Annotated in this window: 224 protein-coding genes, 1 tRNA gene and 1 pseudogene (2 of these 226 running past the window's edge); 91 read left to right on the top strand and 135 right to left on the bottom strand. The window is 68.5% G+C overall.

Annotated features, from left to right (window positions below):
• The 3 genes from FHR19_RS03950 to FHR19_RS03940 all read left to right on the top strand — a co-directional run.
• Positions 1 to 193, top strand: partial view of a hypothetical protein gene (locus FHR19_RS03950; protein WP_184024614.1) — the 3' end only. It extends 467 nt beyond the left edge of the window; the window shows 193 of its 660 coding nt (coding positions 468-660); its start codon lies off the left edge, out of view; its stop codon occupies positions 191 to 193.
• A 56-nt stretch (positions 194 to 249) separates the two neighbouring features.
• Positions 250 to 870 (top strand): LuxR C-terminal-related transcriptional regulator, encoded by a 621-nt coding sequence (locus FHR19_RS03945; protein ID WP_184024611.1) that lies wholly within the window; start codon positions 250 to 252, stop codon positions 868 to 870.
• Between the two features lie 219 nt (positions 871 to 1,089).
• Positions 1,090 to 4,308 (top strand): PAS domain-containing protein, encoded by a 3,219-nt coding sequence (locus FHR19_RS03940; RefSeq protein ID WP_184024608.1) that lies wholly within the window; start codon positions 1,090 to 1,092, stop codon positions 4,306 to 4,308.
• Here the strand turns inward: FHR19_RS03940 and FHR19_RS03935 are convergent.
• The 9 genes from FHR19_RS03935 to FHR19_RS03895 all read right to left on the bottom strand — a co-directional run bounded on the left by FHR19_RS03935 (position 4,280) and on the right by FHR19_RS03895 (position 15,023).
• Entirely contained in the window at positions 4,280 to 5,194 is a 915-nt protein-coding gene (locus FHR19_RS03935) for a 50S ribosomal protein L11 methyltransferase (RefSeq protein ID WP_184024605.1), read from the bottom strand. The two genes, FHR19_RS03940 and FHR19_RS03935, sit on opposite strands and share 29 nt — an antisense overlap.
• A complete protein-coding gene (locus tag FHR19_RS03930) occupies positions 5,191 to 5,892 on the bottom strand; it encodes an SDR family NAD(P)-dependent oxidoreductase (protein WP_184024602.1) in 702 nt (233 codons plus the stop codon). Before FHR19_RS03930 ends, FHR19_RS03935 begins: the two co-directional genes overlap by 4 nt.
• A 33-nt stretch (positions 5,893 to 5,925) precedes the next feature.
• Positions 5,926 to 6,699 carry a MipA/OmpV family protein gene (locus FHR19_RS03925; protein WP_184024599.1) on the bottom strand — a complete coding sequence of 258 codons (774 nt, stop codon included), beginning with the start codon at positions 6,697 to 6,699 and terminating at the stop codon, positions 5,926 to 5,928.
• Positions 6,700 to 6,995: 296 nt separating this feature from the next.
• Complete coding sequence (gene ftsH, locus FHR19_RS03920; RefSeq protein ID WP_184024596.1) at positions 6,996 to 8,954, bottom strand: ATP-dependent zinc metalloprotease FtsH; 1,959 nt, start codon at positions 8,952 to 8,954, stop codon at positions 6,996 to 6,998.
• Positions 8,955 to 9,084: 130 nt separating this feature from the next.
• Positions 9,085 to 10,071, bottom strand: a complete 987-nt coding sequence (tilS, locus tag FHR19_RS03915; protein WP_184024593.1) for a tRNA lysidine(34) synthetase TilS — start codon at positions 10,069 to 10,071, stop codon at positions 9,085 to 9,087.
• Complete coding sequence (locus tag FHR19_RS03910) at positions 10,052 to 10,975, bottom strand: hypothetical protein (protein ID WP_184024591.1); 924 nt, start codon at positions 10,973 to 10,975, stop codon at positions 10,052 to 10,054. Before FHR19_RS03910 ends, tilS begins: the two co-directional genes overlap by 20 nt.
• Before the next feature lie 69 nt (positions 10,976 to 11,044).
• On the bottom strand, positions 11,045 to 11,827 hold the full coding sequence (locus tag FHR19_RS03905; protein ID WP_184024589.1) for a helix-turn-helix domain-containing protein: 783 nt from the start codon (positions 11,825 to 11,827) through the stop codon (positions 11,045 to 11,047).
• 107 nt (positions 11,828 to 11,934) lie between these two features.
• The gene (ptsP, locus tag FHR19_RS03900) at positions 11,935 to 14,211 is read right to left on the bottom strand and encodes a phosphoenolpyruvate--protein phosphotransferase (protein ID WP_184024587.1); all 2,277 of its coding nucleotides are present in this window, start codon (positions 14,209 to 14,211) and stop codon (positions 11,935 to 11,937) included.
• Positions 14,212 to 14,261: 50 nt separating this feature from the next.
• On the bottom strand, positions 14,262 to 15,023 hold the full coding sequence (locus FHR19_RS03895; RefSeq protein WP_184024585.1) for a hypothetical protein: 762 nt from the start codon (positions 15,021 to 15,023) through the stop codon (positions 14,262 to 14,264).
• A gap of 120 nt (positions 15,024 to 15,143) precedes the next feature.
• Here FHR19_RS03895 and FHR19_RS03890 point away from each other — a divergent pair, with 120 nt between their 5' ends.
• The 5 genes from FHR19_RS03890 to FHR19_RS03870 all read left to right on the top strand — a co-directional run bounded on the left by FHR19_RS03890 (position 15,144) and on the right by FHR19_RS03870 (position 19,681).
• Positions 15,144 to 15,689, top strand: a complete 546-nt coding sequence (locus FHR19_RS03890; protein ID WP_184024583.1) for a CvpA family protein — start codon at positions 15,144 to 15,146, stop codon at positions 15,687 to 15,689.
• Between the two features lie 23 nt (positions 15,690 to 15,712).
• Entirely contained in the window at positions 15,713 to 16,162 is a 450-nt protein-coding gene (locus FHR19_RS03885) for an iron-sulfur cluster assembly scaffold protein (protein ID WP_221228346.1), read from the top strand.
• Complete coding sequence (locus FHR19_RS03880; RefSeq protein WP_184024578.1) at positions 16,159 to 17,964, top strand: cation:proton antiporter domain-containing protein; 1,806 nt, start codon at positions 16,159 to 16,161, stop codon at positions 17,962 to 17,964. The genes FHR19_RS03885 and FHR19_RS03880 overlap by 4 nt, the downstream gene beginning before the upstream one ends.
• Positions 17,964 to 18,290 (top strand): DUF423 domain-containing protein, encoded by a 327-nt coding sequence (locus tag FHR19_RS03875; RefSeq protein WP_184024575.1) that lies wholly within the window; start codon positions 17,964 to 17,966, stop codon positions 18,288 to 18,290. Before FHR19_RS03880 ends, FHR19_RS03875 begins: the two co-directional genes overlap by 1 nt.
• Positions 18,291 to 18,376: 86 nt before the next feature.
• Positions 18,377 to 19,681: an MFS transporter gene (locus FHR19_RS03870; protein ID WP_246359274.1), complete on the top strand. Its 1,305-nt coding sequence runs from the start codon at positions 18,377 to 18,379 to the stop codon at positions 19,679 to 19,681.
• A 1-nt stretch (position 19,682) separates the two neighbouring features.
• On the opposite strand, the gene FHR19_RS03865 is transcribed toward FHR19_RS03870, so the two are convergent.
• The 6 genes from FHR19_RS03865 to FHR19_RS03840 all read right to left on the bottom strand — a co-directional run bounded on the left by FHR19_RS03865 (position 19,683) and on the right by FHR19_RS03840 (position 23,875).
• Complete coding sequence (locus FHR19_RS03865) at positions 19,683 to 20,222, bottom strand: septal ring lytic transglycosylase RlpA family protein (protein WP_184024573.1); 540 nt, start codon at positions 20,220 to 20,222, stop codon at positions 19,683 to 19,685.
• 98 nt (positions 20,223 to 20,320) lie between these two features.
• Positions 20,321 to 21,097, bottom strand: coding sequence for an SDR family NAD(P)-dependent oxidoreductase (locus FHR19_RS03860; RefSeq protein ID WP_343053149.1), 777 nt, complete (start codon positions 21,095 to 21,097; stop codon positions 20,321 to 20,323).
• 40 nt (positions 21,098 to 21,137) lie between these two features.
• A complete protein-coding gene (fghA, locus tag FHR19_RS03855; protein ID WP_184025848.1) occupies positions 21,138 to 21,974 on the bottom strand; it encodes an S-formylglutathione hydrolase in 837 nt (278 codons plus the stop codon).
• 2 nt (positions 21,975 to 21,976) lie between these two features.
• Positions 21,977 to 22,366 carry a VOC family protein gene (locus FHR19_RS03850; RefSeq protein WP_184024567.1) on the bottom strand — a complete coding sequence of 130 codons (390 nt, stop codon included), beginning with the start codon at positions 22,364 to 22,366 and terminating at the stop codon, positions 21,977 to 21,979.
• A 5-nt stretch (positions 22,367 to 22,371) separates the two neighbouring features.
• Positions 22,372 to 22,749 carry a VOC family protein gene (locus tag FHR19_RS03845; RefSeq protein WP_184024564.1) on the bottom strand — a complete coding sequence of 126 codons (378 nt, stop codon included), beginning with the start codon at positions 22,747 to 22,749 and terminating at the stop codon, positions 22,372 to 22,374.
• 13 nt (positions 22,750 to 22,762) lie between these two features.
• On the bottom strand, positions 22,763 to 23,875 hold the full coding sequence (locus tag FHR19_RS03840; RefSeq protein ID WP_184024561.1) for an S-(hydroxymethyl)glutathione dehydrogenase/class III alcohol dehydrogenase: 1,113 nt from the start codon (positions 23,873 to 23,875) through the stop codon (positions 22,763 to 22,765).
• Between the two features lie 98 nt (positions 23,876 to 23,973).
• On the opposite strand from FHR19_RS03840, the gene FHR19_RS03835 reads away from it, so the two are divergent.
• The 4 genes from FHR19_RS03835 (at position 23,974) to aat (ending at position 27,372) form a co-directional block, all read left to right on the top strand.
• Positions 23,974 to 25,275, top strand: coding sequence for a Y-family DNA polymerase (locus FHR19_RS03835; protein ID WP_184024558.1), 1,302 nt, complete (start codon positions 23,974 to 23,976; stop codon positions 25,273 to 25,275).
• A gap of 106 nt (positions 25,276 to 25,381) precedes the next feature.
• A complete protein-coding gene (locus tag FHR19_RS03830) occupies positions 25,382 to 25,765 on the top strand; it encodes a YajG family lipoprotein (protein ID WP_184024555.1) in 384 nt (127 codons plus the stop codon).
• Between the two features lie 126 nt (positions 25,766 to 25,891).
• Complete coding sequence (locus FHR19_RS03825) at positions 25,892 to 26,614, top strand: AAA family ATPase (RefSeq protein WP_184024552.1); 723 nt, start codon at positions 25,892 to 25,894, stop codon at positions 26,612 to 26,614.
• On the top strand, positions 26,611 to 27,372 hold the full coding sequence (aat, locus tag FHR19_RS03820) for a leucyl/phenylalanyl-tRNA--protein transferase (RefSeq protein WP_294267142.1): 762 nt from the start codon (positions 26,611 to 26,613) through the stop codon (positions 27,370 to 27,372). The genes FHR19_RS03825 and aat overlap by 4 nt, the downstream gene beginning before the upstream one ends.
• 35 nt (positions 27,373 to 27,407) lie before the next feature.
• On the opposite strand, the pseudogene FHR19_RS17595 reads toward aat, so the two are convergent.
• From FHR19_RS17595 to FHR19_RS03790, 6 genes and pseudogenes are all read right to left on the bottom strand, one after another.
• A pseudogene (locus FHR19_RS17595) lies at positions 27,408 to 27,575 on the bottom strand (DUF2155 domain-containing protein); the annotation flags it as partial.
• A 296-nt stretch (positions 27,576 to 27,871) separates the two neighbouring features.
• Complete coding sequence (locus tag FHR19_RS03810) at positions 27,872 to 28,258, bottom strand: NADH:ubiquinone oxidoreductase subunit NDUFA12 (RefSeq protein WP_184024548.1); 387 nt, start codon at positions 28,256 to 28,258, stop codon at positions 27,872 to 27,874.
• A 78-nt stretch (positions 28,259 to 28,336) separates the two neighbouring features.
• The gene (locus tag FHR19_RS03805; protein ID WP_184024545.1) at positions 28,337 to 29,008 is read right to left on the bottom strand and encodes a DUF1013 domain-containing protein; all 672 of its coding nucleotides are present in this window, start codon (positions 29,006 to 29,008) and stop codon (positions 28,337 to 28,339) included.
• 101 nt (positions 29,009 to 29,109) lie between these two features.
• Complete coding sequence (locus tag FHR19_RS03800; protein ID WP_343053148.1) at positions 29,110 to 30,132, bottom strand: glycosyltransferase family 4 protein; 1,023 nt, start codon at positions 30,130 to 30,132, stop codon at positions 29,110 to 29,112.
• Between the two features lie 17 nt (positions 30,133 to 30,149).
• Positions 30,150 to 31,028: a UDP-2,3-diacylglucosamine diphosphatase gene (locus FHR19_RS03795; RefSeq protein ID WP_184024542.1), complete on the bottom strand. Its 879-nt coding sequence runs from the start codon at positions 31,026 to 31,028 to the stop codon at positions 30,150 to 30,152.
• An 85-nt stretch (positions 31,029 to 31,113) separates the two neighbouring features.
• Complete coding sequence (locus tag FHR19_RS03790) at positions 31,114 to 32,112, bottom strand: NAD(P)H-quinone oxidoreductase (protein ID WP_246359273.1); 999 nt, start codon at positions 32,110 to 32,112, stop codon at positions 31,114 to 31,116.
• A gap of 46 nt (positions 32,113 to 32,158) precedes the next feature.
• Here FHR19_RS03790 and FHR19_RS03785 point away from each other — a divergent pair, with 46 nt between their 5' ends.
• Together FHR19_RS03785 and clpA are read left to right on the top strand one after the other, a co-directional pair.
• Positions 32,159 to 32,407 carry a DUF1192 domain-containing protein gene (locus FHR19_RS03785; protein WP_425505935.1) on the top strand — a complete coding sequence of 83 codons (249 nt, stop codon included), beginning with the start codon at positions 32,159 to 32,161 and terminating at the stop codon, positions 32,405 to 32,407.
• Between the two features lie 136 nt (positions 32,408 to 32,543).
• A complete protein-coding gene (gene clpA, locus FHR19_RS03780; protein WP_184024539.1) occupies positions 32,544 to 34,871 on the top strand; it encodes an ATP-dependent Clp protease ATP-binding subunit ClpA in 2,328 nt (775 codons plus the stop codon).
• A gap of 44 nt (positions 34,872 to 34,915) precedes the next feature.
• Here clpA and FHR19_RS03775 read toward each other — a convergent pair whose 3' ends face one another.
• From FHR19_RS03775 to FHR19_RS03565, 43 genes are all read right to left on the bottom strand, one after another.
• Positions 34,916 to 35,650, bottom strand: a complete 735-nt coding sequence (locus FHR19_RS03775) for a TorF family putative porin (protein ID WP_184024536.1) — start codon at positions 35,648 to 35,650, stop codon at positions 34,916 to 34,918.
• A 10-nt stretch (positions 35,651 to 35,660) separates the two neighbouring features.
• Positions 35,661 to 36,074: a hypothetical protein gene (locus tag FHR19_RS03770; protein ID WP_184024532.1), complete on the bottom strand. Its 414-nt coding sequence runs from the start codon at positions 36,072 to 36,074 to the stop codon at positions 35,661 to 35,663.
• Positions 36,075 to 36,345: 271 nt separating this feature from the next.
• Positions 36,346 to 37,902, bottom strand: a complete 1,557-nt coding sequence (gene guaA, locus FHR19_RS03765; protein WP_184024529.1) for a glutamine-hydrolyzing GMP synthase — start codon at positions 37,900 to 37,902, stop codon at positions 36,346 to 36,348.
• 294 nt (positions 37,903 to 38,196) lie between these two features.
• Complete coding sequence (locus FHR19_RS03760; protein ID WP_184024526.1) at positions 38,197 to 40,347, bottom strand: prolyl oligopeptidase family serine peptidase; 2,151 nt, start codon at positions 40,345 to 40,347, stop codon at positions 38,197 to 38,199.
• A gap of 83 nt (positions 40,348 to 40,430) precedes the next feature.
• Complete coding sequence (gene rplQ, locus FHR19_RS03755) at positions 40,431 to 40,853, bottom strand: 50S ribosomal protein L17 (protein ID WP_184024523.1); 423 nt, start codon at positions 40,851 to 40,853, stop codon at positions 40,431 to 40,433.
• Positions 40,854 to 41,058: 205 nt separating this feature from the next.
• Positions 41,059 to 42,126, bottom strand: a complete 1,068-nt coding sequence (locus FHR19_RS03750; protein WP_184024521.1) for a DNA-directed RNA polymerase subunit alpha — start codon at positions 42,124 to 42,126, stop codon at positions 41,059 to 41,061.
• A 107-nt stretch (positions 42,127 to 42,233) separates the two neighbouring features.
• Positions 42,234 to 42,623 carry a 30S ribosomal protein S11 gene (gene rpsK, locus FHR19_RS03745; protein ID WP_066583941.1) on the bottom strand — a complete coding sequence of 130 codons (390 nt, stop codon included), beginning with the start codon at positions 42,621 to 42,623 and terminating at the stop codon, positions 42,234 to 42,236.
• A gap of 103 nt (positions 42,624 to 42,726) precedes the next feature.
• Entirely contained in the window at positions 42,727 to 43,095 is a 369-nt protein-coding gene (gene rpsM / locus FHR19_RS03740; RefSeq protein ID WP_184024519.1) for a 30S ribosomal protein S13, read from the bottom strand.
• Between the two features lie 258 nt (positions 43,096 to 43,353).
• Positions 43,354 to 44,004: an adenylate kinase gene (locus FHR19_RS03735; RefSeq protein ID WP_184024517.1), complete on the bottom strand. Its 651-nt coding sequence runs from the start codon at positions 44,002 to 44,004 to the stop codon at positions 43,354 to 43,356.
• 39 nt (positions 44,005 to 44,043) lie between these two features.
• Positions 44,044 to 45,417, bottom strand: a complete 1,374-nt coding sequence (secY, locus tag FHR19_RS03730) for a preprotein translocase subunit SecY (protein ID WP_184024515.1) — start codon at positions 45,415 to 45,417, stop codon at positions 44,044 to 44,046.
• Positions 45,418 to 45,592: 175 nt separating this feature from the next.
• Positions 45,593 to 46,147, bottom strand: a complete 555-nt coding sequence (rplO, locus tag FHR19_RS03725; protein ID WP_184024513.1) for a 50S ribosomal protein L15 — start codon at positions 46,145 to 46,147, stop codon at positions 45,593 to 45,595.
• Positions 46,148 to 46,236: 89 nt separating this feature from the next.
• Entirely contained in the window at positions 46,237 to 46,413 is a 177-nt protein-coding gene (gene rpmD, locus FHR19_RS03720) for a 50S ribosomal protein L30 (protein WP_184024511.1), read from the bottom strand.
• 5 nt (positions 46,414 to 46,418) lie between these two features.
• Complete coding sequence (gene rpsE / locus FHR19_RS03715; protein ID WP_221228345.1) at positions 46,419 to 47,132, bottom strand: 30S ribosomal protein S5; 714 nt, start codon at positions 47,130 to 47,132, stop codon at positions 46,419 to 46,421.
• Between the two features lie 2 nt (positions 47,133 to 47,134).
• Positions 47,135 to 47,488, bottom strand: coding sequence for a 50S ribosomal protein L18 (rplR, locus tag FHR19_RS03710; protein ID WP_184024509.1), 354 nt, complete (start codon positions 47,486 to 47,488; stop codon positions 47,135 to 47,137).
• Entirely contained in the window at positions 47,488 to 48,021 is a 534-nt protein-coding gene (rplF, locus tag FHR19_RS03705) for a 50S ribosomal protein L6 (protein ID WP_184024506.1), read from the bottom strand. Before rplF ends, rplR begins: the two co-directional genes overlap by 1 nt.
• Positions 48,021 to 48,416 carry a 30S ribosomal protein S8 gene (gene rpsH, locus FHR19_RS03700; protein ID WP_184024503.1) on the bottom strand — a complete coding sequence of 132 codons (396 nt, stop codon included), beginning with the start codon at positions 48,414 to 48,416 and terminating at the stop codon, positions 48,021 to 48,023. The genes rplF and rpsH overlap by 1 nt, the downstream gene beginning before the upstream one ends.
• A gap of 12 nt (positions 48,417 to 48,428) precedes the next feature.
• Positions 48,429 to 48,734 (bottom strand): 30S ribosomal protein S14, encoded by a 306-nt coding sequence (rpsN, locus tag FHR19_RS03695; RefSeq protein ID WP_184024500.1) that lies wholly within the window; start codon positions 48,732 to 48,734, stop codon positions 48,429 to 48,431.
• 19 nt (positions 48,735 to 48,753) lie between these two features.
• Complete coding sequence (rplE, locus tag FHR19_RS03690; protein WP_184024497.1) at positions 48,754 to 49,341, bottom strand: 50S ribosomal protein L5; 588 nt, start codon at positions 49,339 to 49,341, stop codon at positions 48,754 to 48,756.
• Positions 49,334 to 49,651 (bottom strand): 50S ribosomal protein L24, encoded by a 318-nt coding sequence (rplX, locus tag FHR19_RS03685; RefSeq protein WP_184024494.1) that lies wholly within the window; start codon positions 49,649 to 49,651, stop codon positions 49,334 to 49,336. The genes rplE and rplX overlap by 8 nt, the downstream gene beginning before the upstream one ends.
• Complete coding sequence (rplN, locus tag FHR19_RS03680) at positions 49,651 to 50,019, bottom strand: 50S ribosomal protein L14 (protein ID WP_096343776.1); 369 nt, start codon at positions 50,017 to 50,019, stop codon at positions 49,651 to 49,653. The genes rplX and rplN overlap by 1 nt, the downstream gene beginning before the upstream one ends.
• Positions 50,020 to 50,100: 81 nt before the next feature.
• On the bottom strand, positions 50,101 to 50,379 hold the full coding sequence (gene rpsQ, locus FHR19_RS03675) for a 30S ribosomal protein S17 (protein WP_184024492.1): 279 nt from the start codon (positions 50,377 to 50,379) through the stop codon (positions 50,101 to 50,103).
• Between the two features lie 13 nt (positions 50,380 to 50,392).
• Positions 50,393 to 50,596, bottom strand: a complete 204-nt coding sequence (gene rpmC / locus FHR19_RS03670) for a 50S ribosomal protein L29 (RefSeq protein WP_184024489.1) — start codon at positions 50,594 to 50,596, stop codon at positions 50,393 to 50,395.
• A 2-nt stretch (positions 50,597 to 50,598) separates the two neighbouring features.
• Positions 50,599 to 51,030 (bottom strand): 50S ribosomal protein L16, encoded by a 432-nt coding sequence (gene rplP, locus FHR19_RS03665; protein ID WP_184024486.1) that lies wholly within the window; start codon positions 51,028 to 51,030, stop codon positions 50,599 to 50,601.
• Positions 51,031 to 51,035: 5 nt separating this feature from the next.
• Complete coding sequence (gene rpsC, locus FHR19_RS03660; protein ID WP_184024484.1) at positions 51,036 to 51,746, bottom strand: 30S ribosomal protein S3; 711 nt, start codon at positions 51,744 to 51,746, stop codon at positions 51,036 to 51,038.
• Between the two features lie 3 nt (positions 51,747 to 51,749).
• A complete protein-coding gene (rplV, locus tag FHR19_RS03655) occupies positions 51,750 to 52,130 on the bottom strand; it encodes a 50S ribosomal protein L22 (RefSeq protein ID WP_184024481.1) in 381 nt (126 codons plus the stop codon).
• The gene (gene rpsS, locus FHR19_RS03650) at positions 52,130 to 52,408 is read right to left on the bottom strand and encodes a 30S ribosomal protein S19 (protein WP_184024478.1); all 279 of its coding nucleotides are present in this window, start codon (positions 52,406 to 52,408) and stop codon (positions 52,130 to 52,132) included. Before rpsS ends, rplV begins: the two co-directional genes overlap by 1 nt.
• 3 nt (positions 52,409 to 52,411) lie before the next feature.
• Complete coding sequence (gene rplB, locus FHR19_RS03645; RefSeq protein ID WP_184024475.1) at positions 52,412 to 53,257, bottom strand: 50S ribosomal protein L2; 846 nt, start codon at positions 53,255 to 53,257, stop codon at positions 52,412 to 52,414.
• Positions 53,258 to 53,259: 2 nt separating this feature from the next.
• Complete coding sequence (locus FHR19_RS03640; protein ID WP_184024472.1) at positions 53,260 to 53,577, bottom strand: 50S ribosomal protein L23; 318 nt, start codon at positions 53,575 to 53,577, stop codon at positions 53,260 to 53,262.
• Complete coding sequence (rplD, locus tag FHR19_RS03635) at positions 53,570 to 54,196, bottom strand: 50S ribosomal protein L4 (RefSeq protein WP_184024469.1); 627 nt, start codon at positions 54,194 to 54,196, stop codon at positions 53,570 to 53,572. Before rplD ends, FHR19_RS03640 begins: the two co-directional genes overlap by 8 nt.
• Positions 54,197 to 54,198: 2 nt before the next feature.
• Positions 54,199 to 54,954, bottom strand: coding sequence for a 50S ribosomal protein L3 (gene rplC / locus FHR19_RS03630; protein ID WP_184024466.1), 756 nt, complete (start codon positions 54,952 to 54,954; stop codon positions 54,199 to 54,201).
• Between the two features lie 308 nt (positions 54,955 to 55,262).
• On the bottom strand, positions 55,263 to 55,571 hold the full coding sequence (gene rpsJ, locus FHR19_RS03625) for a 30S ribosomal protein S10 (RefSeq protein ID WP_096343765.1): 309 nt from the start codon (positions 55,569 to 55,571) through the stop codon (positions 55,263 to 55,265).
• 190 nt (positions 55,572 to 55,761) lie between these two features.
• Positions 55,762 to 56,955, bottom strand: coding sequence for an elongation factor Tu (gene tuf, locus FHR19_RS03620; RefSeq protein ID WP_184024463.1), 1,194 nt, complete (start codon positions 56,953 to 56,955; stop codon positions 55,762 to 55,764).
• Positions 56,956 to 57,161: 206 nt separating this feature from the next.
• A complete protein-coding gene (gene fusA, locus FHR19_RS03615; RefSeq protein ID WP_184024460.1) occupies positions 57,162 to 59,255 on the bottom strand; it encodes an elongation factor G in 2,094 nt (697 codons plus the stop codon).
• A 170-nt stretch (positions 59,256 to 59,425) separates the two neighbouring features.
• Entirely contained in the window at positions 59,426 to 59,896 is a 471-nt protein-coding gene (gene rpsG, locus FHR19_RS03610; protein WP_184024458.1) for a 30S ribosomal protein S7, read from the bottom strand.
• 60 nt (positions 59,897 to 59,956) lie between these two features.
• Positions 59,957 to 60,328 carry a 30S ribosomal protein S12 gene (gene rpsL, locus FHR19_RS03605; protein ID WP_184024456.1) on the bottom strand — a complete coding sequence of 124 codons (372 nt, stop codon included), beginning with the start codon at positions 60,326 to 60,328 and terminating at the stop codon, positions 59,957 to 59,959.
• Positions 60,329 to 60,537: 209 nt separating this feature from the next.
• Positions 60,538 to 61,533, bottom strand: a complete 996-nt coding sequence (locus FHR19_RS03600; protein ID WP_184024453.1) for an alpha/beta fold hydrolase — start codon at positions 61,531 to 61,533, stop codon at positions 60,538 to 60,540.
• On the bottom strand, positions 61,530 to 62,828 hold the full coding sequence (locus tag FHR19_RS03595; protein ID WP_184024450.1) for a Xaa-Pro dipeptidase: 1,299 nt from the start codon (positions 62,826 to 62,828) through the stop codon (positions 61,530 to 61,532). Before FHR19_RS03595 ends, FHR19_RS03600 begins: the two co-directional genes overlap by 4 nt.
• A 58-nt stretch (positions 62,829 to 62,886) precedes the next feature.
• Entirely contained in the window at positions 62,887 to 63,225 is a 339-nt protein-coding gene (locus FHR19_RS03590; protein ID WP_184025830.1) for a DUF3140 domain-containing protein, read from the bottom strand.
• 2 nt (positions 63,226 to 63,227) lie between these two features.
• The gene (locus FHR19_RS03585; RefSeq protein WP_184024447.1) at positions 63,228 to 63,464 is read right to left on the bottom strand and encodes a hypothetical protein; all 237 of its coding nucleotides are present in this window, start codon (positions 63,462 to 63,464) and stop codon (positions 63,228 to 63,230) included.
• A 56-nt stretch (positions 63,465 to 63,520) separates the two neighbouring features.
• Positions 63,521 to 64,465: a helix-turn-helix domain-containing protein gene (locus FHR19_RS03580; protein ID WP_184024444.1), complete on the bottom strand. Its 945-nt coding sequence runs from the start codon at positions 64,463 to 64,465 to the stop codon at positions 63,521 to 63,523.
• Between the two features lie 190 nt (positions 64,466 to 64,655).
• Positions 64,656 to 65,759 (bottom strand): dihydropteroate synthase, encoded by a 1,104-nt coding sequence (folP, locus tag FHR19_RS03575; RefSeq protein WP_184024441.1) that lies wholly within the window; start codon positions 65,757 to 65,759, stop codon positions 64,656 to 64,658.
• Entirely contained in the window at positions 65,735 to 66,865 is a 1,131-nt protein-coding gene (locus FHR19_RS03570) for a site-specific DNA-methyltransferase (RefSeq protein ID WP_184024439.1), read from the bottom strand. Before FHR19_RS03570 ends, folP begins: the two co-directional genes overlap by 25 nt.
• Before the next feature lie 206 nt (positions 66,866 to 67,071).
• A complete protein-coding gene (locus FHR19_RS03565; protein ID WP_184024436.1) occupies positions 67,072 to 67,962 on the bottom strand; it encodes a bestrophin family protein in 891 nt (296 codons plus the stop codon).
• A 101-nt stretch (positions 67,963 to 68,063) separates the two neighbouring features.
• On the opposite strand from FHR19_RS03565, the gene FHR19_RS03560 reads away from it, so the two are divergent.
• Positions 68,064 to 69,641: a lysine--tRNA ligase gene (locus FHR19_RS03560; RefSeq protein WP_184024434.1), complete on the top strand. Its 1,578-nt coding sequence runs from the start codon at positions 68,064 to 68,066 to the stop codon at positions 69,639 to 69,641.
• Between the two features lie 13 nt (positions 69,642 to 69,654).
• On the opposite strand, the gene FHR19_RS03555 is transcribed toward FHR19_RS03560, so the two are convergent.
• Entirely contained in the window at positions 69,655 to 70,560 is a 906-nt protein-coding gene (locus FHR19_RS03555) for a prephenate/arogenate dehydrogenase family protein (RefSeq protein ID WP_184024432.1), read from the bottom strand.
• Positions 70,557 to 71,654: a histidinol-phosphate transaminase gene (hisC, locus tag FHR19_RS03550; protein WP_184024429.1), complete on the bottom strand. Its 1,098-nt coding sequence runs from the start codon at positions 71,652 to 71,654 to the stop codon at positions 70,557 to 70,559. Before hisC ends, FHR19_RS03555 begins: the two co-directional genes overlap by 4 nt.
• Before the next feature lie 84 nt (positions 71,655 to 71,738).
• Between hisC and metX the strand changes: the two genes are divergently transcribed.
• Both metX and metW read left to right on the top strand, forming a co-directional pair.
• Complete coding sequence (gene metX / locus FHR19_RS03545) at positions 71,739 to 72,851, top strand: homoserine O-acetyltransferase MetX (RefSeq protein WP_184024426.1); 1,113 nt, start codon at positions 71,739 to 71,741, stop codon at positions 72,849 to 72,851.
• A complete protein-coding gene (gene metW / locus FHR19_RS03540; RefSeq protein WP_184024424.1) occupies positions 72,848 to 73,435 on the top strand; it encodes a methionine biosynthesis protein MetW in 588 nt (195 codons plus the stop codon). Before metX ends, metW begins: the two co-directional genes overlap by 4 nt.
• On the opposite strand, the gene FHR19_RS03535 is transcribed toward metW, so the two are convergent.
• Together FHR19_RS03535 and FHR19_RS03530 are read right to left on the bottom strand one after the other, a co-directional pair.
• Entirely contained in the window at positions 73,425 to 74,204 is a 780-nt protein-coding gene (locus tag FHR19_RS03535) for a DUF1206 domain-containing protein (RefSeq protein WP_184024422.1), read from the bottom strand. The two genes, metW and FHR19_RS03535, sit on opposite strands and share 11 nt — an antisense overlap.
• Positions 74,205 to 74,256: 52 nt before the next feature.
• Positions 74,257 to 74,796, bottom strand: a complete 540-nt coding sequence (locus tag FHR19_RS03530) for an RBBP9/YdeN family alpha/beta hydrolase (RefSeq protein WP_184024418.1) — start codon at positions 74,794 to 74,796, stop codon at positions 74,257 to 74,259.
• Positions 74,797 to 75,052: 256 nt separating this feature from the next.
• Between FHR19_RS03530 and FHR19_RS03525 the strand changes: the two genes are divergently transcribed.
• The 3 genes from FHR19_RS03525 to FHR19_RS03515 are packed head-to-tail and all read left to right on the top strand — an operon-like array spanning position 75,053 to position 80,806.
• Positions 75,053 to 78,115, top strand: a complete 3,063-nt coding sequence (locus FHR19_RS03525) for a response regulator (RefSeq protein ID WP_184025827.1) — start codon at positions 75,053 to 75,055, stop codon at positions 78,113 to 78,115.
• A complete protein-coding gene (locus FHR19_RS03520; protein ID WP_184024416.1) occupies positions 78,100 to 78,975 on the top strand; it encodes a CheR family methyltransferase in 876 nt (291 codons plus the stop codon). The genes FHR19_RS03525 and FHR19_RS03520 overlap by 16 nt, the downstream gene beginning before the upstream one ends.
• Positions 78,965 to 80,806, top strand: a complete 1,842-nt coding sequence (locus FHR19_RS03515; protein ID WP_184024414.1) for a response regulator — start codon at positions 78,965 to 78,967, stop codon at positions 80,804 to 80,806. Before FHR19_RS03520 ends, FHR19_RS03515 begins: the two co-directional genes overlap by 11 nt.
• A 149-nt stretch (positions 80,807 to 80,955) precedes the next feature.
• Here the strand turns inward: FHR19_RS03515 and FHR19_RS03510 are convergent, their stop codons facing one another.
• Complete coding sequence (locus tag FHR19_RS03510) at positions 80,956 to 81,789, bottom strand: flagellin N-terminal helical domain-containing protein (RefSeq protein ID WP_184024412.1); 834 nt, start codon at positions 81,787 to 81,789, stop codon at positions 80,956 to 80,958.
• A 258-nt stretch (positions 81,790 to 82,047) separates the two neighbouring features.
• Here FHR19_RS03510 and FHR19_RS03505 point away from each other — a divergent pair, with 258 nt between their 5' ends.
• From FHR19_RS03505 to FHR19_RS03420, 18 genes are read left to right on the top strand one after another with little or no spacing between them, the layout of a single operon-like run.
• Entirely contained in the window at positions 82,048 to 83,304 is a 1,257-nt protein-coding gene (locus FHR19_RS03505; RefSeq protein ID WP_184024411.1) for a sigma-54 interaction domain-containing protein, read from the top strand.
• Positions 83,301 to 83,672 carry a flagellar hook-basal body complex protein FliE gene (gene fliE, locus FHR19_RS03500; RefSeq protein WP_184024409.1) on the top strand — a complete coding sequence of 124 codons (372 nt, stop codon included), beginning with the start codon at positions 83,301 to 83,303 and terminating at the stop codon, positions 83,670 to 83,672. Before FHR19_RS03505 ends, fliE begins: the two co-directional genes overlap by 4 nt.
• A 6-nt stretch (positions 83,673 to 83,678) precedes the next feature.
• Complete coding sequence (fliF, locus tag FHR19_RS03495; protein ID WP_184024407.1) at positions 83,679 to 85,364, top strand: flagellar basal-body MS-ring/collar protein FliF; 1,686 nt, start codon at positions 83,679 to 83,681, stop codon at positions 85,362 to 85,364.
• A gap of 47 nt (positions 85,365 to 85,411) precedes the next feature.
• Positions 85,412 to 86,368, top strand: coding sequence for a flagellar motor switch protein FliG (fliG, locus tag FHR19_RS03490; protein ID WP_184025824.1), 957 nt, complete (start codon positions 85,412 to 85,414; stop codon positions 86,366 to 86,368).
• On the top strand, positions 86,361 to 87,107 hold the full coding sequence (locus FHR19_RS03485) for a FliH/SctL family protein (protein WP_246359272.1): 747 nt from the start codon (positions 86,361 to 86,363) through the stop codon (positions 87,105 to 87,107). The genes fliG and FHR19_RS03485 overlap by 8 nt, the downstream gene beginning before the upstream one ends.
• On the top strand, positions 87,101 to 88,432 hold the full coding sequence (locus FHR19_RS03480) for a FliI/YscN family ATPase (protein ID WP_184024405.1): 1,332 nt from the start codon (positions 87,101 to 87,103) through the stop codon (positions 88,430 to 88,432). Before FHR19_RS03485 ends, FHR19_RS03480 begins: the two co-directional genes overlap by 7 nt.
• Entirely contained in the window at positions 88,422 to 88,853 is a 432-nt protein-coding gene (locus FHR19_RS03475) for a hypothetical protein (protein WP_184024403.1), read from the top strand. Before FHR19_RS03480 ends, FHR19_RS03475 begins: the two co-directional genes overlap by 11 nt.
• Positions 88,854 to 88,868: 15 nt before the next feature.
• Positions 88,869 to 90,485 carry a flagellar hook-length control protein FliK gene (locus FHR19_RS03470; protein ID WP_184024401.1) on the top strand — a complete coding sequence of 539 codons (1,617 nt, stop codon included), beginning with the start codon at positions 88,869 to 88,871 and terminating at the stop codon, positions 90,483 to 90,485.
• A gap of 16 nt (positions 90,486 to 90,501) precedes the next feature.
• Positions 90,502 to 91,104 (top strand): flagellar basal body-associated FliL family protein, encoded by a 603-nt coding sequence (locus FHR19_RS03465; protein ID WP_184024398.1) that lies wholly within the window; start codon positions 90,502 to 90,504, stop codon positions 91,102 to 91,104.
• A gap of 6 nt (positions 91,105 to 91,110) precedes the next feature.
• Positions 91,111 to 92,073 (top strand): flagellar motor switch protein FliM, encoded by a 963-nt coding sequence (locus tag FHR19_RS03460; protein ID WP_184024395.1) that lies wholly within the window; start codon positions 91,111 to 91,113, stop codon positions 92,071 to 92,073.
• Positions 92,070 to 92,375: a flagellar motor switch protein FliN gene (gene fliN, locus FHR19_RS03455; protein ID WP_184024386.1), complete on the top strand. Its 306-nt coding sequence runs from the start codon at positions 92,070 to 92,072 to the stop codon at positions 92,373 to 92,375. The genes FHR19_RS03460 and fliN overlap by 4 nt, the downstream gene beginning before the upstream one ends.
• Before the next feature lie 9 nt (positions 92,376 to 92,384).
• Complete coding sequence (locus FHR19_RS03450) at positions 92,385 to 92,633, top strand: flagellar biosynthetic protein FliO (protein ID WP_246359271.1); 249 nt, start codon at positions 92,385 to 92,387, stop codon at positions 92,631 to 92,633.
• Positions 92,633 to 93,427 carry a flagellar type III secretion system pore protein FliP gene (gene fliP, locus FHR19_RS03445; RefSeq protein WP_184024326.1) on the top strand — a complete coding sequence of 265 codons (795 nt, stop codon included), beginning with the start codon at positions 92,633 to 92,635 and terminating at the stop codon, positions 93,425 to 93,427. Before FHR19_RS03450 ends, fliP begins: the two co-directional genes overlap by 1 nt.
• Positions 93,428 to 93,431: 4 nt before the next feature.
• Positions 93,432 to 93,701, top strand: a complete 270-nt coding sequence (gene fliQ / locus FHR19_RS03440; RefSeq protein ID WP_096342453.1) for a flagellar biosynthesis protein FliQ — start codon at positions 93,432 to 93,434, stop codon at positions 93,699 to 93,701.
• 3 nt (positions 93,702 to 93,704) lie between these two features.
• Positions 93,705 to 94,478: a flagellar biosynthetic protein FliR gene (fliR, locus tag FHR19_RS03435; protein ID WP_184024323.1), complete on the top strand. Its 774-nt coding sequence runs from the start codon at positions 93,705 to 93,707 to the stop codon at positions 94,476 to 94,478.
• Positions 94,478 to 95,605, top strand: coding sequence for an EscU/YscU/HrcU family type III secretion system export apparatus switch protein (locus FHR19_RS03430; RefSeq protein ID WP_184024321.1), 1,128 nt, complete (start codon positions 94,478 to 94,480; stop codon positions 95,603 to 95,605). The genes fliR and FHR19_RS03430 overlap by 1 nt, the downstream gene beginning before the upstream one ends.
• Before the next feature lie 46 nt (positions 95,606 to 95,651).
• Positions 95,652 to 97,046, top strand: a complete 1,395-nt coding sequence (gene fliD, locus FHR19_RS03425; protein ID WP_184024319.1) for a flagellar filament capping protein FliD — start codon at positions 95,652 to 95,654, stop codon at positions 97,044 to 97,046.
• 2 nt (positions 97,047 to 97,048) lie between these two features.
• Positions 97,049 to 97,447 carry a flagellar export chaperone FliS gene (locus FHR19_RS03420; RefSeq protein WP_184024316.1) on the top strand — a complete coding sequence of 133 codons (399 nt, stop codon included), beginning with the start codon at positions 97,049 to 97,051 and terminating at the stop codon, positions 97,445 to 97,447.
• 167 nt (positions 97,448 to 97,614) lie between these two features.
• Here FHR19_RS03420 and FHR19_RS03415 read toward each other — a convergent pair whose 3' ends face one another.
• Genes FHR19_RS03415 through FHR19_RS03405 form a run of 3 tightly spaced genes read right to left on the bottom strand, consistent with a single transcriptional unit; the run spans position 97,615 to position 99,642 of the window.
• Entirely contained in the window at positions 97,615 to 98,235 is a 621-nt protein-coding gene (locus FHR19_RS03415) for a ribonuclease HII (RefSeq protein ID WP_184024314.1), read from the bottom strand.
• Complete coding sequence (gene thiD / locus FHR19_RS03410; protein WP_184024312.1) at positions 98,228 to 99,421, bottom strand: bifunctional hydroxymethylpyrimidine kinase/phosphomethylpyrimidine kinase; 1,194 nt, start codon at positions 99,419 to 99,421, stop codon at positions 98,228 to 98,230. Before thiD ends, FHR19_RS03415 begins: the two co-directional genes overlap by 8 nt.
• Positions 99,418 to 99,642 carry a DUF1272 domain-containing protein gene (locus FHR19_RS03405; RefSeq protein ID WP_184025818.1) on the bottom strand — a complete coding sequence of 75 codons (225 nt, stop codon included), beginning with the start codon at positions 99,640 to 99,642 and terminating at the stop codon, positions 99,418 to 99,420. Before FHR19_RS03405 ends, thiD begins: the two co-directional genes overlap by 4 nt.
• Before the next feature lie 123 nt (positions 99,643 to 99,765).
• Here FHR19_RS03405 and FHR19_RS03400 point away from each other — a divergent pair, with 123 nt between their 5' ends.
• The 5 genes from FHR19_RS03400 (at position 99,766) to ruvC (ending at position 103,344) form a co-directional block, all read left to right on the top strand.
• Positions 99,766 to 101,115: a metal-dependent hydrolase family protein gene (locus tag FHR19_RS03400; protein WP_184024310.1), complete on the top strand. Its 1,350-nt coding sequence runs from the start codon at positions 99,766 to 99,768 to the stop codon at positions 101,113 to 101,115.
• 112 nt (positions 101,116 to 101,227) lie between these two features.
• Positions 101,228 to 101,467 (top strand): DUF2312 domain-containing protein, encoded by a 240-nt coding sequence (locus tag FHR19_RS03395; protein WP_184024308.1) that lies wholly within the window; start codon positions 101,228 to 101,230, stop codon positions 101,465 to 101,467.
• 5 nt (positions 101,468 to 101,472) lie between these two features.
• Positions 101,473 to 102,012 (top strand): DUF1003 domain-containing protein, encoded by a 540-nt coding sequence (locus FHR19_RS03390; RefSeq protein WP_184024305.1) that lies wholly within the window; start codon positions 101,473 to 101,475, stop codon positions 102,010 to 102,012.
• Between the two features lie 70 nt (positions 102,013 to 102,082).
• Entirely contained in the window at positions 102,083 to 102,826 is a 744-nt protein-coding gene (locus tag FHR19_RS03385; RefSeq protein WP_184024301.1) for a YebC/PmpR family DNA-binding transcriptional regulator, read from the top strand.
• Between the two features lie 32 nt (positions 102,827 to 102,858).
• Positions 102,859 to 103,344, top strand: a complete 486-nt coding sequence (gene ruvC / locus FHR19_RS03380) for a crossover junction endodeoxyribonuclease RuvC (RefSeq protein WP_184024298.1) — start codon at positions 102,859 to 102,861, stop codon at positions 103,342 to 103,344.
• On the opposite strand, the gene FHR19_RS03375 is transcribed toward ruvC, so the two are convergent.
• From FHR19_RS03375 to FHR19_RS03355, 5 genes are all read right to left on the bottom strand, one after another.
• Positions 103,322 to 104,185, bottom strand: coding sequence for a hypothetical protein (locus FHR19_RS03375; RefSeq protein ID WP_184024294.1), 864 nt, complete (start codon positions 104,183 to 104,185; stop codon positions 103,322 to 103,324). The two genes, ruvC and FHR19_RS03375, sit on opposite strands and share 23 nt — an antisense overlap.
• A gap of 68 nt (positions 104,186 to 104,253) precedes the next feature.
• Positions 104,254 to 104,823: a hypothetical protein gene (locus tag FHR19_RS03370; RefSeq protein ID WP_184024291.1), complete on the bottom strand. Its 570-nt coding sequence runs from the start codon at positions 104,821 to 104,823 to the stop codon at positions 104,254 to 104,256.
• Positions 104,824 to 104,919: 96 nt separating this feature from the next.
• Positions 104,920 to 106,332, bottom strand: coding sequence for an efflux transporter outer membrane subunit (locus tag FHR19_RS03365; protein ID WP_184024288.1), 1,413 nt, complete (start codon positions 106,330 to 106,332; stop codon positions 104,920 to 104,922).
• A 7-nt stretch (positions 106,333 to 106,339) separates the two neighbouring features.
• A complete protein-coding gene (locus FHR19_RS03360) occupies positions 106,340 to 107,833 on the bottom strand; it encodes an MDR family MFS transporter (protein ID WP_184025815.1) in 1,494 nt (497 codons plus the stop codon).
• 53 nt (positions 107,834 to 107,886) lie between these two features.
• A complete protein-coding gene (locus FHR19_RS03355; protein WP_343053140.1) occupies positions 107,887 to 109,050 on the bottom strand; it encodes an HlyD family secretion protein in 1,164 nt (387 codons plus the stop codon).
• Positions 109,051 to 109,143: 93 nt separating this feature from the next.
• Between FHR19_RS03355 and FHR19_RS03350 the strand changes: the two genes are divergently transcribed.
• The 5 genes from FHR19_RS03350 (at position 109,144) to pth (ending at position 114,757) form a co-directional block, all read left to right on the top strand.
• The gene (locus FHR19_RS03350) at positions 109,144 to 109,599 is read left to right on the top strand and encodes a MarR family winged helix-turn-helix transcriptional regulator (RefSeq protein WP_184024282.1); all 456 of its coding nucleotides are present in this window, start codon (positions 109,144 to 109,146) and stop codon (positions 109,597 to 109,599) included.
• A 259-nt stretch (positions 109,600 to 109,858) separates the two neighbouring features.
• Positions 109,859 to 112,195 carry a penicillin acylase family protein gene (locus FHR19_RS03345; RefSeq protein ID WP_184024279.1) on the top strand — a complete coding sequence of 779 codons (2,337 nt, stop codon included), beginning with the start codon at positions 109,859 to 109,861 and terminating at the stop codon, positions 112,193 to 112,195.
• Between the two features lie 137 nt (positions 112,196 to 112,332).
• Positions 112,333 to 113,127 carry a DUF2189 domain-containing protein gene (locus FHR19_RS03340; RefSeq protein WP_184024277.1) on the top strand — a complete coding sequence of 265 codons (795 nt, stop codon included), beginning with the start codon at positions 112,333 to 112,335 and terminating at the stop codon, positions 113,125 to 113,127.
• 121 nt (positions 113,128 to 113,248) lie between these two features.
• Positions 113,249 to 113,977, top strand: a complete 729-nt coding sequence (locus tag FHR19_RS03335; protein WP_184024273.1) for a 50S ribosomal protein L25/general stress protein Ctc — start codon at positions 113,249 to 113,251, stop codon at positions 113,975 to 113,977.
• A 210-nt stretch (positions 113,978 to 114,187) separates the two neighbouring features.
• The gene (pth, locus tag FHR19_RS03330) at positions 114,188 to 114,757 is read left to right on the top strand and encodes an aminoacyl-tRNA hydrolase (RefSeq protein ID WP_184024270.1); all 570 of its coding nucleotides are present in this window, start codon (positions 114,188 to 114,190) and stop codon (positions 114,755 to 114,757) included.
• Between the two features lie 115 nt (positions 114,758 to 114,872).
• Here the strand turns inward: pth and FHR19_RS03325 are convergent, their stop codons facing one another.
• Positions 114,873 to 115,904 carry an NAD(P)H-dependent flavin oxidoreductase gene (locus tag FHR19_RS03325; protein WP_246359270.1) on the bottom strand — a complete coding sequence of 344 codons (1,032 nt, stop codon included), beginning with the start codon at positions 115,902 to 115,904 and terminating at the stop codon, positions 114,873 to 114,875.
• Between the two features lie 53 nt (positions 115,905 to 115,957).
• A tRNA-Ser gene (locus FHR19_RS03320) sits at positions 115,958 to 116,048 on the bottom strand.
• Positions 116,049 to 116,171: 123 nt separating this feature from the next.
• On the opposite strand from FHR19_RS03320, the gene hspQ reads away from it, so the two are divergent.
• From hspQ to FHR19_RS03300, 4 genes are all read left to right on the top strand, one after another.
• The gene (gene hspQ / locus FHR19_RS03315) at positions 116,172 to 116,552 is read left to right on the top strand and encodes a heat shock protein HspQ (protein ID WP_184024267.1); all 381 of its coding nucleotides are present in this window, start codon (positions 116,172 to 116,174) and stop codon (positions 116,550 to 116,552) included.
• Positions 116,553 to 116,750: 198 nt separating this feature from the next.
• On the top strand, positions 116,751 to 117,056 hold the full coding sequence (gene rplU, locus FHR19_RS03310) for a 50S ribosomal protein L21 (protein ID WP_184024264.1): 306 nt from the start codon (positions 116,751 to 116,753) through the stop codon (positions 117,054 to 117,056).
• A 25-nt stretch (positions 117,057 to 117,081) separates the two neighbouring features.
• The gene (gene rpmA / locus FHR19_RS03305) at positions 117,082 to 117,351 is read left to right on the top strand and encodes a 50S ribosomal protein L27 (protein ID WP_184024261.1); all 270 of its coding nucleotides are present in this window, start codon (positions 117,082 to 117,084) and stop codon (positions 117,349 to 117,351) included.
• 158 nt (positions 117,352 to 117,509) lie between these two features.
• Positions 117,510 to 118,052 (top strand): GNAT family N-acetyltransferase, encoded by a 543-nt coding sequence (locus tag FHR19_RS03300; RefSeq protein WP_184024258.1) that lies wholly within the window; start codon positions 117,510 to 117,512, stop codon positions 118,050 to 118,052.
• Between the two features lie 111 nt (positions 118,053 to 118,163).
• On the opposite strand, the gene FHR19_RS03295 is transcribed toward FHR19_RS03300, so the two are convergent.
• Positions 118,164 to 119,006 (bottom strand): metal-dependent hydrolase, encoded by an 843-nt coding sequence (locus FHR19_RS03295; RefSeq protein WP_184024254.1) that lies wholly within the window; start codon positions 119,004 to 119,006, stop codon positions 118,164 to 118,166.
• Positions 119,007 to 119,050: 44 nt separating this feature from the next.
• On the opposite strand from FHR19_RS03295, the gene FHR19_RS03290 reads away from it, so the two are divergent.
• Positions 119,051 to 119,626: a TetR/AcrR family transcriptional regulator gene (locus FHR19_RS03290; RefSeq protein ID WP_184024251.1), complete on the top strand. Its 576-nt coding sequence runs from the start codon at positions 119,051 to 119,053 to the stop codon at positions 119,624 to 119,626.
• A gap of 2 nt (positions 119,627 to 119,628) precedes the next feature.
• On the top strand, positions 119,629 to 119,760 hold the full coding sequence (locus FHR19_RS17835) for a hypothetical protein (RefSeq protein WP_281375630.1): 132 nt from the start codon (positions 119,629 to 119,631) through the stop codon (positions 119,758 to 119,760).
• 107 nt (positions 119,761 to 119,867) lie between these two features.
• Here the strand turns inward: FHR19_RS17835 and FHR19_RS03285 are convergent, their stop codons facing one another.
• Together FHR19_RS03285 and FHR19_RS03280 are read right to left on the bottom strand one after the other, a co-directional pair.
• The gene (locus FHR19_RS03285; RefSeq protein ID WP_184024248.1) at positions 119,868 to 120,053 is read right to left on the bottom strand and encodes a hypothetical protein; all 186 of its coding nucleotides are present in this window, start codon (positions 120,051 to 120,053) and stop codon (positions 119,868 to 119,870) included.
• A 70-nt stretch (positions 120,054 to 120,123) separates the two neighbouring features.
• Entirely contained in the window at positions 120,124 to 120,336 is a 213-nt protein-coding gene (locus tag FHR19_RS03280) for a cold-shock protein (RefSeq protein WP_184024245.1), read from the bottom strand.
• Between the two features lie 195 nt (positions 120,337 to 120,531).
• Between FHR19_RS03280 and obgE the strand changes: the two genes are divergently transcribed.
• From obgE to lptG, 8 genes are all read left to right on the top strand, one after another.
• Positions 120,532 to 121,602, top strand: coding sequence for a GTPase ObgE (gene obgE, locus FHR19_RS03275; RefSeq protein ID WP_184024242.1), 1,071 nt, complete (start codon positions 120,532 to 120,534; stop codon positions 121,600 to 121,602).
• Positions 121,587 to 122,735 (top strand): glutamate 5-kinase, encoded by a 1,149-nt coding sequence (gene proB, locus FHR19_RS03270; protein WP_184024239.1) that lies wholly within the window; start codon positions 121,587 to 121,589, stop codon positions 122,733 to 122,735. The genes obgE and proB overlap by 16 nt, the downstream gene beginning before the upstream one ends.
• On the top strand, positions 122,732 to 123,631 hold the full coding sequence (locus FHR19_RS03265) for an NAD-dependent epimerase/dehydratase family protein (RefSeq protein WP_184024237.1): 900 nt from the start codon (positions 122,732 to 122,734) through the stop codon (positions 123,629 to 123,631). The genes proB and FHR19_RS03265 overlap by 4 nt, the downstream gene beginning before the upstream one ends.
• Positions 123,632 to 123,698: 67 nt before the next feature.
• Positions 123,699 to 123,944, top strand: coding sequence for an acyl carrier protein (locus FHR19_RS03260; RefSeq protein WP_184024234.1), 246 nt, complete (start codon positions 123,699 to 123,701; stop codon positions 123,942 to 123,944).
• Positions 123,945 to 123,951: 7 nt separating this feature from the next.
• Positions 123,952 to 125,220 (top strand): serine palmitoyltransferase, encoded by a 1,269-nt coding sequence (spt, locus tag FHR19_RS03255; RefSeq protein WP_184024231.1) that lies wholly within the window; start codon positions 123,952 to 123,954, stop codon positions 125,218 to 125,220.
• A 19-nt stretch (positions 125,221 to 125,239) separates the two neighbouring features.
• Positions 125,240 to 127,168, top strand: a complete 1,929-nt coding sequence (locus FHR19_RS03250) for an ATP-binding protein (protein WP_184024227.1) — start codon at positions 125,240 to 125,242, stop codon at positions 127,166 to 127,168.
• An 82-nt stretch (positions 127,169 to 127,250) separates the two neighbouring features.
• Positions 127,251 to 128,441, top strand: coding sequence for an LptF/LptG family permease (locus tag FHR19_RS03245; protein WP_184025810.1), 1,191 nt, complete (start codon positions 127,251 to 127,253; stop codon positions 128,439 to 128,441).
• A complete protein-coding gene (lptG, locus tag FHR19_RS03240) occupies positions 128,438 to 129,538 on the top strand; it encodes an LPS export ABC transporter permease LptG (RefSeq protein WP_246359269.1) in 1,101 nt (366 codons plus the stop codon). The genes FHR19_RS03245 and lptG overlap by 4 nt, the downstream gene beginning before the upstream one ends.
• A gap of 268 nt (positions 129,539 to 129,806) precedes the next feature.
• On the opposite strand, the gene FHR19_RS03235 is transcribed toward lptG, so the two are convergent.
• Positions 129,807 to 130,907, bottom strand: coding sequence for a fatty acid desaturase family protein (locus FHR19_RS03235; protein ID WP_425505932.1), 1,101 nt, complete (start codon positions 130,905 to 130,907; stop codon positions 129,807 to 129,809).
• Positions 130,908 to 131,008: 101 nt separating this feature from the next.
• Here FHR19_RS03235 and FHR19_RS03230 point away from each other — a divergent pair, with 101 nt between their 5' ends.
• Positions 131,009 to 132,154 (top strand): N-acetyltransferase, encoded by a 1,146-nt coding sequence (locus FHR19_RS03230; protein WP_184024224.1) that lies wholly within the window; start codon positions 131,009 to 131,011, stop codon positions 132,152 to 132,154.
• A gap of 45 nt (positions 132,155 to 132,199) precedes the next feature.
• On the opposite strand, the gene FHR19_RS03225 is transcribed toward FHR19_RS03230, so the two are convergent.
• From FHR19_RS03225 to FHR19_RS03190, 8 genes are all read right to left on the bottom strand, one after another.
• Positions 132,200 to 132,427 (bottom strand): hypothetical protein, encoded by a 228-nt coding sequence (locus tag FHR19_RS03225; RefSeq protein WP_184024221.1) that lies wholly within the window; start codon positions 132,425 to 132,427, stop codon positions 132,200 to 132,202.
• Positions 132,428 to 132,596: 169 nt separating this feature from the next.
• Entirely contained in the window at positions 132,597 to 133,784 is a 1,188-nt protein-coding gene (locus FHR19_RS03220) for a GGDEF domain-containing protein (protein ID WP_184024218.1), read from the bottom strand.
• 62 nt (positions 133,785 to 133,846) lie between these two features.
• The gene (xth, locus tag FHR19_RS03215; RefSeq protein WP_184024215.1) at positions 133,847 to 134,617 is read right to left on the bottom strand and encodes an exodeoxyribonuclease III; all 771 of its coding nucleotides are present in this window, start codon (positions 134,615 to 134,617) and stop codon (positions 133,847 to 133,849) included.
• Positions 134,618 to 134,624: 7 nt separating this feature from the next.
• Positions 134,625 to 134,969 carry an iron-sulfur cluster insertion protein ErpA gene (gene erpA / locus FHR19_RS03210; protein WP_184024212.1) on the bottom strand — a complete coding sequence of 115 codons (345 nt, stop codon included), beginning with the start codon at positions 134,967 to 134,969 and terminating at the stop codon, positions 134,625 to 134,627.
• A gap of 82 nt (positions 134,970 to 135,051) precedes the next feature.
• A complete protein-coding gene (locus tag FHR19_RS03205) occupies positions 135,052 to 136,179 on the bottom strand; it encodes a M23 family metallopeptidase (protein WP_184024209.1) in 1,128 nt (375 codons plus the stop codon).
• A 114-nt stretch (positions 136,180 to 136,293) separates the two neighbouring features.
• On the bottom strand, positions 136,294 to 137,112 hold the full coding sequence (locus tag FHR19_RS03200) for a DUF455 family protein (protein ID WP_184024206.1): 819 nt from the start codon (positions 137,110 to 137,112) through the stop codon (positions 136,294 to 136,296).
• On the bottom strand, positions 137,109 to 137,573 hold the full coding sequence (locus FHR19_RS03195) for a peroxiredoxin (RefSeq protein ID WP_425505931.1): 465 nt from the start codon (positions 137,571 to 137,573) through the stop codon (positions 137,109 to 137,111). Before FHR19_RS03195 ends, FHR19_RS03200 begins: the two co-directional genes overlap by 4 nt.
• The gene (locus FHR19_RS03190) at positions 137,570 to 140,248 is read right to left on the bottom strand and encodes a bifunctional [glutamine synthetase] adenylyltransferase/[glutamine synthetase]-adenylyl-L-tyrosine phosphorylase (RefSeq protein ID WP_184025804.1); all 2,679 of its coding nucleotides are present in this window, start codon (positions 140,246 to 140,248) and stop codon (positions 137,570 to 137,572) included. The genes FHR19_RS03195 and FHR19_RS03190 overlap by 4 nt, the downstream gene beginning before the upstream one ends.
• A 74-nt stretch (positions 140,249 to 140,322) precedes the next feature.
• Between FHR19_RS03190 and FHR19_RS03185 the strand changes: the two genes are divergently transcribed.
• Complete coding sequence (locus FHR19_RS03185) at positions 140,323 to 140,499, top strand: hypothetical protein (RefSeq protein WP_184024201.1); 177 nt, start codon at positions 140,323 to 140,325, stop codon at positions 140,497 to 140,499.
• A gap of 45 nt (positions 140,500 to 140,544) precedes the next feature.
• On the opposite strand, the gene FHR19_RS03180 is transcribed toward FHR19_RS03185, so the two are convergent.
• From FHR19_RS03180 to FHR19_RS03170, 3 genes are all read right to left on the bottom strand, one after another.
• A complete protein-coding gene (locus FHR19_RS03180) occupies positions 140,545 to 141,189 on the bottom strand; it encodes a sigma-70 family RNA polymerase sigma factor (protein ID WP_184024199.1) in 645 nt (214 codons plus the stop codon).
• Positions 141,190 to 141,296: 107 nt separating this feature from the next.
• On the bottom strand, positions 141,297 to 141,434 hold the full coding sequence (locus FHR19_RS03175; RefSeq protein ID WP_184024197.1) for a hypothetical protein: 138 nt from the start codon (positions 141,432 to 141,434) through the stop codon (positions 141,297 to 141,299).
• A gap of 56 nt (positions 141,435 to 141,490) precedes the next feature.
• Positions 141,491 to 142,294, bottom strand: coding sequence for a response regulator (locus tag FHR19_RS03170; protein ID WP_184024195.1), 804 nt, complete (start codon positions 142,292 to 142,294; stop codon positions 141,491 to 141,493).
• Between the two features lie 250 nt (positions 142,295 to 142,544).
• Between FHR19_RS03170 and FHR19_RS17950 the strand changes: the two genes are divergently transcribed.
• The 3 genes from FHR19_RS17950 to FHR19_RS03155 all read left to right on the top strand — a co-directional run bounded on the left by FHR19_RS17950 (position 142,545) and on the right by FHR19_RS03155 (position 144,775).
• The gene (locus tag FHR19_RS17950; RefSeq protein ID WP_246359268.1) at positions 142,545 to 142,697 is read left to right on the top strand and encodes a NepR family anti-sigma factor; all 153 of its coding nucleotides are present in this window, start codon (positions 142,545 to 142,547) and stop codon (positions 142,695 to 142,697) included.
• Positions 142,698 to 142,784: 87 nt separating this feature from the next.
• On the top strand, positions 142,785 to 144,389 hold the full coding sequence (locus FHR19_RS03160; protein ID WP_184024193.1) for a sensor histidine kinase: 1,605 nt from the start codon (positions 142,785 to 142,787) through the stop codon (positions 144,387 to 144,389).
• Positions 144,390 to 144,649: 260 nt separating this feature from the next.
• Entirely contained in the window at positions 144,650 to 144,775 is a 126-nt protein-coding gene (locus tag FHR19_RS03155; protein WP_184024191.1) for an entericidin A/B family lipoprotein, read from the top strand.
• 63 nt (positions 144,776 to 144,838) lie between these two features.
• Here FHR19_RS03155 and tatC read toward each other — a convergent pair whose 3' ends face one another.
• The 11 genes from tatC to FHR19_RS03100 all read right to left on the bottom strand — a co-directional run bounded on the left by tatC (position 144,839) and on the right by FHR19_RS03100 (position 153,945).
• Positions 144,839 to 145,606: a twin-arginine translocase subunit TatC gene (gene tatC / locus FHR19_RS03150; RefSeq protein WP_184024189.1), complete on the bottom strand. Its 768-nt coding sequence runs from the start codon at positions 145,604 to 145,606 to the stop codon at positions 144,839 to 144,841.
• Positions 145,603 to 146,025, bottom strand: coding sequence for a Sec-independent protein translocase protein TatB (tatB, locus tag FHR19_RS03145; protein WP_184024186.1), 423 nt, complete (start codon positions 146,023 to 146,025; stop codon positions 145,603 to 145,605). Before tatB ends, tatC begins: the two co-directional genes overlap by 4 nt.
• A 76-nt stretch (positions 146,026 to 146,101) precedes the next feature.
• The gene (locus FHR19_RS03140) at positions 146,102 to 146,323 is read right to left on the bottom strand and encodes a twin-arginine translocase TatA/TatE family subunit (RefSeq protein WP_184024183.1); all 222 of its coding nucleotides are present in this window, start codon (positions 146,321 to 146,323) and stop codon (positions 146,102 to 146,104) included.
• Positions 146,324 to 146,350: 27 nt separating this feature from the next.
• Positions 146,351 to 146,929, bottom strand: coding sequence for an SMC-Scp complex subunit ScpB (gene scpB / locus FHR19_RS03135; RefSeq protein WP_184024180.1), 579 nt, complete (start codon positions 146,927 to 146,929; stop codon positions 146,351 to 146,353).
• Positions 146,926 to 147,654, bottom strand: coding sequence for a segregation and condensation protein A (locus FHR19_RS03130; protein ID WP_184024177.1), 729 nt, complete (start codon positions 147,652 to 147,654; stop codon positions 146,926 to 146,928). The genes scpB and FHR19_RS03130 overlap by 4 nt, the downstream gene beginning before the upstream one ends.
• 19 nt (positions 147,655 to 147,673) lie before the next feature.
• A complete protein-coding gene (locus FHR19_RS03125) occupies positions 147,674 to 148,213 on the bottom strand; it encodes a DUF7010 family protein (RefSeq protein WP_184024174.1) in 540 nt (179 codons plus the stop codon).
• Positions 148,214 to 148,277: 64 nt separating this feature from the next.
• Positions 148,278 to 149,285: a glycoside hydrolase family 3 protein gene (locus FHR19_RS03120; protein WP_184024171.1), complete on the bottom strand. Its 1,008-nt coding sequence runs from the start codon at positions 149,283 to 149,285 to the stop codon at positions 148,278 to 148,280.
• Positions 149,286 to 149,546: 261 nt separating this feature from the next.
• Complete coding sequence (locus tag FHR19_RS03115) at positions 149,547 to 150,305, bottom strand: SPOR domain-containing protein (RefSeq protein ID WP_246359267.1); 759 nt, start codon at positions 150,303 to 150,305, stop codon at positions 149,547 to 149,549.
• Positions 150,305 to 152,038: an arginine--tRNA ligase gene (argS, locus tag FHR19_RS03110; protein ID WP_184024168.1), complete on the bottom strand. Its 1,734-nt coding sequence runs from the start codon at positions 152,036 to 152,038 to the stop codon at positions 150,305 to 150,307. Before argS ends, FHR19_RS03115 begins: the two co-directional genes overlap by 1 nt.
• Positions 152,039 to 152,069: 31 nt before the next feature.
• Positions 152,070 to 152,972 carry an EamA family transporter RarD gene (gene rarD, locus FHR19_RS03105; protein ID WP_184024165.1) on the bottom strand — a complete coding sequence of 301 codons (903 nt, stop codon included), beginning with the start codon at positions 152,970 to 152,972 and terminating at the stop codon, positions 152,070 to 152,072.
• A 190-nt stretch (positions 152,973 to 153,162) separates the two neighbouring features.
• The gene (locus FHR19_RS03100) at positions 153,163 to 153,945 is read right to left on the bottom strand and encodes an SDR family oxidoreductase (protein WP_184024162.1); all 783 of its coding nucleotides are present in this window, start codon (positions 153,943 to 153,945) and stop codon (positions 153,163 to 153,165) included.
• A 771-nt stretch (positions 153,946 to 154,716) separates the two neighbouring features.
• Here FHR19_RS03100 and trmB point away from each other — a divergent pair.
• Entirely contained in the window at positions 154,717 to 155,397 is a 681-nt protein-coding gene (trmB, locus tag FHR19_RS03095) for a tRNA (guanine(46)-N(7))-methyltransferase TrmB (protein ID WP_184024159.1), read from the top strand.
• 2 nt (positions 155,398 to 155,399) lie between these two features.
• Here trmB and FHR19_RS03090 read toward each other — a convergent pair whose 3' ends face one another.
• A complete protein-coding gene (locus tag FHR19_RS03090; RefSeq protein WP_184024157.1) occupies positions 155,400 to 156,566 on the bottom strand; it encodes a Gfo/Idh/MocA family protein in 1,167 nt (388 codons plus the stop codon).
• Between the two features lie 106 nt (positions 156,567 to 156,672).
• On the opposite strand from FHR19_RS03090, the gene uxuA reads away from it, so the two are divergent.
• Entirely contained in the window at positions 156,673 to 157,848 is a 1,176-nt protein-coding gene (uxuA, locus tag FHR19_RS03085) for a mannonate dehydratase (protein WP_343053139.1), read from the top strand.
• Between the two features lie 39 nt (positions 157,849 to 157,887).
• The gene (locus tag FHR19_RS03080; protein ID WP_184024154.1) at positions 157,888 to 159,162 is read left to right on the top strand and encodes an MFS transporter; all 1,275 of its coding nucleotides are present in this window, start codon (positions 157,888 to 157,890) and stop codon (positions 159,160 to 159,162) included.
• 36 nt (positions 159,163 to 159,198) lie between these two features.
• Here the strand turns inward: FHR19_RS03080 and FHR19_RS03075 are convergent, their stop codons facing one another.
• The 4 genes from FHR19_RS03075 to FHR19_RS03060 are packed head-to-tail and all read right to left on the bottom strand — an operon-like array spanning position 159,199 to position 163,996.
• Positions 159,199 to 160,458, bottom strand: coding sequence for a Gfo/Idh/MocA family protein (locus FHR19_RS03075; protein WP_184024151.1), 1,260 nt, complete (start codon positions 160,456 to 160,458; stop codon positions 159,199 to 159,201).
• Positions 160,455 to 161,294 (bottom strand): FAD:protein FMN transferase, encoded by an 840-nt coding sequence (locus FHR19_RS03070; RefSeq protein ID WP_184024148.1) that lies wholly within the window; start codon positions 161,292 to 161,294, stop codon positions 160,455 to 160,457. The genes FHR19_RS03075 and FHR19_RS03070 overlap by 4 nt, the downstream gene beginning before the upstream one ends.
• A 1-nt stretch (position 161,295) precedes the next feature.
• Entirely contained in the window at positions 161,296 to 162,606 is a 1,311-nt protein-coding gene (locus FHR19_RS03065; RefSeq protein WP_184024146.1) for a Gfo/Idh/MocA family protein, read from the bottom strand.
• A gap of 13 nt (positions 162,607 to 162,619) precedes the next feature.
• Positions 162,620 to 163,996 carry a 3-keto-disaccharide hydrolase gene (locus FHR19_RS03060; RefSeq protein WP_184024144.1) on the bottom strand — a complete coding sequence of 459 codons (1,377 nt, stop codon included), beginning with the start codon at positions 163,994 to 163,996 and terminating at the stop codon, positions 162,620 to 162,622.
• Positions 163,997 to 164,168: 172 nt separating this feature from the next.
• Between FHR19_RS03060 and FHR19_RS03055 the strand changes: the two genes are divergently transcribed.
• Both FHR19_RS03055 and FHR19_RS03050 read left to right on the top strand, forming a co-directional pair.
• Entirely contained in the window at positions 164,169 to 164,924 is a 756-nt protein-coding gene (locus tag FHR19_RS03055) for a FadR/GntR family transcriptional regulator (RefSeq protein ID WP_184024142.1), read from the top strand.
• A gap of 144 nt (positions 164,925 to 165,068) precedes the next feature.
• Complete coding sequence (locus FHR19_RS03050) at positions 165,069 to 168,056, top strand: TonB-dependent receptor (protein ID WP_343053138.1); 2,988 nt, start codon at positions 165,069 to 165,071, stop codon at positions 168,054 to 168,056.
• On the opposite strand, the gene FHR19_RS03045 is transcribed toward FHR19_RS03050, so the two are convergent.
• The gene (locus FHR19_RS03045) at positions 168,053 to 169,633 is read right to left on the bottom strand and encodes a DHA2 family efflux MFS transporter permease subunit (RefSeq protein WP_221228344.1); all 1,581 of its coding nucleotides are present in this window, start codon (positions 169,631 to 169,633) and stop codon (positions 168,053 to 168,055) included. The two genes, FHR19_RS03050 and FHR19_RS03045, sit on opposite strands and share 4 nt — an antisense overlap.
• Before the next feature lie 123 nt (positions 169,634 to 169,756).
• Between FHR19_RS03045 and FHR19_RS03040 the strand changes: the two genes are divergently transcribed.
• On the top strand, positions 169,757 to 170,809 hold the full coding sequence (locus FHR19_RS03040; RefSeq protein WP_184024140.1) for a type III polyketide synthase: 1,053 nt from the start codon (positions 169,757 to 169,759) through the stop codon (positions 170,807 to 170,809).
• The gene (locus FHR19_RS03035) at positions 170,806 to 171,321 is read left to right on the top strand and encodes an isoprenylcysteine carboxyl methyltransferase family protein (protein WP_184024137.1); all 516 of its coding nucleotides are present in this window, start codon (positions 170,806 to 170,808) and stop codon (positions 171,319 to 171,321) included. Before FHR19_RS03040 ends, FHR19_RS03035 begins: the two co-directional genes overlap by 4 nt.
• On the opposite strand, the gene FHR19_RS03030 is transcribed toward FHR19_RS03035, so the two are convergent.
• From FHR19_RS03030 to FHR19_RS03010, 5 genes are read right to left on the bottom strand one after another with little or no spacing between them, the layout of a single operon-like run.
• Positions 171,287 to 171,541, bottom strand: a complete 255-nt coding sequence (locus FHR19_RS03030; RefSeq protein ID WP_184024134.1) for a hypothetical protein — start codon at positions 171,539 to 171,541, stop codon at positions 171,287 to 171,289. The genes FHR19_RS03035 and FHR19_RS03030 overlap by 35 nt on opposite strands.
• A 29-nt stretch (positions 171,542 to 171,570) precedes the next feature.
• Positions 171,571 to 172,692: an ABC transporter permease gene (locus FHR19_RS03025; RefSeq protein ID WP_184024132.1), complete on the bottom strand. Its 1,122-nt coding sequence runs from the start codon at positions 172,690 to 172,692 to the stop codon at positions 171,571 to 171,573.
• The gene (locus FHR19_RS03020; protein WP_184024130.1) at positions 172,689 to 173,801 is read right to left on the bottom strand and encodes an ABC transporter permease; all 1,113 of its coding nucleotides are present in this window, start codon (positions 173,799 to 173,801) and stop codon (positions 172,689 to 172,691) included. The genes FHR19_RS03025 and FHR19_RS03020 overlap by 4 nt, the downstream gene beginning before the upstream one ends.
• Positions 173,798 to 174,796: an HlyD family secretion protein gene (locus FHR19_RS03015; RefSeq protein WP_184024128.1), complete on the bottom strand. Its 999-nt coding sequence runs from the start codon at positions 174,794 to 174,796 to the stop codon at positions 173,798 to 173,800. Before FHR19_RS03015 ends, FHR19_RS03020 begins: the two co-directional genes overlap by 4 nt.
• Positions 174,793 to 176,301: a TolC family protein gene (locus FHR19_RS03010; RefSeq protein ID WP_343053137.1), complete on the bottom strand. Its 1,509-nt coding sequence runs from the start codon at positions 176,299 to 176,301 to the stop codon at positions 174,793 to 174,795. The genes FHR19_RS03015 and FHR19_RS03010 overlap by 4 nt, the downstream gene beginning before the upstream one ends.
• Positions 176,302 to 176,438: 137 nt before the next feature.
• Here FHR19_RS03010 and FHR19_RS03005 point away from each other — a divergent pair, with 137 nt between their 5' ends.
• Together FHR19_RS03005 and FHR19_RS03000 are read left to right on the top strand one after the other, a co-directional pair.
• Positions 176,439 to 177,875 (top strand): DUF4403 family protein, encoded by a 1,437-nt coding sequence (locus tag FHR19_RS03005; protein ID WP_246359266.1) that lies wholly within the window; start codon positions 176,439 to 176,441, stop codon positions 177,873 to 177,875.
• A 93-nt stretch (positions 177,876 to 177,968) separates the two neighbouring features.
• On the top strand, positions 177,969 to 181,130 hold the full coding sequence (locus tag FHR19_RS03000) for a helicase-related protein (protein WP_184025789.1): 3,162 nt from the start codon (positions 177,969 to 177,971) through the stop codon (positions 181,128 to 181,130).
• Between the two features lie 103 nt (positions 181,131 to 181,233).
• Here FHR19_RS03000 and FHR19_RS02995 read toward each other — a convergent pair whose 3' ends face one another.
• The 4 genes from FHR19_RS02995 to FHR19_RS02980 all read right to left on the bottom strand — a co-directional run bounded on the left by FHR19_RS02995 (position 181,234) and on the right by FHR19_RS02980 (position 186,896).
• On the bottom strand, positions 181,234 to 183,618 hold the full coding sequence (locus FHR19_RS02995; RefSeq protein ID WP_184024120.1) for a TonB-dependent receptor: 2,385 nt from the start codon (positions 183,616 to 183,618) through the stop codon (positions 181,234 to 181,236).
• 75 nt (positions 183,619 to 183,693) lie between these two features.
• On the bottom strand, positions 183,694 to 184,926 hold the full coding sequence (locus FHR19_RS02990; protein ID WP_184024118.1) for an MFS transporter: 1,233 nt from the start codon (positions 184,924 to 184,926) through the stop codon (positions 183,694 to 183,696).
• Positions 184,927 to 184,932: 6 nt separating this feature from the next.
• Positions 184,933 to 186,006 (bottom strand): LLM class flavin-dependent oxidoreductase, encoded by a 1,074-nt coding sequence (locus FHR19_RS02985; RefSeq protein WP_184024115.1) that lies wholly within the window; start codon positions 186,004 to 186,006, stop codon positions 184,933 to 184,935.
• Positions 186,003 to 186,896, bottom strand: a complete 894-nt coding sequence (locus tag FHR19_RS02980) for an aldo/keto reductase (protein WP_184024112.1) — start codon at positions 186,894 to 186,896, stop codon at positions 186,003 to 186,005. Before FHR19_RS02980 ends, FHR19_RS02985 begins: the two co-directional genes overlap by 4 nt.
• A gap of 29 nt (positions 186,897 to 186,925) precedes the next feature.
• Here FHR19_RS02980 and FHR19_RS02975 point away from each other — a divergent pair, with 29 nt between their 5' ends.
• From FHR19_RS02975 to FHR19_RS02920, 12 genes are all read left to right on the top strand, one after another.
• Positions 186,926 to 188,014, top strand: a complete 1,089-nt coding sequence (locus FHR19_RS02975) for a Gfo/Idh/MocA family protein (RefSeq protein ID WP_184024109.1) — start codon at positions 186,926 to 186,928, stop codon at positions 188,012 to 188,014.
• A 141-nt stretch (positions 188,015 to 188,155) separates the two neighbouring features.
• Entirely contained in the window at positions 188,156 to 189,004 is an 849-nt protein-coding gene (locus FHR19_RS02970; RefSeq protein ID WP_184024106.1) for a TorF family putative porin, read from the top strand.
• A 103-nt stretch (positions 189,005 to 189,107) separates the two neighbouring features.
• On the top strand, positions 189,108 to 189,197 hold the full coding sequence (gene kdpF, locus FHR19_RS02965; protein WP_184024103.1) for a K(+)-transporting ATPase subunit F: 90 nt from the start codon (positions 189,108 to 189,110) through the stop codon (positions 189,195 to 189,197).
• Between the two features lie 15 nt (positions 189,198 to 189,212).
• Entirely contained in the window at positions 189,213 to 190,916 is a 1,704-nt protein-coding gene (gene kdpA / locus FHR19_RS02960) for a potassium-transporting ATPase subunit KdpA (protein WP_184024100.1), read from the top strand.
• Positions 190,917 to 190,930: 14 nt separating this feature from the next.
• Positions 190,931 to 192,958, top strand: coding sequence for a potassium-transporting ATPase subunit KdpB (kdpB, locus tag FHR19_RS02955; RefSeq protein WP_184024097.1), 2,028 nt, complete (start codon positions 190,931 to 190,933; stop codon positions 192,956 to 192,958).
• A gap of 103 nt (positions 192,959 to 193,061) precedes the next feature.
• Positions 193,062 to 193,634: a potassium-transporting ATPase subunit KdpC gene (gene kdpC / locus FHR19_RS02950; RefSeq protein ID WP_184024095.1), complete on the top strand. Its 573-nt coding sequence runs from the start codon at positions 193,062 to 193,064 to the stop codon at positions 193,632 to 193,634.
• The gene (locus FHR19_RS02945) at positions 193,634 to 196,324 is read left to right on the top strand and encodes a sensor histidine kinase (protein WP_184024093.1); all 2,691 of its coding nucleotides are present in this window, start codon (positions 193,634 to 193,636) and stop codon (positions 196,322 to 196,324) included. Before kdpC ends, FHR19_RS02945 begins: the two co-directional genes overlap by 1 nt.
• Positions 196,324 to 197,004: a response regulator transcription factor gene (locus tag FHR19_RS02940; protein WP_184024090.1), complete on the top strand. Its 681-nt coding sequence runs from the start codon at positions 196,324 to 196,326 to the stop codon at positions 197,002 to 197,004. The genes FHR19_RS02945 and FHR19_RS02940 overlap by 1 nt, the downstream gene beginning before the upstream one ends.
• A 113-nt stretch (positions 197,005 to 197,117) precedes the next feature.
• Positions 197,118 to 197,315, top strand: coding sequence for a hypothetical protein (locus FHR19_RS02935; protein ID WP_184024087.1), 198 nt, complete (start codon positions 197,118 to 197,120; stop codon positions 197,313 to 197,315).
• Positions 197,312 to 197,719 carry a class I SAM-dependent methyltransferase gene (locus FHR19_RS02930; protein ID WP_184024084.1) on the top strand — a complete coding sequence of 136 codons (408 nt, stop codon included), beginning with the start codon at positions 197,312 to 197,314 and terminating at the stop codon, positions 197,717 to 197,719. Before FHR19_RS02935 ends, FHR19_RS02930 begins: the two co-directional genes overlap by 4 nt.
• The gene (locus FHR19_RS02925) at positions 197,716 to 197,955 is read left to right on the top strand and encodes a hypothetical protein (RefSeq protein WP_184024081.1); all 240 of its coding nucleotides are present in this window, start codon (positions 197,716 to 197,718) and stop codon (positions 197,953 to 197,955) included. Before FHR19_RS02930 ends, FHR19_RS02925 begins: the two co-directional genes overlap by 4 nt.
• 119 nt (positions 197,956 to 198,074) lie before the next feature.
• Positions 198,075 to 198,332 carry a hypothetical protein gene (locus FHR19_RS02920; RefSeq protein WP_184024078.1) on the top strand — a complete coding sequence of 86 codons (258 nt, stop codon included), beginning with the start codon at positions 198,075 to 198,077 and terminating at the stop codon, positions 198,330 to 198,332.
• A gap of 168 nt (positions 198,333 to 198,500) precedes the next feature.
• Here the strand turns inward: FHR19_RS02920 and FHR19_RS02915 are convergent, their stop codons facing one another.
• The 6 genes from FHR19_RS02915 to FHR19_RS02890 form a co-directional block, all read right to left on the bottom strand.
• Positions 198,501 to 199,547, bottom strand: coding sequence for a LacI family DNA-binding transcriptional regulator (locus FHR19_RS02915; RefSeq protein WP_184024075.1), 1,047 nt, complete (start codon positions 199,545 to 199,547; stop codon positions 198,501 to 198,503).
• A 5-nt stretch (positions 199,548 to 199,552) separates the two neighbouring features.
• Positions 199,553 to 201,049, bottom strand: a complete 1,497-nt coding sequence (locus FHR19_RS02910; RefSeq protein WP_184024073.1) for a tryptophan halogenase family protein — start codon at positions 201,047 to 201,049, stop codon at positions 199,553 to 199,555.
• The gene (locus FHR19_RS02905) at positions 201,046 to 202,074 is read right to left on the bottom strand and encodes a cupin-like domain-containing protein (RefSeq protein ID WP_184024070.1); all 1,029 of its coding nucleotides are present in this window, start codon (positions 202,072 to 202,074) and stop codon (positions 201,046 to 201,048) included. Before FHR19_RS02905 ends, FHR19_RS02910 begins: the two co-directional genes overlap by 4 nt.
• Positions 202,067 to 202,774 (bottom strand): SapC family protein, encoded by a 708-nt coding sequence (locus FHR19_RS02900; protein WP_184024067.1) that lies wholly within the window; start codon positions 202,772 to 202,774, stop codon positions 202,067 to 202,069. The genes FHR19_RS02905 and FHR19_RS02900 overlap by 8 nt, the downstream gene beginning before the upstream one ends.
• Positions 202,774 to 204,306, bottom strand: coding sequence for a tryptophan halogenase family protein (locus FHR19_RS02895; RefSeq protein WP_184025786.1), 1,533 nt, complete (start codon positions 204,304 to 204,306; stop codon positions 202,774 to 202,776). Before FHR19_RS02895 ends, FHR19_RS02900 begins: the two co-directional genes overlap by 1 nt.
• A gap of 72 nt (positions 204,307 to 204,378) precedes the next feature.
• Entirely contained in the window at positions 204,379 to 207,423 is a 3,045-nt protein-coding gene (locus FHR19_RS02890; protein WP_184024065.1) for a TonB-dependent receptor, read from the bottom strand.
• Between the two features lie 233 nt (positions 207,424 to 207,656).
• Between FHR19_RS02890 and FHR19_RS02885 the strand changes: the two genes are divergently transcribed.
• Positions 207,657 to 208,802: an MFS transporter gene (locus FHR19_RS02885; protein WP_184024063.1), complete on the top strand. Its 1,146-nt coding sequence runs from the start codon at positions 207,657 to 207,659 to the stop codon at positions 208,800 to 208,802.
• A 21-nt stretch (positions 208,803 to 208,823) separates the two neighbouring features.
• On the opposite strand, the gene FHR19_RS02880 is transcribed toward FHR19_RS02885, so the two are convergent.
• The gene (locus FHR19_RS02880; RefSeq protein WP_184024060.1) at positions 208,824 to 209,324 is read right to left on the bottom strand and encodes a Dps family protein; all 501 of its coding nucleotides are present in this window, start codon (positions 209,322 to 209,324) and stop codon (positions 208,824 to 208,826) included.
• Positions 209,325 to 209,433: 109 nt separating this feature from the next.
• Positions 209,434 to 210,003, bottom strand: coding sequence for a TMEM165/GDT1 family protein (locus FHR19_RS02875; protein WP_184024056.1), 570 nt, complete (start codon positions 210,001 to 210,003; stop codon positions 209,434 to 209,436).
• A gap of 150 nt (positions 210,004 to 210,153) precedes the next feature.
• Here FHR19_RS02875 and rpmG point away from each other — a divergent pair, with 150 nt between their 5' ends.
• On the top strand, positions 210,154 to 210,321 hold the full coding sequence (gene rpmG, locus FHR19_RS02870) for a 50S ribosomal protein L33 (RefSeq protein WP_033922433.1): 168 nt from the start codon (positions 210,154 to 210,156) through the stop codon (positions 210,319 to 210,321).
• 83 nt (positions 210,322 to 210,404) lie between these two features.
• Here rpmG and FHR19_RS02865 read toward each other — a convergent pair whose 3' ends face one another.
• From FHR19_RS02865 to FHR19_RS02835, 7 genes are all read right to left on the bottom strand, one after another.
• The gene (locus FHR19_RS02865) at positions 210,405 to 211,151 is read right to left on the bottom strand and encodes a helix-turn-helix domain-containing protein (protein ID WP_184024053.1); all 747 of its coding nucleotides are present in this window, start codon (positions 211,149 to 211,151) and stop codon (positions 210,405 to 210,407) included.
• Positions 211,152 to 211,258: 107 nt separating this feature from the next.
• A complete protein-coding gene (gene rpoN / locus FHR19_RS02860) occupies positions 211,259 to 212,767 on the bottom strand; it encodes an RNA polymerase factor sigma-54 (RefSeq protein WP_184024049.1) in 1,509 nt (502 codons plus the stop codon).
• A 24-nt stretch (positions 212,768 to 212,791) separates the two neighbouring features.
• A complete protein-coding gene (gene lptB / locus FHR19_RS02855; protein ID WP_184024047.1) occupies positions 212,792 to 213,568 on the bottom strand; it encodes an LPS export ABC transporter ATP-binding protein in 777 nt (258 codons plus the stop codon).
• Positions 213,569 to 213,706: 138 nt separating this feature from the next.
• Positions 213,707 to 214,891: a methionine adenosyltransferase gene (metK, locus tag FHR19_RS02850; RefSeq protein ID WP_184024045.1), complete on the bottom strand. Its 1,185-nt coding sequence runs from the start codon at positions 214,889 to 214,891 to the stop codon at positions 213,707 to 213,709.
• A gap of 69 nt (positions 214,892 to 214,960) precedes the next feature.
• Complete coding sequence (gene lnt / locus FHR19_RS02845; protein ID WP_184024043.1) at positions 214,961 to 216,532, bottom strand: apolipoprotein N-acyltransferase; 1,572 nt, start codon at positions 216,530 to 216,532, stop codon at positions 214,961 to 214,963.
• Between the two features lie 168 nt (positions 216,533 to 216,700).
• A complete protein-coding gene (locus FHR19_RS02840) occupies positions 216,701 to 218,758 on the bottom strand; it encodes a S9 family peptidase (RefSeq protein ID WP_184024041.1) in 2,058 nt (685 codons plus the stop codon).
• Between the two features lie 8 nt (positions 218,759 to 218,766).
• On the bottom strand, positions 218,767 to 220,068 hold the full coding sequence (locus tag FHR19_RS02835; RefSeq protein WP_184024039.1) for an amino acid permease: 1,302 nt from the start codon (positions 220,066 to 220,068) through the stop codon (positions 218,767 to 218,769).
• A gap of 71 nt (positions 220,069 to 220,139) precedes the next feature.
• Here FHR19_RS02835 and FHR19_RS02830 point away from each other — a divergent pair, with 71 nt between their 5' ends.
• Positions 220,140 to 221,067, top strand: the 5' portion of a protein-coding gene (locus tag FHR19_RS02830; RefSeq protein ID WP_184024037.1) for an aminopeptidase P family protein. It continues 869 nt past the right edge of the window; 928 of the gene's 1,797 nt are visible here — the first part of the coding sequence; it begins with the start codon at positions 220,140 to 220,142; its stop codon lies off the right edge, out of view.

Raw genomic sequence — 221,067 nt, 5'->3', positions numbered from 1 at the left:
GATGCTGGCCGGGCGCGGGGTCGCCTCGATCGCAGACCTCGCTGCACTGTCGCCCGATCAGGCCGATGCGCTCGATGCCGATCTCGGTCCGTTCGCCGGCCGAATGTCGCGCGACCGCTGGCACGAGCAAGCGCGGCTGCTCGCGAGCGGGGACAAGGCCGGATATGAGGCGATCTTCGGCAAGCTTGGATGAATTTCCCACTGGAAACGTACCGCCCCGTAGGTAAGGTACTGACAGGGGTGCAAAACATGATCCAGCGCGCGATTATCGCCGACGACCATCCGATGTGCCGCGAAGCCGCGCGCATGGCACTTGAAATGGCGGCCCCTGAGGCGCAGGTCGCACAGGCCGGGACGCTTCGCGAAGTCCTCGACGATCCGATGCCGGCCGGCCTCGTGATCCTCGATCTGGGGCTTGCCGACAGCCGCGGCATCGCCAGTCTCATTGAGGTAGCACGGGCCCGCCCGGCGACCCCAATCCTCGTCGTCAGCGGCGACGAGCGACCCGATATCGAGGTGCGCGCCGCCGCCAACGGCGCCGCCGGCTATGTGAATAAGGCCGCGCCGCTCGCCGACCTTGCCGCCGCGATCCGCACCGTGCTGTCGGGCGGCTCACACTTCACGCCCGGGCTCGAACTCGAGGCACCGGACAGCGCCGATGCCCGCCTCGCCTCCCTCAGCCCGGCAGAGGCGCGGGTGCTGCGCGCGATGCGCGACGGCGGCCTGAACAAGCAGATCGCCTACGAACTCGGGCTATCCGAGATCACCGTGAAGCAGCACGTCAAGGCGATCCTGCGCAAGCTGGGCGTCGTCAACCGGACGCAGGCGGTGCTGCTTCTCCACGATGCCACCCGTGATCCCAAGGGGTGATGGCGGATCGCCGACCAGACCCATAGCCCTGACCCCGCCGTGATGTCGCCGGGCGGTCGCGGCCCGACGCCGGACCCAACCGGCGCGAAGGTTCGGTCGGACGCGGTCACCCCGCCGCGCCCCCCTGCCCCGACCGCACGGCACAGCGGCGAAGGGGGCGCGCCCGATGACCGGACGACTGTCGATCCCGCCGCACGCATTGCGCGCATCGGCGACGACATGCGTCGGCGTTACCACGCGGTGACCGGTCGATCGCCGGTGGCGGCGCTGGTCCTTCCGGCGGCGGCGATGTTCGTGCTGACCGCGGCGCTCACCATCCCCAGCCTGCTCCTTGCCCGCTATCATCCAGCGATCGCGCCGCTCTGGCTTGCCAATGCGGCGGCGGCGGCGATCCTGCTGCGGTTCCGCACGTTGCACGAGCGCGTCGTGCTTGCCGGCGTCGGGCTGGGCTTCGTCGCGGCCTATCTCGTGGCGGGCTATCCGCCGGTCCGCTCGCTGGGGCTGACGGCGTCGAACCTGGTCGAGATCATCGCCGCGATCTTCCTGATGCGGCGCTTCGGGGGTCAGAAGGCAGCGGTCCATTCGCCGCGCTACATCACGCTGTTCATGGCACTGGCGGGCGTCGCCGCGACCGCGATCGGGGCGCTGTTCGGGGCGACGGTCGTGACGCCGGGGGCGGGATACGGCCTCAACGTCCTTCACTGGTTCGCCGCCGACGCGCTCGGCATGCTGGTGCTAGGGCCGATGATCCTCGTCGCGTTCAATCCCGACAGCCGGTCGATCCTGAAAGCGGGCCGGGTTCCGGAGGCGATTGGGATCGGCACGCTGATCGCCCTGACGACGGCGATCGTGTTCGACCAGACGCGCTATCCGGCGCTGTTCGTCATCCTGCCGCCGCTGACGCTGGCCGCGTTCCGGCTGCGCTTCGTCGGCGCGACGATGGCGATCCCGATCGTCGCGGCGATCGCCTCGGTCCAGACGATGCAGGGCCATGGCCCCATCGCCGGCCTGATCCTGCAACCGGGCGAGCGGATCCTGTTCCTCCAGGCGTTCCTGTCGGTCACCGTCATGTCGACCTTGCCGATCGCCGCGGTGCTGGTCGAGCGCCGGCGCCTCGACGAGCGGCTGCGCGAGAGCGAGCGCGGCTATCGCCTGCTCGCGCGGCACAGCAACGACATGATCGTCCGCATCGGCCTCGACGGCGTGCGCCGCTACGTTTCGCCGGCGTCGGAGACGATCCTCGGCTACATGCCCGAGGAACTGGTCGGCGACATTCCGATCGCGGCGATCCATGCCGAGGATCGCGCGCGAGTGGAGCGCGTCTGCCGCTCGCTGCTGGAGGGAGCGGAGAGCCCGACCTGCACCTATCGCCAGCGCCGCCGCGATGGCCGCTATGTCTGGCTGGAGGCCAATTACCGGCTCGTCCGCGCACCCGATGGCACGCCGATCGAGTTCGTCGCCAGCGTCCGCGACATCGGCAAGCGCCATGCCGCAGAGGTCGAGGCCGCACGCGCCGCCGCGCAGATCGAGGAAAGCCACCGCCTGCTGATGCTGGCCGAGCGGATGGCGGGCGTCGGCCACTGGCGGTTCGACGTGATCGACCGCTCGCTCTTCTGGTCGAGCGAGGTGTTCCGGATCCACGGCCTCGATCCCGGCGATCAGCCGCCGATCGAGAGCGGCCTCGACTTCTATCATGAGGACGATCGACCGATGGTCCGCGAACTCCTCGACCGCGCGATCGCGAAGGGCGAGGCGTGGAGCTTTCGCGCCCGACTGATCCGCGCCGATGGCGAACTGCGCCAGGTCGAATCCTTCGGCCAGGCCGAGCGCGCACCCGATGGCCGCGTCGTCGGCATCGTCGGCGTGTTCCGCGACGTGACCGAGCAGGCGGAGATCGAAAGCGCGCTGATCGACGCCCGGGACCAAGCACAGGCACTGGCGGACGCGCGCAGTGCCTTCGTCGCGACGGTCAGCCACGAGATTCGCACGCCGATGACGGGCGTGCTCGGCATGATCGAACTCTTGCGCGCCAATCCCGAACCCGCGGTGCGCCAGCGTTATCTCGACAGCCTCGAACAGTCCGCGTCGCTGCTGATGGCGGTACTCGACGACGTACTCGACTTCTCAAAGATCGAGAGCGGCGCGCTGGCGCTCGAATCGATCGACTTCGACCTGGCCGAACTGGCGCGCAGTACGCTCGACCTGTTCGGCCATGCCGCCTCGCACAAGGGGCTGACGCTCAGCCTGTCGATGCCGGTCGGGCGCGACATGATGGTGCGCGGCGACCCCGTCCGCCTGCGCCAGGTGATCGCCAACCTCATCAGCAATGCGGTCAAGTTCACGCCCGCGGGGGGCATCGAGCTCAGCATCGCACTGTCGGCGGAGGGGTCGGGCCGGCTGCTGCGCGCGCGGGTGCGCGACACCGGCATCGGCATCGCGGCCGAGGCGATCGAGCGGCTGTTCGAGCCATTCGTCCAGGCCGACCTGTCGACCACGCGGCGGTTCGGCGGCACCGGCCTCGGCCTCGCCATCACGCGCCGCCTGATCGAGGCGATGGGTGGCCGCATCGGCGTGGAGAGCGCGCCGGGCAAGGGGACCTGCTTCACCTTCGACGTGCGCCTTGCCGCGGCCAGCGGCAAGCCCCTGTCCCGCCCCCGCCCCGCGACCCCGGCGGGTGCGCCGCTGTCGCTCCTCTTGGCGGAGGACAACGGCATCAACCGGATGCTGGTCGAGGCGCTGGTCCGCCGCGACGGGCACGCGATCATCAGCGTCGAGAACGGTCGCCTGGCGGTGGAGGCGGCGGCGGAGCGGCGCTTCGACGCGATCCTGATGGACATGCAGATGCCCGAACTCGACGGGCTGTCGGCGACGCGTGCGATCCGCGAGGGCGGCGGACCGAACGCCGCGACGCCGATCATCGCGCTTACCGCCGATGCGGCGATCGAGCGGCGCGCGCTCTACGACAATGCCGGGCTGACCGACCTGCTCACCAAGCCCATCGACAGCGCCGCGCTGATCGACCGGCTGCGCCGCATCGGCGCGCGCCGGCCCTCAACCGAGACGCCGGCACCGCCGCTCCTCGACACCGGCAAGCTCGCCGATCTGGAGGCGACAATCGGCCGCGCGAATGTCGACCGGCTGCTGGCGATGATGGCGGACGAGCTCGCGCACGCGCCCGCCGCGATCGCGCGGCTGATCGAGATCGACGATCGCGATGCCGCCGCCCCCGCCGCGCATGCGCTGAAGGGCGCAGCGCTCAACGTGGGGGCGACGCGGATCGCCGACCTGGCCCGCCGGATCGAACAGGCGTGCGAGGCGGGCGAACCGCTCGAATCCTTCGGGCCGATGCTGCTCGCCGCCGCCGATTCGACCGCGGGCATGATCGCCGAGCGGCGGCAGTCGAACGCGATCAGCGGATCGGGCGGCGTACGAGCCTGAGGCTCGGCCAGTCGCCAAGCTGGATGCGCCCCGCCAGCCGAAACCCCGCCTGACGATAGGCCGCGAGCACATCGTCCGCCTGTCGGTCGAGCAGCCCAGCCAGGATCGCCGTCCCGCCCGGCAGCGTCGCCGCCGCGATCGCCGGCGCCAGCTCGATCAGCGGCCCGGCGAGGATGTTGGCGCAGACGAGGTCATAGGGCGCGCGCCGCTCGATCGTGCGATGCGCGAGGCCCGGCGCGACTGCGAGCGCCAGCCGCCCCGGCGCGTCGCCCAGCGCAACGCCGTTCACCTCGGCATTGACGCGCGTCACGTCGATCGAGATCGGGTCGATGTCCGACGCGGTCGCGCGCGCGTTCGGCCACAGGTGCATTGCCGCAAAGGCGAGCAGCCCTGTGCCCGTCCCTACGTCGATATGGTTGCGAACCACCATGCCCGCCGCCTTCATCGCCTCCAGCGTCATCAGGCAGCCGGTCGTCGTCTCATGGTGCCCGGTACCGAAGGCGAGCCCCGCCTCGATATGAAAAGCGCGCAGCCCCTCCGGCACTTCGCCCTTGTTGGCGCTGGTGTGGACGTAGAAGCGGTCGGTCGCGACCGGGTCCAGCCCCGACTGGCTGAGCGTCACCCAGTCCGCTTCGGCGATACGCTCGGGCATCACCGCCGCATCGCCCGCACTCGGGACGAGCGCGCGCAGCATCTCGATCTCGCGCGCGCCGGGCTCGTCCTGGAAATAGGCGTCGAGCACCCAGTCCTCGACATCGTCCTCGGTCAGCTCGCGCGTCAGCAGCACCGGCGGCGCGGTCATCTCCGCGAACGCCGCGCCCTCGGGGTCGATCGCCTCGGCCTCTGCGCGAGTGCAGGGCAGCGTTACTTTCCAGCTGTCGCTCATCGCACGTAGCTCGCACCGTTCACGTCGAGCACTGCGCCGGTCATCGACGCGGGCGCCTCGAGCGCGCAGAAGCGGGCGATCGTCGCGACCTCGGCCGGATCGGCAACGCGGCCGAGCGGAATGTCGGCCAGCAGCTTGTCGCCGCCGCGGCTCTCCAGATAATCCTCGGCCATGCCCGTCATCGTGAAGCCGGGGCAGATGGCAAAGGCGAGGATGCCATCCCTGGCATAGCCGCGCGCGATCGACTTGGTCATGCCGACCATCCCCGCCTTCGACGCGGCATAATGCCAGTGCGCGGGGCTGTCGCCGCGATAGGCGGCGCGGCTCGCGACGTTGACGATCCGCCCACCCTCGCCCCGGTCCTGCCAGTGGCGGACGGCGAGGCGGCAGAGCTCGGCGCTCGCGGTAAGGTTGATGCGCATCGTGCGCTCCCACTCGGCCACCCAGACGTCGTGCGCGGCCTCCAGCGGCGAGGCCTCGAACACGCCGGCATTATTGACCAGCACGTCGATGCGGCCGTCCAGCTCAACCAGCGCGCGGCGCCACAGGTCGGCGGGCGCGGCGGGATCGGCGAAGTCGGCCGCCAGGAACGCGCCCGTCGACTGGCGGGCAAGGCGCACGTCGGCGCTGTCCAGCGCCTCGGCGATCGCGGCACCGATGCCGCGGCTGGCGCCGGTCAGGAGGATATGGATCGTCATGCCCCGCGCGTTACGGCGCGGGGGGGTCACCGGTCAATCAAAGGTGTAGGAAAGCGCTGCGCCCGCCGAGAACTGGTTGCGCGACCCGAACGCGCCGACCACCGGCGAGTCTGCCGCGTCGGCGACCAGCCGGTCGTACTTGGCATAGCCGCTGACGCCCCAGCGGTCGTTTAATTGCCGCAACACGCCGACGGTCGCGCCGACCATCTGCACGCCGCCCTTGGCGTCATAGACCGGCAGGCCCGATCGCGCGGCATCGCCCGGCGTCAGGCTGAAATAGGCGTCCATGTAGCGGTTGTCGGCCAGCGTGACGCGAGGACCGATCGAGATCAGCCATTTGTCGTGATCGCGCAGCACATAGTCGGCGCCCACCATGCCCGTCAGTCCCTTGTGCCCGTTGAGGCCCTTGCGCCCCTCGACCCGCAGCCGGATCGCGTCGGTCAGCTGATACTGGACGAAGCCACCCAGTTCGACCGTGAACCCGACCTCCGACAGAACACCGCCGACGTCGCGGCTGCGCCGCTTGCCCTCGAACCCGAAAGCGGGGCCGGCGGAGAAACGCTCGCTGCGGAACGCGGGGAAGCCGGCGCTTTCATCAGGCGCCTCGAACGCAAAATCGTCGTCGCCCCGCGCCCGCGACACGTCGATGAACGGACGAAGCTGGTAGCTGTCGCTCCCCGGAAAGCTCGGCACGAGCTGTGGCCCGAGACCGACCCGCGTCCGGCGCGGCCGCTCGTCCTTCGCCTCCTGCGCATGAAGCGGCGTGGCAGCGGCGAACAGGGCAAGGCCGAGGATCAGGGTGCGCATCGAGGCTGAACCGTTACGCTTGCGCAAGGTTCCTTTAGTTAGAGGCGGTTACGATAGGCTGAAACGACATTACCCGATCCACGCGTTCGCAACGCCGTGATTGCTGCCACCGAGCCGTACCCCGGCAAAGGCCGGCGTCCAGTAGCGGGCCCCGTGTTGGTGGACGGACCACTACAATCAGTGTCACCCAACTGGACGCCGGCCTTCGCCGGGGTACAAGCTATTCTTCCCCGCCGCGCGCGCACGAAAAACCCCGCCGCATCGCTGCGACGGGGCTTTTCGTCATTCACTTCGGGTCACGCCGGCTGCGGCGAGCCGAACGGACCCTTGGGCCGCCGCGTCTTGGGGATCGAGGTCCCGGCCGACGCGACCGGCTTCATGCCCGCGCCCGGCTCCGGCCGGTCGAGGTCCTCGCCCGCGATTAGGCGCTTGATCTCGTCGCCCGACAGCGTCTCATACTCGAGCAGCGCGCCGGCCAGCAGGTGGAGCTGGTCGATATGATCGGTCAGCAACTGACGCGCGCGGGCCAGTCCGCCCTCGACGGTCGAGCGAATTTCCGCATCGATCAGCTGCGCGGTCTCGTTCGACATATGCCGCGGCTGCGCCGACGAGTAACCGAGGAAGCTCTCGCCCTCGGGCTGTGCGTACTCCACCGGGCCGACCTTGTCCGACATGCCCCACTTGGTGATCATGTCGCGGGCGAGGCCCGTGGCGTACTGAATGTCGCCCGACGCGCCCGACGACACCTTGTCATAGCCAAAGATCAGTTCCTCGGCGACGCGGCCGCCCATCGACACCGCGAGGTTCGCGTACATCTTGTCGCGGTGGTACGAATAGCTGTCCCGCTCGGGCAGGCGCATGACCATGCCGAGCGCGCGGCCACGCGGAATGATCGTCGCCTTGTGGATCGGGTCGCTCGCCGGCTCGTGGATGCTGACGATCGCGTGGCCCGCCTCGTGATAGGCGGTCATGCGCTTCTCGTCGTCAGTCATGACCATCGAACGCCGCTCGGCGCCCATCATGACCTTGTCCTTAGCTTCCTCGAACTCCTGCATCGCGACGAGGCGCTTGGACTTGCGCGCCGCCATCAACGCCGCCTCGTTGACGAGGTTGGCGAGGTCCGCGCCCGAAAAGCCCGGCGTGCCGCGCGCAATGACCCGTGCATCGACGTCGGGCGCCAGCGGCACCTTCTTCATGTGCACTTCGAGGATCTTGATCCGGCCCTCGATATCGGGGCGCGGCACCACGACCTGGCGATCGAAGCGGCCCGGACGCAGCAGCGCGGGGTCGAGCACGTCGGGACGGTTGGTCGCCGCGACGATGATGATCCCTTCGTTCGCCTCGAACCCATCCATCTCGACGAGGAGCTGGTTCAGCGTCTGCTCGCGCTCGTCATTGCCGTTGCCGAGGCCTGCACCGCGGTGACGACCCACCGCGTCGATCTCGTCAATGAAGACGATGCACGGCGCCGACTTCTTGGCCTGCTCGAACATGTCGCGCACGCGGCTCGCGCCGACACCGACGAACATCTCGACGAAGTCCGAGCCCGAAATGGTGAAGAACGGCACGCCCGCCTCCCCCGCGATCGCACGGGCGAGCAGCGTCTTGCCGGTGCCGGGCGAACCGACCAGCAGCGCGCCCTTCGGGATCTTGCCGCCCAGCCGGGCGAACTTGGTCGGGTCCTTCAGGAACTCGACGACTTCCTCCAGCTCCTCGCGCGCCTCGTCGATGCCGGCGACGTCGTCGAAGGTTACCTTGCCTTCCTTCTGCGTCAGCAGCTTGGCGCGCGACTTGCCGAAGCCCATCGCACCGCCGCCGCCGCCGCCCTTCTGCATCTGGCGAAGGACGAAGAAGGCGATGCCGAGGAACAGGAGGAACGGCAGCGACTGATAAAGCAGCACCATCCAGATGTTCGGCCCTTCCTCGGGCCGGGCATTGATGACGACGCCCCGCTCGCGCAGGCGCTGGATCAACTGCGGATCGTTGGGCGTGTTGGTGCGGAACCGCTCGCTATTGGTGAGCTCGCCGGTGATCGTGTCGGGCGACACGTTGACCTGGCGCACCTGACCCTCTTCGACGCGGTCTAGGAAGGTCGAATAGGGAATGGTGTTCCCCGACGCCTGGCTCGAGCTGCCGCCGAACATCTGCACGAACAGCGCGAGCGCCAGGAGAATGCCGACCCAGATCATCAGGCTGCGCATCCACGGATTGCCGCCGCCGTTGCCCGGATCCTGCTGCTTGTCGTTGTCGTTCATTCGCGGTGTACCTCTTCTCACCCGACAACATAGGCGAGCGGGGGTTAATGGCAATGGAACAGCGCCGATCAGTGTGATCGGCCGGGGGAACAGCGCCGACCCGTTTGATCGGCCGGTGGAACAGCGCCGATTAGGGCGTGCGCCGCGGCGGGGCGGCGAAGAAGGTCCAAATCACCCGCCCCTCTCGCCGCATCACGGTCGCGCGGACGTTGCCCAGCATCGCGGCGCGGCCGTCCCTGAGCGTGACCGCCATCCGGGCGAGCGCATCGCCCCGCGGATCGATGCCCGGCTCGACCGTGCGCAAGGCACGCTCGACCAGCCGGCGTTGCAGCTCGAACGGCAGATCGTCGGCAAGAAGTTCGATACGCCCCCCCATTACCGCGATGCGCTCGCCGCCGAGCCGCTCGACCATCCAGCCGATCGCATCCTCCGCGTCGCCGAGCGCCCGCGCGCTGGCAGCCCAATGCTCGGTATCAAGCGCGCCCACCCCGGCAAGCACCTTGCGCAGCCGCGCGCGATCGAAGCGGTCGTCGATGTTGCTCGGGTCCTCGATCGCCTCGATCCCCGCCCCCCTGACGATCGCCGCCAGTTCGGCGCACCTCCATCCGAGCAGTGGGCGGACGACCCGCCCGCCCTTCGCCCGCACGCCCGCCAGCCCGGCGACCCCGGCCCCGCGATTGAGCCGCATCACCATCGTCTCGAGCTGGTCGTCGGCATGATGCGCGGTCGCGATCGCATCGGCACGGACGCGCACGCGCTCGGCCTCGAGCAGCGCATAGCGAAAGGCGCGGGCGCGCGCTGACAGATTGGCGGTGCGCCCGGTGCGCGCCGGCATCTCCCCGCGGAGGACCGTGTGAGCGATGCCGAGGCGGCCGGCAATCGACCCTACGAACGCTGCCTCTCCGGCCGACGCGGGGCGCAGGCCGTGGTCGACCGTCGCCGCGATGCACCGCTCGCCGAGCACTGCCCGCGCCAGCAGCATCAGCGCGAGGCTGTCGCCGCCGCCCGACACCGCGACGAGCAGCCGGCCCTTTTCAACATCGAACAGCGCCGACAGGTTGCGCGCAAACCGCGCAACGATGCCCGCGTCTAGCGCGTCACTTGCACTTGGCGGCAAGGCGCGCCTTTGCGACATCGGCCTTCATCGACGCGGTCAGCTTGTCGCCGTACACGTCGCCGAGCTCGTCATAGACCTTGCACGCATCGGCCGGCTTCTTGAGCTGGACCAGCGCCTCGCCGAGATAGAGCAGGCTGTCGGGCGCCCGCTCGCCATCGGGCATCTTCTTGTAATTGTCGTAGAACGCGATCGAGGCGAGGCTGGGCTTGCCGTCGTCGAGATAGGCGCGGCCGAGCAGGTTCTGCGCAAAACTCGCGCGGCGATGCTGCGGATAGTCGGCGACCATCTTCTTCAGCGCCGTCGCCGCCTCGGGGTACAGCTTCGCCTGCCACAGGCGATAGCCATAGGTATAGGCGTCCTCGCCCGCGTCGCCCGTGGAGGGCTTGGCGATCGCCGCTACCTGCTTGGCGCGGTCGCCGCCGGTCGCGGCGGGGGCGTTGATCCGCGGCGGCGGCGCGTCACGCGTGTCGCCGGCGGCGGCCACGTCGCGCGCGGGCGGGGCTGCGTCGGACGTGACGGGCGCAGGCAGGGCGACGCCGGCGGCAAGTTTGGCATCGGTCGACTTGCGATACGCCTCGAACGCCTCTCGAAGCTGGCGCAATTGATACTGGTTCTGCTCGATCTGGCCGGTGAGGCTGGAAAGCTGCGATTCGAGCGAACTGACCCGCGCGGTCAGGTCGGCGATCGCGCTGGTGGCGGGGACGCCGGGCGCGGCGGCCTGAGTCTGCGGTGCGGTGATCTGCGGCTCGATCATCTGGCCGGCACCGCCCGGAAAGACCTTGCGCTGGACGGCGCGCATCTCGCGCTCCAGCCGGTCGACGCGCGGGCCGACGTCCTGCGCGGCGGCGGGCTGCGCGAGCGCCGCGACGCCGCACGACATGAGGATCAGGATCGAACGGTTCATCGGCTTCTCGCACCCCCCGGTGTCGGTTTCGGCGGGAACCCTAATGGCCTTCGCCACCTGTCGCCAGCCTTAAGCGCCGGCGGCGGCCCGCGCGCGCAGTGCCTCGGCGCTGATGCCGATATCCTTGATCGGCCGCTCGCCCGACCCGAGCGCCGGCACCGCCTGTCCGTCGATCGTCACGGCCAGTTTGTCGGGACGGCCGATATTGATCTGCGGCCCCTTCGCCGTCACCGGCACGTCGTAAGTCTCGCCCTTCTGCATCGTCTTCATGAGCAACGTGTCATTGGCGGCGTCGTAGACGCGCACCCACACCTCGTCGGTCGCGGTCAGGCGGACGAGGCCGGCGGGGCTGGGCGTCGGCGCGGGCACGGGCGTCGTGACCGTATTGGGTGCCGGCGCCTCGGCAACCGTCATTGGCGCGGCTTCCTCGCCGCGGAAGATCGACGTGCCATACCAGAGGCCGATGCCGACGACGATCAGGATCGCGACGAGCACGCCGGCCATCGCAAGGCCGCGCGGCGGCACGCGTGCGGGCTCGGCCAGCGCATAGGGCTCGTGCCGGGGCTTGGGCGCCCACGTAGTCGACAATTCGCCGCGCAGGCTGTTCGCCAGCGAAACCTCGTCGGCGCCGATCGCGCGGGCATAGGCACGCACGAACCCCATCGCGTAAGTGATCGACGGCAGCGAGGCATAGGTCGACGTCTCGATCGCCTCGAGATGGCGAAGCGGGATGCGCGTGCGCTGGCCGATATCCGCCAGCGTCAGCCCCGCCGCTTCCCGCGCGGCGCGAAGGCGGTCGCCCACACGCTCGCCACCCAAGGGGGCGGGGGAACCGGCGACTTCATCGACCATCATCTTCTCCGACGCTTGGCTGCGACCTTTTGGGATTGGCGTCGGCCGAGCCTTAACGCGGCCTTGTCCACCTTGCGAGCGAAACGACCGTAATCAACGCAAAAAAGTCAGGCGTGCTCGACCCCGTGCGCCGCTGCCCATTGCTCGAGCCGCTCGCGCAGCGGCCCCTCGGGGCTGTCGATCATCGGCATCAGGTCGGCGCGTAGCCGGTCGAGGTCCAGCGTGCGGATCATCGCCTTGACCGGCCCCACCGCCGCGGGCGTGATCGACAGCCGTTCGATCCCGAGCCCGAGCAGCGCCATCGCCTCCAGCGGCCGCCCGCCCATCTCGCCGCAAACCGCGACGGGCACGCCCGCCGCCTTCGCCGGCTCGACCACGCGGCGCAGGAAGCGCAGGATCGGCACCGACAGCCAGTCGTAGCGCATCGCGAGCTTTGGATGCGCGCGATCGGCGGCGAACAGGAACTGGGTCAGGTCGTTGGTGCCGATCGACAGGAAATCGACCTTGGGCAGCAGGATATCGAGCACCTCGGCCAGCGCCGGCACTTCCAGCATCGCGCCATAGCGCACCTCGTTGGGCAGTTTCCGCCCGCGCGAGGCGAGCCACGCGCGCTGCGCCTCGAACAGGGCCTGCGCCTGATCGAACTCCCAGGGCTCGCTGACCATCGGGAACATGACGCTGAGCGTCCGCCCCGCTGCCGCCTCTAGAAGGGCGCGCGCCTGTGCCTTCATCAGCCCCTCGCGCTCCAGCGCGAGGCGGAGCGCCCGCCAGCCCATGGCGGGGTTCTCCTCCAGATGATCCTCGTCATGCTCGAGATAGGGGAGCGCCTTGTCGCCGCCGATATCGACGGTGCGGAACACCACGGGCCGGTCACCGGCAGCGTCCAGCACGTCGCGATAGAGCCGCTGCTGCCGCTCGCGCGCCGGCAAGGTGGCAGAGACGAGAAACTGGAACTCGGTGCGGAACAGCCCGATGCCGTCGGCGCCGGTCAGGTCGAGCGCGGCCACGTCGTCGCGAAGGCCGGCATTGACCATCAGCGTGACGCGCTTGCCGTCCTTCGTCACCGGCGGCTCGCTCTTCAGCGCCGCGAACGCCGCGCGCCGCTTCTGGCTGGCGGCGAAGCGCGCGTCGAACGCCTCCTCCATCGCTGCCGAGGGCCGGGCGATCACCGATTCCGCCGTCACGTCGAGGAGCAGGCGATCTCCCTCCCCGATCAGCCGCTTCACGTCGCGCACGCGGCCGAGCACCGGCACGCTCATCGCCCGCGCGACGATCGTGACATGCGCGGTCAGCGACCCTTCCTCGAGGATCACGCCCTTCAGCCGGCGGCGATCATATTCGAGCAGTTCGGCCGGACCCAGATTGCGCGCGATCAGGATCGAATCCTGCCTAAGGCCCATCTGCGCCGCGGTGCCCAGCTGCCCCGCGACGATCCGCAGCAGCCGGTTCGACAGGTCCTCCAGGTCGTGCATGCGGTCGCGCAGCAATGGGTCGTCGATCTCGCGCATCCGCATCCGGGTGCGCTGCTGCACCCGCTCGATCGCCGCCTCTGCGGTCAGGCCGCTGTCGATCGCCTCGTTGATCCGGCGTGCCCACCCCTCGTCATAGGCGAACATCTTGTACGTTTCGAGCACCTCGTCATGCTCGCCGCCGACGCCGAACTCGGCCTGGCTGGCGAAGCGCTCGATCTGGTCGCGCATCTTGTCGAACGCGGCATAGACGCGGTGGCGCTCGGCCTCGGTATCCTCCGCCACCACATGCTCGATGACGACGCGCGGCTGGTGAAAGACGGCGACGCCGCTCGCCATCCCGTCGACCAGCCGGAACCCCTCAATCCGCTGCGTCGCGGTCGGCTGCGGCCGGGTGGAGCCCGCCCCGCCCTCGTCGATCAGCCCGGCATTGGCGATGAGTTCGGACAGGACCATCGCCACGGTCTGAAGCGCCTCGATCTCGACATCGGCATAGCGGCGCGGATCGACATGCTGGACCGCCAGTACGCCCACCGACCGCTCGCGCCGGATGATCGGCACGCCGGCGAAGCTGTGGAAACGGTCCTCGCCGGTTTCGGGACGATAGGCGAAGTCGGGGTGCGTCGCCGCCTCATCAAGGTTCAGCGTCTCGACATTCTTGGCGATCGTGCCGACCAGCCCCTCGCCGGGCGCCAGCCGGGTGACGTGCACCGCGCGCTCGTCGAGGCCGCGGGTCGCGAACAGCTCAAGCACGCCCTCGCGCAGCAGATAGATCGAGCAGACCTCGCTATCCAGCGCCTCGCCGATGATGTTGACGACGGCGTTCAATTTGGCCTGGGCGCCCGATCGCGCGGCCATCACCTCGTGCAGTCGGACGAGGATCTCGCGGGCGGCGGCGGCGGCGGAGGTCGGCATGGAACCGGCCTAACAGATGATGCGGGCGGGCTAAAGCCGCTGCGGCATCCTTATCGCGCGCTGTTCGCCGTCACCTCGGTATCGCTCATCAACAGGTCGCTGCTGACCGTCAGCACCGGCGCGCGATTGACCGGCACCGGCTGGACCGAAGCGATCTGCACCGGCGCACTCGCGGGCTCGAACCGATTGGCCTTCCACGCGGCCAGATCGGTGCGATAGGCGGCATAGGCGCGATAGAAATCGGTGAACGGCACGTCGAGCGCGGCGACCGCAGGCGCGGCGAACCCGTCGAGGCCGCCCGCCGGCGTCGTCGCGGCGGCCGCGACCAGCGGCGCGGCGGCGGCACAGAAGGCGGCGCGCGCGGGCGGCTGGGCATAGAAATTGTATAGCCGCGTCATGTCGTCGTCGAAGCGGTCCTGCCACTCGGCCCCGAACCGCGTGCGATATTCGGCCTTCAGCCCGTCATGCGCCTTGTTGAGCGCAGTTTTGTGCGCGGCGAGGAAGGCATTGTACTGCGCCTCCATCGGCTCCCCCGCCTTCGCGCATTGCAGCACCGCGACGTTGAGCGCGGCGCGCAAATGCCAGGCGGTGGCAATCGGCGACAGCCCGCGGCTGGGTGTCATGAAGTTCCCGTCGGGTGCCATCGCAGGGAGCGTCAGGTTGGCGGCGGCGCTCAGCGGCGGGCGCGGCATCGGCCGCTCGACCATCACCGGCGGCGGGGGGGGCGGCGCGGCCGCGACTTCGGTCTTCGACTTGCCGCAGCTCGCCAGCGCGAACGGCAACAGGGCAACAGCGAAACGGGCACGCATCATCGACCGACTCCGGGACTGAGTGGGTACAGAGTCGCGCGATATGGCTAAGATGCGGTTAAGCGACGGGCCGTCGCATCGCCCCCTTCCCCCGCCCCGCCTGCCCGCGCTAGAGCCGGCGCGATGGACCTGACCGCGCTCGATATCGTCGTTCTCCTCTCGATCGGCGGCGCCGCGGTGCTCGGCGCCATTCGCGGCTTCGTGACCGAGGTGCTGTCGCTGCTCGCCTGGCTGCTCGTCGTGTTCGCCGTCCGGCTGTTCCACACCCCGCTCGCCGCGATGCTGCTGGGGCCGATCGGCACCACGTCGGGCGCGGCAGTGCTCGCCTTCGTGCTCATCGTCGGGATCGTCTGGCTGGGGGGCAAGATGGTGTCGAACGCGATCGGCAACCGGACCAAGGCGTCGGTGCTCGGCCCCGTCGACCGCGCGCTCGGCTTCGGCTTCGGCGCCTTGAAGGGCCTGATCCTCGTGAGCCTCGCCTTCGTCGTCATCGTCCTCGTCGTCGACACGTGGAACGGCGGGGCGGCGCGCCGGCCGCAGTGGATCAAGGCGTCGCGGACCTACCCGCTCCTCAACAACACCAGCGCCAGCATCGCCGATTTCGTCGACCGCCGCCGCCGGGGCGAGCCCGTCTTCCCGCCCGAGACGATGGCGAAGATCGGGCGGTAGCGCCGGGCCGAGCCTTGCCCTACATGGGCGGGGTGAGCGAGACCCTCTACAACCAGCAGATCCTGCGGCTCGCCGCCAGCGTGCCGTTCGACAGCCGTCTTGCCGATGCGCAGGGCTCGTCGGAAAAGCGGTCACCCGTCTGCGGCAGCCGCGTGACCGTCGACGTGTCGCTCGGTGACGACGGCCGCGTCGCTGACGTCGGGATGCGCGTCCGCGCTTGCGCGCTCGGCCAGGCATCGGCCGCGCTAATGGCCGCGAACGCGGTCGGCCGCATGCCAGAGGAACTTGCCGCTGCGCGCGACGCGCTGACGGCATGGCTGGCAGGCGAAGGGCCGGTGCCCGACTGGCCGGAGCTCGACATCTTCGCCCCCGCGCTTCCCTATACCGCGCGCCATCCCTCGGTCCGCCTCGCCTTCGAGGCCGCGGCCGAGGCGGCGGAAGCGGCCCGCCAGCGCGTGCCCGCCGGCGGATGAGCGCGCACGGGGGGCTTTCGCTGGTCCGCGAGTTCGCGCCGCTGCTCGGCGCGGGGCTCGTCTCCGTCCTCGCCTTCCGCAAGATGGGGCTGGGTGCGACGCTTGGCTTCCTCGTCGCCGGCGCGGTCGTCGGGCCGCAAGTGCTGGGCCTGGTCGGCGATGCCGAAACCAAGCTGACCTTTGCCGAGCTGGGCATCACGCTCCTTCTCTTCATCGTCGGCCTCGAACTCAGTCCCGCGCGGCTGTGGCAGTTGAAGCGAGACATCTTCGGCGTCGGCTTGCTTCAGGTCGTGCTCTGCGGCCTTGCCGTCACCGCGCTCGTCCAGTTCGGCGCGGGCTTCTCCTGGGCGGCGGCGCTGGCGCTCGGGCTACCGCTGGCGCTCTCTTCGACCGCGCAGGTGTTGCCGATGCTGCAATCGGCGGGGCGGCTGCGGACGCCGTTCGGCGAGCGGACCTTCTCGGTCCTCCTGTTCCAGGACCTGTCGATCGTCCCGCTCATCACGATCATCGCCGCCTTGAGCCGCAACCCGGCCGATGCCGCGGGCCCGCCCGGCTGGCAGCTCGGCCTCTACACCGTCCTCGCGGTCGCCGGCCTGATCCTTGCGGGCCGCTTCATCCTCGGCCCGCTGTTCCGGCTGATCGGCAATCTGGGCGAGCGCGAGATGTTCGTGTTCGCCGGGCTGTTCACCGTCATCGCCGCCGCCGCGATCATGGAGGCGCTGGGGCTTTCCACCGCCCTCGGCGCGTTCATCGCCGGCGTGATGCTCGCCGACAGCCCCTATCGCCATGAGCTGGAGGCGGATGTCGAGCCGTTCCGCTCGATCCTGCTCGGCCTTTTCTTCCTGGCGGTCGGCATGATGCTCGACCTCAACGCCGTTGCCGCGCGGCCGGGGTTCGTGATCGGCATGGCGCTGGCGCTGGTGGCGGTGAAGGCCGGAGTGATTTTCGCCATCGGCCTTGCGTTCCGCATGGAATGGCGGCCGGCGCTGGCGATGGGCCTGCTGCTCAGCCAGGGCGGCGAGTTCGGCTTCGTCCTGTTCGCGCAGGCGCAGAACGCCTTCCTGATCGCGCCCGAGGCGGCGAGCCTGTTCGGCGCGATCGTCACGCTCTCGATGGCGACGACGCCGTTCCTGATGATGGCCACCCGCCGCTTCCGCACCGATCCGGCCGCCGGCGACGGCGAGGGGCTGGAGCCGCCGCGCCACGACGGCGCGAGCGCGATCGTCGTCGGCTATGGCCGCTTCGGTCAGACCGTTGCTCAGATGCTGATCGCGCAGGGCCTGTCCGTGACCTTGATCGACCGCGATCCCGAGATCATCGAGGTCGGCGGCAAGTTCGGGATGAAGGTCTATTACGGCGACGGCACCCGCCTAGACCTGCTCCGACAGGCGGGGGCGGAGGATGCCGAGCTGATCCTGTTCTGCACCGATGGGGATCAGGTTTCCGCCGACCTGCTCGAACTGATCGCGCAAGGGTATCCGAACGCCACCGTCATGACCCGCGTCTTCGACCGCCGCGCAATCATCGCGCTCAAGGATGCGCCGGTCGCGGGCATGTTCCGCGAAGTCTTCGAAAGCGCGGTCGTGATGGCGCGCCAGGCACTCCGCGCGGTCGGCGTCGACGATGGCGAAATCGACCGGAGCGAGGACGATTACCGCCGCGTCGATGCCAAGCGCCTGGGCATCCAGCTCGAGGCCGGTGACATCTATGCCGCGCGCGACGTGGTGTTCAGCCAGGCGCGCCAGCGCAAGCAGCGCGAAAAGGCTGCAGCAAAGGCTGCCGCTGCCGGGGAGACCGAGTGATGCTGTCTGTACTGGCCGCCATCTCGGGCGCGATCGCGATCGCCGCGGGTGCTTTCGGTGCCCATGGTGCCAGCGGACAGGCGGCGGACTGGCTGCGCACGGGCGGCATGTACCAGCTGATCCATGCCGTCGCCGTGCTCGTGGCGGTCCAGCAGCGTGCGACCGGCCCCGGCTGGGCGATGCTGGGCGGTGCGGCGCTGTTTTCGGCCACGCTCTATTCTATGGCGCTCGGCGCGCCGCGCTGGTTCGGGGCGATCACGCCGATCGGCGGCGCGGCGATGATCGTCGGATGGCTGTGGCTGGCCTGGCTGTTGCTCAGGCGATAAACCTCTCGACGCAGATTGCTATACTGACTAACAATCTGTCGTGAAATGCGAGCGCCGGAAACCGGCGGCGCGAGGGAGGATGAACGATGGGGCCACGCGCGGCGATCGAACAGGGCCGGATGAGCGGCTGGCAATGGGCTGCGGTCGCGGTCACCGTGGGCCTCAACGCGCTCGACGGGTTCGACGTGCTGTCGATCAGCTTCGCCTCGCCCGGCATTGCCAAGGAATGGGGCACCACTCAGTCGACGCTGGGCTGGATCCTGTCGATGGAACTGGTCGGCATGGCGGTCGGCTCGGTCCTGCTGGGCAGCGTCGCCGACCGGGCCGGGCGGCGGCGCACGATCCTCGGCTGCCTCATCGCGATGACGATCGGCATGTGGGGGGCCGGGCAAGCGGGCGGCGTCTCGACCCTGCTCGGCTGGCGGCTTCTCACCGGGCTCGGCATCGGCGGGATGCTGGCGGCGATCAACGCTGCCGCGGCCGAGCTTTCGAGCAGGCGCTGGTACAGCCTCGCCATGGCGCTGATGGTGATCGGCTATCCGATCGGCGGCGTGCTCGGCGGGCTGGCGGTGCAGGGCATCCTGGGATCGGGCGGCGGTTGGCGCGACGTGTTCCACTTCGGCGCGATCGTCACCGCGCTGTTCATCCCCCTCACCTGGATTTTGGTGCCCGAGACGGTCGCGTTCCTCGACCGCCGCCAACCGCCCGGCGCGCTTGAGCGGATCAACCGGACGCTCCGCCGCTTCGGCCATGCCGCGGTCGAGGCGCTGAGCGGACGCGAGGCCGGGGCACCGCGCGGATCGATCGCCGACCTGTTCGGCCCCGCGCTGATCCGCACCACGCTGCTCATCACCCTCGCCTATTTCGCGCACATCATGAGCTTCTACTTCGTGCTCAAATGGGTGCCCAAGATCGTCGTCGATATGGGGTTCGAGGCGCGGGCGGCGGCCGGCGTCCTCACCTGGGCCAATGTCGGCGGGGCAAGCGGCGGCGCGCTGTTCGGGCTGGCCGCGATCCGCGTGGGGCTCAAGCGGCTGACGATCGTCATCTTGTTCGCCTCGACACTGCTGATCTTCGCGTTCGGGCAAGTGGCGGGCCATGTCGGGCTGGGCGCGCTGTCGGCGATGGTGCTGGCGACGGGGTTCTTCACCAACGCCGCGATCGTCGGGCTCTATACGCTGTTCGCGCGGGTGTTTCCGACGCACCTGCGCGCGACCGGCACGGGGTTCGCGATCGGCATCGGTCGCGGCGGCGCGGCGCTTGCGCCGATCGTCGCGGGCTATCTGTTCGAGGCGGGGCTGACGCTGTCGTCGATCGCGCTGGTGATGGGGCTCGGCTCCACCGTCGCCGCGGTCGCGCTGCTGGCGATGCGGGAGAAGGACGCGGAATAATCTAGCGCGTCCCCGCGGCCAGCTGCGCGCGCAGATTGGCGAGGATGCGCGGGTCCTCCGGCCGAAGATCGCGCGGCGCCTTGCCCTTGCGCAGCCGCGCGCGGTCGCGCTCGGCGGGCGTAACGACGCGCACCCGCACCGCCGCCGGCCCGCCGCGCCTTAAGCCCAGCGCATCCGCCGCGCCGCGCGACAGGTCGATGATCCGCCGCCGCTCGGCGAACGGCCCGCGATCGTTGACGCGCACGACGATCCGCTGCCCGGTGTCGAGCGCGGTCACTTCGACATAGCTCGGCAGCGGCAGCGTGGGGTGCGCGGCGGTCAGCCATTTCGGGTTGAACTTCTCGCCGTTCGCGGTGCGATTGCCCGATTCCGACCCGTACCAGCTCGCATAACCGAGCATGTCGTACGCCGGGTCGGCGGCGGGGACATAGGTCGTGCCGCGCACGCGATAGGGCGCACCGATCTTAACGGGGAAGTCGGTCACGGGCCGCCCACCGGCGCAGGCGGAGAGCAGCAGGGCGGCGATCGAGAGGCGGCGCATGAGGCTCGATACCGCCGCCGCCCCCACCCGTCATCCCGGACTTGATCGGGGATCCCGCTTCTTCCTTCTTCGGGCGATTCACGCGGGAGCCCGGGTCGCTACTCCGCGTAGATCATCCGCCGTGTCATGCCGCCGTCGACGACGATCTGCTGCCCCGTCACGAACCCCGCCCCCTCGCTCGCCAGCCAGACGACGGTCGCGGCGATGTCGCGCGGCTCGCCGACACGGCCGACCGGATGCTGGTCGCGGTCGACGGCGCGATGCTCGGGCTTGGCCCTCGCGGAGGCCTTTTGCCACGGCCCCGTCTCGATCCAGCCGGGCAGCACCGCGTTGACGCGGATCGCCGGCCCCAGGCTGACCGCCAGCGCATGCGTCATCCCGCACAGCGCGCCCTTGGCGGCAGCATAGCCCTCGCAGAACGGCTCGGATTGCAGCGCGCGGGTCGAGGCGATCAGGACGATGCTAGCGCCCGCCCGTTGCCGAAGCCGCGGGACCGCGCCGCGCACCATCAGGAACGCGCCGGTCACATGGCTGTCCTGCCAGCGCCGCCAGTCGGCGAGGCTGGCGTCCTCGATCGGGCCGATCACCGGATCGGCGACCCCGGCGTTGGAGACGATGAGGTCGATCCCCGCCGCCTCGCCCGCGTCCGCCTGCCACGCATCGATCGCGTCATAGGCCGACGCCACCGCCCGCTCGTTCGACACGTCGCAGCGGCGCGAGAGCAGGGCGTCGCCGGGCATCTCGGCGGCGAGTTCCTTCACCGCTTCCTCGTCCAGATCGAGCGCGGCGACGCGCCAGCCCTCGGCGAGCAGGTGTTGAACCAGCCCCTTGCCGATCCCCTGTGCCCCGCCCGTCACCACCGCCGTCCGCGCCATCATCGTCTCCCGTGCTTGCCGCGGGAAACGCGCTCGTCCGCTATTTGAGCCGCGCGGCGTGCCAGTCGAGGTGATCGGCCATGAAGGTCGAGATGAAGTAATAGCTGTGGTCGTATCCCGGCTGCATGCAGAGCGTAAGGTCGATCCCCGCCGCCTCGCACGCTTGCGCCAGCAAGTCGGGCTTCAACTGCTCGGCGAGGAAGTTGTCTGCCTCGCCTTGGTCGACCAGCAGTTCGGGCACCCGCGCGCCGTCCTCGATCAGCGCGACCGCATCGTGCCGCCGCCACGCGGCGCGATCATCGCCCAGATAGCCGGCGAGCGCCTTCTGCCCCCAGGGGACCTGTGACGGCGCCACGATCGGCGCGAAGGCGCTTACGGCCCGGAAGCGGTCGGGGTGCCGCAAGCCAATGGTAAGCGCGCCGTGCCCGCCCATCGAATGGCCCATGATCGACTGGCGATCCATGTCGGCGGGAAACTGCTCGCCGATCAGTGCGGGCAGTTCCTCGGTCACGTACGACCACATCCGGTAATGACGGTCAAACGGCGCCTTGGTCGCGTCGACGTAGAAGCCTGCGCCAAGACCGAAGTCATAGGCGCCATCGGGATCGTCGGGCACCCCCTCGCCGCGCGGACTGGTGTCCGGCGCAACGAGGATCAGGCCGTGCTCGGCGCAGGCGCGGCGATACTCGCCCTTCTCGGTCACGTTGGCGTGCGTGCAGGTGAGGCCCGACAGGTACCAGACGACGGGCAGCCTCGCCCCCGCCGGATGGTCGGGGACGAAGACCGAGAAGGTCATGTCAGTCCCCGTCGCCGCGGACGCATGGCGGTACACGCCCTGCGTCCCGCCGAATGCCCGCGCGGTCGAGACCGTCTCGATGCTCACGGACGATAGATCGCGCACAGCTTGTGCCCGTCGGGATCGCGGACATAGGACAGGTGCATCGGCCCCAGGCTGCCGTCGCGAAGGCCCGGCGGGTCCTCGCACGTCGTGCCTCCCGCGGCGACCGCGACGTCGTGGAATTCCTTCACCTGCTCGGCCGAATGGCACTTGAACGCGATCGTGCCGCCATTGGCGACGGTCGCCGGCTCGTCGTTGATCGGCTGGGTCAGGATGAACATCGTGCCGTCATGGATGTAGAGCAGGCGCGTATGCCCGCTCGGCGCGATGTTCTTCAGCGGCTCGCCGGCGCCGAGCACGCCCAGCACCTTGTCGTAGAACGCCTTTGAGCGGTCGAGGTCGCTCGATCCGACCATCACGTGATTCAGCATCGCGATTACTCCTTTACCTGCGCGAAGGCGCAGATCTTGTTGCCGTCCGGGTCGCGAAGGTACGCGCCGTAAGCCTTGCCGGGTGCATTCATGCGGCGTCCCGGCGGGCCCTCGCACGTGCCGCCATTGGCGAGGCCCGCGGCGTGGAACGCGTCGACCGCCGCCGGATCGGGCGCGGCGAAGCCCACCGTGCCGCCATTAGCGTGATTGGCCGGCTCGCCGTCTGCGGGCGTGCCGATCCCGAACGCGCCGTTCGGCCCGCGATAGAAGACGCGGGTACCGGCATCGAAGCCCGGCCCGACGCCGAGCGGCGCCATCACCGCGTCGTAGAATTGCTTGGCGCGCTTCGGATCGTTCGACCCGAGCAGGATGTGCGTGAACATCGCTCCCTCTCCCTCAATAGACGACGACGCTGCGGATGCTTGTCCCCGCATGCATCAGGTCGAACCCCTTGTTGATCTCCTCCAGACCCATGACATGAGTAATCATCGGGTCGATCTCGATCTTGCCGGTCATGTACATGTCGACGATCTTCGGCACGTCGGTCCGCCCTTTGGCGCCGCCGAACGCGGTCCCGCGCCAGTTGCGGCCGGTGACGAGCTGAAAGGGCCGCGTCGCGATCTCCTTGCCCGCCTCTGCCACGCCGATGATGATGCTGGTGCCCCAGCCGCGATGGCAAGCCTCCAGCGCGGTGCGCATCACCTCGGTATTCCCGGTCGCGTCGAAGGTGTAGTCGGCGCCGCCATCGGTCATCGCCACGATGCGCGCGACCACATCCTCGCGGCTCATGCCCTTGGAATTAAGGAATTCGGTCATGCCGAAGCGCCGGCCCCAGTCCTCGCGGTCGGGGTTGATGTCGACGCCGATGATCCTGTTCGCGCCCGCCAGCTTCGCGCCCTGGATGACGTTGAGGCCAATGCCGCCGAGCCCGAACACGACGACGTTGTCGCCGACCTGCACCTTGGCGGTGTTGATGACCGCGCCGACGCCGGTCGTCACGCCGCAGCCGATATAGCAGCTCGTCTTGAACGGCGCGTCCTCGCGGATCTTCGCCACCGCGATCTCGGGCAGCACGGTGAAGTTCGAGAAGGTCGAGCAGCCCATGTAATGGAAGACTGGCTGACCCTTGTAGCTGAACCGCGTCGTCCCGTCGGGCATCAGCCCTTTCCCTTGCGTCGCGCGGATCGCGGTGCACAGGTTGGTCTTGCCCGAGAGGCACGACTTACACTGGCGGCATTCGGGGGTGTAGAGCGGGATGACGTGATCGCCGGGCGCGACGCTGGTCACGCCGGCGCCCACTTCTCGCACCACGCCCGCGCCCTCGTGCCCCAGCACGCTCGGGAAGATGCCCTCGCTGTCGAAGCCGTCGAGCGTATAGGCGTCGGTGTGGCAGATGCCCGTCGCCATGATCTCGACCAGCACCTCGCCGGCCTTCGGCCCCTCCAGGTCCAGCTCGACGATCTCCAGCGGCTTTTTCGCTTCGAACGCGATGGCGGCGCGGGTCTTCATGGGGCTCTCCCTTTTGGTATTGTGGGCCGCTCCTATGCGGCAGGCGCCCGCGAGTGGGAAGTGGGTACGCAGACCGTATCGTTCTGCTATTGTTCCGCATGGCCGCCGAGTCGCCCGCCCTTCCCCCGCGCCCGCTGCGTTGGCTGTTCCTCGACCTCAACAGCTATTTCGCCAGCGTCGAGCAGCAGTTGCAGCCCGAATTGCGCGGCCGCCCGGTGATCGTCGCGCCGATCGACAGCGACACCACGGTCGCGATCGCCGCCTCGATCGAGGCCAAGCGCTACGGCATCTCGACCGGCACGCCAGTTTGGGAGGCGAAGCGGCTGTGCCGCGACCTCATCGTCACCCCCGCGCGCCATCGTCGCTATGTCGAATTCCACGACGCGATCGTCGCGGAAATCTGGCGCCACATCCCCGTCACGCATGTCTGCTCGATCGACGAGGTGGCCTGCCGCCTGCTCGACAACGAGAACGACCGCGAACAGGCCGTCGCGCTCGCCCGGCGGATCAAGGCAGGCATCCGCGCCAATGTCGGCGAATGCCTGCGCTCCTCTGTAGGGATAGCTTCCAATCGGCTGCTGGCGAAGCTTGCCTCCGATATCGAGAAGCCGGACGGCCTGACGGTGTTCGAGGCCGCGGAACTGCCGCAGCGGCTATTCGGCTTCAAGCTGCGCGATATCGCCGGGATCGGCCCGCGAATGGAGAAAAGGCTGGCGGTGCAGGGTGTCAACGACATCGCCGAACTGTGCGCCCGCCGCCCGCGCGACGCCGGCTCGGCCTGGGGCGGGACCGATGGCGACCGGCTCTGGTATCTGCTCCACGGCGTCGACCTGCCCTCGAAACCGACGCAGAGCCGCACGATCGGCCACAGCCATGTGCTCAGCCCCTCCAGACGCGGCCTCGAACCGACACGCCTCACCGCGCGGCGGCTGGCGCTCAAGGCGGCGAGCCGGTTGCGGCGAAAGGGCTATCGCAGCCGGCTGCTGATCCTTCACGGCAAGTTCGAGGACGACAAGTCGAACTGGCGGGCATCGGTGAAGCTGTCCGCGACGCAGGACAGCTTCGTCGTCCTGTCGGCGCTCGACGGGCTGTTCCCCCGCCTCGCCGCCGCCGGCGCTGCGCGGACCGGCGGTTTTCGCCTCCGCATGGTCGGCGTGACGCTGGCGGAGATCGAGCCGGTGGCGGGCGAGCAGGCGTCGCTGTTCGCGATGCTCGACCCCGACGATCCGCTGGCGCGCGAGACCCGCGGTCTGGCACTCAGCCGCGCGATGGACCGGATGAACGAGCGGTTCGGGCGCAACGCGGTGACGGTCGGGCCGCTCGGCGGCGGGCGGATCGACCGGGTCGGCACCAAGATCGCGTTCGGCCGGATCCCCGAACTCGACGAGTTTCACGAGTGACGGCTGCTATTCCGCGAAACAATATTGCGCCGCAACCGATTATCGACGCTACGGCACTCGCCGGCCCTTGACGACGCATGGTGCATGCGCGAAGCGTCCTGCCCGTATGAAGCATATCCTCCCCCTTGCCGCGGTGATCGCCGCGCTCTCGCTCTCGGCCTGTCAGAACGAGCCGGAAGTGGTGAATGCCCTTCCGCCGGATCCGCTTGCCGACCAACTCGCCAACGCCGCGCCGGTCGAGCTGCCGCCCGCGATGAAGGGCTCGGTCAGCTTCCGCTGCCAGCCGGGCAACAGCCTCGTCTTCGTCGACTTCTTCCAGGGCGACAAGCTGGCCAACCTGCGTACCGAGAAGGGCGGCACCGCCACCGTTCTAAAGGCGGACGAAGCCGGCAAGCCGCTGACCGCGGAGGGCGGCTATTCACTCACCGGTGACATGAAGAACATCAAGGTCAAGATCCCCGGCAAGGGCGACCTGACCTGCCACGTCTGATCGCGCGGCATCGTTGAAAATGAAGGGTCGTCGCAGCGATGCGGCGACCCTTTTTCATGGGTCCGCCCTTGCGCACGGCGCCCCCAAGCGGCAGCTTCGGGGCGGACAATCGGGAGAAGGACCGGCGTGGCCGTCGTCGCGATCTACAGCCTGAAGGGCGGCGTCGGAAAGACGACGCTCGCCGTCAATCTCGCCTGGTGCGCCGCCGCGCTGTCCGCCCGGCGTACATTGGTCTGGGACCTCGACCCACAGGCCGCCTCGACCTGGCTGCTGGGCGGCGAGGAACAGGCCCGCGATCAGGCGCAGGCGGTGTTCACCCGCGATGTCGAGGTCGAGCGACTGATCCGCCCCACCCCGTATGAGCGGATCGACCTGATCGGCGCCGACGCATCGCTGCGCAGCCTCGACCGGGTGTTTCACGAACTGGACAAGAAGAAGCGGCTGGCCAAGCTCGTCGGGTCGCTGGACAAAGCTTACGACCGGCTGATCCTCGACTGCCCGCCGGGCCTCACCGAGACCAGCGAGCAGGTGATGCGGGCAGCCGACCTGATCGTCGTGCCGGTGCCCCCCTCGCCGCTCTCGACCCGCGCGTTCGAGGAAGTGGTCCGCCATCTGGACGGCAAGCGGGGTCACGCCGCGCTGATGCCGGTTCATGCCATGGTCGACCGCCGCCGCAAGCTCCATGCCGATGCGCTGGCGGCCCAGCCCGACTGGCCCGCCATCCCGATGGCGAGCATGGTCGAGACCATGGCCGCCCGCCGTGCCCCGGTCGGCAGCTTTGCGCCGAGGAACCCGGCGACCCGCGCCTTTGCCGATCTTTGGCAGGCCGTGGAGCGGCGACTGAAGTGACGCGGCGCCTGTCCCTCTACCAACGGCTCGACCCCGACCTTGTCCTGCGTGCCTATGCGATGGGCGTGTTCCCGATGGCCGATCACCGCGACGCGCCCGGCGTCTACTGGGTCGAGCCGCGGATGCGCGGGGTGCTGCCGCTCGACGGCTTTCGCCTTTCGCAATCGCTACGCAAGACGATCAAGCGGGACCGGTTTCGCGTCACCGCGGACCGCGCCTTCGATGCGATCGTCGGCCTGTGCGCCGAAAGCGCCGAGGATCGGCCCGAGACCTGGATCAATCCGCCGATCGCGCATGTCTTCGCCCGGCTGCACGAACTCGGTCACGCGCATTCGATCGAGGTGTGGGAGGGCGAGCGGCTGGTCGGCGGGCTTTACGGCCTTGCGCTCGGCCGCGCGTTCTTCGGCGAGAGCATGGTCAGCCGCGCGACCGACGCGTCGAAGGTGGCGCTCGCATGGCTTGTCGCACGGCTCAGGGTCGGCGGCTTCACGCTGCTCGACTGCCAGTTCCAGACCGATCACCTCCGCTCGCTCGGCGCGGTTGAGATCCGGCGCGACGCCTATATGGCGTTGCTGGGCGAGGCGCTCGGACCGTCGGCGGGCGGGCTCGTTTCGGGCGTCCCCTCGCTCGCGGGCGCGTTCGATGCGCTCGACCGCCTGGGTCCGGGCTTCGACGCCGCCTCGCCCTTGGCGAGCGGCACCGTATCCGAACCACCATCGGGGAAGGACATCGTGCAGCTTTTGACCCAGACGTCGTAGATGGGGTGCTGGACGACGTTGAGCGACGGCCGCTCCTTGTAGAGCCAGCCGGAGAATGCCCGGCGCCACTTGCGATCGGTGCCCTCGACGTCGAGCTGGACGAAGGCGCCGGTATATTGCTCGGGTTCCCACGGCCCCGTCCGCTCGCATGCACGCAGGCGGACGATGACGTTGCCGAAACGCAGCGCCTGCCCCGGCTTCATCGTCAGGTCGCGGCTTTCACCGTTGCGCTTGTTGAGCAGACCGACGACCGCCACGCGCTGCGCCATCGGCGTGACGCCCGTCGTCGCGATGGTGGCGGTTTCGGCGGGCGCCACGACCTCACCGTCGGCAGCGTTGCCAGGCGACCCGGCATCGGGGACCGGCAGAGAGGCATTGGGCGGCGGCGCGGCGGCGGTGTCGGGCGCCTTGGCCCGGTGCCATGCCGATACGCCGAACCAGCCGCCGACCGCGATCAGCAGCACCGCCAGCGCGGCACCGATCCACTTGACCCGCGGGCTCACGCGTCGGGCGACCACGCCTCGTAATCGCCGGTCGCGCGCACCCGCTCGCCGCCCTTTTCGAGCGCGCCGGGCGGGCGATAGGCGAGCGCCGTGCCGGTCAGGTTGGGCACCGCTGGCTTCTCCCACGCGCGTACCGGCGGCAGTGCGCGGTCGGGCACGTCGTCGATCTGGTGGTGCAGCCAGCTGAACCATTCGGGCGGCACGCGGCTGGCATCGTTCGAGCCGGCATAGATCACCCAGCGGCGCGTGCGCCCCGCGGTATCCTTGCCGCCCTGCCAATAGACATTGCCCTCGGCATCGGTGCCGACCTTGGTCTTGCCGCGCAGGCCGGCGCGGGTGCCGATGGTGGCACCGTTCCACCAGGTGAAGATGTTCAGACCCATGATGCCACTCGCTATGACGCCGCCACGACCGTTGCCCCGCGCCTTAGCGCGGGCGCGGGGGGCATGGCAAATACCCGATCAGCGCTTGAACGGATCCTCGAACAGCGGGCGCGGTGCCGCTGGCTCGTCGCCCGCTTCGGCTGCGCGAGCCGCCGCCTCGCGCTCGGCGCGCAGTTGCTCGAGCAGCGCCTCGCGGTCGCCCTCCAGCCTTGTGTCCTGCACTTCCTCGATCCCCGCGGCCTTCGCCGCCTTGGCGACCAGCGCATCGAGCTCGCGCTGCGAGCAGAGGCCCAGCGTCACCGGGTCCTTCGGCGTGATGTTGCCGATGTTCCAGTGCGTGCGGTCGCGGATCGCCGCGATCGTCGTGCGGGTGGTGCCGATCAGCTTGCCGATCGCGCCGTCCGAAATCTCGGGGTGGTTGCGGATGATCCAGGCGATGCCGTCGGGCTTGTCCTGGCGCTTCGACACCGGCGTGTAGCGCGGCCCCTTGGTACGGCGGACCTGCTCGGGGCCCTTCAGCATCTTGAGCCGATAATCGGGGTTCGCCTGACCCTTCTCGATCTCGTCCATCGTCAGCTCGTGCGCGCGAACGGGGTCGCGGCCGGTGAGCTTGGTGGCGGCGGTATCGTCGGCGATCGCCTGCACCTCGAGGATGTGGAGGCCGCAGAACTCGGCGATCTGCTCGAACGAGAGTGCGGTGTTGTCGACCAGCCACGAGGCGGTCGCGTGCGGCATAAGCGGCTGGGCCACGGCCTTGTCTCCGAATGCAAAAACAACAAGGGCCACCCGTCGCCGGGTGGCCGCTAACGGTTCCGGTCTAGTGCAACGCCCGGCAAAGGGCAAGCGGCGGTTCAGGCCGCGACCGCGGTCCGGTGAAGCGGTACCAGCGCCTGATGGAACTGGCGCGCGCTCGCCTCCCAGGTAAAGGTCCGCCCGTATGCCGCGCAGGCCGCCCGGTCGCGAGACAGTGCGGTGGCGATCGCGGCGTCGAGGTCCTCGCCCATCCCGCCCGTCTCGGCCGTCAACACATCGATGGGGCCGGTGACGGGATAGGCCGCGACGGGCGTGCCGCACGCCAGCGCCTCGATCATGACGAGGCCGAAGGTGTCGGTGCGGCTGGGGAATACGAACACGTCCGCCCCGGCATAGCATTGCGCCAGCTCGTCGCCGAACCGAGCGCCCATGAACACCGCGTCGGGATATTTCGCCTCCAGCTCCGCGCGTGCCGGGCCGTCGCCGACGACGACACGGGTGCCGGGCTGGCTAGTCTTGAGAAACGCCTCGAGATTCTTCTCGATCGCGACGCGCCCGACATAAAGCTGTACCGGCCCCGCCAGTGCAGCCAGTTCCGGATGCGGCGCGACGCCGGCATGGAAGCGCGCGAGATCGACCCCTCGCCCCCAATGCCGCACATGGTTGAGGCCGTGATCCTCCAGCGTCCGCCGGATCGACGGCGTCGAGGCGAGCACTGCCCGTGCCGGCGCATGGAACCAGCGGATATAGCGCCAGATCCACTCGGCCGGCACGCCCGACCGCGCCGACACGTAGTCGGGAAACTGCGTGTGGTAGGCGGTGGTAAACGGATAGCCGTGGCGCAGGCACCAGCGACGCGCGGCGACACAGACAGGCCCCTCGGTCGCCAGATGGATCGCATCCGGCGCGAAATCCTCCAGCATCGCACCCACCGCACCCGTCGTCGCCATGGCGAGGCGGATTTCGGGGTAGGTCGGGCACGGCACCGAATAGAAGCGGTCGGGCGACACGACCTCGACCACGTGTCCCTGTGCCTCGAGCACGGCGCGGACCGATTTCAGCGTGCGGACGACGCCGTTGACCTGCGGTTCCCAGGCGTCGGTGACGATGGCGATGCGCACGGGGGCGCCCGACGCGATCAGGCCGCTGCCCGCGTCGTCGCGGCTGTCTCCGCCGCTTCCCTCGCCCTGATCTCGTCCGCCCAGTTGAGGATCTCCATTCGCCCGTCGTCATGCTCAACGAGCGCGGTGCAGCCTTCGACCCAATCACCATCGTTGAAATATTCGACGCCGTCGATACGGCGATAGTCCGCGGTGTGGATGTGGCCCGCGATCACCCCGTCGACGCCGCGTACCTTGGCCTCGTGCGCGACGATCTCCTCGAAGCGGGAGATGAACTCGATCGCGTTCTTGACCTTGTGCTTGGCGTATTTGCTGAGCGACCAATAGGGCAGCCGCATCGCCCGGCGATAGGCGTTCACCCAGCGGTTGAGCACCATCATCACGTGATAGGCGGCATCCCCGGCATGCGCGAGCCAGCGGTGCGACAGCGTGATCGCATCGAACTCGTCCCCGTGCAGGACGAGCAGCCGGCGACCGTCGGCGGTGGTATGGATCGCCTGTCGCTTGATCTTCACGCCGCCGAAGTCGAGGCCGGTGAACTGGCGGAACATCTCGTCATGGTTGCCGGGGATGTAGACGATGCGCGTGCCGCGTTTGGCGCGCTTCATGATCCGCCAGACGATGTCGTTGTGGCTGGCGGGCCAGTAGAATTTCCGCTTGAGCTGCCACCCGTCGAAGATGTCGCCGACCAGGTACATCGTCTCGCTGTCGACGTGATCGAGAAAGTCGATCAGCATCTCCGCGTTGCAGCCGCGGGTGCCCAGATGCACGTCGCTGATCCAGACGGTGCGATAGCGCCGGCGCACGATCCCGTCCCGCTCGGGCCGCTGCGGCGAGCTTGCGGCAAAATCGAACAGGTCGGCGGCCTCGAACGGCAGCTTGGTGACGGTGCCCATGGCGTGTTCCCCGGCAAGCTTGTGGCTCCGGGCGGCATGGGGCAGGATTGTTACAGCGTGTGGGCGCGGGCGTTACGGGACCGCGTCAGCCGACCGTCAGCACGATCTTGCCCACATGGTCGCCACCCTCCATGCGTGCATGCGCAGCGGCGGCTTCCGCCAGCGGGAAGGTCTTGTCGATGACGGGCCTCAACGCCCCCGCCTCGACATGCGGCCAGACGGTGCGGGCGAGTTCGTCCGCGACCATCGACTTGAACCCGGCATCGCGCGGGCGCAGCGTCGAGCCCGTCAGCGTCAGGCGGCGACGCATGATGTCGAAGATCGGGATCGTCGCCTCCGCGCCGCGCTGGACCGCGATCGACACGTGGCGGCCGTCCTCGGCCAGGCACTGGAGATTGCGCGGCAGATAGTCGCCGCCGACCATGTCGAGCACCACCGCGACGCCGCGGCCGCCCGTGATCCGCTTCACCTCGGCGACGAAATCGGCGTCCTTGTAGTTGATCGCGTGCGCCGCGCCGAGGTCCAGCGCCGCCCGGCACTTGGCATCGCTGCCCGCGGTCACGATCACCTCCAGCCCGAACAGTTTGCCGAGCAGGATCGCCATCGTGCCGATGCCGCTGGTCCCGCCATGGACAAGCACACTGTCACCCTCGCTCGCAAAACCGCGCTCGAACAGGTTGGTCCAGACGGTGAACAGCGTCTCGGGGATCGCCGCCGCCTCGACGATCGACAACCCTTCCGGCACGGGCAGGCACTGGCCCGCGGGGGCGAGGCAATATTCGGCATAGCCGCCGCCCGCGATCAGTGCACAGACGGTCTGGCCGATCAGCGCATCCTCGACGCCCTCGCCCACCGCGACGATCTCACCCGCCACTTCCAAGCCGGGTATCGAGGGGGCGCCCGTCGGCGGCGGATAGCCGCCCTTGCGCTGGAGCACGTCGGGGCGGTTGACCCCGGCGGCGGCGACGCGGATCAGCACCTCGCCATCGCCCGGTTGCGGCACCGGCCGTTCGACGACCGTCAGCACTTCGGGACCGCCAGCTTCGGCCGGGTCGATCGCACGCATGGTGTCCGGTATGCTCATCGCCCGCTCCCCCCGGCATCACCGCGGCCGCCCTGTTCGACCTATGGTGAATCCCGCGCTTATTGACATCGCGGGCCATGCGGTCAACGCTTGGGGCATGGATGCCGACGATATTTTGCCGCGCCGCAGCGACGACCCCGTCGCGATGCTGGCGCGCCAGGATCTCGATCCCCTGTCGATCGAGGAGCTTGGCGCGCGCATCGCCGCGCTGGAGGCCGAGATTTCGCGGGTCAAGGCGCACCGCGACAAGGCGGGCAGCCACCGCAATTCGGCCGAGGCGCTGTTCCGCCGATGACCAACCGCCGCCGCCCGATGCGCGTGCGGCGCGGCCCCCACCCGAAGGCCCGTGTCTTGCACACCGCGCCTTCGCACCCGACATTGCTGTTCCGGGTCGCGAGTCCCCAAGCGGCCCCACCGGAGTAACTTCCCCCATGCCGTCCTTCGCATCCGCGCTCGAATCCACGCTGCACAAGGCGCTGGAGGCCGCATCCTCGCGCCGCCACGAATATGCGACGCTCGAACACCTCTTGCTGGCTCTCGTCGACGACGAGCACGCCTCGAAGGTGATGAGCGCGTGCGGCGTCGATCTCGGCGAACTCAAGACCACTGTCGCCCATTATCTCGATACCGAGCTCGAGGCGCTGAAGGTCGACAGCGTTACCGACCCCTCGCCCACCAGCGGCTTCCAGCGCGTCGTCCAGCGCGCGATCCTCCACGTCCAGTCGTCGGGCCGTGACGAGGTGACGGGCGCCAACGTCCTCGTCGCGCTGTTCAGCGAGCGCGAGAGCTATGCCGTCTATTTCCTGCAGCAGCAGGACATGAGCCGCCTCGATGCCGTCAGCTATATCAGCCACGGCGTCGGCAAGGGCGGCACGCCCACGGAGCCACGCGAAGTGAAGGGCGCCGAGGAGGAAAAGCCGCAGGCCAAGCAGCCGGAAAAGAACGGCAAGGGCGAAAGCGCGCTCAAGCAGTTCACCGTCGACCTCAACGAAAAGGCCAAGGTGGGCAAGGTCGATCCGCTGATCGGCCGCGGGCCTGAGGTCGACCGCACCGTCCAGATCCTGTGTCGCCGGTCGAAGAACAATCCACTCTATGTCGGTGACCCCGGCGTCGGCAAGACGGCGATCGCCGAGGGGCTGGCGCGCAAGATCGTCGAGGGCGACGTGCCCGACGTGCTGCGCGAGGCGGTGATTTATTCGCTCGACATGGGCGCGCTGCTCGCCGGCACCCGCTATCGCGGCGATTTCGAGGAGCGGCTGAAGCAGGTCGTCAACGAACTCGAAAAGCTGCCGCACGCGGTCCTGTTCATCGACGAGATTCACACCGTCATCGGCGCCGGCGCGACCAGCGGCGGGGCGATGGACGCGTCGAACCTTCTGAAGCCCGCGCTGTCGGGCGGCACGATCCGCTGCATCGGCTCCACCACCTACAAGGAGTTCCGCAACCACTTCGAAAAGGATCGCGCGCTGCTTCGCCGGTTCCAGAAGATCGACGTGAACGAACCGTCGGTGGAGGACACGATCAAGATCCTCGCCGGTCTGCGTTCGGCGTTCGAGGAGCATCACTCGGTCAAGTACACCCCCGACGCGATCAAGTCGGCGGTCGAGCTGTCGAGCCGCTACATCAACGACCGCAAGCTGCCCGACAAGGCGATCGACGTGATCGACGAGGTGGGCGCGATGCAGATGCTGGTGCCGCCCTCGAAGCGCAAGAAGGTCATCACGCCGAAGGAGATCGAGCAGGTCATCGCGACGATGGCGCGCATCCCGCCGAAGACCGTTTCCAGCGACGATACGCGGGTGCTCGCCAATCTAGAGACCGACCTGAAGCGCGTGGTGTTCGGACAGGATACCGCGATCGAGGTGCTGTCCTCGGCGATCAAGCTCAGCCGTGCGGGCCTGCGCGATCCCGATAAGCCGATCGGCAACTACCTCTTCTCCGGCCCCACCGGCGTCGGCAAGACGGAGGTCGCCAAGCAGCTGGCCGAGATCATGGGCATCCCGCTCCAGCGGTTCGACATGTCCGAATATATGGAGCGGCATTCGGTTAGCCGGCTGATCGGCGCGCCGCCGGGCTATGTCGGCTACGACCAGGGCGGCCTGCTCACCGATGCGGTCGACCAGAACCCGCACAGCGTGCTGCTGCTCGACGAGATCGAGAAGGCGCATCCCGACCTGTTCAACATCCTGTTGCAGGTGATGGACAACGGGAAGCTGACCGACCACCACGGCAAGACCGTCGATTTCCGCAACACCATCCTCATCATGACCACCAATGCCGGTGCGTCGGACATGGCAAAGGAATCGATCGGCTTCGGCGAGATTGCGCGCGAGGACGTGCAGGAGGAGGCGGTGAAGAAGCTCTTCACCCCCGAGTTCCGCAACCGTCTAGATGCAATCGTGCCGTTCGCCTATCTGCCGCCGGCGGTGGTCAACCGCGTCGTCGACAAGTTCATCCTCCAGCTCGAACTTCAGCTCGCCGATCGCGGCGTGCACATCCGGCTGGACGAGGAGTCGAAGACCTGGCTGACTGAGCGCGGCTATGACAAGCTTTACGGTGCGCGTCCGATGGGCCGCCTGATCCAGGAGAAGATCAAGCAGCCGCTGGCGGAGGAGCTGCTGTTCGGCAAGCTCGTCCATGGCGGCGAGGTGAGCGTGAAGCTGAAGGACAATGCGCTCAGCTTCGAGATCGTCCCCGCCCCGCCCAAGAAGGCGAAGAAGAAGGGCGGCAAGCGGTCGGAGGCGGAGAAGGCGGACTGATCGAAACGCCGCCCCGGTCATTGCGACCGGGGCGGCGTTTTCGTTTAGAAGAAAACCACCGCGTGGGCGGTCAGCCGGTCGCCGGCATCATCGGGATCGGCAAAGGGCGAAGCCACCACTGCCCGCGTATCTACATCGGTGCCTGAATAGCGAAGCCCAAGTGCCAGCGGCCCGAACCGCCGCTCCACCCGCACACCCCAATCGACATAGCTCTTGAGTTCCGGCCGCAGCCGCGCGGCAAGGATCGGATCGTCGGTCGACCCCGACGTCCGCCCGACATACGCCGCGACTTCGATCCCGGTGCCGGGGATGCCCGCACTCGCCCGCGCCTGTAGGTACAGGTTGTCGCCGCCGATCGCATCCTGATCGGGTGCGTAGTTCGCCGCCAGATCGAGCTGCAGCGGACCCAGCGCATAGCCGAGGCCGAGGTCGATCTCGCCGTAATCGGCCTTCACGTCCGACCCGGCAAAGAAATGCCCGGTGGCGCCGACGTTCAGCGACACGCCGCTGGCAAGATCGCGCGAATAGCTGACGGAAGGGTCGATCACGACATCCGCCCCGCCATGCCGCCGCGCACCGCGCAACGTCGTCGCGCGCGCGTCGAGGCGCAGGCCCGCGACTGGCACCGATACGATCGCATCCAACGCGGGATCACCGTCGCTCCACGACAGGCCCCTGCGGCGATGGTCGGTCGTCACCTCCAGCGAGCCGGTCGGGCGGCCGAGATCCTGTGCCTCCACTGCGCTCGCGCCGGCGATAAGCCCCAGCGCGAGCAACATTCTCATTCGATCAACCATTCGGTACGAGCGCCTCCAGTTCGGCGACGAGCGTCGCCCGGTCATTCTCCGCCGCCGCCACCAACCGGTCGCGAATCGCAGGGCTGCGGTCGGCAACCGCCTGCTCGATCGCCGGGCGCGCAGTGCGGCAGTCACCGGGCTGCGTGCCGCGGAGCGTACGGTCGGTCGCCACCGCGCGGGCGGCCTGCGGTGCGGCGTCGAGCGCGCGCTCCACGGTCACTGCCGCGGTCCACATGCATTGCTGGCGCGAGGGCCGGTTGGGCGTGTGCGCCCCGATCGTCTTCGTATCGAGTGCGACGCGCGCGCGATAGGTGGCAGCGTGCTCCGCGCCGGCATGGGCGACGGTCACGCGGTGTTCGATCGTGTCGCCAAGCGTGGTCGCGGCGAGGGCCAGCATCAGGGACATCAGGGGATCTCCTCTCTCGTCCGGTTTCGGTTCCTGCGGTGCGCCGGCTGTCGCCGGTCTGCGACAGACCAATGCGCCGGACGCACGCGATTTCCGGGCGAAACAAGAAATTACAGAAGCGTAACGGAAGTTAGTCTGTCCACCCGCGCCGCTTGCGTCGCCGAACGATCCGGCCGAAATCCCGCCCCGCGGCGGCAACTCCCCGTCTGCGGCGGCTCGCGCCGCCGAATGACGAAGCCGAAATCCCGCACCGCGGGATTTCGAGTCTTCGTCATTCCCATTCGATCGTACCGGGCGGCTTGCTCGTATAATCGTAGGTCACGCGATTGATCCCGCGCACCTCGTTGATGATCCGCGTCGCGACGCGCGGCAGGAAGTCGCCGGGGAAGCCGAACGCCTCCGCAGTCATGCCGTCGGTTGACGTGACCGCCCGCAGCGCCAACACGTTGTCGTACGTCCGCCCGTCGCCCATCACGCCGACCGATCGCACGGGGAGCAGCACCGCGAACGCCTGCCAGATCGTGTCGTAAAGGCCCGCGTTGCGGATCTCCTCAAGGTAGATCGCGTCGGCCTTGCGCAGGATGTCGCAGCGTTCCTTCGTCACCTCCCCCGGGATGCGGATGGCGAGGCCGGGGCCGGGGAACGGATGCCGCCCGACGAAGATATCGGGCAGGCCCAGCTCGCGGCCGAGCGCGCGCACTTCGTCCTTGAACAGCTCGCGCAGCGGCTCGACGAGCTTCATGTTCATCCGCTCGGGCAGGCCGCCGACATTGTGGTGGCTCTTGATCGTCACCGACGGCCCGCCGGTGAAGCTGACACTCTCGATCACGTCGGGATAGAGCGTGCCCTGTGCCAGGAACTCGGCCCCGCCGATCTTGCGTGCCTCCTCCTCGAAGATGTCGATGAAGGTCTTGCCGATGAACTTGCGCTTGGCCTCCGGGTCGGTGACGCCGGCCAGGCCGCCGAGGAACAGCGCCTCCGCGTTCACATGGACCAGGGGGATGTTGTAGTGGCCGCGGAACAGGCTGACGACCTGATCGGCCTCGCCGCTTCGCATAAGGCCGTGGTCGACGAAGACGCAGGTCAACTGCTCGCCGATCGCCTCATGGATCAGCACCGCCGCGACCGCGCTGTCGACGCCGCCCGACAGGCCGCAGATGACCCGGCCCGAGCCCACCTGCGCGCGGATGTCGGCGATCTTGGCGGCGCGGAACTCGGCCATCGACCAGTCGCCCGCGCAGCCGCAGACATGGCGCACGAAATTGGCGAGCAGCCGCCCGCCATCGGGGGTGTGGACGACCTCCGGGTGGAACTGCATCGCGTAATAGCGGCGGTCATCGTCGGCGATGACGGCGAAGGGCGCGCCGGTGCTCGATGCGACAGGGCGGAAGCCGTCCGCCAGCGCCGTCACCTTGTCGCCGTGGCTCATCCAGACCTGATGGCTTTCGCCCTCACCCCACAGGCCGTCGAAAAGGGCGCAGCGGTCGGCGATCTCGATGAACGCGCGGCCGAATTCACCGCTGTCGCCGCCCTGCACCGCCCCGCCCAGCTGATGCATCATCACCTGCTGGCCGTAGCAGATGCCGAGCACCGGCAGACCGCTGTCAAAGATCGCCTGCGGCACCCGCGGGCTTCCCTCATCGAGAACCGAGGCGGGGCTGCCCGACAGGATGATGCCCCTGGGTTTCATGCGCGCGAACGCGTCGGCGGCGGCGGTGAAGGGGGCGATTTCGGAATAGACGCCGGCCTCACGCACGCGCCGCGCGATGAGCTGCGTCACCTGACTACCGAAATCGACGATGAGGATGGATTCGGGCTGTTCGACCATGGGCCCATCTAGCCGAAGCACGGGCGAGGGCAAGCGCGAAGGGCTTCAGCGGCGGGGCGGCATCCGGCGCAATAGTTCGGCGCGCGCGCGCAGGTGATAGATCGCCTGCATCCGATCCATGCCGGTTTCGCGGCAGATCCGCTGGATTTCACACTCACTCGGCATCGTCCTGCCCCCGATGAACGCCGACGGCCGCGAACGTCGTCCCGCAGCCGCCGTCAGGTTGGGTCGCGCGCCGTTCAAACGCGACACGCGACCTACCACTATCAAAGGGTTAAGTTCCTTTAAGGTCCGCTATTCGACGGGCCTGACCTCCAATCCGGTCCACTTCGCCGCAAAGGCATAGAGGTCGGCGGTTTCCTCGATGATCTTGTCGGTGGGCTTGCCGCTGCCATGGCCGGCGCGCGTTTCGATGCGGACGAGGTGCGGCTTGGGACCGATATCCGTCGCCTGGAGCATCGCGGTGTATTTGAACGTATGCCCCGGCACGACGCGGTCGTCGGTGTCGGCGGTGGTCGCCAGGATCGCCGGATAGGTCTTGCCCGCCGTGATGTTGTGATAGGGCGAGTAGGCGCGCAGGATCATGAAGTCCTCCGCCTTCGACGGATAGCCGTAATCGTCGACCCAGTAGCGACCGGCGGTGAAGCGGTCAAAGCGCAGCATGTCCATCACCCCCACGGCGGGCAGGGCCGCTGCGAACAGGTCGGGCCGCTGGTTCACGACCGCGCCGATCAGCAGGCCGCCGTTCGACCCGCCCTGGATCGCAAGGCCGTCCTTCTTCGTGATCCCCTCGGCAATCAGATATTCGCCCGCGGCGATGAAGTCGTCGAAGACGTTCTGCTTGTTCTTCAGCCGCCCGCCGTCATGCCATGCCTTGCCGTACTCGCCGCCGCCGCGAATGTTGGCGAGGACGAACACGCCCCCCTGCTCCATCCATGCGATGCGAGAGGCGGAGAAGGCCGGCGTATAGCTGACGTTGAACCCGCCATAGCCCCACAGCATCGTCGGCGCCGGGGCTGTCACGTCCTTGCGCCGCACGACGAACATCGGAACGCGCGTGCCATCCTTCGAGGTGTAGAAACGCTGCTCGACACCGTAGCGGCTGGGATCGAACGCCACCTTGGGGCTGGCCCACGCCGTCGCGCGGTCGGCCTTCACGTCGTAGCGATAGATCGTCGTCGGCGCGTTGAAGCTGGTATAGGCGTAAAAGGCCTCCGCATCGTCGGCATCGCCGCTGATCGACGCGGTGCCGATCCCGGGCAGCTTCACCGTGCCGAGCTTCCGCCCGTCCGGTGCGTAGCGACGGATCTCGGTCTTGGCGTCGACGAGGTAGCTCAGCACCAGTTGCCCGCCGATCGTCCGTGCGCCCTCCAGCACCGCCTGATCCTGCGGCACGACGTCGCGGATCGCCTGCGGGCGGGTCACGTCCATCGCGACGATGCGGCCGCGCGGCGCATCCTTGTTGGTCTGCCAGTAGAAGGTGTTGCCGGTGTTGCCGGCATAGCTCCACTCGTTCTCGAGGCCGTTCACCAGCTTCTTCGGCGCGTACTTGCCGTCGGCAAGGTCGATCAGCGTGACCTCGTACCGATTGTCGGTACCCTCGCTCGTTGTCACGATCAGGTAGCGGCCGTCGTCCGTCACCTGCGCCGAATGGCCGCGCTTGGGCGTGTCGGGTGTCGAATAGACGAGGCGGTCGGCGGCCTGAGCCGTGCCAAGCTTGTGGAAATAGACCGCCTGGTTCTCGTTCAGCGCCTGAAACTCCGCCCCGGCCTTCGGCTCGGGGAAGCGCGAATAGAAGAAGCCCGACCCGTCCTTCGCCCAGGCGAGGGCGGAGAACTTCACCCACTTCAGCTCGTCGGGCATCACCTGGCCGGTGTCGACGTCGAGCACCTTGACGGTGCGCCAGTCCGACCCGCCGTCCTGGATCGAATAGACGAGGCGCTTGCCGTCCTCGGACGGCTGATATTCGCCGAGCGCGGTGGCGCCGTCCTTGGCCCACGTGTTCGGGTCGATCAGCACCCGCCCCTCGCCGTCCAGGCTGTCGCGGACGTACAGCACCGCCTGGTTCTGAAGCCCCGAGTTGCGGCTGTAGAAGTATCGGCTGCCCTTCTTCTCGGGCACACCGAACCGCTCATAGTTGAACAGCTGCGTCAGTCGCGCCTTGAACGCCGCGCGGCCGGGCAGCGTCGCCAGATAGGCATCGGTCGTCTTGTTCTGCGCCGCGACCCAGGCGGCGACCTTGGGATCGCTGCGCACGTCGTTCTCGAGCCAGCGATAGGGATCGGCGACGGCCTCGCCGAACAGCGTCTCGGTGACGGGAACCTTGTCGGTCGCGGGATAAGTGATCGGGGCTGCCACGGTGCTTCGCGTCTCCGGCCGTTTGTCTTCAGCCGCATGGATGGGGGCGGCGAACAGGAGCGGCAAGAGAAGGATCGCGCGAGCCATCGAGATAGTCTCCGGAGAAACGAGAAAGGCCGCACCCTGACGGGATGCGGCCTTTCCTGCAAGTCCGTGAGATGACGGGCCGATCAGGCGGCTTCGTCGAAATCCTCGTCGGTCATCACCGGACCCGAATCCTGCCCCTTGGCGCTGACGTCGCGGTCGACGAACTCGATGATCGCCATCGGCGCGGCGTCCGAGGCACGCGGGCCGGTCTTGATGATGCGGGTGTAGCCGCCGTTGCGGTCGGCATAGCGCGAGGCCAGCACGTCGAACAGCTTCACGAGCTGCGCATCGTCGAGCAGGCGGGCATGTGCCAGACGACGGTTCGACAGGCCGCCCTTCTTGGCCAGCGTCACCAGCTTCTCGACATAGGGGCGAAGCTCCTTGGCCTTGGCCACCGTCGTCGTGATCTGCTCGTGCTTGATGAGCGCGGCCGACATGTTGCGGAACAGCGCGGTGCGGTGGGCCGAGGTCCGCTGAAGCTTACGGCCGCCATACTTGTGACGCATGTGATCTTCCTTTTCGTTCGTTCGGGGGCCGTGTCAGGTACCCCGGACCAGGTGGGACGTCGGGCCACCCTGTGTACGTCGCTCCGGCGATGCGGAGCCCCTTGTCGATGGCCCGGCGCGGCAAAGCCGCGCCGTCGGACGAGCCGATGGCTCGCCGGCCGGGCTTGCGCCGTCTTCGGGCTAGCCGAAGCTAGCCCGATGCGGCTCAGCCCATGATCTCCTGTTCGAGCTTCTTGGCCATTTCCTCGATATTCTCGGGCGGCCAGCCCGGGATTTCCATACCGAGGCGAAGGCCCATGCTCGACAGCACTTCCTTGATCTCGTTGAGCGACTTGCGGCCGAAGTTCGGCGTGCGCAGCATCTCGGCCTCGGTCTTCTGGACCAGATCGCCAATATAGATGATGTTGTCGTTCTTGAGGCAGTTGGCGCTGCGGACCGATAGCTCGAGCTCGTCGACCTTCTTGAGCAGGTAGCGGTTGATCGTCGCGGTGTCGCCCGGAGTATCGGCGGCGGGCGCCGGCAGGCCGGCGGTGGCCGCGGGGGCCGCGCGCGTCATCGCCGAATCGTCGAAGTGGACGAACAGCGCCAGCTGATCCTGGAGAATGCGCGCGGCATAGGCGAGCGCGTCGTCCGGGGTCACGGTGCCGTCGGTCTCGACCGTCAGTGTCAGCTTGTCATAGTCGAGTTCCTGCCCGACGCGGGTGTTCTCGACCTTGTAGCTGACCTGACGGACTGGCGAGTAGAGCGCGTCGACCGGGATCAGGCCGATCGGCGCATCGGCCGGACGGTTGGCGGTCGCGGGCACATAGCCCTTCCCCGTGTCGGCGGTCAGCTCCATGTTGAGCGTCGCACCATCGTCGAGGTGGCAGAGCACCAGCTCGGGGTTCATCACCTCGATGTCGCCGGTGACGGCGATATCGCCCGCCTTGACCTCGGCCGGGCCGGTCGCCGACAGCTGAAGGCGCTTCGGCCCTTCGCCCTGCATCTTGAGGGCGATCTGCTTGACGTTCAGGACGATGTCCGTCACGTCCTCGCGAACGCCCGTCAGGCTCGAGAATTCGTGCAGCACGTTCTCGATCTTGATCGACGTGACTGCCGCGCCCTGGAGCGAGGACAGCAGCACACGGCGCAGCGCATTGCCGAGCGTCAGGCCGAAGCCACGCTCCAGCGGCTCGGCGACGAAGGTCGCCTTCCGCTTCGAATCGGTGCCCGACTTCTTTTCGAGGCCGTTGGGCTTCTTCAGTTCCTGCCAGTTCTTTGCGTTGACAGACACAGGCTTCCCCTGGGTTGGGCGGGAACGGGGCGCTTCCCGCCGAAACGCGGCGTCGCGCGGCGGCACGGCTTCATCAGCCGGCACCGCCGCGCGACGCGATATTCAAATCAGACGCGGCGACGCTTCGACGGACGAACGCCGTTGTGCGGGATCGAGGTCACGTCGCGGATCGAGGTGATCTGGAAGCCGACCGCCTGCAGCGCGCGAAGCGCCGATTCGCGGCCCGAACCCGGACCCTTCACTTCGACCTCGAGCGTGCGGACACCGTGCTCGGCGGCCTTGCGGCCCGCGTCCTCGGCGGCGACCTGCGCGGCGTAGGGCGTCGACTTGCGCGAGCCCTTGAAGCCCATCATGCCGGCCGACGACCACGAGATCGCATTGCCCTGCGCGTCGGTGATCGTGATCATGGTGTTGTTGAAGCTGGCGTTCACATGCGCGACGCCGGCGGTGATGTTCTTGCGCTCGCGACGGCGAAGGCGCTGCGGTTCACGTGCCATTGGAAATCATCCTGACTTTGTGTCGTGGTACGGAGGCCGGCGGGCTGTTCGCCCCACACCAGCCTTCCGATGGAGAAGAAGGAAATCGGTCCGGCGGACCGAGTTACTTCTTCTTGCCCGCGATCGGCTTCGCCTTGCCCTTGCGGGTGCGCGCGTTGGTGTGCGTGCGCTGGCCGCGGACGGGCAGGCCCTTGCGGTGACGCAGGCCGCGATAGCAGGCGAGGTCCATCAGGCGCTTGATGTTCATCGCGGTCTCGCGACGAAGATCACCCTCGACGGTGTAGCCGGCGTCGATCGCCTCACGGATCTGAAGAACCTCCTGGTCGCTCAGGTCCTGCACGCGGCGGTCCGCGGCGATTTCCAGCTTGTCGGTGATTTCCTTGGCCTTGGACGGGCCAATGCCGTGGATATACTGAAGCGCGATGATCACGCGCTTGTTGGTCGGGATGTTGACACCCGCAATACGAGCCATGAATCTATTCTCCCAGCTCCACAGCGAACGGCATGGCAGCACGTCCGCTATCTCGTCGCGTTGATCCGAGCCCATGCGGAATCGGCGGACGCGAAAGCGCGCCGCCGGTGGTCCGCGGTGTCGGAAGAGGGCCAACTAGGCGGCGCGCGGGCGCCTGTCAAGCGAGTCGCGCGCTGTCAAGCGGAACCTTTTGATGGTTTCGGCGTGCGATAACGCGCAGCGCCCGGCACGCGGGGGCGAACCCGCCCCCGCCCGGTCTCAGCGTGCGCCGAGAATATCCTCGATCGCCGCGGTGACGTCCGCGATGTCGGCCATGCCGTCGATCCGGCGCACCAGCCCCTGCGCCTCGTAGTGCGGCAGGATCGGCGCGGTCTTGGCGCGATACTCGGCCATCCGCGTGCGCACGGTCTCGGCATTGTCGTCGGGGCGGCGCTTGAACTCGGTCGAGCCGCACACGTCGCAGGTGCCCGTGACCGCGGGCAGCTTGAACACGTCGTGATATCCCTCGCCGCACCTGGCGCAGGTGAAGCGGCCGGTGATGCGCTCGACCAGCGCCTCTTCATCGACAATCAACTCGATCACATAATCGAGCTTGCGCCCACGCGCGGCCAGCAGCTCGTCGAGCGATGCAGCCTGCGCCGCGGTGCGCGGATAGCCGTCGAAGATCAGCCCCGGCTCCGACCCCAGCTCGTCGAGCCGCTCGCCGATGATGCCCGAGACGATCTCGTCGGACACGAGCTGCCCCGCCTCCATCACCGCCTTGGCGGCGAGCCCGGTCGGCGTCCCCGCCTTGACCGCGGCGCGCAGCATATCGCCGGTCGAAAGCTGCACCATGCCGCGCTCGGCGACGAGGCGGCCCGCCTGCGTGCCCTTGCCCGCACCCGGCGGCCCCAACAGGATGATGTCCACGCTTTCCCCCTTTGAACGCCGTCCGTGCGGCGTCCGCCCTTACTGGCGGACGCGCCCGCCCTTCAGCTTCGCCTTCTTGATCAGATCGCCATACTGGTGCGCCAGCAGGTGCGACTGGATCTGCGTCACCGTGTCCATCGTTACGTTGACGACGATGAGGAGGCTAGTGCCACCAAGGTAGAAGGGAATGCTGAGCGCCGAGACGAGATATTCTGGCAACAGGCAGATGATCGTCAGGTACGCCGCACCGATCACTGTGATGCGCGTCAACACATAATCGAAATAATTCTCCGTGTTCTTGCCCGGCCGGATGCCCGGAATGAAGCCGCCATAGCGCTTCAGATTCTCGGCGGTCTCCTCGGGATTGAAGACGACCGCGGTGTAGAAGAACGAGAAGAAGATGATGCCCGCCGCATAGAGCGTCATGTAGATCGGGCTGCCGTGCTGAAGCGACTGGTTCAGCCAGATCATCACGTCATTCCACATGCCGCCACCGGTGGCGTTCATGTTCTTACCCGCGAACTGGCTGATCGTCACTGGCATCAGCAGCAGCGACGAGGCGAAGATCGGCGGAATGACGCCCGCGGTGTTGATCTTGAGCGGCAGGTGGCTGCGCTCGGCCTGGACGCCGCGCGCGGTCTGGCGCTTGGGATACTGGATCAGGATGCGGCGCTGCGCGCGCTCCATGAAGCAGATGAACAGGACGAGGCCCGCGACCGCGGCGATGATGCCGAGCAGGCGAACCGGATCGACGGTGCCCGTGCGGCTGCCCTCGAACAGCTGGACCAGCGTGGTTGGCAGGTGGGCGACGATGCCCGCCATGATGATGAGGCTGATGCCGTTACCGATACCGCGGCTGGTGATCTGCTCGCCCAACCACATCAGGAACATCGTACCGCCGATCAGCGACACGACCGCGCCGACGCGGAACAGCATCCCCGGCTCGACCACCGCCTGTGCGCCGGCCGAGGCGCCGAACGCCTCAAGGCCGACAGCGATGAACCAGCCCTGGATCGCGGTCAGCAGGACGGTGCCGTAGCGGGTATACTGGTTGAGCCGCTTGCGGCCGCTCTCGCCTTCCTTCTTGATCGCGGCAAGCTGCGGCGACAGCGAGGTCGCGAGCTGCACGACGATCGAGGCGGTGATGTACGGCATCACGCCGAGCGCGATGATCGACATGCGCTGCAGCGCGCCGCCCGAGAAGGTGTTGAAGAAGTCCATCACGCCGCCCTGCGTCTGCTGCGCGAGCAGATTGAGCTGCGTGGGGTCGATGCCGGGAAGCGGCACATAGCTGAGCATGCGGAACACGATGAGTGCCCCCAGCGTGAACCAGAGCCGCTTCTTGAGCTCGGTCGCCTTGCCGAATTTCGACAGGCTGATGCTGGATGCGAGATTGTCGGCTGCGGATGCCATCTGGATGTCTGTCCCGGGAATCAGTGCGGGCGGAACCTTCGCCCGTCCGGTTCGTGCATATAGGCCGTGATGCGGCGATGTCTAATGCCGGGGCGGTCTTTGCCAGCGCCCGGTGCCGCCGCGGACGGCGGAAACGAGTGGGGGCGCCCGGTTACCGGACGCCCCCATCGTTCAATCAGGCCTGAGCGGCCTTCTGCTTCTCGGCCTTGACGGCCATACGCTCGGTGCGGGCCTTACCCTTCTTGGCCGCGGCCTTCTCGGCGGCCGGAACCACCTCGATCACCTCGACGCTGCCGCCGGCTGCCTCAATCGCCTCGCGCGCGCCCTTCGACACGCCGGCGACCTTGAGGCTCAGCTTGGCCGACAGGCTGCCCTTGCCGAGCACGCGCACGCCGTCCTTGCCGCCGCGCGTCAGGCCGGCGGCGTTCAGCGCCGCCTGGTCGAGCGTCGCGCCCTTGTCGAGCTTGCCCTCGTCGATCGCCTTCTGAAGGGCGCCGATGTTGATCTCGGCATAGTCCTTGCCAAACGGGTTGTTGAAGCCGCGCTTCGGCAGCCGCATGTGGAGCGGCATCTGACCGCCCTCGAAGCCGTTGATCGCGACGCCCGAACGCGCCTTGGCGCCCTTCTGGCCGCGGCCGGCGGTCTTGCCCAGGCCCGAGCCGATGCCACGGCCGACGCGCACGCGCTCCTTGCGGGCGCCCTTGTTGTCGCGGATGTCGTTCAGTTTCATGTCTTGCACTCGCTTTCGCTTGGTTCGCGCTAAAATCAGGAAGGGGGCCGTTAGCCCCCTTCCCTCGTCTTGTCATGTCTAATCGAGGATTAGCCCTCGACCGACACCATGTGATGCACCTTCTGGATCATGCCGCGCACCGAGGGGGTATCCTCGAGCTCGACCGTCCGGTGCATCTTGTTGAGGCCCAGGCCGATCAGCGTCGCGCGCTGATCCTTGGTCCGGCGGATGGGCGAACCCGTCTGCGTCACCTTGATCGTCGCCATGTCGCTTACTCCGTGAGCGCCGCGGCGTCAGCCTCGGCGGTCTGCGACCCACCGCGGCCGAGCAGGTCGGCGATCTTCTTGCCCCGGCGCTGTGCGACGGCCTTGGGCGAGCTCTGCTCACCCAGCGCCTCGAACGTCGCGCGGATCATGTTGTAGGGGTTCGAGGTGCCCGTCGACTTGGTCACCACGTCGGCGACGCCCAGGCTCTCGAACACCGCACGCATCGGACCGCCGGCGATGATGCCGGTACCCGATGGCGCCGAGCGGAGGTAGACGTTGCCCGCACCGAAATGGCCGCGGCCATCATGGTGCAGCGTCCGGCCCTCGCGAAGCGGCACGCGGATCATCTTCTTCTTGGCCGAAGCCGTCGCCTTCGAGATCGCCTCAGGCACCTCGCGCGCCTTGCCATGGCCGAAGCCGACACGGCCCTTGCCGTCGCCCACGACGACCAGCGCCGCAAAGCCGAAGCGCTTGCCGCCCTTCACCGTCTTCGACACGCGGTTGATGTGGACGAGCTTCTCGATAAGCTCCTCGCCACCCTCGTCGCGGTTGCGGTCGTCACGGCGACCACGGTTGCCGTCACGGCCGCCGCGACCGCGGTTGTCGCCGCCGCCGGGGCCACGCCCACGGCCGCCGCGGCCGCCGCGCGGGGCGCCGGTGTTCGCGTCGGGCGACGTCGCCTCGACCGGGGTCTCGGTCTGGTTGTTTTCGTCGGCCATCGTCAGAACTCCAATCCGCCTTCACGCGCGGCATCCGCCAGCGCCTTGACACGGCCATGATAGAGGAAGCCGCCGCGGTCGAAGACGACCTGCGTGACGCCCGCTGCCTTGGCTGCCTCGGCAAGCTTCTTGCCGACTTCCGCCGCCGACGCGACGGTCGCGCCGATCTGCCCGCCGCCCTTCACGAGGCTCGAGGCCGAGGCCAGCGTCTTGCCCTCGGTATCGTCGATCACCTGGGCATAGATGTGACGGCCCGAACGGTGCACCGACAGACGGGGACGAAGGCCGGCCCGCGCGCGGAGCGCAGTACGGTTGCGGCGACGCCGCTTCTCGAAGAGAGAGAGACCCTTGCTCATTACTTCTTCTTCCCTTCCTTGCGGAAGATGAACTCGTCGGCGTACTTGATACCCTTGCCCTTATAGGGCTCGGGCTTGCGCCACCGGCGGATTTCCGCGGCGACCTGGCCGACCTTCTGCTTGTCGATGCCGCTGATCTCGACCGTGGTCTGATCCGGCGTCTTGATCTCGATCCCCTCGGGGATCTCGAAATTGACGTCGTGGCTGTAGCCGAGCTGCAGCTTCAGGGTCTTGCCCTGCGCGTTGGCGCGGTAACCGACACCGGTGATGAGCAGCTTCTTCGAGAAGCCCTCGGTCACGCCGGTGATCAGGTTCTGCACCAGCGTGCGCTGCATGCCCCAGAACGCGCGAGCGCGCTTGGTCTCGTTGGCCGGCTGCACCGAGATGCCGCCGTCGACGGTCTCGTACTTGATGTCGTCGGCGAGCGGCATGGTGAGGGTGCCCTTGGGCCCCTTCACGCTGAGCTCACCGCCAGCGATGTTCGCCGTCACGCCCGAGGGGACGGTGACCGGCTTCTTGCCGATGCGGCTCATCAGAACACCTCCGCCAGCACTTCGCCGCCGACGTTCTGCTCACGCGCTTCGGCGTCGGACAGAACGCCCTTCGGCGTCGAGACGATCGTGATGCCGAGGCCGTTGCGGACGCGCGGAAGCTCCTGCGAACCCGAATAGACGCGGCGGCCCGGCTTCGAGACGCGCGCGACGTGCTTGATCGCCGGCTGGCCCTCGAAATACTTGAGCTCGATGCGGATGCCCTCGATCGGGCCCAGCTGCTCGTTCGAATAGCCGCGGATATAGCCCTCGCGCTGAAGCACGTCGAGCACGCGGGCCCGCAGCTTCGACGCAGGCGTCAGGACGCTGTCCTTGCGCGCGCGCTGGCCGTTGCGGATGCGGGTGAGCATGTCACCCAGGGGATCGGTCACTGCCATTGTCTTGATCCCTTACCAGCTCGACTTCGTGACGCCGGGGATCAGGCCCTTGTTGGCCAGATCACGCAGCATGACGCGAGCAAGACGGAACTTGCGGTAATAGCCGCGCGGACGCCCGGTGAGCTCGCAGCGGTTGCGGATGCGCGTCGGATTGCCGTTGCGCGGCAGCTCCGCCATCTTCAGGCGCGCCATCAGACGGTCGGTCTCGTCGGCCGACTTGTCGTTCGCGATCGCCTTGAGCTTCGCATACTTGGGCGCATACTTCGCGACCATCTTGCGACGCTTCTCGTTCTTGTTCACAGAACTCAGTTTCGCCATGACTTAAGTTCTTCCTTCCTTAAGCCGCTTGCTTGGCATCGTCGTCCGCCGCAACCTGCGGGAACGGGAAGCCGAACAGACGGAGGAGCTCGCGAGCCTCTTCATCGGTCTTCGCGGTGGTGGTCACGATCACGTCCATGCCGCGGATCTTCTCGATCCGGTCATAGTTGATCTCGGGGAAAATCAGCTGCTCCTTGATGCCGCAGGCATAGTTGCCGCGACCGTCGAAGCTCTTGGGGTTCAGACCGCGAAAGTCGCGGACGCGCGGCAGCGCGATCGTGACGAAGCGGTCGAGGAACTCGTACATGCGCTCGCGGCGAAGCGTGACCTTGACGCCGATCGGCATGCCCTCACGCAGCTTGAACTGCGCGATCGACTTCTTGGCGCGCGTCACGACCGGCTTTTGCCCCGCGATCAGCTCCATTTCCGAAGCGGCCTGCTCGACCTTCTTCTTGTCCTGGGTCGCCTCGCCGACGCCCATGTTCAGGACGATCTTGTCGATGCGCGGGATCTCGAGCGCGTTCTTGTAACCGAACTTCTCGGTCATCGCCTTGGCGATGCTGTCGTCATACAGCTTGCGCAGGCGGGGCGTGTAGGTGTCAGCCATTGATGACATCCCCCGTCTTGGCGGCGACACGAACCTTCTTGCCGTCGCGGATTTCGAAGCGGACGCGCGTCGGCTTGCCATCGGCGGTCACGTGCGCGACCTTCGAGATGTGCAGCGGCGCTTCCGAGCGCTCGAGCCCGCCCTGCGGCGCGGCCTGAGTGGGCTTCTTGTGGCGGACGGCGACGTTGACGCCGGCGACGACGACCTTGCCGTCCCGCGGCATCGAGGCGATGACTTCGCCCGTGCGGCCCTTGTCCTTGCCCGACAGGACGACAACCTTGTCGCCCTTCTTGATCTTGGCGGCGGCCATTACAGCACCTCCGGCGCGAGGCTGATGATCTTCATATAGCCCTTGCCGCGCAGCTCGCGGACGACGGGGCCGAAGATACGAGTGCCGATCGGCTCCTCGTTCTTGTTCACGAGCACGGCAGCGTTTCCGTCGAAGCGGATGACCGAGCCGTCGGCGCGGCGGATATCCTTGCGCGTGCGGACGATGACGGCGCGGTGCACGTCACCCTTCTTCACGCGGCCGCGCGGCGCGGCTTCCTTGACGCTGACGACGATGACGTCGCCCACGCCCGCGGTACGGCGCTTCGAGCCGCCCAGCACCTTGATGCACTGGACCCGCTTGGCGCCGCTGTTGTCAGCGACGTCCAGGTTGGACTGCATTTGGATCATGTGACCCGTTCCTTCTCACTGGGGTGGATACCGACCCAACCCCGCCTTCACCAACCACCGGCGGACCGGCGGCAGTTTTGCTTACGCGGTGGCTTCCGCCGCGACCTCTTCGGGCGTCGCGTGGGTGTTGACCCGCGCCACGACCTTCCAGGTCTTCAGCTTCGAGATCGGCGCGGTCTCTTCGATGCGCACGGTCTCGCCCTCGCGATACTCGTTGCCCTCGTCATGGGCATGGTACTTCTTCGAGCGGCGGATGATCTTGCCGTAGAGCGGGTGCTTCACCTTGCGCTCGACGTTCACCACCACCGTCTTGTCGGTCTTGTCCGAGACGATCACCCCGGTCAGCACACGCTTCGGCATGTCGGTCCCTTCCTTACTTCGAGTCCGAGCGCGAACGCTCGTTCTGCAGCGTCTTGATGCGCGCGATGTCGCGGCGCACTTCGCGCACGCGGCTCGACTTCTCGAGCTGGCTCGTCGCGGCCTGGAAGCGGAGGTTGAACGCCTCGCGCTTCAGGTTGCCGAGGTCCTCGCCCAGCTGATCGTCGCTCTTGGCGCGCAGATCGGTTGCCTTGGTCATGTTCAGCCCTCCAGGTGCGACGTGTCGCCGAGGCGAGCGACGACCTTGGTCTTGATCGGCAGCTTCATCGCCGCACGCTCGAACGCTTCCGCCGCGAGCGGGCCGGGAACGCCGTCCAGCTCGAACAGGATGCGGCCCGGCTTGACGCGAGCGGCCCAAAACTCGGGCGCGCCCTTGCCCGAGCCCATGCGGACTTCGGCCGGCTTCGACGAGACCGGAAGGTCCGGGAACACCCGGATCCAAAGGCGGCCCTGACGCTTGATGTGGCGCGTGATCGCACGGCGAGCCGCCTCGATCTGGCGCGCGGTGATCCGCTCGGGCTCCATGGCCTTCAGGCCATAGGCGCCGAAGTTCAGCGTCGCGCCGCCCTTGGCCTCGCCCTTGATCCGGCCCTTGAAGGCCTTGCGGAACTTGGTGCGCTTCGGTTGCAGCATCGGACTTAGTTCCTACGGTCGTCGCGCGCCGGGCGAACGCCCGAGGTCTGCGATTCGAGGTTCAGGCGATCGGTGGCCAGCGGATCGTGGCCGAGGATCTCGCCCTTGAAGATCCAGACCTTGACGCCGCACACGCCGTACGCGGTGTGGGCCTCGGCCTCGGCATGGTCGATGTTCGCACGCAGCGTGTGGAGCGGCACGCGACCTTCGCGATACCATTCCGAACGCGCGATCTCGGCGCCGCCCAGACGGCCGCCGCAGTTGATGCGGATGCCTTCTGCGCCCAGGCGCATCGCCGACTGCACCGCACGCTTCATGGCGCGGCGGAAGGCGATACGACGCTCGAGCTGGTCGGCGATGCCCTGCGCGACGAGGCGCGCATCGACTTCCGGCTTGCGGATCTCGACGATGTTCAGCGACACGTCCGAAGCGGTCATCGTGCCCAGCTTCTTGCGAAGCTTCTCGATGTCCGCGCCCTTCTTGCCGATGATGACGCCCGGACGGGCGGCATAGATCGAGATGCGGCACAGCTTGGCCGGACGCTCGATCACGACCTTCGAGATCGCCGCCTGCTTCAGCGTCTTCATGATGTACTGGCGGATCTTCAGATCCTCCAGCAGCAGCCGGCCATAGTCAGCGCCCTCGGCGAACCAGCGGCTGTCCCAGGTGCGGTTGATCTGAAGGCGAAGGCCGATCGGATTGCTCTTGTGACCCATGGATCAGGCCTCCTCTTGCACTTCACGAACCACGATCCGCAGCCGCGAGAACGGCTTGAGGATGCGCGTCGACTTGCCGCGGCCACGGGTGTGGAACCGCTTCATCGTGATCGACTTGCCGACCGACGCCTCGGCGACGACGAGCGCGTCGACGTCGAGGTTGTGGTTGTTCTCGGCATTGGCGATCGCCGAAGCGAGAACCTTGCGCGCGTCCTCTGCCATCGCCTTCTTCGAGAAGGTGAGGATGTTGAGGGCGTCGCCGGCCCGCTTGCCGCGGATCAGGCCCGCGACCAGGTTCAGCTTCTGCGCCGAACCGCGGATCTGCGTGCCGACCGACAGCGCTTCGTTATCGGCGACGCGGCGGGGAGCTTTTTCCTTGCTCATCAGCGCTTGCCCTTCTTGTCCGCGGCGTGACCGGGGAAGAAGCGCGTCGGCGCGAACTCACCCAGCTTCATGCCGACCATCTCTTCGTTGACCGACACCGGCACGAACTTGCGGCCGTTGTAGACGTTGAACGTCAGGCCGACGAACTGCGGCAGGATCGTCGAGCGGCGCGACCACGTCTTGATCGGGCCACCGCGACCGCCGGCGTCCTGTGCCGTCTCTGCCTTCTTGAGAAGGCTGAGCTCGACGAACGGACCCTTCCAAACCGAACGAGCCATCGTTTAGCCCTTCTTCTTCGCGTGGCGGCTACGGATGATAAACTTGTCCGTCGCCTTGTTGTGGCGGGTGCGCGCACCCTTGGTCGGCTTGCCCCAAGGCGTGACCGGATGACGGCCGCCCGAGGTCCGGCCTTCACCACCGCCGTGCGGGTGATCGACCGGGTTCTTGGCGACGCCGCGGGTAAGCGGACGCTTGCCGAGCCAGCGATTGCGGCCGGCCTTCGCCAGGTTGGTGTTGCCGTTGTCGGGGTTCGACACCGCACCCACCGTCGCCATGCAGTCGGCGCGGACATAGCGCTGCTCGCCCGAGTTCAGGCGGACGATGACCATGCCGCGATCGCGACCCACGACCTGCACGTACGTGCCCGCCGAACGCGCGATCTGACCGCCCTTGCCGGGCTTCATCTCGACGTTGTGGACGATCGTGCCGACCGGCATCTGGCCGAGCTCCATCGCGTTGCCCGGCTTCACGTCGGTCTTCTTGCCAGCGACGACCTTGTCGCCCGGCGAGAGACGCTGCGGCGCCAGGATGTAGGTGTACTCGGGCGCCTCTTCGGTGCCGTAGTTCACCAGCGCGATGAACGCCGTCCGGTTGGGATCGTATTCGAGACGCACCACCGTGCCCTCGACGTCCCACTTGCGACGCTTGAAGTCGATGATGCGATAGCGCTGCTTGTGGCCGCCCGCGATGCCGCGGCTGGTCACATGGCCCTTGTTGTTGCGGCCGCCTGTCTTGCGCTTGCCCTCGGTCAGCGCCTTGACGGGACCGCCCTTGTGCAGCGCCGAGCGGTCGACCAGGATCAGGCCGCGACGCGCCGGCGACGTCGGATTGTAGTTCTTCAGCGCCATGGTCAGTTGACCCCCTGCGTGACGTCGATCGAATCGCCGTCCTTCAGCGTGACGATCGCCTTCTTGATGTCCGTGCGCTTGTAGGGGACGCCCTTCCAGCGCTTGGTCTTGCCCTTCTGGACGATCGTGTTGACGCCCGTCACCGACACGTCGAACAGCGCCTCGACCGCCGCCTTGATCTGCGGCTTGGTGGCGTCATTCGCGACCTTGAACACGACGGCGTTGGCCTCCGAAACGAGGGTCGCCTTCTCGGTGATGTGCGGCGCGACGATCACGTCATAATGACGCACGTCGATCGCAGCCTTGCCCTTCTTAGCCATTGAAGCGCGCCTCCAGCTTCTCGACGGCAGCGCGGGTCAGGACCAGCGTGTCGTGCTTCAGGATGTCATAGACGTTGGCGCCGATCGCCGGCAGCACATTGACGCCCGACAGGTTGCGGGTCGCCAGCGCGAAGCCGTTCTCGACCGCCTCGCCGTCGATCACCAGCACCTTCTTGCCGAAGCCGAGCTTCGACAGCGTGCCGGTCATCGCCTTGGTCTTGGCGTCGGCGACGTTGAGGTCGTCGAGGACGACCAGCGTGCCGGCAGCCGCATGGCTCGACAGCGCCATCTTCAGGCCGAGCGCGCGAACCTTCTTGTTCAGGCTCGAATTGAAGTCGCGAAGCCGTGCACCGTGAGCCTTACCACCGCCGATGAAGATCGGCGCGGCGCGGTCGCCGTGACGGGCGGTACCGCCGCCCTTCTGGCGACCGAACTTCTTGCCGGTGCGCGACACTTCCGAACGCTCGCGCGTCGGACGCGCGGTGCCGCGGCGGTTGTGCAGCTGCCAGGTGACGACGCGGTGCAGGATGTCCGCGCGCGGCTCGACGCCGAACACGGTGTCGTTGAGCTCGATCTCGCCCTTGTCGGCGGCGTCGAGGGTCTGGACCTTGACCTTCACGTTCAGCCCTCCTGGCCGTCGGTCGCCGCAGCGTCGTCAGCACCCGTGGCGGGCGTGTCGGCGGCGGCGTCGTTGTTGTTTGCGACCTGGCGCAGGCCGGCCGGGTACGGCGCATCCTTGTGGCGCGCGACCTTGACCGCGTCCTTGACGACCAGCCACGAACCCTTGTGCCCGGGCACCGAGCCCTTCACGAACAGAAGGCCGCGCTCGACGTCGGTCGACACGATCTCGAGATTCTGCTGCGTGCGCTCGCGGTCGCCCATGTGACCGGCCATCTTCTTGTTCTTGAAGACCTTGCCCGGATCCTGGCGGTTACCCGTCGAACCATGCGAACGGTGGCTCAGCGACACGCCGTGCGTGGCGCGAAGGCCCCCGAAACCCCAGCGCTTCATGGCGCCGGCGAAACCCTTGCCCTGCGTGCGGCCCGACACGTCGACCATCTGGCCGGCGACGAAGTGGTCGGCGCCGATCTCGGCACCCACGTCGAGCATCGCATCGTCAGCGACGCGGAACTCGCAAAGCTGCGCCTTCAGCTCGACTTCGGCCTTGCCGAAGTGGCCGCGCTGCGGCTTGGCGACGTTCTTGGCCTTGGCGGTGCCGGCACCGATCTGGACGGCGACATAGCCGTCACGGTCGGCGGTGCGCTGTGCAACCACCTGGACGCCCTCGAGCGCCAGAACGGTCACCGGCACGTGCCGGCCGTCGTCCTGGAACAGGCGGGTCATCCCCATCTTCTTCGCGATCACGCCAGTGCGCATGATGCGTATTCCTTCCCACAACAGAGGCTCCCCGGGGGGAGCGTGCCAACGAAAAGACCCCCCAGCGTCACCGCCGAAGGGCCAGCCCAATTTCAAGTGCCCCCGTCAGGGCCAGGTTTTCGCTTCGGTTAAAAGCGAAAGACGGGGACTCAGGCGCCAGTCGGTGACTGGCCGGTATCCCTGCTTTCGTGAGCACCGCTCCGGGAGCGATTCTCAACACGCCGGAGAATCATCTCCTGCGGAAGCAGCGCCTTTAGGGAATGCAGGTGAGATCGTCAACCGCAGACCCGAAGGCGCGAAGCGGCCGATCAGGCCAGCTTGATCTCGACGTCGACGCCGGCGGCAAGGTCCAGCTTCATCAGCGCATCGACCGTCTGCGCGGTCGGCTGCACGATGTCGAGAAGGCGCTTGTAGGTGCGCGTCTCGAACTGCTCGCGCGACTTCTTGTCGATGTGCGGGCCGCGGTTGACGGTGAACTTGTCGATGTGCGTGGGCAGCGGGATGGGGCCACGGATCAGGGCGCCGGTGCGGCGCGCGGTGTCGGCGATGTCGCCAGCGGCCTGATCGAGCACGCGATGGTCGAACGCCTTCAGGCGAATACGGATGTTGTTGTCCATGTGTCCCTACCGATGCGAAAGAGCGGGCCCGTGACCGGGCTCATACTGTTTCTACGCGACTGACTGGTTGAGCGGGCGCCGAGGCACCCTGCCCTCATAAAAAGGCAACGGCCGAACCGATTGCTCGGTCCGGCCGCTGTCCTGAAGTCCGGGAGCGAGTCACCCCGCCCCGGCAAGGCTCGCGCCTATATTACTTCGAAATGGCGCTGACAACCCCTGCGCCGACGGTGCGACCGCCCTCGCGGATGGTGAAGCGCTGGCCGACGTCCATGGCGATCGGCGCGATGAGCTTGACGCCCAGCGCGACGTTGTCGCCCGGCATGACCATCTCGGTGCCCTCGGGCAGCTCGATCGTGCCGGTCACGTCGGTCGTGCGGAAGTAGAACTGCGGACGATAGTTGGCGAAGAACGGCGTGTGACGGCCACCCTCGTCCTTCGACAGCACGTACACTTCCGACTGGAAGTCGGTGTGCGGCTTGATCGAGCCGGGCTTGCAGAGCACCTGGCCACGCTCGACCTCTTCACGGCCGACGCCGCGGATCAGCGCACCGATGTTGTCGCCGGCCATGCCCTGGTCGAGCAGCTTGCGGAACATCTCGACGCCCGTGACCGTGGTCTTGCGGGTGTCGTTGATGCCGACGATCTCGACTTCCTCGCCGACCTTGACGACGCCGGTCTCGACGCGGCCGGTGACGACGGTGCCGCGACCCGAGATCGAGAACACGTCCTCGATCGGCATCATGAACGGCTTGTCGAGCGGACGCTCGGGCTGCGGGATCGACTCGTCGACGGCGGCCATGAGCGCAAGGACGGCGTCCTTGCCCAGCTTCTCGTCCGAACCGTTGAGCGCGGCGGTCGCCGAGCCACGGATGATCGGAATGTTGTCGCCGTCGAAGTCACGCTTCGACAGTTCCTCGCGGACCTCCATCTCGACCAGCTCGAGGATTTCCTCGTCGTCGACCAGGTCGCACTTGTTGAGGAACACGACCATCGCGGGCACGCCGACCTGGCGGGCGAGCAGGATGTGCTCCTTGGTCTGCGGCATCGGGCCGTCGGTGGCCGCCACGACCAGGATCGCGCCGTCCATCTGCGCCGCGCCGGTGATCATGTTCTTCACATAGTCGGCGTGGCCGGGGCAGTCGACGTGCGCATAGTGACGCGACTCGGTCTCGTACTCGACGTGCGCGGTCGAGATCGTGATGCCGCGCTCGCGCTCTTCCGGCGCCTTGTCGATGTTCGCGAAGTCGACCGCAGCGTTACCCGCGACGTTCTCTGCGAGGATCTTGGTGATCGCAGCCGTCAGCGACGTCTTGCCATGGTCGACGTGACCGATGGTGCCGATGTTGAGGTGCGGTTTGGACCGATCGAACTTTGCCTTCGCCATGATTTCCTACCTTCTGGATCAATTTCGCGGCCGGTAAGGGCGCCACGCGAACGCGGCCCCTTAACGGGTGTTTTCATCGAGCGCCAGCCCCCGGTCGGGCCGACAGCGGAGTAAATCCGCTGTCGTCGGACGCCGGGCTGTGCCCGGCACCGGCCGGCCGTTCGGCGTCTCGGAGACAGGCGAGCCTGCCTCCGTGCGCCTTGGGCTTACGCCAGCTTCGCCTTCACTTCGTCGGCGACGTTGGCGGGCACCTCGTCATAGTGGCTGAACTGCATCGAGTAGCTCGCGCGGCCCTGCGTGAACGAGCGCAGCTGGTTCACATAGCCGAACATGTTCGCCAGCGGGACCATCGCCGTCACGGCCTGCGCGTTGCCGCGCGTGTCAGTACCCTGGATCTGGCCACGGCGGCTGTTCATGTCGCCGATGACGTCGCCGAGATAATCCTCGGGGGTGACGACCTCGACCTTCATGATCGGCTCGAGCAGCTTGATGCCCGACTTCTGCGCCGCTTCGCGCATCGCCGCACGTGCGGTGATTTCGAACGCCAGCGCCGACGAGTCGACGTCGTGGTACGCGCCGTCATACAGCAGCACCTCAAAGTCGATGATCGGGAAGCCGACGAGCGAACCCGTCGCCGCGGTCTCACGGAAGCCCTTCTCGATCGCGGGGATATATTCCTTCGGAATGTTACCGCCCTTGATCTCGTCCTTGAAGACGAAGCCCGAACCGCGCTCGCCCGGCGTCAGCTTGACCTTGACGCGGCCGAACTGACCGGTGCCGCCCGACTGCTTCTTGTGCGTGTAGTCGATGTCGACCGGCTTGCCGAGATACTCACGGTAAGCCACCTGCGGCGCGCCGACATTGGCCTCGACCTTGAACTCGCGGCGCATGCGGTCGACGAGGATCTCGAGGTGGAGTTCGCCCATCCCCTTGATGATCGTCTGGCCGCTCTCGTGGTCGGTCGACACGCGGAACGAGGGATCCTCGGCGGCGAGGCGATTGAGCGCGATGCCCATCTTCTCCTGGTCGGCCTTGGTCTTCGGCTCCACCGAAAGCTCGATCACCGGCTCGGGGAACTCCATCCGCTCGAGGATGATCGGGTTCGCCGGGTCGCACAGCGTGTCGCCCGTCGTGGTCTCCTTGAGACCCGCGATCGCGACGATGTCGCCCGCACGCGCCTCGTCGATGTCCTCACGCGAGTTCGCGTGCATGAGGAGCATACGGCCGATCTTTTCCTTCTTGTCCTTCACCGAGTTCAGGTAGCTGCCCTTGGTGAGCACGCCCGAATAGATGCGCGCGAACGTCAGCGAGCCGACGAACGGATCGTTCATGATCTTGAACGCCAGCGCCGAAAAGGGCGCGTCGTCCGACGAGGGACGCTCGTCCGCGGTCTCGCCGTCCAGCTTCACGCCGGCGATGGCGGGCACGTCGAGCGGGCTCGGCAGATAGTCCACGACCGCGTCGAGCAGGGGCTGCACGCCCTTGTTCTTGAACGCCGACCCGCAGACGACCGGCACGAAGGTCATGTCGAGCGTGCCCTTGCGGATCAGCGCCTTCAGCGTCTTCGAATCGGGCTCGTTGCCCTCGAGATACGCTTCCATCGCAGCATCGTCCTGCTCGACGGCCAGCTCGATCAGGTCGCTGCGATACTTGGCGGCCTTTTCCTTCAGGTCCTCGGGGATCTCCTGATATTCGAACTTCGCGCCCAGGCTCTCCTCGAGCCAGATGATCGCGCGGTTCTCGACCAGATCGACCAGGCCCTTGAAGCCGCCTTCCATGCCGATCGGGAGATACAGCACCGCCGGCTTCGCGCCGAGGCGGTCGATGATCGACTGCACGCAGAAGTAGAAGTCGGCGCCGGTGCGGTCGAGCTTGTTGACGAAGCACATGCGCGGCACGCGGTACTTGTCCGCCTGACGCCACACCGTCTCAGACTGCGGCTCGACGCCGGCAACGCCGTCGAAGCACGCGACCGCGCCGTCGAGCACGCGCAGCGAACGCTCGACCTCGATCGTGAAATCGACGTGGCCCGGCGTGTCGATGATGTTGATCAGGTGCTCGGGGCCCTGGCCGTCCTCGGCCTTCCACTTGCAGGTGGTGGCGGCCGACGTGATCGTGATGCCGCGCTCCTGCTCCTGCTCCATCCAGTCCATCGTCGCGGTGCCCTCATGGACCTCGCCGATCTTGTAGGACTTGCCGGTGTAGTAGAGGATGCGCTCGGTCGTCGTCGTCTTGCCGGCGTCGATGTGCGCCATGATGCCGATGTTGCGATAGCGCTCGAGCGGATGGCTGCGGGCCATGATCTTACTCCTGGTGCCGAATGGCGGCGGGGGCGAATTGAAAATCGGTGCCGTTCGTCGCGACCGAAGTCGCAAGGAACCGCGAGCATCGGCTCGTGGCGGTCCCGCGGCTGCGCTCGGGACGAACGGGGAATGGGGGCAAGGCCGAAGCCTCGCCCCCTATATAGTCATTACCAGCGATAGTGCGAGAAGGCGCGGTTCGCTTCGGCCATGCGATGCGTGTCCTCGCGCTTCTTGACCGCGTTGCCGCGATTGTTGGCGGCGTCGAGCAGCTCACCCGACAGGCGCGCCGACATGGTGTTCTCGCTGCGGTTGCGGGCCGAGGTGATGAGCCAGCGGATCGCCAGCGCCTGCGCACGCTCGGGACGCACCTCGACGGGAACCTGATAGGTCGCACCGCCGACGCGGCGGCTGCGGACCTCGATGCCCGGCTTGATGTTGTTGAGCGCGTCGTGGAACACGCCGATCGGATCGCGCTTCGCACGGCTCTCGACGGTCTCGAGCGCGGTGTAGACGATGCCCTCGGCAACGGCCTTCTTGCCGTCCAGCATGACGCTGTTCATGAACTTCGACAGGACCTGATCTCCGAACTTGGGATCAGGCAGGATTTCCCGCTTTTCGGGACGACGACGACGTGCCATCTCAGATTTCCTTCTAGAACTTCAGCGAACCCGGAACCTGTCCGGCGCTTACTATGGCGATTACTTCGGACGCTTGGCGCCGTACTTCGAGCGGCTCTGCTTGCGATCCTTGACGCCCTGCGTATCGAGCACGCCGCGAAGGACGTGGTAGCGAACGCCGGGAAGATCGCGGACACGGCCACCGCGGATGAGCACGACCGAGTGCTCCTGCAGGTTGTGGCCCTCGCCCGGGATGTACGAGATGACTTCGCGGCTGTTGGTCAGACGGACCTTGGCCACCTTGCGAAGCGCCGAGTTCGGCTTCTTCGGGGTCGTCGTATAGACGCGGGTGCAGACACCGCGCTTCTGCGGGTTCTGGTCCATCGCAGGGACCTTCGACTTGGCCTTCTGCGGTTCGCGGCCCTTGCGGACCAGCTGGTTGATCGTCGGCATGAAGCCCTTCACCTTCCAAATGGTTACTTTGCTGGAGCCCTTTACGAGCGAATACGAAAACGACCCGGACGCGTGCGCCCAGGCCTTTGACGTCTCCAGCAACGTTCAGCGCATGTCCGGTCGTGACTCGAAAGACCCCGACAGGAACCGGCGGGCCTATACGCGGGGCATGGGGGACGGTCAACACCGCCCCGCCCGCGCCCGCGCCGTCAGCCGAGCGCGGCGAGCAATGCCTCGTGGAAGCGGTCCGGCGCCTCGACCTGCGGCGCGTGGCCCACCCCGTCGAGCCGGACCAGTCGTGCGCCCGCGATCTTCGCGACGGCCGCCGGGGCGATTGCGGGGATCGGCTTCAGGAACTGCTGGAGCGAGGCGGGTGCCTGGCGCTTGCCGAACACCGTCGTGTCGCGGGTGCCGACGATCACCGTCGCCGGCGCCTTGATCCGGCCGAAGCCATAGACGACGGGCTGGGTGAAGATCATCTCGCTGGTCTTGGCCTGCGCGGTCGCCACCGCCTCGCGCCCTGCCCCCGCCGACTGGCCGGCCAGCATCCGCACCCAGCGGTCGTACGCCGGGCGCCATTCGCCGTGATAGTAATTGGCGAGCTGATACGCCTTGATCGTCGCGGCGGTCGTCTTGCGCTCGTCGGCGATCAGGTCGGCGAGCGGGCGATAGGGCACGCCCTCCGCCGCGCGATCCGACAGGCCGAGCGGATTGACCATCACCAGCCGGTCGGTGAGCTCGGGATGGTCGATCGCGAAGCGCGCGGCGAGCATGCCCCCCATCGAATGGCCGACGATCACCGCCCGGCCGATCCCGCGCGCCTTCATCAGCCGCGCGGTGTTCGCCGCGAGGCCCGACAGTGTGTATTGCGCGCCCGCCGGCTTGTCCGACTTGCAGAAGCCGATCTGGTCGGGGATCAGCACCCGCCAGCCGCGCGCGACGAGCATCCGCGCCGCCGCTTCCCACGTCGCCCCGCAGAAGTTCTTGCCGTGCAGCAGCACCGCAACGCGGCCGTTCGCCGTCTCCGGGCGCACGTCCATGAACGCCATCTGCGCCACCTCGCCGCCCATGGACACACGCAGCCGTTCGACGGTGAAGGGATAGTCGAACCGCTCCAGATTGGCGCCTAGGTCGGGCGTCGCCGGCACGGGGGCCGGCGACGCCGCGGCGACCTGAAGCAGCGCGAGGGTGGCGATGACGCTCATGGCGCCACCGCCCCGGCCACGACCTCACCGCCCTTGATGACGGCGACCGGCTTTTCGAGCGTGCGGATATCGGTCAGCGGGTCGCCCTCCACCGCGACGATGTCGGCATGGCGGCCGACCGCGATCGCCCCCACGTCTTGGCTACGCCCCAGCGCTTCGGCCGCATTCGAGGTCGCCGCCCGGATCGCCTGCAGCGGGGTCAGGCCGTAGCGGACCATCACCGCGAACTGGCGCGCATTGTCGCCGTGCGGATAGATGCCCGCATCGGTCGAAAAGATCATCCGCGCGCCCGCCTGAGCCGCCTTTCGGAAGTTTTCGCGCTGGATCGTGCCGACGCGGCGCTCCTTCTCAATATTCTCGGGCAGGACGCCGTTCTTCTCGCCCTCCGACAGCGTATATTCGGTGTTGTAGATGTCGAAGCCGAGGAAGGTGCCCTTCGCCTTCGCCGCCTTGATCCCGGCATCGTCGATGAAGCTCACATGCTCGATCGTGTCGAACCCCGCCTCGATCGCGGCGCGAATGCCGTCGGCGCCGTGCGCATGCGCGGCGGCCTTCAGCTTCCAGAAATGCGCCTCATCGGCGATCGCTTTCAGCTCATCGAGGCTCAATTGCTGGACGCCCGGTTCGGTATTGCGGCTGAACACGCCGCCGGTCGCGCACGCCTTGATGATCTCGGCCCCGTATTTGCGCTGCTCGCGCACGCGGCGGCGCAGTTCCTCGGGGCTGTCACCGACCGCGGGCGACTTCTTGGCATAGGAGGGCGGCAGGAACGTCTCGTCGCAATGGCCGCCGGTCGCACCCAGCGCATAGGCGGCGGGGACGATGCGAGGGCCGGTCACCCACCCCTCCTCGATCGCCTGCTTGATCCCGACATCGGCGTAGTCGTCGCTGCCGACGTTGCGCACGGTGGTGAAGCCGGCGCGCAGCGTCCGCTCGGCATTGCCGACGCCTTGCGCGGTCCAGAAGCTGTCGGTGAACTGATAGCGGCTGTACCCGCCATATTTCGGGTTGCTCGTCAGGTGGACGTGCATGTCGATCAGGCCGGGGACGAGCGTGCGGCCGGGCAGGTCGATGCGCCGCGCGCCCGCGGGGATGACGGGCCGCGACGTCCCCTCGCCCACCACCGACACGATGCGCCCCTTGGCTGCGACGATGACGGGGCGTTCGATCACCTTGCCGGTGACGACATCGATCATCCGGTCGGCGGTGATGACGACGCTGTCTGCAGGCGCGGCAGCGGGCGCTTCCTGCGGGGAAGCGGCGACAAGGGCGAGTGCAAGCGGCAGGATCGACATGGAGGCGACCGTTGTCGCCTCGCAACGAAGGGTCAAGAGGGATTGGGAAACGCCCGCTTCAATCCTTGAGCGGATCGTGACCCCAATTCATCAGCGAATAGCGCCAGTCCGAATGTTCGGCATCGTCCTTCGGCCCGCCTTGGGCCAGATGGCGGCGGACATAGCTCACCACCTTCTTCATGTGCGCATAGTCGTCGTCGGTAAGGTCGGCCTGCTTCGTCCGCTTGATCTCGACGATCCGACGGCCGGACGCGTGACCGACGCTCTCGCCGCCGCCCTTCTTCTGCCCAACCAACTTCGACTCTTCGGTATCGAGGAATTTCTCGATCGCGGCCGGCGGCATGTTGACCGCCTCGGCGAAGTCGTCGCGGACCTGCTTCTTCTCGCCGTCGTCCATCGTCACATGCCGTTGGCGGGCATCGCGCCGTTCATGTCGTTACCCATCGCGTTCATCGCAGCGGCATCGTCGGCGGCGGTGTTGAGGACCGCGTCGTTCTCGAACGAATAATTGGCCTGCGCGTCGTTCAGGATGACGTTGCCGGTATTGGTCGTCGTGGCGGTCTGATCGGTGGCGGTGCCGCCGCATGCCGCAAGCAGCGCGATCGGCGGCAGGGCAAGGAAATAGCGGGATTTCATCGGGACTTGCTCCGTCTGTTACCGGGGTTCAACCCGCGAGATCGCAACTCGTTGCGTCACGGGATGGACAGCCCCGCGCGCCGGATGGCCGCGCAGTATCGCCGCATCCCCATCACCGCCGTCTCGCTAAGCCCGACATAGGCGCGGCGGCGGTCGAACGGGTCGTCGTGCCGTTCGAACAGCCCCGCCTCGCGCATCGTCGTGATCCAGCGCAGCGCCGTCGTCGCGGGCACCGACGCGGCGATGCAGAGGCTGGAGACCGAGACGCGCACATGCTCCAGATGCGCGGCGAACAGGTCGAGCAGCATGTCCCAAGCGGGATCGGCGAACAGGTCGCCGGCGAAGAACTGGTCGCGCATCCGGCGCGCACGGATCGCCGCGCGGATATCCGCGGGATCGACCGCAGGCTCGCCGTCGTCGGGCATCGCTCGGAATGCAGGCGCCTTGTCGGCGACTTGTGTCATCAGCGTGGCGGTGCCCGGCTCCGAACGGGCGAGCCGGGCCAGCGTCTCGGCGATCCGCGCCACCTCGTCGTTCAGCTGGCGCAGCCGCCGCTGGTCGGATTCGCGCGCGGCGTCGTGCAGCGTCTGCGACGGCGGCGCGGCGAGCGCGAAGGCGGTAAGCCGGTCGATCGGCGTCGGATTGCACAGCAGCTCCGCCCGCACGCCGTCCAGTGCCGCCGCGACCACGTCGATCGCCTCGGGCGGGAACGCCGCGACGACCAGTGCATCGTGGCGATGCGCCGCCGCCGCCGCCGCGTCGAGCACGGCCATCGTCGCCGCATCCGCCTCACCGGCGGGCAGGTCGAGCGCGACGACATGAAGCCGCGCCTGCATCGACAGCCGCCGCGGCCCCTCCGCCAGGGAGACGCGGCCCGCGACCCGCGCCCCTGCCGCACGCGCCGCTTCCGCCATCAGCTCGACGGCATCGCCATCGCCGATCGCAACCACCACCCGCTCGTCAAGGTCGAGCGCACCCAGATAACTTGTCGATCCTTCCATCCCGTGCACCCCTGTCGATGGTTTCGATCCGGAGACGATATTGACGCAAGTTACATGGACCCCAAATGTTCCGTTTGCTTCATTTCGGATGATCCGGTCGCCAGGGCCGCTCGGCGCTGAAAGGGGTCAATCCAAAACGGCGCAATTTCAACCGGGTGCTGCGCCGGAAGCTCCGATCCGGCGGGGTCGTTTACCTCGCGACAAGCGCTGCGTCGCGAAGGCCGCGCCACACGCGCAGTGCCTGCACGCTTTCCTCGACATCATGGACGCGCAGCCATTGCGCCCCTTGCTCCGCCCCCTTGAGCGCCAATGCGATCGACCCACCGAGGCGCTTTTCGACCGGCGCTTCGCCCGACAGCGCGCCGACGATCCGCTTGCGACTAGCCCCCAGCAGGAGCGGACAGCCGAGCCCGTGAAACAGCGACAGGCCGTTCAGGACCACCATGTTCTCTGCCAGCGACTTGCCGAAGCCGATGCCCGGATCGACGAGGATTTTCGCGCGGTCGATGCCCGCGGCGACCGCCGCCTCGATCCGGGCCTCGAGCCAGTCGAACGTGTCGGTAAGCGCGTTGCCGCCCGCCATCACCCCCTCGGCCCCGCGCTTCGGATCGGCCGAATGCATCAGGATGACGGGTACCCCCGCGCGCGCCACCACCCCAGCCGCGCGGTCGTCGTAGAGCAGCGCCGACACGTCGTTGACGAGATGTGCGCCCGCCGCCAGCGCCGCTTCCATCACCGCCGCCTTGCGCGTGTCGATCGAGACGGGCGTGCCGCTCGCCGCCAGCCGCTCGATGACGGGCACGACGCGGGCGATCTCGTCGCCTTCCCAGACGGTCGCCGCACCCGGCCGGGTCGATTCGCCGCCAACATCGACGATCGCCGCTCCCGCCGCCGCCATGTCGACCGCCGTTGCAGCGGCCGCGGCCGGATCGCCGTCGTGCCGCCCGCCGTCGGAGAAGCTGTCGGGGGTGAGATTCAGGATCGCCATCACCTGCGGCTGGTCGAAGCGCAGCACCCGCTCCCCCGCGGTGATTGCTGACCGCGGCGCGGAAATGCGGCGCGCAAGCAGCATGGCCCGCTCGGCCTGCGGCTCGGGCAGCGTCGCCACGAAATCGTCGAAGCCGGTGACCGGCACCGTCCGCCGCTCGCCCCCGCCGATCACCTCATAGCCGGCGAACCATTGCAGGCCGCCGGCCAGCCGCGCGACCTCGCCGTCGCGGCCCACGGGCGTGTCGACGAACTGGACGGGGCGCAGGTGCACGGCGGCGCTCAGGGCTGGGTCGCGAGCAGCCATTGCTGGCGAAGCGTGTCGATCGGTGCGAGCCCGCCCTCGGCCTCGATATGCCAGAAGGTCCAGCCGTTGCACGATGGCGCACCCTGTACCGCCGCGCCGAGCTTGTGGATCGACCCCTCGCCACCGTCGCCCGCCAGCGATCCGTCGGCGCGCACGGTCACGCGCCAGCGCCGCTTGGCATCGGTCAGCACCGCGCCGGGCGCGATCATCCCGTTCTCGACCAACGTCCCGAACGCGACGCGCGGGGCGTTGCGCGGTGCCTGCATCGTGCGCAGCAGCGATTCGTCGAGCGGCAGCGCCGCCTCGATCCGCGCCTCGGCCGCGGCGATGTACGCCTCCTCGCGCTCGATGCCGATGAAGCGGCGGCCCAGCCGCTTGGCCACCGCGCCCGTCGTCCCGGTGCCGAAAAAGGGATCGAGCACCACGTCGCCCGGATGCGTTGCGGCGAGCATCACGCGATAGAGCAGCGCCTCGGGCTTCTGCGTCGGGTGGACCTTGTGCCCGTCCTCCCCCTTCAGCCGCTCCGCGCCCGAGCAGATCGCGAACTCCCAGTCGGAGCGCATCTGAAGCTCGTCGTTGAGCGTCTTGAGGCTGCGATAATTGAAGGTGTAGCGCGCCTTCTCGCCCATCGACGCCCAGATCAGCGTCTCGTGCGCGTTGGTGAAGCGCGTGCCTTTGAAATTGGGCATCGGGTTCGATTTGCGCCAGACGATGTCGTTGAGGATCCAGAAGCCCATGTCCTGGACCGCGGTGCCGACGCGGAAGATGTTGTGATAGCTGCCGATCACCCAGATCGTGCCGTTCGGCTTCAGGATGCGGCGCGCTTCCTTGAGCCACGCGCGGGTGAAGCGGTCATAGGCGGCGAAGGTGTCGAACCGGTCCCAGTCGTCGGTGACCGCATCGACATGGCTGCCGTCCGGCCGGAACAGCTCGCCGCCGAGTTGCAGGTTGTAGGGCGGGTCGGCGAAGATGCAGTCGATGCTGGCATCGGGCAGCGCCTTCATCGCCGCCACGCAGTCGCCGCGCAGGATCGTGTCGAGCGGCAGCGGGGCCGCGACGCGGGGCTTGCGGCGCGACGGCGCGCGCACCTTTTCGATCACTGGCATCGTCGTTGGCTTCCCCGGCTCCCTTGGAAACGCACTCCGAATCCAAAGTGACGGCGGCGTCAAGCTTGCGATGGTTGTCGGAAACGGTTGCCAACCCGTTCACCGCGCCGAACATTTCGAGTCCGCAACCAGATATGGGGTCGCTGACCCCGCCCCGGCCCACCAGTGCTTGCGATGTGGCGCGCCGGACTCACCGCCGACAAAAGTTACCAGAGCACGCCCTTGACCGGGGTCAGCGGCTTCGGCGCCTCGTCGCCGATCGCCTGCTTCAGGTCGATTTCGATCGTCCGGCACATCGCGTTCATCGGCAGGTCGTGGGGCGTATTGCTGAACGGATCGACCAGATCGTCGCCGATCTGAAGCGCGGCGAGGAACATCAGGCCCGCCAGCGTCGAGCCGATCGGCGTCGCCCAGCCCAGCGTCTCGACCAGCCCGATCGGCAGGAGCAGGCAGAACAGCCGCGTGAAGAACGACGGGAAGAAGCGGTACTGGACGGGCAGCGGCGTGTTCTTCAGCCGCTCCATGCCGCCCTGTGCATTGGCGATGTCGACGAGGATGCGCTCCATCTGCGTCTGCTGGATCGTGTCGATCCACCCCTGTTGTCGCGCCTCCTCGATCCGCTTCGAGGTGCCGTCGAGGAAGCCGTTGGCGCCGTTGACGCGGCTCATCGGCTCCGCGCCCTCCTCCTTCGACACGAAGTCATAGACCTCGGGGCAGTCGCCAAGCTTGCGAAGCTGTGCGCGCAGTGCGTTGACATAGGCGACCTGGCGCAGCGCGATCGAGCGCTTCAGGTCTCTCGCCCGCGCCGGCTCATCGGGGATGAAGGCGATCGCCGCGCGGGCGAGGTTGCGCGAGGCATTGATCATCAGCCCCCAAAGCTGCCGCCCCTCCCACCAGCGCTGGTACGCCGAATTGTCGCGAAAGCCGAGGAACAGCGCCAGCACCGTACCGAAGATGGTGAGCGGCAGCGACGGCGCCTTGAACGTCGTCATCATGTAGAAGGCGGTGACCGCGATGTCCCAGACGAACAGCAAGGCCAGCGGCTTCCACACCTCGACGACGATGGTGCTCATGCGGGGGGTGTCGTTGACGATCATGGCGGCTTAACCTGTGTTGGACGCCCACATGAATTGTTGCGACCGCGAAGTGTTCCGGTCCCGTTTGTAAGGAAGCGTTACCGTCGCTAGAGGCTCCTCCCATGCCGACCGTAACCCCCGAACTCCGCACCGCCGCCACCACGTCCAAGGCCTGGCCCTATGAAGAGGCGCGCAAGCTCCTCGCCCGCTACCTCGAGGGCAAGCCGGGCGGCGCGCCCATATTGTTCGAGACCGGCTACGGCCCCTCGGGCCTGCCGCATATCGGCACCTTCAACGAAGTGCTGCGCACGACGATGGTCCGCCGCGCGTTCGAGACGCTGAGCGACCAGCCGACGCGCCTGATCGCGTTTTCGGACGATATGGACGGGCTTCGCAAGGTGCCCGACAACGTGCCGAACCGCGAGATGCTGGCCGAGCATCTGGGCAAGCCGCTGACGAAGGTGCCCGACCCGTTCGGCAAGTTCGAGAGCTTCGCGCATCACAACAACGCGATGCTGCGCGACTTCCTCGACCGCTTCGGTTTCGATTACGAGTTCGCCTCCGCCACCGATTACTATGCGAGCGGTCGGTTCGACGAGACGCTGAAGGCGGTGCTGCGCCACTATGACGCGATCATGGGCGTGATGCTGCCGACGCTGCGCGAGGAGCGGCGCGCGACCTATTCGCCCGTGCTGCCGATCAGCCCGACGAGCGGCATCGTCCTTCAGGTGCCGGTCGAGGTCGTCGATGCCGACGCCGGCAGAATCGCGTTCATGGATGAGGGCCAGCGGATCGAGCAGTCGATCCTGGGCGGCGCGGCGAAGCTTCAGTGGAAAGTCGATTGGGCGATGCGCTGGGTCGCGCTCGGCGTCGATTACGAGATGGCGGGCAAGGACCTGATCGATTCGGTCACGCAGTCGTCAAAGATTGCCCGTGTCCTCGGCGCGCGCCCGCCCGAGGGTTTCAACTACGAGATGTTCCTCGACGAGCATGGGCAGAAGATCTCGAAGTCCAAGGGCAACGGCCTCAGCCTCGACCAGTGGCTGACCTATGGGCCGGAGGAGAGCCTCGCCTTCTACGCCTATCGCGAGCCCAAAAAGGCCAAGCAGCTCCACCTCGGCGTCATTCCGCGCGCGATCGACGAATATTGGCAGTTCCGCGGCAATTATGCTGGCCAGCCGGTCGAGCAGCGGCTGGGCAACCCCGTCCACCACATCCACAATGGCGAGCCGCCGGCGGAGAAGCTGCCCGTCACCTTCGGGCTTTTGCTTAACCTCATTGGCGTGATGGGCGAGGCGACGAAGGATCAGGTCTGGGGCTATCTCGGCAATTATGTCGCCGACGCCAGCCCCGAGCGTTACCCGGCGCTCGACGCGCTGATCGGGCACGCCATCGCCTATGTCCGCGACGTGGCGGAAAAGCCCGTCCGCCGCGCGCCCGAGGGGGTGGAGGTCGACGCGCTGCGCCGCCTCGATGCCGAACTGGCGGCGCTACCCGAGGGAGCGAGCGCCGAGGACATCCAGAACATCGTCTACGAGATCGGCAAGACCGGCGGCTTCGAGAACCTGCGCGACTGGTTCAAGGCGCTGTACGAAACGCTGCTGGGATCGAGCCAGGGGCCGCGCATGGGCAGCTTCATCGCGCTCTATGGCATCGACAACAGCCGCAATCTGATCGCGGAGGCGCTGGCGCGGGGCTGACCCCCGCGCCACGTCACTCGTGCGTGCGCCCGAAATCGGCGCGCGCGTCGTCCTGCCCCTGCTCGACGATCGAGCGGCGGATGGCGCGGGTCTGAGTGAAATGGTCGAACAGCGCGTCGCCCTGTCCCCAGCGGATCGCGCGCTGGAGCAGCGCGAGATCTTCCGAGAAGCGCTGGAGCATGTCGAGCACCGCTTCGCGATTGGCGAGGAACACGTCGCGCCACATCGTCGGGTCGCTCGCGGCGATGCGGGTGAAGTCGCGAAACCCGCCCGCCGAATATTTGATGACCTCGGACTGGGTGACTTCTTCCAGATCGGACGCCGTACCGACGATCGTGTAGGCAATGAGGTGCGGCAGGTGGCTGGTCACCGCCAGCACGCGGTCGTGGTGGTCGGGCGCCATCGTCTCGACCTCCGCCCCCAGCGCCCGCCAGAAGCCGGCGACGCGATCGACCGCGACGGGGTCGGTGCCCTCGGGCGGGGTCAGGATGCACCAGCGGTGGTTGAACAGGGTCGCGAAGCCCGCGGTCGGGCCGCTCTGCTCGGTGCCGGCGACGGGATGCGCGGGGACGATGACATGGCCGGGGAGCGCGGCGGCCAGCGCCTCGACCACGCTCGCCTTGCACGAGCCGACGTCGGTGACGATCGCATCGGCGGGCAGCGCCGGCGCGAGGTCCGCCGCCGCACGGCCCATCGCGCCGACGGGGACGCACAGCACCACCAGGTCCGCCTCGCGCGCCGCTGCGTCGGCATCGTCGGCGATTTCGTCGCACAGCCCGATCTCGCGCGCGGTCGCCCGTACCTCGGGATCAGCGTCGTAGCCGGTCACCTGCACGCCCTCGATCCGCGCGCGCGCCGCGCGCGCGACCGACGAGCCGATCAGGCCCAGCCCGACAACGGTGATCCGGGTGAAGCTCATCCCCGCTCGACGATTGCGCGCAGCGCCGCCATCACCCCCTGCGTCTCCTCGGCAGTGCCGATCGAGATGCGCAGGCCGTGCGGCAGGCCCTGTCCCGGCAGCCAGCGGACGAGATAGCCCGCGTCCATCAGCCCCTTGTACGCGGTCTCGGCGCTCACCGGCCCCTCGAACAGGACGAGGACGAAGTTGCACATCGACGGGACGGCGCGCAGCCCGGCATTGCCGAGCTTGCCGATCTCGGCCGCGAACCAAGTGCGCCACTCCTCGTTGTGGACTCGGCTCGCCTCGACGAAGTCCTGCGCGGCGAGCGCGGCAAGCGCCGCCCCCTGCCCCGCGGTCGTGATGTTGAACGGCATCCGGATGCGGTGCATCGCCTCGACCGCCTCGGCCGAGCCGTAGCCCCAGCCGATCCGCTCGGCGGCGAGGCCGTATATCTTGGAGAAGGTGCGCGTGACGATGACGTTCGCCTCGGTCTTGGCGAGTTCCAGCGCGCCGTCGTCGTCGCCCGCGTCGATATATTCGGCATAGGCCTGGTCGATGACCAGCATCACGTCGCGCGGCAACCCGGCGTGCAGCCGCGAAATCTCCTCGCGCGGGGCGAAGGTGCCGGTGGGGTTGTTGGGGTTCGCCACATAGACGACCTTCGTCGCGGGCGTGATCGAAGCCAGGATTGCGTCGACATCAGTCGCATAATCCTTGTCCGGGGCGATCACGGGCCTCGCGCCCACCCGGCGCGCTGCGATCTCGTACACCGCAAAGCCGTAGCGGACAAACACGACCTCGTCCCCCGGTCCGGCATAGGCGCCGGCCACCAGATGCAGCACCTCGTCCGACCCGGTGCCGTAGATGATCCGCGCGGGGTCGAGGCCGTAGCGCGCGCCGATCGCCTCGCGCAGTTCGGCCGCGCCGGGGTCGGGATAGCGTTCGAGGCTGCCGGCGGCGGCGGCGAATGCCTCGCGCGCCTCTGGCGCGGTGCCGAGCGGGTTCTCGTTCGACGACAGCTTGACGACCTTGCGCCCGTCGTCGGTCTTCGACCGGCCGGGGACATACGGAGCGATGCCCATGATCCAGGGCTTGGGAACGGGTGCGAACATGGGGCCTGCCGATAAGCCCGTGGGCCGGTACCCGCAAGGCCAGCCCTTTTCGGCGGCGGCGCGCTCGGCTAGGGCGCGGCCAGCATGTCCGCCCCCGCCCTTGGTCAGAATTGCCGCGCCGTCCTGCCCGGCCCGCTCCGCCTCGACGGCGGGGTCCTGCTGTCACCGGTCGAGATCGCGTACGAGACGTACGGCACGCTCAATGCCGAGGGGACGAACGCGATCCTCGTCTGTCACGCGCTGACCGGCGACCAGTATGTCGCGTCGAACCATCCCGTCACCGGCAAGCCCGGCTGGTGGACGCGGATGATCGGGCCGGGCAAGCCGATCGACCCGGCACGCGATTTCGTCATCTGCTCGAACGTGCTCGGCAGTTGCATGGGCACCTCAGGCCCCGCGACCGTGAATCCGGCGACGGGCAAGCCGTGGGGCATGAGCTTTCCCGTCATCACCATCCGCGACATGGTGCGCGCGCAAGGAATGCTGCTCGACCATCTGGGCATCGGGCGGCTGAAGGCAGTGGTCGGCGGGTCGATGGGCGGGATGCAGGCGCTGAGCTGGGCCGCGACCTTCCCGGATCGCGTGGCCGCCGCGGTCGTCATCGCCTCGACCGCGCGACATTCGGCGCAGAATATCGCCTTTCACGAGGTCGGGCGACAGGCGATCATGGCCGATCCCAACTGGAACGGCGGTGACTATTATGAAGGGACGCCCCCCGCCGCGGGCCTGGCGGTCGCGCGGATGGCGGCGCACATCACCTATCTGTCCGAAGCCGGCCTGACCGAGAAGTTCGGGCGGCGGTTGCAAGCTCGCGAAGCCAAGTCGTTCGGCTTCGACGCCGATTTCCAGGTTGAAAGCTACCTCCGGCATCAGGGCCTCGCCTTCACCGACCGCTTCGACGCCAACGCCTATCTCTACATCACCCGCGCGCTCGACTATTTCGATCTCGCCGAGGAGCATGGCGGCGTCCTCGCCAACGCGTTCCGGGGGGCAGCGACGCGCTTCTGCCTCGTCAGCTTCGATACCGACTGGCTCTATCCGACGAGCGAGAGCCGCGCGGTGGTGCAGGCGCTGCACGCCGCGGGCGCGGCGGCGAGCTTCGTTGAACTGTCCTCGCCCTTCGGCCACGACGCGTTCCTGCTCGACAGCCCGGAGTTGAACCGGGTGGTCGCGGGGTTTCTGGGGAACGGCCGATGAATCTCCGCCCCGATCTCGCGATCATCGCGAAGAACGTCGCGCCGGGGTCGCGCGTGCTCGACGTGGGTTGCGGCGACGGCGCGTTGATGGCAGCGCTCCGCGACACGGCGAACGTCGATGCGCGCGGGCTGGAACTGAACCCCGGCAATGTCGCCGCCGCGGTGGGACGCGGGCTGTCGGTAGTGCAGGGCGATGCCGACACCGACCTTGCCGACTATCCCGACCAGAGCTTCGACTATGCGATCCTCAGCCAGACGCTGCAGACCACGATGCGCCCGCATGTCGTGCTGGACGAGTTGCTCAGGATCGGCCGGCGCGCGTTCGTCAGCTTCCCCAATTTCGCGCACTGGCGCGTCCGCGTGTCATTGTTGTGGGGCGGGCGGATGCCCGTCACCCGCCTTCTGCCGCTCGAGTGGTACGAGACGCCCAACATCCACCACGTCACGATCGACGACTTTCGCGCCTTCGTCCGCGAGCGCGGCCTGACCGTCGAGGGCGCGTGGTTCCTGTCCGACGGGCGACCCGCCCGCCCCGCCGCGGCGAACCTCTTCGCCGAGCACGCAGTGTTCCTGCTCAGGCGGTGAGCTTGCGCACCCATGCCGTGTCGCACACGTCGCGATAGCGGGCCATCACCAAGCTGAACACGCCAAACAGCATCAGCCCGCCGGCCACCCCCGCGAACAGCCATCCGCGCCCGTCATAGGCGGCCAGCGCGTCCTGAAACCCGACCTCGTCCGCCTGCCCCGACCGGCCAAGATCGACCAGTGCCCAGGCGATCGCGGCGAACACGGCTGCGCGCGCGGCATAGCCGATGCGGCCGACCACCTCGCTCCAGTGCGGCGCATCGCGGGTGAGCAGGCGCATGAAATTGGCGCTCCATGCCTTCTCCGCCTGCGTGAACGCCGCGATGCCGAAGCCGATACCGACGACGATCAGGATTGCCCAGCCGAACGGCAGGCCGAGCGCATAGGCAGTGGCATCGCGCCCCGCCGCGCCGTCATCCGGCTGGGTCCCCCATGCGAAGAGCGAGGCGGCACCATAGGCAAGGCCGAAATGTGCAAAGCCGCTGAGCGCGTGGCCCGCGCGCTTGGCGATCCCCTTGGCATCGTCGCCATCAGCCTCGAGATCGACATAGGCGCCGTAAAGCCGGAACAGGCCGTACGCCGTCAGCCCGATTGCCAACGCTGCCGTCAGCGCCTCACCGCCGGGAATACGCGACAAGGGCGACAGCACGCTCGTCGTTCCCTCCGCGCGGCCAGTCGCCAGCGACAGATAACCGAGCGCGAAATAGATGATCGCCCGCGCCAGATAGCCGATGCGCGCCAACATCGCGATGCGTTCGTCGGGCTTCATCGGCATTCGCTCCCCTTGTTTCGGGGACGCAACGCACTTCAGCGCAAAAGGATCAGCGCACCACGCCGAGCCACAGCCGCTCGCCGCGGCTCACCTCGCGCTCGACCACCGCGGCGGTGAAGCGCTGAACCGCGCGCTGGGCGCGGACGAACGGCCCCTCGTCGCCATCGACGACGCTGCTGCCCCAGCCATCGGCCAGCGCGCGCATTTCCGCATCGCCGACGACGACCGAGGGAAAGGGCAGCGCGACGCGCGGCGAGGCGAAGCGCGCCTCGTCCTTGGCGCCGGGTTCGAAGAACAGCGCACCGGCGACGCGGCCGACATAATCGGCGGGCGACAGCCGCGCCCACCAGGCGGCGGCAAAGCAGCCCGCCCCCTCCGCCACCAGCAGCACGGCGCGATCGGCATCGAGCACCGCCCGGTCGATCTTCGCGGCGAGCAGGTTGCGGTCGGACAGCCGGCGCGCACGGACGGGCACATGGCCGTTGCCCGCTGCCGGCCAGTCGAGTAGCCGAGACCAGGCAGGAACACGCCGCTCGGCCAGCGTGACGACCGAGAAGCGATTGGCAAGCGCAGGCAGAGCAAGATCCATCGCCGCGACTCCAGTTGAAGGCCGTTCAGCAAAACTACAGCAACCTTGTGGGCGATCAACTGCGCAAGCTGCAATCGGGTCCGAAGCGCCGCGAGTCGCACCGATCGGCCGACGAACCGCTGCGTCGACGCGCGGGCAAGCGGGACCCCGGCCCTTTTTCCATGCTTGTTCGCGCGGGATCGGACTGAAATAAGGCGCGCTTTATCCTCCGCCCGAGTCCAAGCGTCCGATGTCGAAGTTCATGACCGATCGCCGTATGCCGCTGATCTATGCCGGCCTCGGCATCATGCTGGCGGTCCCATTTGCGGCGGATGCGGTGTTTCCGCTGGGGACGGCAGTCTGGATCGCCTATTTCCTGCCCGTCGTGCTCGCCTATCTGGCGCCGCGGCCGGTCGTGCCGCCGGTCGTCGCGGCGCTGGCGACGCTGCTCACCATCGTCGGCTTCACGCTGGCGCCCGCGGGAATCGACCCGGCGCTGGCGATCCTCAACCGCTCGATCGCGATCCTCGCGGTGTGGATCCTCGCGCTGACCGGCGCACTGTTCATCCGCAGCCGCATCGCGGTCCGGCATCAGGAGTGGTTGCAGACCGGCCAGGTCGGGCTCGCGCGCGCGGTGGGCGGCGAGCAGCCGCTCGACACGCTGGGCGACAATGCGCTCAAGTTCCTCGCCGACTATCTGGGGGCGCAAGCGGGCGCGATCTTCGTGCGCGACGGCGAGATCTTCCGCCGCCGCGGCACTTATGGCGTACCGGCGCAGGCGAACGTGCCCGACACGATCCTGGGCGGTGACGGGATGCTGGGCCAAGCGATCGCCGACAAGCGCAGCTTCGTGCTGACGACGGTGCCCGACGACTATCTATATTACGGCACCGCATTGGGCCAGGCGAAGCCCGCGACGCTGATCGTCACCACGACCGAGGCCGACGAGACCGTCAACGCCGTCATCGAACTGGGCCTGCCCGCCGGCGATCCGGCCCCCGCGCTCGAACTGCTGGAGCGCGTTGGCGCGCAGCTCGGCGTCGCGATCCGCTCGGCCAAATACCGCGCCCGGCTTCGCGAACTGCTCGAGGAGACGCAGCAGCAGGCCGAGGAGCTTCAGGCCCAGTCGGAGGAGCTGCGAGCCAACAATGACGAGCTGGAGACGCAGAGCCGCCAGTTGCAGGACGCCGCCGCACGCCTCGAACTCCAGCAGAGCGAGCTCGAACAGACCAACGCCCAGCTGGAAGAGCAGACCCGACAGCTCCAGATGCAGCGCGACGACTTGGAGCGCGCGCAGACCGCGCTCCAGGCGCAGGCCGGCGACCTCGAAAGCGCCAGCCGCTACAAGTCCGAGTTCCTCGCCAATATGAGCCACGAGCTGCGCACGCCGCTCAACTCGCTGCTCATCATGGCGCGGTTGCTGGCGGAGAACCGCGCGGGCAACCTGACCGCCGAACAGGTTCGCCATGCCGAGACGATCGAAACCTCGGGCAACGACCTGCTCACGCTCATCAACGACATTCTCGACATCTCGAAGATCGAGGCGGGCAAGCTCGAACTGCAGCCGCGACAGGTGCGCGTGGCGCCGGTGCTCGACAAGCTGCGCGCACTGTTCGCGCCGGCGGCGGAGGCCAAGGGCATCGGCTTTCGCATCGACCTCGACGCCGGGGTGCCGGGTCTGTTCGAGACCGACCCGCAGCGGTTGGAGCAGGTGCTCAAGAACTTCCTGTCCAACGCGATCAAGTTCACCGCCAAGGGCGAGGTGTCGCTGACCGCCTCGACCGACGCGGCGGGGCGCATCGCCTTCACCGTCCGCGACACCGGCGTCGGCATCCCCGCCGAGCATCAGCAGGCGATCTTCGAGGCGTTCCGCCAGGCCGACGGGACGATCAGCCGCAAGTACGGCGGCACGGGCCTTGGCCTCTCGATCTCGCGCGAACTCGCCCGGCTGCTCGGCGGCGAAGTAGCTGTCGAGAGCGTCGTCGGCGAGGGAAGCGCCTTCACGCTGTTCCTCCCTACCAGCTTCGACGCCGCCGCGCCCGTCCCTACCCTCCGCGCTGAGCCGGTCCGCCCCCTCCCTTCCAACCCCAAGCCCGGCCGCCGCCGCGCGGTCGAGGCGGCGGAGGACGACCGCGAGCATCTGTCGGGCGATGCGCGCGTCATCCTGATCGTCGAGGACGATCCGGTCTTCGCCGCGATCCTGCGCGACGTGGCGCATGAATTGGGGTTCCAGGCACTGATCGCCGGCACCGCGGACGAGGGCGCGCTGATGGCGCGGCAATATCTGCCGCACGCAGTCATCCTCGACATGAACCTGCCCGATCACACCGGCCTGTCGGTGCTCGACCGGATCAAGCGCGACGTGCGCACGCGCCACATCCCCGTCCATGTCGTGTCGGTCGACGACGACAGCCAGGCGGCGCTGTCGGGCGGCGCGATCGGCTATCTGTTCAAGCCGGTGAAGCGCGACCAGCTGATCGACATGCTCGAGGGGCTGGAGGCGAAGATGGCGCAGCGGATGCGCCGCGTGCTGGTCGTGGAGGACGACGCGCAGCAGGCCGAGAGCGTCCGCCTGCTCCTCGCCAGTCGTGAGGTCGAGACCGTGGAGGCGCATTCCGCCGCCGAATGCGTCGAACTGCTGGCGCGCGAGACGTTCGACTGCATGGTCCTCGACCTCAACCTGCCCGACGCCTCGGGCCTCGACCTGCTCGAACGGCTGAGCCATGACGAGAGCGTCGGCTTCCCGCCGGTCATCGTCTATACCGGCCGCGACCTGGGGCATGACGAGGAACTGCGCCTGCGCCGCTATTCCAAGTCGATCATCGTCAAGGGCGCCAAGTCGCCCGAGCGCCTGCTCGACGAAGTGACGCTGTTCCTGCACCAGGTCGTCGGCGAACTGCCCGAGCCGCAGCAGCAGCTGATCGCCAAGTCGCTGGGCCGCGACGCAGCATTGGAAGGGCGCCAGATCCTTGTCGTCGAGGACGATATCCGCAACGTCTATGCGCTCACCAGCATCTTCGAGCCGCATGGGGTGAAGGTTCGCATCGCCCGCAACGGCAAGGAGGCGCTGACCGCGCTCGACGAAAGCGCGCGGGGGGTCGCCGATCCGGTCGACCTCGTCCTCATGGACGTGATGATGCCCGAGATGGACGGTCTCACTGCCACGCGCGAGCTGCGCGGGCAGAGCTGGGGCAAGACGATGCCGGTGATCGCGCTCACGGCCAAGGCGATGGCGCGCGACCAGCAGGAATGCCTGGACGCCGGCGCCAACGACTATCTCGCCAAGCCGCTCGACGTCGACAAGCTGCTCAGCCTGGTGCGCGTATGGATGCCGCGCTAGAGGATCGCGCCTTTGCGGCGCACGAGGCGATCGAGCTCGACCTGTTGCTCGAGGCGATCCACCGCCACCATCATTACGACTTTCGCGGCTATTCTCGCGCCTCGCTCCAGCGGCGCGTCGACCGGGCGATGCGCCGCTTCGGCCTCGACAGCCTGTCGCAGCTCCAGCACCATATCCTGCGCGAGCCGAAGGTCTTCAACGAACTGATGGGCTTCCTCACCATCCAGGTGAGCGAGCTGTTCCGCGACCCGCATTATTACAAGGCGCTGCGCGAGCACGTCGTCCCGCACTTGCGCACCTGGCCCTCGCTCAAGGTGTGGATCGCCGGCTGCGCGAACGGCGAGGAGTTCTATTCGCTCGCCATTCTGTTCCGCGAGGAGGGGCTGGAGGATCGCACGATCTTCTACTGCACCGACATCAGCCCCGCCGCGCTCGAGAAGGCGGAGGCCGGCATTTACGATGTCGAGCGCATTCCCCAGTTCACCGAGAACCACCGCCGCTCGGGCGGCAAGTCCTCGCTCTCCAACTATTATACTGCCGCTTATGGCGCGGCCGTGTTCGACAAGTCGCTGCGCCGCCGGGCGGTTTTCGCCGAACACAACCTCGCCAGCGACGAGGTGTTCTCCGAGATGCAGCTCATCTCCAGCCGCAACGTCCTCATCTATTTCGACCGCGAGCTTCAGGATCGCGCGATCGGGCTGTTCGGCGAGTCGTTGGTGCGCGGCGGGTTCCTCGGCCTCGGCTCGAAGGAGACGCTGCGCTTTTCGAGCCAGTCGGCCGCGTTCGACGATTTCGACGAGCGCGAAAAACTGTACCGCCGCAACCGAACCGCGTTAGGACGCGCGCACCATGCCGCCTGAACCCGTCAAGATCCTCGCAGTCGACGATATCGACGAGAACCTGGTGGCGCTCGAAGCGCTGCTGCGCCGCGACGACGTTCAGTTCATCACCGCGCGTTCGGGGGTGGAGGCGCTGGAGGCGCTGCTGGTCCACGACATCGCGCTCGCGCTGCTCGACGTGCAGATGCCCGGAATGGACGGGTTCGAGCTGGCCGAGCTGATGCGCGGGACCGAGCGGACGCGGCGCGTGCCGATCATCTTCGTCACCGCCGCCGGCCCCGACGAGCGGCGCACCTTTCGCGGATACGGCGCGGGCGCAGTCGACTATCTCTTTAAACCGCTCGACCCGCATGTCGTGCGCAGCAAGGTCGACATCTTCGTCGAGCTGGCCCGCCAGCGCCACGAACTTGCCCGCCAGCGCGACGACCACGCCGCCGCGCTCGCCAAGCTCAACGCGCACCACGACAACTCCCCCCTCGCCTATGTCGAGATCGGCCCGGATCAGCGCATCACCGGCTGGTCCGACAGTGCCGAGCGACTGTTCGGCTGGCGCCTGTCTGAAGTGGCAGGCTTCCGCCCCGACGACCTCGAATGGCTCGATGCGGGTCATGCCGGCGCGTTCGGCGAGCTGATCGGCGGGATGATCGCCGGCCACCGCCCGCGCGCGGTCCATGCGATGCGGATGCGCAACGCGGTCGGCCTGACGCTGGAGGTCGAATGCTATTGCTCGGCCCTGCTAGACGCCGCCGGCCGCCTCGCCTCGATCGGCATCCAGATCCTCGACGTGACCGAGCGCAAGCGCGCGGAGGAGACGCAGCGGCTGCTGATCGGCGAGCTCAACCACCGGGTGAAGAACACGCTCGCCTCGGTCCAGGCGATCGCGTCGCAGACGCTGCGCCATTCGACCGGGCCGTCCGACTTCGCGCCGACGTTCATCGGGCGCATCCACGCGCTCGCGCGTGCACACTCTCTGTTGAGCGCGACGACGTGGCAGGGGGCGAGCTTGCGCGAACTGGTCGAGGGGCAATTGCTGACCGGCACCGTTGCCGCCAGCCAGCTGGTCATCGACGGCCCCGACGTCGACCTTGCCCCCGAGCCCGCGCTGCATCTGGCGCTGGTGCTGCACGAGCTGGTCACCAACGCGCATAAATATGGTGCGCTGTCGGTGCCCACAGGGACCGCGTCGCTGCGCTGGACGCGCGTCAAGGGCCAGCTCCTTCTCGAATGGCAGGAGCGCGGTGGGCCGCCGGTCGCCACGCCGCAGCGGCGAGGCTTCGGCTCGGCGCTGATCGAGCGGAGTCTCCGCGCCGAGGGCGGCGGGGCCGAGGCCGAGTTCGCACCCGAGGGGCTGACCTGGCGCCTGCGCCTCCCCTCCAACGCCCGCCTCCATACCGCGCCGCGCCCGATCGTCGCCGAACCGTCAGCGGCACGGCCCGCCGACCCGCTGTCGCTGACGGGCAAGCGCATCCTCGTCGTCGAGGACGAGCCGCTGGTCGCGATCGAACTGGGGCAGGTGTTGAACGATGCCGGCGCGGTGGTGATCGGCCCGGCCGCGAGCGCCGCGCACGCATTGGCGCTGATCGGGACCGAGCCGGTCGATGCCGCGCTCCTCGACGGCAATCTTCAGGGCGAGATGGTCGATGCCATCGCGCTGGCGCTGCAAACACGCGGCATCCCGTTCCTGTTCGTCAGCGGCTATGGCCGCAACCACCTGCCTGCCGGGTTCGATGCGGTGCCGATTGTCGCCAAGCCCTTCGCCGCGCCCGCGCTGGTCGCCGCCGCCGCCGCATTGTTCGCCGACGCGCCCGCGGCGATCGTCGCCGTGCCCGTCATCCCGACCCCGAACGCCTGAACGCGAAAAACCCCGGTCGGATGTCCGACCGGGGTTCTCGCCTTGCCGTGTCCGCTGTCCCGGCGGACCGGCCGGGCCGGCGCCTTCCGCCCTCATTCAAGGGGGGAGGCGGGCGGCGCCGGTTACGCTTTACTCGATCACCGGTCCGCTTAGCGGAGCAGCGACAGCACGCCCTGCTGCGACTGGTTGGCCTGCGCCAGCATCGCGGTCGAGGCCTGCGAGAGGATCTGCGCCTTGGCGAGCATCGTCGTCTCGGCCGAGAAATCGGCGTCCTCGATGCGGCTGCGCGCGTCGGTCAGATTGGTCATGTTGGTGGTGACATTGGAAACGACCGACTGCAGGCGGTTCTGCTGCGCACCGAGCGTGGCACGCGCCGTGTTGACCGACTTCAGCGCGTCGTCGACGTTGGTCAGCGTGGTTGCCGCATTGGCCACCGAGTCGATGTTCAGACCCGTTGCGGTGAAATCGGCCGCGTCGACCTGCACCTTGCTGATGGTCACCTTCTCGCCAGCCGCAGCGCCGACCTGGATGTCGAAGTTGTCGGCGGCGGCCGTCGCGGTCGCCGTGGTGTTGAACAGCGCAACATTGTTGAACTTCGTCTTGGTCAGCACGTCGTTGATCTGAGTCGTCAGTTCGGCGACTTCGAGCTGCATGTTGTCGCGATCGTCGTCGCTGTACGTTTCCGACGACGACTGGATCGCCAGCTCGCGGACGCGCTGCAGCATGTTCGTGACTTCGCTCAGCGCGCCTTCCGCGGTCTGCGCCAGCGAGATGCCGTCATTGGCGTTGCGGACGGCCTGGTTCATGCCCTTGATCTGCGAGGTCATCGACGTGGCGATGGCGAGGCCGGCGGCGTCGTCCTTGGCCGAGTTGATGCGCTTGCCGGTCGACAGACGCTCCATCGACGACTTGAGGGCTTCACTCGCCGAAGTGGCGGCGTTCGCTGCACGAAGCGAACCGATGTTGGTTCCGATAACGGTCATTGTCCGATCTCCATAGTTCCCGGACCGCCCTGAGGCCCCCCCGAATGAAAACCTCGGGGCTGGGCAGTCATGCCGGGGAACGACCGCGGGGCGGCGGGCTTAAGCGAAAAAATCGCTGGCCCCTCGCGCCGGCACGCGGATTTCGATCCCGTACGTACGCGGGGGATACAGAAGCGGAAAATTCTTGCCGGACCCGGCAGATTTTACCGGCCGTTAACTATCGCAAGTGCATGGATGGGTCCTCAAGGGGGCCAATCAATGTCGTCGATCATCCCGTCGCGCGCCGTCCAGCGCGATCATTTCCTGCTGTTGTCGATGCTTCGCACCGCCGGGCTTGAGATTGCGGAGGCCGATTCGGCCCCGCGTCCGGGGGATCGCTTCCTGATCGCCGGGGGCGAGATGGCGGCCGTGCCCGCCCGCACGATGATCGTCGCGGCGGGGCGCCAGATCGCCCGGCCGTTCGGCGACGGCACGCCCGCGATGATCGGCTTCGATCCCGCCGACGCGGCGACCGGCGCGGGCTATGCCGCGGCGATGCTGCGCGGGTCCGAGGCCGCGGTCGCAGCCGATCCGGAAAGCATGGCGCTGTTCGCGCTGGCCGAGCGGGTGGGCCGCAGCGACATCACCGTCCTGATCGGTGGTCCCACCGGCACCGGCAAGGAAGTGCTTGCCCGCGCGATCCACCGCGCCTCCGACCGCCGCGACGGGCCGTTCGTCGCGATCAACTGCGCGGCGCTGCCCGAATCGATGCTCGAGGCGATGCTGTTCGGCCATACCAAGGGCTCGTTCACCGGCGCGTCGTCGGGCGGTCAGGGCTTCTTCCGCGCCGCCAATGGCGGCACGCTTCTCCTCGACGAGATCGCCGAGATGCCGCTGCCGCTCCAGGCCAAGCTGCTGCGCGCGCTCCAAGAGCGCGAGGTGGTGCCGATCGGCGCGACCGAGCCCGAGAAGATCGACGTGCGCGTCATCGCCTGTGCCAACCGCGACCTTCAGGCCGAGGTGGCCGAGGGCCGCTTCCGCGCCGACCTCTACTATCGCCTGTCGGTCTTCCCGCTGACGACCCGCGCGCTGGCCGAGCGGCCCGCCGATATCGCCGCGCTCGCGACCGCGATGCTGGTCCGCCATGGCGGCAGCCGCGCGCAGCTTCCCTGGCTGTCGTCGGACGCGCTGGCGAAGCTTGAGGGCCATGACTGGCCGGGCAACGTCCGCGAGCTGGAAAACGTGATTCAGCGCGCGCTGCTCCTGTCCGCCGGCGAGCGGATCGAGGCGGGCGACATCATCTTCGACCGTCCCGCCGCGCGCCCCGTGGTCGCCAATGATGAGGGCAACGGCCGCCTCTCGAACATCGTCCAGATGCACGAGTTTCAGGCGATCCGCGAAACGCTGGCCGCCTGCAACGGCAGCCGGATCGAGACCGCCCGCCGCCTCGGCATCTCCGAACGCACACTCCGCTACCGCCTCGCACGGCTTCGCGAACAGGGTGACCAGAGCCTCGACCGGAGGGCCACGGCATGAGCGTTTCCGGCGTCGGCGGCGCGATGAGCGTCGACCGGATCATGGCGATGCGCCAGCAGATCCTCGAGAAGAACCAGGCACTGTCGCGTGCCGGCACCGACGTGGCGGCCCCTGCCATCGGCGCCCCCGTGCGCACGACGCCCGCCGCCACAGACTTCGCCGCGACGCTGGAAAGCGCACTCGGCCAGGTCAACCGCCAGCAGCATCAGGCAAGCGAGATGTCTGCCGCCTATGAACGCGGCGAAACCATCGACATCGCCAAGGTGATGCTCGCCCGCCAGCAGGCATCCGTCGGCTTCGAGGCCACGCTGCAAGTCCGCAACAAGCTGTTGTCCGCCTACAAGGACATCATGAGCATGCCGGTGTAACGCGCCATGTCGAACGCTCTCGCAACCCTCCCGCCCGCCATCGTCCAGCCGCTCCGGCAGGCGCAGGGCTTTTTCCAGCAGCCCGCGGTCAAGCGCGCGCTGCCGCTGGTCGCTATCGTCAGCCTGATCGCGGCCGCGGCGCTTGCGTGGATGATGATCGCCCAGCCGCCGCAGCGCGTGCTGTTCCCCAATCTGGGCGATGCCGACAAGGCCGCGGTCAGCGAAGCGCTGTCGGCGGCCAACATCGCGTCGGACTTCGACCAGTCGGGCGCGCTCACCGTTGCAGAGGACGACTATCACCGCGCGCGGATGCTGCTCGCCAGCCAGGACCTGCCCAAGGCGGCACCCGGCGGCTACGCGATCCTCGACGAATTGCCGATGGGCGTCAGCCGCGCGGTCGAGGGCGAGCGCCTTCGCCAGGCGCGCGAAACCGAACTGGCCCGCTCGATCGGCGAGATCGATGCCGTCATCGACGCGCGCGTCCACCTCGCCACGCCGGAAGCATCGGTGTTCGTGCGCGACAGTGCACGTCCCTCCGCCAGCGTCATCGTCCGGCTGGAACCCGGCCGCACGCTGTCCGACAATCAGGTCCGCTCGATCACCAACCTCGTCGCCGGGTCGGTGCCGGGGATGAAGACCGACGACGTGACGATCGTCGACCAGATGGGCGCGCTCCTGTCGTCCAAGGACAGCCAGACCGGCACCGGCGCGGGCGACGCGCGCATCGACTATCAGCGCCGGGTCGAGGACAAGTTCCGCCTCCAGCTATCGAAGCTGCTGACGCCGCTGGTCGGCGCGGGCAATTTCTCGGCCGAGGTACAGGCCGATGTCGACCTCGACGAGCAGCAGGCGACGCGCGAGACCTATGACAAGTCGGGCGTGATCCGCGCCGAGCAGGGCAATTGGCAGTCGCCGCAGGCGCCCGCCGGCCAGGCCCCCGGCGGTATCCCCGGCGCGCTGTCGAACACGCCGCCCGCCGCCGCGACGCTGACCAATCCGAACAATCCCGCGACCCAGCCCGGTGCCGGCAACAGCACGGCCGCCGGCAAAGCGAGCGAGGAATATGCCCGCACCTACGACCTCGGCAAGGAAGTGTCGGTCAGCCGCCAGGCCCCGGGCGCGATCAAGCGCCTGTCGATTGCGGTCCTGCTTCGCGAGCCTGCCGGGTCCAAACCGCGCACCGCCGCCGAAATCCGCCAGATCACCGAACTCGTCCGCGCCGCGATGGGTTATTCGGCGGCCCGCCAGGATCAGGTGACGGTCATCAGCCGCCCCTTCTCGGCCGAGGTGACCGAGGCCGACAAGGTCGCTTGGTACGACGCCGCCTGGGTGCCGATGGCCGCCCGCAACGGCACCGCACTCGTTATCGCGCTGCTCGTCCTGTTCGTCGGCATCCGCCCGATCGTCCGCTCGCTTTCCAAGAAGAAGGGCGAGGACAAGCCGGATGCCGCAATGGCCCTGCCCGCCGCCGACGGCACCCGCACCGCCGCATCGGCGATGCTGGACGCGGACGGCAAGCCGATGCCGCCGCCCGCGCCCGACGCCGCCCCCGCCGCCCCGGTCAGCATCGAGATGCTTCAGGGCGCGCGCAGCTATGACGAGCGGATCGGCATGGTCCGCGGCTTCACCCGCGACAATCCCACCCGCGCCGCACTTGCCGTGCGCGACATGATCAAGGACGGCGCCCAGTGATCGAGCCCCCGCGCCAGTTCTCCGGCACCGAGCGTGCCGCGGTGCTGATGATGCTCGTCGGCGAGGAGGAGGCCGCGGCCATCCTCCAGAAGCTGGAGCCAGAGGAAGTCCGCCAGCTCGGCAAGGCGATGTTCGCCGTCGCCGATGTGAGCGAGGAGGAGGTCGAGCACGTCCTCGACGATTTCGTCGCCCATGCCCGCGAGCGGACCGCGATCGGCTTCGACCCGCGTCCCAAGATCGAGGGGATGATGAACAAGGCGCTCGGCCCCGAAAAGGCCGACAGCGTGCTCGCCCGCATCACGCCCGCAGAAGCCGCGTGCGCGATCGACCTGCTCGACTGGCTCGACGCGGGCGAGATCGCCAGCCTGATCGAGAGCGAGCATCCGCAAATCGCCGCCGTGCTGATCGCCAATCTCGACCCCGCGATCGCCGCCCAGGTGCTCGAAATCCTGCCCGAGGCGCTACAACCGCAGATCCTGCATCGCGTCGCCCGCCTGGGACCGATCACGCCCGAGGCGATCGAGACGCTCAAGACCGCGCTGTCGAACCGGATCGGCCAGTCGCAGTCCGCCGCGGGCCTCCAGCTCGGCGGAACCAAGGACGCGGCCAAGATCCTGTCGAGCGCGCGCAAGGCGACCGAAGCACGCGTCATGCCCAAGCTCGCCAAGATCGACCGCGACGTCGCCAAGGCGATCGAGGAAGCGATGTTCGTGTTCGAGAACCTGCTCGACATGGACGACAAGAATATCGGCGTCCTGATCCGCAACGTCGAGACCGACCTGCTGGTCCGCGCGCTGAAGGGCATCGACGAGGCGGGACGCAATCGCTTCCTCGGCTGCATGTCGGCGCGCGCCGCCGACGGCATCCGCGACGAGATGGAAGCGCGCGGGCCGATGCGCCTCACCGAAGTCCTCGACGCGCAGAAGGCGATCATCGCCACCGCGCGCCAGCTCGCCAAGGACGGCACGATCATGATGGGCGGGGGCGAGGACGATTATGTCTGAGGCGTTTGCAGATTCCGACCGCTTCGCGATGGGCGGCTTTCCCTTCGCCGCGGGCTTCGCCGGCCGCCATGCCGATATCGGCGATGCGCTGCGCCGAGCCTTCTCGCCGCCACCCGGCTTCGCGCCGACGCCGCCGGGTCGCCCGGTGGAGGCCGCGCCTGCGCCCCAACCGGCAGCGGATGGCCCGAAGCATTTCCACCCCGCCGACCGCGACTCGGTACCGACCGACGCCTGGGACCCCTTCGCCGCGCCCGTCGATCCTGTCGCCGTCGCCCGCGCCGAGGGCTACGAGGAGGGCCTTCGCGCCGCGACCGACGAGGCGACGGCCGAGCGCACTCGCGACATGGCGCTGATGGATCAACTCGCCCGCGCGATCACCAGCGCCGCCTGGCTCGACCGCGACCAGTTCGCGCTGCGTCTGCGCCAGACCGTGCTCGCGCTCGTCACCAACCTTGTCGACGAGGCGGGTATCGATGGCGCGCGCATGGCCGCGCGGGTCGCGGCCGCGACCGATCTGCTCGCCGACAGCGCCGAGGCGTCGATGCTGCGCCTCAATCCCGCCGACCTGCCGCTGGTCGAGGGACGCCTGCCCAAGACCGTCTTCCCGGTCGGCGACGCGAGCATCGCCCGCGGTGCGTTCAGCCTCGAGGCCGCATCGACCATCGTCGAGGATGGGCCGGCGCGCTGGCTCGAACAGCTTGCCTCCGCGATCGATCAGGTGCCGCTGCCCAAATGCTGACCCGCTTCGCCGACGATTATCTGGGTGCGATCGGCGCCGCCGGCTTCGCGCCGCGCCCGCGCGTGTCGGGTCGCCTCGCATCCTATGACGGCTTGCTCATGGAAGCGGTCGGGCTGTCCCTGCCGGTCGGCACCGTTTGCGAGATCGGCGAAGGCGGCGCCCGCGTCGAGGCCGAGGTGATCGGCTTTCGCGGCCCGCGCACATTGCTCATGAACCTCGGCGGTCCCGCCGCCCTGCTGCCGCAGGCGCCCGTCCGCCCGATCGGCCCGCCGGGGGAGGCCGAGGTCGGCCCCGCCCTGCTCGGCCGCGTCGTCGACGGCGCGGGCAAGCCGATCGACGGCCTGGGTCCCATTCGCGGCGCGGGGCGCTGGCCGCTCGCCGGCAAGCTCCAGTCGCCGCTCGACCGCGGGCGCGTGCTCGAACCGCTCGACGTGGGCGTCCGCGCGATCAACGGCCTGCTGACCATCGGCCAGGGGCAGCGCGTCGGCATCATGGCGGGCTCGGGCGTCGGCAAGTCGGTGCTGCTCGGCATGATGGTGCGCGCAGCGCAGGCCGACGTGATCGTCATCGGCCTGATCGGCGAGCGCAGCCGCGAGGTCGCCGACTTCCTCGAGACCAAGGTCGCCGGCGCCGCCCGCGCGCGCAGCGTCGTGGTGGCGGTGCCCGCCAACCACTCGCCCGTCCTGCGCATCCGCGGCGCTCTGCGCGCGACCGCGATCGCCGAGGCGTTCCGGGCGGAGGGCAAGAAGGTCCTGCTCATCATGGATTCGCTGACCCGCGTCGCGCATGCGGGGCGCGAGATCGGCCTCGCGCTCGGCGAGCCGGCATCGGCGCGCGGCTATCCGCCGAGCGCCATCGCGATGCTGCCCAGCCTGATCGAGCGGGCGGGTACCTGCGTCTCCTCGGGCGGGTCGATCACCGCCATCTACACCGTGCTGGCCGACGGCGACGACGGCAACGACCCGGTCGTCGATTCGGCGCGCTCGATCCTCGACGGGCATATCGTCCTCGGCCGCGCGCTGGCCGAGCGGGGTATCTATCCGGCGATCGACGTCGGCCCCTCGGTCAGCCGCGTGATGACCGACATCGTCCCGCGCGAGCATGTGCTGGCCGCCCGGACGCTGCGCCGTCACCTCGCCACCTATGAAGAAAATCGCGACCTCGTGCTGATGGGCGCCTATCGCGCGGGAGCGGACCCCGCGATCGACGCCGCCATCGCCGCGCACGGCGCCGTCCTCGAATACATCCGCCAGGACGCGCACGAGATCGTGAGCCTCGAGGATGCCGTGACCGAGCTGGTCGGCGTGTTCGGCGATGCCGGCTGACGCGAAGAAACTGTCGCGCATCCTGCGCGTCCGCACGCTCCAGCTCGGGCTGACCCGAGCGGACGAGGCGCGCGCGGTCGACCGCGTGGCGAGCGAACTTGCCCTTCGGGATCGCATCGCCCGGCTGGCTGACGAGGTGGCGCCCACCCCCTCCCCCCAGCCCGCCGATTCGCTGAGCTTCGCCGCCGCCGCGCATTATCGCGAGCGGCTGCACCAGTCGGCGCAGGCGGCGCAGACCCGCGTCACCGCCGCCCATGACGGCCTCGCGACCGCCCAGGCCGCCACGCGGGAAGCGCGGCGCGACCAGAGCGCGGTCGAGAAGCTGATCGTCCGCGCCGATCACGCCGCCGCGCTGAAAGCGATCCGCGCGCTCGAATCGCTGCCGCCGGGCCGCGGGCCAAAACGGCACGATCCTTGCTGATCGCTCGGGCGAACCATGCCCGACGCGATCTCGCCCCCTCTTTCGACCGCGCTCACCGCGCCGACGTCCGCGATTTCCCTGCCCGGCAAGCCGGTCGCGGGTGACTTCGACGCGCTGATCACGGCGAACCGGCCGGCGGCGAAGCCCGAGCCGAAGGTGCCGCTGACCGTAGCCGCCCTCGTCGCCGATCCCTCGTCGACCGCCGATCTCGCCCCCGCCACCGCCGATCCGCCGGTCGCGAGCCCACCGCCGCCCTCGCCCGAACTTGCGCGGCCCGCGCCCCGGCAAGCGCATGCCGCGACCGGCAAGACCTTGCCGCCCGCCCGCCCGGCAACGCGTGCGGGCGCGCCTGTGACGGACGAGGGCGACGAGCCGGCGGCGACCGACGACACCGCAGAATCTGGCTACACCCCGGCGGCGGCGCTGCCGCCCTCGCCATTGCCGCCCCCAGTTCCGACACCCGATCCCCGCCGCGAGGTCGCCGCAACGATCCCCGCCGCGACCAGCGGGACGGATGAGGTCGCCGCCCTCACGATGCATCGCGGGGCATGTGCCGACGCGCCCGATCCCGCGCCGCCGTTCCTCGCGCAGCCAACGCTCGCACCGCTGCCTGTCGCACCGTCAACTCTTGCGCCGAATGTCGCGCAAGCTCTCGATCCGTCGCTAAGCGAGCCTGTACCTCTGCCGTCGCTCGCCACCGCCGCGCCGGTGCACGCGGGGCGCCTGCCGCTCGCGGAGACGCTCGGCGAAGATCACGAAGCGAGTACCGCAACTGGGCCGGCAGCCGTGCGTGATACGGCGGTGCCTTCCGGACAGAACAACGCGCCCGCCGGGGCGCTGCTGGTTGACAGCGTCGCACCGGCGATCCGCGGCCCCATGCCGCTCGCACCGGCACAGGCCGTGGTGGCCCCGCCCACCGGCATCCCGATTTCAGTAGCCACTGGCGCTCCCGCGTCCCCAACGACTTCGTCCGTCGTCGCCCCGACGCGCACCCGGTCGCCGACCGCGGCCAATCCGCGCGTACCGCGTGCGCGCACGCTCTCTCCCGAGACGCCGATCAGCCGGCCGACGTCGGCGGAAGCGACCGACCGCCTGCTGCGCGCGCGGCCCAACACCGCCTTCGCCCTTGGCCCTGTCACCGCCACCGCCGACGCATCGCTCGCGGCCGCCCAGACCGTTCCGACCCATCCGGCCGCGCCGGCGCAAGCGGCAGCAAGCGCGCCGTCGCCGATCGATACGGAGACTCGCGAGTGGCGGACGCAGATGCTCGACCGGATCGAACATTTCGCCGCCGCCGCGCCCGCGCACGGCCGCGAGACGCACATCCGCCTATCGCCGGACGCGCTGGGCGAAGTCGCCGTCCGTCTGAAGGAAACCGATCGCGGGATCGAAGTCGTGGTGGATGCCGCGCCCGAAGCGCGCGCGCTGCTGGCGGAGGCCGCGCCGCGGCTGACCGAGCTGGCCGAATCGCGCGGTCTACGCCTGACGATGAGCCAGCCGGGCGCCGGCGAGGGAAGCGGCGACCGGCCGCAGCCGCAGCAGCCGCGCCAGCAGACAGATGCACCCATTCCGAACCGGCGCGCCGCCCATCGCGGCGCCGCCGACACGCCAACCGACGAACGAATCGCCTGAACGGGGGGACTGACCGATGAGCGATGCCAAGGAAGACGCGCCCAAGAAGAAGGGCGGCAAGAAGAAATGGATTCTGATCGGGGTCGGCGCGCTGATCCTGGCCGGCGGCGGCGTCGGCGGCGGCCTCTATGCCACCGGCATGATCGGCGGCAGCGGCGGCGCGCATGACGAGAAAAAGAAGGACGTGCCCCACCTCGTCCCCAAGAGCGAGCAGAAATATGCCGGCTCGGGCGAAGGCGGCGAGGGCAGCGGCGAGGGTGCGAGCGCCAGCGCGGAGGGCGGCGAAGGCGGCGCCGATGCCAACGCCTCGTCCTACTACACCTTCGACAAGGAGTTCACCTCGAACCTGCTCGACAGCGTCCACTTCATTCAGGTCGGGATCGCGGTGTCGACGCCCTATGACGAGAAGGTCATCACCAACCTCAAGACGCACGAGATTGCAGTCCGCTCGGCGATCCTGATGGCGCTCACGGAGACCGACGAGGAGCAGGTGTTCACCCCCGCCGGCAAGCAGCAGCTCCAGAAGCGGCTGGCCAAGGCGATCAACGACACGCTCAAGGAAAAGGAAGGGTTCGGCGGGGTCGGTAACGTCTACTTTACCAATTTCGTTGTTCAGTGAACATCGATGGTTAACACGGCTTCAGGAACCGCGAGCGAGCGGCGACAGCGACCCCGGCAGGACGCGGCCCATGCCGCGGCGCTGGGCGTCGCCAACCTGAATCCGTTCGGCGACCTGCACACGCTCCAGCATCTGTCTGCGCGGTTCGCACGCGGGCTTCGCCACGTGTTCGAGCCGATCCTGCGCCGCGCGACGCGAAGCTGGGCCGAACCGCTCAGCGTCATGCGCTTCGCCGATTACGTGGCCGAACGGCCCAAGGTGCTGACCGCCTGGCTGCCGCTGGCGATCCGCCCGGCGGGCAGCCCCGTCACCGGCCATGCGCTCTTGGTAATGGACGGGCGCTTCACACTCGAGATGCTCGACCTCTACTTCGGCGGGCTCGGCGAAGCGCCACCGGTATTGCCGACCGAGTTCTCGCCCGCCGCAGAAGCGCTGGTCGAGCGGCTGGGCCGGTCGATCGCCGAACCGCTTGCCGCCGCATGGGAGCCGGTGTCGCGCATCGATCTGACACCCGGCCGGGTGGAGATCAACGCGGCGATGCTTTCCGATTTCGACGCCGAGGACGCGGTGATCGTCACTCGCTTCGGCATCGCCGCCGCCAGCGACAAGCCGGTGTTCGTCGATCTCGTCTATCCGGTCGCGGCGCTGAAGCCGATCGGCGCCTCGCTCAACGCGCGCGTCCACGGGCGCACCGCCGATCCCGAACCCAAGTGGCGCAACGGCCTCGCGCGCGCGGCGATGAGCGTCCGCTTTCCCGTCCGTTCCGTGCTGGCCGAGCCGATTATGTCGCTCGGCGCGCTGATCGAGCTGAAGGAAGGCGACATCATCCCGGTCAGCTTCGGCCAGTTCGTGCCGATCATGGTCGGTACCCACCGGCTCGGCACCGGCGTCGTCGGCACCCAGAACGGCAAGGCCGCGATCTGCATCCATCATCTCGAACAGCTCGATCTAGAGGACGAACATCCATGAACGACATGACCGGCGGCTTTGCCCAGGATGCGCCGCTCAGCCCCGGCGTGGCGGCCAATTTCCGGCTGCTCCAGGACGTCGACGTCAAGCTGACGGTCGAGATCGGCTCGACCAGCCTGACGCTGCGCGAACTGCTCGCACTCGGCGAATCAAGCGTGATCGAGCTCGACCGACAGGCCAATGAACTGCTCGACGTGTTCGTCAACGGCACGCTGATCGGCCGCGGCGAGGTGGTGACCGTCGGCGACCGCTTCGGCGTGCGCATGACCGAGCTGGTCAGCCCCGAGCGCCGGGTCCGCTGACGCGCCATGATGTGGTCCTACATCCTCAAGCTGGTCGTGCTGCTGCCGCTGGTCTGCGGCCTGCTCATCGGCTGCCTCTATCTCTGGCGCCGGCTGGAGGCGCGGATGCCCGGCAATCAGGGCGAGCGGATGCTCAAGGTGCGCGAGACGATGATGGTCTCGACCGGCACCAAGCTCGCCGTGCTCGAATTCGAGGGGCGCCGCCTGCTCGTCTCGGTCAGTCGCGCGGGCGTGACCCTGATCGACAAGGCCGAGTGATGCGTTTCGCCAAGCCTTTCCTGTTCGTGCTCGGCGCGTTCCTGCTCGCGCTGGTGATGACGCAGCCTGCCCTCGCACAGGCAGTGCCGGCGGCACCCGCCGCGCCTTCGGCGACGGGCGCGCTCGACCGTGCCCTCGGCCAGCTCGGCGGCGGCAACGACGCGCCGCTCGCGCTGTCGCTGCAAGTGCTCATCATCATGGGCCTGCTGACGGTCCTGCCGGGCATCATCCTGATGATGACCAGCTTTACGCGGATCATCATCGTCCTTTCGATCCTGCGCCAGGCGCTCGGCCTGCAACAGACGCCGCCCAACCAAGTGCTGATCGGCCTCAGCCTGTTCCTCTCGCTGTTCGTGATGGCGCCGACGATCTCCAAAGTGAACGACGCCGCGATCAAGCCCTATGCCGCCGGCCAGATCGGCGCCGAACAGATGATCGAGACCGGCGGCGCCTCGCTCCACGCATTCATGCTCAAGCAGACGCGGGTCAAGGACATCACGATGTTCTCTGGCATCGCCAAGACGGGGCCGTATGCCAACCCGAACGAGGTGCCCTTCTCGGTCCTGCTCCCCGCCTTCGTCACGTCGGAGCTCAAGACCGCGTTCCAGATCGGTTTCCTCGTCTTCCTGCCGTTCATCGTCATCGACCTCGTCGTCGCGACCGTCTTGATGAGCCTCGGCATGATGATGATGTCGCCGACGATCATCTCGCTGCCGTTCAAGCTCCTCCTCTTCGTCCTCGTCGACGGCTGGGCGCTGACCATGGGCAGCCTCGCCAATTCCTTCGTGAGCTAGGCGGATGGACGCCGAATATTTCCTCTCGGTCGCGCGTCAGGCGATGTGGATCCTGGCGCTGGCCTCCGCGCCGATCCTGCTGCCGGCGCTGATCTCCGGCCTCATCCTCGGCATGATCCAGGCGGCGACATCGATCCAGGAACAGACGCTCTCCTTCGTGCCCAAGCTGATCGTCGTGGGCGTCAGCCTCGTCATCTTCGGCGGCATGATCCTCGGCCTGCTCAGCGACTTCACGGTCAGCATCTTCGAGCGCATCCCGGATCTGGTGCGGTAAGCGATGCTGGGCTTCGGCCTTGCCGTCGAGCCGCAGCTCTGGACGCTGCTGTTCGTGATGGTGCGCGTCGGCGCCGCGTTCGTTGCGGCGCCCGTGTTCGGCGCGGTGAGCGTGCCCGCGACGGTGCGCGTCACGCTGTCGGCGGCGATCGGCGTGCTCGTCATGGGGTCGATGCCGATCAATGCGCCGACGCAGGTCTTCGCCTTCACCACCTTCCTCGCCATCGCCGCCGAAGTGCTGGTCGGCCTCGCGCTCGGCTTCATCCTCCAGATCGCGTTCGCCGCCCCCCTGATTGCCAGCGAGATCATCGGCGGGTCGATGGGCCTAGGCTTTGCGACGATGATCGATCCGCAGCGGGGGGCGGCGACGCCCGCGCTCGGCACCTTCCTGTCGACGCTGCTCACGCTCCTGTTCCTGTCGGTCGACGGGCACCTGATCCTCGTCGACCTCGTCGCGCGTTCCTATGAGCTGCTGCCGCCTGGCGCCGCGTGGCTGGGCGCCGCCGCAATCAAGAACATCGCGCTGTTCGGCGGCTATGCGTTTCTGGCCGGGTTCCTGCTGGCGCTGCCGGTCGGGTTCCTGCTGCTCTGCCTCAACCTCGTCGTCGGCATGCTCTCACGTTCCGCGCCGGCGCTCAACCTGTTCGCGGTCGGCCTGCCCGCCAGCCTGGCGGTCGGCGTCATTGCGCTGTTCGTCGCGATGCCGGCGATGGGCGACTATATGCTCGTCATCGTCCGCGAAGGGCTCGACGCGGCCAAGACGCTGGTGCTCGGCTGATGTCGGAGAGCGCCGGCGAAAAGACCGAAGCCCCAACCCCGCGGCGCAAGCAAAAAGCCGCGGAAGAAGGCAATGTCCTCAAGTCCAAGGAACTAGGCACCGCGCTGGTCGTGCTGCTCGGCTGCGGCTGGCTGGTCGCGTTCGGGCCGATGCTGCTCGGCGCGATCCGCGAGGTCGTCATCGCCAGCCTGAGCTTCGGCCGCGCCGACGTCGAGCATTTCGAACCCGCCCGCCCGCTGATCGAGGCGGGATGGAAGCTAGCGCCCGCGCTCGGCGGTCTGTTCGCGGTCACGATCCTCGGCGCGATCGCGAGCCAGGGTATCCTCGGCGGCATTAGCTTCAATTCGAAGGTGCTGGCGCCCAAGGGATCGCGCATCAACCCCGGCGCCGGCCTTGCCCGCATTTTCGGCACCAATGGCTGGGTCGAACTCGGCAAGTCGCTGCTCAAGGTCGCGCTCTTGGGCTCGATCGGCTGGTGGCTGCTCTCGGCCACTGCGCGCCAGGGCCTCGGCGTCGTTTCGACCGACCTGCAACATGCGCTCGGCGGGCTGGGCAGCCAGCTTACCACGCTCGTCCTCACCATGGCGGGCGGGCTCGTCCTGATTGCCGGCATCGACGTGCCGATCCAGATCGTCCAGCGGCTGAAAAAGCTGCGCATGTCGAAGCAGGAAGTGAAGGACGAGCACAAGGAGACCGAAGGCTCGCCCGAGGCGAAGGCCGCGCAGCATCGCCGCCGCCACGAAATGACCAAGCGCAGTTTCCGCAAGGCACTGGGCGAGGCGCATGTCGTGCTCACCAACCCGACGCATTTCGCCGTCGCGCTCCGCTACGAGCGTGGGCGTGACAACGTGCCCGTGGTGGTGGCGAAGGGGCGCGGCGCGACCGCGCTCGCGATCCGCGAGTTGGCGGGCGAGATGGCGGTGCCCGTGCTCGAATATCCGACGCTCGCCCGCGCGGTCTATTACACCAGCCGCGAGGGGCAGGAGGTGCGCGACGACCTCTATCTCGCGATCGCCACCGTCCTCGCCTTCGTGTTCGGGGTCAACACGGCCGCGGGCGGCACGCCGCCGCCGGTCAACGTGCCGCTGGGCGCCCGCTTCGATGAAAACGGCCATGCGGTCGCTTAAGTCTGCGCCCGCGCGGTCGTTTCCCCGGTGGAAAGGGAGCGCGTAGATGGTCGATTCGATAACTACGGCGTTGGGCGTCGGCTCGGGCATCGACATCAAGTCGTTGGTCGACAACCTCGTCAATGCGCAGTTTTCGCCCAAGAACGCCCTGCTCGACACGCGCGAGGCGGCGCTCAAGGCGCAGATCTCGTCCGCGGGCGAGCTCAAGAGCGCGATCAGCGGCTTTTCCAACGCACTGGCAACACTCGCGCGCGGCGGCTCGCTCTCGACCCAGCCGACCAGCACCGACACCGGCGTGGTGAAGGCAAGCCTGCTCACCGGATCGAGCGCGGCGGGGCTGTCGGCGACCGTCGAGGTACGCCAGATCGCGGGCGCGCAGGCAAGCAACTCGAACCTCGTCACCGACACCAGCGCGCAACTGGGCGGCGGCAAGCTTACCCTCACCTTCGGCAAGGCGGAGGTGGCGAACGGCCAGATGACCGGCTTCACCGCCGGCAGCGGCACGCCGGTCGAGATCTCCATTGATCCGACCGCCTCGAAGCTGTCCGACATCGCCGCCGCGATCAACGCCAAGAAGGCGGGCGTCACCGCCAGCGTCGTCGGCGACGCCAACGGCTCCCGCCTCGTCCTGAAAGGGGCGACGGGCGAGAACCAGGCGTTCACCCTCACCGCCGACACCCCCGACCTCGCTGCGGTCGAAGTGGGCGTCGGCAAGGGCAATATCGGCACCGCCGCGCGCGACGCGATCGTCGTTGCCGACGGCGTGCAGGTCCAGCGCGCATCGAACAGCATCAGCAACCTGATCCCGGGCGTCCGCCTCGACCTCGTCTCGGCCAAGCCCGGCACCGTGATCCAGCTCGGCTCGACCCCGCCGACCGATGGCCTCAATCAGGCGGTTCAGGACTTCGTTTCGACCTACAACCAGCTTCAGACGATGCTGAAGACCGCGACCGATCCCAAGGGCGGGCCGCTGCGCGCCGATCCCGCCGCCAAAGCGATGCAAGCCGCGCTGTCGCGGCTGGTCGGCACGCAGATCGTCAGCGACCCGAGCGGCCCGCGTACGCTGGCCGAGATCGGGGTGGCGACGCTGCGCGACGGATCGCTGACCGTGGACGCGGGCAAGCTCACTACCGCGCTGTCGAAATATCCGCAGGCGGTCGAATCGATGTTCGCATCGGGCGCGGCACTCCCAGCGGCGCTCCAGACGATCTCGCTCGCCGCCGGCAGCGTGAAGACCGGGCTTGGCGCGAGCGAAGCCGGCTATACCAAGGCGGCGGACCAGATCGCGCAGCAGCGCGAAAAGGCGTTGGCGGAGGCCGACACCGCGCGCACCCGCATGACGCAGCAGTTCGCCAGCATGGATGCCAAGGTCGCCGCCTATAAGTCGACGCAGGCCGCGCTGAAGCAACAGGTCGACGCCTGGGCCAATTCGGGCCGCTGACCATGGCTCGCTACGCGACCGCCCTGGCCGGCGATCCGGCCGCGACCTATCGCCAGATCGACCTGGCCAGCCGGACCGGAGGCGCCGACGCGCACGCGCTCGTCGATCTTCTCTATGTCGAGGCGATCCGCGCGCTGTCGGGCGCCGCCTGGGCGACCGAGCAGGGCAACTACCGGATCAAGAGCGAGCGGGTGACGCGCGCGACCGCGATCCTCTTCGCGCTGGAGAACAACCTCGATTTCGAGCGTGGCGGCGACGTGTCGCGGACGCTCGCGACGCTCTATCGTGGGCTGCGCGCGCAGGTGATCGACGCCAGCATCGGCCAGAACCCCGCACCGTTCCGCGCGGTGGCGCAGGACCTCAAAGAAATCGCCGACGCCTGGGCCTCGCTGAAACACTAACCTGTCCTCCCCCTCGACGGGGGAGGATACGAAGACTTGGCGGCCTGCCGCCTAGTCGAAGTTGGAGAGGATGAGCGGCGCGCACGCGCCGCGCGACCGCTCCGCGGTTGCTCACCTCTCCAAGCTGCGCTAGCCGCTGAAGCGGCAAGCTCCGCTGAACTCTCTCCTCAAGGGAGAGGAACCTCAGCCAGCTCCAGCACCATCTGCGCCTCGCGCACCGGCGCGAAGCTGCGCCGGTGGATCGGGCTCGGCCCCAATGCCTTAAGCGCGGCGCGGTGGTCGGGCGCGGCATAGCCCTTGTTCGACGCCCAGCCATAGCCCGGCCACGCCGCGTCATAGTCGCGCATCATCGCGTCGCGATGCTCCTTGGCGACGATCGAGGCAGCCGCGATCGACAGGCAGCGCGCGTCGCCGCCCACCACCGCCTCGCTCGGCCACTGCCATTTCGGACAGCGATTGCCGTCGACCAGCACCATCGCCGGCGCGATCCCCAGCGCCTCGACCGCGCGGGTCATCGCCAGCATCGTCGCCCAGAGGATGTTGAGCTCGTCGATCTCCTCGACGCTCGCGATGCCGACGCCGACGCGCGCACAGCCGAGGATCGCAGTGCGCAGGTCCGCCCGCCGCGCGGCGGTGAGCACCTTCGAATCATTGAGGCCCTCGGGGATGCAATCGGGGTCGAGGATCACCGCCGCCGCGACGACCGGGCCGGCGAGCGGTCCGCGCCCCGCCTCGTCCACGCCCGCCACAGGGCCGGCATGGCGCGCCTCGAACGTGAAATCAGGCATCGGCGAGCCGCCACGGCGGGAAGCGGCGCATTTCGCCCGCCTGATACAGGCAGACGATGTTGCCCGACGGATCGACGAGCCGCGCCTCGCGCCAGCCCCAATTCTCGTCGCGCGGTTCCTGCGTGAAGGTCAGCCCCTGCGCTTTCAGATAGGCGACGGTGAGGTCGAGGTCGCCGCATTCGAGGAACACCACCGGCGCTGGCAGTTCCTCCTCCGCCTCGAGGCTCAGCGTCGCCCCGCCCTCGGTCTCGAACCGGGCATAGCGGTCGTCGGCGCGGACGATCTGGCGCAGGCCCAGCAGCCGCCAGAAATGCTCGCTGGCGGACAGGTCGCGCGTCGGCAGCGTCACGTGGTTGAGCATCGGCGACCAGCGCGACTGGTTGAGGTCGAGGCGCACCGCCTGCTGCGCCATCGGCCCGTGCCCCTGGCCCAGCCCGGCGGCGTCCTGAATCGCGATCCGCACGAACCGGCGCGCGCGGGCGATCGCCTCGGGCAGCGACCAGTCCTTGGCGAGTTCGCAGGCGATCGCGGTCGAGAGCGTACAGCCGGTGCCGTGCGTCGCCTCGCTGTCAAGCCGCGGGTCGGTCCATTCGACCTCGGGCGCGGCGCCTTCGCGCGGGGGCTGGAACAGCCGGTCGGTAACCTGCCTGCCCTTGGCATGGCCGCCCTTGACCAGGACCGCCGAGTGGCGCCGCGCCACGAGACTCTGCGCCGCCGCGCGCTGCGCCGCCTTGTCGAGGATGCTCATCCCCGACAGCGCCTTGAGCTCGGGCAGGTTGGGCGTCGTCACCGTCGCGACGCGCATCAGCCGCTCGAACGCCGCGACCGTCGCTTCGTCCGCCAGCGCCGCGCCGGATGTGGCGACCATCACCGGATCGAACACGATCGGCAGCCCCGGCATCTCCGCCAGCCGCTCGGCAAGCGCGGCGGCGGTCCGGGCGGAGCCGATCATGCCTATCTTGACCGCATCGACCCCGATGTCGCGCACCACGCAATCGACCTGCGCCAGCACCATCTCGGTGGGGACGGGATGCACCGCATCGACGCCCAGCGTGTTCTGCGCGGTGATCGCGGTGATCGCGGTCATCGCGTGGCAGCCCAGCATCGAGGCGGTCTTGATGTCCGCCTGGATCCCCGCCCCGCCCCCGCTGTCGGAGCCGGCGACGATCAGGATGCGCGGCGTCATCCGCGATACATCCGCGTTGTCGAGGCGGGGTTGCGCTTCAGCCGCTCGCCCGTGCGCGTCGGGCGATCGGTCAGTTCGCCGCCGCAATTAGGGCATTTCTCGTCGAGTTCGTCCGCACATTCGGCGCAGAAGGTGCACTCGAACGAACAGATGAAGGCGCCATAGACCTGCGGCGGCAGGTCGGTGCCGCAGCGTTCGCAATCGGGCCGCATTTCCAGCATCGCGCTTCCATCGCGCCCCGCGATGCGCTTTGCAAGCGCACGCAATCGGATGGCGCACGCGCGCTTGGCAAGCCGGGCGACTTGGTGTCTGTTGCGACCAAAGAACATCGAAGGGGGATTGCCATGCGTTTAGCGTTTCTTGCCGCCACCACCGCGCTCGTCTGCGCCGCACCGCTCGCCGCACAACAGGCGCCGGCACCCGCCGCCGCGAATCCGGCCAAGGTCAGCTACATCCATGCCGGCTCGCTGCTCGCTCGCCCCGGCGAGCGCGCGCGCGGCAACTCGACGATCGTCGTTCGCGACGGGAAGATTGCCGAAATCCGCGACGGCTTCGCCGCCCCCGAAGCCGGCGCCGCGCTGATCGACCTCAAGGACCAGACCGTCCTGCCCGGCCTGATCGACATGCACGTGCATTTCTATTCGTCGGGCTATCCGCTGAAGGAACGGCTCGACGCCTCGGGCAAGGACCTGGAGGACCAGTTCGTCGATGCGATGGGACAGGCGAAGCGGACGCTCGATGCCGGCTTCACCACCGTCCGCGACCTTGGCGGCGAACCGCGCGGCATCCGCGCGCTGCGCGACGGGATCGAGCGGGGCGAGATCGCCGGGCCAACGATCGTCAATGCCGGCCGCATGATCTCGGTGACGGCGGGCCACGGTGACGCCAACGGCCTGCGCCGCGAACTGGCGCATGTCGAGCGTGAGCAGAGCCCCGAGCTGTGCAACGGCCCCGACGACTGCCGCCGCGCGACGCGCGAGCAGATCTTTACGGGCGCGGAGGTCATCAAGTTCGCCGCGTCGGGCGGGGTCGGCTCGAACATCGCCGGCGGGCTGGAGGCGCAGATGACGCCCGAGGAGATGAAGGCGATCGTCGACACCGCCCACGCCTTCGGCCGCAAGGCGACGGCGCATGCGCATGGCAAGTCGGGCATCGACACCGCGATCCGCGCGGGCGTCGATTCGATCGAGCATGGCAGCTATATCGACGACGAGACGATCGCGCTGTTCAAGTCGAAGGGCGTCTATCTCGTCCCCACCATGCACGCCTTCGAAAGCGTGATCCGGCAGGGCCGCGCAGGCGAGCGCCCCGCCGCCAGCGTCGCCAAGGCGGAGCAAGTGGCCAAGGTGGTCAAGGAAAGCCATCGCCGCGCCTTCGCCAGCGGCATGAAGATCGCGTTCGGCACCGATGCCGGCGTCGGCCCGCACGGCACCAATGCGCTCGAGTTCAAGTACATGACCGATGTCGGCATGGACCCCGCCCGCGCGATCCGCGTCGCGACGATCGAGGCGGCGACCCTGCTGGGCCGCGCCGACCGCATCGGCTCGATCGAGGTGGGCAAGGACGCCGACATCATCGCGGTGTCGGGCGATCCGGTGGCCGACGTGACGCGGCTGCAGACCGTACCCTTCGTCATGCGCCGCGGCGTGGTGCACAAGCTGGGCGGCACGCGCACCGTCTTCCCGACGGACTGACCCGATCGAGGCGGCGGCGGGCAGCCGGATTTCGACGCAGCGCGGTTGCGCGGGCGCGCCGATGCGCTATTCGCCGCCGCCTGATTCACCATAAGCCAATTCCAGGGACATCATGACCGACAACATCTCTGCCGAGCAGCTTCGCCTCCTGATCGAGCGCGTCGAGCGGCTCGAGGAAGAAAAGAAGGGCATCAGCGACGACATCAAGGATGTCTATGCCGAGGCCAAGTCGACCGGCTTCGACGTCAAGACGATGAAGACGATCGTCCGCCTGCGGAAGATGGAGAAGCACCACCGCGACGAGGCGGAGATGCTGCTCGAAACCTACAAGACCGCCCTCGGCCTGACCTGACCGCGATGGACAGCGTTCCCCACACCGTCGAAGCCGCCCGCGCGCTGCTCATCCGCAGCGACGGGAGTCTCGACGACGAGGAACGCCGCGTCCTTGCCAGTATCGAGGCCGGCACCCTCGTCGCGCGCGATGCGGGCGACGAGGCGGAGGCGCGGGCGAGCGTCGGCGACCGCCTGTCCGACCGCGTGGCGGCGATCGGCGGGTCGTGGGGGTTCATCGTCACCTTCACCGCCGTGCTGCTCGGCTGGATGCTCCTCAATTCCGAGGTGCTCTCACGCCTCGGCCTCGCCTTCGACCCCTATCCCTACATCTTTCTCAACCTGATGCTCTCGACGCTGGCCGCGGTGCAGGCGCCGATCATCATGATGAGCCAGAACCGCCAGGCGGCGAAGGACCGGGTGGCCGCCAGCCTCGATTACGAGACCAACCTGCGCGCCGAGCTCGATATCCTCAGGCTCCATCACAAGCTCGACCATGCGGTGCTCGCGCGGCTCGACGCGCTCGAATCCAAGATCGACGCGCTGGCGACGCGCCTCCCCTCTTGAGCCGGGGCCGCCTTCGGGGCTAGGACGCCGCCCCTATCCCAAGCGGGCGGCATCGAACCGGAAGCGCATCATGGCAGGCCACAGCAAGTTCAAGAACATCATGCACCGCAAGGGTGCGCAGGATAAGAAGCGCTCGTCGCTCTTCTCCAAGCTTTCCCGCGAGATCACCGTCGCGGCCAAGATGGGCACGCCCGACCCTGACATGAACCCGCGCCTGCGCGCCGCGGTCAATGCGGCCAAGGCGCAGTCGATGCCCAAGGACAATATCCAGCGTGCGATCGACAAGGCCTCGACCGCCGACACCGACAATTACGAAGAAATCCGCTACGAGGGGTTCGGCCCCGGCGGCGTCAGCCTCATTATCGAGGCGCTGACCGACAATCGCAACCGCACCGCGACCAACGTTCGCACCGCGGTATCGAAGAATGGCGGCAACCTCGGCGCGAGCGGATCGGTCAGCCACGGGTTCGACCGGATGGGCCTCATCAACTATCCCGCCAGCGCCGGCGACGCCGAAAAGGTGTTTGAAGCCGCGCTGGAGGCGGGCGCGGAGGACGTGACTTCGGGCGACGAGGGCCACGAGATCTGGACCGCACAGGACGCGCTGCACGAGGTCGCCAAGGCGATCACCCCCGTGCTCGGCGAGCCGGAGGGCGCGAAGCTCGCCTGGCGCCCGCAGACGATGGTCGCGGTGAGCGAGGACGAGGCGGGCCAGCTCTTCAAGCTGATCGACGCGCTCGACGACGACGACGACGTCCAGACGGTGTGGGGGAACTACGAGGTTTCCGACGAGGTGATGGAGAAGCTGGGTTGATGATTTCCTCCCCGGCACGGGGAGGATTTTAGGTGCTGATCCTCGGCCTCGACCCCGGCCTTGGCATCACCGGCTGGGGATTGATCGAGGCGGCGGGGAACCGGCTGTCGCATCGCGCCAACGGGCGGCTGAAGACGAACACCGCCTCCCCGCTCGCCACTCGCCTCGCACAGCTTGACGCGCTGCTTACCGCGCTGGTCGCCGAGCATCGCCCCGCGGCGGCGGCGTGCGAGGAAGTGTTCGTCAACGCCAACGCCCAATCGACGCTCAAGCTCGCTCAGGCGCGCGGCGTGGTGCTTGCGAACGCGGCGCGCGCGGGGCTGGTCGTTGGCGAATACGCCCCCAGCCTCGTCAAGCAGGCGGTGGTTGGCACCGGCCGCGCGGACAAGGCACAGGTGCATGCGATGGTCACACGGCTGATGCCCGGCACCACGATTGACGGCCCCGACGCCGCCGACGCGCTGGCCGTCGCGATCTGCCACGCGCACCACCTCGCTAGCGCGAAGCGGGGGGTCTAGGCGCCAGCTTCTCCGATATTCCGCGATACGTCCTTATCGATGCCTGGACCTCCGGCCGCGCGCAGATCGAACGATCGAGATTGCTCAGGTCCACCTCGTCCACGCAGACTCGGGCCGCCTCGATTTCGGGGATCATGTCGAGTGGCTCGACACTCGCATCCCGGCGCGCGATCACCGGCGCCAGCCGGTCGAGATACGTCGTACCAGCGGCATCGGGAATCGTCGCAGCAAGCGCCCGCGTCCGGACACGCATCCTCTCCGCCGCGTCGAACCGGCCAAGCTCGCGCAGGGCGTTGGTCGCGCGTACCTGAAGCCATAGCCGGTCCTGGGCCGCCTCGTCGGGCGACAGCCGCTCGACTTCGCGTACCAGCGTCTCACGATAGCGCGCCGCGCGGGCGGGGTCGCCGCGCGCCGGACCGCCCCGCCCCGGCGCCTCGGCCCAGATCGCCGCGTTCAGAAGCCCCAATCTGATCCCCGCCGGCCGCTGCAATCGCCCTGCCAGCCAGAAGCCGCGATAATAGGCATTTTCCCGCCCGACGAGCGCGGCATAATCGGACCCGGCGATCAACGCGGCGAGCGTTTCGACCTCCGCCGAGGTGAAGTCGTCGAAGACGACGAGCTTGTTCGTCGGGCATTCGGGGATCGGCAGCGGCATCGGCATATAGCTGTACGGACGCCCGTCGGGCCGCTGGCCATAGGTCGAGTAATGCGTCGCCCGATACGGGGCAAAGGTCTCGCCGCCGACCGGACAGGTCATCGGTGCCGGTCCACCATGCAGCGGTGGCGGTGGCGGCGGCGCACCGGTCTGGACCGCGGCGGCCGCAAGCAGCGAGAATATCATCGGCATTCCCCTTTTCTTTCAGGAGAATAGGCAAAGGCCGATATTCGCGGCAAGCGCCGATCAGCCGTTTAGTTCTTCGGCAATTTCGCCGGATCAACACCCTGGCCGAGGTCGAGGAGGAACGCCGGCCCGATCTCCAGCACCTGCCTGGCCCCCGCAAGCTGGATCGAGATGCGCGCCTTGCCGGGCGCGTAGGCTGCGCTCGACACGCCCGACGCATAAAAGCGTTTCCACGACGATCCCACCTGCACCGTCTCCGCCGCGATCGGGGTATAGGGCGCATCGGCGCCGCCCGCGCCGATCGGCACCGGCACGGTCACGCCGTCCTTGGCATCGGGCGCGCGCAGATAGACGACGGCGAGCAGCGTATCGCCCGCCGCGACGGGCTTGATCGTCGGATAGGTGGCGCCCGTATCCCAAGGGTTAGCGCCCTTCCGCGTCACCTGCACGCGCACAGCGTTGCCGCCGGGCACGTCGGCAGCGGGTACTTCCTTCGCCTTCTGGTCCGGGCCATACAGGCTCCAGTCGATGCCCGGCTGGTTGATCGCCTTGTCGAAGATGTTGCCGCCTTGCGGCGCCTGTGCGGTCGCAAGCCAGACGGGTGCCGCGGCCAGCGCCAGCGCGGTCGTCGCTTTCATGTCCATCCCCCGGCCGTCGCCGGCTTGGGTGCCGGCGGATCGACAAGTCGGACTATATCCGCGCGGTGCCGCTTGAAAAGTGACCCGTTCGGACGATCAGGTCCGCCAGCCGAGGCCGAGTGCCTTTTGCAGCGCTACGTAATCGGCGGTCATCACCGCCGTCGCCTGGACCACCGACTGCTCCGCTGCCGTCCGCTGCCGCTCGGCATCGAGCGTGTCGATCAGCGTCGCGACGCCCGCCCGATACCGCTGCTGCATCAGCGCGGCGGCGCGGTCGGCGGTCGCCTTCGACCGGGCAGCCGCCGCCACGCTCGCGCGGCGCGCGGCATAGCGCGACAACGCATCCTCCGCATCGCGCAGTGCCGTGAGGACCGCGCCGCGATACTGCGCCGCCGCCTCGTCCCGCTGCCCCTCGGCCTGACCCAGCCGCGCACCGTTGCGACCGAAGTCGAGCGCATTCCACTGAAGCCGCGGCACCGCGATCCCGGCCAGGTTGCCAAGGTCGAACAGATCGCCCGGCTTGGTCCCGCCGATGCCGATCAGACCCAGAAAGCTGATCCGCGGCATCGCGGCGGCCTTGGTCAGGCCGATCTGCGCCGTCCGCTGGGCGAGCACGCGCTCGGCCGCGCGCACGTCGGGGCGGCGCTCCAGCAATTGCGCGGGGTCGCCCACGTCGACGCGCGCGGGCGGCAGCGGCACGGGGCGCGGCGCTGACAATTCAGCATCGAGCGTTCCCGGCGCCTCGCCGACCAGCACCGCCAGCGCGTTGAGATAGGCATCGCGCTCGGCATCGATCGGCACGATCGCGGCGTCGCTTTCGACGACGAGGCCGCGGATACGCTCGACATCGAGCTGGCTCGCGGTGCCGGCGCGGAACCGTTGTTCGGTCAGCGCGAGGATCCGGCGCCGCGTCTCCGCCGTCGCGCGGCCGAGCTCGAGCCGGCGCTGGCGATCGCGCAGGTTGACATAGGCGCTGGCGACTTCCGCCGTCAGGCTGACCTGCGCATCCGCCACCTGCGCCTCGGCCGCGCCGACACCCGCGCGTGCCGCCTCGACTCGGCGCTTCTGGCCGCCGAACAGGTCGATCTCCCAGCTCGCGTCGAAGCCGACATTGTAAAAGTCGATGCCCTGCGTCCCGCCATCGGCCGTGCCGCCGGTCAACCCGCCATTGGGGAGTTCCGCTCGCAGATACGTGCCCTGGACATTGGCGTTGGGCAGGCCGTTCGCCTTGTCCAGCCGGAGCGCCGAACGCGCCTGGCGGAGCCGCGCCTCGGCGACGGCGATGCTCGGATTGTCCTTGAGCGCGCGCTCGACCAGCGCGTCGAGCGCGGCATCGTTCAGCCCGCGCCACCAGTCGGCGACGACGGGCTGCGCGGTCGAGGTCTGGCCGGCACGCGCGAAGGCAGCAGGCGCGGCGACCGCGCCGGCGCTCTTGGGGCCTTCGTAATTCGGGCCGACGGTGCAGGCCGCAAGTGCGGCGAGCGAGACGAGCGGGATCAACTTGCGCATGGATGCCTCAATGCATCGCGGCCACCGGCCCCTTGGGCAGCGGTCGCAGGAACAGGACGAGCGGCGCTGCACAGACGATCAGCACCGAAAGCACGACGAAGATGTCGTTATAGGTCATCACCAGCGCCTCGCGCTGGATGGTGCCGGCCAGCGTGCGGAACGCGGCCTCGGCATTGCCGAGCGCGCCGGTCAGCCCGCCGAGATAGCCCTGCACCTCGCCCCAATTGGCGGGCAGCGTTTCCTCCAGCCGGCGGCTGTGCAGCCACATCCGCTGGTCCTGCACCGTGGCGATGCCCGCGAGCGCGAGGCTGCCGCCCAGATTGCGGACCGCGTTGAACAGCCCCGCGGCATCGCCCGCATCCTCCTTCGGCACCGACGCGATCGCCGCCTGGTTGAGGAAGAGAAAGCCGAAGATCGTGCCGACGCCGCGCAGCAGCTGCGATTCGACGAAGTCGCCGCCTGCCGCATCGGCGGTCAGCGTCGTGTCGATCCAGCAGCTATACGCCATGACCAGAAAGCCGAATCCGACCGCGATCCGGATATCGATCTTGCGAATGAGGATTGGCGTGAACGGCATCAGAAGGATGCTGGGAATGCCCGACAGCAGCACGATCTGTCCCGCCTGCAGCGCGTTGTAATTAGCGATCGCGGCCAGGAACTGCGGAATGACGAAGGCGGTGCCGTAGAGCATCATGCCGAGCACGAGGCCCATCAGCGCGACCGACCCGAACTGGCGATCGAGCAGCAGCCTGAGCTTGATGACCGGCCGCTTGGCGACGAACTGGCCCGCGAACAGGCAGACGAACCCGACCAGCGACACCAGCGTCAGCATGATGATCTCGTGGCTCTCGAACCATTGCTCGCGCTGCCCCTCCTCCAGCACCACCGTCAGGCCTCCGAGGCCGAGGGCAAGGCCGATGATGCCGAGCCAGTCGGCGTTCGCCAGCTCCTCGATATGCGCCTTCTGATGCGGCAGGCCGACGAGCAGCAACGTGACGAGGATCACGCCCACCGGCAGGTTAAGGAAAAAGGCATAGTGCCAGCTGACATTCTCGGTCAGCCACCCGCCGATCAGCGGGCCGAGCAGCGGTCCCAGAATGGCGACGACGCCGAACAGCGCGTTGCCCACCGGCTGCTGATGCCTCGGCAGGCGCGTCGCGATGATCGTCATCGCGGTGGGAATGAGTGCGCCGCCCGTGATCCCCTGCCCCGCACGGCCGATGATCATCGTCGTCAGGTCGGTAGCGATGCCGCAGACCATCGAGAAGATCGTGAACAGGCTTGCCGACATGAGCAGGAATGTGCGCAGCCCGAAGACGCGCGATAGCCACGCTGCGAGCGGAATGATGACGATTTCGGCGACGAGGTAGCTCGTCGCGATCCACGTCCCCTCGGTCCCGCTCGCGCCGATCTCGCCCTGGATCGTTGGGAGGGCTGAGTTGACGATCGAGATGTCGAGCATCGCCATCATCGCGCCGAGGCTGCCCGCCGCGACCGCCATCCATGCGGCAGCGTCGGCATTCGCCTCGCGCTGCTGGGGGGCGGCGGCGGCGCTCACTTGCGGCCGATCCGCTCGTTATGGTCTTCCTGCTCCTTGGCAATGCGGTCGGCCGCGTCGCGGGCCGAACGGGTATCGACGCTCACCTCGACCGACATGCCGGGGACGAGCAGCGCGCGCGTCGCCGGGCCGGGGTTCAGCTGGATGCGCACGGGGATGCGCTGGACGATCTTGGTGAAGTTGCCCGTCGCGTTCTGCGGCGGCAGGACCGAGAATTGCGCACCGGTGCCGGGCGCGATGCTGGCGACGCGGCCGGGGATCTCGACGCCGGGCAGCGCATCGACCTCGATCTTCACCGGCTGGCCGACGCGCATCAGGCCGAGCTGCGTCTCCTTGAAATTGGCCTCGATATAGAGGTCGGTGGTCGGCACGACCGACATGAGGCGCGTGCCCGCCTGAACATATTGGCCAACGCGGACGCTCTTGTCGCCGATGCGGCCCGCGATCGACGCGCGGATCAGCGTCGCGCCGACATTGGTCTGCGCGGCCTCGAGCTGCGCACGCGCGCCCTCGCCCTGCGCCAGCGCCTGATTGACCTGCGCGCGCAGCGTCCCGACGCGGCGCTCGGCCGCGGCGACCGCGGCGCGGGCGGCGACGACGCGTGCGCTCGCCTGCTGCGCCTGGTTGCGCAGCGTCGACAGCCGCTCGCGCGTCTCGGCACCCGAGGCAGCGAGCGGGGCGTAGCGCGTCACCTCGTTGCGGGCGAAGGCGGCGTCGGTTTCCGCAGCGGCTAGGTCGGCGCGCGCACGGGTGATCGCGGCCTGCTGCTCGGCGATCTGCGCCTCGACCCCGCGGGCGTTGGCTTGGGCGACGGCGATCTGCGCCTCGCTCTGCTTGGCCTGCGCGTTATAGTCGCGCGCGTCGATGCGAACGAGCGGGTCACCCGCCTTCACCGTCTGGTTCTCCGCGACCAGCACCTGTTCGACATAGCCAGAGATCTTGGGCGCGACCGTCACCGAATCGGCCTGCACATAGGCGTCGGTCGTCGACTGCTGGAACTTGCCGAAGCTCTGGTAGCGCATGAACCAGATCAGGCCGCCGACGACCACGACCGCCAGAAGCACCAGGATGATGATCTTGGCGCGCCGCTTTTTCGCGGGCGAGACGGGCTCGGAACCGGCGTCGTCGGGAGTGGTTTGATCGGCAGCGTTATCGGCCACGGGCAAGCGCCTTCGGAAAAGTGGGTCGAGTCGTCGGGCGCCTCATGTGCTCGCACTTGCAGCATTGCGCAAGACCATATATTGAGGCCCCTCATGAAATACCGTAGTGACGACCTCGCCCGGCTGCTCGCCGGCACTTACATGCGGGTCCACCGCCGCATCGATGCGGCGATGGCGGCGGAGGGCGCGTCCTTGGCGCGGACGAAGATGCTGCTCATCATCGAAAAGCACGCCGGCGAGGCGCGTGCCGCCGATCTCGCCGCGTATCTGGGCCAGGCACCGCGAACGGTGACCGAGGCGCTGGACGGGCTGGAACGTGACGGCTTGATCGCGCGCACCGCCGACTCGGCCGATCGCCGCGTGAAGCGACTCGCCATTACGCAGGAGGGCCGGCGCGCGATCGCGGCCACCGAACCGCTGCGAATGCGCCTGACCGGCGAATTGTTCGCATCGCTCGAACCGGCCGAGTGTCAGGCACTTGGCGCCACCCTCGAAAAGCTGGTCGCCGCCCTCGATGACGACCCCTCTTGCAGCGCGTTCCGGTCGTGATACGCTCCGACCCGACCGCGGACGAACCGTGGCGGGACGGAGAGGTGTCATGGAGCGCATCGGCGCTGAATTGTCACAATGCCGGTTCGGGATGCTTTGCGGATTCAGCAGCGCTGCGCTTGCCATTTTCGGCGCGGCGTTCGTGATCCTCACCTGACCGCGCGATCCAGCCTGAACCTTTGATCGCCACCCCGGCGGCGGTTGACATGCGCTGTCCGAGCGGGCCGAAAGAGCGCCGCTGACTGGAGGCGCGATTGCCATGACTCTTTCCCGCCGCACGCTCCTGCTCGGCAGCGCTGCCGCCGCCATGCTCGCGCCGTTCCGCCTCCGCGCGCAGGACGTGGTTGCCGAGCCGCCCGCCCCGCCGCAGCGCCTGACCGCCAAGGGCCTGTCCGCGCCCTTGGAGATCGTCGACGACCGCTGGGGCGTGCCGCACATCCGCGCCGCCAGCGCACGCGATGCGTTCTTCGGTCAGGGCTGGGTCGTCGCGCGCGACCGGCTGCTCCAGCTCGATTACGAGTATCGGCGCCAGCAGGGCCGCCTGTCCGAGGTGCTCGGCCCCGATTACGTCCGCAGCGACACGCTGGCGCTGCTCGGCCGGTATCGCGGCGACGTTGGGGCGGAGATCGCCGCAGTGCCCGCCGATGTGCGCGCCTGTGTCGAGGGCTATATCGCGGGCATCAATGCGCGGATCGCCACGGTCTCTGCCGACCCGGCGCTGATGCCGCCCGAGTTCGCGATCCTCGGCTACCAGCCGCTCGAATGGAGCCTCGCCGACCTCGTTGCCGCGCGCGAATTGACGCCCGGTAACATCGACGACGAGGTGCGCCGAGCCCGCCTGTCCGCCGCCGACGCGCTGTGGCTGGAGGCGCTGGTCGCCCCGCCCCGTCCCGCGAGGCCGATCACGTTCCGCGACGGGCTGAAGGTCGGCGAGGTGGGCGAGGCCGATCTGGGCATCTTCGGCAGCGCCCCGCCACCCGCCGCCGAACCCGATGCCGCGGGCAGCAACGCCTGGACGATCGCGCCCTCGCGCACCGCGACCGGCCGCCCGATCCTCGCCAACGACCCGCACCTGTCGATCGGCGGCTTCCCGCCGCGGCACGTCGCGCATCTGTCGGCGCCCGGTCTCGACGTGATCGGCGCGGGCGCGCCGGGGCTGGCGGGGATCATGCAGGGGCACACCGACCGCTTCGCCTTCGGCCGTACCAACAGCCATATCGACCAGTCGGACCTCTATCTGCTCGACCTCAATCCCGTGGATGCCGAACGCTACTGGCATCGCGGGCGATGGAAGACGTTCGAACGGCGCGAGGTCACGCTCTCGCCCAAGGGCGCGCCGCGGCGCACCGTCGTGCTGCGCTGGTCGGTGCAGGGGCCGGTGATCGCCCACGATCCCGCCCGCCGCCGCGCCACCGCGCTCGCGCATGTCTCGCAACGGCCCGGCGCCAGCGGCGCGTTCGCCATGGCCGCGATCAACCTCGCCCGCGACTGGCAGGGATTGCAGGGCGCGTTCCGGCTCCACCCCTCGCCCACCAATTTCCATTATGCCGATGTCGACGGACATATCGCCTGGCGCATCCTGGGCTTCGCGCCGCGGCGGATGGGCGGGCATGACGGGATGACCCCGGCCCCCGGCGACGGCCGCTACGACTGGGAGGGACTGCTGCCCGTCGAGCAATTGCCGAGCATCGTCGATCCCAGGGCTGGCTGGCTGGCGAGCGCCAATCAGGACAATCTGCCGAAGGACTATAAGCCCATCCTCGCCTACAGCTTCCGCGAGCCGTGGCGGTACGATCGCGTGGTCGAGGTGCTGGAGGGACAGCCGCGCCACAGCCTCAACGACTCGGTCGCGCTGATGCAGGATGTTGCCTCCAACCCCGCGCGCCGGTTCGTCTCGCTCATTCCCGATACCGTGCCCGACGCCGCGGTCGCCGCGGCGGCGTTGCTGCGCGACTGGGACGGTGTGCTCGCCGCCGACAGTGCGGCGGCGGCGGTGTACGAACTGGCCTGGGCCGATCTCGAACAGCGCGTCCACAACATCGTCGTTCCCGCGAAGCTGCGCGAGTGGGTGCCGTTGTTCGAAATCGGCGCCATCCTGTCGCTGCTCGAGAGTCCCGACAAGCGGCTCGGCCCGAATCCGAAGGGCTCGCGCGACCTGATCGTCGCGATGGCGCTGGCTGCCGGATGGGAAGAAGCCGAACGCCGGCTCGGGCCGGAACCCGCATTGTGGCGATGGGGGACGCTGCACGATGTGACGATCCGTCATCCGCTTGCCCGCAAGTTCCCAACGATCGCGGCAACCTTCCCCCCAATCGAGGTCGGCGGGTCTGGCGGCGACGGCACGACCGTCAACGCGCGCTGGCTGGCAGGCGACCTCGGCGTCGCGGGGGGCGCGAGTTATCTTCAGGCGATCGACGTGGGCGGCTGGGACGACAGCCTGTTTCTCAACCTGCCCGGCCAGTCGGGCGATCCCAAAAGCCCCCACTACGCCAACATGGCACAGCCGTGGATCGAGGGGCGGATGCTCCCCCTGGTCTTCACGCGCGAGCGGGTGGAGGCGGAAGCGGCGGGCCGCGTGTTCCTCGACCCCGCCTGACCCAAAGACGGTATCGCCGCGCCGCTGGCGATGCCGCCGCGAAAGGCGTATTCTTCTCGACCCCAGCCCGAACGCGCGATCACGGCGCGGAAGCGACAAGAAGGAATCGAACCAGGACTTAGGAAGAGGATCAGGACATGGCCATCACGATGGACTCCGCCGCCTATCCCCGCGGCGTCGAACGGATCGAGGTGCGACGGATCGGCAAGGCCGATCTCGACTGGGCGCTGGCGGAGGGCTGGCGCGACTTTCGCGAGCGCCGCGGCGACCTCATGTTCCTGGGCCTGATCTATCCAGCGGTCTGCCTGTTCGCGGTCATCGTCGCGATGAACGATGCGCTGCTCCCGCTGCTCTTCCCCGCCATCGCCGGCCTCTCGATCGCCGGCCCCGCCGTGGCCGCAGGCTTCTACGAGTTGGCGCGCCGGCGCGAGGAGGGACTTGAGTCCGACTGGTCGCACTTCCTCGATCCGCTGAAGGGTCGCAGCCGCACGCCGATCCTGACGCTGACCGCGGTGCTGTTCGGCCTGTTCGTCGTCTGGCTGACCGCGGCCTATGCGATCTACGCCCTCACCTTCGGCGCGGAGAACCAGATGCGCGCCGCCGACCTGTTCGGGCGGCTGTTCACGACGAGCGCGGGTTGGGAAATGATCGTCGTCGGCAATCTCGCCGGCCTCGCCTTCGCCGTCGTCGCGCTGGTCGTGTCCTTCGTGAGCTTCCCGATGGTCGTCGACAAGCCCGTCGATGCCGCGACCGCGATCCGCACCTCCATCGACGCGGCGCGCGCCAATCCGGGTGAGACCGCGGGCTGGGGTTTGCGCGTCGTGGCGCTCCTCGCGCTCGGCACGATCCCGTTCGCGGTGGGGCTGGCGATCGTGCTGCCATGGCTCGGCTATTCGACGTGGCACCTCTATACGCGCATCGTGAAGCGGTGAGGTAAGGTGTCCTTGATCCGCGGCCCCTTTTCGACTAGGGGCCGCGGCTTCCGTGCCGGGGTCATCCCTGGAGGCTCGGCCGGATGAATGGACTTAATCATCAGCATTTCGGAGCACCGACATGAGCGATACGCTTAACCTGTCGGCCGAGACGCGCGAGCGGGTTGGCAAGGGAGCCTCCCGCGCGCTTCGTCGTGAAGGCCGCGTCCCCGCCGTGATCTACGGCAACAAGCAGGAACCCCTCTCGATCCATCTCGAGGAGCGGGCGCTGAACAAGCTCCTTGGCACCGGCCACTTCATGAACTCGATCGTGATGATCGAGGGCGCCGGCCGGGGCAAGATTCGCACCCTGCCCAAGGACGTGACCTTCGACCCCGTCACCGATCGTCCGGTGCACGTCGACTTCCTGCGCATCGCCAAGAACGCGACCGTCACCGTCGCGGTGCCGTTCCTGTTCACCGACGAGGAAGAGGCCCCCGGCATCAAGAAGGGCGGCGTGCTCAACATCGTCGCGCACGAGCTCGAAGTCACGGTCGAGGCGGACAAGATCCCCGAGAATATCGAGGTTTCGCTCAAGGGCCTCGAGGTCGGCGACACGATCCACCTGTCGGCGATCAACCTGCCGGGCGACGCCGAATCGACGCAGGACGACGATTTCGTCGTCGCGACGATCATCGCCCCGTCGGCGATGAAGGCCGACGTCCAGGAAGCGCTGGCTGAAGACGCAGCGCTGGCCGAGGCCGCCGCTGCCGAGCAGCAGGCCGAGGAAGAAGCCGCCGAGGCCGAAGCCGCAGAAGAGGCTGCCGAGGACGAAGGCGACGCCGAGGAAGGCGAGAACAAGGGCGAGTAATCGTCCCTTGTTCGAGACGAGATACGGCGGCCGGGTCCACGATCCGGCCGCCGTTTTCGTTTTTGGTGGTTGGTCGATCGGTCACCGACCAACGTGCGGTGCCAGCCCGCTCCCCCGCCCCGCCCCCAGTCATGATCCCGATGGATGGCGGGGCGGGGGAGCGGGCTGACACCGCATTTCGGCGTGAGCCGAACAGGAATGGAAACCGCGATGCAACTCTGGGTAGGGCTCGGCAATCCGGGGCCGCAATATGCGATGCACCGACACAATATCGGCTTCATGGCAATCGATGCGATCGCCGAGGTGCACGGCTTCTCTCCCCCGCAGAAGAAGTTCCAGGGCTGGTTGCAGGAGGGGCGCATCGGCGCCGAGAAGCTACTCCTGCTGAAACCCGCGACGTTCATGAACGACAGCGGCCGATCGATCCGCTCGGCGCTCGACTTCTACAAGCTCGATGTGGGCGACGTGACCGTCTTCTACGACGAACTCGACCTTGCGCCGTTCAAGGTGAAGGTGCGCGTCGGCGGCGGCGCGGCGGGGCATAACGGCATCCGCTCGGCGATCGCACATGTCGGCCCGGACTTTCGCCGCGTGCGGCTCGGCATCGGCCATCCTGGGCACAAGGACCGCGTGACCGGCTACGTCCTCGGCAATTTCGCCAAAGTCGAGATCGACGATCTGAGCGACCTGCTCGGTGCCGTCGCGGCGGAGGCGCCGTGGCTGGCCGCGGGCGACGACACGCGGTTCATGAACGACGTGGCGCTGCGGTTGCAGGGCTGAACGCGCGTTCGACGCGGTCCTCTCCCCTCCCTGGAAGGGAGGGGTCGGGGGTGGGTTGGCTCATTAGACACTAGCCGGTCGCCCCAAACCGACCGGGGCTATCGACGGATCAGGGCTACGCAGCCCGCTTCTCCAGCGCCGCCGCCGCCTCTTCCATCAGCGTCGCGATGATGTCCGCGACGGGCTCTTCCTTCGTCACCATGCCGACCGACTGGCCGGCCATCAGGCTGCCATGCTCGACATCGCCGTCGATCACAGCACGGCGCAGCGCGCCAGCCCAGTAATGCTCGATCTGGAGCTGCGCCTCAGCCATCTCGACCGCGCCCGAATCGAGGCTGGCGGCGACTTCGCGCTGCTTGGCGGTGAAGAGTTCGGTGCCGGGGTTCTTCAGCGCGCGCACGGGAATGACGGGCAGGCGCGCATCGACCTGCACGCTCGCCACCGCATCACGGGCGGAGGCACGCAGGAACGCGCGCTTGAAATTGGGGTGCGCGATCGATTCGGTCGCACAGACGAACCGCGTGCCGAGCTGGACGCCCGCCGCGCCCATGTCGAGATAGCCGGCGATCGCCTCGCCCCGGCCGATCCCGCCGGCGACGAACACCGGCACGTCGCTCGCCACCGCGGGCAGGATCTCCTGCGCCAGCACGCTGGTCGAGACCGGGCCGATATGGCCGCCCGCCTCCATCCCCTCGATCACCAGCGCGTCGACGCCCGAGCGGACAAGCTTCTTTGCGAGGCTGAGCGCCGGCGCGAACGCGATCACCTTCGCCCCCGTCGCCTTGATCGCCTCAAGCGCGCCCTTGGGCGGGAGGCCACCGGCCAGCACGACATGGCCGACACGGTGGCGGCCGCACACCTCGATCAGGTCGAACAGCTGCGGGTGCATGGTGATGAGGTTGACGCCGAACGGCCGGTCGGTGAGCGCGCGGGTCGCGGTGATCTCCTTGTCGAGCAGCTCCGGGTTCATCGCCCCGCACGCGATCACGCCGAAGCCGCCGGCGTTCGAGATCGCGGCGACGAGATTGCGCTCGCTCACCCACGACATCGCGCCGCACAAAATCGCGACCTCCGACCCCAAAAACTCGCATCCACGCGCCATGCGCCGCTCGAGGCGCGCAGCGCCCGTCGAAATCATCTCGTTCATGGTGGGTCCGTTAATCCGGCCACCGGCGAATTGCCAGTGGGGGGGGATGGGGGTGGCGGAGAGGGTGGGATTCGAACCCACGGTGCCCGCGAGGGCACGCCGCATTTCGAGTGCGGTACAATCGACCAACTCTGCCACCTCTCCGCAGAGGTCCCATAGACGACCGCGCAAAGGCGGCCTGTCGGTCGGAGCGGGGCGGTTAGCCGAAGCGCTGCGGGTGCGCAAGCCCCTGCTTGTGCATTGGCGAAACGACATTAGATTCATGCCATGGATCGCATCGAGACCAACACCCTTCCCCTCGACCCGGAAATCGTGCTGCCGGCGGTCGCGCATGCGCGCTTCAACGTCGGTGACGTGGTGCGCCACCGGCTGTTCGACTTTCGCGGCGTGGTGTTCGACATCGACCCCGTCTTCGCCAACAGCGAGGAATGGTATGACGCGATCCCGGAGGCGGTGCGCCCGCGCAAGGATCAGCCCTTCTACCACCTGCTCGCGGAAAACGGCGAATCGAGCTACGTCGCCTATGTCAGCCAGCAGAACCTGATCACCGACGAGAGCGAGGAGCCGGTCGAGCACCCCGCGATCGGCGGCCTGTTCGACCGCGTGGGCAGCAATCGCTACAAGCTAAAGTCCGTCCACCGGCACTGATTTGATTGCGGTACCGGCCCGCTCCCCCGCCCGGCCACCCAGTCGGTATCTTGATGGGTGGCCGGGAGGGGGAGCGGGCCGGTACCGCGACATCAAGAGTTGACAGAATCGGCGACCGGGCATAACGGACGCCTTCCCACTCGCACGGCCTTACGGGGTCGGGGCGGGTTATCGTATTGCTGGAAGAGATTTAGGGCCATGTTCGCAGTCGTGCGCACGGGCGGCAAGCAGTATCGCGTTGCCGCTGGAGACAAGATCGTCGTCGAGAAGCTCGGCGGCGAGGCTGGTGATTCGGTGACGCTGAGCGACGTCCTGCTCGCCGGCGACGGTAGCGACCTCAAGTCGGTGGCCGGCCTGACCGTCGCCGCAGAGATCGTGGCGCAGGCGAAGGGCGAGAAGGTCATCGTCTTCAAGAAGCGCCGCCGCCACAATTATCGCCGCAAGAACGGCCACCGCCAGAATCACACGATCCTGAAGATCGTGTCGATCGGCGACGCGGCCTGATCGCAGCGACAAGGAGACCCAGGAAATGGCACATAAGAAAGCTGGCGGTTCGTCGCGCAACGGTCGCGATTCCGAGAGCAAGCGCCTTGGCGTGAAGAAGTTCGGTGGCGAGCACGTCATTCCGGGCAACATCATCATCCGCCAGCGCGGCACGAAATACTATCCGGGGCCGAATGTCGGCATCGGCAAGGACCACACGCTGTTCGCGCTGACCGAGGGTCAGGTCGCGTTTTCGCGTGGTCGCCTTGGCCGCACCTTCTGTGCGGTCCAGCCGATGGCGGAAGCCGCCGAGTAATCGGGTAACCGGCCGGGTTGCCCAACGCGGGCAGACCCGGGTTCCGGCATCGGAACCAGCCAGAGGAAGGGAGACGGGTCCGCCCCGGCTCCCTTTTTTCTTGCTCCCCTCGCCCCCGCCCGCGCCCGTTCGGCGCGTGCGCATCGAGGAGAGCTGCCATGTTCGTTCGTACCCGGCGCCTGACGCTCCGCCCCGGCTGGCGCGAGGATGCCCCTGCCCTTGCCGCCGCGATCGCGCACGAAACCGTCGTGCGGATGCTGTCGCGCGCGCCGTGGCCTTATCGGCTGGATGATGCCGAGGCGTTTCTCGCGCTGCCCTCGCGCATCGACGAGCCGACCTTTCTGATCTTCGAGCATGTCGGCGGCGACGCGGTGCTAGTTGGCGGTATCGGCATCCACCGCGACGAGGCCGGCGAGCGCGAAGTCGGCTATTGGCTGACCCCCGCTGCCTGGGGCCGCGGCCTCATGACCGAGGCGGCGGGCGCGGTCGTGACCACGCTGGCCGAAAGTCTGCGGCTCACGCGCCTTGTGTCGGGCCATTATCTCGACAATCCCGCCTCCGGCCGGGTGCTGACGAAGCTCGGATTCGTGGCCACCGGCGAGGTCCGCACGCGTCAGTCGGTCGCGCGCGGGGCAGAGGTCGGCTGCGTGATGATGGAATGGCGGGCGGCCGCTGCCGAGGCCCCAGCCATTGCCGCCTAAATCCACGTCATCCCGGACTCGATCCGGGATCCCGCTTCTTTCTTCTTACTCGGCCAAAAAAAGGAAGAAGCGGGACCCCGGCTCAAGGCCGGGATGACGTACAGGGTTGGTCTAAGCCACCCGCGCCATCGCGAATTCGCTGTCCACCCGGCCGATCAACGCGCGGTCGTCATGGTTCCAAGGGTGGAAGCCGAGTAGGAAGAAGCTGGTCCAGGCCCCCATCACCTTGCGCGCCATCCCCGGGCGCCCGAACGCATAGGCCAGCACCCGCGCCTTCACCCGCCAGCCGGTCAGCCCGTCCTGTGCGAGCAGGTCGAGCATCCCGATCCAGCGCCCGACCAGGAACTTGCGCGTCACCGTCAGCATGACTAGCGTCTTGATCCACCAGCGCCGAAAGCGCGGCCAGTCGCGCGTCGCGTGCAGCCAGGTGTCGTAGGCGACGCCCTTGTGCTCGATCTCCTCGATCGCGTGCCAGCGCCACAGGTCCGCCGCCTCCCCGTCGCCGCCCGCCAGATGCCGCGGATCGGCGACCAGTTCGTGCGCAAGGATCGCAGTAAAATGCTCGAGGCACATCGTCGCCGCCAGCGAGCCGATCGCCGGCCTGTCGCGAGTGAGCGCGATTTCGTCATCCACCCGCCTCTCAAGTCGCGAGGTGTCATAGCCTTGGTCGGTCACGTGGCGGTTGAACGCCACATGCTCGCGCGTGTGGATCACTTCCTGCTTGATAAAGGCCTGGATTTCGGCGGCGAGACGCGGCGGGGTGCCGTCGCGGAACTTGCGCACGCTGTCGATGAAGAACGCCTCGCCCTTCGGAAACGTCACCGACAGCGCGTTGTAGAACGCCGTGGCGATCGGATCGCCGTTCAGCCACCAGCGATCGGGCCGGCGCGCGCGGCCGAAGCGCAGGTCGCGCGGTGTGATGGTCAGATCGGCGGGAGTCTTTGCGTTCGCCATCATAATCCTCCAGATTGCTCGAAATCTGGATTTTACTTACACCAATGTCAATAGTCGCCCGCCGCCGTCTCTCTCCCGAAGCTTCGCGCGATACCGCGCTTCAGGCTGCCCGCGAATTGCTGATCGAGGCGGGGCCGCAGGCGGTGACGCTGAAGGCGGTCGCGACACGAATCGGCCGCACCCACGCCAACCTGCTGCATCATTTCGGCTCGGCATCCGGCCTGCAAAAGGCGCTGGCGGGCAGTATGGCGGAAGCGATCACCGCCAAGATCGGACAGGCGGCGCTGCGCGCCCGCGCCGGCGAACAGGAACCGCGCGAGGTCGTCGACCTCACCTTTGACGCGTTCGATACCGAGGGCGCGGGCGCGCTGGCGAGCTGGATGATCCTGACCGGGAACGAGGATGCGCTCGACCCGATCCTCGAGGCGATCCACCGCCTGGTCGACGAGTTGGCCGACGTCGCGCGGCCGGGCAAGCCGATCCATGCCGACACGCTGCATCTCGTCCTGCTGGCCCTCGGCGACGCGCTGCTCGGCGGATCGATGACCCGCGCGCTCGGTCTGCCGCGCGACATGGCGCGGCGGCTGGCGCTGGAAACGCTGGTGCGGTCGCAGGGCTGAGCATGGCGGCGGAAATCGCCGTGATCCCGGCGGTCGCGGCCGTGCTGATGGCGGGTATGTGGTTGCGGCAGTGGCTGATTGCCCGCGTCAGCCGTCGTGAGGACGATCGCCCCGCACGTCGAAGACATTTCTGATCGTCACTCCCGACTTGATCCGGGGTCCCGCTGCATTGAATGGCGTCGGAAAAGAAGAAGCGGGATCCCGGATCAAGTCCGGGATGACGCGTCATGTCGTGGCGGCGTTACGCTTCCCGCGGGGCGGCCCTGACAGCACGCTCATGGGCAATGCGCTCGGCGCGGTCGGCCATGGCCTCCCAGGTGACGGCGGACCGCTCGCAGCGGTCGCGGACGTTCTGAAGGTTGGAGGCGGCGGCATCGGCGCGCGCCTGGTCTGCACGACCGCGAAAGGTGGCGGCATCATCGCTCATCGTGCTGTCCTTGGGTCGAGGAAAGAAGATGCGGCGGCGCGCAAACGCCGCCGCACCGGACGCGGGGACCTTAGTCGGCCGCGTTGAGGTTGACCGCCGCCATCTTGCCGCGGCGATCCTCTTCGAGCTCGTACGAGACGCGCTGGTCCTGCTGCAGCGTGACCATGCCCGAACGCTCGACCGCGCTGATGTGGACGAAGGCGTCGTTGCCGCCCGTGTCCGGCGCGATGAAGCCATAGCCCTTGTCGGCGTTGAAGAACTTGACGGTGCCGGTAATGGCCATTTGGGTATTCCTTCGTTTCGCCCGCGCAAGTGGCGCGGGACCGGTTGCCGGTCAGCAGGGAAAGAAGGAGAGCGCCGCAAAGCGAGAACCGTCGATTTGCGACTTTAGCCCTTGCAATATGGTCCATCGGGCCGGAAAGCGCAAGGTGCGCGCCAAAAGGGTGACGCAAGCGCCCCTTTGCGCTAACGGCGCGCCATGCATTTCCTAGACCAGGCCAAGATCTATGTCCGTTCCGGGCATGGCGGCGGCGGCGCCGTCGGATTCCGGCGCGAGAAATATGTCGAATATGGCGGCCCCGACGGCGGCGACGGCGGCAAGGGCGGCGATATCGTGTTCGAAGCTGTCGCCGGCCTCAACACGCTGATCGACTTTCGCTACACCCAGCATTTCCGCGCCCAGCGCGGCAAGGGGGGCGCGGGCTCAAACCGCACCGGCGCGGGCGGCGAGGATCTCGTCATCAAGGTGCCGGTGGGGACGCAGATCCTCGCCGACGACGAGGAGCGGACGCTCCTCGCCGACCTCACCCATGTCGGCCAGCGCATCGTCTTCCTGCGTGGCGGCGACGGCGGGCGCGGCAATGCCAGCTACAAGACCTCGACCAACCGCGCGCCGCGCCAGCACGGCACCGGCTGGCCGGGGGCGGAGGCCTATGTCTGGCTGCGGCTGAAGCTGCTGGCCGATGCCGGCCTGCTCGGCCTGCCCAATGCGGGCAAGTCCACCTTTCTCAACACCGTCACCAACGCGACGGCCAAGGTCGGCGCCTACGCCTTCACCACCACGCGCCCGCAGCTCGGCGTCGTCAACCACAAGCATCGCGAGTTCGTGCTCGCCGACATTCCCGGCCTGATCGAGGGCGCGGCGGACGGCGCCGGCATCGGCGACCGCTTCCTCGGCCATGTCGAGCGGTGCCGCGTCCTGCTCCACCTGATCGACGCCAATGTCGAGGATGTGGGCGAGGCGTACCGGATCGTCCGCGACGAGATCGAGGCCTACGGCGCCGGCCTCGACGAGAAGACCGAAGTGATCGCGCTCAACAAGTGCGACCTGCTGGACGACGAACTGATCGCCGCGATCAGCGAGGAACTGCGCGAGGCATCGGGCGGCGCGCTGGTTCTACCCATGTCCGGCGCGACAGGCATGGGGGTGGAGGCGGTGCTTGACCGCCTGATCGAGATGATCGGCCCGGGCGAAGCCACCACCTATGCCGAAATCCGCGAGGATGACGAGGACGCGCCGGGGGAACCCAAGGAATGGTCGCCGGTCTGATCGCCCCTAGCAACGCCGCCACCCCCTTCGCCCCCGCCGCCTGTCCGCGCCTGGTGGTGAAGGTCGGCTCGGCGCTGCTCGTCGATGCGGGCGGCGCGATCCGGCGCGACTGGCTGGCGAGCCTTGTCGCCGACGTGGCCGAGCGGGTCCGCGCGGGGCAGCAGGTGGCGATCGTCTCCTCGGGCGCGATCGCGCTCGGCGCGCGGCGGCTGCGGCTGCCCAAGGGCGGGCGCGCCAGCCTCGAGGATGCGCAGGCCGCCGCCGCGACGGGGCAGATCGCACTCGCGGGCACCTGGGCGGCGCTGCTGCACGATCACGGCCTGACCGCGGCACAGATGCTGCTGACGCTCGACGACCTCGAGGATCGCCGCCGCTACCTCAATGCCGCCGCGACGCTCGACCGGTTGCTCAAACTCGGCGTCGTGCCCATCATCAACGAGAATGATTCGGTCGCGACCGAGGAAATCCGCTTCGGCGACAACGACCGCCTCGCCGCGCGTGTCGCGGGCGCGGCGATGGCGGGCGGCGTGATCCTGCTGTCCGACGTCGATGGCCTCTACACCACCAACCCGGCGAGCGATCCCGACGCCGCACTGATCCCCCGCGTCGACGATATCGCATCGGTCGCGCACATGGCCGACCGGCACTCCGCCTCGGGCATGGGATCGGGCGGCATGGTCGCCAAGGTCGAGGCGGCGCGGATCGCCGTCGCGGCGGGCGCGCACCTCGCTATCGCCAGCGGGCATGGCGACCACGCGCTCGCCAGCTTCACCGAAAGCGGCCGCGGCACATTGTTCGTCGCCGCCAGCAATGCGCCTGCGCGCAAGGCGTGGCTGCGCGGGGGGCTGACCGCGCGCGGCACGATCCATGTCGATGCCGGCGCCTGCGCCGCACTTCGCGAGGGTCGCAGCCTGCTCGCGGCGGGCGCCACCCGGATCGAGGGGCGGTTCGCGCGCGGCGATCTGGTCGTCCTCGCCGGCCCCGATGCGCGGCCGATCGCGCGGGGCCTGACCGAATATGCCGACACCGACGCCGCGCTGATCGTCGGTCGCCGCAGCGACGAGCATGAGGCGCTGCTCGGCTATGCCCCGCGCGCCGCATTGGTCCACCGCAACCACATGGCGCTGCTGTGATCCTCGCGATCACCGGCGGCACCGGCTTCGTCGGCAAGCGGCTGATCGACCGCGCGCTCGTCGCCGGGCACCGCGTCCGCGCGCTCACCCGACGGCCACAGGCGGCACGCGAAGGCGTCGAGTGGATCGCCGGCGCGCTCGACACACCCGATGCACTGCGCGACCTCGCGACCGGCGCCGAGGCGGTCGTCCACGTCGCCGGCGTCGTCAACGCGCCCGACAAGGCGGGCTTCGTCGCAGGCAACGTGACCGGCACGCAGGCTGTCGCCGCCGCCGCGAAGGCCGTGGGCGTGCCCCGCTTCGTACATGTGTCGTCCCTGTCCGCGCGCGAGCCGGCCCTCTCCACCTATGGCTGGTCGAAGGCCGAGGGAGAGGCAGCCGTCCTTGCCGCGATTCCGGGTGCGGCGGTCGTGCGCCCGCCCGCGATCTACGGCCCCGGCGATATGGAAATGCTCGAGCTGTTCCGGCTGGCAAGGAAGGGCGTGGTCCCCCTGCCCCCGCCCGGCCGCTTCTCGACGATCCACGTCGACGACCTTGCCGACCTGTTGCTCGCCCTCGCTGCCAATGACGCGTGCGGCATGTTCGAGGCGGATGACGAGGCGCCGATGGGCTGGTCGCATGTCGACTTCGCCCGCGCGCTCGGCCGCGCCGTCGGCCGGCGCGTCGTCCCGATCTCCACACCCCGCGCGCTCCTGATGCTCTCCGCCCGGATCGCGCGCGCGGTACAGGGCGACAGGGCCAAGCTCACCCCCGACCGCGCCGCCTATTTCAGTCATCCCGACTGGGTGGTCCGCGCCGACCGCCGCCCCCCACCCGCGCTCTGGCGCCCCGCGATCGCGACCGAACCCGGCCTTGCCGCCACGGCTGAGTGGTATCGCGCCGCGGGCTTGCTATAACCCCGCCCGAAAGCCGCCGCATTGCCCTGTCAGGGCGTCGGCGAACCGCAAGGAAAGAACACCCCGAATGTCCGACCGCCAGGCCGTTTTCGACACCGTCTCCGCCCAGATCGAGCCCTTCAACAAAAAGGGCGTCGCGCTGACCGAGGCAACGACCTTTGCCGGCGATCTCGAATGGGACAGCCTGACCGTCATGGATTTCGTCGCCGCGATCGAGGACGAGTTCGACATCCTCATCACCATGAACATGCAGGCCGAGATCGAGACCGTCGGCCAGCTCGTCGACGCCGTCCAGAAGCTGAAGGCCGAGTAACCCCGCCATGACCGAAGCCGCCGCCACCGCGCACGAGCTGCCCGCCGAGGCTCCCGCCGCCGAGCCGAAGCGCGACCTGTTCTCCAAGTTCGACAGCCTGATCGCCGAGCGCGAGGCGCTGCTGGCGACCGGCGTGCGCGATCCCTTCGCGATCGTGATGGACGAGGTACATTCCCCGACCGAGGCGGTGATCCGCGGCAAGCCGACGATCCTGGCCGGCACCTACAACTACATGGGCATGACCTTCGATGCCGACGTGATTGCGGCGGGCAAGGCGGCTCTCGACGAATTCGGGTCGGGCACCAACGGCAGCCGGATGCTCAACGGCACCTTCCGCGACCATGTGGCGGCCGAGGACGCGCTGCGCGCCTTCTACGGCGCCGACCATGCGATGGTGTTCTCGACCGGCTATCAGGCCAATCTGGGCATCATCTCGACGATCGCGGGCAAGGGGGACTACATCATCCTCGACGCCGACAGCCATGCCTCGATCTACGACGGCTGCGCGCTCGGCAATGCCGAGGTCGTGCGCTTCCGCCACAATTCGGTCGAGGATCTCGACAAGCGCCTCGGCCGCCTGCCGAAGGATGCGGGCAAGCTCGTCATCCTCGAGGGCGTCTATTCGATGCTCGGCGACCTCGCCCCGCTCGATCAGATGGTGGCGGTGGCGCGCAAGCACGGGGCGATGACGCTTTCCGACGAAGCGCATTCGATGGGCTTCTTCGGCGAGCATGGCCGCGGCGTCTACGAGGCACAGGGGCTGGAACTCGGCCGCGACATCGACTTCGTCATCGGCACCTTTTCGAAATCGGTCGGCACTGTCGGCGGCTTCTGCGTGTCGAACCACCCGAAGTTCGAGGTGATGCGCCTCGCCTGCCGCCCGTACATCTTCACCGCCAGCCTGCCGCCGAGCGTCGTCGCCACCGCCGCTACCTCGATCACCAAGCTGATGACCGCGACCGAGAAGCGCGAACGGCTGTGGCGCAACGCGCGCACGCTCCACGCGAACCTTCGCGAGCTGGGCTTCAAGCTCGGCACCGAACAGGCCGACAGCGCGATCATCGCCGTCATCCTCACCGACCAGCAGCAGGCGGTGGTGATGTGGCAGGCGCTGCTGGAGGCCGGCCTCTACGTCAACATGGCGCGCCCGCCCGCGACGCCCGCGGGGACGTTCCTCCTGCGCTGCTCGCTCTGCGCCGAGCATCGGCCCGAACAGATCGAGGCGATCACCGCGATGTTCGCCGAGGCGGGACGCGCCGTCGGCGTGATCGCCTGATCGCCGGGGGGCGGCGCGCGTGAAAGCGGCCGCCCGCCGCCGTTTCCGGCCCGACTGGCTGCCCGAGGACTGGCGCGGCTGGGTGCTGGCGCTGATCCTCGTGCTCGGGATCGGCGTCACCGTCGGCCTCGTCACCACCGTCCTCGATTCCAATGCCGCCCGCGACCGCGCGATCGAGCGGCGCTCGCACAGTTTCGAGGTGATGATCCTCGCCCGCTCGCTGGGCGAGAACCTGGCGCAGGCGGAGGCGTCGCTCGGCCGCTACGTCATCAGCGGCGACCGGCAGTTGGGCGTGCGCTTCGCGGGCGAATGGTACGCGGCGGGGCGGCAGCTCGACATGCTCGGCCGGATGATGCGCGACAACGCGCTTCAGCGCGCGCGCATCGCCGCGCTCGAACGCGCCTATGCCGATCGCGGGCGCGAACTGTCGGTGATCGCGGCGGGCGCGGGCGAGCGCAGCCCCGATCGGGCGATCGCCGCCTTCTACGACGCGCGCGACAGCGTGGCGCTGCGCCGGATCGACGATCTGCTCGGCCAGACGATGGAGGCCGAGCGGCTGCTGCTCGACGCGCGCTCGATCGAGCTCGACGCCAGCGTCGCGCGTTCGAACCGGCTGGCGGGCGGGCTGCTGCTCCTCGGCATCGCGCTGCTCGGGATCGGCCTGTTCTTCGGCTGGCATCTGGTCCGCGCGATCGCCGAACGCCGCGCCGCCGCGGACGAGGCCGACGCCGAGCGCGCCCGCGCCGCCAGCCTCGAAACCGCGGTCGCCGCTGCCACGGAAAGCCTGCGCGCCGAACAGGCCGAGCGGGAGGCGGCAGAGGCGCAATTGAGCCAGGCGCAGAAGATGGAGGCGATCGGCCAGCTCACCGGCGGCATCGCCCACGATTTCAACAACATGCTGGCGGTCGTCATCGGCGGGATCGAGCTTGCGCGGCGACAGCCCGCGATCGATGAGCGGGTCGCCCGCCACCTCGACCACGCGACGGAGGGCGCACAGCGCGCCGCCGCGCTCACCCGCCAGCTCCTCGCCTTCGCCCGTGCCGAACCCGTCGCGCCCGAGGCGATCGATCCGCCCGCGCTGATCGCCGGCATGACACCGCTGCTCGACCGCACACTCGGCGACGCGATGCGGATCGAGGTGGCGGGGGACGCGCGCGGCTGGCGCGTCTGGGCCGACCGGCACCAGCTCGAAAACGCGATCCTCAACCTGGCGGTCAACGCGCGCGACGCGATGGAGGGTCGCGGTACGCTGACGATCGCCGCACGGGCGATGACGCTGACCGCGGGACAGGTCGGCGCATGCGGTGCCGGCGATCACGTCGTCTTCGTCGTGACCGACACCGGCCACGGTATGACCCCGGATATCCAGGCGCGGGTGTTCGAGCCCTTCTTCACCACCAAGCCGGTCGGGCGCGGTACCGGCCTCGGCCTCAGCCAGGTGTTCGGCACCGTCCGCCGCTTCGGCGGGGAGATCGGCATCGAATCGGCACCCGGCCGCGGGACGTCGGTCTCGCTCTACCTGCCGCGCCATCACGCCGCGGCGGAAGCCCCGGCTGGCGCCCCGGACGCGCCCGTCGCCGAAGCCGCCACCACGGGGCGCGATATTCTCGTCGTCGAGGACGATCCGCGCGTCCTGCGCTCCGTCGTTGCCGCGCTCGGCGAGCTCGGCCATCGCCCCGTCTCGTGCGACGATCCGGCGCAAGCGGCCGATACGCTGGGGGGCATGGCCAATGTCGACCTCGTTCTGTCCGACGTGCTGATGCCGGGCGTCACCGGCCCCGAAATGGTCACGAGCCTGCGCGCCCATCGCCCCGACCTGCGCGTCCTGTTCATGACCGGCTTTGCCGGCGACATCGACGACGATGCGCTGGGGCGCGATCCGGTGATCCGAAAGCCGTTCACGCTCGCCGCGCTCGGCGATGCGGTCGCGTCCGCTGCCGGGGGATGACAAGCGCGCCGGGTCGGCCCTATAGCCGGCCCGGAGCCCCCATATGGCGGGCGTCGACGCGAAAGGCAGTGCCGACCTCTCTATGGGCTCGATCGACCGCTACATGGCCCGCCTGATCGCGGTGCCGCTGTTCTCGACCCTCATCATCGCGGCGATGCTGCTGGTGCTCGACCGCATGCTGCGCCTGTTCGACTTCGTCGCGACCGAGGGCGGGCCGGTGGCGGTCGTGTGGAAGATGCTGGCCAACCTGCTGCCCGAATATCTGGGCCTCGGCATCCCGATCGGCCTCGTCCTCGGCATCCTGCTCGCTTTCCGCAAGCTCGCCTCGCAAAGCGAGCTCGACGTGCTGCGCGGCGTCGGCATGAGCTATGGGCGTCTGCTGCGCGTGCCGTACATTTATACGATCGCGCTGGCCGCGCTCAATCTGGCGATCGTCGGCTATGTGCAGCCCAAGGCGCGCTACGCCTATGAGGAGCTGCGGTTCGAGCTGCGCTCGGGCGCGCTGGGTGCGTCGATCAAGGTGGGCGAGTTCACCAATTTCGGCGACGCGATGACGCTCCGCATAGAGGAGAGCCGCGACAGCGGCGCCGACCTGTCGGGCATCTTCGTCCATTTCCGTTCGAAGGACGGCAGCTGGTACGCCGCCACCGCCGAAAAGGGCCAGTTCCTGCGCACCGACGATCCCAACACGATCATCTTTCGCCTGACCCGCGGCGCGCTGGTCCATAATTCGCCCGGCTTCGTCCAGCCGCGGGTGCTGACCTTCACCAGCCACGACCTGCCTATCCCGCTGCCCGAATTCGGCCAGTTCCGCGCGCGCGGCGACCGCAATCTCGAACGCACGCTTCCAGAGCTCGTCGTGCTGGGCAAGGACCCGCGCGTGACCGAGGAAATCCGCGACACCAGCCGCGCCGCCTTCCACTTCCGCGTGGTCGAGGTGGCGACGATGTTCCTCTTGCCGCTGCTGGCACTGGCGCTCGGCATCCCGCCCAAGCGCTCGTCCTCGGCGCTCGGCGTGTTCCTGTCGATCGTGATGCTGGTGACATACCACAAGGTGAACGAATATGGCGAAGCGGTGGGCGGCCTCGGCCGGATCGACCCGATCCTGGCGCTGTGGGGGCCGTTCGCGATCTTCGCGGGCCTCGTGATCTGGATGTACTATCAGACGGCTTACGTCCCCGGTGGCCAGCCGATCGCCGCGCTCGAACGCTGGGTGGGCAAGATCGCGAGCGCCATCGCCCGCCGCCTGCCCGGGCGGAGGCGCATGGCATGAGCGGCGCGACCAGCTTCTTCCCGTCTCGGACCGTCACGCTCTACATGGGCAAGATGTTCCTGACGCGCAGCTTCGCGATCCTCGCGGCGCTGGTGCTCGTGCTCCAGGCACTCGATCTGCTTTCCGAAAGCGGCCGCATCCTCGCTTTTGCCGGCAACGGTCAGGGCGAGGTGCTGCGCTATGTGAGCCTCCGCACACCCGAGATCATTGCGCGGTTCCTGCCCTTCTCGGTGCTGCTCGGCACGATCATCACGCTGTCGACGCTCAACCAGAACAGCGAAGTCATCTCGATGAAGGCCGCCGGCCTGTCCGCGCATCAGGTGTTGGCACCGCTGATCGTCGCGGCGCTGGGCGTGGCGGCCGTGAGCTTCGTGTTCAACGAACGCATCGTCACCCGCGCGACTGCAACGCTCGATGCGTGGCAGGATGTCGACTACGGCCCCCTCCCCGTCGATCGTGGCAATCGCACCAACGTCTGGGTGCGCGAGGGCAACAATCTCATGAACGTCCGCCTCGCGGTCGGGCGCGGGGCGGCGGTGCAGATCGCCGGGATCACGCTGTTCGTGCGGGAGGGCGGCACGCTCCGCTCGGTCCTGACCGCGACCAAGGGCGTGCGCGAGGGTCAGGGCTGGCGGGTCGAGGGCGCGCGCCGCTTCGACGTGAATGCCGGCAAGGTCGAGGCGCTCGGCACGACCCATATCGGCGACGGAATCAGCCCCGACCAGTTCACGTTGGCCAGCGTCAATGCCGACGGCCTGCCGTTCGGCGAGCTGAAGAGCGCGATCGACGAACTCGACACCGCTGGCCGCCCGACCAAGGCGCTGGAGGGTGCGCTGTGGCACAAGCTATCCGGACCGCTGTCGTCGGTGCTGATGCCGCTTTTGGGCGCGGTCGCGGCGTTCGGCGTCGCGCGGTCGGGCAAGCTGTTCGTCCGCGCGGTAATCGGCATGGCGCTCGGCTTCGCCTATTTCGTCGCCGACAATTTCGCGCTCGCGATGGGCAATCTGGGCGCTTACCCGCCCTTCCTCGCCGCCTGGGCACCATTCCTGCTTTTCTTCCTGATCGGCGAAGCGGTGCTGGTGCGGACGGAGGAGTGACCCGCCACCCCGGACCTGATCCGGGGTCCCGCTCCTCCCCTGCTTCCGCAGAAGAATTGGTTCACGCGGAGGCGCAGAGGCGCGGAGATGACGCACCTTGGCCGCGTAGCGGTTCAACAACTGGCGCGGCGCCAGGCTGCGAGTGGCCGATGAGCGACGCTACGCGGCAACGAGCGAAACTGCTCCGCGCCTCCGCGTGAACCCCGCTTCTTCTTTTCCCAGAGGCAGACGAGGCGGGACCCCGGGACCAAGCCCGGGGCGACGACGCTTAGCGGATGCCGAACGTACCCTTGACCAGCCGTGCGAGGAGACCCGGCAGCCCGCGATAGTTCGCCGCGTGGAAGGGGGAGGCCGGCTCCAGCACGCCCGACAGCCGGCGATGCGCCTCGCCCAGCGAGTGATAGGGCAGGCCCGGCAGCAGGTGGTGGAGCGCGTGATAGCGCAGACCCACCGGCGCCCACAGGAACGGCAGCATCCCCGGCGGCGGCACGTTGACCGAATCGAGATATTGCGCGGTCACCGACATCGCCTCGCCCTCATTCTCCCAGAGGTGCGCGACGAGCGTGCGGACCTGATTGACGATCATCAAGACCGAGATCGCCGCCAGATAGATGCCGAACGCCTTGAGCGGGATCAACCCGACGACGGTCAGCGCGACCAGCGCGATCGCCCACACGCTCGCCATCCGCTCGTACCGACGGAACAGCGTCAGCGCCTCGCCCTCCAGCGGGCGGCGGCGGAAGTCGGGGTTGATGGCGAGCGCCGAGAAGCGCGCGTCGATCTCCGCGCGCAGCTTCGGGCTCACCAGCCCCACCGGCACCATGATGCCGAACCGGATCAGGAACCCGATCGGCGCGAGCGCGGCGACGAGCACGAACAGCGGCACGCTCCACGGCTTCATGTGCGCGAGCGGCAGGTACTCGGGATCCTCGGCGGTGCCGTATTTGGTCCGCTGGTGATGGAGGTTGTGCACGCCCTCATAGAGGAACGATGGCGCAAGCAGCGGCACGCCGATCAGCGCGTTCCAGCCGGTGCGAAACCCCGGCAGCGCCGAATGCTTGATGTGGCTGACCTCATGGATGAAGCTCGCCGCGCGATAGAGCGCGAGTACGGCGACGACGAACGACGTCACTGCCCAGCCGGTCGAGGCAAGCGTCATCGACGCCAGCAGCGCGCCGTAACCGATCAGGCTCGACGCGATCAGGTCGGTCCAGTAGATCGCCGGGCGCGGCTTGAGCAGGTCGCGCGTCAGTTCGGCGGCGGTGCGCAGCATCGCCTTGTCCTCGGCGAGCCGGTCACGCGCCGGCGCGGCCATCCGCCGCGAAGCGACGCCGCTCGCGTCGATCTGGGTCACAGACAACATGTTCATGGTTGCAGGCATTGGCATGAGATAGTGGCTATATGTTGGCGTGCAATTGCCGGCGTTCGGACGCTTGACAGCGGATCCCTGCGGGAGGACGTGACACGACCATGATCCAGGTCCGCCCCGTCGCCACCAAGGCCGATACCCGCGCCTTCATCGACATCGCCTATCGGCTCAACGCCGACGATCCGAACTGGGTGCCGCCGCTTCGCCAGGAAGTGGCCGAGACGATCAATCCGGCCAAGAACGGCTGGTTCAGCCATGCGGAGGGCCAGCTTTTCCTTGCCGAGCGCGGCGGCAAGGTCGTGGGGCGTATCTCGGCGCATATCGACACGCTGGCGCTCACCATGCCCGCGGACAAGGGCTTCGGCCCGGGCAGCGGCCAGTGGGGCCTGCTCGAGGCCGAGGATGGAGAGGTCGCCGCCGCCCTGATCGCGACGGCGGAGACATGGCTGCGCGGCAAGGGGACGACGCACGCGCTCGGCCCGATCAGCCTGTCGATCTGGGAACAGCCGGGCCTGCTGACCGATGGCTTCGACCATCCGCCGACGGTGCTGATGGGCCATAACAAGCCGGTCTATCGCGAATGGATCGAGGCGGCCGGCTATACGCCGGCCAAGGAGCTCGTCACCTACGACCTCGACATCAGCCAGGAATTCCCGCCGATCGTCCAGCGCATCGTCGCGGCGGGCGAAAAGAACAAGCGCATCCGCATCCGCCAGGTCGACAAGTCGAAATTCGCCGAGGAAGCGGCGATCATCCTCGGCATCCTCAACGATGCCTGGGGCGACAATTGGGGCTTCGTGCCGCTCACCCAGCCCGAGATCGACGATGTCGGCAAGAAGCTGAAGCCGATCGTCTTCAACGACCTCATCCGCATCGCCGAGCTCGACGGCGAGCCGGTGGCGTTCATGATTACCCTGCCCGACCTCAACGAGGCGGTGGCGCCGCTGAACGGCAGCCTCCTCCCCTTCGGCTGGGCCAAGCTGCTGCTCTGGCTGCGCAAGCCCAAGGCCAGGACGATGCGCGTGCCGCTGATGGGCGTGGTCAAGCGGTTGCAGGCATCGCGGATGGCGAGCCAGCTCGCCTTCACGATGATCGAATATATCCGCCGCGATTCGGTTGCGCACTACGGCGCGACACGCGGCGAGATCGGCTGGATCCTCGACGACAATCAGGGGATGATCGCGATCGCCGATGCGATCCAGAGCCGGATCAACAAGCGTTATACTATCTTCGGCAAGGACCTGTGATCCGCCGGCTCCGGGACGCGACGCCCCGGAGCGGCGGAACGCGGGTCAGCGCTTGAACGGGTCGACGCCCTTGGCCTTCCAGCCCTTCATCGTGTCACAGACGGTGCGCGGCACGCGCGATCCGGTGAGCGTGTCCTTGATGCAGACGCGCGTCGCATCCGACGGCTGATAGCCGCCCGCCGCCACGGGCCGCGCTTCGACAGGCTTGGTATCCTCGACGATCGCGGGAGCGGCGAAACCGAGCGACAGTGCGGCGATAGCGATGATCGACATTTGGGTCCTCCTCCACTTGGCGTCGCCACGGGGGCTGGCGACGTTCGGTGGAGTGCATTAGTCGTGCCAGACACCGCTGCACCCAAATACAACAAGTTAGCGGAGAGGCGACTGCCGATTACGCATGTAGTCGGCGATTTTTCCCAAGGCTCGGCGCGTTTTGCCGGGCTCAACCTGTCCGGTCGAGCGTCATGATCGCCGCCGCGCGCTCGGGCTCGGTCGAGGCGCGCACCACGCGGTTCCGCCCTTGCGCCTTCGCGCCGTAGAGCGCGGCGTCGGCACGCGCGAGGACCGGCTCGATCGCCATGCCGGGCGCGCGCGTCGCGACGCCGCCGCTGACGGTGAAGGCGATGCCCGAACCGCCCGCCCGCTCGGCCGCGTGGCGAATCCGCTCGGCCAGCCGCCACCCGCTGTCGAGGGTGATGCCCGGCACCATCACGGCGAACTCCTCGCCGCCCATCCGCGCCGCGACCGCGCCCTGGGGCAGGTGCGCGCGCAGGATCGCGCCGAAACCGGCGATCACCCGGTCCCCCTCGGCATGGCCGAAGCGATCGTTGATCGCCTTGAACGCGTCCAGATCGAACAGGACCACCTGCACGGGCATCCCGTCCCGGTCGGCATCGGCGAGGATCGGTGCCAGCCGCGCGAACAGGCCGCGCCGATTGTCGAGGCCCGTCAGCGGATCGCTATTCGCCTCGCTACGCGAGCGCAGCACCGAGGCCTCATGAACCAGGAGGAGCAGGATGAGCCCGACCGAGGTCAGCAGAAGCCCGGTCGAGGCCTGTGACAGGACGGCATAGTTGCTGGCGACATAATCGCGCTCGGTCTCGCCGGAGCCCAGCCAGACTGCGGCGAGCGCCTTTAGCGGGAAATGGATCGCCATCACCGTCAGATCGACCGTGAGCACCGTCGTCAGCAGGCGGCGGGGCCGTGCCTGCGATGCGCCCCACGCCGACACCAGCATCGCGAGCGCGAACGGCGCCTGATACGCCAGTTCATAGGGAAGCCAGTTGCGTGGTCCGTCATGGATCGCCAGACGGACGACCATCCCGCCGACGAACATCAGGGCAAGCAGGCGGTGCGGGCTGTGGCGATGATTGAACCGCGCGATGCAATGCGCGCTGAGCAGCGTAGCAGCGAGAAACGAAGCGTAGCCGAGGATCGAGAAAAACGCTGGATAGCCGGTGTAGCTGACCAGCAGTTCACAGATCGGCGTCATCATGCCGATCAGATAGGCGACCGCGAACCGCCGCGCGGCGCGTTCTCCGGGATCGGTGATCGCGATCGCCGCGAAACTCAACGCGAACAGGAGGGCCACGCCGACATTGGCGGCCAGTCCGAATGCACCCACTTCCATTCCCGCCCCCGCGATCGCTCGTGAACGATGCTAGCGGGCAGAGCCTTTAAAACCGTTAACTCTTAGCGCAGCGATACCCAGGTCGGCGCATGGTCACTCGCCTTTTCCCGGCCACGATAATCCTTGTCGACACCGGCATCGGTGAGGCGATCGGCAGCGGTCGGGCTGAGCAAAAGATGGTCGATGCGAAAGCCCGCATCGCGTTGCCAGGCGCCGGCCTGATAGTCCCAGAAGGTCCAGACGCCGCCCCGAGGATAGCGGGTGCGCAGTGCGTCGGTCCAACCCTGTGCCAGTAACCGGCGATAGCCCTGCCGCGACTCCGGCTGCATGAGCGCGTCGCTCTCCATTGCCCGGACCGAGAAGGTGTCGTCGTCATTGGGAATGACATTATAGTCGCCCGCCAGCACGACGGGCTTCTCCTCGGCCAGCAGATCGAGCGCGTGGGCCGACAGCCGCTCGATCCAGCGCAGCTTGTAGTCGAACTTTGGACCGGGCACGGGATTACCATTGGGCAGGTAGATCGAGGCGATGACGACGCCGTTCACCTCGGCCTCGACATAGCGGCTGTGCTCGTCCTCCGGCTCGCCCGCCAGACCGCGCTTGCGCTCGACAGGATCGGTGCCCTTGGCGAGAATGGCGACGCCGTTGAACCCTTTCTGCCCGTGCCAGACAGCGCCATAGCCGGCGGCGCGGATATCGGCCTCGGGAAACGTCTCGTCGCTCGACTTCAGTTCCTGGAGGCAAACCACGTCGGGCGCCTGCTCCTCGAGATATTCGAGGAGGCGGGGGAGCCGTGCCTTGATGCCGTTGACGTTGTAGCTGACGATCTTCACGCGCGCGTCAGACCGAGAAGCTGGTGCCGCAGCCACAGCCCGATGCCGCCTGCGGATTGGTCACCCGGAACGCCGCGCCGCCGAGCGATTCGACGAAATCGACTTCCGCCCCGCGGACGAGATCGAGGCTGACCGAATCGACGACGAGGCGGACCCCCGCCGTCTCGGCGACGCTGTCGTCGCCTTCGATCGTGTCGGCGAGGCCGAAGCGGTACTGGAAGCCCGAACAGCCGCCCCCCTCGACCGAAAGCCTCAGGATCGCGGGCTTTTTCTGGCGCTCGGCGATCGCGGCGACGCGAGCGGCGGCAGACGCGCTGAGCGCGATCTCGGGCTGGATGGCGGTTTCGGTCATGGGGGTGGAGATAAGGGAAGTGGGGGTCGCCATCAATGGACGACCCCTCTCCTCCCCTACCTCGCAAAACTCGTCGGGCGGCTTACTTGGCCGGGCCACCCATCGCGCCACGCTGACGCAGCGCCTTGTCCTGCGCGCCTAGCAGAACGTCGGCGGTCTGCATATAGGGAAGCGGATTGACCGGGCGGCCGTCGATCCGAACCTCGTAATGCAGGTGGCTGCCGGTCGAACGGCCGGTCGAGCCCATCAGGCCGATCAACTGGCCGCGCTTCACGCGGACATTGTCGCCGATCATGATCCGGCTGAGATGGCCGTAGCGCGTCTCGATGCCCTTGCCGTGATTGATCTCGACCAGATTGCCATAGGCACCCGCCCGCTCGGCGCGGCGAACGACACCGTCGGCGGTCGCATAGACCGGCGTGCCGATCGGACCGGGAATGTCGACGCCGGCATGCATCGCGGCGGTACCGCGGAACGGGTCAGAGCGGACGCCGAAGCTGGAAGTCAGCGAAATGTTATCGACGGGCTGAAGCGAGGGGATCGAGATCACCGCCTGCTCGAGCGTGTCGAGCTTCTTCCAGCTCTGGAACAGCGAGCGGAACTGCGCGTCGGCGTTCACCTCGGCCGCGGCAGCGGCGCCTTCCTTGCTGTCGAGCGGCAGGAACGGACCGCCCATGCCCGCACGGGCAAGCACGCGCTCGGGCTTCACGCCCAGCTTCTTGAGCTGGCGGGCAGTGGCGGCGGCGCGGGCATCGGTCGCTTCGCGCGCGGCCATCGCGAACTCGACCTGACGGGCCTCGACCTTGTTGAGCGGGGCGAGGATCTGCGCGGCGGCGGCCTCTGCCTTGGCGCGGGGCGCCTCGGCCAGATCGGCGAGCTCGTCGGGGCTGCCCTTGCCGCTCAGCACCGCGGCGATCAGCGCCTGGCGCTTCTCGACGCGGGCGGCATGAACTTTGGCGGCTTCGCGGACGGCGGCGACGTCGGCGCGCATCTTGGCGACCTCGGCCTGCATCGCCTCGACCTTGCCGGTGGGGGCAGTGGTCGCCTGTACCGCGCCGTAACCGGTGAGCGAGAGCGTCATCGCCGCCGCGCCGACCGTCAGCATCTGCTGGACCGGGCTGATCGACACGCGGCGCGCCTTGCGGCCGTCGTGGATCAAGAACTGGCGGGTACGAAGGAAAGAAGCCTTTTGCGCGGTCGGTTCGTTCATATCGCTCGACAGATCAGACATATGGCGCTTGCGACCCAAACACGCGCGGCCGCGGGCACGATTGCCCCGCCGCTGATGATTGCCCCGTCGCAGCCCCACCCGCGTGTCGTGACGTCAGGCTGTGTGTCCGGTAACATTCATGTCAGCAAGGGGGCCGTAGAAATCGCGCGTCAAACCGGCAGCGGCGCGCGCCGAATCGTTGAACGGTGGCTTAATGATCCCCCGAAAGTATGAGGAAACGAGGGCCTGCCACGTGCTTGCGGGGTCGAGCGAATCCCGGATGCAGGCCCATCCGTACCAGCGCGTCCCCGCCGCGACGTGGCGGACTTCGTCGGTCAGGATACGGCGCAGGATGCGCACCGTCGGCTCGTCGTCGGCGCTGGCGAATCGCTCGATCGTCTGCGGCGTGACGTCGAGACCGCGCGCCTCCAGCACCATCGGCACGACGGCCAGCCGCGCCATCGCATCGTGCCGCGTCGCGAACGCCGCCTCCCACAGCCCGTCATGCGCGGGCATCGCGCCGTAGAAGCTGCCGAGCCGGTTCAGCCGCCGCTCGACCAGTGCGAAATGCATCGCCTCGTCCGCGCCCACCGCCATCCAGTCGTCGGTGAACCCGCGTGGGAACTCGGCCCCGAACCGCCCCACCGCGTCGAAGGCGAGGTCGATCGCCACGAACTCGATATGCGCGAGCGAATGGATGAGCGCGATCCGCCCCCGCTCGGACCCGCCGCGCCCGCGCTTGGGCATCCGGTTGGGGGGCAGCAGTTCGGGCACCGCGGGCCGCGCCGGGCGGTCGGGCATCGCCACGTCGAAGCGGAAGTCGAGCCGCCCCAGTCGCCAGTCGCGCGCCGCCGCCCGCGCCGCCTTGACCTTGGCACGCGGGTCGGCAGCGGTCAGGACGGCATGGGCTGCCTCGCCTACGGTCCGATTCACAGCGCCTTCGCGGCCTCCAGCACCTCGGCGACATGGCCGGGCACCTTCACCTTGTGCCAGGCGCGGACGAGCTTGCCGTCCTTGCCGAACAGGAAGGTCGCCCGCTCGATGCCCATATACTTCTTCCCGTACATCGACTTTTCGGTCCACGTCCCGAACGCCTCGCATACGCTGTCGTCGGCATCGGTGGCGAGCGGCACTGTCAGCTCGTACTTCGCCGCGAACTTCTGGTGCTTGGCGGGCGGGTCCTTTGAGATGCCGAGCACGCCGACGCCCGCCGCCTCAAAATCGGCCATCGCGGCGGAGAAGTCCTTGGCCTCGTTGGTGCAGCCGGTTGTGTCGTCCTTGGGATAGAAATAGACGACCAGCGGCGCGCCGAAATCGGCCAGCGACCGCTCGGTACCATCGGGCATCGTCACCTTGACCGCGGGGATCGCATCACCTTCGCCGAGCGCCATCATTCGTCTCCTTGCACCTCGTCCCAAGCCGCGCGCACCGTCTGCCGGACGGCGTCCAGCGCGGCGACCACCGCGTCCCAATCGGCAAGGCCGAGCGCGCGGGCAATCAGGGCCTTGGTCGGGGGCGCCGGCTCCTGCGCATCCGGCGCGACCAGCCGCAGCGTGACGATCAGCCGGGTCAGCAGTTCGAGCGCGACGCCGAGATCGTCGGACACCCGCCCCTCCCCCGCCAGCACGCGGATCGCCGCCGCCAGATCGGGCGAAAAGCCCGTCCGGTGAACGAGCTGGCGGACATGCACCGCAAACTCCAAATCGACGAGCCCGCCGTCGAGGAGCTTGGCATCCAGCGGCCCCTGCGCCGGCTTGTGCGCGCGCATCTCCGCCCGCATCGCGGCGGCGTCGGCGGCGATGTCGCGCTCGGGCCGCGCGCCGTTCAGCACGGCATCGACGATCGCCTGTGTCGCGGCGCGCGCTTCACGCGACCCGAACACCGGCCGCGCGCGGGTGAGGGCCATATGCTCCCACGTCCACGCGCTTTCGGTCTGATAGCGGCGAAACCCTTCGAGCGAGACGACCAGCGGGCCTTGGTTGCCCGAGGGACGCAGCCGCGTATCGACGGGATAGAGCGGGCCGGAAGCGGTCGGCACCGACAGCGCCGCCGTCACCCGCTGCGCCAGCCGGTTGTAATAATGAACCGCGCCCAGCGGCCGCTTCCCGTCGCTCTCGGCCGCATGATCGCCGGTGAACAGATAGACGAGGTCGAGGTCGCTGGCGTGGGTCAGCGCCCCGCCGCCCAGCCGCCCGAGCGCGAGGATCACCAGCTCGCTGTCCGGCACCCGGCCATGCGCCCGCTCGAACTCCTCGGTCGCGGCAGCCGCCAGCGTCTCGATCGCCGCTTCGGCCAGCCGCGAATAGCCGCGCGCGACCTCCAGCGGGTCGCGCGCGCCCGCGACGATCTGCACGCCGAGCGCGAAGCGTGTCTCCGCCACCACGCGGCGCACATGGTCGAGCCGCTGCTCGTAATCGAGCCGCCCCGCGCGCATCGCCGCAACGATTTCCGCCACGTCGCCCACCGGCTCCAGCGCGCTCGCGTCGATCAGTCTGTCGAGCAGCTCCACCCGCCGCCCCAGCGCATCGGCGAGCGTCGGCGCCAGCGCCAGCACCGTCGCCAGCAGCCGCGCAAGCTGTGGCCGCGCATCGATCAGACGGAAGAAGTTGATCGCGCTGGGCAGCTTGCCCAGCATACGGTCGAGCCGCAGCAGCGCCGCATCTGGATCGGGCGCCTCCCCCAGTGCGGCGATCAGGCCGGGCAGCACATCCTCCAACGCCGCGCGGGCCGGTGCAGAGCGAAGCGCGGGATAGCCCCCCGACCGCCATTCGGCGACGCGGCGCACCGCGCTCGGCCCATCGGCAAACCCCGCCGCCGCCAGCCGCTCGGCCAGCCCAGCCTCCGCATCGGGCAACCGGTCGGAGCTCTCCGGCTCCAGCGCGTCATAGATCCGGCCGACCGCCTCGATATGCGGGCGCAGGTCGGCGAGCAGCGCCGTACCGTCCGCCAGCCCGTCGAGCCGCGCGACGCGATCGAGCGAATCGCCGGCGGGCAACGTGTGCGTCTGGCGATCGTCGATCATCTGCGCGCGGTGCTCGACCGTCCGCAGCCGGCGATAGGCGTCGGCCAGCACGCGCGCATCGTCCGCGTCGATCCGCCCCGCCGCGCCCAGCGCCGCCAGCGCATCGAGCGTTGCCGGTGCACGCAGCGCCGGGTCGCGCCCGCCGTGGATCAGCTGGTGGATCTGCGCGAAGAACTCGATCTCGCGGATGCCGCCGCGCCCGCGCTTGAGGTCGTAGCCGGGGCCGAACGCCTGCCCCTGCGCATGATGGTCGCGGATACGCGCGGTGATGCCGCGAATCTCGGCAATCGCGCCGAAGTCGAGGCTGCGCCGCCAGACGAACGGCGCGATCGCGGCGAGGAACCGCTCGCCCAGCGCCACATCGCCCGCACAGGCACGCGCACGGATGAAGGCGGCGCGCTCCCACGGCAGCGCGGCGGACTCATAGTAACCGATCGCCGCCTCGACCGGCAGCGCGATCGGCGTCACCTCGCTCGAGGGGCGCAGGCGCAGGTCGACGCGCAGGACATAGCCGTCGCCATCGCGCGCCTGGAGCAGCTCGACCACCCGCTTGCCGATCCGCACGGCCGCTTCCTGGGGCTCCTCACGCGGGCGGGTGGGCAACGTCTGCGGATCGAACAGCAGGATGGGATCGATGTCGGAGGAATAGTTAAGCTCGCCGCTCCCCTGCTTACCGAGCGCGATCGCGGTGAAGCCGGCAACGTCGGCGCCCGGCGTCCGCTCCTCGATCGCCGCGCGAATCGCGATTTCGAGCGCACGGTCGGCAAAAGTGGTCAGCGTGCCCACCACCTGTTCGAGCGGCCACGCCCCCGACAGGTCCGCCAGCGCCGCCAACAACGCAAGCCGCCAGCGCGCCCGCCGCAGCCGCGCGGCGACCGGCAGATCGTTCAGCCCGTCGAACGCCGCCGCCAGCGGATCGGCCAGCAGCGCCGCCGCATTTGCCGCCGTTTCGGGCTCGCGCTGCGCGGCCAGGCGAAGAAAAGGCGATTCCTCGCACGCGCGCACGAGCGCTGTCGCTATCGTTTCGGGATCGACCGTCGCCATCATGTCACGAACCTCGGGAAGCGACCAAATGACGGTATTGTCAAGAAACATACCGGCTTGATCCGCGTTATACCCGCATGACCAGACAGCCCCCCTTCGAGCGAGACGCGGCAAAGCGCGTTCAGGTATCGCGGCCATGCGCCAGCGATCGCCTGACCGGTGCCCTTCGCGGCGCCTATGGGCGGGACACGGGATTGCCCGACGACATGATCGGGCTGCTTCAGGAGCTCGACAGAAAAACCGCGCGGCATTGATCATCCCGCGCGGTTTTTATGATGGTTCGCCGATAATCTTACAGATCAGTGCAGCCCGCGATCCCGGCTCAGTTCGTCCACTTCGCCCATGATCGTGTCGAGCGCGCTCTTGTCGCCATGATCGTGCAGCGCGCGGCTGGGCAGCGCGCCGTCGGTCAGGAGATTTTCGAGCGCGACACGGCCCCGGGCCACGCGGCTCTTGATCGTACCGACCGCAACCTGACAAATCTCAGCCGCCTCTTCATAGGCGAACCCGCCCGCGCCCACGAGGATCAGCGCCTCGCGCTGCGGCCGCGGCAGGTGCAGCAGCGCACGCTGCATGTCGGTCAGCTCGACGTGGCGATCCTGGCTGGCCGGCGCGGCAAGCAGCCGGTCGGCGACGAGGTCGTCCCACTCGCCCTTGAACCGCGCGCGGCGCATCTGGCTGAGATACAGGTTACGCAGGATGATGAAGGTCCAGGCGCGCATATTGGTGCCCGCCTGGAACCGCTTGCGCGCGGCCCACGCCTTCAGCAGCGTCTCCTGCACCAGATCGTCGGCGGTATCGCGGCTGCCCGACAGCGAGCGGCCGAACGCGCGAAGGTGCGGAATGACCTGCGTGAGCTGTGCCTTGAACTCTGGGTCCGAGAGCGAGACATGCTCGCGCTCGGGCATTTCGCCGCCCGGCTGTTGTTCGTCAGACTGGGACATGCAGCTCCGATCGGATGGGCCCTGCGGTACGCGGCCACGGTCTGGAACATAAGGGGTGGGGGCGGGAATGACCATCCCCGCCGCGTCATCGGAAGCGGACAATCGGGTCAGGCCAGGACGAGATACGCAAAGATCGCGATCACCAGCGCGAGCGAAATCGGCAGGATGTACCGCGTCATATGGGGGGTCGCACCGGCGCGAGCGCGGTCGGCGTCGATATGAATCTGCTCGTTCGGATCAGCCATATCGCTTCAACCCCCCAGGTTCGTTTTGGGTCCGTATCCTTTTGACGCGGAGCGGTTTACGCGCCGGCCGGAACCGTCGACTGGTCGAAGAACAGCGCCTGGCTGATGGCCGCCTTCACCGTCGACCGCTGGAACGGCTTGGTGATGAGGAAGGTAGGCTCCGGCCGCTCGCCCGTCAGCAACCGCTCGGGGAAGGCGGTGATGAAGATCACCGGCACGTTGAACTGCGCGAGGATGTCCTTGACCGCGTCGATGCCCGAGCTGTCATCGGCCAGCTGGATGTCGGCGAGGACGAGGCCGGGACGATCCTCCATTGCCAGCGCCACTGCCTCGTCGCGGGTCACGGCGACGCCGGTGACTTCGTGGCCAAGGTCGCGGACGATCGTCTCGAGGTCCATGGCGATGATCGGCTCGTCCTCGATCACCAACACGCGGGCGCGCGTCTGCTGCTCGATCTCGGCCAGCGCGTCGGCAACCAGCGTGTCGACTTCGGCCGTATCGACGTCGATCAGATAGGCAGTGTCCTCGACGGTGAAGCCCTCCATCGCGGTCAGCAGCAGCGCCTGGCGCGACAAGGGCGCGATGCGGGCGAGGCGGGCGCGGGCGATCGCTTCCTGATCGCTGCCGCCGGCGTGATCGGCCTCATGATCGTCGATCTGGCTCGATCCCCAGATCGCCTGGAACGTGCGGTAGAGGCCGAGGCGCGGATCGACGTCGCGCGGAAACTCCTCCGGCGCCGCGACGATCGCCTCGAGCGTCGCGCGGACGTAGCGGTCCCCCTCGGCCTGGCTGCCGGTCAGTGCCCGGCCATAGCGGCGAAGAAACGGAAGGTGCGGGGCAAGCTGCTGTCCAAGCGACATGGTGATTCTAGTCTCCTCCACCGCCCGCTGAGGGCGGGCGGGCAAATCAGATGTGGTAAGGCCGCGGACGGGCAAAATCCCCCCCTCCCCGGAAAAGCCACAAGCCACGGAACCATCGAACGTCTTTTTAGTTTCATCGCTCCGAACGCGCATAGGTTGCGCGAGAAGCGAAGCGCTGCAAAGGGCCTCGCCAGACAGTGTCGTACCCGTCGTCCGGAAACCGGGGGATGGCGGGCTGCAGGGGGAAGTCGTGGGTTCTGACAATCAGCCGCCGAAGCCGCCAAGGACCCCGCCAGCGCCCGCGAACAAGAATGTCGGCGATGCGCTGCGCGCCGTCTATCGCGAGGCGGTGGAGGAGACGGTGCCGGACGACCTGCTCGACCTGCTCAAGAAGCTCGATTGAGCGCGCGCGCCTGGCGCGCCGTCCATCCGTCGCGAAAGCCCGAATGACCATGGCGTTCGCACCGCATTGCTTTAGCGTCGGTCCACGATGACCGCGCCCGATACCGTACCCGAACCGGACCTGCCGCCCGAGATCGAGCCGCGCCGCTGGCTGTCCGGGTTGCCGACGGGCGCGCGCGTCTTCCTGATCCTGGGCGGCGCGTTGCTGCCGCTCGCGCTGCTCGCCTTCCTCGCCACCGTCCAGACGACGCGCATTGCCGATGTGGAGGTGCGCGCGCAGCTTCGCGTGGCGCTTGCCGAGAGCAACCGCTCGATCGGCGCCGAGCTGCTGGGCGACATGGCGGCGCTGCGCACCAGCGTCGTCGCGCTTGCGGCCGATCCCGGCAACGACGCGACCTGTGCCCGCGCCCGCGGCATTTTCGCACAGCAATATGCCGCGGGCCTCCGCTTCGCGATCCGCGACCGGGCCGGCCTGCTTCTCTGCGGCGAGGCACTGCCCGCCGACCGCGCGATCGCTGGCGAGCGGATGGATGCAGGCCGGATCGCCGCGCAAGTCGTCGCCGATGGCGTCGTCCTCGCCGTCGCCGATCCGCGCTCGGGCGTGATCGGCACCGCCTTCTTCCCCGCCGGTTTCCTTGGCCCGATCGCCCAGCCGAGCGGGCTTCTCGCCGACAAGGGTATTGCGCTGCGCGACGACGACGCCTCGCTGACGCTGGCCGACCTGCCCGATGCCGGCCCGTTCGCGCGGACCGAGAGTGCCGCGACACCGATCGGCATCGACGGCCTAGTCGTCGAGATGGCGATGCGCGGCGCGCCGATCACCTCGCCGCTGCTCGTCGCGATGCTGATCCCCTTCCTGATGTGGATCGGCGCCGCCGCCATCGCGTGGTTCGTCGTCGATCGCTTGCTGATCCGGCCGCTACGCCGCCTGCGGGCGAGCGTCGGTGCCTATGCGCCGGGCACGGTGCTCGGTCCGGTCGACTATGGCGCTGTGCCGGCCCAGGAGATCCGCCAGCTCGGCGACACGTTCCGCGCGATCACGCATACCGTCGTCGCGCACGAGGCCGGACTGGCCGAGGGGCTGGTGCGCCAGACCAAGCTGACGCGCGAGGTGCATCACCGGGTCAAGAACAACCTTCAGGTCATCGCCAGCCTCATCAACTTCCACGCGCGCGGCGCCGCGACGCCCGAGGCGGCGGCTGCCTATGCCTCGATCCAGCGGCGCGTCGATGCGCTCGCGGTCGTCCACCGCTATCACTTCGCCGAGCTCGAAGAGAACCGCGGGGTCGAGATGCGCGCGGTGATCGGCGAACTGGCCGCGGGCATCCGCGCCGGCGCGCCGGAGGGTGCGCATCGATTCGCCGTGGCGATCGAAGTCGAGCCCGTCATGGTGTCGCAGGATACCGCGATCGCCGTCGCCTTCCTCGTCACCGAGCTGCTCGAACTGGCGATGACCGCGAACCCAGAGACGCAGGCGCGCATCTCGCTGCGCCAGCCCGCCGACCAGCCGGGGATCGGCGTCCTGCGCGTCGTCTCACCCGCGCTGATCCAGGGCGACGGGCTAGACGCGCTGCTCGCCGGGCGTTACGGCCGGGTAATCGCGGGCCTTGCGCGCCAGCTTCGCGCGCCGCTCCATCACGATCCGCTGAGCGGCGCCTACGAGATCAACGTCGCGGTGATGGGCCGTCCCTGAAAAAAATCGTGGGTAAGCGGGCGGCGTCGGAACCCCCCGCGGGGACGCACGTTCAGCAACCCGGACGGTGACCTTTTGCCCCCCCGCTCTCACCGTCCACGACATGAGGCCCGGAAGCGTCGACCCTCCCCCCCCCCCGGCGACGCTTTCGGGCCTTACCCCTTCCAACATCACCTGGTCTTCCAACCGCTGGTTACAGCCGCGGAACGAATATCGACGAGCGGCATTTTGATGCCACTGGTTCTAGGATGGAGATGACTATGCGTAAGCTTCTGGGTCTGGCCGTGGTCGCGGGTGCGCTGCTGACCAGCGCGTGCAACACCGTCGAGGGCGTCGGCAAGGACGTGAAGTCGGCGGGTAGCGCGGTCGAGAAGGCGGCGAACTAACCCCCGGCCGCAAAGGTCGAACGAAAAGGCCGCGCTCCTCTTGGGAGCGCGGCCTTTTTCGATTCAGGCGGGTTCTTCTTCGACCGTTGCGGTCTTGGCGCGCTTGCGCTCGGTGAACCAGATGCCGATCAGTGCGAGCTCGTAGAGAAAGATCAGCGGGATCGCGAGGAGGAACTGCGAGCCGATATCGGGCGGCGTCAGGACGGCTGCGAGCCCGAACGCGGCGACGATCGCATAGCGCCGGGCGCCCACCAACTGCTTGCGCGTCACGATCCCCGCGCGCTCCAGCAGCATCAGCAGGATCGGCAGCAGGAACGCGATCCCGAACGCGAACAGGAACTGCATCACGAACGACAGGTAGTTGCCGACCGAGGGCAGCGCCTCCTGCTGAATGCCGCCGAAGTTGCCTTGGAAGCCGAGCAGGAAGTGGAGCGCGACCGGGATCGTCACGAAATACGCAAGTGCCGCGCCCATCGTGAACAGCACCGGCGTGGCGAGGATGAAGGGCAGCAGCGCCTTCTTCTCGTTGCGATACAGGCCCGGCGCGACGAATTGCCAAAGCTGGTTGGCGAGGACCGGGAAAGACACCATCATCGCCGCGAAAAACGCGACCTTCACCCGAACGAAGAACGCCTCGAACAACTGGGTGAAGATCACCTTTTTCTGCCCCGCCGCCAGCAGCGGCTGGACGAGGAAGGCGAACACGTTCTCGGCAAAATAGTAGCAGACGCCGAACGCGACGAAGATCGTCAGCAGGCAATAAAAGAGGCGGCGGCGCAGCTCGATCAGATGTTCGAGAAGCGGGGCCTGCGTGTCGTCGATATCCTTCACGGCTGCCCCTTCTGCGCCGGATCGGCAGGCGCCGCGGCGGGTTCGTCGCGGATCACCGGCGGCGGCGTCGTGACGGGGCCATGATCGACGTCAGGCGCGGTCGAACCGGCCACGCTGTCCGACGGGGATGCATCGTCGGGTGCGGGCGGGCCTTCGAGCGCGACGGGCTCGGCGCCGGGCTCGGGCGGATGCTCGCGCATGATCCGCGCGTTCTCCTCCGCCCACTTCTTTTCCATTTCGGCCAGTTCGGCCTCACGGACCATCGAATCGAAGCCCGAGCGGAATTGCCGCGCGATGCCGCGCGCGCGGCCGACCCAATAGCCGACGAAGCGCATGGCCTTGGGCAGGTCCTTGGGGCCGATGACGAGCAGCGCGACGATGGCGACCACCATCATCTCGCTCATGTTGAAGTCGAGCATCTCGCCCTGTCGGTCCCGCCCTTAGCGCTGTCGTGTCATGCGGGCGGGCATCGTCGCCTGCCCCGTCCGGCGAATGTCAGCGCGTCTCGCGCGTGCGTTCCTCGGTCTTGTACGCGGGTTCCGCGGCGCGCTGCGCTTCGATCCGCGTCGGCTCGGCCTCTTCCTCGGCCATGCCCTTCTTGAAGTTCTTGATGCCCTTGGCGACGTCACCCATCAGGTTCGAAAAGCGGCCACCGCCGAGCAGCAGGATCGCGATCACGCCGAACACCAGCCAGTGGATCAGGCTGAAACTACCCATGACGAATCTCCTAGAGGTCGCCCCTATCTAGTCGTCCTCGCCGTCCTTTTCCACCGATACCTGTTCGAGCGCCAGATCGACCGGGTCGAGCAGCCCCGCCGCGCGCAGATCGTCGATCCCGGGCAGGTCGCGGCGGCTCGCAAGGCCGAAATGATCGAGGAAGGCCGGCGTGGTGGCATAGGTGAGCGGCCGGCCCGGCACCTCGCGCCGCCCGGCGGGCCGGATCCAGCCGGCCTCCATCAGCACGTCGATCGTGCCCTTTGCCACCTGGACCCCGCGGATGGCCTCGATCTCCGCGCGCGTCACCGGCTCGTGATAGGCGATGATCGCCAGCGTCTCGATCCCCGCACGGCTCAGCTTGCGGCTATCCTCGCGATCGCGGCGGAGCAGATGCGCGAGGTCGCCCGCAGTCTCGAAATGCCAATGCTCGCCGCGCTGCACGAGATTGAGGCCGCGCCCGGCGTAATCGGTCCGAAGTCGCTCCAACGCGTCGGCCACGCCGGTCCGCTCCCCCAGATGCGCGGCGATGTCGGTGACCGTCAGCGGGCCGGTCGCGGCGAACAGGATCGCCTCGACCGCGCGGGTGCGCTCGTCGGGCGGGGTCATGCCAGCGACCGAAGGTAGAGCGGGGCGAAGGGCGCGTCCTGCGCCAGTTCGATCCGCCCCTGCTTGGCAAGTTCGAGCGCGGCGAGAAAGCTGGAGGCGAGCGCCGAGCGGCGCCACATCGCCTCGCCCCCCTCGGGCATGAAGCGTTCGATCCGCGTCCAGTCGATCGCCTCGCCCAGCATCGCCGACACGCGCGACAGCGCCATCTCCAGCGTCATCACCGGCCGCTGGCGCACGACATGCAGCACCGGCCGCGACCGCGCGCTCACCCGGCCATAGGCGGCGATCAGGTCGTAGAAGCCCGCATCCCACTTCGTCCGCCGGATCGTCCGCAGCCCCTCAGGGCACCCGCGCGTGAACACGTCACGGCCCAGCCGGTCGCGCGCCATCAGCCGCGCCCCGGCCTCGCGCATCGCATCCAGCCGCGCGAGCCGTAGCGTGAGGCGCAGCGCCAGTTCCTCGGGGCTCGGCGTCTCCTCCGGGTCGCGCGGCAGGAGGAGCGCCGACTTGAGATACGCCAGCCACGCGGCCATCACGAGATAGTCGGCCGCAACCTCCAGCTTCAGGTCGCGCGCCGTGGCGATGAAATCGAGATACTGGTCGACCAACTCGAGGATCGAGATCGCCCGCAAATCGACCTTCTGCGTTCGCGCGAGGCCGAGCAGCAGGTCGAGCGGCCCCTCCCAGCTCTCGAGCGAGATCGTCAGCGTATCGGCATCGGTCATGCCCGGTCGTGCATCCCCGTCAGTCGCGGCGCATCCGCGCGAAGGAGAAGAGATACGCCGCGATGACGACGATGCATATCGCCGTCAGGTGCCACGGCCGCGGCACGAACAGATAGGCGGCATAGGCGGCGACGCAGCGCCCGATCGCGTGCTGCATCCCCACCGGATCGTCCGCCGACCAGCCAAACGGGATCCAAACGAGCGCCAAAAGGATCGCGGCGCCCAGCACGATGATGCCGGGGTTGTTCAGGCCCGCGATGATGACCAGCGGCCAGAGCAGCCCGATCATGACGATGCCGCCCATGAAATTGGCGAGCACCGGGTTGCCCGCGCCGCTCTTCATGAGCTGTCGCCCGCGCAGCCGATCGATCAGCAGCGCGAGCGGGAAGATCAGCCCGCTGCCGAACGCAACCGCGAACCCTAGCGTCTTCGGCGACACGATGACCGAGGCGACTGCCGCGATCGTCCACAGGATGATTCCTGCCAGCGGCATCGACGCGGTCGACGTGGCGCGGAACTGCTCGCGAAGGCTCGCAAGCGGCATGGTTTCGTACGTCATTATTCCCCCCTTTTTTGCCGCCCTTATCCGCGGCTTCTGGGGCGTTCAACGGCGGCGACGCGCGTCAGGCGCCTGCCAGCGCGAGCAGCGCGTCCCGCTTCGCCACCAGCGCGGCAAAATCACCCTGCGGAGCCTGCCGCGTCGCCATCGCGCGGTCGAGCCGGGCCAGCGTCGTCGCCGGGGCGGGGACCAACCGGCTGGCTATGTCGACCATCTCGGGCATCCGCGCCCAGCAGTCGAGCACCACGTCGCATCCCGCCGCAATCGCCCCCGCCGCCTTGTCGCCCGCCGATCCCGACAGCGCCTTCATGTCGATATCGTCGGTCATGAGCAGCCCGTCGAACCCGATGCGCCCGCGGATCACCTCGCCGACGATGGTCGGAGAGAGTGTCGCAGGCCGCTCGGCGTCATAGGCCTCGAACACGCAGTGGCAGGTCATGCCCATAGGCGCGTGAGCGAGCGTGCGGAACGGCTCGAAATCGACCTCCAGTTCCTCGGCCGTCGCGGTGACGCGCGGCAGTTCGTGGTGGCTGTCAACGCGCGCGCGGCCGTGGCCGGGCATGTGCTTCACCACGCCGATCGTGCCACCCGCCGCCAGCCCGTCGAGCACCGCGCGGCCCAATGCGGCGACCTGCATCGGCTCGCCGCCATAGGTGCGGCTGGCGACCGCAGGGGTCGCGCCCTCCACCGCCACGTCGAGCAGCGGCAGGCAGTCGACGCTGATCCCGACCTCCGCCAGCATCAGCCCGATCGCCTGCGCATTCACCCGCGCCGCCTCGATCGCCGAGGACGGCGCCAGGCTCCAAAGCCTTGCGAAAGCGGGGCCGGCGGGCGTGGCTGGCCATTCGGGCGGCTTCATCCGTGCGACCGGCCCGCCCTCCTGATCGATCAGGATGGGCAGGTCGTCGCGGCCCGACAACGCGCGCAGCTCGTCGGTCAGCGCGCGAAGCTGGCCGCGATCGACCACGTTGCGCGCGAACAGGATGTAGCCGAGCGGATCGGCCTCACGGAAAAACGCGCGCTCGTCGGCGGTCAACGCCGGGCCGGACAGGCCGTAGATGACGGGAAGCATGGGGCGGGACTAGCGCGGGGCGGCGGAGAGGCCAAGCCTGGATCGTCCTGTACCCCGGCGGAGGCCGGGGTCCAGGTGGGAGACGTTGTGGGCTCTCACCGGCCGGCCTTAACTGGGCCCCGGCCTTCGCCGGGGTACGGGCATGCCTCGTCAATCGTCACCCCGGACTTGTTCCGGGGTCCACCCACCCGCAAGCGCCGCAGCGTGGTATTCGGTAAACCGTGGACCCCGGAACAAGTCCGGGGTGACGGCTAAGCTACGTCAATTCGCCACCACGAAACACGCCTCGCCCGCGACCTTGAGCTTGCCGCAGACTTCGCGGGCCTGTGCGTTGCTGCCAGTGTTGACGCGCAGGCGCTGGACGGTGCGGCCGTTGACCTCCGCCGCCTCGATCGACTGGCCGAGCCCGGCGAGATAGCCGAAGCGGCCCGACAACTGCTTCCACGCGGCATTGGCCGCCGCGGTGTTGGGGAAGGAGCCGAGCTGGACGACCGCGCCGCCGCCCGCACCGCCCGCCGCGACGGGGGGCAGGCGCACGCCCGCCGCCTTGCCCGCGGCCGGATCGCTGCGGCCCGGCGGAGGCACCGCCTCGGTCACGCGCGCGGCGCCCTTGGTTGGGGTCGCGGCGGGCTTGGGCGCGGGGCGTGCGCCGGTCGCCAACGGCGCCTCGGGCACTGCGTTCAGGTCGACCGCGGCGTTCGAAGGCTGGCCGCCGTCGCTGGTCTTGAACACGCTGTCACCCTCGCCCGCGACCTGCATCCCGCCCACTTCGTCGGGCTTCACCTTGTAGTCGCCCTCGGCCGCGTTGATGATCTCGCCCGTGCCGCCGCCGGTCGACGGCGCGCGGTCCTGCCACCAGTATAGCCCGGCGATCGCCGCGCCGATGATGGCCAGGCCGATGACGACGAGCAGGATGACGCGCCCCATCGGCGCGCCTTCCTCGTACCGCTCCTCGACCGTTTCCAGCCAGGGCAGCCGATCCTCTTCGGCCATTGCGGTGTCGTCGGCAGCGGCTGCCATCACTTCATCTCCTCGACCGCCTCCACGCCCATGATGCGGAGGCCCGACCGGATGATCTGCCCGATCGCGTCGGCGAGATAAAGCCGAGCCTGCGTTAAGGACACGTCACCGGCAATCACCGTCCGGCGCGAGGGATCGTCGTTGCCCGCGTTCCAGGCGCCATGGAAATCGGCGGCCAAGTCATAGAGATAAAAGGCGATCCGGTGCGGCTCGCGCGCCTGTGCCGCGCCGTCCACCACGCGCGGAAACTGAGCGAGCCGCTTGACCAGAGACAATTCCGCCGTGTCAAGCCGGGACAGGTCCGGCGTCGCGGTCGCCGGCGCGATCCCCGCCTCCGCCGCGCGGCGGCGCAGCGAATGGACGCGGGCATGCGCATACTGGACGTAGAAGACCGGATTGTCCTTCGACGCCTCCACCACCTTGGCGAAGTCGAAGTCCATCTGCGCATCGGCCTTGCGCGTCAGCATCGTGAAGCGGACGACGTCCTTGCCCACTTCGCGCACCACGTCGGCGAGGGTAACAAAATTACCCGACCGCTTCGACATCTTCACCGGCTCGCCCGCGCGGAGCAGGCGGACCATCTGGATCAGCTTCACATCGAAACGCGTCTTGCCCTCGGTCAGCGCCTCGACCGCCGCGACGATGCGCTTGACCGTACCGGCATGATCCGCGCCCCAGATGTCGATCAGCTGGTCGGCGGACTGCGCCTTCTGGAAGTGATAGGCGAGGTCGGCGCCGAAATAGGTCCACTGCCCGTTCGACTTTTTGATCGGGCGATCCTGATCGTCGCCGAACTTGGTCGAGCGGAACAGCGGCAGCTCCACCGGCTCCCAGTCGTCGGGCAGCTCGCCCTTCGGCGCCTCGAGCACCCCGTCATAGATGAGGTCCCGCGCGCGGAGCCACGCCTCGGCCTCCTCCGGCTTGCCCGCGGCCTGAAGCTCGGCCTCCGACGAGAACAGGTCGTGGTGGATGCCCAGCAGCGCGAGGTCGGCCTTGATGAGGTCGAGCATCGCCGCCACCGCACGCGTGCGGAACAGGGGCAGCCACTCGCCCTCGGGTGCGGCGGCGTAGCGGTCGCCATAGTCGGCGGCGAGCATCTGGCCCACGGGAATCAGGTAATCGCCGGGATAGAGGCCCTCGGGCACCTCGCCCGCATCCTCGCCCAGCGCCTCGCGATAGCGCAGGTGCACGGAACGGGCGAGCACGTCGACCTGGCCGCCGGCATCGTTGACGTAATATTCGCGGATGACCCTGTGCCCAATATGCTCGAGCAGGCTGGACAGCGCATCGCCGACCACCGCGCCGCGGCAATGGCCCATGTGCATCGGCCCCGTGGGATTGGCCGACACATATTCGACATTGACGGTGACGCCCGCCCCCACGTCCGAGCGGCCGTAATCGTCACCCGCCGCATGGATCGCCGCGAGCTCGTCGCGCCAGCGGTCCTCCTTCAGCGTCAGGTTGATGAACCCCGGCCCCGCGACCGCGACCGACGCGACTTCGTTCAGCGCGCCGAGTTTGGCGGCGATCGCCTCGGCCAGCGCGCGTGGGTTGGTGCCCGAGGGCTTGGCCAGCACCATCGCGGCGTTGGTGGCAAGGTCGCCATGGCTCGCGTCGCGCGGCGGCTCGACGGTCACCGCGCGGCGGTTGAGGCCGTCGGGCAGCGTGCCCTCGGCGACGAGCGCGTCGAGGATCGAGTCGAGATGGGCGGCGAACTGGGCGTAGAGCGTCATGGCCGCGCCCTAGCCGAGCGCGGGCGCGGACTCAAACCTTGCGCGCGCGCAGGCTCCCGACGACGAACACGCCAAGCCCCGTCCAGATCAGCGCGAAGCAGATCAGGTGCGCGGTCGTCACCACCTCGCCGAACAGCGTGATCGCCAGCCCGAACTGGATCGTCGGCGCCAGATACTGAAGCAGCCCGATCACCGAGTATGGCAGCCGCCGTGCCCCCGCCGCGAAGAGGAGGAGCGGGATCGCGGTGACGATACCCGCGATCAGCAGCAGCACGGTGACCAGCGTATTGCCACCCGCCAGCGCCAGCCCGCCATGGCTCGCCAGCCAGGCCATATAGCCGAGCGCGACCGGCGTGAGGATCAGCGTCTCGGTCGTCAGCCCCTCGACCGATTCGACCGGCGCGACTTTGCGGATGAGGCCATAGAGCCCGAAGGATAGCGCGAGGACGAGGCTGATCCACAGCCCCGCCGCGGCCTGCGACGCGAGCACGAGGACGCCCGCGCCGGCCAGCACGACCGCGGCCAGCTGCGGCCGGGTCAGCTTCTCGCGCAGCACGGCGACACCGAGCACGACGTTGACCAGCGGGTTGAGGAAATAGCCGAGGCTCGCCTCCAGCACGTGATGGTGCTGGACCGCCCAGATATAGACAAGCCAGTTGACCGAAATCATCGCCGCGCTCGCCGCCAGCAGCCGCAGCGTCGCGGGCGTCGTCAGCGCCAGCCACAGCCGCGCACCCCGCCGCGTCACCGCGATGATGGCGAAGAGGAGCGCGAGCGACCAGACGACGCGGTTGGCGACGACCTCGCCCGCATCGACCCCGCGCAGCGGCATGAAGTAGAGCGGCAGCAGCCCCCAGAGCAGATACGCCCCCGCCCCCTGCATCAGGCCGATGCGGGTCGAACGGGCAGCGGTGTCGGAGGCCTGCGTGGTCATCGCCGCGCGATAGTCCGGTTTGGGGGATGCGGCAAAGCGCAAGGGCTTGGCGCGGGGAAAGAAATGGTCGGGGCAGTCCTCTACCAAAGGCCGTCACCCCGGCCCCCGAGCCGGGGTCCCGCTTCTTCTCTTCACGCTTGGAAGAAGAAAGAAGCGGGACCCCGGATCAAGTCCGGGGTGACGAGGGAGGTTAAGTCTTCGCCTTGTCCGCCTTCTCCCGCTCGGCGCGGGCGAAGTCGTTCATGCCCTTGAACCGCTCGGCAAAGGCGCCGTCGGCCTCGGCATTGCGGAAATCGCGGACGCGCTCGACCAGGATCTCCGGCGGGGTCGGCTCCTGCGAGATCAGCGCCATCACCTCGTCGGCGAAGTCGTCGAGGCCGAGATAGCCGGTGCGGTCGGCCTGTCCGGGGGTCAGGTCGGTGCGCACGCCCGGCGGCGCGATCTCGATCACCTCGACCTGCCCCTTGAGCGCCTCTCGCAGGCTGACGGTATAGCTGTGCACCGCCGCCTTGGTCGCCGAATAAGTGGGCGCGGCGACCAGCGGGACGAAGGCGAGGCCCGAGGTGACGGTCACGATCGCCGCATCCACCTGTCCCTTCAGATGATCGACCAGTGCGTCGGTCAGCCGGATCGGGCCGAGCAGGTTGGTGGTGATCTGCGCCTCCGAATCCGACAGGTCGCGCGCGCCTTCGATCGCCTCGAACCGCATGATCCCAGCATTGTGGATGACGACGTTGAGTGCTGGGAACCGCTCCATGACCTCGGCCGCGAACGTCTTGATCGCCGCGGCATCGTCGATGTCGAGCGTCAGAGCGTGCATGTCGTCTTGCCCCGCGATTGCCTCGTCGAGCGCGGCCTGGCGCCGGCCCGCGACGATGACGGTATCGCCGCGGCGGGCAAAGCGCTGCGCGAGTGCGGCGCCGATACCGGAGCCGCCGCCGGTGATGAGAATGGTGTTGCCGCTAGTCTTCATGAACGCCTCCGACACTGGTTCGGGGCGCTATGTCGGGGCGACGGCGCGCGATGAAAGGGGGCACGGGCCAAAGGCCGCCCAAAATCGTCGGCGCGAAAAAGGGGCCGGCGTCGCCGCCAGCCCCTCCTCACCCGGTGCGCCGTGCGCTTTCGCGCCGTGTTCGCCGGGGTCCGGTCATCGGGGCCGGTCCCGCGTGCCTGCCGGTCGCCTTTCGGCAAGGGGCGGTGTCGCGTGTCCGGCCTCGATGGCCTCACGTCGGTGCGCTTGCGCGTGCCGGCGCGTTGCGCCTCAGGTCCCGCCTCCGCTTCGCCGCTTCCATGGGAAGCGCCTGCCGCATCGTCGTTTCCGTCGGCCGATCCGGTCTAAGCGTCGCCCGAGGGCCTCGCTTCATCCGTCTCGTTCGATCGCTTTCCGGTGATCCCGTCCCGCGTTCGGCCAAGGCCGCGCGCAGTCTGTCGTCGCCTTCCGTCGATCCCCGTCCCGTACACCTGCGCGGTTTCCAATAAAGGCACCAGCGCATCGCCCGACCCGGCATAACCATTTCGATTTGCTTCGATTTCTCGAACCGCTTCGTCCCGGCTACAGGCAGAGTGTGTCACGGACCCCGAGTCGCCCGAAGCAGCAAATGCGGCGGCAAGCCTGTGGATAACGTGGATAGCGGGGATAACGGCCGCGACTCGATCGCCGGCCGACGGCGATGCCTTTAGCCGATGCCGCGGCCCGATCAACCCCCTCGACAGCCCGCCCTCCATGCGCCTAACGCCGCCCGCCATGAACGATCCCGCGACCATCCGCCGCCTCTATGGCCGCCGCCAGGGGCACAAGCTGCGCGCCGGGCAGGCCGCGCTCGTCGAGGAGCTGTTGCCGCGGATCGCCGTGCCCGAGGAAGGGCCGCTTGATGCAAAGGCGCTGTTCGGCGACGACCGCCCGCTCGAACTCGAGATCGGCTTCGGCGGGGGCGAGCATCTGGCGGGACAGGCGGCGGCCCGGCCGGGAACGGGCTTCATCGGCTGCGAACCGTTCCTCAACGGCGTCGTCGGCGCGCTCGGCCACATCCGCGACGGCGACCTCGGCAATGTCCGCCTGCACATGGGCGACGCCCTTCAGGTGCTAGAGCGGTTGCCCGACGCCAGCCTCGACCGCGCCTATCTGCTCCACCCCGATCCCTGGCCCAAGGCGCGCCATGCCAAGCGGCGGATGGTCAATCACGGCCCGCTCGACCTGATCGCCGCCAAGCTGAAGCCGGGGGCCGAGTTCCGGCTCGGCACCGACGACCCCACCTATTGCCGCTGGTCGATGATGGTGATGAACCAGCGCCGCGACTTCGTATGGCAGGCGCAGACCGCGGCCGACTTCCTCACCCGCCCCGCCGACTGGCCCGAGACGCGGTACGAGCGGAAAGCCCGGCGCAAGGGGCACGAGGTCTGGTACTTCCGCTACGTCCGCGTCTGACCTCAACCGCCGGGAAGGACCGGCGGCTTTGCGCGTGCCTGTGCCTTCAGCACCAGTTCGGCGGCGAGCAGCGCCTGACGCTGGTCCTGCGCGACCTCCGTCCGCTCGACCACGTCGCTGACGAATTGCGGGCCGAAGGGCAGCGCGACCTTGCTGCAATCCTCGTAGCGTGAGCCCTTCGCGTCGGTGATGAACAGATGGTCGCCGCCGGGCCGCCCAGCCACGTCGACATATTTGCGAAGCTCGATGAAGCCGCCGGTGCCGAGGATGAACAGCCGCCCGTCGCCCCAGGTCGACAGCCCGTCCGGCGTGAACCAGTCGACGCGGACATAGCCGGTGCCGCCATTGCCCGTCAGCGTCATGTCGCCGAAATCCTGAAAGCGCGGATGCTGCGGCGTGCCGACATTGCCCGCCTGCGCCGCGACCACGTCGGCGCGGGTCGAGCCGGTGTAGAACAGGAACTGGTCCGCCTGATGGCTGCCGATATCGGTCAGGATCCCGCCATAGCGCGCGGTGTCCCAGAACCAGTCGGGTCGGCTCGCCGGGCTCATCCGATGGGGCGCAAGGTTGACCGTCTGGATCACCTTGCCGATCGCGCCCGCCTTGACCAGTTCGCCGGCGCGGACCGCGGCGCGCACTTCGTAGCGTTCGGAATAGAGGATCGCGAACTTGCGGCGGGTCTCGGCGATCGCGCGGCGCACGTCGGCAAGCTGTTTCAGGCTGGTGATCCCCGGCTTGTCCGACAGGAAGTCCTTGCCAGCGCGCATTACCCGGATGCCGAGCGGCGCGCGAAGGTCGGGGATCGACGCGCTGGCGACGAGCTGGATATCCTTCGCCTCCAGCACTTCGGCCTCGCTGCGCGCCAGCCGCACGTCGCCATAGCGGCCGAGGAACGCCGCGCGCTGCTTCGGGTCGGGGGCATAGACCATCGCCAGCGTCCCGCCGCCGCGGATCAGCGCGTCGGTCATCGCAAAGATATGCGGGTGGTCGAGGCCGACGACCGCGAAGCGGATGCGGTGCCGGGCGGAGGGGTCGGGCCCACGCGGCGGTCCGCGATCGGGCGCCGCGTTCCCCGCCGTCACCGATTGGGCATGCGCGGCACTCATCGCCATCACCGCGCCGCCGATGCCCAGGCCCGCGAGCAATGCACGCCGATCGACTTCCTGCATGATACCCCTCCAAAAACATGTCTTACAGATTTTGATATTGGCCTGTCATATCCGCTATGATAGCAAATCGGAAGCGGCGAGATGGCCGCGACGAGTTTTGGGGGCAGTGCGCGTGTGGATGACGCAGGCGATGCGATGGTTCGGGGCATCCGACCCGGTATCGCTTCGGGAAATCAGGCAATCGGGCGCGACCGACGTGGTCAGCGCGCTCCACGATCAGCCCAACGGCGCGGTCTGGCCGGCCGAGACGATCGCCGCCTACCGGGATCGGATCGAGGCGGCGGGCCTCAAGTGGCGCGTCGTCGAAAGCGTGCCCGTCCATGACGATATCAAGACCGGCAACGGCGACTCCGCGCGGTATCTGGAGGCGTACTGCCAGACGCTGACCAACCTCGCCGCATCGGGCATCGACGTCGTCACCTACAATTTTATGCCCGTTCTCGACTGGACGCGCACCGACCTCGCCTGGGAACTGCCTGATGGCGCGAAGGCGCTTCGCTTCGAGCACGAGATGGCGGCGGCCTATGACTGCTTCATCCTGAAGCGGCCGGGGGCGGAGGCGGATTACGCGCCCGACCTGCTCGACAAGGCGGCGCGCCGTCGCGCGGCGATGGACGACGATGCTTGCATGGCGCTGGAGGCGACGATCATCGCCGGCCTGCCGGGCAGCGAGGAGGGGTTCACCCGCGACGCCTTTCGCGCCGCGCTCGCCCGCTATGGCGAGCTCGGTCCCGAAGCGCTGCGCGCCAACCTGATCGCGTTCCTCAAGGTCGTGGCTCCCCATGCCGAATCGCTCGGCATCCGCCTCGTCGTCCATCCCGACGACCCGCCCTTCCCGCTGTTCGGCTTGCCGCGCGTCGTCAGTACCGAGGCGGACGTCGCGTATCTGTTCGATCGGGTACCGAGCGCCGCCAATGGCCTCTGCTTCTGCTCGGGCTCGTTCGGCGCGCGCGCGGACAACGACCTGCCCGGCATGGTCGAGCGGTTGGGGCACCGGATCGGCTTCCTCCACCTCCGCTCGGTCCAGCGCGAGGGCGGCGGCACGTTCCACGAGGCCCCGCATCTGGAGGGCGATGCCGAAATGGCGCGGATCGTCGCGGCGGTGCACGACCTTCAGGTCCGGGAGGGCCGGTCGATCCCGATGCGGCCCGACCACGGACACCAGATGCTCGACGACCTCACTAAGCGCACCCTCCCCGGCTATTCGCTGCTCGGGCGGATGCGCGGGCTGGCCGAACTGCGCGGGCTCGAACGCGGCATCGCCCACGCCCGCGCCAACTGAACGAAAAGCGGGGAACGCCCGCGACAAGGGAGAGACAGCGTGACAACCACCGGCCCCACACGGCCCGCCAGCAACGTGCGCTGGATCATCTGCGCGCTGCTCTTCTTTGCCACGACGATCAATTACATCGACCGTCAGATCATCGGCATCCTGAAACCGACGCTTCAGGCCGAACTCGGCTGGAGCGAGATCGACTATGGCAACATCGTCTTCTGGTTCCAGGCTGCCTACGGCCTCGGCCTGCTCGCCTGCGGGCCGGTCATCGACCGGATCGGCTCCAAGCTCGGCTATGCCGGCGCGATCGCGATCTGGAGCGTCGCGGCGATGGTCCATGCGCTCGCCCGCACGCCCGGCGGATTCGCGATGGCGCGGTTCGCGCTGGGCCTGGGCGAAGCCGCGAACTTCCCCGCCGCGATCAAGTCGGTAGCCGAATGGTTTCCCAAGAAGGAACGCGCGCTCGCCGCGGGCATCCTCAACGCCGGCGCCAATGTCGGCGCGATCGCCACGCCGATCGTCGTGCCCGTCCTCGCCATCCAGTTGGGCTGGCAAGCCGCGTTCATCATCACCGGCCTATTGGGCTTCGTCTGGCTGGTCGCGTGGCTCGCCTTCTATCGCAAGCCTGCTGAGCACCGCAGCGTCTCTCCCTCGGAGCTGGCGTACATCAACTCCGACGTCGCCCCGGCGGAGGACGAGCCGCGCATCCCCTGGTCCGCGCTGTTCCGCCGGCGCGGCACCTGGGCGTTCATCGCCGGCAAGTTCCTGACCGACCCGGTCTGGTACCTATTCCTGTTCTGGCTGCCCGACTTTTTCGCCAAGCGCCATGGCCTCGACCTCAAGAGCTTCGGCCCGCCGCTGATTGCGGTCTATCTGATGGCCGATGTGGGCAGCATCGGCGGCGGCTGGCTGTCGTCGGCACTCATCAAGCGGGGGATGAGCGTCAATGCCGGGCGCAAGATGGCGCTGCTCGTCTGCGCGATCCTCGTCCTGCCGATCTTCTTCGCCAGCAGCGTCTCCGGCTTGTGGAGCGCGGTTGCGATCATCGGCCTTGCCGCCGCCGCGCATCAGGGATGGTCGTCGAACCTCTACACGATGGTCAGCGACACCTTCCCCCGCTCCTCCGTCGCCTCGGTCATGGGGATCGGCGGCGCGGCGGGGGCGGTCGGCGGCATGCTCATGTCCACCTATGTCGGACAGGTGCTGGAGACGGTGGGCAGCTATGCGCCGGTCTTCGTCTGGGCGGGGAGCGCCTATTTGGTGGCGCTGGCGATCATCCACTTGCTGGTCCCGCGGCTGGAGGTAAAGCCGGCGGCCTGATGCGAGGGGCGGCGCCGCATCGGTGCCGCCCCGCAATCAGACGGCGACCAGATCCTTCGGCCAGTCGAGCGCGCGCCCGCTGTCCATCGCCTGCTCGCCGAGCAGCGAGGCGACGCTGGCATAATAGGCTTCCTTGAGCAGCCCCGGCAGTTCGCGGCCCTTGCGCACCGCCTCGCCGAAGCCCTCGAACTGAAGCATCGTCTCGTCATACTCGCCCCAGCCGAGCGGGGTGCCCGGCGTGCGGACGGGCAATTCCGGGAACCAGGTCGCGCCGCCGATCGGCACCGCGCGCTTGTTGCCCGCCGCCACGTCGCACTGCATTTGCTGAAGTGCGGGGACCGCGTTCGGGTCCTCCGAATAGATACGGCCGAGCTCGGGCTCGATCGTGCCCTTGCTCCCCTGGATCTGCTCCTCGCAGCCATAGCGCGCGTTGTTGAGCAGCGACGTGTAGATCGTCTTGCGCCCGCCCGGATAATCGAACACCAGCGCGACATGGTCGTAGACCTCGCGCCCGTCCTTCCAGAAGCAGATGCTGCCCGACCCCATCACCCGCGTCGGCAGCGCGTCCATGAACCAGTTGGCGACCTGTAGCTGGTGAGTGGCGAGTTCGGTCATCAGCCCCGCCGAGCGATCGCGATAGAGGCGCCAGTTGATCTGCCGGTCGGTGGCGTCGGGTGCCACCGGCCGACGCCAGCTCTTGTTGCGGTGCCAGCTCGCCCGCACCTGCGTGATCGTGCCGATCTCCCCCGCCGCCGCGCGCTTTCGCGCCGCGAGATAAGTGGGGTGGAACATCCGCTGGTGGCCGATCTGGAGCACCTTGTGAGCGCCCCGCGCGCGCGCCACCATCGCCCCACAATCGGCGATCGTCCGCGCCATCGCCTTTTCGCACCAGACGTGGAGGCCTGCGTCGAGCGCCATGAACGTCTGGCTTGCGTGCATGTCGAGCGGCGTCGCGATCACCACCGCGTCCAGCCCCCTGGCATCCAACATCGCGCGATAGTCGGTGAAGCTGCGCGTCCCCGCCGGCACCAGCGCCCGCCCGCGCGCCAGATGCGGGGCATAGCTGTCGCAGATCGCCGCGACCGTGCAGTTCTTGGTCTTGAGGATGTTCTGAATGAGCGCCCGGCCGCGATCGCCGGTGCCGACCACGCCCAGCCGCACCCGGTCGCCGCGCTCGACCCCCGCCGCCGCCGCCATGGCCCAGGGCGCCGCCGTCGCCATGCCGATGCCCGTAGAGGCGGCGAGAACGCGGTCGATGAAACCGCGGCGGGTCAGGTCGAAGTCACGCTCGTTCATACATCCGCATCCTCACGCGCCGCAGCCGTCACGGCATGGTCAAACAAGTGGCGGTGCCCCGGCCACGCGGCGATCAGCGCCGCCGCCTCGCCCGCATCGGCGACGATAAGCGCGGTGCTGATTGCTTCCGCAAGCGCGCCGCTCGCCTCGACGGCGATCGCCGTGCGCGCCGCCGCGATCGCCCGGCCGTCGCGCGGACGTACCGTCGCGGCGCGATTGGGCGCGAGCATCCCCGCCCCCACCGTGGCCGAGATCGACAGTGCCGCATCCTCGACCTCGATCACCGCCAGCGTGCCACCGGGCACCCCCGGATCGGGGATCGCCAGCGGCCAGCCGCCGCCAAGCGGATGCGCGCCGATCACCGCGATCGAGCTTTCTCCCGCCGACATGAGCGCGCTGGCGACACCCGCCGCGCGCAGGATATCGACCGCGCGATCAAGCGCATAGCCCTTGCCGAACCCGCCGAAGTCGAACGCGACCGGCCCACCCGCCGTCACCCGCGAGGCAGCAACGTCGAGCGACAGCGCAGACCACCGTCCCGGCGCGCCCTTGCCCGCGGTCGGATCGAACAGCCCGCCCGTCGCCGCGACCGCCGCGTCGGCCAGCGCCAGCGCCTCCAGCAACAGCGGGTCGCCGATCTCCACCGAACCGCCCGCCGCCAGCGCCTCGTTGAGCGCGGTGGCGGCCGACGGCCGGTGGATCGTCAGGCTGTCGTCCACGGCCTCCACCGCCCGCCGCGCCGCCCGGATCGCCTCGTCATCGACCGGCCCGAATACATGGAACTCGACGCGCGTCCCCATTGCGGCAAACCGCTCGATGCGCGTCTCGATGCTCACGTCAGGCGTTCAGCCCCCAGCCCGGCGCATAATCGACCGACCAGAGCTTCATCGCCGCCGCGCTCGCCGGACGGCCGGTGCGCGGATCGACCATGAGGTCGGCGTCGGTCCGGTACGCCATGTTGCCGAGGTGGCAGAGCGTCGTGCTGATATGCCCCTCTGCGATCGGCGAGTTGAGCGACCGCGACTTGCCGCGGATCACGTCGACGAAGTTCTGCGCGTGATAGACGTCGAGTGCGCCCTCGCCCACCGTGCCCGTCGTCGCGCTTTCGGCGGGTGCCTTGACCTCACGGATCAGCTTGCCGTCGAGGCCGTAATGCTCGAACCCGTTGCGGTCGACGATCGCCGAGCCCTTGGTGCCGAGCAGCAGCACCCCGCGCCCGCGCCCGAACGTCTGGATGCCGTTGCAGCTCTGCCCGTTCCAGCGGATCGTCCGCCCGCCCTCATAGTCGAGGTCGAGGCTGAGCGAATCGTACATCTCCCAGTCGTCGCCCTTCCAGAAATTGCGCGCGCCCTTCGCCGACACCGCCGTGGGATAGGTGACACCCATCAGCCAGCGGGCGATGTCGAGCTCGTGCATCGCGTTGTTGCAGATCTCGCCCGTCCCGTATTTCCAGAACCAGTGCCAATTATAGTGGACGAGGTTGTCGCGGTACGGCCCGCGCGGGCGCGGCCCCTGCCACAGCTCCCAGTCGAGATTGGCAGGCGGGGCGGTCACCTTGCCCTTCCCGATCGACTTGCGGTTGTTGGCGTACCAGGTCTGCGCCTCGTACACCTCGCCCAGCGCGCCGCCGCGGACGAGGTCGAGGAGCTGCCGCGTCTCGATGCTCGACCGCTGCTGGTTGCCGACCTGCAGCACGCGGCCGGTGCGCTTCTGCGCGGCGATCAGCGCCTCACCCTCGGCCGGCGCGATGCCGATCGGCTTCTCGAGATAGACGTGCGCGCCGGCCCGCATCGCGTCGACGCCGATCTTGGCGTGCGAGAAGTCGGGCGTCGCGACGGTGACGATGTCCACGTCCTTGCGCGCGAGCAGCTGGCGGTAATCGCGCTCCAGCTTCGGCCGGGCGAACCCCTTGCCCGCGAACGCGTCGGCGCGCTTGGCGAGCACGTCCGAGTCCACGTCGACGAAATGCGTGATCTGGACGTTCGGCACCTTGGTGAAGGCACTCATGTGCGCTTGTCCGCGCCCGTTCACGCCGACGACGGCAACGCGCAGCCGATCATTGGCGCCCTGGATCCGCGCATAGCTCTTTGCGGTCATCGCAAGGCCGGCGGCGGCGCCCGCGCCCATCAGGATCGTTCGACGGTCCATTCCCAGTCCCCTCTTATCGGCCGCGCAGCTTGATCGAGCGGAAATCGACCCGGTCGCCATGATCCTGCAGCAGGATCGGACCTGATTTCCCTTCGCCGAAGCGCGGCCATTTGGCGTATTTGCTCATCGCGACCAGTTGCCGGAACTCGGGCGAGCCGCGCTCATATTCGACAACCTTGAAGCCGTTCAGCCAGTGCTCGACATGATTGCCGCGTACGACCAGCAGCGCGCGGTTCCATTCGCCCGGCGGGTTGATCCGCTTGCCCGGGCTGTCGGGGTCCGACAGGTTCCGCGCGGTGATGAGGTCGTAGAGCGAACCCAAGGTGCGGTTGCCGTCGCGCCCCATCTTCGCATCGGGATGCCGCTCATCGTCGAGCAACTGGTATTCGAGGCCGATCGCCGATCCCTCGCCCTTGAGCAGGCTCGGGTCGACGAAATACTTTATCCCGCTGTTCGCCCCCGGCGTCAGGCGGAAATCGACCGACAGCTCGAAATCGGAATAGTCGCGTGTGGTGATGATGTCGCCGCCATTGGTCGATTCACCGCCGCCGGAAGGTTCGACCGACAGGATGCCGTCATTGATCGCCCAGCCCTTGGCCGGGAAGCTCGGCCCCTTGGCACTGCGCCAGCCATTGGTGGTGCGCCCGTCCCACAGCAGCCTCCACCCCGCGCGCGCCTCGCCGGGACTAATGCGGTTGGTCAGCCACCCCTGCTGCTCCAGCTTCGTCTCAGGCAAGGCATATCGCTGGGGCCGATCGGTGATGACGCGGATCTTGCGGAAGCGGACCTCGGGGTTCTTCGCGGCCACCTCGTCCGACACCGAATGGACCTGCAGTGCGATGAAGCCGCGTGCGTCGGTGTCGTCGACCAGGTCGGCGGCGGGGACGCCGTTGATCCAGGTGCGGATGCGGTTGCCGATCGCCTCGACCCGGTAGCGGTTCCAGTCGCCGGACCTGAAGGCCCGCCGCGCCCCCTCGTTCCGGCCGAGCGTATAGAGCCACTGGCGGCGCTGCTCGTCGTACAGCCCGCCGCTCCATGCGCGCTTCGACGGGTCGATCTCTGCCTGATAGCCGTGGACGACGCCGCTGCGGTAATCGGCTCGCCGCTGGCCGCGGATCATCATGCCCGAATTAAGGATGGGATTGGTCTTGGCCTCGAACTCGACGATGAAGTCGCCATATTGCTGGTTCGAGACCAGCCAGCTGTTCGGCGTCTTTGCCGCGGCGCGACCGATCAGTTCGCCGTTCTCAACGCGATAGGGGGCGTTGCCGCCCGCGACCGTCCAGCCGGCGAGCCCCGCTTTCGGCGTGACGTCGCGCCACGGCGCCTGCGCCGCGGCAGGCGCGGCCAACGTACAGGCGGTGACGATCGAAATGGCGGCCAGGCGCATCGCTAATCCCCTCGATTTGCGGCCTTCGTTTCGGACCGATGCCGCAAGCCTAGAATGTGGCTAGACCAGACGCAACCCACCTGTCAGACATTTTGCTCGCCCTTATGGCGTCGGGCTTGACGGTGCCGCTCCCGCGTCGGAGGACGGGCCGGACTGGATCGAAGAGGATGACATGGCAGTGGGGGAACAGGGCGGAAAGCTCTATCGCGGGATCGTGGATGCGATCCGCGCTGACATCGCGAACGGCATCTACGTCCCCGGCTCGCGCCTGCCCGCCGAGCGCGACCTGACCGAACGCTTCGGCGTCAGCCGCCCGACGATCCGCGAGGCGATGATCGCGCTCGAAATGCTCGGGCTGGTCGAGGCGCGCAAGGGATCGGGCGTGTTCGTCCTCGATCCGAGCGTCGCCGCCGCGGCGCCCGGCGAATCCGAGCTCGATATCGGCGCGTTCGAGATCATCGAGGCGCGCCGCCTGCTCGAGGGCGAAGTGGCCGCCGTCGCGGCGACCGAGATCGACGAGGCGCATCTGGCCGAATTGCGGTCGCTGATGGAGGCTATGGCCGACGCCGACAGCGCCGCCGCGGAGGTCGCCGACCGCCGCTTCCACATCTGCATCGCCGAGGCAACGGGCAACGCCGTCATCATCGCTGCGGTCACCGACTTCTGGGACATGCGCTTTCGCTCGCCGCTGGCGCGCGAGGTGCTGCGCAAGGCGGGCAGCCTCGGCACGCAGAGCCGGCTCGACGAGCATGGCCGCATCCTGCGCGCGCTCGAGACGCGCAACCCGGTGGAGGCGCGCGCGGCGATGCGAGACCACCTCAACCGCGTCATCACCCACCTGCTCGACGTGACCGAGACCGAGGCGGTGGAGCGCGCCCGCGCCGAAACCGCCCAGCGCCGCCGCGCGCTCGCGCGCCGGACGGTCTAACGATCGACGACAATCTGTAAGATCATATTGTCAGACAGCCTTACGCGGCGTATGACAACCCTCGGTCGGGCATGAACGCCGTCAGCGCGTCAGCCCGTAAACGGCGCCCCGTGGGAGCGGGTCGCGACAGGAGGGGAGACGACCGTGGCATTGGTTTCCAAGCGCAGCTTCCGTGCATCGACGAGCCTGGCGGCATTGCTGATCGCGCTGCCCGCCGCCGCGCAGAACGCCGATCCGGCGCCCGCCGCCGCCCCGCAGGAGGGCGAGAACGCTGAGGATATCGTCGTCACCGGCTTTCGGGCCTCGCTAAACCAGGCGCTGCTACAGAAGCGCGAGGAAACTGCCGCGATCGACAGCATCGTGGCCGAGGATATCGGCAAGTTCCCCGATTCGAACCTCGCCGAATCGATGCAGCGCATTCCGGGCGTCGCCCTGTCGCGCGGCGATGGCGGCGAAGGGCGCAACATCTCGGTCCGCGGCCTCGGCGCACAGTTCACGCGCGTGCGCATCAACGGGATGGAGGGCGTGTCCCAGGTCAGCGGCACCGACATTCGAGGCGGTGTCGCCACTGGCCGCTCGTTCGATTTCGTGACCTTCCCGACCGAAATCTTCTCGTCGCTCGCGGTGCGCAAGACGACGTCGGCCGATGTCGAGGAAGGCTCGCTCGGCGCCACCGTCGACCTGCGCGCGCCCAAGCCCTTCGACACGAAGAAGGAGTTCAACTTCTCCGCCACGGCGCGCGGCATCTACAACGACATCTCGCAAAAGGTGGACCCCCGCCTGTCCGCGCTGGTATCGAAGCAGTTCGGCGACAGCTTCGGCGTGCTGGGCAGCATCGCCTATTCGAAGCGGCACATCGACGAATATGCTTATTCCGCCGCCGACGTGATCCCGTCCTATACCTTTGGCCAGGCGCAGCCGGCTGGCACGCCGAATGCCGGCGTCGTCTTCCCGTTCTGCACGCCCATCGGCTATGTCTATAACGGCGCGCCGACGATCAGTCCGGTGCCGGGCTTCGCCAATGGCGGCAATGCGGTCGGCGCGGACGCCAACAATTGCAGCACGGGCAATCCGCGCACCGGCAACGCCGCGGCCTATGACTATATCATGAGCCGCAAGGGCGTGTCCGGTCGCCCCGGCGGCGGCGTCTTCCTCCCCCGCCTGCCGCGCCCGGCCAAGTCGAGCCAGGACCAGGAGCGGCTGGCCGGCACGCTGACCGTGCAGTGGAAGCCGGGCGAAAACACCGATATCTCGATCGACGGCCTTTATTCGCGCTTCAAGGTCGATCGCCTCGACCAATATATAGACGCCCGATCCTTTGGCCGCGCCGCCTCGAACCAGGGCACGCCGATGACCTCGGTGCGCGAGATCGAGGTCGACGAGAACGGCTCGCTCGTCCGCGGCCTGTTCGACGGCGTCGATCTGCGCTCCGAGATGCAGAACGAGAAGTTCACCTCGACCTTTCGTCAGGCGAACTTCAACTTCGATCATCGCTTCTCGGATACCGTCCGCTTTTATGGCCTTGCGGGCATCAGCGAATCGAAGCTCGACGTCGACCGGCTTCAGGTCGCGATCGATTCGAACGATACGCGCAACTTCTCGATCGACTTCCGCGACAATGCCAGCATCCCGACGCTCGGCTACGGCATCGACATCACCAATCCCGCACTGTTCCAGTACGGCCCGCCCCAGGCGAACGGCGCACAGCGCGGCCAACTGTCGAACTTCATCCGCCGCAACACGATCACCAGCAAGACGTTCGAACTGAACGGCGAGTGGGAGGCGGCGCCGAACTTCACGGTGCAGGTCGGCGGCCAGTACCGCACCAACGAATATGTTGCACGCGAGCGCCAGCTGCAGACCAACACCCCGCTCACGCTGCCGGCCGGTGTGACGATCGCCAACTTCGCGACGGTGACGACCGGAGTCGCCAAGAACCTGAACGGCCAGCTTCAGGACTTCGTATCGATCGACCCCGACAAGTTCCGCAGCGCCGTCGGCTTCGACAATTACCTCTACTGCAACCTCGAATGCGCGAAGGGTGCCTATGGCGGCGTCAAGGAGACCTACAAGTCGGGCTATCTGATGGTGAAGTTCAACACCGCCGATACGCTGCCCTTCGCGCTTCGCGGCGACGTGGGTGTGCGGTACGTGAACACCAAGCTCGAAACCTATGGCGCGATCCCGGCGGCGGCGCCCGCGGGCTCGCCCTTCCCGTCGCGCTACGTCGTGTCGGAAGTCGACCGGAGCTACGAGGACTGGCTGCCCTCGCTCAACCTCGCGCTCGACGTGACGCCGGACCTGATCGCCCGCTTTTCGGCCGCGCGCGTCATGTCGCGTCCCGCCTATGGCCAGCTCATCCCGAGCGGGTCGGCGAACATCAACATCCAGACCGCCTCGATCACCAACCCCTTCCTCGATCCCATCCGCGCCAACACTCTCGATGCCTCGCTCGAATGGTATTTTGCGCCGGGGTCGCTGATCTCGGTCGCCTATTTCTACAAGGACATCGAGACGTTCATCCAGTCGACGCGCGATCTCGTGCCGTTCCGCGATCTCGGCCTGCCGCTGTCGCTGCTTCAGAATACCGGCACCGGGGTCACCGCCGACAACCTGTTTACGGTCACCCGCAACAACAACACGCCCGGCGGGCCGCTGCGCGGGTTCGAGGTGAATGCGCAGATCCCGTTCCGCTTCCTGCCGGGGTTCCTCAGCAATTTCGGCGTGCTGGCAAACTTCACGCGGGTGCGCTCGACGATCAACTACATCATCTCGCCGACCCAATCGGTGAACGCCTCGCTCACCGGCCTGTCGCCCGAAACGGCGAGCGGCACGCTTTACTACGAAGACAAGAAGTTCAGCATCCGCTCGACTGTCAATTATCGCTCGTCGTTCCTGACCAGCGTGCCGGGCGGCGGATCGGTCGATGCGGACTCGCTGTCGAACGCCAGCTCGATCTTCCTCGATGCCTCGGCCTCCTACAACCTGACCGACAACATCAAACTGATCGCCGAGGCGTCGAACCTCACCAACGAAACCAACCGGCTGACCGCGGATTCGGTGCGAAAGGACCCGCTCTATACCTCCTATTTCGGCCGTACCTTTGCCCTGGCGGTCAACGTCACCTTCTAATGCAGGCCGGCGGGTCGGTCGCGATCGACCCGCCGGACCCACAATACCGCGACCAGCACGACCAGCGTCAGTACCCCGCACAGCAGCCACGCGGCGTTGATCGCGGGCACCAGCGCCGCCTTCTCGACCAGCGGGCGCACCATCTCGGTCGTGAACTCGTCCACCGGCTGGCCGCGCTGTTCGAGGAACGCGTCGCGCGGGATGCCGATGCCCACCGCAGTGCCGACGTCTCCCGCCTGAAGCTTCGCGGCGATCGTGCGGCCTTCGGTCGCGGCGCGGCTGAAGATCACCGTGTCGACCAGCGCAAGGCCGACCGCCCCGCCCAGGTTGCGCATCAGGTTGAACAGCCCGCTGCCGTCCGCGACCAGATGCGCGGGCAGCCGGCCGAGCGCCATGCGCGTGGGCGGCAACAGGCAGAACATGATCGCCGCGCCGCGCACCATCTGAGGCACCATCATCTCGTCGAAATCCGTCGCCGCGGTCTGGCGCGTGCTCAGCAGCAGGCCGAAGCCGAACAGCGCGAAGCCGAACGCGGTGAGCCAGCGCGAATCGAACCGCCGCTCCGCCCAGACCGCGACCGGCGCCGCGACGAGCTGCGTGATCCCGGTCGCCAGCATGATCTCGCCGATGCGCAGCGCGCCATGCTCGCGCACCAGCCCCAGGAAGAAGGGCATCAGGTACGTCGAACCGAACAGCCCGAAGCCGAGTACGAAGCTGAACACGCATCCGATCGCGAAATTGCGGTCGGCAAGGCAGCGCAGCTCGACCAGCGGCGCTCGCGCGCCCCAGGTCCGCCAAACGAACCCCGCCGCCGCGACGAGCGACAGCACCAGCAGCCCGGCGACACGCGGCGATCCCCAGCCGAAGCCCGGCGCATCCTTCAACCCGATCTGAAGCGCGACGAGCGCCGTCGCCAGCAGCACCAGTGCAGGCAGGTCGATCGGCCGTCGCACGCCCGCCCTCTCGGTCGCCGCATTGCCGCGCAGCAGGATCGCCGCCGCGATCGCCGACACCACCCCCGGCACGATGTTGACGAGAAACAGCCAGTGCCACGAATAGGCCTGCGTCACGTATCCGCCGACGATCGGGCCGATGGTGGGCGCCAACACCGCCGCGACACCAGCGATCGTTGTCGCCGTCCCCTGCACCCGCTCCGGAAACAACAGGAACACCGCGGAAAAGACGATGGGGATCAGCACGCCGCCCGAAAAACCCTGGACCACGCGCCACGCGATCAGGCTCTCGAACCCGCCGCTCATCGCACAGCCGAGCGAGGCGAGCGTGAACAGCGTCACCGCGCCGACGAACAGCCGCCGCATGCCGAGCAAGCCTGTCAGATACCCCGTCAGCGGGATCGCGACGATCTCCGCGGTCAGATAGGCGGTCTGGATCCACACCATCCGATCGGGCGCGATCTTTAGTGCCGCCTGGATCGTCGGCAGCGAGGTGGCGACGATCTGGATATCGAGGATCGCCATGAACATGCCGATGCACATGAAGGTGAAGCCGGCCCAGGCCCGCGGCCCCGCCATGTCGGGCGCGGCAACGGCGGCGGGCGGCGTTTCGGGTCGGGCCATGGCGTCCTTTGCATCGGCAATGTGCGATTTGGGTACGGAATCGCAGCGCCATGAACTTGCATGGATCAGGATCGTTGCGCCACACTCCCTCTACCGCCGGATTCCCGGCCTTTCGGGCGATGCATGTCCCAGCCGGTTTCGATTCTCTCCCTGGCCACCGCGACCCCGGCGCATGTCCTCGAACAGGAACAGGCGCTGGCGACCGCGCGCGAGCTGATCGGGGGCCAGTTCGCGGATTTCGACCGGCTGGCCCCGGTCTATGACAATGCCGGCATCGCTCGGCGACAGCTTGCCATGCCGCTCGACTGGTACCGGAGTGAGCGCAGCTTCGAGGAGCGGAGCGCCGCCTATCTCGACGTGGCGCTGGCGCTGTTCGTCGAAGTGGCCGGCCGGGCATTGGATCTGGCGGGGATCGACGCGGCGGGCGTCGATACGATCGTCACCGTCTCCTCGACCGGGATCGCCACGCCCAGCCTGGAAGCGCGGGCGATGGCGCACCTGCCCTTCCGCACCGACGTGCGCCGCGTGCCGGTGTTCGGCCTCGGTTGCGCGGGGGGCACGACCGGCATGGCGCTTGCCGCGCAACTTGCCGCCGCGCGGCCCGGATCGACGGTGCTGTTCGTGACGGTCGAGCTGTGCAGCCTCGCGCTGCGCACCAACCGCGCGGACAAGGCGGACCTCATCTCCACCGCGCTGTTCGGCGACGGGGCCGCCGCCTGCGTGCTGCGCACCGGCGAGAACGGGTTCGCGGCGATCACCGGCAGCGCGGAAAAGACGTGGAACGACACGCTCGACATCATGGGCTGGCGGGCGGAGCCGACCGGCCTCGGCGTCGTCCTCAATCGCGCGATCCCCGGCTTCGTCCGGCGCGAAATGCGCGAGGCGATGACCGCGATGCTGGGCGCGAACGGCCTCAGCCTCGGCGATATCGACCGCTTCATCTGCCATCCCGGCGGGGCCAAGGTAGTGGACGCGATCGAGGATGCGCTCGATCTGCCGCCGGGCAGCCTTGCCCATGAGCGCGGCGTCCTCCACGATCACGGCAACATGTCGGCGCCCACCGTCCTCTTCGTCCTCGACCGCTATCGCGCGGAGGGAGTGCCGCCGCGGTCGGTGATGAGCGCGCTCGGCCCCGGTTTCACCGCCTCGACCCTGATCCTGGAGCGCCTGTCTTGATCCTACCCTATGCGATCATGGCGTTCGTCACGCTTCAGCGCCTCAGCGAACTGGTCATCGCCAAGCGCAACACCGCGCGGCTGATGGCAGCGGGTGCGCACGAGGTGGGGCGCGAGCATTATCCGTTCATGGTGGCGATGCACACCGCGTGGCTCGTCGCGCTCTGGTTCAGCGTCGGCGGGCAGCCGGTCCACTGGCCGCTTCTCATCCTGTTCGCGTTCCTTCAGGCCGGGCGCATCTGGGTGCTCGCGACGTTGGGTTCGCGCTGGACGACACGGATCATCGTCGTGCCGGGCGAGCGGCTGGTCGCGCGCGGCCCGTTTCGCCTCGTCCGCCATCCCAATTACGCGGTGGTGATCGCCGAGATCGCGGTGCTGCCGCTGGTGTTCGGGCTCGTCTGGATCGCGGTCGTCTTCTCGATCCTCAACGCCGCGATGCTCTATGTTCGCATCGGCGCGGAGAACCGCGCGCTCGGCCTTACCGCCGCGCCTTCGCCTCACGCTCGGCCTTGATCCGCAGCATCGCCGACCGGCAGGTGGGTGACGTATCGTTGATCCGCTGGATCATGCACGCCTCGACCCGCTTGCGGCTCATCGACTTCATTTCCGCCGGGCAAAGCCGCCGCGCCTCGGCGACGCAGACCTTCTTGCCGGGATCGGACTGCGCCTGAGCCGCAGACGCGGTCGACAGCGCAGCGACGAGGGCGAGACCGAGAACGCGAAACTGGGTCAAGACGGGTTCCTCAATGGCTTCGGGATCGCTCAACGCGCCGCGGGCGAGCGCGTATCCGGCGCGACCGTACCGATCCGCGACCGCCAGAGATAGACGGGCAGATAGACGGCGATCGACAGCGCCAGCACGAGGATCGGTCCCGCCACCTCGGACAGCATCGCGCCCATCTGGTTGAGGCGGGTGAACAGGTGCATCGCCGCGGTCGCCGGCGACAGCCATGACAGCGCCGCCAGCCACCCCGGCATCGCCGAGTGCGGCCAGGCGAAGCCGGCGAGGAACACCAGCGGGACCGAGGTGGGCAGCAGCACCTTCAGCGCGTCGTCGCCGTTGCGAAAGAAGCTCCCCGCCGCCAGTCCCAGTGCCGCGACCGCCCCCGCGAACGGCGGCACCGCGACCGCGAGCGCGGGCAGGTTGCCGGCGCGCGGAATGTCCTGCACCCAGAAGACGAAACCGAAATAGAAGCCCGCCGCCAGCATGCCGATCGTGGTGCACGCGGCCCAGCGGCCCAGGCCCTCGGCAAGCCCCGACGCGCGCAATCCGCGCCGCCGCCGCTCCGCCACCAGCCGCGCGCTGGCGAACAGCAAGGTCTGTTGCAGGATGATGTTGGCGACCGCGGGAAAGATATAGTCGCGGTATCCGCCGGTCGTGTTGAACAGCGGGTGGACGAGGATCGGCGGCGATCGCCCGCGCGCGGTGCCGAGCGCCGCCTGTCGCTCGGCCAGCGCATCCTCGATCGTCTCGGCAAGCGCGCTGGCGATGCTTTCGGCGCGGAGCAGATAGCTGCCGTTCAGCCAGATGCCGACGCCTGCCCCCGCGCGCCCCGCCGCCGCTTCGCGCGCGAAATCGTTGGAGAGGAGCAGGATACCCTCGGCCCGGCGTTCGCGCACCGCGGCGCGGGCGGCGGCCATGCCGGGCACCTCGCCCACCAGTTGAATCGCGCGGGTGTCGCCCAGATGCTCGATCAGCCGCCGGGCCAGCACGCCGCGGTCGCCGTCGACGACGACAATCGGCAGCGCCTGTGCCGCCTGATGCGAATAGGGCGCGGGATAGTAGAAGGCGTAGAGCACGACCGACAGCACCGCGACCGACAGCAGATCGCGCGTCGTGACGATCGTCAGCAGCGTCGCCTCATAGGCCTGCCGAAAGCTCATCGCGCGCGCCCATCGCGCAGCACGAGCCACAGCCCCACCCCGCCCGCGACCAGCGGATAAAGCATCAGCGCGCCGGCGGCGCGCAGGAACGGGGCGGGCGCGACACCCAGTACCTGATCCATCTGCAGCGTCAGATAATGGGTGAGCGGCAGGACCGCGCTCCAGAACCGCGCGAACCACCCCGCCCCGCCGAGCGGCAGCGACGCGCCCGAATAGGCGAGCGCCGACCCCGCGACGATTACCGCCCCCGACAGCGCAGTCGCCACTTCGCGCGTCGCGGCGACCAGAAGCAGCGCGATCGCCGCCGTCGCGGCGAACAGCAGGGCGATGCCGAGCACGATCAGCATCAGGCTCCCGTCCGCGCGATATCCGCGCGCCAGCGTCAGCCAGAGCAGCCAGAGCACGCCCCACAGCGTCCCCGCCGCGACATGCAGCAAGAGCCGCCCGACGATCCGCCCAGCCGGACCATCGACGCCGCGCACATAGTCGGCGAACGACCGCTCGCGCATCAACACGCCGATGCTCGCCGCCGCCGTCACCGCAATCAGCAGGTGGAGCACGCCGGGGCCGAGCAGCAGCCCCAGATACCATTCGAGGCTGAGCGTCGGATTGCCGAGCACGGTCACGGTGACGCCGGGGAGCGGCAGGCGGTCGGCCTCGATCCCCACATCCTTTTCGCCCGCCAGCGCCGCCGCGACGACGACGCGCAGGTTGGTGGCGGCGAGCGCGCCGGTCGACAGGAACAGCGCCTGGTGGAAGATCTCCACCGGCGCGCCGTCGGCGACGCGCGTGCCGACGCCGCGGGGGATCACGACGGCCGCCACCGCTTCCTCGCGCCGAATCATCGCCATCGCCGCATCGAGGTCGGGGGTGCGCGCGACCACAGAGAGGCCGGGCGCGGCATCGACATCGCGCGCGATCCGCTGCGCCAGCGCGCCGCCGTCGCGATCCACGATGACGGTGCCCAGCCGCTGAGGGCTGCCGCCGAAGATCATTGCCGCCATCGACCCGAGCAGCAGCAGCGGCATCGCGGTCAGCAGGAACAGGTCGACGGGCGTGCGCGCGATCCGGCCGAGTTCATCCACGAACCCGCGCGCGACCGCGCTCATTGCGGCCAGTCGAACAGCACGCTCATCCCCGGCCGCAGCCCCTCGACGCGGGCGGCGGGCTTCAGCGTGATCGCAAAGGCGCGCACGTCATAGCCGCGCGACTGCCGCGTCGCGCGCCACGTCGCGAACCGCCCCTGCGGCGCCACCTTGCTAACGCGGAAGTTGAGGTCGCGGCCGAGCGCGGGGACGCGGCCTGTCAGGGTCCGGCCGACGCGCATCCCGCGATAATCGTCCTCGCGCACGTTGAGCGTCACGTGCGGGTCGTCGAGCTCGATCAGCTGGAAGGCGGGCAGGATCGGGCTGACGATCTCGCCCGCGCGAAGCAGCCGGCGCGCGACCTCGCCGTCGATCGGGGAGACGAGCTGCGTTTCCTTCATCAGCGCGTCAGCCGTGCCCGTCGCGGCGGCTGCGGCGCGGACCTGCGCCGCGGCGACGGCGCGCGATTGCGGGCGGGCCCCGGCCAGCGCCTTGTCATATTGCGCCTTGGCCGCCTGTGCGGCTCGGGCGCTGCTGTCGCGCGCGGCGTGCGCCTCGTCGCGGCGCTGAGCGGCGATCACACCCTCCGCGTACAGGCGGTCGGCGCGGCGGCTGGACACGGCGGCAAGGTCGGCGGTCGCCTGTGCCGCCAGCCAGGTCGCGCGGATCGAGGCGACATCCTCCGCCCGCGCGCCCTCCTCGGTCAGCGATTGCAGCGCGCGCGCACTGTCGAGCGCGGCCTCGGCCTGGGCCTGTCCGTTGGCGATCTCCGGCGCCGACAGCGTCGCCAGCACCTGTCCGCGCCGCACGCGATCGCCCTCGTCGACCATGAGCTTGTCGACGCGCGCCAGCGTCTTGGTCGCGACGTTGATCTCCTCGGCCTCGACCTCCCCCTGCAACTGCTCGGCGGGCGGGCGCGAGGCGAGCCACAGGCCGAGCGCGATCAGCACCGCGACGACCGCAAGGCCGATCCAGAGCAGGATGCGCGCGCGGCGCGGCGGCGGGGCTTCGTCGGTCACGGGCGCGGCTCCAGCGGCAGGCGGATATCGGCCGCACGCAGATAATCGGGAAAGCGGTCGAGCTGGCCCGAGGCGGCGAGCAGCCCGGCGAGCGCGAGGTCGTATTCATACGCGGTCGCCGCCCGCTGCGTCCGCGCGGTCGCCAGCGCCGCCTCCGCGCCGAGGACGGCGGTCAGCGTCCCCTCCCCCTCGCGGAACGACACCTGCTGCACGCGCAGATTCTCGGTCGCGGCGGCGAGCGAGCTGTCGAGGAGGAGGAACGACTGCCGCGCGCTCTCGACCAGATCCCAGGCGCGCATCGTCGCCCCCACCGCGGCCTTGCGCGATTCGCGTGCGGCATCGGATGCTGCGGCGGCATTGGCGCGCGCCGCCGCCAGCGCATGGCCGCGATCGACGTTGGAGAGGAGCGTATAGCGAACGCCCACCCCCGCGACCCAGTCGGGCTCGGTCGGCAGCGCGTTGTCGCGATTGAGATTATATTCGCCGAACGCGAATGCCTTTGGCCGATAGCGCGAGCGGGCCAGATCGACGCCCGCATCGGCGAGCCCGCGTGTCGCATCCGCCTGTCGCAATTGCGGCAGGTCGTCCCGGCCGAGGAAGGTTTCGGCGGGGGGAAGCGGCCGGCTGGCGACGAACAGCGGGGTCGACGGTCGCACGCCGTCCGTTTCGAGGAGCCGCGCCAGTTCGTCCCGCGCGCCCCGATGCGCGATCTCGGCGCGCGCCGCCGCGCGCGCCGCGGCATCGCGCGCGACCTGTGCCTCCAGCGTCCGCGCGCGCGGCGTCACGCCGGCCATTTCCAGCTTCGTCGCGTCGGACAATAGCCGGTCGAGCGCCGCCAGCGTCTCCCGCGCCGACCGCGCGAGTTCGCCCGCCGCGATCTCCCCGAAATAGACGCGGACGAGGTTGATGCGCGCCAGCTCCCGCGCTTGCGCCGCGCGCGCGGCCGCAGCGTCGGCCCCCGCCTTGGCCCCGCGCTGGATCGCCGGGATCGCGCCGCCCGAGTAGAGCGGCAGCACGCCCTGCACCGTCGGGCGAAACACCTCATCGCGATACTGATAGGACAGCGTATCGGGGATCGCCGCGAACAGGCCCGGCAGCGCCTGCGAAATGCGGCCGACGATATCGCCCGCGATCACCTGAAACGCGGGCGGGACGCTGCCGGGGATGCCCGACAGGAAATCCTGCGTCGCCGCGCTCGCCGATTGCTTGGAGCCGGTCAGATCCACCGCCAGCGTCTTCTGATACACGATATATTGCGCCGACGCGGTGATGATCGGCCGCCGCAGCGTCGCCACCGCCGCCGCCGTCTCACGCGCCGCGAGTTCGGCATTGTCGGCGGCGGACACGGCGGGTGACACGCCCTCGAGCCGCCTGCTTGCCGCATCGAACGACAGCGTTACCGGCGCTTCTTGAGCACCAACCGTGGTCGATGCGAGCGCGCCTGCGCCGATGACGAGCCAGCCGGCTCGGCGAACGGCGATGCGCGGCAACCCCCAGGCTGGCACCCCTGACCCCCTTTTTGACCCCATATGGTCGATGCTGAAACGTAACGAACGCTCGCGGGTTTCGCTACGATCGATTTAATCGGGAGGGAGCCGGGGACGGCATGGCAAGGCGTCGGTTTCGGGGATGGACATGGGCAATGCCGGTCGCCGCGCTCGCGCTGTCGGCGTGCGGCGCGCGCGACCGCGGCCAGCCGCCACGCGCGAATGACGCGATCCGGGTCGATCCCAGCCCCTCAGTCATCGCGGTCCCCGTCGACGTCAATCTCGTCGATCTCCAGCGCGTGCTCGAACGCGAACTGCCGCGCACGATGTGGCAGATCGATAAGCCTGGCCAGACCTGTGCCGGGCACAAGCGCATCGACCTCGGCATCGCCAAGCTCAAGACGCCGGCGGTCAAGTGCCGCATCGTCGGACAGGTGACGCGCGGCGCGATCCGCATCGCCGGCAGCGGCAGCACGATCCGCGCCGCGATCCCCCTGACCGCCAGTGTGCGGGCGGAGACGGCGGGCGGGATGCTCAAGGAAACCGCGACCGCGCGCGCAATGGCGCATGCAGTCATCAAGCTGTCGCTGTCGCGCGACTGGACCCCGCGCGGCACGCTCGACCTCGACTATGACTGGACCGACACGCCGCACGTCGAGATTTTGGGCGTCCGCATCGACCTGACCGAGCAGGCGGACAAGAAACTGGCCCCCGTCATCGCGAAGCTGGAGCGCGAGTTGCCCGGCGAGCTCGGGCGGATCGGCGTGCGGCGCGCGATCGAAGATGCGTGGCGCTCGGCCTTCACCACCGTTTCGGTGAATGCCGCCAATCCGCCGGTCTGGATGCGCATCACGCCCAAGGCGTTCCAATATGGCGGCTACACGATCGACGGCGGGCGGATGCACCTGAAGCTCGGCATGCGCGCGATCACCGAGACGCATGTCGGCCACCGCCCTGCCCCGCCCGCACCGACGCCGCTCCCCCCGCTCGAACCGCTGGCGGCGGCGGACGGTGCGCTGTCGTTCTTCATCCCGGTCTTTTCCGACTATTCGGTGCTCGAGCCCGTGCTGATGAAGGCGCTGACCAAGCGCGCTGCACGGCCGTTCGACGTGCCGGGCCTCGATCCCGTCCGCGCCCGGTTCGAGCGGGTGCGCATCTATGGTACGACGGGCGGGCGGATCGCGGTCGGCCTGACCTTCGCCGCGCTCGAGGCGGGGGAGACCAAGCCGTCGCGCGGCACCGTCTGGCTGACCGGCAAGCCCGTGACGCTGCCCAATTCGCGGCGCGTCGGCTTCTCCGACTTCGCCGTCACCGGCACGACCGACAGGGTGGGCAGCGACCTCATCATCGACGTCATCAACGCCCCCGGCATCGCGCCGATGATCGCGGAGGTGCTCGCGCAGGATTTCGAGCGCGACTATGCCAAGCTGATCGGCAAGGTCGACCGCGCGATCGAAGCCAAGCGCGAGGGGCGGCTGCTCATCAGGGCGGACCTCAAGGAAGCGCGCACCGGCCAGTTGCAGGCGGCGGGCGCGGGCCTCTACCTGCCGGTCTGGGCGACGGGCACGGCGTCGATCCTGATACGGCCTTAAGTCGGCACCAACTCGGCAAGGAACTTCAACACCTTATCACGGGTAGTGGCTGTCCAGCCTTCGGGCTTCATCGGACAGGGGCGGACACGGGACATGGCGACGGCGGCCGAGGCGATCGATCCAGCGGCGGCCGTGCCGCCCGGCACCGCGGCGATCGTCGCCGAACTGGCGGGCCTCTTGGCTGCGCGCGACCTGTTCTACGCCGCCCCAGACGAACCGCGTGCCGCCGTCCTCGCCTCGGCGCTTGCGATGGCGGTCCCGGACGCGGCGGTGCTGTTCTGCCCCAGCAGCGACGCGCTGCCCGGCGACGATGCCCCCGCGTCCCCCGCCAATGTCGGCCAGCGTGTGTCGGCGCTGCGTGAGGTGCGGCGGCTGTCGGTGCTCAAGGGGCGGCCGCACATCGCCTTCGTCACCACGGGCGAGGCGCTCGGCCGGCTCTATCCCCCGCCCGCCGCCTTCGATGCCGCGCCGCCCAGGGTCGAGACGGGCGCGGCGATCGACCTTGCCGCGCTTCACGCCGAGCTCCAGTCCATCGGCTATGTCGTCGACGAGCGGGTGGACGAGCCGGGCGAAGTTGCGCTGCGCGGCGCCGTCCTCGACGTCTATCCCGCCGACGCCGCCGCACCGCTGCGGATCGAGGCGGCCGACGGCAAGGTTGCCGGCATCCGCGTGTACGACCCGGCCGACCAGCGCACGACCGGGACCTGCGAAACGCGCGAACTCGGCCGGGTGAGCGAACCGGACGTGGGCGGCAAGGGCGTCACGCTGGTCGAGCATCTGCCAGACGCCGCCGTCATCCTTGCGGACGAGGCCGACGATCGCCGCCGCCGCTTCCTCGCGCTCGCCGGCGATGCGCAGCGCCGGCGCGGCAAGCGTGCGATCCGCGACACGGCGAGCGAGGCGGTCTGGGTCAAGGCGCTCGGCCGCCACGACCGGCCGATACTGACGCTCGATGCCGCCCCCGCCCCGCGCTTCGTCGAGGCGAAGCGGCCGATGCGCGCCCTTGCCGACGCCGCCCGTGCCGCGATCGCGGCGGGCAAGCGCGTGGTCCTCATGGGCAGCGAGCGCGACCTGCGCTTCCTCTCGCGCCGCGCCGCCAAGGCATTGAAGACCGACGTCCAGCCGAAGATGAGCTGGGCGGCGGTGGAGAAGGCAAAGAAGGGCAGCGTCCTCAGCCTCGTCATGCCCGTCGATCGCGGGTTCGAGAGCGACCGCATCCTCGCGGTCGCCGCCGCCGACCTGCTCGGCAGCCGGGCACAGGTCGATGCCGTCGGCCCCGGCGCCGCCGACCCCGCGCCCTTCACGCTCGGCGAGATCAACGTCGGCGACGTGGTGGTGCACGAGGATCACGGCCTCGCCGTCGTCCACGGCCTCGCGCCGATGCCCGCCGACGACGGCGACGCGATCGTCCTCTGCTATGCCGATGGCGGCACCCGGCTGGTCCCGGTGGCGGAGGCCGACCGCATCTGGCGCTATGGCGCGGAGGCGGACGCCGTCACGCTCGACAAGCTCGACGGGACGAGCTGGCAGAAGCGGCGCGGGGCGATCGACGCCGCCATCGCCGAAAGCGCGAAGGCCCTCACTGCCATCGCCGCCGAGCGTGCCGCCCGCGACGCACCCGTCCTCGCTCCGCCGAGCGACGCGTATGAGCGCTTCGCCGCCGGCTTCCCGTTCGCCGAAACCGCCGATCAGGCGCGCGCGATCGCCGCGGTCCGCGACGACCTCGCCTCGGGCAAGCCGATGGACCGGCTCGTCGTCGGCGATGTCGGCTATGGCAAGACCGAAGTGGCGCTTCGCGCCGCCGCGCTCGCCGCGCTGGCCGGGCATCAAGTTGCGATCGCCGCACCGACGACCGTCCTCGCGCGCCAGCATCTCGACAGCTTCGCGCGACGGTTCGAGGGGACGGGGATCGAGGTCGCCGGCCTCTCGCGCCTGTCCTCGGCCACCGAGAAGAAGCGGGTGAAGGCCGGCCTCGCCGACGGGTCGATCGGAGTCGTCGTCGGCACCGGCGCGGTCGCGGGCAAGGGCGTCGCCTACAAGAACCTCGCGCTCGTAATCATCGACGAGGAGCAGCGGTTCGGCACTGCGGACAAGGCCAAGATGCGCGACCTGGGCGCGGGCCATGTCCTCGCGCTCTCTGCCACGCCGATCCCGCGCACGCTGCAAAGCGCGCTGGTCGGGCTGCAACAGCTGTCGGTGATCGCCACCCCGCCCGCACGCCGCCAGCCGATCCGCACCTCGGTCGGCGCATTCGTCCCCGAAACCGTTCGCACCGCCCTCCTGCGCGAACGCAGCCGCGGCGGGCAGGGCTTCGTCGTCGTGCCGCGGATCGAGGACATGGCGCCGCTGGCGGAGAAGCTCGCGCGCCTCGTCCCCGAGCTCGAAATCCTGCAAGCCCATGGCAAGATGCCCGCGGCGGAGATCGACGAGGCGATGGTCGCGTTCGGGCGCGGCGACGGCGACGTGCTGCTCGCCACCAACATCATCGAGGCGGGGCTCGACGTGCCGCGCGCCAACACGATGGTGATCTGGCGTGCCGACCGCTTCGGCCTGTCGCAGCTCCATCAGTTGCGCGGGCGCGTCGGGCGCGGCAGCCGGCGGGGGCAGGTGATGCTGCTCACCGATGCCGAGCACGAGATCGCGCCGCGGACACTCAAGCGCCTGCGCACGCTGGAGGCGTTCGACCGGCTGGGCGCGGGCTTCGCGATCAGCGCCCGCGACCTCGACCTGCGCGGTGCCGGCGACCTGATCGGCGAGGCGCAGGCCGGGCACATGAAGCTGATCGGCGTCGACCTCTATCAGCACCTCCTCGAAGCCGCGCTGCGCACCGCGCGCGGCGAGACGGTCGAGCGGTGGACGCCCGAACTGCACCTGGGCGTCGCCGGCTGCCTGCCCGCCGACTGGCTGCCCGACGAGGAACTGCGCGTGACGCTCTACTGCCGGCTCGCGCGGATCGAGGATGCAGACGGCCTCGCCGCGTTCTCCGAGGAGATCGAGGATCGCTTCGGCCCGCTCCCGCCCGAGGCCGAGTTGCTCCTCCGCCTAGCCGGCATCCGCATCGCCGCGCGCGAGGCGAGGGTGGCGCGCATCGACGCCGGCCCCGCCGCGATCGCCCTCACCCCCCACCGCGATTTTGCGGGCGCGGCGAAGGGCCTGACGGAAAAGAAGGACCGCCTGATCCTGTCAGAGCGGATCGAGGATCCCGGCCAGCGCCTCGACCGGATCGAGGCGCTGCTGGAGGAACTCGTCGCCTGAAACCCGTCATCCCAGCGAAAGCTGGGATCGCGCGGTTATCGTGTGTCGCAAGAGTCGCTCGCGACCCCAGCTTTCGCTGGGGTGACGGTTTTGGCTTCGACCCTCAGAACGCCACTCGCCCGATGACCCCGAAATACCGATCCGCCTCGCGCGGGATGATGTAGCGATAGCTGCCCCCCGGCCCGCCCGAGGTGATGGCGGCGGCAAAGGTCTGATCGAACAGGTTCTTGACCTGAAAGCCCAGGCGGAAGCGGTCCTTCGCCTCGATCACCGACACCGCCACATCGACCAGCGCATAGTCGCCGATCGTCGTCGCCGCGCGGATCGCGGGGTTGGCGTCGAACTGACTGATCTGTTCCGACTGCCACGATGCGTTAGCATTCAGGCCGATGTCGATCGCCCCGCCGGTGCGGATGCGCCAGTCGCCCGCCAGCGACGCCTTCCACTCCGGCGCGTAGGCGAGCCGCGTGCCGCTGGCGATCACGCCGGTGACGGTGCCCGTCGGCTGGCGGAACTGGTCGACATGCGCGTCGGTGTAGGCAAGCCCGCCCGAAAGCGTGACGTCGCGGCTCGGCGCGAAGATCAGGTCGAACTCGCCGCCGCGCGTCGAGATGCGCCCCGCATTGGTGAATCGCGTGACCAGCACGCCCGCCACCACGTCGGGGTTGTTCGCCTGGAAATTGTCGTACTTGGCGTAATAGCCGGCGAGGTTCAGCACGAGCTTGCCGTCGAAGAACGTGTTCTTCAGCCCCGCCTCGTAGCTGTCGACCGTTTCGGGCTCGATCACGTTGGTGCCGGTGCCGGTCAGGTTGAAGAAGATGTTGTACGCCGGCCCCTTATAGCCGCGCGTCCAGCTGGCGTAGAGCGTGTTACGCTTCGTCAGGTCGAACTGCGCGCCGGCCATGCCCGACCAGTTGTCGTTGGTCGTCTTTGTCCGGAACGGCACGCCGTTCGAGGCCGCCACCGCCGCCGTCGCCGCCGCGGTGGGGGAGGTACCACCGGCCACGAGCTGGGTATAGCGGTCGTACACGCCCTGGTCGAAATTGGGCTGGATGCCCGGCCCGGCCAGCGTCGTGCGCCGGATGTGGAACACGTCGAGCTGATCGTGCGTGAAGCGCAGGCCGCCGAGCAGGCGGAAGCGGTCGCTGACGTTCACGCTGAACCTCGCGAACGCGGCCATGTTCTTGAACACCGACCCGAAATTGGCAGTGCCGGTCGGCCGCGTCACGGCGATGCCGGTCGCGGTGCAGGGCGTCAGCGCCGTCTGGTTCGGCGCGCACACCACGTCGTTGCGGGTGAAGTCGCGCTCGCTTTCTGCCCGGCTGTAGAACAGGCCACCGGTATATTCGATGAGGTCGCCGGTGGGCGAGGTCAGGCGCAGTTCCTGGCTGAACGTCTCGCCCGTTTGCGGCCCGAAATCGTGCAGCTCGTTGAGGCCGGCATTGGCATAGGGCGCCGCCAGCCAGTCGCCGTCGCGGATCTCCTCGTTCGCATAGCTGCGCCATGCGGTGATCGAAGTGACGGTGTTGCGCCCAAGCGTCGCGTCGATCTGTAGCGAGCCGCCATAGCTCTCCTCGTTGGTCGAGGTGACGAGGTTCTGGCGCACGGTCCGCGTCTCCGTGCCGCGCGGGGTCGGCAGGATCTGCGCGGCGAGGTTGGTCGGCGTCGTGCCTATCACCTCGGCACAACAATTGTCGCGCGCCTTGCGATAGTCGCCAATCAGCGTGACCGTCACGTCGGGCGTCGGATCGGCGACGAGGATGCCGCGCACGCCCCAACGCTTGAAGCCATTAACGCGGTCCTGAACGCCGGGCGCGTCGTTGAACAGGTTGCCGTCATAGTCGCTGTAGAAGCCGGTGATTCGCGTCGCCGCCTTCTCGCCCAGCGGCACGTCGATCGCGGCGCGCGCGCGATATTCGGTGCCGTCGTCGAAATAGAAACCGCCCTCGGCATAGCCGGCGAACTCGCGCCCGGGCTTCTTGCTGACGATGTTGATGACGCCGGCGGAAGCGTTCTTGCCGAACAGAGTCCCTTGCGGCCCGCGCAGCACCTCGATCCGGTCGATGTCGACCAGGTCGCTGAACGCCTCGCCCGCGCGCGAATAGACCACGCCGTCGACGACGGTCGACACCGAGGGCTCGCCCGCGATCGAGAAGGTCGAGGTGCCGACGCCGCGCAGGAACAGCGACTGGTTGAGGCTGGTGCCCGACTTCCGGAAATTGAGCGTGGGGACGAGGTACTGCGCGCTTTCCAGGTTGATGCCGCCCTGATTGGCGATCAGGCTGCCCGGCACGACCGAGACGGCGATCGGTACGTCCTGAAGCCGCTCCTCGCGCTTCTGTGCGGTGACGACGATGTCGGCGCGGCCCTCTTCCGCTTCCGGCTCGGCGGCGGGCGGCGGCGTCTGCTGCGCCAGCGCGGCGGTCGAGGTGGTGGCGAGCGCCAGCCCCATCGCGGCGGCCAGCGTGCGTGCGAATGCGGCAGTCATCGGCAATCCCCCTCGTCCCTTGGTTGTCGGCCCTCTTAAACCCGAGCGCTTTTATGGGAATAAAGTAATCGTTGGTCAGCCCTCCACCGCGGCTTTAGGCCCCGCGGGCAGCATGACGCGCAGCCAGGCGAACGCGATGAGGTAGGAGACCGCGGCGAACACGAACACGGGCACATAGCCCGCACCCCCCGCCAAGACCTCGCCCGTCACCCAGACGATCGCGACGCCGCCGAGATTGCCGCAGAACGCGCCGAACGCAGTGACGCGCCCAACCTTCGACCGCGGCACGATATCGGTGATCGTCGCAAAGATGCTGAGCGAAAACCCCTGATGCGCCGCCAGCACGACGCCCATCATCGTCGCCACGGCCCAGAGGTTGCCGAACCCCAGCACGACCGGGACCGGCAGCACGAGTAGCGCCGACCCCAGCATCACCGCCCGGCGCACGCGCGCGGGTACCCAGCCGCGCTCGATCAGCCGCCCCGACAGCCACCCCGCGAACAGCGCGCCGAGGCCCGAGCCAAGAAACGCGATCGCCAGCGGCTTGGCCAGCCCCTCAGTCGAGAGGCCGAAGACGCGGCGATAGAAATCGGGCAGCCAGAAATTGAGCAGCCACCAGGTCGAGTCCGAAATCGCCTTGGCAACGACAACCGCCCAAGTCCGCCGCTCGGTCAGGATCGGGCCATAGGGGCGCCCGTCATCGGCATAGTCGAGGGCGGGATCCTCTGCCTTGTCGTCGAACACGATCCCGCGCGCGGCGACCCACCACAGCGCGAGGATGACGAACCCGCCCGCGCCGGCAAAGATCAACGACCCGCGCCAGCCCCAGTTGGCGGCGAGGAACGGGATGAAGAAGGGCAGCGCGATCGTGCCGAGCGCCGCGATCAGCGTCCCCGCGCCGATCGCCAGGCTGCGCATCTTCGTCCCGAACAACGTCGCGACGGTCTTGATCGTCAGCGGCGTCTGCACCGCCTCCGTCGCGCCGAGGCCGATGCGCGCGGCGACCACCTGCCACCCCGTCGAGGCCCAGCCATGCGCGGCCGCGGCAATGCTCCACGCGGTCACGCCGACCAGCAACGATCGGCGCACGCCCAGCCTGTCGATCATCCAGCCGGTAAACAGGAACGAGCAAGCCGCGGCGAACTGCGTGATCGCCGCCAGCCGGCCGAAATCGGCGTCGCTCCAGCCGAACTCCGCCGACATGTCGGGCTTCAGGATCGCGATGATCGGCCGATCCATCGCGTTGAAGATGCCCGCCGCGCACAACAGCGCGAACAGCAGCCACGCGCGGGCGGGCGAAATCCTCACGCGCAATCAGACATGAAGCGGACCATGGTCGAGCCTTGGCAGCACATGCCGCGCGAACAGGTCCGCTTCCGCCGCATGCGGATAGCCCGACAGGATGAACGCCTCGATGCCCTCGGCCCGGTACGCATTGAGCTTGGCGAGCACCTGGTCGGGATCGCCGACGATCGCCGCGCCGCAACCCGAACGCGCGCGGCCGATGCCGGTCCAGAGATTGGGCTCGATATAGCCGTCCTGCCGCTCGGCTTCCTCGCGCAGCTGCGCCTGCCGCGCGACGCCCGCCGACTGGCTGTCGAGCGACTTGGCGCGGATCGCCGCGCCGGTCGCGGCATCGAGCTTCGAGAGCAGCCGGTCGGCGGCGGCACGCGCCTCCGCCTCGGTCTCGCGCACGACGACGTGGACGCGGTAGCCGAACTTCAGGGTACGCCCCCTCGCCGCGGCGCGGGCGCCGAGGTCGGAGACGATGCCGCGCACACCCTCGATCGTATCGGGCCACATCAGGTACACGTCCGCCCCTTCCGCCGCCGCCTCTCTCGCCGCGGGCGACAGGCCGCCGAAATAGAAGGGCGGGCACTTGCCCGACACCGTGGTCACGCCCGCCGGATCGAGGTCGAGGTTCCAGAACTCGCCGCGATGCACCAGATGCTCGCCGTTCAGCAGCGTGCGCAGGATCGCCATCGCCTCGACCGTGCGGGCATAGCGGGGGCCGCTCTCCAGCGTCTCGCCGGGCAGGTCGCTGGAGATGATGTTGACCGTCAGGCGCCCCCCGAGCAGCCGGTCGATCGTCGCAATCTGGCGTGCGAGCTGCGGCGGCCAGCTTTCGCCGATGCGGACCGCCATCAGCAGGCGGATACGCTTCACCAGCACCGCGATCGCCGCGGCAAAGGCCGTGGTGTCGATGCCGAGCGCATAGCCCGAGGGGAGGAGGATGTTGTCGAACCCCCCGCTTTCGGCCTGGAACACGATATCGCGGCAATGCTCGAAGCTCGATCTGAGCTTTGGGTCGGGGACGCCCAGAAACTCGTAATCGTCGTCGCAGAGCGCCGAGAACCAGCTAACCTCGCAGGGGGGCAGCGCGGTCACGGCAGCGCCTCGCCCGTCCCCGCCTGCATCACCGCATACCAAGCATCGCGGGTCCACTCGACGCGAAGCGCGTCGGCGGCGGCACGGATGCGCGCGGGATTCTGCGAGCCGACGATCGGGATGATCCGCGCGGGATGGACCATCGCCCAGCTGAGCGCCGCCGCGACCGCATCCGTGCCATACGCCGCGCCCTGTTCGGCCAGCAGTTCCGCCGCCGGATGCGCGGGATCGGTCAGCCGCCCCCCGCCCAGCGGCGACCAGGCGAGCACTGCGATATCGTCCGCCATCGCCTGATCGAGCGTACCGTCATAGAGCGGCTGGACCCTGAGCGGCGAAAACTCGGGCTGGGTCGAGACGATCGGGAAGTCGAGGAAATGCTGGAGCGCCGACAGCTCCGCCGGGCTGTGGTTGGAGACGCCGAGCGCGCGGACCTTCCCCGCCTCGACCAGCCGGGTGAGCGCAGCAGCGACCTCCTGCGGGTGGGTCAGGAAATCGCGGCGATGGATCTGGTAGAGGTCGATGACGTCAATCTCCAGCCGCTGGAGCGAGGCGTCGCAGGCGGCGGTGAGGTAATCGGCACTCGAATCATAGGGGCGCGGCGGAGTGATGCCCGCCTTGGTCGCGATCACCATACGGTCGCGCAGCGAGGCGTCCTCGGCCAGCGCCCGGCCGAACAAAGCCTCCGCCCCGCCGAACCCGATCGGCGAGCCGAAGCCGTAAATGTCGGCGGTATCGAACAGCGTGATCCCCGCCTCCAGCGCGGCGTCGATCCGCGCGCGCACTTCGGCGACGCTACCGTCCAGCCGCCACATGCCCCAGGCGATGGGCGAGACTTGAAGGGCGCTCCGGCCGAGGCGGCGGGGCTGGCGATCGGGGATGAGTTGCGTCATATGCCCGGCCTTCTACTAGGGATTGAACGATGGCTTCAACCATTCGCTACGGCATCGTCGGCACGGGGATGATGGGGGTGGAGCATCTGCGCAACCTCGCGATCCTGCCCGGGGCAGAAGTCGTGGCGATCGCCGATCCCACGCCGTCGTCGCTCGACTGGGCGCGCAATGCGCTCGGCGACCGCGCGGGCGGGGTCGAGGCCTTTGCGAGTGCCGAGGCGATGGCACGAGAGGCGCGGGTCGATGCCGTCGTCGTCGCCTCCCCCAATTTCACGCACCGCGCGGTGCTCGAACCGCTCCTCGCCACCGATGCCGCGATCCTCTGCGAAAAGCCGCTGGCGACGACGATGGACGATGCGCACTGGATCGTGGAGCGCACGGCGGAGCGCGCCGCGCCGTTCTGGACCGGGATGGAATATCGCTTCATGCCCCCCGCAGCCGCCTTTATCGAGGAGGTACATGGCGGCCGGATCGGCCAGCTTCGGATGCTGTCGATCCGCGAGCATCGCTTCCCCTTCCTGCCCAAGGTCGGCGACTGGAACCGCTTTTCGCGCAACACCGGCGGCACGATGGTCGAGAAATGCTGCCACTTCTTCGACCTGATGCGCCTGATCGTCGCGGCCGAGCCGGTGCGCGTCTATTGCTCGGGCAGCATGGACGTGAACCATCTGGACGAGCGCTATGACGGCGAGCGGCCTGACATCATCGACAACAGCTATACCGTCGTCGATTTCGCCAATGGCGTGCGCGCGATGCTCGACCTGTCGATGTTTGCCGAGGGGGCGGAGCATCAGGAGGAGATGGCGGCGACCGGCGACAAGGCCCGGCTCGAGGTGCTGATCCCGCCCGGCGACCTCGTCTTTTCCCCGCGCACCGGCTTCGGGATGCCCAAGGCGGTGGAGCGCCGGCACGTCGCGGTCGATCCGGCGGCGCTGGCGGCGGGTTCGCACCACGGCGCGACCTATTATCAGCACGAAGCCTTTGCCGCCGCCGTGCGCGGCGAGGGGCCGGTACGGGTGACCGCCGAAGACGGCCTGCGCGCCGTCGCGATCGGCGCGGCGGCAGAAATCAGCGCGCGCGAGCACCGCGTCGTGGAGATGGCCGAACTGGGGCTCTGACCCCCTCGCCATGGCGCCAGCACTATGCCGGCACTATGCGAAACCCCGGAATCGAACTCGAATTGCTACGCGCGCAGGGCCTAATCGCGCGTCGGTGAGGGTGCCCCGAATGGTCGGCGGCGCCCCAATCGGGGTTCTTCCATGCATATCCTCAAATCGTCGGTCGCGGTGGCGCTGCTGGCGCTGCCCACGCTTGCCCATGCGCAGGACGAGACCGCCCCGCCCCCGCCGGTGACGATCAGCGGCTCGGCCACGATCGCGTCCGACTATCGCTTTCGCGGCGTCTCGCAGAGCGATCAGGAAATGGCGATCCAGGGCGGCATCACGATCGCGCATGACAGCGGCGTCTATGTCGGCACCTGGGGCTCGAACCTCGCCGGCTGGGGCACGTTCGGCGGCGCGAACATGGAGCTCGACCTGATCGCGGGCTACAAGGCGAAGCTGGCCGACAATGCGACGCTCGACGTCGGGCTGACCTGGTATCTCTACCCCGGCGGCGCGGACAAGACCGACTTCGCCGAACCCTATGTCAAGCTGACCGGCACCGCCGGCCCCGCAACGCTGACCGCGGGCGTCGCCTATGCGCCGAAGCAGCAGGCGATCGGCCGCTGGTACCGCACCGGCGCCGATGCCGCCGCGGGCGTCTATACCTCGCCGGGCGCGAAGGACGACAATCTCTACGTGTCCGGCGACGGCGCGTTCGCGATCCTCGGCACCCCGATCACGGCGAAGGCGCATGTCGGGCACGGCTGGGGACAGAACGGCCTCGGCCCCAACGCCACCGCGGTCACGCCGACGGGCAGCTACTGGGACTGGTCGCTGGGCGCGGACGTCACCTACCGCAACCTGACGCTCAATCTTTCGTGGGTCGACACCGACATCTCCGACCGCGACGCCGCGTATCTGCGCCCCAGCTTCAGCAAGGGGCAGGACGGCACGGGCAACATCGCCGGCAGCACGCTCGTCGCGTCGCTGACCGCCGCGTTCTGAGGAGGGACGAGTGGACGATCTTCCCTGGATCCTCGTCATGCTCGGGCTCTTGGCGGCGACGCTCGCCTATGCCCGGCTGGCGGACAAGGCGTGAGGTGACGCGATGACGCTCGACCTCATGCTCGCCGGCCTGACCGCGGTCGGCCTTCTCCTCTATCTCGTGGCGGTGCTGATCCGCCCCGAGCGCTTCTAGAAAGGAGCGCATCCCATGACCTTTGCCGGATGGGCCCTGATCCTGGGCTTCACCGCGATCCTGCTGTTGCTCACCAAACCCGTGGGCGCGTGGCTGTTCGCGCTTTACGAGGGGCGGCGCACGCCGCTCCACCTCGTCCTCGGCCCCGTCGAGCGCGGTTTCTACAAGCTCGCGGGCATCGACCCCGACGCCGAGCAATCGTGGCGCCGCTACGCGCTCCACATGCTCCTGTTCAACTTCGTGCTGATGGCCTTCACCTATGCGGTGCTGCGGCTTCAGGGCGTGCTGCCCGGCAATCCGCAGGGGCTGGCGGGCCTGTCGCCGCACCTCGCCTTCAACACCGCGGTCAGCTTCACCACCAACACTAACTGGCAGAGCTATGGCGGCGAGAGCACCATGTCGAACCTCAGCCAGATGCTGGGGCTGACGATCCACAATTTCCTGTCGGCCGCGACCGGCATCGCGCTCGCCTTCGCGCTGTTCCGCGGGTTCGCGCGGCGCAGCACCGCGACGATCGGCAATTTCTGGGCCGATGCGACGCGCGTCACGCTCTACCTGCTGCTCCCCGCCTGCATCCTCTACACGCTGTTCCTGATCGCCAGCGGCGTGCCGCAGACGATGGCCGGCGTCGTCGACGTGACCACGCTGGAGGGCGCGAAGCAGTCGCTGCTGCTCGGCCCCGTCGCCAGCCAGGAAGCGATCAAGATGCTCGGCACCAATGGCGGCGGCTTCTTCAACGCCAATTCCGCGCACCCGTTCGAGAACCCGACCGCGCTCACCAACCTCGTCCAGATGCTGTCGATCTTCGTCGTGGGCTTCGGCCTTACCTGGACGTTCGGCAAGGCGGTCGGGAATACGCGTCAGGGCTGGGCGATCCTGTCGGCTATGGTGATCCTGTTCCTGGCCGGCGTCACCGTCACCTATTGGCAGGAAGCCGCCGGCAATCCCGTGCTCCACGGCCTCGGCGTCGCGGGTGGGAACATGGAGGGCAAGGAAGTGCGCTTCGGCATCGCCGCCAGCGCGCTCTTCTCGGTCGTCACCACTGCGGCCTCGTGCGGCGCGGTCAACGCGATGCACGACAGCTTCACGGCGCTGGGCGGCATGATCCCGCTGTTCAACATGCAATTGGGCGAAGTCGTGATCGGCGGCGTCGGCGCAGGGATCTACGGCTTCCTCCTCTTCGCGATCCTCGCGGTGTTCGTCGCGGGCCTGATGGTCGGGCGTACCCCCGAATATGTCGGCAAGAAGATCGAGGCGCGCGAGGTGAAGCTCGCCGTCCTCGCCATCGCTGTCCTGCCGCTGATGATCCTCGGCCTTGCCGCCCTGTCGTCGGTACTCGAGCAGGGGCTGGCCGGGCCGCTCAACAAGGGGCCGCACGGGTTCAGCGAGATCCTGTACGCCTTCACCAGCGCGGTCGCGAACAACGGATCGGCCTTTGCCGGCCTCACTGCCAACACGCCCTATTACAATGGGCTGCTGGGCGTCGCGATGTGGGTCGGCCGCTTCTTCATCATCGTGCCGATGCTGGCGATCGCCGGCAGCCTCGCGAGCAAGAAGTACGTGCCCGAAAGCGCCGGGTCGTTCCCGACCACCGGTCCGCTCTGGGTCGGGCTGCTCGTCGGCATCGTCCTGATCCTTGGCGGTCTCACCTTCCTGCCGAGCCTCGCGCTCGGTCCCATCGCCGATCATCTCGCGATGATCCGCGGCCAATTGTCCTGACAGGGGTGCCACCGATGGCGAACACCCAAGCCAAGAGCCTGTTCACCGCCGACCTCGTCGTGCCGGCGATCAAGGCCTCGTTCCTCAAACTTTCCCCGCGCGAGCTGGTCCGCAATCCCGTCATGTTCGTGACCGCGGTCGTCGCGGCGCTGATGACGATCCTGCTCGTCATCGGCCATGACGACCTGACCTTCGGATTCAAGGCGCAGCTGGCCGGCTGGCTGTGGCTCACCGTCCTGTTCGGCACCTTTGCCGAGGCGCTGGCCGAGGGGCGCGGCAAGGCGCAGGCAGCCTCGCTGCGCGCCACCAAGGCCGAATTGACCGCCAAGCGGGTGAAGGGCGACGCCCTCGAACCCGTCGCCGCCAGCCAGCTTCGTTCGGGCGACGTGGTGCTGGTCGAAACGAACGACCTGATCCCCGCCGACGGCGAGGTGATCGAGGGCGTCGCATCGGTCAACGAAGCCGCGATCACCGGCGAAAGCGCGCCCGTGATCCGCGAGGCGGGCGGCGACCGTTCGGCCGTCACCGCCGGCACGCGCGTCATTTCCGACCAGATCAAGGTGCGCGTCACCGCCGATCCCGGCCAGGGCTTCCTCGACCGCATGATCGCACTGGTCGAAGGCGCCGAGCGGCAGAAGACCCCGAACGAGGTTGCGCTGACGATCCTCCTCGTCGGCCTGACCATCATCTTCCTGATCGCGGTGGGCACGATCCCCGGTTTCGCCAGCTATGCAGGCGGGTCGATCCCCGTCGCCATCCTCGCGGCGCTGCTCATCACGCTCATCCCCACCACGATCGCGGCGCTCCTGTCCGCCATCGGCATCGCAGGCATGGACCGGCTCGTCCGCTTCAACGTGCTCGCCAAATCGGGCCGCGCGGTCGAGGCGGCGGGCGATGTCGACGTGCTCCTCCTCGACAAGACGGGCACGATCACCATCGGCGACCGTCAGGCGTCGGAGTTCCGCCCCGTCGGCGGCGCGACCGAGGCCGAGCTGGCCGAGGCCGCACTCCTCGCCAGCCTGGCCGACGAGACGCCCGAGGGCCGCTCGATCGTCGTCCTCGCCCGCGAACGCCACCGGCTCGAGCGGACGATGCCGGAGGGAGCGGAGGTCATCCCCTTCACCGCGCAGACGCGCGTGTCGGGCGTCCGCTTCGGCGACACGCTCATCCAGAAGGGCGCGGTCGATTCGGTGTTCAAGGCCAATCCGGGCTCTGGCGAAACCGCGACCGCGACCGAACTGCGCCGCATCACCGACGAGATCGCCCGCGCGGGCGGCACGCCGCTGGCGGTGGCGAAGGACGGCAAGCTGCTGGGCGCGATCTTCCTCAAGGACGTGGTGAAGGCCGGCATCCGCGAGCGGTTCGGCGAACTGCGCGCGATGGGCATCCGCACGGTGATGATCACCGGCGACAACCCGCTCACCGCCGCCGCCATCGCCGCCGAAGCGGGGGTCGACGACTTCCTCGCGCAGGCGACGCCCGAGGACAAGCTGGCGCTGATCCGCAAGGAGCAGCAGGGCGGCAAGCTCGTCGCGATGTGCGGCGACGGCACCAACGACGCCCCCGCCCTCGCCCAGGCCGATGTCGGCGTCGCGATGAACACCGGCACGCAGGCCGCGCGCGAGGCGGGGAACATGGTCGACCTCGACAGCGATCCCACCAAGCTCATTGAGGTCGTCGGCCTCGGCAAGCAGCTGCTGATGACGCGCGGGGCGCTGACGACCTTCTCGGTCGCCAACGACGTCGCCAAATATTTCGCGATCATCCCGGCGATGTTCGTCGCGCTCTATCCGGGGCTCGGCGTGCTCAACGTGATGGGGCTGACCAGCCCGGAAAGCGCAATCCTGTCGGCGATCATCTTCAACGCGATCATCATCCCGCTGCTCGTGCCGCTCGCGCTCAAGGGTGTGGCGTACAAGCCGATGGCCGCGGGGCCGCTGCTCGCCCGCAACCTCGCCGTCTACGGCTTTGGCGGCCTGCTCGCACCGTTCGTCGGCATCAAGATCATCGACCTTTTGGTCGGCGGGCTCGGGCTCGCGTGACCGTCCGCACGTCACCCCGGCGAAAGCTGGGGTCGCTCTCCTCGCAGCACACGCTTGCCGCACCCGACCCCAGCGTTCGCTGGGGTGACGATGGGAAACAGCCATGAACAAAGACATCACCTCCGCCCTTCGCCCCGCGATCGTCATGACGCTCTTGTTCGCGGCGCTTCTCGGCATCGCCTACCCCTTCGCCATGACCGGCCTCGGCCAGCTCCTTTTCCCGACACAGGCGAACGGCAGCCTGATTCGCGATCGGGCGGGCACCGTCATCGGCTCCTCGGTGGTGGGACAGGCGTTTGCCAGCGACCGCTATTTCCGCACCCGGCCCTCCGCCGCGGGCAAGGGGTATGACGGGCTCGCCTCGTCCGGTTCAAACCTCGGCCCCGCAAGCCAGGCGCTGGTCGACCGGGTGAAGGCCGACGTGACGGCACAGCGCGCGGCGGGCGTCGCCGCGCCGCTGCCTGCCGACCTCGTCACCGCCAGCGGCTCGGGCCTCGACCCCGACCTGTCGCCCGCCGCCGCGCTGACCCAGGCGCCGCGCATCGCAAAGGTGCGCGGTCTGTCGGAACCGGCCGTGCGCGCGCTGGTCGCCAGGCACACCGAAACCTCGCTGCTCGGCGATCCGCACGTCAACGTACTTGCACTCAATCGCGCGCTCGACCAACTCGGACGCTGATGGCGGTATCCGGCTTTTCCTCCAGCGGCGATCGGCCGGACCCCGACGCCCTCCTGCGCGCCGCCGCGCAGGAAGGGCGCGGACGCCTCAAGATCTTCCTCGGCGCCGCCCCCGGCGTCGGCAAGACGTTCGAGATGCTGTCGGAGGGGGCCGCGCGCCGCCGCGACGGCGTCGATACCGTGGTGGCGGTGGTTGAGACGCACGGCCGCGCCGAAACCGAAGCGCTGACGCGCGGGCAGGAGATAGTCCCCCGCCGCGCCGTCCCGTACGAGGGGCGCACCCTCCACGAAATGGACCTCGACGCCGTTCTCGCCCGCGCCCCCCGCCTCGCGCTGGTCGACGAACTCGCGCACACCAATGCGCCGGGCAGCCGTCATCCCAAACGCTATCAGGATGTCGAGGAACTGCTGGCCGCCGGCATTGACGTCTATTCCACGATCAACATCCAGCACGTCGAAAGCCTCAACGACGTCGTCGCCAGCTTCACCCGCGTGCGGGTGCGCGAGACGGTGCCCGACCGCATCCTCGAAATGGCCGAGATCGAGGTCGTCGACATTCCCCCCGACGAGCTGATCGAGCGGCTAAAGGCGGGCAAGGTCTATCTGCCGCAGGAAGCAACCCGCGCGCTCGGCCATTTCTTTTCCAAATCCAACCTGTCGGCGCTGCGCGAACTGGCGCTCCGCCGCGCGGCACAGGCGGTGGATGCGCAGATCCTCGACCATGTCCGCGGCCTCGGCGTCGGCGGCACTTGGGCGGGGGGCGAGCGGATCGTCGTCGCGGTCAGCGAGCAGCCAGGCGCCGACGGCCTCGTCCGCGCGGCAAAACGCGTCGCCGACGCCCTTCGTGCGCCATGGACCGCGATCTTCATCGAAACCCCGCGCACCCAGCATTTCGGCGATGCCGAACACGCGCGCGTCGCCGCGACGATGACGCTGGCGACGCAGCTCGGCGGCGCCGTCGCGACCGTACCCGCCGCGAACGTCGTCGCGGGCATCCAGGCGTACCTCACCGACGCGCGCGCGACGCAGCTGGTCGTCGGCAAGTCGAACCGATCGCGCTGGTTCGAGTGGCGGCACGGCTCGGTCGTCGACCGGCTGGTGCGAGAGACGCCGGGCGTCACCGTTCACGTCCTGCCCAACGAGGCGCAGCCCCTGCCCGCCGCCCGCCGCCGTCCGGTGGGGCGCGAGGGATGGGGCTCGCCGGTCGGCTATGCGATCAGCCTTGCCGCGGTCGCCGCGGTCACGGCGCTGGCGACCGCGCTGTTCCACATCCTCGAGCTCGGCAACGTCGCGCTGCTCTATCTGCTGCCGGTGATGGCGGCGGCGAGCCTCTACAACCTGCGCACAGGCCTGTTCGCCGGGGTGGCGTCGAGCCTTGCGTACAACTTCTTCTTCCTGCCGCCGACCGGCACGCTGACCGTCAGCGATCCCGAAAATATCGTTTCGATCTTCGTCCTGTTGGGCGTCGCGATCGCCACAAGCCAACTCACCGCCCGCGTCCGCTCTCAGGCCGATCTCGCCGCCGCCAGCGCGCGGACCAACGCCGCGCTGGCAGGATTCCTGCACCAATTGTCGGCGACCAACGATCCGGCGGAGGCGGCGCGGCTGATCTGCCAGGATGTCGGCCGCTTGTTCGATGCGCAGGTGGTGCTGCTCGCCGCCGGCCCCGGCGGCGGGCTGGCGGTACAGGCGGCGACGCGGCCCGACTATCGCCTCGACACGATGGACATGGCCGCCGCGACCTGGGCGCTCGACACCGGCACAAGCGCGGGGCGCGGATCGGGGACGCTCACCGCCTCCGACTGGCTGTTCCAGCCGCTGCGCGCGGGCACCCGGACGCTTGCCGTTCTTGGCATCGCTGCCGAGGGCGCGGGCGATCCGGTGCGCGCCGACCGCCTGCCGCTGCTCGCCGGCCTGATCGATCAGGCGTCGCTAGTGCTCGAGCGCCTGCGCCTCGAAAGCGAGATGCGCGATGTCGAGGCGGTGCGGACGCGCGACCGCCTTCGCGCCGCGCTCCTCTCCTCGGTCAGCCACGACCTGCGCACGCCGTTGACCGCCGTCATCGCCGCTGCCGACGAATTGGGCCATGGCGACACGCCCCAGCTCGCCGCGACGATCAAGGCGGAGGCGGCGCGCCTTAATCGCTTCGTCGCCAACCTGCTCGATATGGCGCGGGTGGAGGCGGGCGCGCTGAAGCTGGCGGTCGAGCCCGTCGACCTGTCCGACGCTGTCGCGGGTGCCGCGCACGATGCGCGCCGCTCGCTGGAGGGGCACGCCGTCCGGCTCGACGTGCCGCCCGACCTGCCGCTCGTCCGCGCCGACCCGCAGCTGCTGCACCACTGCCTCCTCAACCTGCTCGATAATGCCGGGCGCTATGGCGATCCGGGAACGGAGATCGTCGTCGAGGGGCGGCACCATTATGGCGAGATGCGGCTGTCAGTGCTCGACCAGGGCCCCGGGCTGCCCCCCGGGCGCGAGGGGGAGGTGTTCGAGACGTTCCGCCGGTTCGAGGGGTCGGACCGCGCGATCGGTGGCACCGGCCTCGGCCTCGCCATCGTCAAGGCATTCGCCGAGGCGATGGGCATGGCCGTGACCGCCGCCAACCGCCCGGACGGCGAAGGCGCCGCCTTCACCCTCACCTTCCCCGCCGCGCTGATCGTGCGCGAGCCGGCGCAGGAGAAGCTGACCTGATGCCCGCCACCGTCCTCATCGTCGACGACGACGCCGCGATCCGCCGCCTGCTTCGCAACACGCTCGCACGAGCGGGCTATGCGGTGGTCGAAGCAGTGAACGGCGCGGGCGCGATCGCGGAGGCGAACGCGTCGCACCCGGACGCGATCCTCCTCGACCTCGGCCTGCCCGATCGCGACGGGCTCGGCCTTATCCCTCTCCTCCAGCGCGAGCATGGCGTGCTGCTCGTTGTTTCCGCGCGGGAGGCGACGGACGAGAAGGTGGCGGCGCTCGACCTCGGTGCCGACGATTATGTGACCAAGCCGTTCGATACCGAGGAACTGCTCGCGCGCCTTCGCGTCGCGCTGCGCCACCGCGCGCCCGCCGCCCCCGCCGCCACGGTGACGCGCGGCGACCTTGCCATCGACTTCGACCGCCGGCTGGTGACGCGCGGCGGCGAGGAAGTGCATCTGACGCGTAAGGAATACGACGTGCTCGCGGTCCTCGCCCGCCACATCGGCCGCGTCGTCACCCACGACCGAATGATCGCCGCGGCGTGGAGCGGCGACGAGGATCCGCGGATCGAGTATCTGCGCATCGTCGTACGCAACCTGAGGCAAAAGATCGAGGCGCCCGCGCCCGTCGGCAGCGTCATCGCCAACGAACTCGGCGTCGGATATCGCCTGCGCGCCGACGCCTGAACGCTACGCGCGCGCTATGCGATAGCCGCGCTTCGACCTCGAAAGCCTATGCGCCGCGCCGTAATTCGCATGGGCGGGCAGCGTTGCCCGTTTCACGAACGGGTCCGCTTTCCATGACCTTGAACGACACCATCCCCACGATCTTCGTGGGACAGGACGCCGCCGGCCGCTGGCTGGTGCAGGACGGTACCGGCGGCATCGAGGGCCGCTTCACCACCGAACGCGCCGCGATCCGCTTCGCGCGCGACGAGGCGGAGATCCATCACCTCGCCGTGGCGATGGCCGCGCAGCCGCTGGTGGCGCTGGCATGACCGCCGCCGCGATCAGCCGGACCGCGCGCCACGACCCGCGCTGGCCCGCGATCGGCGAGGCGCTGGCCAGCCTGCGCCATGCCAAGCGCCGCGCCGTCCGCATCGTCGATGCCGATTGCGGCGCGGGCGCGCTCCTCATCCAGGCGCTGCGCCATGCCCGCGCGCTCGGCTTCACCGCCATCGAAGGACGCGGGATCGACACCTCCCCCGCGCTGATCGGCCGCGCGCGCGCCGCGGCGGCGAAGCTGCACGATCCGGCGATCGGCATCGCCTTCGACGTCGCCGATCCGGTCGAGGGATTACGGGACGAGGTCGAGGCACCCGCCGAAATCCTCCTCTGCCACGACCGCGCGATCGTCGCTTCGCTGGGGGCGGGCGAGCGGATCATCGGGGACCGGCCATGACGCGCCGCGACCGCCGCTGGCGGATCGCCGGCCTTGCGCTGGCGTCGACAGGCTGCCTGGGACGGCTGTGCGACCATGACGGGTCGTCGCTGACCGCGCTATGGATGGCCGCCGCCGTTGCGGGCATCATCCTGGCGCTCAGCGGCAACCGGCTCCTCATCCTGATGCGCGCCGAGCGGCACGGGCACCCGGCCATGGCCGCGGCGATCCATCAGCGGCGGCGACGGCGGCGCTGACGGGAAAGCCCGACTATCCACCGCTTAACGCAAGTCATATCGACTAGATAGGCGATCGGCGATACACGGCGCTGCTCGCGAAAGGGGGTCGCCGGCCCGGCGGGCGCAAAGGAGAAGCCATGAAGAAGACCGTTTTCGCCGCCATCGCCCTTTCCTCGCTGACGCTCGCCGCCTGCGGCGGGACCGCCACGGGCAACAGCGAAGTCGCCAATGTCGAGCAAACCGACGACCTCAACACCACTGACACGCTCGACGCGGGCAATTATGGTGACGCCTCGCTCAACGCCAGCGATCTCAACACGATCGGCCCGGTCGACAACGCCGCCGACCTGAATGCGGCGACGCCGCTCGAGAACGGGGTCGCCAACGCGCTTTGATTAGGTGAGCTTCAGGCCGCCGAGCCGCTTCTATATTCCCATCGTCCCGATAGGTGTTATAGTTGCGGACGTGCCTAGAGCTCCCAGGCAACCCCTTAGCCCGGCGGTGTCCCCGCCGGGCATCTTCTTTTGTGCAAGGGGGGCCGGCGGGTCGAACCGCCGGGCTTCTTATTGGCCGGGCGGCGCGGTCGAGGTGCGGATCGTCAGGCTGGCCGGCACCACCTCCGGGGCCGGATCGAACTCGCCGCCCGCCTGCTCGGCGATGATCCGCTCGACAGCACGTGCGGTCACTTCGGCGATTGGCTGCACCACTGCGGTCAGCGGCGGGTGAGTGAAGCGGACGATCGGCGTGTCGTCGAAGCTCACCAGCGACAGATCGCCCGGTATCGACAGCCCGCGGGTGCGCGCGACTTCCAGCACCGCCAGCGCCATCCGGTCGTTGCTCGCGACGATCGCCGTCGCGCCCGCATCCAGCAGCGCCCCGGTCGCCGCCAGCCCGGATTCGTAGCCGAAGTCGCCGCGCGCCAGCAGCCCTTCGGTCCCCAGCCCCGCCGCCGCCATCGCCTGGCGCCAGCCCTCGATCCGCCAGCCGCTCAGCTCATAGGCCTCCGGTCCGGCGATGAAGCCGATGCGTGCGTGGCCGAGTTCGGCCAGATGCGCCGTCGCCAGCCGGCCTGCCCGCTCGTCGTCCATCGTGAGGGCAAAGCCGTAGCCGTCGCGCAGGGATCCGATCCGCGCGACGCTGACATGCTGCGCCTCCAGCAGCTTCAGGATCAGCGGGTTTTCCGAATGCGGCGGGGTCAGGATGACGCCGTCGGGGCGAAGCGCCGCCAGCGCCGCCGACAGCTCGCGCTCGATATGGTCGCTGTGCGTATCGACCAGCTCGACGATCAGGCGATAGCCATGCTCGGCCGCCTTCACCATGCCGCCCAGCATCATCTGATCGACCCAGTCGGTACCCTGCCGCTCGCGCCAGTCGGCGATCGTCCGCTCGCGGTCGTTGAGCGCGAGGATCAGGTAGCTGCGCGACCCGCCCATCCGCTGCGCCGCGATCGAGGGGACGTAGCCAAGCTTGTCGATCGACGCCTGCACGCGCTCGGCCATTTCCGGCCGGACGCTGGCTTCCTTGTTGATGACGCGGCTGACGGTCTGGAGCGATACCCCGGCATCGGCCGCGACATGCTTGATCGTCACCGCCTGGCGGCGTCTGGCCATGGGGATCAGGCGGCCTTTTCGGCGGGCGCGGTCGCCCCGCAATAGCGTGAAACATAAGCCGCGTGGCTCGGCAGCGTCGCGACGGTGCGCGCCACCTGCTCGCGGATGCTGCCGAGGAACCGCGCGAGTTCGTCGTCGCTCAGCTTCGCGGCGATCGGATGCCAGGATTGCGGTACGATCCCCTGCCCCAGCATCACCTGCACCCAGCTATTCTCGGCGAACAGTTCCTCGTTCCGGCGGAACACGCGGCCCGTCTCGCGGAACAGCGCGATCTTCTGAGCCAGCGTCTCCGGCACGTCCATTGCCGCCGCTTGCCGCCAGAAGGGGGAATCGCGGCGGTCGGTCGCCTTGTAATGGAGGATCAGGAAATCGCGGATCTGGACCATGTCGGTGAGCTGCTGGTCGTTGAACTCGGCCACGTCGCTGGGATTGACCGGGCCGAGCGGCAGCATCCGCACCAGCCGCAGGATCGCCCGCTGGATCAGGTGAATGCTGGTAGATTCGAGCGGTTCCATGAACCCGCCGGACAGGCCGATGGCGATGCAGTTGCGATGCCACTGCCTACGCCGCGCGCCGGTCTGGAACGACAGATGATTGGGCTCGGTCAGCACCCGCCCCTCGACATTGCCGAGCAGCCGTTCGAGCGCCGCCTCGCGAGTGAGGTACCGGCTGCACCAGACGATGCCGTTGCCCGTGCGATGCTGGAGCGGGATGCGCCACTGCCACCCCGCATCGTGCGCCATCGCGCGCGTATAGGGGACGGGCGGGCCGACATTCTCGGTCTGCACCGCGATCGCGCTGTCGCAGGGGAGCCAGTGGCTCCAGTCGTCATAGCCGGCGTGCAGCGCCTTTTCGATCAGCAGCGCGCGAAAGCCCGTGCAGTCGAGGAACAGGTCGCCCTCGATCCGCCGCCCGCCGTCCAGCACCAGCGCGGCGATGTCGCCGGTGCCACCGTCCAGCTCGACCTCGGCGATCCGCCCGTCGATGCGGACCGTGCCGTCGCCCTCGGCCATTCCTCGCAGGAAGCGGGCATAAGCGTTCGAATCGAGCTGATAGGCATAGTTGAGCGAATTGTCGGGCAGGTGCGCGAACCGGCCCTGCAACGCGGCGACAAGTTCGAGGCAATAATCGTCGTACGAGGCGTCCTGCCCACGCTCCAGCCCGCTCAGCCAGTAATGCTGGAAGCCGGCGGCCCAGTGATCCTTCCCCGTCACGCCGAAGCTGTGGAAATAGCGGTCTTGGCCGTCGCGCCACCCGTCGAACAGGATGCCGAGCTTGAAGGTGGCGTTGGTCGCCCGCATGAACGCCGCCTCGTCGATGCCGAGCAGGCGGTTGTAGGTGACGAGCGGCGGGATGGTGGATTCGCCGACGCCGACGGTGCCGATCGCTTCGGATTCGACGAGCGTCACGGTCGCCGCGCCGCCCATCGTCCGCGCGATCGCGGCGGCGGCCATCCACCCCGCGGTGCCGCCCCCGGCGACGACGATGCGCTTCGGGCTCATCGGCTGAGCTGCCGGAGGAGATAGGCGCGCAGCCGCCCCGCCGTTTCGGGCGTCAGCGGATCGAGCACGCCGCGTGCGCTCGCCGGGATATGCGCGGCCGCTGCCTCGCGGTCGCCGAAGACATAGTGATCGAACATCTGCCGCCAGTGTGCCTTTTCGTCGTCGGGCAGGTCGCGAATCGCCAGCAGCGCGTGGTTGAGCGCGTCCTGCGGATGCCCTAGCCAGCGCGGGCTCTCGCGCCACCAGTAGTTGACGAGGATGTTGAACGGATCGAGCGCCTCGACATGGTGCCACCAGAGCGCCGGGATATGGATCGCATCGCCCGGCTCCAGATCGGCGACGGTCGCTGCGGCCAGCGCATCGGCGAAGCGCGGGAAGCGGTCGAGGTCCGGCGCGTGGAGGTCGACCATGCTGATCGCGCGGCCGGCGGGCGTATTGTCGACCGGGCCGAGATAGAGATTCGTGAACTGATCGCGCGGGAACAGCGTGAAGCGGCGGCGGCCCGCGGCGACGCAGGCGAGGTTGTGCGGTACGTCGTTATGCGCGGCGATGCGTGTCCGCGTGCCGATCCAGATGCTCGCCAGCGCCGCCCGCTCGCCGAGGTCGACATGGTTGGCGGCGTGCAGCCCGTCGAAATAGTCGTGAAGGTCGATCGAGCCGAGATAGATCGCCGGCCCGCCGCCGCTCGCCTCGCCCTCCGCGATCCGCGCGAAGATTTCGGCGAGCCCGGCATTCATCATGCGGAAGTTCATCGCCATGGCCGCATCGTAGAACAGGCGCCCGTCCGCCGCTCCGCCCACCGACACCGGGAACGCGCACTGCCTTGCATGGGCGAGCACATACGCCCGCGCTTCGCCTGCCGAGCGCTGCCCCGCCTGTACCAGCGGCCAGTCGGCCACGAGGCCGCGAACGACGAACGGCGCCTCCGCCTCGGCCAGCAGGCGGTCGAGCGTCGCGGCGTCGCGCGCCTCGACTTCCCGCACCGCGGGCAGCGCGGCAGTGATGGCGGGGTCGGCCTCAGCCATGGCCGCTCCGCCGGTTCTTGCGTGCGATCAGGCCGGAGAGGTTGGTGAGCGACGCGAGCGCCATGAAGATCGGCATCAGATGCCCTTCGCGGTGCAGTTCGGCGACGCTGGCGTCGTCGAGTCTCGCCAGCTTCGCCTCGTCGATCACGTGATAGCCGATCAGCCGGTGGCGCGCCCCGTCGGCCAGCGTCACGTCGAGCGTCAGAGGTTCGAGCAGGTCGTGGCGCTTCAACGCGGCAAAGAACTCGGCCGCGCGGTGGTGGCCGGTGTCGAGCGCGCGCAGCTTCTCGATCACCGCCTCCAGATAGGGTGTCGGCGCGCCCTCCTCGTCGAACACGCGCACGCCCGTCGGGTCGATCCGCGGGCTGTCGAGGTCGAGATGCACCTGCCCCTGCCCTTGCGCCGTTCGGCCGATCAGGAACGGTCGGATCTCGACCGACAGCGGCAGCGCACCGGCATCCCAGCGATCGCCGTCGAGATACAGGTTCTCGCCCCCCTCGAACCCGAACATCGCCAGCGCGTCGAAGCGATCAGCCTCGAGGTCGTGGCGGAACAGGATCGGATAGTCGTTCTGCACCCGCCGAAACTCGTCGGGGACGGCGATCGCGCTCATCAGCGTGTCGCCGTATCCCGCGCCATAGCCGGCGGCGACGCGCAGGTCGCGGTGGCGTTCGGGGTCGAGGATCGCGTGGTTGGCCATCAGCGTGCTTCCTTGAGAAGCGGCCGGGCCGCCAGATTGTCGAGATAGGTGCGGTTCGTGGGCAGGCTGGCGGTCAGCGTGCGCGCGCGCTGGCGAAGCTGTGCCATCCGCTCGGCGACCGCCGTCTCGTCCTCGACCCGCATCGCGGGCGGCGGGGGCACGGGCGCACCCATGCCATAGAGGACGTACTGATGGCTGGCAGCGGGGAACAGCTCGTCCACCGCTTCGAAGTCGCTCGGCATCGGCGCGCGGTGCTGCCAGCGGGTCAGCATCTCTGCTAGGTCGCCCGGCACGCTCGCGGGGTCACGATGCGCCTGCCAATAGGGCCCCTGCCGCTCGCTCAGCGCGTAGTGCAGCTTGAGGAACGCGACGATCCGGTCCCACCGCTGGCGGAAGCGCGCATCGAACCGCCGTGCCGCCCCCGCCATCGCGGCGCGATCGGCCGGAAAATCCTCGACCAGCGCGTCGAGGCTCAGCTCGATCAGCACGATCGCGGAGGCCTCCAGCGGTTCGAGGAACCCCGCCGAGAGGCCGATGGCCAGACAGTTGCCGACCCAGAATCGCTCGCGATGCCCCGACCGGAACTGAAGCTGGCGGAACGACAGTGCCGCCGGATCGCAATCGGGCGCGGTGCGGCGCAGATAATCGGTCAGCACCGCCGCCGCGCAATCGTCGCTCATATGCGCGGACGCATAGACGCATCCGACCCCGCGCCGCGTCGGCAGGCCGATGTCCCAGATCCAGCCCGCCTCGTGCGCGGTCGCGTCGGTGACGGCGGTGATCGGCGATCCGGGCGCGACGGGCACCTGCACCGCCAGCGCGCGGTCGTTGAACAGCACGTCCGACCGGTCGACGAAGGGCACGCCATAATGCCCCCCGATCAGCAGCGCGGCATGGCCGGTGCAGTCGATGAACAGGTCACCCGCGATGTCGCCGTTCGTACGAGTCGCGACCGCGGCGATCGTGTCACCCTCGCCCGGCACCACATGCTCGACATGATCGGCGACGTGGACGACGCCCAGCCGCTCGGTCGCGTGGGCGCGCAGCAGGCCTGCGAACTTCCCCGCATCGAGGTGATAGGCATAGTTCACCGCCCCGGCATAGTCGGGCATCGCCGGCTGGCGCGGGGCAAGCGCGCGCTCGGCCACCGACGGCTGTGCGCACACGGCATCGGCGAACGCACCCTCGCCGTCCCAGCCCGCCATGAGCGCGCCCGCCGATCCCTCGACTGGCGGGGTGAACGGGTGGTGATAGGCATCGCGCCCGTCGCGCCAGCCGATGAAGCGCGACCCCTGCTTGAAACTCGCGTCGCAGGCGGTCAGGAACTCGGCCTCGATGATGCCTATGCGCGAGAGCGTGCGGCGCATCGTCGGCCACGTCCCCTCGCCCACCCCGATCGTCGGAATGTCGGGCGCCTCGATCAGCGTCACGTTCAGCGTGTCCGGCCGCGCCGCCGCGGCAATGCGCGCGGCGGCCAGCCAGCCGGCGGTGCCGCCGCCGACGATCACGATCCGCTTCACCGAACCCGACACGAGCGCCCGTTCCTCATCGCCGCGACTGTGCCGCGGGGCAGCGAAAAACGCCACCCCGCCCCCCTTGGCCTCTTAGAAGTTCAGCCGCAGGCCAGCCTGATAGCGGGCATAGCCGGGTTGCGCGAAGGTCACGAAGTTCTCCGACCGGCGATGGCCGCGGCGGTTCGAGTTCGTGATGTTGATCCCTTCGGCGAAGACCGTCAGGCCCTTGACGAACTCCCAGCTCGCGCTGGCGTCGAACTGGCCGTAATCCTCGACATAGGTCGGATCGAACGCGCCGCCGGCATAGAAGCCCTCGCGCCAGTTGTACGCGATACGCGCCTGGATGCCGTTCTTGTCATAGTAGGCGACGGCATTGGCGGTGTCGCTCAGCCCGACCAGCGCGAACTGGCCGACATTGGGGTCGAGCGCGTTGTCATACTGCGTATCGCCGTTGACGATCGTGTAGTTGAGAAGAACGCCGAGGCCCGTGTTCCAGAAGCGATGCTGGATCGCGAACTCCCAGCCGTTGATGTTGGCGGTCTGATCGCTGTTGAACGGCTGCGTCACCTGGAAGTTGAACAGGTCGTCCTCGGGCAGGCCGTTGATGTTGCCCGTCAGGTACGTGGCATCGCCCGCCTGCGTCGTACCGGTTACTTGCGACGATCCCGGATAGTTGCGCAGGATATAGTCGCGCACGCGCACCGCATCGGTGGTGCCGAGCGCCGCGACCGCCGCGCGATAGCGCGGGCCGGACCCCGGATTGCGCAGGTCGAACGCCGACTGGTCTACCTGGGTCGTGCCAATGAAGTTGCTGACATCCTTGTTGAAATAACCGACCGAGATGTAGCTTTCGCGGGTGTAGTACCACTCGGCCGACAGATCGATGTTCTTCGACTTGTAGGGGACGAGGTTGGGGTTGCCGAGCGACCCGGTGCCGCCGCCGATACGCGGGTTGGACCCGAGCTCCAGCCCGCCCTGAAGGCTGGCATAGTCGGCACGGGTGATCGTGTGGCTGTACGACGCGCGCAGCTTGACGTTGCGCACCGGCTCGATGTCGAAGTCGATCGCCGGCAGCCAGTTGGCGTAGCTGCCCTTGAACGTCGTGAACGCCGAATTGGGCGAATAGATCAGCGCGAACTCGTTGGCGCCGGTCCAGCGCGTGCCCACCGGGATCGGCACCAGCGCCGACGAATTGACGTTGGTCTGGTCGTAGCGGACGCCGGCGATGATGTGCGCCGGGTTGCCGTTCACGTCGAAGCTGAAATTGCCCTGGATGAAGGGCGAGATCGTCTTCTCGCCGATCCGCCGGTCGACGGTGTAATTGGCAAGGCAGGTGCCCTGCTGGACCGTGCCCGTCTGCGGGTTGGAGCAGATATTGTACTGCGAGCGGAGAAGCTCGGCCATCTGCTCGAAATTGAAGGTGTAGATCGCCGGCGGCAGCCCGCCGCTCCCGTCGAAGCCCTTGAACTTGTCGGGCAGCGTCACCTGCTTGAAGAAGTCGTCGGGCACCGCCGCGGCGCCGAACGACTGGCCGCGCGGATCGACGCCGCCCCAAGTCTCGTTCTGGATGAAGCCGTAGGCCGAGCGGACCTGATTGTCGACGAACGAGAAGCCGGCATCGATGCTGTCGAGGAAGCCGCCGTCATGGTCGTAATGACCCTTAAGCTGCACCTGATTGATCGTGTCCTTGAAATACGCGTTGCGGAACGCATTGCCCGTCGGCGTGATGAGCGACGGGTTGAGCGGGTCGATCCCCGGATACATCTGGTAGTTGATGATCGGCAGGTCACCGGTGAAGTCGATCCGCTGCGACTGCACGCCGAAGATCGCGCCGCCGATCGACGTGCTCGACCCGTAATCGTTGGTCGGCTTCGATTCCGCGGTCGAGTGGTGGACATCGAGCGAGACGGTGACGCCGCCCGGCGCATCCCAGGTCAGGTTGCCGCCCAGCGACTTGTTGATCGACTTGTTCGCGGTCAGCGACTGCGAATAGGACAGGTCCTTGCCCGGATCGAACTGCTCCGAATAGAAAACCGGGCCGGCGACGGGGCCGTTGGTCCACTCGGACGAGGTGTTGCCGAAGTTGAACCAGATGCCGACGCTGCTGTCGCGCACCTCGACCCGGTTCGACGAATAGGTGAAGTCGACCGTCGCGGTCAGGCTGTCGGTCGGCTTTGCCTGAAGCACGAGCTGGCCGTTGATCCGCTCGCGGTCGATGTCGAGCAGGTCGTAGGCGGCGCTCTGCGGGATCTCATAGACGTCGTTCGGACCCGGGCGGTTGGTGATCCGCTCCGACCCCGGCGTGCCGTTCTGCGGCAACGTGCCCCAGTTATTCTCCGAGCCGAGGAAGCCGTCGCGGAAGCCGACGCTGGCCGAGTTCACGCTCGCCTTGCGGCGCTGGTACGTGCCCGACAGGACGATACCGAAACGGTCGTCGCCGAAGGTCTTGGACACGATCCCCGACACTTCGGGGGTGATCGGGTTGCCCTCGTTGCGCGAGGTGTCGAGCACGCCGCGCGCGGCGATCGAGCCGCGAAAGCCGGGGCGGTCGAGCGGGCGGGGCGTGCGGATGTTGATCGTCGAGCCGATGCCGCCCGACGGCACCGCGGCGCGGCCGGTCTTGTACACCTCGACCGCGGCGATGCCCTCGGACGCGAGGTTCGCGAAGTCGAACGAGCGGGAATTGGGCGCGCTGGCGCCGTCGCCCAGCGTCGAGGTCGGCATCTGACGACCGTTCAGCGTGACGAGGTTGTATTCGGGGCCGAAGCCGCGGACGGTGACGGTCGAACCCTCGCCGTTCGAGCGATCGATCGACACGCCGGTGATGCGCTGGAGCGACTCGGCCAGGTTGGTGTCGGGGAACTTGCCGATATCCTCGGCCGAGATCGCGTCGACCACGCCCTGCGCGTTGCGCTTGATATCGACGGCCTCGCGCAGCGAGGCGCGGATGCCCGTGACGACGATATCGTCGCCAGCTTCCTCGGCCGGAGCGGCATCCTGAATGTCGGAGGGTCCGGGGGCACCCATCGTCGCGGCGGCATCCTGCGCCATGGCGATCGACGGCACACCGCCCAGAACGATCAGCGACGCACCGACGGCGAATCGCGAAAACTGACGAGCACGGACGCTCAACATGCCCTTTCCTCCCCTTTTAACCCGCGCGCTATCCCAATGGAGCGCGTCTCATGAGAACGTTCACTCGACGATTTTCCCTGATTTGTCAAGGTGACCATGGCCAGCGCAGATGTTAGCGCTAAACGTGGGAACGTTCTCTTGCATGCGAAGGACTTGGCCGTGAACAGGCAAGCGGCATAAGGCGGCGCATGGCCGCATCGCCCCCCGTTTCTCGACAACCCCCTGCGTTTCTGATGCTGTACGCCGTCGCAAGTGCGGGCGGAGTGATCGCCTGGTTGCCGCTGTTCAGCCTGCTCCTGCCGATGCGGATCGAGGCGGTGGCGGGCGATGCACGGATCGGCCTTGCCACCATCGTCGCCGTCGCGGGCGCGATCGCCGCCAGCGTCGCCAACATCGCCGCCGGATGGGCCAGCGATCGCTCGGTCGAGCGCGGCGGCGGGCGCAGGCGCTGGGTCACTTTCGGCCTTGCGGCGCTGATGCTCGCCTATCCATCGATCGCGCTAGCCGACACGCCGACGGGTATCCTCGCCGCGGTGCTGGGGGTGCAGGTTGCGGTCAACCTGCTGATCGCACCGCTCCTGGCGATCATGGCCGACGAGGTGCCCGAGGGGCAGATCGGTTTCGCCAGCAGCCTGCTCGCGTTCGGCGCGCCGCTGGCGTCCGCGTTCCTTGCGCTGCTGGTCGCGATGCCGACGATCGATATCGGCTTGCGGCTCGCGATCATCCCGCTGGTTGCCGCGTTCCTAATCGCGCCCTTCCTGTTCGCGCGCGCCGTCCCGGTCACGCCGCAAGCGGTGGATGCGACGCCGACACGCCCGCGCGATCTGGCCGCCGCCTGGTTCGCGCGGCTGCTCGTCCAGATCGCGGGCAACGTCGTCGCGCTCTACCTCTTCTACTACCTGCGCGGCGTGGCCGACGGCGCATCGTCGGACACCGTCGCCGCGCGCACCGGTCAGCTCCTGACGCTGGTCAATCTGCTCGCTATTCCAGCGGCGCTGGTCGCGGGGCGGCTGTCGGATCGCACGGGCCGGCGGCGCGCGATCCTGTTCGCGGCGGCAGCGGCAGCGGCGGCGGGTCTGGTGGTGATGGGCACCGCCGTCCACTGGCTGGCGGGCGCGATCGGATATGCGGTGTTCGCGATCGGCAGCGCCGTCTTTGCCGCGCTGCACGCGGGCTTCGCGATGCTGTTGCTGCCGAGCGTGCGGCGGCGGGGTCGCGACCTCGGCCTGCTCAACCTCACCAACACTGCGCCCTCGATCATAGGCCCGCCGATCGCGTGGGCGCTGACGGGGCCGGAGGGCTTCGGGCTCGCTTTCCTCGTCCTCGCCGCGCTGACGCTGTCGGGCGGTGCGCTAATGCTGGTGGTGCGGGGCGACTAGGTCAGGCGCCCCGTCCGCCCATCACTGCTTGCGGCTGGCTTCGAACAGGAACCAGGCGCGCTCCTCGGCCTGGTCGGTCCAGTCGTCGAGGATACCGCTGGTCGCGTTGTCCTTGGCGTCGTCGACGATATCCTTCGCCTCGCGCAGCAACTCGACCAGCTTCAGATTATCCTCGCGCAGTTCGGCGAGCATGTCGGCGGCGGGCACGAAGTCGGCGTCGTTGTCCTTGATCGTCTGACGCCGAGCAATGTCGCCGATCGAGCGCAGCGTCACGTTGCCCGTCTTGCGCACCCGCTCGGCAATCGCGTCGGTGGTCGCGAGGATCTGCGCCGCCTGATCATCGAGCATCAGGTGATAGTCGCGGAAATGCGGCCCCGACACGTGCCAGTGGAAGTTCTTGGTCTTGAGGTACAGCGCATAGCTGTCGGCCAGGATGCCGTTCAGCGCATCAGCCACCGTTTTGGCAGCGTTGGTCTTCAGATCGGTCGGCGTCTTGAGCGCGGGGGCGGGATTGTCGGCCATGCAGACGGGCTCCTCCAGATGGGAAAGTCGGTTCGGTATCAAAACGACCGGACCGCGCATTGGCTCCGCCGGGAAAAGGGCGGTATCTTCGATCGCGGCAATCGGTTTTTCAGATCAGCCGCAGCCCGCCAAGCGCCATGACGAGGCCGGCGAGGACGAGCATCGCTCCGCCCGCCAGGCCGATCGCCCGAAGCGGCAGCCGTCGCCACTCGCGCTCGCCCAGCGTCGCAGCGACCAAGCCGGCCACGATCGCGCCGATCGCTGCCCCCGCCGCGGCGAGCAGCGAACTGCCGCCCCATGCCGCCGCGCCGAAGCCCACGAACTGCACCCGTTCGCCGAACGCCAGGATGAAGATCCCCAGCGCACTCGTCGGCAGCGCACCGATCCGCCACCCGTCCAGCCGGTCGCGCGGCGGCTTGGCCGGCATCAGCGCCCCTGCCCCTGCAAAGACGAGTGCCAGCCCGAAGATCAGGCTGCGCGCATTGGGCGTCATCATCCCGCGCACCGCCAGCGCACCGGCCAGCGCCGCGCCCATGATCGCAACCTGCGCGGCGATGACGCCCAGAATCACCCCGGTCCGCTTGCCGAATCGCTCGCCTAGGATCGCCGCCAGCCACGCGGGGCGATCGGTCGCACCGGCAATCAGCGCAGCGATCAGGGCGGGAAGCAGGCTGTCCATCGCGCTTTCCCTGCCCCAAACGCGCTTGCGAAGCCGTTAAGTCTACCCCCAAGCTTGACGCGCCCGCCGGAGTCGTGCATGCGCCGCGGCCTGACGGCGGTGCGTACGCGCGCCGCCTTTCGCTTTTTTTGCTGCTACGGGAATTGGGCCATGGCCAAGCCGACCACTGTCAAGATCCGGCTGGTGAGCACCGCCGACACGGGTTTCTTCTACGTCACCAAGAAGAATCCGCGCAACCAGACCGAGAAGATGAGCTTCCGCAAGTACGACCCGGTCGTGCGCAAGCATGTCGAGTTCAAGGAAGCCAAGATCAAGTGATCTGACGGGCGGTTTCGGTCGCCCCGATTGCTTGCCGAAGGCGGGCCGCCCACCCGGGCGCGCCCGCCTTTCGTATGCCCGCGTCAGGCCGCCTCGCCCACCGGCTGAAGGATCTCGACGAGGTGCAGGTAGCGCGGCTCGAAATCACCCTCGGCCCACAGGCGCCGACGGTCGAGGATGCGGACCTCCCGCCCGGTGCGCTCGATCAGCCCATCCTCTTCAAGAGAGCGCAGCATTCGGTTGACGTGGACGGGCGTCAGGCCGGTGACGTCGCCCAGTTGTTCCTGCGTCCAGGGCAGCGTCAGCATGTCTGGCGGCGACAGCCCGACCGCCTGCGACCGCAGCGCCAGCTCGCACAGTGCATGAGCAATCCGCGTCTTGGCATCGCGCCGGCCCAGATTGGTCATCCACTCGCGCGCGATCGACGCCTCGACCAGCGCCTCGGTCCAGAGTGCGCGGCCAAGGTCGCGGTGCTCCAGCGCAAGCGTGCGCAGCACCTGCCGGTCGATCGCGGCGACCTTGAGCGGGGTCAGCGCTTCCACGTCATGGTCGGCGATCTCGAGGAACAGGTGCGCGAGGTCGAGAAAATCGCCGCGCAGTTCGACCGCGACGATCTGACGCCCGCCGCTTGCCGTCGTCTTGGACCGCAGCGCCACCCCGTCGAGAACGATCTGACAGTCGCGCGCGGGCGGGCCGCCGTCATGGACGATCTCGGTCCCCGCCTCGATATCGCGCAGCGTGAACGGCGCCGCCTCGATCGCGACGCACGCGGCGGCGGACAGCTGCGAGCGCAGCTTGAGCTTGGTCAGGATCAGGGAGTGGACGTTCACGCGCGACCCTCATGCGACACGGGGATGATAAGGCCGGAACCATACCGCGCCCGCAATGAAATAGGATAAGCGGCCCGGCTTTCAAACCACCGCCTTTCGCCCAGCGATCAGGCCGCGCCCGCCAGCGCCTTTTGCCGGCGGCGCTGGACCGAGCTGCCGATTCCCAGTGATTCGCGATATTTGGCGACCGTCCGCCGCGCGATGTCGAAGCCCTTGGCGTTGAGCAGCTCGACGAGCGTGTCGTCGGACAGGATTTTCTTGGGATCCTCCGCCGCGATCAGCGCGCGGATCGCGCTCTTGACCGCTTCGGCCGACACCGCATCGCCGCCATCGGCCGACTGGATCGCGCTGGTGAAGAAATATTTGAGCTCGAACAGCCCGCGCGCGCAGCTCAGATATTTGTTGCTGGTGACGCGGCTGACCGTCGATTCGTGCATTTCAATCGCTTCGGCGACGCGCGCGAGCGTCAGCGGGCGCAGGTGCGCGACGCCGTGGAGGAAGAACGCCTCCTGCTGCTTCACGATCTCGCTCGCGACCTTGATGATCGTCCGCTGCCGCTGGTCGAGCGCCTTGACCAGCCAGTTGGCACTGGCGAGGCAGTCGGACAGCCACGTCTTGCCCGCCTTGTCCTTGCCCGCGCTGCCCGACAGTTCGACATAATAGGCGCGGTTGACGAGGACGCGGGGCAGCGTCGCGGCGTTGATCTCGACCGCCCAGCCCTTGCCACGCCTTGCCACGAAGATGTCGGGCACGACACCCTGCACCGGCTCGCCACCGATCTTGCAACCGGGCTTGGGGTCATAGTCGCGCAGCTCGCGGATCATGTCGGCCATGTCCTCCTCGTCCACGCCGCAGATGCGGCGAAGCTGCGCGATCTGGCCGCGCGCGAGGAGGTCGAGATTGTCGATCAGCCGCGCCATCGCCGGGTCGTATCGGTCGGCATCCCTCGCCTGGATCGCGATGCACTCGGCCAGGTTGCGCGCGCCGACGCCGGTGGGATCGAACGTCTGGATAACGCCTAGCACCCGCTCCACCTGCACCAGCGGCACGCCTAGCCGCTGCGATACCTCGAGCAGGTTGGCGGTGAGGTAGCCGCACTCGTCGATCTGGTCGATCAGGTGCGCGGCGACGAACAAGTCGGGGCCGGACAGCACCGCGCCGGCCTGTGCCAGCAGATAGTCCTGAAGGCTCTCACCGGCTGCTGCAAAGCTGTCGAAGTCGGGCGCCTCGCCCTCCCCGCCGCCGCTGCCAGTCGCGCCCATCCCCAGCGATCCGTCGAGCCCGCCGACCGAATCGCTGGCGCTGTCGTGGTGGAACGCCTCGGCGCCCATGTCGACGTCGAGGCTAGCCTCGCCCGAACCGGCGCCCAGGCTGAGCAGCTCGTCGGCCTGTGCCGGCTCGTCGCGAGCGACCGGCGCGTCGTCGGGCGCCTCACGCTCGCCGCCGCCCTCATCTTCGCGTGCGGCCTCAAGTAGCGGGTTCTTCTCGATCTCCTCGGCAATGAACCCCTCAACCTCGAGGTTGGACAGCGCAAGCAGGCGGATCGCCTGCTGCAACTGCGGCGTCATGACGAGCGATTGCGTCTGCCGCAGGTCGAGGCGCGGTGCGAGGCTCATGGGGCGAAGCTGCCGTGCATCAGGTCAGAGCGAGAAGCTCTCGCCGAGGTACAGGCGGCGCACATTGGCGTCGGCGACCAGCTCCGCCGGGCTGCCCGCGAACAGCACGCGGCCGTCATAGATGATGTATGCCCGGTCGACGATCTCCAGCGTTTCGCGGACATTGTGGTCGGTGATAAGCACGCCGATATCGCGCTGCTTCAGATCCTTCACCAGGTCGCGGATGTCCGCGATCGAAATAGGGTCGATGCCCGCGAACGGCTCGTCGAGCAGCATGATCGACGGGTCGGCGGCCAGCGCGCGGGCGATCTCCGCCCGTCGCCGCTCGCCGCCCGACAGCGCCATCGCCGGTGCGTCGCGCAGCCGCGTCAGCCCGAACTCGTCGAGCAGGCGGTCGAGCTTCGCCGCGCGCGCCGCCTTGTCCGGCTCGGCGAGTTCGAGGACGGCGGAGATGTTCTTCTCGACCGTCAGCCCGCGAAAGATCGACGTTTCCTGCGGCAGATAGCCGAGACCCAGGATTGCGCGGCGATACATAGGCAGCGCGGTGATATCCTCGCCGTCCAACATGATGCGGCCCGAATCGGGCTTCACAAGGCCCATCACCGAATAGAAGCTAGTCGTTTTGCCCGCGCCGTTGGGGCCAAGCAGCCCGACGACCTCGCCGCGAGCGACGTTCATTGACACGTCGGTCAGGACCACGCGCTTGTCGTACGCCTTGGCGATCGAGACGACGGCGAGGCCGGTGTCGCTCGGCACCTCGACGACGGTCGGCACGTCCTGAATGGTGGCGGTGTCGTCCATCCTCGATCGGCTCCTTGGCTCAGCGCCAGCCTTTTCGCGCCTTCCCCGCCGCTTGGCAAGGTTCGTGCATGGCGCGCGGACACGAAAAAGGGGCCGGTCGCCCGGCCCCTTTCGTCGATCCTGCGATGATGCCGGCGTTTAGCCCAGTTCGCCCTTCAGCGCGTCGACCAGATCGGTGCGCTCCCAGGTGAAGAAGTCGCCGTCGGCCTTGCGACCGAAATGGCCATAGGCGGCGGTCGGCTGATAGATCGCCTTGTTCATGCCCAGGTGCGTGCGGATGCCCTTGGGCGTCAGGCGGACGAGCTTGGGCAGCACTGCCTCGATCTTCGCTTCGTCCACGGTGCCGGTGCCGTGCGTGTCGACATAGAGCGACAGCGGCTCGGCGATGCCGATCGCGTAGGACAGCTGGATCGTGCAGCGCTTGGCAAGGCCCGCCGCCACGACGTTCTTGGCGAGGTAGCGCGAGATGTACGCGGCCGAACGGTCGACCTTGGTCGGGTCTTTGCCGCTGAACGCGCCGCCGCCGTGCGGGGCCGCGCCGCCGTACGTGTCGACGATGATCTTGCGCCCGGTCAGGCCCGCGTCGCCGTCCGGCCCGCCGATTTCGAACAGGCCGGTCGGGTTGACATAGATGTGATCCTGGTTGGCGGGCATCCAGCCGCTGGGCAGCACTTCCTCGAACACCGTCATCACATAGTCGCGCAGCCGCTTCTGGCCCGCGTCGTTCGACAGTGCCTTGGTATGCTGGGTCGACACGACCAGCGCGGTCGCGCCGGTGGGGACGCCGTTCTCGAACTTCAGCGTCACCTGGCTCTTGGCGTCGGGTTCGAGGAAGTCGACGACCCGCGCGTGGCGGTCGGCGGCCATCTTCTCGAGGATGCGGTGCGAGTAATAGAGCGTCGCGGGCATCAGGTCGGGCGTCTCGTCACAGGCGAAGCCGAACATGATGCCCTGGTCGCCGGCACCCTCGTCCTTGTTGCCGCTTTCGTCCACGCCCTGCGCGATGTGCGCCGACTGGCCGTGCAGGTGGCAGGCGAAGTCCGCGGTCTGCCAGTGGAAGCCGTGCTGCTCGTAGCCGATGCGGCGGACGGTATCACGCGCGGCCTGCTCGATCTCGGCCAGCGACGGGAACGCACCCTCGTTCGCGCGCACTTCGCCCGCCAGGACGATGCGCTGCGTCGTCACCATCGTCTCGCACGCCACGCGCGCGACCGGATCACGCGACAGGAACAGGTCGACGACCGCGTCCGAAATCTGGTCGGCGACCTTGTCGGGATGGCCTTCGCTGACCGATTCGGATGTAAAGAGATAATTGTCGCGCATGCTTTCCCCGTGGGTTGGCACCGGCCGAACGCCGGACTTCAAGATATAAAGCTATGGTTATATGCGCCCCTAGCGAGGACGACGTCTGATGGCAATCGCGACCGCCAGCATCAGCGCAGCGACGATCGCCGCCGCCAGATTGCCAACGCGCGAGAATAGCGTCGCGGGCAGCGCCGCCGGCACCGGCACCTCGATCGCACCGGCGCGGCGAATGCCGATTGTTGCAACGAGCCTGCCTTGCGCGTCGATCACGGCCGATATGCCTGTCGGGGTCGAGCGGATGACCGGTAGCCCCTCCTCGATCGCGCGCAGGCGCGCCTGGGCCAGATGCTGCGGCGGCCCCCACGCCCCGAACCACGCGTCGTTCGAGGGGTTGAAGATCAGGTCGGGCCGGTTCGCGCGATCCGCCACCTGTCCCGAAAAGATGATCTCGTAGCAGATCTGCATGCCGACCGATCCAAAGCCCGGCACCGGCAGCGTCTGTGGCCCCGGCCCCGGCAGATAGTCGAATTCGCCCGCCACCAGCCGCGACAGCCCGATGCGCGACAGGATCGGCCGCATCGGCAGATACTCGCCGTACGGAACGAGATGCGCCTTGTCGTATCGGCGCTCGGCGAGCTTGCCGGCGGGATCAAGAACGAAGATCGCGTTGCCCGCACCCTTCACCTCGCCGCGGGAATCGAACTCGATCGCGGTCGAGCCGATCAGCGCCATGTCGCGCGGCCCAAGCAGCGACGCGATCCGTCCGCGCGTCACCGGCGCGGTGCCCTTATAATACCATTCGGGCGGATAGCCGTCCTCGAGATAAAAGTTCACCGCCCCCTCGGGCCAGACGAGCAGCCGCGGGTGGCGCTGCGGCCGACCCGACTGGTCGATCAGCGCCTCCAGCATCTTGAGGTCGTAGCTGCCGTCGAGCATCGTCTCCTGCCCGACATTGGGCTGGACGACGCGGACGCGCGGGGTGTCGGGGCCGACCCGCTGCGGGATCGGCTGGGCCGAGGCGAACAACCCCGCCAGCAGGAGGCCAGCGGCGGCGATCAGCGGCATTCGCCAGCGACGCCAGCCGATCAGCAGCATCGCCGCGCCCGCGATGGCGACGGTGATACCCGACAGCGCATAGGTGCCGACGAACGCCGAAATCCGCGCGATGCTGATGAGCGGCAGCCAGATGACCGCGATCGGATTCCAAGCATAGCCGGTGAACATGGTAGCGCGCAGCCACTCGGTCGCGATCCACGCGGCGGCGAAGACGAGAACGTAGCTGCCGCCCGGCTCCGTCGCTGCATCGCCAGCCGATCGAGGGCTGGCGAGCCGCCACGCCAGCCCGGCGGCCATCGCCGGATAGATGGCGAGGTAGAGCGCCAGCAAGACGACCGCTAGATACCCCAGCACCGGCGGCATCTTGTCCTGAAAGTCGAAGGCGTGCTGGATCCAGTTGTTGCCGACGGTGAAGTGCGCGACCCCGAACGTCCAGCCGCGGAGGAACGCCGCCTTGAGGCTCGGCGCCTCGTGCACCAGCCACATGAGGAGGGCGAGCGCGGCGATCGTGACGGGAAAAAGCTGGAGCGGCGCGAACCCCGTCGCTGACAGCGCGCCGGCGACCAGCAGGGTGAGGTAGGGGCGGCGTGCGAGGCGGTTCAATCCACCCTCCGTTCCGGTTTGAGCGTGTCGATGCGCCGGGGCTACAGGCGACGAGCGAAAGAAGAAAGAAGCGGGATCCCGGATCAAGTCCGGGATGACGGTGTGGAGAGAGCAGCGCCCACCAAATCACGTCACCCCGGGCTTGACCCGGGGTCCCGCTGCTTCACCCTAAGCCGCTTCCACGCCCAGCTGCCACAGCACGAACGCGTTCTCTTCCGCGGCTTCCTTCAGGCTCTCCCACCGGCCCGACTTGCCGCCATGCCCCGCGCCCATCTGGGTCTTCAGCACCAGCACATGGTCGTCGGTCTTCATCGCGCGCAGCTTCGCGGCGAACTTGGCTGGCTCCCAATAAGTGACGCGCGGGTCGTTGAGGCCGCCGCCGATCCACAGCGCGGGATAGGCCTGCGCCTTGACGTTGTCATAGGGCGAATAGCTGCGGATTAGATCGAAGGCCACCTTGTCCTCGATCGGGTTGCCCCATTCGGGCCATTCGCCGGGGGTCAGCGGCAGGGTGGCGTCGAGCATCGTGTTGAGCACGTCGACGAACGGCACGTCGACCACCGCCACGCGCCACAGATCGGGATCGGAGTTGATGACCGCCCCCATCAGCTCGCCGCCCGCCGACCGTCCGGCGATGGCGATGTTGCCGGCGCTCGTGAAGCCGCGCTCGATCAGCCCCTTCGCCACGTCGACGAAATCGGTGAACGTATTGGTCCGCTTGTCGAGCTTGCCGTCGAGATACCATTGCTGGCCGAGGTCGTCGCCGCCGCGAATATGCGCGATCGCGAACGCGACGCCGCGGTCGAGGAAGCTCATCCGGCTGGTCGAGAAGCCCGGTGGCACCGCATAACCGTATGCGCCATAGGCATAGAGATAGAGCTTGCCCGACCCGTCGCGCGGGAAGTCCGCCGGATAGACGATTGAGCACGGGACCTCCGTGCCGTCGCGCGCGGTGATCTTCAGCCGCTCGGTCGCGTATTTGGCCGCGTCATAGCCGGAAGGGATTTCCTGGACCTTCAACACCTCCATTTCGCCGGTGCCGACATGATAGTCGTAGACGGTGCCCGGCGTGACCATCGATTCATAGCCAAGCCGCAGCGTCTGGATGGCGTATTCGGGATTGTCGCCGACGCCGGCGACATAGCTCGCCTCCGGGAAGGGAATGCGCGTCGGCTCCCCGCCCGAATACTGGTGCAGCTCGATCTGGTCGAGCCCGTCCTCGCGTCCCTCGACCACGAAGAAGTCGCGGAAGCAGGTCACATCGGTCATATAGAAATGCCGGCTAGGCCCGATCCGCTCCACCCACTCGGTCGGGTTGTCGAGGGTCGCGGTCACCAGCCGGAAATTGGGATCGACGTCGTTGGTGTGGATGAACAGCGTGCCGTCATGCTCGTCCACGTCGTACTCGCGCCCCACCTGACGCGGCGCGACGCAGAGCAAAGGCGCGGTCACGTCGTCGGCGGGGAGCAGATAGACCTCGCTCGTCACGTGATCGCCCGCCGCGATGACGATGAACCGCTGCGACTGGGTTTCGCTGACGCCGACGCGGAAACCCTCGTCGGCCTCGCGATAAAGCTCGGTCTCCTCTGCCTGCCCCAGCCGATGCAGCATCACCCGGTCGGTGCGCCACTGTTCGTTGGCGGGGGTGTAGAGCAGGGCCGTGCCATCCGCGGTCCAGACCAGCGCGCCCAGCGTGCCGGGGATGACGTCGGGCAGGTGCTCGCCGGTGGACAGGTCCTTGATCCGCGCCTCGAACCGCTCCGAGCCATCTACGTCGGTGGCATAGGCGAGCAGCCGCCCGTCGCGGCTGATCGAGAAAGCGCCGAGGTTGAAATACTCCTTGCCCTCGGCCAGCGCCGGCTCGTCGAGGATCAGTTCGTCCGCGCCGCCCGCGACGGGCCGCCGCCACCAGCGCCGATACTCGCCGCCCTCTTCGAAATCGGTCCAGTAGAGCCAGTCGCCGTCCTTTTGCGGCACGGTCGACTCGTCTTCCTTGATGCGGCCGCGCATTTCCTTGAACAGCGTGTCGGCCAGCGGCTTCAAGGGCGCCATCACCGCGTCGTGATAGGCATTCTCGGCCTTCAGATAATCGAGGATTTCGGCGTCCTTGACCTCGGGATAGCCGGGGTCGCGCAGCCAGGCATAGGGGTCGTCGATCGTCTGCCCATGGGCGGTGAAGCTATGGGCACGCTGCGCCGCGATCGGCGGCTGGGGAAGAGCGGTCATGCCCTCCCCTAGCCGCGAGCGTGACGCCGCAGCAAGGGGACGATGACCGCGAGCAGCACCGCCATCGCCGCGATGGCGGACAGGCTTGTCACCGGATCCTCGACGACGAAGGCGACGACCAGCGCGGTGTTGACGAGGGCGGAGAAGATCGCGGGCAGCGGAAAGAGCGGCATCTTCCAGGGGCGTTCGAGCGTGGGCTCACGTCGACGGAGGACGATCGCCGCCAGATTGACCGCAACGCCCACCATCGCGAGCAGCACGGCACTGAACGCCAGCAGCGTCTCATAGACCCCAACCAGCGCGAGGAGCGCCCCGCCGATCGCCGTCGCCGCCAGCGCCGCGCGCGGCGTGCCGCCCTCGGCCACGCCCGCCAGCCGCTCGACCCCGAAACTGCGCCCCATCGCAAACAGAATGCGCGGCAGGAACATCAGCATCACGCCCAGGATCGTGACCAGCGACACCAGCGACACGACCGTCATGCCCGTATCCGCCCGCGCGCCCATCACCCGGCCCGCCGCATCGGCGGCAACCAGCGTCGATCCCGCCATCTGTGCTGGGGTCAGCACATGCAGCATCGCAGCGTTCAGCCCCACGAATACCGCCGTCACCAGCGCAATGCCGACGAACGTCCCGCGCACCAGCCCGCGCGGATTGCGCAGTTCCTCTGCGAAATAGGCTGCGCTGTTCCAGCCATAATAGGTACCGTAGACCGCTCTCAGCGCCGCGATCCCGGCGGCGAGCGTGATGACGCCGCTCGGGCTCGCCGCCGCCGGTCCCTGCGGCTCGCCGCGCGCGAAGGCTAGCACCGCGATCAGGCCCATGAATAGCACTGCCTTCAGCGCACTGCCCGCCTCCTGCGCCCGCGCCGCCGACTTGGTGCCCCGCCATTGCAGCGCGAACATGATCGCGATCAGCAGCACCGACAGGACCGGGATCGGCAACCCGCCGTCGATCTTCAGCCGCCCCAGATATTCGGCGAAGACCACGGCGATAAACGCGACCGCGCCCAGATTGCCCAGCCAGTCGGCCAGCCCCGCCGCCAGCCCCGCGACCGGCCCGAACGCGCGCCGGACGAACGCGAACGGTCCGCCCGCCTCGCCGGTCGAGGCGCCGAGCTCAACCGTCGAGCAGGCATCCACCGCCGCGATCGCCCCGCCCACCAGCCACAGCGCCAGGATCAGCGTCGCATCCGGCACGGCTGCGGCGACGAGGCCCGGTGTGCGCAGGATGCCCTGCCCGATCGTGCCGCCGACGACTGCCGCCACCGCGAACGCCGCGCCCAGCACGCGCAGCAATCTCGTTCCGCTCACCCCTGCCGTCCCCATGCCTCGACTTCGCAAGCGCCAAGGCGGTAAGGGATGCGGCAAAGGAGTTCCAGCCCATGTCCACCCATGCCGACCGCCTTGGGGCGCTGCGCGAGCAACTGAAGCGTCAGTCGCTCGACGGCTTCGTCGTGCCGCTCACCGACGAGCATCTGTCCGAATATGTCGGCGCCTATGCCCAGCGGCTCGCCTGGCTGACGGGGTTCGAGGGATCGGCGGGGACCGCCGTCGTGCTGCCGGCGAAGGCGGCGATCTTCACCGACGGCCGCTATACGATTCAGGTACGCGAGCAGGTGTCGGCCGATCACTGGAGCTTCGTGGGCGTGCCGGCGACGAGCGTGTCGGGCTGGCTGGCCGAACATGCCCCCGATGGCGGCCGGATCGGCTACGACCCGTGGTTGCACACCCGCGCCTGGGTCGATGAAGCACGCCGCGCGCTGGCCGCCAAGGGCGCCGAACTGGTGGCGGTCGAGGGCAATCCGATCGATGCCGTATGGGCCGGGCGCCCCGACATGTCGCCCGCGCCGCTCGACGCCTATCCTGACGACCTTGCCGGGCGCAGCTCGGCCGACAAGCGCGGCGAGATCGCCGAGTGGCTGGCCTCCAGCCACGCGGACGCCGTCGTCCTGTCGGCGCTGGACGCGATCGCCTGGACCTTCAACGTGCGCGGCAAGGATGTGGAGAGCACGCCGGTCGCGCTTGCCTATGCGATCGTCCATGCCGACGCGACCGCCGACCTGTTCGTCGACGAGGGCAAGCTGACCGATGACGTGCGCCGCCACCTCGGCAACGCCGTGCGCCTCCATTCGCGCGGCGCGTTCGCCGGGGCGCTGGGGCAGTTCGCGGGCAAGCGGGTGGTTGCCGATCCTGCCGGCTCGGTCGCCGCGATCATCGACGCGCTGGAGGCCGGCGGGGCCAAGGTCGTGGCGATGCGCGATCCCGTCGTGCTTGCCAAGGCGATCAAGAACCCGGCCGAAGTCGCCGGCC

It is taken from the genome of Sphingomonas yantingensis, assembly GCF_014199325.1.
GTDB classification, from domain to species: domain Bacteria; phylum Pseudomonadota; class Alphaproteobacteria; order Sphingomonadales; family Sphingomonadaceae; genus Sphingomonas; species Sphingomonas yantingensis.
The sequence above is the reverse complement of the archived record's forward strand: the minus strand, read 5'-3'. Positions and strand labels throughout refer to the sequence as shown.

What these genes read in the sequence shown, in the direction of transcription:
- rpsM (WP_184024519.1), bottom strand. Translation starts at nt 43,095, where the DNA reads ATGGCTCGTATTGCGGGTGTCAACATCCCGACCAACAAGCGCGTGATC.
- FHR19_RS03865 (WP_184024573.1), bottom strand. Translation starts at nt 20,222, where the DNA reads ATGCGCCGCCTCTCGATCGCCGCCCTGCTGCTCTCCGCCTGCGCCGGT.
- FHR19_RS03895 (WP_184024585.1), bottom strand. Translation starts at nt 15,023, where the DNA reads ATGATGCGTGCCCGTTTCGCTGTTGCCCTGTTGCCGTTCGCGCTGGCG.
- FHR19_RS03810 (WP_184024548.1), bottom strand. Translation starts at nt 28,258, where the DNA reads ATGGGTCTGAACATCTTCACCTGGTGGAACGGTGCCACCATCGGCACC.
- trmB (WP_184024159.1), top strand. Translation starts at nt 154,717, where the DNA reads ATGAACGATCCCGCGACCATCCGCCGCCTCTATGGCCGCCGCCAGGGG.
- rpsQ (WP_184024492.1), bottom strand. Translation starts at nt 50,379, where the DNA reads ATGCCGAAGCGTGTGCTGACCGGGGTGATCGTCTCGGACAAGACCGAC.
- rplE (WP_184024497.1), bottom strand. Translation starts at nt 49,341, where the DNA reads ATGGCTGACACCTACACGCCCCGCCTGCGCAAGCTGTATGACGACAGC.
- rpsJ (WP_096343765.1), bottom strand. Translation starts at nt 55,571, where the DNA reads ATGGACAACAACATCCGTATTCGCCTGAAGGCGTTCGACCATCGCGTG.
- lptG (WP_246359269.1), top strand. Translation starts at nt 128,438, where the DNA reads ATGAGCGGCGCGACCAGCTTCTTCCCGTCTCGGACCGTCACGCTCTAC.
- FHR19_RS02970 (WP_184024106.1), top strand. Translation starts at nt 188,156, where the DNA reads ATGCATATCCTCAAATCGTCGGTCGCGGTGGCGCTGCTGGCGCTGCCC.
- FHR19_RS03875 (WP_184024575.1), top strand. Translation starts at nt 17,964, where the DNA reads ATGCTGTCTGTACTGGCCGCCATCTCGGGCGCGATCGCGATCGCCGCG.
- FHR19_RS03180 (WP_184024199.1), bottom strand. Translation starts at nt 141,189, where the DNA reads ATGTCCCAGTCTGACGAACAACAGCCGGGCGGCGAAATGCCCGAGCGC.
- FHR19_RS03325 (WP_246359270.1), bottom strand. Translation starts at nt 115,904, where the DNA reads ATGAACGAGATGATTTCGACGGGCGCTGCGCGCCTCGAGCGGCGCATG.
- FHR19_RS03300 (WP_184024258.1), top strand. Translation starts at nt 117,510, where the DNA reads ATGTTCGTTCGTACCCGGCGCCTGACGCTCCGCCCCGGCTGGCGCGAG.
- FHR19_RS03530 (WP_184024418.1), bottom strand. Translation starts at nt 74,796, where the DNA reads ATGGATCTTGCTCTGCCTGCGCTTGCCAATCGCTTCTCGGTCGTCACG.
- FHR19_RS03260 (WP_184024234.1), top strand. Translation starts at nt 123,699, where the DNA reads ATGTCCGACCGCCAGGCCGTTTTCGACACCGTCTCCGCCCAGATCGAG.
- FHR19_RS03515 (WP_184024414.1), top strand. Translation starts at nt 78,965, where the DNA reads ATGCCGCCTGAACCCGTCAAGATCCTCGCAGTCGACGATATCGACGAG.
- FHR19_RS03075 (WP_184024151.1), bottom strand. Translation starts at nt 160,458, where the DNA reads ATGAACGAGCGTGACTTCGACCTGACCCGCCGCGGTTTCATCGACCGC.
- kdpF (WP_184024103.1), top strand. Translation starts at nt 189,108, where the DNA reads ATGACGCTCGACCTCATGCTCGCCGGCCTGACCGCGGTCGGCCTTCTC.
- FHR19_RS03485 (WP_246359272.1), top strand. Translation starts at nt 86,361, where the DNA reads ATGTCTGAGGCGTTTGCAGATTCCGACCGCTTCGCGATGGGCGGCTTT.
- FHR19_RS03055 (WP_184024142.1), top strand. Translation starts at nt 164,169, where the DNA reads ATGGCAGTGGGGGAACAGGGCGGAAAGCTCTATCGCGGGATCGTGGAT.
- FHR19_RS03205 (WP_184024209.1), bottom strand. Translation starts at nt 136,179, where the DNA reads ATGAACGAACCGACCGCGCAAAAGGCTTCTTTCCTTCGTACCCGCCAG.
- FHR19_RS03345 (WP_184024279.1), top strand. Translation starts at nt 109,859, where the DNA reads ATGACTCTTTCCCGCCGCACGCTCCTGCTCGGCAGCGCTGCCGCCGCC.
- FHR19_RS02975 (WP_184024109.1), top strand. Translation starts at nt 186,926, where the DNA reads ATGGCTTCAACCATTCGCTACGGCATCGTCGGCACGGGGATGATGGGG.
- FHR19_RS03040 (WP_184024140.1), top strand. Translation starts at nt 169,757, where the DNA reads ATGTCCCAGCCGGTTTCGATTCTCTCCCTGGCCACCGCGACCCCGGCG.
- FHR19_RS03385 (WP_184024301.1), top strand. Translation starts at nt 102,083, where the DNA reads ATGGCAGGCCACAGCAAGTTCAAGAACATCATGCACCGCAAGGGTGCG.
- FHR19_RS03100 (WP_184024162.1), bottom strand. Translation starts at nt 153,945, where the DNA reads ATGAAGACTAGCGGCAACACCATTCTCATCACCGGCGGCGGCTCCGGT.
- rplP (WP_184024486.1), bottom strand. Translation starts at nt 51,030, where the DNA reads ATGCTGCAACCGAAGCGCACCAAGTTCCGCAAGGCCTTCAAGGGCCGG.
- FHR19_RS03570 (WP_184024439.1), bottom strand. Translation starts at nt 66,865, where the DNA reads ATGCCAGTGATCGAAAAGGTGCGCGCGCCGTCGCGCCGCAAGCCCCGC.
- FHR19_RS03415 (WP_184024314.1), bottom strand. Translation starts at nt 98,235, where the DNA reads ATGCCTGATTTCACGTTCGAGGCGCGCCATGCCGGCCCTGTGGCGGGC.
- FHR19_RS03480 (WP_184024405.1), top strand. Translation starts at nt 87,101, where the DNA reads ATGCTGACCCGCTTCGCCGACGATTATCTGGGTGCGATCGGCGCCGCC.
- FHR19_RS03290 (WP_184024251.1), top strand. Translation starts at nt 119,051, where the DNA reads ATGTCAATAGTCGCCCGCCGCCGTCTCTCTCCCGAAGCTTCGCGCGAT.
- ftsH (WP_184024596.1), bottom strand. Translation starts at nt 8,954, where the DNA reads ATGAACGACAACGACAAGCAGCAGGATCCGGGCAACGGCGGCGGCAAT.
- FHR19_RS03185 (WP_184024201.1), top strand. Translation starts at nt 140,323, where the DNA reads ATGACCAGACAGCCCCCCTTCGAGCGAGACGCGGCAAAGCGCGTTCAG.
- FHR19_RS03790 (WP_246359273.1), bottom strand. Translation starts at nt 32,112, where the DNA reads ATGAGCATACCGGACACCATGCGTGCGATCGACCCGGCCGAAGCTGGC.
- FHR19_RS03640 (WP_184024472.1), bottom strand. Translation starts at nt 53,577, where the DNA reads ATGGCTAAGAAGGGCAAGGCTGCGATCGACGTGCGTCATTATGACGTG.
- FHR19_RS03505 (WP_184024411.1), top strand. Translation starts at nt 82,048, where the DNA reads ATGTCGTCGATCATCCCGTCGCGCGCCGTCCAGCGCGATCATTTCCTG.
- clpA (WP_184024539.1), top strand. Translation starts at nt 32,544, where the DNA reads ATGCCGTCCTTCGCATCCGCGCTCGAATCCACGCTGCACAAGGCGCTG.
- FHR19_RS02920 (WP_184024078.1), top strand. Translation starts at nt 198,075, where the DNA reads ATGAAGAAGACCGTTTTCGCCGCCATCGCCCTTTCCTCGCTGACGCTC.
- FHR19_RS03005 (WP_246359266.1), top strand. Translation starts at nt 176,439, where the DNA reads ATGCCGGTCGCCGCGCTCGCGCTGTCGGCGTGCGGCGCGCGCGACCGC.
- FHR19_RS02940 (WP_184024090.1), top strand. Translation starts at nt 196,324, where the DNA reads ATGCCCGCCACCGTCCTCATCGTCGACGACGACGCCGCGATCCGCCGC.
- rpmA (WP_184024261.1), top strand. Translation starts at nt 117,082, where the DNA reads ATGGCACATAAGAAAGCTGGCGGTTCGTCGCGCAACGGTCGCGATTCC.
- FHR19_RS03060 (WP_184024144.1), bottom strand. Translation starts at nt 163,996, where the DNA reads ATGCGCCTGGCCGCCATTTCGATCGTCACCGCCTGTACGTTGGCCGCG.
- FHR19_RS03565 (WP_184024436.1), bottom strand. Translation starts at nt 67,962, where the DNA reads ATGATCGTCAACGACACCCCCCGCATGAGCACCATCGTCGTCGAGGTG.
- FHR19_RS03130 (WP_184024177.1), bottom strand. Translation starts at nt 147,654, where the DNA reads ATGACCGATGCCGATACGCTGACGATCTCGCTCGAGAGCTGGGAGGGG.
- scpB (WP_184024180.1), bottom strand. Translation starts at nt 146,929, where the DNA reads ATGACCCCGCCCGACGAGCGCACCCGCGCGGTCGAGGCGATCCTGTTC.
- FHR19_RS03760 (WP_184024526.1), bottom strand. Translation starts at nt 40,347, where the DNA reads ATGGCTCGCGCGATCCTTCTCTTGCCGCTCCTGTTCGCCGCCCCCATC.
- FHR19_RS03045 (WP_221228344.1), bottom strand. Translation starts at nt 169,633, where the DNA reads ATGGCCCGACCCGAAACGCCGCCCGCCGCCGTTGCCGCGCCCGACATG.
- FHR19_RS03560 (WP_184024434.1), top strand. Translation starts at nt 68,064, where the DNA reads ATGCCGACCGTAACCCCCGAACTCCGCACCGCCGCCACCACGTCCAAG.
- rpsK (WP_066583941.1), bottom strand. Translation starts at nt 42,623, where the DNA reads ATGGCACGTGAACCGCAGCGCCTTCGCCGTCGCGAGCGCAAGAACATC.
- FHR19_RS02945 (WP_184024093.1), top strand. Translation starts at nt 193,634, where the DNA reads ATGGCGGTATCCGGCTTTTCCTCCAGCGGCGATCGGCCGGACCCCGAC.
- fliF (WP_184024407.1), top strand. Translation starts at nt 83,679, where the DNA reads ATGTCGAACGCTCTCGCAACCCTCCCGCCCGCCATCGTCCAGCCGCTC.
- FHR19_RS02995 (WP_184024120.1), bottom strand. Translation starts at nt 183,618, where the DNA reads ATGACTGCCGCATTCGCACGCACGCTGGCCGCCGCGATGGGGCTGGCG.
- FHR19_RS03600 (WP_184024453.1), bottom strand. Translation starts at nt 61,533, where the DNA reads ATGAGCGTCATCGCCACCCTCGCGCTGCTTCAGGTCGCCGCGGCGTCG.
- FHR19_RS03140 (WP_184024183.1), bottom strand. Translation starts at nt 146,323, where the DNA reads ATGGGTAGTTTCAGCCTGATCCACTGGCTGGTGTTCGGCGTGATCGCG.
- FHR19_RS03885 (WP_221228346.1), top strand. Translation starts at nt 15,713, where the DNA reads ATGGGCGGGGTGAGCGAGACCCTCTACAACCAGCAGATCCTGCGGCTC.
- rpsL (WP_184024456.1), bottom strand. Translation starts at nt 60,328, where the DNA reads ATGCCGACGATCAACCAGCTGGTCCGCAAGGGCCGCGAACCGCAGAAG.
- FHR19_RS03890 (WP_184024583.1), top strand. Translation starts at nt 15,144, where the DNA reads ATGGACCTGACCGCGCTCGATATCGTCGTTCTCCTCTCGATCGGCGGC.
- rpoN (WP_184024049.1), bottom strand. Translation starts at nt 212,767, where the DNA reads ATGAGCCTCGCACCGCGCCTCGACCTGCGGCAGACGCAATCGCTCGTC.
- rplO (WP_184024513.1), bottom strand. Translation starts at nt 46,147, where the DNA reads ATGAAACTGAACGACATCCGCGACAACAAGGGCGCCCGCAAGGAGCGC.
- spt (WP_184024231.1), top strand. Translation starts at nt 123,952, where the DNA reads ATGACCGAAGCCGCCGCCACCGCGCACGAGCTGCCCGCCGAGGCTCCC.
- FHR19_RS03065 (WP_184024146.1), bottom strand. Translation starts at nt 162,606, where the DNA reads ATGGACCGTCGAACGATCCTGATGGGCGCGGGCGCCGCCGCCGGCCTT.
- FHR19_RS03470 (WP_184024401.1), top strand. Translation starts at nt 88,869, where the DNA reads ATGCCCGACGCGATCTCGCCCCCTCTTTCGACCGCGCTCACCGCGCCG.
- FHR19_RS03860 (WP_343053149.1), bottom strand. Translation starts at nt 21,097, where the DNA reads ATGGCGCGGACGGCGGTGGTGACGGGCGGGGCACAGGGGATCGGCAAG.
- FHR19_RS03340 (WP_184024277.1), top strand. Translation starts at nt 112,333, where the DNA reads ATGGCCATCACGATGGACTCCGCCGCCTATCCCCGCGGCGTCGAACGG.
- rpsG (WP_184024458.1), bottom strand. Translation starts at nt 59,896, where the DNA reads ATGGCACGTCGTCGTCGTCCCGAAAAGCGGGAAATCCTGCCTGATCCC.
- fliQ (WP_096342453.1), top strand. Translation starts at nt 93,432, where the DNA reads ATGGACGCCGAATATTTCCTCTCGGTCGCGCGTCAGGCGATGTGGATC.
- rplF (WP_184024506.1), bottom strand. Translation starts at nt 48,021, where the DNA reads ATGAGCCGCATCGGCAAGAAGCCGGTCACCGTCCCCTCGGGCGTGACG.
- rplB (WP_184024475.1), bottom strand. Translation starts at nt 53,257, where the DNA reads ATGGCGCTGAAGAACTACAATCCGACGTCGCCGGCGCGTCGCGGCCTG.
- FHR19_RS03770 (WP_184024532.1), bottom strand. Translation starts at nt 36,074, where the DNA reads ATGTCCCTGATGCTGGCCCTCGCCGCGACCACGCTTGGCGACACGATC.
- fliE (WP_184024409.1), top strand. Translation starts at nt 83,301, where the DNA reads ATGAGCGTTTCCGGCGTCGGCGGCGCGATGAGCGTCGACCGGATCATG.
- argS (WP_184024168.1), bottom strand. Translation starts at nt 152,038, where the DNA reads ATGACGCTCTACGCCCAGTTCGCCGCCCATCTCGACTCGATCCTCGAC.
- FHR19_RS03025 (WP_184024132.1), bottom strand. Translation starts at nt 172,692, where the DNA reads ATGAGCTTTCGGCAGGCCTATGAGGCGACGCTGCTGACGATCGTCACG.
- FHR19_RS03285 (WP_184024248.1), bottom strand. Translation starts at nt 120,053, where the DNA reads ATGAGCGATGATGCCGCCACCTTTCGCGGTCGTGCAGACCAGGCGCGC.
- FHR19_RS03245 (WP_184025810.1), top strand. Translation starts at nt 127,251, where the DNA reads ATGGGCTCGATCGACCGCTACATGGCCCGCCTGATCGCGGTGCCGCTG.
- FHR19_RS02980 (WP_184024112.1), bottom strand. Translation starts at nt 186,896, where the DNA reads ATGACGCAACTCATCCCCGATCGCCAGCCCCGCCGCCTCGGCCGGAGC.
- FHR19_RS03465 (WP_184024398.1), top strand. Translation starts at nt 90,502, where the DNA reads ATGAGCGATGCCAAGGAAGACGCGCCCAAGAAGAAGGGCGGCAAGAAG.
- FHR19_RS03370 (WP_184024291.1), bottom strand. Translation starts at nt 104,823, where the DNA reads ATGAAAGCGACGACCGCGCTGGCGCTGGCCGCGGCACCCGTCTGGCTT.
- FHR19_RS03850 (WP_184024567.1), bottom strand. Translation starts at nt 22,366, where the DNA reads ATGCTGAATCACGTGATGGTCGGATCGAGCGACCTCGACCGCTCAAAG.
- metK (WP_184024045.1), bottom strand. Translation starts at nt 214,891, where the DNA reads ATGCGCGACAATTATCTCTTTACATCCGAATCGGTCAGCGAAGGCCAT.
- FHR19_RS03230 (WP_184024224.1), top strand. Translation starts at nt 131,009, where the DNA reads ATGATCCAGGTCCGCCCCGTCGCCACCAAGGCCGATACCCGCGCCTTC.
- FHR19_RS03175 (WP_184024197.1), bottom strand. Translation starts at nt 141,434, where the DNA reads ATGGCTGATCCGAACGAGCAGATTCATATCGACGCCGACCGCGCTCGC.
- erpA (WP_184024212.1), bottom strand. Translation starts at nt 134,969, where the DNA reads ATGACCGAAACCGCCATCCAGCCCGAGATCGCGCTCAGCGCGTCTGCC.
- FHR19_RS03395 (WP_184024308.1), top strand. Translation starts at nt 101,228, where the DNA reads ATGACCGACAACATCTCTGCCGAGCAGCTTCGCCTCCTGATCGAGCGC.
- pth (WP_184024270.1), top strand. Translation starts at nt 114,188, where the DNA reads ATGCAACTCTGGGTAGGGCTCGGCAATCCGGGGCCGCAATATGCGATG.
- fliD (WP_184024319.1), top strand. Translation starts at nt 95,652, where the DNA reads ATGGTCGATTCGATAACTACGGCGTTGGGCGTCGGCTCGGGCATCGAC.
- metX (WP_184024426.1), top strand. Translation starts at nt 71,739, where the DNA reads ATGTCCGCCCCCGCCCTTGGTCAGAATTGCCGCGCCGTCCTGCCCGGC.
- fliG (WP_184025824.1), top strand. Translation starts at nt 85,412, where the DNA reads ATGATGCTCGTCGGCGAGGAGGAGGCCGCGGCCATCCTCCAGAAGCTG.
- FHR19_RS03335 (WP_184024273.1), top strand. Translation starts at nt 113,249, where the DNA reads ATGAGCGATACGCTTAACCTGTCGGCCGAGACGCGCGAGCGGGTTGGC.
- rarD (WP_184024165.1), bottom strand. Translation starts at nt 152,972, where the DNA reads ATGACCACGCAGGCCTCCGACACCGCTGCCCGTTCGACCCGCATCGGC.
- fliN (WP_184024386.1), top strand. Translation starts at nt 92,070, where the DNA reads ATGAACGACATGACCGGCGGCTTTGCCCAGGATGCGCCGCTCAGCCCC.
- FHR19_RS03235 (WP_425505932.1), bottom strand. Translation starts at nt 130,907, where the DNA reads ATGAACATGTTGTCTGTGACCCAGATCGACGCGAGCGGCGTCGCTTCG.
- FHR19_RS02890 (WP_184024065.1), bottom strand. Translation starts at nt 207,423, where the DNA reads ATGTTGAGCGTCCGTGCTCGTCAGTTTTCGCGATTCGCCGTCGGTGCG.
- tatB (WP_184024186.1), bottom strand. Translation starts at nt 146,025, where the DNA reads ATGCTCGACTTCAACATGAGCGAGATGATGGTGGTCGCCATCGTCGCG.
- rplX (WP_184024494.1), bottom strand. Translation starts at nt 49,651, where the DNA reads ATGGCCGCCGCCAAGATCAAGAAGGGCGACAAGGTTGTCGTCCTGTCG.
- FHR19_RS02905 (WP_184024070.1), bottom strand. Translation starts at nt 202,074, where the DNA reads ATGGCTGAGGCCGACCCCGCCATCACTGCCGCGCTGCCCGCGGTGCGG.
- rplR (WP_184024509.1), bottom strand. Translation starts at nt 47,488, where the DNA reads ATGAGCAAGGGTCTCTCTCTCTTCGAGAAGCGGCGTCGCCGCAACCGT.
- FHR19_RS03295 (WP_184024254.1), bottom strand. Translation starts at nt 119,006, where the DNA reads ATGGCGAACGCAAAGACTCCCGCCGATCTGACCATCACACCGCGCGAC.
- rplC (WP_184024466.1), bottom strand. Translation starts at nt 54,954, where the DNA reads ATGCGCACTGGCGTGATCGCGAAGAAGATGGGGATGACCCGCCTGTTC.
- FHR19_RS03280 (WP_184024245.1), bottom strand. Translation starts at nt 120,336, where the DNA reads ATGGCCATTACCGGCACCGTCAAGTTCTTCAACGCCGACAAGGGCTAT.
- FHR19_RS03375 (WP_184024294.1), bottom strand. Translation starts at nt 104,185, where the DNA reads ATGATATTCTCGCTGCTTGCGGCCGCCGCGGTCCAGACCGGTGCGCCG.
- thiD (WP_184024312.1), bottom strand. Translation starts at nt 99,421, where the DNA reads ATGACGCCGCGCATCCTGATCGTCGCCGGCTCCGACAGCGGGGGCGGG.
- FHR19_RS17835 (WP_281375630.1), top strand. Translation starts at nt 119,629, where the DNA reads ATGGCGGCGGAAATCGCCGTGATCCCGGCGGTCGCGGCCGTGCTGATG.
- fliP (WP_184024326.1), top strand. Translation starts at nt 92,633, where the DNA reads ATGCGTTTCGCCAAGCCTTTCCTGTTCGTGCTCGGCGCGTTCCTGCTC.
- FHR19_RS03525 (WP_184025827.1), top strand. Translation starts at nt 75,053, where the DNA reads ATGCCGCTGATCTATGCCGGCCTCGGCATCATGCTGGCGGTCCCATTT.
- FHR19_RS03220 (WP_184024218.1), bottom strand. Translation starts at nt 133,784, where the DNA reads ATGGAAGTGGGTGCATTCGGACTGGCCGCCAATGTCGGCGTGGCCCTC.
- FHR19_RS02840 (WP_184024041.1), bottom strand. Translation starts at nt 218,758, where the DNA reads ATGACCGCTCTTCCCCAGCCGCCGATCGCGGCGCAGCGTGCCCATAGC.
- hisC (WP_184024429.1), bottom strand. Translation starts at nt 71,654, where the DNA reads ATGTTCGCACCCGTTCCCAAGCCCTGGATCATGGGCATCGCTCCGTAT.
- rpmD (WP_184024511.1), bottom strand. Translation starts at nt 46,413, where the DNA reads ATGGCGACGATCAAGGTGACGCAGACGGGTTCGCCCATCCGCCGGACC.
- tuf (WP_184024463.1), bottom strand. Translation starts at nt 56,955, where the DNA reads ATGGCGAAGGCAAAGTTCGATCGGTCCAAACCGCACCTCAACATCGGC.
- FHR19_RS02910 (WP_184024073.1), bottom strand. Translation starts at nt 201,049, where the DNA reads ATGAGCCCGAAGCGCATCGTCGTCGCCGGGGGCGGCACCGCGGGGTGG.
- FHR19_RS03190 (WP_184025804.1), bottom strand. Translation starts at nt 140,248, where the DNA reads ATGATGGCGACGGTCGATCCCGAAACGATAGCGACAGCGCTCGTGCGC.
- FHR19_RS03830 (WP_184024555.1), top strand. Translation starts at nt 25,382, where the DNA reads ATGAAGCATATCCTCCCCCTTGCCGCGGTGATCGCCGCGCTCTCGCTC.
- FHR19_RS02915 (WP_184024075.1), bottom strand. Translation starts at nt 199,547, where the DNA reads ATGGCCAGACGCCGCCAGGCGGTGACGATCAAGCATGTCGCGGCCGAT.
- FHR19_RS03555 (WP_184024432.1), bottom strand. Translation starts at nt 70,560, where the DNA reads ATGAGCTTCACCCGGATCACCGTTGTCGGGCTGGGCCTGATCGGCTCG.
- lptB (WP_184024047.1), bottom strand. Translation starts at nt 213,568, where the DNA reads ATGGACGACACCGCCACCATTCAGGACGTGCCGACCGTCGTCGAGGTG.
- FHR19_RS03835 (WP_184024558.1), top strand. Translation starts at nt 23,974, where the DNA reads ATGGCCGCCGAGTCGCCCGCCCTTCCCCCGCGCCCGCTGCGTTGGCTG.
- rpsS (WP_184024478.1), bottom strand. Translation starts at nt 52,408, where the DNA reads ATGGCTCGTTCGGTTTGGAAGGGTCCGTTCGTCGAGCTCAGCCTTCTC.
- FHR19_RS03925 (WP_184024599.1), bottom strand. Translation starts at nt 6,699, where the DNA reads ATGCGCACCCTGATCCTCGGCCTTGCCCTGTTCGCCGCTGCCACGCCG.
- FHR19_RS03400 (WP_184024310.1), top strand. Translation starts at nt 99,766, where the DNA reads ATGCGTTTAGCGTTTCTTGCCGCCACCACCGCGCTCGTCTGCGCCGCA.
- FHR19_RS03930 (WP_184024602.1), bottom strand. Translation starts at nt 5,892, where the DNA reads ATGACGATCCATATCCTCCTGACCGGCGCCAGCCGCGGCATCGGTGCC.
- hspQ (WP_184024267.1), top strand. Translation starts at nt 116,172, where the DNA reads ATGGATCGCATCGAGACCAACACCCTTCCCCTCGACCCGGAAATCGTG.
- FHR19_RS02880 (WP_184024060.1), bottom strand. Translation starts at nt 209,324, where the DNA reads ATGGCCGACAATCCCGCCCCCGCGCTCAAGACGCCGACCGATCTGAAG.
- FHR19_RS03910 (WP_184024591.1), bottom strand. Translation starts at nt 10,975, where the DNA reads ATGAACCGTTCGATCCTGATCCTCATGTCGTGCGGCGTCGCGGCGCTC.
- FHR19_RS02930 (WP_184024084.1), top strand. Translation starts at nt 197,312, where the DNA reads ATGACCGCCGCCGCGATCAGCCGGACCGCGCGCCACGACCCGCGCTGG.
- FHR19_RS03510 (WP_184024412.1), bottom strand. Translation starts at nt 81,789, where the DNA reads ATGACCGTTATCGGAACCAACATCGGTTCGCTTCGTGCAGCGAACGCC.
- FHR19_RS03905 (WP_184024589.1), bottom strand. Translation starts at nt 11,827, where the DNA reads ATGGTCGATGAAGTCGCCGGTTCCCCCGCCCCCTTGGGTGGCGAGCGT.
- fliR (WP_184024323.1), top strand. Translation starts at nt 93,705, where the DNA reads ATGCTGGGCTTCGGCCTTGCCGTCGAGCCGCAGCTCTGGACGCTGCTG.
- FHR19_RS02885 (WP_184024063.1), top strand. Translation starts at nt 207,657, where the DNA reads ATGCTGTACGCCGTCGCAAGTGCGGGCGGAGTGATCGCCTGGTTGCCG.
- FHR19_RS03020 (WP_184024130.1), bottom strand. Translation starts at nt 173,801, where the DNA reads ATGAGCGCGGTCGCGCGCGGGTTCGTGGATGAACTCGGCCGGATCGCG.
- rpsN (WP_184024500.1), bottom strand. Translation starts at nt 48,734, where the DNA reads ATGGCGAAACTGAGTTCTGTGAACAAGAACGAGAAGCGTCGCAAGATG.
- FHR19_RS03940 (WP_184024608.1), top strand. Translation starts at nt 1,090, where the DNA reads ATGCGTCGGCGTTACCACGCGGTGACCGGTCGATCGCCGGTGGCGGCG.
- FHR19_RS03115 (WP_246359267.1), bottom strand. Translation starts at nt 150,305, where the DNA reads ATGGCAGCCGCTGCCGACGACACCGCAATGGCCGAAGAGGATCGGCTG.
- ptsP (WP_184024587.1), bottom strand. Translation starts at nt 14,211, where the DNA reads ATGCCGACCTCCGCCGCCGCCGCCGCCCGCGAGATCCTCGTCCGACTG.
- FHR19_RS03585 (WP_184024447.1), bottom strand. Translation starts at nt 63,464, where the DNA reads ATGAAATCCCGCTATTTCCTTGCCCTGCCGCCGATCGCGCTGCTTGCG.
- FHR19_RS03580 (WP_184024444.1), bottom strand. Translation starts at nt 64,465, where the DNA reads ATGGAAGGATCGACAAGTTATCTGGGTGCGCTCGACCTTGACGAGCGG.
- FHR19_RS03880 (WP_184024578.1), top strand. Translation starts at nt 16,159, where the DNA reads ATGAGCGCGCACGGGGGGCTTTCGCTGGTCCGCGAGTTCGCGCCGCTG.
- FHR19_RS03195 (WP_425505931.1), bottom strand. Translation starts at nt 137,573, where the DNA reads ATGATGGCGCTCGGCGAAGGTGATGCGATCCCCGCGGTCAAGGTGACG.
- FHR19_RS03390 (WP_184024305.1), top strand. Translation starts at nt 101,473, where the DNA reads ATGGACAGCGTTCCCCACACCGTCGAAGCCGCCCGCGCGCTGCTCATC.
- FHR19_RS03475 (WP_184024403.1), top strand. Translation starts at nt 88,422, where the DNA reads ATGCCGGCTGACGCGAAGAAACTGTCGCGCATCCTGCGCGTCCGCACG.
- FHR19_RS03155 (WP_184024191.1), top strand. Translation starts at nt 144,650, where the DNA reads ATGCGTAAGCTTCTGGGTCTGGCCGTGGTCGCGGGTGCGCTGCTGACC.
- kdpB (WP_184024097.1), top strand. Translation starts at nt 190,931, where the DNA reads ATGGCGAACACCCAAGCCAAGAGCCTGTTCACCGCCGACCTCGTCGTG.
- rpsE (WP_221228345.1), bottom strand. Translation starts at nt 47,132, where the DNA reads ATGGCCGACGAAAACAACCAGACCGAGACCCCGGTCGAGGCGACGTCG.
- FHR19_RS03450 (WP_246359271.1), top strand. Translation starts at nt 92,385, where the DNA reads ATGTGGTCCTACATCCTCAAGCTGGTCGTGCTGCTGCCGCTGGTCTGC.
- FHR19_RS03090 (WP_184024157.1), bottom strand. Translation starts at nt 156,566, where the DNA reads ATGCAGGAAGTCGATCGGCGTGCATTGCTCGCGGGCCTGGGCATCGGC.
- FHR19_RS02875 (WP_184024056.1), bottom strand. Translation starts at nt 210,003, where the DNA reads ATGGACAGCCTGCTTCCCGCCCTGATCGCTGCGCTGATTGCCGGTGCG.
- FHR19_RS03160 (WP_184024193.1), top strand. Translation starts at nt 142,785, where the DNA reads ATGACCGCGCCCGATACCGTACCCGAACCGGACCTGCCGCCCGAGATC.
- FHR19_RS03795 (WP_184024542.1), bottom strand. Translation starts at nt 31,028, where the DNA reads ATGGGCACCGTCACCAAGCTGCCGTTCGAGGCCGCCGACCTGTTCGAT.
- rplN (WP_096343776.1), bottom strand. Translation starts at nt 50,019, where the DNA reads ATGATCCAAATGCAGTCCAACCTGGACGTCGCTGACAACAGCGGCGCC.
- FHR19_RS03360 (WP_184025815.1), bottom strand. Translation starts at nt 107,833, where the DNA reads ATGGCGGTCGCGGCGGGCAGCCTCGGCGCGATGATGGCGATGCTCGAC.
- FHR19_RS03845 (WP_184024564.1), bottom strand. Translation starts at nt 22,749, where the DNA reads ATGTTCACGCACATCCTGCTCGGGTCGAACGATCCGAAGCGCGCCAAG.
- secY (WP_184024515.1), bottom strand. Translation starts at nt 45,417, where the DNA reads ATGGCATCCGCAGCCGACAATCTCGCATCCAGCATCAGCCTGTCGAAA.
- FHR19_RS03225 (WP_184024221.1), bottom strand. Translation starts at nt 132,427, where the DNA reads ATGTCGATCATCGCTATCGCCGCACTGTCGCTCGGTTTCGCCGCTCCC.
- FHR19_RS03170 (WP_184024195.1), bottom strand. Translation starts at nt 142,294, where the DNA reads ATGTCGCTTGGACAGCAGCTTGCCCCGCACCTTCCGTTTCTTCGCCGC.
- FHR19_RS03405 (WP_184025818.1), bottom strand. Translation starts at nt 99,642, where the DNA reads ATGCTGGAAATGCGGCCCGATTGCGAACGCTGCGGCACCGACCTGCCG.
- rpsC (WP_184024484.1), bottom strand. Translation starts at nt 51,746, where the DNA reads ATGGGTCACAAGAGCAATCCGATCGGCCTTCGCCTTCAGATCAACCGC.
- FHR19_RS03000 (WP_184025789.1), top strand. Translation starts at nt 177,969, where the DNA reads ATGGCGACGGCGGCCGAGGCGATCGATCCAGCGGCGGCCGTGCCGCCC.
- guaA (WP_184024529.1), bottom strand. Translation starts at nt 37,902, where the DNA reads ATGGTCGAACAGCCCGAATCCATCCTCATCGTCGATTTCGGTAGTCAG.
- FHR19_RS03420 (WP_184024316.1), top strand. Translation starts at nt 97,049, where the DNA reads ATGGCTCGCTACGCGACCGCCCTGGCCGGCGATCCGGCCGCGACCTAT.
- FHR19_RS03775 (WP_184024536.1), bottom strand. Translation starts at nt 35,650, where the DNA reads ATGTTGCTCGCGCTGGGGCTTATCGCCGGCGCGAGCGCAGTGGAGGCA.
- folP (WP_184024441.1), bottom strand. Translation starts at nt 65,759, where the DNA reads ATGGCTGCTCGCGACCCAGCCCTGAGCGCCGCCGTGCACCTGCGCCCC.
- FHR19_RS03870 (WP_246359274.1), top strand. Translation starts at nt 18,377, where the DNA reads ATGGGGCCACGCGCGGCGATCGAACAGGGCCGGATGAGCGGCTGGCAA.
- obgE (WP_184024242.1), top strand. Translation starts at nt 120,532, where the DNA reads ATGCATTTCCTAGACCAGGCCAAGATCTATGTCCGTTCCGGGCATGGC.
- FHR19_RS03125 (WP_184024174.1), bottom strand. Translation starts at nt 148,213, where the DNA reads ATGACGTACGAAACCATGCCGCTTGCGAGCCTTCGCGAGCAGTTCCGC.
- FHR19_RS03430 (WP_184024321.1), top strand. Translation starts at nt 94,478, where the DNA reads ATGTCGGAGAGCGCCGGCGAAAAGACCGAAGCCCCAACCCCGCGGCGC.
- rplV (WP_184024481.1), bottom strand. Translation starts at nt 52,130, where the DNA reads ATGAGCAAGGAAAAAGCTCCCCGCCGCGTCGCCGATAACGAAGCGCTG.
- FHR19_RS03520 (WP_184024416.1), top strand. Translation starts at nt 78,100, where the DNA reads ATGGATGCCGCGCTAGAGGATCGCGCCTTTGCGGCGCACGAGGCGATC.
- FHR19_RS03365 (WP_184024288.1), bottom strand. Translation starts at nt 106,332, where the DNA reads ATGCGCAAGTTGATCCCGCTCGTCTCGCTCGCCGCACTTGCGGCCTGC.
- metW (WP_184024424.1), top strand. Translation starts at nt 72,848, where the DNA reads ATGAATCTCCGCCCCGATCTCGCGATCATCGCGAAGAACGTCGCGCCG.
- FHR19_RS03590 (WP_184025830.1), bottom strand. Translation starts at nt 63,225, where the DNA reads ATGGACGACGGCGAGAAGAAGCAGGTCCGCGACGACTTCGCCGAGGCG.
- FHR19_RS02935 (WP_184024087.1), top strand. Translation starts at nt 197,118, where the DNA reads ATGACCTTGAACGACACCATCCCCACGATCTTCGTGGGACAGGACGCC.
- FHR19_RS02925 (WP_184024081.1), top strand. Translation starts at nt 197,716, where the DNA reads ATGACGCGCCGCGACCGCCGCTGGCGGATCGCCGGCCTTGCGCTGGCG.
- rpmC (WP_184024489.1), bottom strand. Translation starts at nt 50,596, where the DNA reads ATGACCAAGGCAACCGATCTGCGCGCCAAGAGCGACGATCAGCTGGGC.
- FHR19_RS03350 (WP_184024282.1), top strand. Translation starts at nt 109,144, where the DNA reads ATGAAATACCGTAGTGACGACCTCGCCCGGCTGCTCGCCGGCACTTAC.
- rpmG (WP_033922433.1), top strand. Translation starts at nt 210,154, where the DNA reads ATGGCCAAGCCGACCACTGTCAAGATCCGGCTGGTGAGCACCGCCGAC.
- rplQ (WP_184024523.1), bottom strand. Translation starts at nt 40,853, where the DNA reads ATGCGTCACAAGTATGGCGGCCGTAAGCTTCAGCGGACCTCGGCCCAC.
- rplU (WP_184024264.1), top strand. Translation starts at nt 116,751, where the DNA reads ATGTTCGCAGTCGTGCGCACGGGCGGCAAGCAGTATCGCGTTGCCGCT.
- kdpC (WP_184024095.1), top strand. Translation starts at nt 193,062, where the DNA reads ATGAACAAAGACATCACCTCCGCCCTTCGCCCCGCGATCGTCATGACG.
- proB (WP_184024239.1), top strand. Translation starts at nt 121,587, where the DNA reads ATGGTCGCCGGTCTGATCGCCCCTAGCAACGCCGCCACCCCCTTCGCC.
- fusA (WP_184024460.1), bottom strand. Translation starts at nt 59,255, where the DNA reads ATGGCCCGCAGCCATCCGCTCGAGCGCTATCGCAACATCGGCATCATG.
- FHR19_RS03460 (WP_184024395.1), top strand. Translation starts at nt 91,111, where the DNA reads ATGGTTAACACGGCTTCAGGAACCGCGAGCGAGCGGCGACAGCGACCC.
- FHR19_RS03120 (WP_184024171.1), bottom strand. Translation starts at nt 149,285, where the DNA reads ATGCTTCCCGTCATCTACGGCCTGTCCGGCCCGGCGTTGACCGCCGAC.
- FHR19_RS03935 (WP_184024605.1), bottom strand. Translation starts at nt 5,194, where the DNA reads ATGAGCGACAGCTGGAAAGTAACGCTGCCCTGCACTCGCGCAGAGGCC.
- kdpA (WP_184024100.1), top strand. Translation starts at nt 189,213, where the DNA reads ATGACCTTTGCCGGATGGGCCCTGATCCTGGGCTTCACCGCGATCCTG.
- FHR19_RS03945 (WP_184024611.1), top strand. Translation starts at nt 250, where the DNA reads ATGATCCAGCGCGCGATTATCGCCGACGACCATCCGATGTGCCGCGAA.
- FHR19_RS03595 (WP_184024450.1), bottom strand. Translation starts at nt 62,828, where the DNA reads ATGTCGATCCTGCCGCTTGCACTCGCCCTTGTCGCCGCTTCCCCGCAG.
- FHR19_RS03535 (WP_184024422.1), bottom strand. Translation starts at nt 74,204, where the DNA reads ATGAAGCCCGACGAACGCATCGCGATGTTGGCGCGCATCGGCTATCTG.
- rpsH (WP_184024503.1), bottom strand. Translation starts at nt 48,416, where the DNA reads ATGGCAGTGACCGATCCCCTGGGTGACATGCTCACCCGCATCCGCAAC.
- FHR19_RS02900 (WP_184024067.1), bottom strand. Translation starts at nt 202,774, where the DNA reads ATGGCCAACCACGCGATCCTCGACCCCGAACGCCACCGCGACCTGCGC.
- FHR19_RS03840 (WP_184024561.1), bottom strand. Translation starts at nt 23,875, where the DNA reads ATGAAGACCCGCGCCGCCATCGCGTTCGAAGCGAAAAAGCCGCTGGAG.